This is a genomic window from Frigoribacterium sp. PhB24 (genome assembly GCF_003755185.1).
Lineage (GTDB): Bacteria > Actinomycetota > Actinomycetes > Actinomycetales > Microbacteriaceae > Frigoribacterium.
The window spans coordinates 114,920-345,605 of sequence record NZ_RKIC01000012.1; the positions used below are offsets into that span (position 1 = coordinate 114,920).

A 230,686-nucleotide genomic window follows, 5' to 3' on the forward strand; every position below is an offset into this window, starting at 1 on the left:
CGCCCCGCCGCCGGCCAGCGCGGCGAGCACCTCGCGTTGCAGGTCGTCGGTCTCGGCTCCCGACGGTTCGGGCAGGGTGACCTGGGCGCCGTCGGCGAGGTGCAGGCTCACCCAGCCGTCGTTGCCCGGCAGGGTGCCGGTGCCCGACCAGATGACGTCGCCGGTGGCGGTGAGCTCGTCGAGCATCGACGGGTTGTAGTCGGTCACTCGGGCCGGCAGGATCAGGGACTCCCACGCCGAGGCCGGCAGCGAGACGCCGCTGAGCTGGTCGACGACCTGCACCACGCCGTCGAGGCCACGCAGCCCCGACCCCTTGAGCCCGGTGGCGACGTGCTGCCAGGCGGGCAGGAAGCGTCCGAGCGTCTCGGGGGCGACGGGCTCGACCTCATGTCGCAGCGCGGCGAGCGACTTGCCGCGCAGCCGCCGCAGCACCTCGGAGTCGCACCACTCGCTGCCCTGCTGCCGGGGCCGGAACTCGCCCTCGACGACCCGACGCTGCGTGGCGAGCTTGCGCAGGGTGTCCATCACGACGGCGGTGCCGAGGCCCAGGCGGTCGGCCACCATGCCGGGGGTGAACGGGCCGTGCGTGCGGGCGAAGCGGCCGATCAGATCGCCCAGCGGGTCGTCGACCGGTTCGACGAACGCCGTCGGCACGCCGATCGGCAAGGCGACGCCGAGGGCGTCCCGGAGGCGCGAGGCGTCCTCGATGCCGGTCCAGCGCACCGTGCCGGCGTGGGTGAAGCGCAGCACGCGGTTCGACCAGGCGAGGTCGGTCAGGGCGGTCTCGAGCGACCGGTGCGCGTCGTCGCGGGCCGCGACGTCACCCGTGACGAGGGTCGCGGCGAGCCAGCTGCGGTCGATGATCTCGTCGGTGGTCAGCGGGCCGAGCAGGCGCAGCAGGTCGACGACCCCCTCGATGTCGCGAGCCCGGCGGTCGGGGGCGAGGCGCTGCAGTTCGAGCTCGTGCTGGTCGATGACGTCGGCGTCGAGCAGCTCGCGCAACTCGGCCCGGCCGAGTAGCTCTTGCAGCAGGCTCGAGTCGAGCGACAGGGCGGCCGCGCGGCGTTCGGCGAGCGGCGAGTCGCCCTCGTACATGAAGGCGGCGACGTACCCGAAGAGCAGCGACCGGGCGAAGGGCGAGGGCACCTCGGTCTCGGTCTCGACGATGCGCACGGTGCGGCTCGCGAGGTCGCGCGTGAGGCTCATCAGGGCCGGCAGGTCGTACACGTCTTGGAGGACCTCGCGCACGGCCTCGAGCACGATCGGGAACTGCGGGTACTTGCGGGCGACGTCGAGGAGTTGCGAGGACCGCTGGCGCTGCTGCCAGAGCGGCGACCGCTTGCCGGGGTTGTAGCGGGGCAGCAACAGCGCCCGGGCGGCGCACTCGCGGAAGCGCGACGAGAACAGGGCCGATCCGCCGACCTCTTCGGTGACGATCTCGTCGAGGTCGTCGAGCTCGAACGAGAACAGTTCGGCGCCGGGAGGTTCGGCGTCGGTGTCGGGGATGCGCACGACGATGCCGTCGTCGGCCGCCATCGCCCCGCCGTCGACGCCGAGCTGGTCGCGGATGCGGGCGGAGACGGCCAGCGCCCAGGGGGCGTGGACCTGCATGCCGTAGGGCGAGTGCAGGATGAGCCGCCAGTCGCCGAGTTCGTCGCGGAAGCGCTCGACGACGAGGGTGGTGTCGGTCGGCACGTACGACGTGGCGGCCTTCTGTTCGGCGAGGAACGCGATCAGGTTGCGCGCGGCACGCTCGTCGAGGCCGCCGGCGGCGACGCGGGTCGTGGCGTCGGCCCCGCTCGAGTTCGACAGCTCACGGACGTAGCCGCCGATGGCCTTGCCGAGCTCGGCGGGTCGCCCGATGCCGTCGCCCTTCCAGAAGGGGACTCGGCCGGGCTGGCCGTAGGCGGGCGACACGAGCACGCGGTCGTGGGTGATGTCCTCGATGCGCCAACTCGTCGCACCGAGGGCGAACACGTCGCCGACCCTCGACTCGTAGACCATCTCTTCGTCGAGTTCACCGACGCGGGCGGCCTTCTCGCCGACCATGAAGACGCCGAAAAGGCCCCGATCGGGGATGGTCCCGCCGCTCGTCACCGCGAGGCGTTGCGCACCCGGTCGGCCCGTGAGCGTGCCGTGCACGCGGTCCCAGACGATGCGGGGTCGCAGCTCGGCGAACTCGTCGGACGGGTACTTGCCGCTGAGCAGGTCGAGGGTGGCGTCGAAGGCGGAGCGGGGCAGGGTGGCGAAGGGGGCGCTGCGACGCACGGTGTCGAACCAGGCGTCGGCGTCGAGCTCGTCGAGGGCGACGGCCGCGACGGTCTGCTGGGCCAGCACGTCGAGCGGGTTGGTCGGCACGCGCAGCTCTTCGATGAGCCCGGCGACCATGCGCTCGGCGGCGACGGCGGAGTGGATCAGGTCGGCCCGGTGCTTGGGGAACAGCACGCCTCGTGAGGTCTCGCCGACCTGGTGCCCGGCCCGGCCGACGCGCTGCAGGCCGCTGGCGACCGACGGCGGCGACTCGACCTGGATGACCAGGTCGACCGCACCCATGTCGATGCCGAGTTCGAGCGAGCTCGTGGCGACGACGCAGCGCAGGCGACCGCTCTTGAGGTCGTCCTCGATCAGGGCGCGTTGGTCTTTCGACACCGAACCGTGGTGGGCACGGGCGAGCAGGGGATCGCTGCCCGCGGTCTGCCCGGACCCACCCATGAGCTGGGCCGGTGCCCCGCCCCCGACCGACGGGTTGCGCTGCGCGGCGGGTGCCGGGGCGAAGGGGTCGACGGTGTCGGCAGCCGCGTCGTCGCCGACGGTACCGGCCGTGACCAGCTGGCCCCGCGCCTCCTCGGTCGCTCGCTCGGCGGCTTCGAGGTCACCGCCCTGGCGTTCGATCCAGATGTCGTTGAGTCGGGCCGTGAGGCGTTCGGCCAGGCGACGCGAGTTCGAGAAGACGATGGTCGAGCGGTGCGCGGCGATCAGGTCGACGATGCCCTCTTCGACGTGCGGCCAGATCGAGCCCTGCGGCGCGGCTCCGGCGGCCGAGCCCTCGAGCGGGGCGGCGGTGCCGAGTTCGGTCATGTCGTCGACGGGGACGACGACGCGCAGGTCGAACTTCTTGTCGGCACGCGGGTTGACGATGGTGACCGGTGCCGGGCCGGCGAGGAACCGCGCGACCTCTTCGGGTGGTCGCACGGTGGCGCTGAGCCCGATGCGCTGTGCGGGCTCGTCGAGGAGCGCGTCGAGACGCTCGAGCGAAAGGGCCAGGTGGGCGCCGCGCTTGGTGGACGCGACGGCGTGGACCTCGTCGACGATGACGGTCCGGACGCCCTTGAGGGTCTCGCGCGCCTGCGAGGTGAGCATCAGGTAGAGCGACTCGGGGGTCGTGATGAGGATGTCGGTCGGGGTGCGGGCGAGCCGGCCGCGGTCGCTCGAGCTCGTGTCGCCCGAGCGCACGCCCACCGTGATGTCGGGAGCCTCGGTGCCCAACCGGCGGGCGGTCTGGGTGATGCCGACGAGAGGTGAGCGGAGGTTGCGCTCGACGTCGACGCCGAGCGCCTTGAGCGGAGAGATGTAGAGGACGCGGGTGCGGTGCAGTTTCTCGTCGGGCGGGGGCGACGAGGCCAGCGAGTCGATCGACCACAGGAACGACGCGAGCGTCTTGCCCGAACCCGTCGGCGCGATGACGAGCGCGTGGTCGCCCTGGCTGATGGCCGTCCAGGCGCCTTCTTGGGCCCGGGTCGGCGCGGCGAAGGCCCCCCGGAACCACTCGCGGGTCGCGGGGGAGAAGCGGTCGAGCACGTCGGTCATCGCTGCCATCCTGCTCTGCACCACCGACATTCCGCCGAGGTGTCACGGCTTGCCGGTCACGTCCGAAGCCGAGCGGCACGTCGTGACACGTCACCGGCCGGTGGTGTCGGCCGCCCCGGCTACGGTGGGCGCATGCCGAACCTGCTCCACCTCGACTCGTCCGCCGACCTCTCGACGAGTCGCTCGCGCGCGATCACCGCGGCGTTCGCCGACGCCTGGCGCGGACTCGGCGCCGACCACACGGTCACCCGCCGCGACCTGCACCGCGACCCGCTGCCGCACCTGAGCGACAGCGCGCTGCACTGGCCGCCGCGCCTCCGTCTGCCGGGCGACGCCCCCGACCCCGCCCACGAGGCCCTGCAGCAGACCCTGATCGCCGAGCTCGTCGCCGCCGACGTCGTGCTGATCGGCGCCCCGCTCTACAACTACTCGCTGCCCTCGACGCTCAAGGCCTGGGTCGACAACATCCACCTGCCCGGTGTTACCGCGCCCTTCGACGGCGACGACCAGCAGCCGATGCTCGGGCGACCCGCGGTCGTCGTCACGAGCCGGGGCGGCGTCTACGACGAGGGCACCCCCACGGCCGGCCGGGACCACGCCACCCCGGTCCTCGACATCGTCCTGGGGTCGACGCTCGGCATGCGCGTCGAGACGATCGCCACCAACCTCACGCTCAGCGACCGGCTGCCCATGCCCGAGGCTGCCCGCGAGCGTGGCACGCGTGAACTGCGAGAAGCGAAGGAGGCGGCGGTCGCCTCGGCCCGCCGCCTCGGGTGACCGTGCCGTCGCGTCGACGAGGCAGCCGTCGGGCCGGGGCCGCTCGCCGGGCGAAGTCGATCGTCGCGCGCGTGTTCGGAATGCTGGCCGCGGCACTCGCGATCATCGGCCTCGTGCGGTTGCTGCAGGGTCAGGCCGGGTTCGGTGTCGCGTTCCTCGTGGCGGGCTTCGTCTCGGTCGTCGTGGCCTACGCCCTCGTCCGCAGCGTGAACGCGTCCCGCCGCTGACCTCCGCGGTCGGGCCGGGCCTGTGCAGTCTGGGCGGCCCGTCGTCCGGCCTGGCTAGGCTCGGCGACATGCAGAGCCGCACCCTCGGAACCCGTTCATCCTTCCTCGCCGACCGTCCCGTCTCGGTGATCGGCCTCGGCACCTGGCAGCTCGGCGCGGACTGGGGCGACGTCAGCGAGAGCGACGCGCTCGACGTGCTGGGCGCCTCCGTCGAGTCCGGGGTCACCTTCTTCGACACCGCCGACGTGTACGGCGACGGTCGCAGCGAGCAGATCATCGGGCGATTCCGTGCCTCGAACCCCGACGTGCCGCTCACGGTCGCCACGAAGATGGGTCGTCGCCTCGACCAGGTGCCGTCGAACTACGTCCGCGAGAACTTCGTCGCCTGGACCGACCGCTCGCGCCGCAACCTCGGCGTCGACACGCTCGACCTGGTGCAGCTGCACTGCCCGCCCACCCCCGTCTTCGAGAGCGACGCCGTCTACGACGCCCTCGACGAGCTGGTCGAGAACGGCGCGATCCGTGCCTACGGTGTCAGCGTCGAAGAGACCGCGCAGGCCCTGACCGCCATCGCCCGGCCCAACCTCTCGACCGTGCAGATCATCTTCAACGCGTTCCGGCTCAAGCCCCTCGACGAGGTGCTGCCCGCGGCGCAGCGGGCCGGCGTCGGCATCATCGCCCGCGTCCCCCTCGCGAGCGGGCTGCTCTCGGGCAAGTACACGACCGAGACGACGTTCGCCGAGAACGACCACCGCACCTACAACCGGCACGGCGAGGCCTTCGACCAGGGCGAGACGTTCAGCGGCGTCGACTTCGAGCAGGGCGTCGCCGCCGCGCAGGAGTTCGCCGCGGCCGTCCCCGACGGCGTCACCGTGCCCCAGGCCGCCCTCGCCTGGATCGTCGAGCAGCCGGGCGTCAGCACGGTCATCCCCGGCGCCCGCAACGTCGCCCAGGCGACGGCAAACGCGGCGGCGGGCAGCGTCGGCGACCTCGACGACGGGCTCGACAGCGAGGTCGTCCGCATCTACGACCAGTACTTCCGCGAGGCCGTCCACCCCCGCTGGTAGGCCCGGTGCCCGGTGCCCGTGGGCCGGGTTCGAGCTCAGCGCCCGCGCGGTGTCGACACGAGCCGGCCCAACAGGGCCACGCCCGATCCGATGATCAGCCCACCGACGACGTCCGACGTCCAGTGCGCCCCCACGTGGAGGCGCGACCACGAGACCGCGCCGGCCAGCGGGACGAGGGCTGCCGCGGCCCCCGGCGACTCGATCGCGACGCCCGTGACGAAACCCGCGGCGCAGGCCGCGTGGCCGGACGGGAACGACGCGGACAGTGGCTGGCTGCGGAGGCGTCGCTCGATCGGGACGTCGTCGATCAGTGGGCGGTTGCCGCCGAAGAGGCGCTTGCCGACGATGTTCGCCATGGCGCTGGCGAACCCGAGCGACAGGGTGCCGCGGACGGCGGCACGACGCTGCCCGACGAGGGCGAGGCCCGCCGCGACCGCGGCCCACAGCAGGCCATGGTCGGCGAAATGGCTGAGGCGGCTGAGGTTGCGGTCGACGACCGGCACACCACGGACCGCGTTGATGCGTTTCGCGGCCCGACGATCGGCACGCAGCACCCAGGCGGGCAGGACCTGACGGGGCGTCTCGGAAGGAAGGGGCAACAGGGGCACCCGTCCACCGTATCTTTCCCGGGGGGCCGCACCGCGCCTCCTCGGCTCGTCTCGTCGCGCGCGACCCCCGACACCGACGCGGGTAGGGGTACAAGCTGGGCCGAGGTGCGATCGCCGCCGCGTACACCGGGGACATGGCAGACAACATGTACACCCCGCAGAACCCGGTCACCCAGTACCCGCAGCCGCCCTTCGAGCACCAGCAGCAGAGCGCGCCCGGTGACGTCCACGCCATGAAGCCCGAGCCCGACCACGGCGAGACCAGCTACGTCGGCAGCGGCCGCCTCGCCGGTCGCAAGGCACTCGTCACCGGGGCCGACAGCGGCATCGGCCGCGCCACCGCAATCGCCTTCGCCCGCGAGGGGGCCGACGTGGCGTTGAGCTACCTCGCCGAAGAACAGTCGCAGGCCGAGGAGGTCGCCGCCCTCGTCCGCGAAGCCGGTCGCACCGCCGTCCTGCTGCCCGGCGACCTGCAGGTCGAACAGACCAACGTCGACGTCGTCGAGAAGACCGTCGCCGAGCTCGGCGGACTCGACATCCTGGCCATCATCGCCGGTGTCATGCCGACCGTCAGCAGCATCGACGACTTCGAGACCGAGACGCTCGACCACGTCCTCAAGGCCAACATCTACCCGCTGTTCTGGCTCACCAAGGCCGCCTCGAAACACCTGACTCCGGGCGCGTCGATCATCACGACGTCGTCGATCCAGGGCTTCCAGCCGTCGCCCGACCTGGCCGAGTACGCCGTGTCGAAGGCCGGCATCGCGAACTGGACCCGCGCCATGGCGCAGCAGCTCGCCGAGCGCGGCATCCGCGTCAACGGCGTCGCGCCCGGTCCCGTCTGGACCCCGCTGCAGCCCGCGTTCGTGCCGAACGAGAAGATCGAGAGCTTCGGCTCGGAGGCCGCCTACGGTCGCCCCGGCCAGGCCGTCGAGCTGGCCCCGTCGTTCGTCTTCCTGGCCAGCCAGGAGTCCAGCTACATCAGCGGCGAGACCATCGCCGTGACGGGCGGCACGCCGATCCACTAGGGATCGACCACTCCCTCGCGAACACCGTCGAGTGGACAGGACACCGCCGAACGTCGCGGTGCGCCGTCCGTTCGGCGGTGTTCTCGTGCACCGGGTGCCGGGCAGGCAGGCGGGCGGGCCGGCCGGCCGGCAGGAGGGTAGCTTCGCCGGGCAGGCCCGGCTCAGGGGTGCCGCACGCCCTCGCCCGCTATCACGGCGCGGTACCCCTCGCGGTAGGTCGGGTACGCGAAGTCGAACCCGGTCGCGCGTAGTCGTGCGTTCGACAGGCGCTTGTCGCCGCCGGCCTGACGACCCCGAGGAGGCGCGCTCGGCGGGACCGGCAGCCCCAGTTCGCCGGCCACGAACGTCAGCACGTCGTCGAGCCTCGACGGCTCGTCGTCGACCCCCACGTACAGGACGTCGGTCGGCACCGAGGTGGTGGTGATGTACACGATCGCGGCCGCCGCATCGTCCCGGTGGATGCGGTTCGTGTGGGGCGAGCTGCCCGCCGGCTCGGCCAGTCTCGCCTCGCCGTCGCGCACCTGGGTGATGAGCCGCTCTCGACCCGGGCCGTAGATGCCGCCGAGGCGCAGGACGACGCCGTCGGGCCGACGCTCGTGCAACAGGGCCTCGGCCTCGAGGATCACCTCGGCCGTGGGAGAGGCCCCGGTCGCCGGCGTCGCCTCGTCGACGACGCTGCCGTCGTCGACGTCGTACACGGCGGTCGACGAGACGAACAACACCCGGGCGTCCACCGCCCCGGCCTCGTCGAGAGCGTCGAGGACGGAGCGCAGGCCGTCGACGTAGGACGCCCGATAGGTGTCGACGTCACGCGACCCGGCCGAGAGGGCGACGACGACGATCCCGGTGTCGGCGGGCAGGGTGGGCCGGGTGGTGCTGAGGTCGATCGACACGCCTTCGATCGACGCGGGTAGCTTGTCGGCCGAGCGTCGCAGGCCGACGACGCGGTGCCCGAGGGCCACGAAGCGGAGGGCGGCCTCGGTGCCGAGGTCGCCGCAGCCGGCGAGGACGACGGTCATCGGGTGGCCTCGCCGTCGGCTGCGGACGACCCGCCGACGAATCGGTCGGTCGCGGCGATCAACGCGTCGAGGATGCCCGGCTCGTCGAAGGCGTGCCCGGCGTCGTCGACCAGGACGAACTCGGCGTCGGGCAGCGCGGCGTGCAGGTCGAAGGCCGTGGTCGCCGGGGTGCAGAGGTCGTAGCGGCCCTGCACGATGACCGTCGGGATGTGCGAGACGAGGTGAGCGTCGCGGATCAGTTGGCCCTCGTCGAGGAAGCCGCGGTGGGCGAAGTAGTGGTTCTCGATGCGGGCGAAGGCCAGCGCGAACGCCGGGTCGGAGTACCGCTCGACCAGGTCGGGGCGGGGCAGCAGGGTGATCGCCGAGGCCTCCCACGACGACCAGGCCACGGCGGCGGGCCCGTGGACGGCGGGGTCGGGATCGGCGAGGAGTCGCGCATAGGCCTCGATCAGCTCGCCGGGGCGCCGTTGGTCGACCGGCACCGGGGCGAGGTAACCCTGCCACCGGTCGGGCAGCACGTTCGACGCCGCGCCTTCGTAGAACCAGTCGAGCTCGCTCTGTCGCAGAGTGAAGACGCCCCGCAGCACGAGTTCGGTGACCCGGTCGGGGTGGGTCTCGGCATAGGCCAACGCCAGGGTCGACCCCCACGAGCCGCCGAACACCTGCCAGCGGTCGATGCCGAGGTGCTCGCGCAACGTCTCGAGGTCGGCCACGAGGTGCGGCGTCGTGTTCGTCGAGAGGTCGGTGCCGAACGTGCCCGCGTGGGGCGTGCTGCGGCCCGCCCCGCGCTGGTCGAGCAGCACGATGCGGTAACGCTGTGGGTCGAACAGGCGGCGGTGCGCGGGCGACGACCCGCTGCCGGGCCCGCCGTGCAGGAACACCACCGGCTTGCCGTCGGGGACGCCGCATTCCTCCCACCAGACGTGCTGGCCGTCGCCGACGTCGAGCAGGCCGGAATCGTACGGTTCGATCTCGGGGTAGAGCTGGCGCATGCCGACGAGCGTAGCCGCGGGTGCCGACACCGGCAGGGGAGGCGCGGTGCCTGTGGGCGGTGACCCGCGCCTCCTCGACCGGGGACGAGCCGTCTCGCGACGCGGGGCCGCCGACGAGGTCAGAGGCGGGCGACGGTCAGGTCGTCCTCGACGCCGCCGAACCAGCGCTCGAGCACGGAACGGAACGCGGGCTCGGCCGGGTCGGCCCGCCCGAAGAGCGTCATCGACGAGCGCAGCTTGAGGGCGTCGATGCCGCCCATCAGGTCGTCGGCGCTCGCCGCATCCGCCTCGGCCGCGACACCCGCCGCCTCGCACAGCCGTGGGCCGAGCACGGGGTGCGCGAGGTAGGCCCGCGCCTCGTCGAGCGAGCGGATCGCGTAGGTGCGGTCCATGCCGCTGCGACCGAGGCCGGCGATCTGCGGGAAGACGAACCACATCCAGTGCGAGGACTTCCGCCCCCGGCGCAGCTCGGCGAGGGCCTGGTCGTGGGTGCCGCCCGCGTCCTGGGCGTCGACGTACCGGTCGAGGTCGAAGGGATCGCTCATCGACCCGTTCTACGCCTCGCACGTCGAGTCATCGCCCCCTGGTGCGGCCGTCGTGGCCGACGCTAGTCTGGTCGGCTGCCCTGCCGGGCGGCGGACGACGTCCCCGCCTCGACCCCGGAGCCCCCGTGACCGACATCGTGATCGACGAGATCGTCGTGCCCAGCACCCTCGACCCTGACGCCGCCTCCGGGCCCGGGCCCGGCCCCGACCACGCCGACCGCGTCGCCGCCTACGTCGAGGCGATCGCCCTCGAGAACGCCGTCCAGGCCGAGGTGCTCGGCTTCGGCGACCTCGACTTCGGCCCGGCCGAGCAGCTGCCGCAGTGGCACGACCCGTTCACGCAGCGTCGGCTGTTCGTCGTGCGGGCCGAGGGTCGCATCATCGGCCAGGCCACGTACGAGACCTTGTCCGACCCGGCGGTCACGACCTGCTGGTCGTGGGTCGCCGTCGCCCCCGAGCACCGCCGCCGCGGTCTCGGCACAGCGCTGCTCGACCACGTCGAAGCCGTCGCCCGCGCCGCCGGCCGGACCGACGCGATCTCCTTCGTGGCCTCCGGCCAGGGCGTCGCAGCCGGCCAGGGCGTCGCCGCGGGCCCGGCCGCCGTCATCGCCCCGGCCGACCGCCTCGAGGCCTCGACCGGTCACGGGTGCGTGCCCCGCGCCTCCTCGGAGGTCCGGTTCGCGCTCTCGCGCGGCTACGCGCTCGGCCAGGTCGAGCGCATCAGCCGCCTCCCGCTGCCGGTGGACGAGGAGGCGCTGGCCACGATCCGCTCCGAGGCGCTCGCCGCGGCGGGTGACGAGTACCGCGTCCACACGTGGTCGGGCCCCACGCCCCGGCGGTGGCAGTCCGACGTCGCGGCCATGGCGACCGCCCTGAGCACCGACGCACCGATGGGCGACGTGCCCGAGCCCGAGGACGTCTGGACCGTCGAACGCCTCGTCGAGGCCGAGCAGCGACGGGCCACGAGCGGGCGTGCATCGCTGACCGCAGCGGCCGAGCACGTGCCGACGGGCCGCCTCGTCGCGTGCTCCGACCTCGCGGTGCCCGACGACGCGTCGCGCCCCGCGATGCAGCAGATGACCCTCGTGCGACGGGAGCACCGCGGGCACCGGCTGGGCTGGCTGGTGAAGGTCGCCAACCTCGACCGTCTGGCCGCGGAGAAGCCGGGCCGCCCGGCCGTGCTGACCTTCAACGCCGAGGAGAACCGGCCCATGCTCGCCGTCAACGAAGCCGTCGGGTTCGTGCCGATCGGCGTCGAAGGGGTGTGGCATCGGCTGCTGTGAGCTGTGAGCTGTGAGCTGTGAGCTGTGACTTCGCGACCGACACGCGGCATGATGCCCGCGCCCGCGCCCGCGCCCGCACCCGCGCCCGCGTGTGCAGAACCCGACCGGCGGCGCGCCTCCTGGTGTGCACAACCCGACATCGTCGCGACGACACGCCGCTCATGTCGGCCGGCGCCCGGCATGTCGAGGGCCCGTCGTCGCGATTTGCACACGGGGCGACAGGCACACGGGGCGACAGGCACACGAGACGAGGGCGGCCGGCCAGGGGCGGCGGCGAGGCGGCGGCGCGGCGGGCCGGGTCAGGCGACGAAGTCGGCGCTGACCTCGGCGGTGACCTCGATGTCGTCGGGGTGCAGGTCGAACGTCGCGGGGCCGCCCGACGAGAACGTCGCGACGGCACGGGCGAGGCCGAACGTGCTGCCGCCGCCCGGAGCGCCCGGCCGCAACCCCTGCTCGAAGACCGACTGCAGCGTCGGCTGCCCGAGCCCGAGGGCCTCGGCGTAGTCGCCGGCCCGGGCGACGGCATCGGCGATCGCGGCGACCCGAACGGCCTTCTCGACCTCGGGACGGCGGGCGTGACTGAGCGACCACTCGATCCACTCGATGCCGACACCGGGTTCGAGGGCGACGTCGCCCACCCACGACGCGAGCGCCTCGAAGTCGCTGAACCGTACGTCGACGGCGGCCCGGGTGCGGAATCGCACCACCGAGGAGGCGCGGGTCGCGTCGCCCCCGTCGCCCCGGTCGGTCGCCCCCTCGGTCACGATGGCGACCGTCACGCTCCGGGCACTCCACCAGGTGGCGGCCTCCTGCCGGCGCCACGCCGTGGCCTGCTCGGAGAGGCGGGAGTGCACCGCGACGGTGTCGCGGACGACCTTCTCGCGGTCGTCACCGTCGAAGCCCACGGTCAGGTGGACGACACCGCGCTCGGCACGGTGGCGGTGGGTGGCGGAACCGGACACCGAGAGCGTCGCCATCGCGCGCCTCCTTCGTTCGTCGGGTGGTGCGGGGCCGGGTCGGGGCCCGGGGTCAGTCGGCGGAGTCGGCCTCGCCGGGCGCCTCGGGTGCGTCGCCGTCGACCACCGAGGCGGCGGTCACCCGGCCGATGAACGCGTTGAGGTCGTCGAGCTCTTCTTGCGAGATGCCGTGGGCGAGGCCGGGGTAGACGGTCTGCTCGGCGTCGACGTGCGCCTCGAGCCAGGCCGAGGTGCGCTCGACCGCGTCGGTCGGGATGATCTGGTCGACGTCGCCCCGACCGTAGAAGACCGAGGGCCGGACGTCGGCCACGGCGTCGTCGCGTGCGGCGGCCCGTTCGAGCGCGGCGTCGTCACCCGCGGCGGGGACCACGAACCCGGCGAGCACGGCGGCGAACGCGAACCGGTCGGGCGCGTGCCGCACCAGCTGCAGCGAGAGCGAGCCGCCCTGCGAGAAGCCGAGCAGGCTGACGCTCGGGTGTCGGGTCGCCAGCGAGTCGAGCCAGGCCAGCACGGCCTCGGCCGCGTCGTCGACGGCGCCCGGGTCGGGCGCGCCGGGCGTCGAGAGCGGGTACCACGAGAAGCCGTCACCGTGGGGCAGGGGCGCCCGCAGCGAGGCCGCCACGAACTGCTGCGGCAGGTAGGGCGAGAGGCCGATCAGGTCGCCCTCGTGCGAGCCCACGCCGTGCAACAGCACGAGCAGCGGCCGCCCGTCACGTTCGGCCTCGACGGCGGACCACTGGACGAGGGACGGGTCGATCTGCACCATGGACCGAGCCTAGCGACGGGTGCCGACATCGGGGCCGGTGCTGTTCGCCCGTAGCGTCACGCCACACGATCCCACCGTCGAGCCGGTAAGAATGGCGCATGAGCTCCGTGCGGACACCCGACCCCGACCCCAATCCCGGCTGGCTCTCGGAGGACGAGCTCTTCCAGGCGCGGCAACACCTGCCGATCCTGTACGTCGAGGCCGTGCCCGTGCGCACCGACGGCATGGGGGTCGTGACCGAGGTCGGGGTGCTGCTCCGCGCCTCCGACGAGGGGTCGATCTCGCGCATGCTCGTCTCGGGCCGGGTGATGTACGGCGAGAGCCTGCGTACCGCCCTGTTCCGTCACCTCGAGAAGGACCTCGGCCCGATGGCGTTCCCGCAGCTGCCGCCGTCGCCGGTGCCGTTCCAGGTGGCCGAGTACTTCCCGCTGCCCGGTTCGTCGGTCTACACCGACCCGCGTCAGCACGCCGTGTCGCTCGCCTACGTGGTGCCGGTCACCGGCACCTGCGACCCGAGGCAGGACGCCCTCGAGCTCACGTGGCTGACGCCGCACCAGGCGGCCTCCGACGAGGTCGCCGCCGAGATGGAGGGCGGCCGCGGCACCCTGCTGCGCAGCGCCCTCGCCTCCGTCGGGGCCCTGCACTAGCCGCCGGACGCAACACCCCCGAAGCGGCGTGACGCCCTGCCATCGCGGGGTGTCTCGCCGGTTCGGGGGTGTCGCCCAGCACTTCTCCACAGGCGAGGAGGCGCGAGCCGCGTCCCTGGCGGCGCTCCGCCAGGCTGGACCGATGCGTGACACGTCAGGCCTGCTCATCCGTCGTTCCCGGCTCGTCGCCGACGGCGTGGATGCCTCGTCCATCGAGCGGGACGCGCGACGTGGCCTCGCGGTGAGGCTCGCCCCCGGCGTGTACGTCCGGACGGACGACTGGCGGTCGCTCGGTGCCGCGTCGCAGCACACCGCCCGCGTGCACGCGGTGCTGCCCCGGCTCGGACCTCACGCCGTCGTCTCGCACGAGTCCGCCCTCGCCGTTCGGGGGTTTCCGCTGCTGGGCGATTGGCCTCGAAGGGTGCACGTCGTGGCACGTCGGCGCGCTCGCGACAAGGTGACCGGATCTGTTCACCAGCACGCGGCGCCCCTCGGCGACAGCGAGATCGACACGGTCGACGGGCTGCCGGTGGTGGGTGCCGCCCGCGCGGCCATCGACAGCGTGCGCCGGCGCGACCTGCGCGGGGCGACCGTCGTGCTCGACCACGGGCTGCACGAGGGCGCGTACGACCGGTCCGCGCTCGAGGCCGCCCTGGCTGCACGGCCCGGGGTGCCCGGGTGCCGACGGGCGGCGGTCGCGGTCGCCTTCGCCGATGAGCGGTCCGAGTCGCCGGGTGAGTCGCTGAGCCGGGCGGGCATGAGGGCTGCCGGGCTCACGGGGCCCGAGTTGCAGGCCCGGTTCCCGGCGACGGGCCCCCTCATCGGCTTCGTGGACTTCTGGTGGCCGCAGTTCGGCATCATCGGCGAGTTCGACGGCGAGGTGAAGTACCGCGATGAACGGATGCGGGCCGGGCGCAGCCCCGAGCAGGTCGTGATCGACGAGAAGCGGCGCGAGGACGATCTGCGGGCGCTGCCCGGCGTTCACACCGTCGTCCGATGGACCTGGGGCGACGCCTTGCGTGCCGAGCCCATGGTGCGGGCCCTCGCCCGTGCCGGGGTGCGCTGATGTGGGTGGCAGCGCAACACCCCCGACCCGGCGTCACACCCTCGGATCAGAGGGTGTCACGCCAGGTCGGGGGTGTGGCAGCGGGTCGGGTCAGCGACCGCCGCGCTGGCCTCCGCCGGTGCGGGCCTTGCCGCCGACGAGGCCGCCGACCTTGAGCGAGCCGGGACGGCCGCCCTCGGACGAGGCGCGGCGTCCGCCGCTGCGCTGGCCGTCACGCTGGCCGCCCTCGCGCGAGCCGCCGAGGGACGCGGCGAACTCGGCCTGGTCGTTGCGGACCGCGTTGGTGCGGCTCTGGCCGCCGTCGCTCTGGGTGCCGCTGCTCTGGGCGCGGCGGCCGGTCTGGCGGGTGCCGCGGGTCTCGTCACGAGCACCGTCACGAGCGCCACGGGCGTCGTCGCGGACGGGCGTGGACGAACCACGGCCCGACTCGGTCGAGTAGAAGGTCGAGGCGCCACCGCGGGGAGCGGCGTCGCGGCGCGAGCCGCCGTCGCGGCCACCCTGACGGCCACCGTCACGCGAGCCGGCCGAGCGACCTGCGCCGGCACCTGCGCCGGCACCGGCGCGACCGGCGTCGGAACCGCGACCCGCGCCTCCTTGGCCGGGACGGCCCGAACGGTCCTGGCGGGCGATCGGGTTGCCCTGCGAGTCCTGGCGGGCGGCGCGCTTGCGCTGGGCGTTGGCGCCCTGCGAGCGTCCGCCGCCACCCTGCTGCTGCTGGACGGCAGCCTTGGGCGAGGGCTTGACGTAGGCGGCGACCTGGCCGACGAGGGCGTCGACCTCGGGCGAGTTCGGCGTCACGGCGGTGATGGTCGGGCGGATGTCGGCCTTCTTCATGAGCTGGGCGACGTCGCGCTTCTGGCTGGGGATGACGAGGGTGACGACGTCGCCCTCGGCCCCGGCGCGGGCGGTGCGGCCCGAGCGGTGCAGGTAGGCCTTGTGCTCGGTCGGCGGGTCGACGTGGATGACCAGCTCGATGTCGTCGACGTGCACGCCACGGGCGGCGACGTCGGTGGCGACGAGGACGCGGGCGGAGCCGTCCTGGAAAGCGGCGAGGTTGCGGTCACGCTGCGGCTGCGAGAGGTTGCCGTGCAGGTCGACCGAGGGGATGCCCGACTCGGTCAGCTTCTTGGCGAGCTTCTTCGCGTGGTGCTTGGTGCGCATGAAGAGGATGCGGCGGCCCTGGCCGCTCGCGAGTTTCTGGATCAGCGCGTTCTTGCTGTCGACGTCGGGCGTCTCGAAGACGTGGTGGGTCATCTTGGCGACGGGCGAGTTGGCCTCGTCGACCGAGTGCAGCACCTCGTTGTGGAGGAACTGCTTGACCAGCTTGTCCACGCCGTTGTCGAGGGTGGCGCTGAAGAGCAGGCGCTGGCCGTCGTTCGGGGTGGCCTTGAGGATGCGCGTGACGCCGGGCAGGAAGCCCAGGTCGGCCATGTGGTCGGCCTCGTCGAGCACGGTGATCTCGATGGCGTCGAGCTTGACGAAGCCCTGCTTCATGAGGTCTTCGAGGCGGCCGGGGCAGGCGATGATGATGTCGACGCCGGCCTTGAGGGCCTGCACCTGACGGTTCTGCGACACGCCGCCGAAGATCGTGGTGGTACGCATGCCGTAGGCCTCGGCGAGCGGGGCGAGCACGGCGTCGATCTGCGTGGCGAGCTCGCGGGTGGGGGCGAGCACGAGGCCGAGGGGACGGCCGGCGCGGCGGTTGCCGCCGGCGAGCTTGCCGCCCAGGCGCGCGGCCATCGGGATCGAGAAGGCGAGGGTCTTGCCCGAGCCGGTCTTGCCGCGGCCGAGGACGTCGCGGCCGGCGAGGGTGTCGGGCAGCGTGTCGACCTGGATCGGGAACGCGGTGGTCTTGCCTTCTGCGGCCAGGGACTTCACGATCGGGGCGGGCACGCCCAGCGAGCTGAAGGTGACGGCGTCGGCCGTCTCGTCGACGGTCGTGGCGTCGGTGTTCTCGGAGTCGAGGGTGTTCGTTGACATGTGGTGCACCTTTCGGGGCATCGGTGTCGAGCCGGGCCGAGGCTGCCAGCACGTCGCGGTGTCACGTTCGGGGACGTGCTCGCACGAGGGCGGGGCAGTGCCGGGAGAACGGCTGTCGTAGCCGGGCTCGAGGTGTGGCGACGGTGCAGGTGTGCACGATCGTTTCGCCGCAGAGTGAGCTTCGCGCGCCTGCTGGTCTGCCTGGGTGTGTGCCAGGGCGGAGAGGCGGTGAGGGGCGTGCTACGACGCAGGGAGCCGATCGGGCCGGCTCGCAAGTACCTCCAGCGTAGCGGCTGGGGCGCGAAAACGCGACGGGTCGTGGTTGGCTGGTCGTCGGGGGCGCGGGAGCGTGACCCCGGGGGCGCGGATCGTCGTCCTCCCTGCACGTCCGGAAGGCACCGACCCATGCGAGCATCGACAGTCCTCTCTGCCCTCATCAGCGCCTCCGTCCTGACGGTGGGCCTGGCGGGTTGCTCCGCCTCGGTGAACACGACCGTGTCGGCGGACAAGTTCGCCACGACCGTCGCCGACGCGCTGGAGGAGGAGGTCGGTACCCGTCCCGACGTCGACTGCGGTGACGAGGCCGTCGCGGTCGTCGACGAGGCCGAGGTCCACTGCGACGTCAACACCCCCGGTTACGACGTCGTCTACGACTCCACATCGGTGATCAGCACCGACGACGGCAAGGACTACTCGGTGGCGGTCACCGTCGACTCCGAGCCCAAGGGCTGACCGGCAGCGGCGTGCCTCGGGCCCCTCGTCTCCGGCGGGTGCGTCTCGGGCCTCTCGCCCCGGCGGGCGCGGGTGCGCTTCAGGCCGCGCGACCGTACCGTTCGCCGACGGGGATCTCGACCGTGACCGTGTTGCCCGGCTGCGCGAGCGGGCAGGCCCAGGCCGGGTCGTAGGCGCAGCTCGGGTTGTAGGCGAAGTTGAAGTCGAGCACGATCGTGCCGGGTTCGCCTCCGGCGCCGAGGTCGGCTCCCTTGACCGAGTCGATCAGGTAGCGGCCGCCGCCGTAGGTGCCGCCGGGCTTGCCGGCCAGTGCGTCCTTGACCGGGATGAACAGACCGCCGGCGTACTGCGTCAGCTTCCACACGTCGAGCCTGCCGACGCCGGGCACGTCGACCATGCCGACCAGGTCGAACAGTACGTCGCCGTCGGTACCGGTCTCGACCACCATGCGGCGGGGCTCTGCGGGCTCGACCGCCACCTCGAAGCGCCAGGCCGGGTCGTACGGCTTCGTCGGCAGTCCCGTGAAGTCCGGGCGGTCCTCGGGCAGCAACGGCGTCGAGGGGTGCGTCGAGAACAGCTCGTCGCGGGTGCGCCGCCAGAGGTCGTGCGCCGCCGCCAGGTCGGTGGCCTCGCGCACGTCGCGATACAGGCCGTGGATCGTCCGGCGCCAGGACGCGATGTCGAGGGCGCCCTGGGCGGGCGTCGTGGCAGAGGACGAGGAGGCGCGGGTCGGGTCGGTCACCCCTGCCACCGTACGCAGGCGGTCACCGCCGCGCCCGTGGCTCCCTCACAGGTGGGTCGATCGTCCACAGCCCCTCGGCCGTGCCGCGGCCGCCGGCGACCCGTGGCTACGCTCGCCCCATGACGACCGACACCACGACTCACGACCCCACCGTCACCCCGGCCGACCTCGCGCGGCTGCATCGCGCGATCGAGGTCGCGCAGCAGGCTCGCGACCATGGCAACCATCCCTTCGGCTCGCTGCTGCTCACGTCCGACGGCGAGGTCGTCGAGGCCGAGAACACGGTCGTCACCGAAGGTGACCCGACCGGCCACGCCGAGACGAACCTGGTCCGCCTCGTCGCGCAGCGTTTCGACAAGTCGACGCTCAAGACGGCGACCCTCTACACGAGCACCGAGCCGTGCGCGATGTGTGCCGGGGCGATCCACTGGGCGGGTATCGGCCGCGTCGTCTACGCGCTCGCCGAGCAGCAGCTGCTCGGCATGGTCACCGAGCAAGAGGGCGAGTCGACGCTCGACCTGCCCTGCCGTGAGGTCTTCGCCCGCGGGGGAGGCGCGGTGTCGGTGTCGGGGCCGGCCCTGGTCGACGAGGCCGCGGCCGTGCACGCGGGCTTCTGGAGCTGACGCCGGTCGCCCGTGGGCCCTCCAGGGCCTGGTCGCGAGGCCGGCCGACCCGTGGTCAGGCGTGCTTCGGGTGGGTCGACGCCCCGCGCCAGGTCGGCGCCAGCGCCTTCATGCGCAGGGCGCGCCACTGCCAGGTCGCCCAGAGTCCTGGCCACAGCAGCAGGCCCAGGGGCCCGGCGTGGAACTCGAGTCGGTCGCGCAGCAGCGTGTGGCCCGGGCCGTCCGGCACGACGGCCATCCGGTGGTTGATGCGCATGCGGGCGAACTGCCCGCTCGTGCCGTGTCCGGTGTCGCGCTGTATCCACGCACCGTCGCGCTCGTGCCAGTCGAGGTCGACGTGCGTGCTGCCGAGCGGCAGGACGCCGAGGATGCTCGCCGACACCGGGTGCGCCTCCTCGGTCCAGCGGTCGGGAAAGCCCGACGGCGACTCCGACCGGTAGACGACCAGGGGCTTCGTCACGGCGACCATCACCCGGGGGTCGCGCAGGGCGTCGGTCGCGACGTCGACGGGGCAGGCGAGGCGGAGTTTGAGCTGCACGTGCATGAACCGATCCAACTCCCGCCGCCTGACCGGGTCCGCCCGGCCCGCTGCACCCCGTCACGCCGCGTCACGCACGTGCGGCGTCCGCCCGGTGCTGCCTAGGCTGGTCCGATGAGCTCGCACGGCCAGCAGAAGTACCAGGTGAGGTTCGACCACGGGGTCGCAGGAGCCGCCCGCATCGCGCCCGGCGCGCACGTCGTCGTCGTGGTCGACGTGCTCGACGGGCACGGCACGCTGTCGCGGGACGAGACGGTCGGGGCCGTCACCCGGCTCGCCGAGCTCGCTCACGACACCGACGTGCTGCTCGTGACCGGGACGGGTGGCGCCGCCGACGTCGCCCGCCACGTGGTCGACCGGCAGTCGCAGCGGGGTGACCGTGCCCTCGTCGCGGTCGTCGCCGCCGGGGCCGTCGAGCCGGACGGCTTCCGGCCCGCCGTCGAGGACCAGCTCGCCGCCGGAGCGGTGGTGGACGCGCTCGCCGCGGTCGGCATCGACTTCTCGTCACCCGAGGCGGCCGTCACGTGCGCCGCCGCCGGGGCGCTCGCCCGGGCCTCGGCGCACCTGCTGACGGCCTCGGCCTCGGCTGCCGAGCTGGTCGCGACCGACCGGAGCGACGTCGTCGACGCAGCCCGCGCCTCCTCGTCCTCGTCCTCGTCTGCGGCGATGGTCGTCGCCGTCGACCGGGCGGGTTCCGGCGTGGAATCCATGCGCTCGGCGTAGCGTTGCAGCGAGAGCGACCAGGACGTCGCCCCGACCCGCAGGAGGAACCATGAAGGCAGTGCTCACCGACGGAACCGTCGTCGCCGAGGCCCCGAAAGACGAGCTGATCTCGATCGAGGGCAACTGGTACTTCCCGCCCGCCAGCGTGAACTCCGAGCTGCTGACCGAGAGCCCCACCCAATACCACTGCCCGTGGAAGGGCGACACCCAGTACTTCAGCGTGACGTCGGGCGACGACCTGCTGCAGGACCGTGCCTGGAGCTACCCGACGCCGATTCCGACCTCGTTCGATCGCGTCGGCAAGGACTACTCGGGCTACGTCGCCTTCTGGAAGGACGTCTCGGTCGTCGACTGACCGGTCGTCGGCTGACGCCCGCACGCTCGCGTCGGAGCTCCTGACAGTGGCGGGTCGGCGGGTCGGTGGCCTGGCGTGTTGCGGCCTGGCGGGCCGGCCATGTCGGTCCGCCGGCTCAGCCTCGGGCGGCGCGGGCCCGGTGCGCTCGAACCTTGGCCCGGTTGCCGCACCGCTGCATCGAGCACCACCGGCGGCTGCCCGCCCGTGACTCGTCGAAGAAGACCAGCCCGCAGGCCTCGTTCGTGCAGCGACGGAGGCGCGAGTCCGGTCCGCCGACGAAGCCGACGGTCGTGAAGAGGGTCACCGCGTCGCGTGCCACCGACGCCATCGCCTGCCCGAGTCGCAGGCGCCCCGCGCCGGCCTGGCGTCGGCCGCCCTCGAGCGACGGCGGGACGTCGGGCAACGCCGCGAACAGGTTGAGCGTGTCGACGTCGTCGGGGTCCGTCGAGGTGCCGTCGGCGGCGGCCACGGCGAGCCGGGCGACCGCGTCGCGCAGGCCGCGGGCGTCGGCGAGTTCACGGGCGCCCGCCGAGCCCGCGATGCCGTCGAAGCGTTCGCCGATCCAGTCGTCGAGGTCGGCAGGCAGCAGGAGGCCGTCCCACGGGGTCGACCCGTCGGCGGGCAGGTCGAGGCCTGACTCCGGGCCGAAGCGTGACCCGGCACGGAACCCGCCGAGGTAGGCGAAGTCGAGGCTGAGTGCGCCCGAGTCGAAGAACCACCGGGTGTCGGTGTCGGATCTGAGCCACTGTCCGGTCTGCACCTGACCACCCTAACCGGTTACGCGCCTCCTCGGCTCTCCTGCTCCTGCTCCTGCTCCTGCTCCCTCGCCGGCGAGATGTCACGACTTGCCGCTCACTTCTTAAGATGAGCGGCAAGTCATGACATCTCGCCGAGGGGCCGGGGCCGGGGCGGGGGCAGCCGCCGGGGCCGGGGCGGGCAAGGGCCGGGGAGGCGCGGCCTCAGACCTCGCGCTTCGTCCAGGAGATCAGGTGGGCCGGGTCGTACCGTCGTGAGCACCGTCCGCAGGCGAGCGGCCGCGCCGGCTGCCGGTAGCGGTAGTGCTCATGCCCTGCCGGGCAGATCCCGACCCACGGGGCGAGCTCGCTGGCGATGGCTCCGTCGTGCAGGCGCGAGCCGACGTAGCCCAGGTCGGTCGCCACGGCCTTCCACCTCGGGCCGTGCCCCGCGCGCGAGCCGGCGAGGGCGTGGGCGACCTCGTGCAGCAGCACCTGGTGGATCTCGTCGTCGTCGTAGCGACCGGCGAGGTGCCGTGAGACCGTGATGCGCTTCGTCGTGTAGTTGCACAGACCCGCGCGGGTCTTGGCGTTGTCGAAGCCGAACGTCCACACGGCGGGGTCGAGGTGCAGGTCGATGAGCGCGGCGGCCCAGCGCCGCACCCGGTCGAGGTCGGCCACGTCGAGGTCAGGAGGCGCGGGTCAGCGCCGCGGGAACGGCCAGGTGGTGGGCTCGTCGTCGCGCGGCAGCTCGTCCACGACACCGGTCACGCCGGTGCCGCCCGTGCGGGGCCGGTCGGTGGCGCGACCCTCGTCGTCGCCTCGCCGCTCGGCGTCGAACTCGTCGGAGTCGCGGTCGCGGTGACCTGCGGCACGCTCGGCGAGGTGGCTGATCTTGCCCCAGAGCCCTCCGTCGCGCGGTGCGGACGGAGCCGTGGCGGCGGCCTTCTCGGCCCGGGCGGCGGCGGCCTCGGCCACCGGTGACGCCGCGGCCTCGTCGGGCATGGACTCGGGGTCGAAGCTGATCGCGGCCGTGCGTGCGGCGTCGATGGGCTGACGGGTCGGCGCGGCGCCTTCGTCGGCATCGACGTCGGACGTCGTGGCCGCGGTGGTCTGCTGCGTGTCGGGGGTGGGTGCGGATGCCGGAGCCGGGGCCGGTGAGCCGCCGTAGAGCGCGGCGATGCCGTCGAACCGGGGGACCTCGGTCCGGGCCTGGGCCCGGGTCGGGGCCGAGACCGGGGACGCCGGGGCCAGGGACCGGACCGGCACCGGGTTCGTGTCTCCGGCGGCCGGTGCCTCGAGCCGCGGCTGCGGGCCGGTGTCGCTGAGGTAGGCGCGCATGACTCCCTCGATGGCGACGCGCAGCCCGTTCGTCCGGTCGCGCGGGGCGCCCGACGCCTCGTACGCCTCGAGAGCCTTGGCCAGGGTCTCGCGTGCTTCTTCGTTGCGACCCAGGTCGTAGAGCGTGTAGCCCTCGAGCTCCGCGGCCGCGGCCTCGAGCTCGCGCCATTCTTCGGTGGCCGAGGTGATGCGGCTCGTGTGCAGGTCGTTCAGCGCACGGTCGAGCTTGCCCTGCTCGCGGAAGATGTGGGCGCGTCGGATGCGGGCGGCCGTCGAGTCGGCCCGGTCGCCGGTGAAGTGCGCCAGGCGGAAGGCCTCTTCGGCGATGGCGAGGGCCTCGTCGAGGCGGCCGAGCAGGCGCAGCAGGTCGGCACGTTCGCCGAGGGCGGCGGTGCTGCGGCTCTGGCCGAGCGCGGCGAGGCGGGCCTCGGCGGCGGGCACGTCGACGGCCGTGCGCAGGCTGATGGGGTCGAAGCCACCGGCACCGCCGATGCCGCGCACGACGGGTGCGGCGAGCCCCGGCGGCACGGTCTGGGGGCGGGCGCTGCCGGGTGCTGTCGTGTCGGGTCGGTCGTGCTGGCTCATCGAGTACGAGGGTAACCGCCCGGCCCCCGAACAGGCCGCGCGGCGCGCAGCGTGTGAGCGAGTGTCGGGGCCGAGATGCCCGACCCGACCCGCGCCTCCTCGGGTCGCGTGCGGAACCCGACCTGCGCCTCCTCGGGTTCTGTGCACATCCCGACCAGTGAGCGCATCCCGCCACGTGATGGTGCCGGCCGGGCGGCGTGTCGCCCCACGGCCGTCGCGATTTGCACAGGGGCGACGCGGTGGAGGCGCGCGCAGGCCGGCCGGGTCAGGGGACGGCGGTGAGGGGGACGCTGACGATGCGGTCGTCGCCGGTGCTCGGCGTGCCGCGCCCGTCCGTGTTGTTCGTCACGAGCCAGAGGGTGCCGTCGGGACCGGGCAGCACGTCGCGGATGCGGCCGAGCGACCCGGAACCGGCGAAGAGCTCGGTCGGCACGGCCTCGGAGTCGGACGCGACCTGGATCTCGAACAGTTTCTCGCCGCCGAGCCCGGCCAGGTACAGCGTCGTGCCGACCGCCGTGAGGCCGCTCGGGCTCGCGTCGTCGGTCGACCACTGCAGCACGGGGTTCGTGAAGCCCGTGGTCTCGCCCCGTCCCTCGACCTCGGGCCAGCCGTAGTTCGCTCCGGGTTCGAGGGCGTTCAGCTCGTCGTAGGTGTTCTGGCCGAACTCGGCGGCCCAGGCGGCACCGGTCGCGTCCCAGGCGATGCCCTGCGGGTTGCGGTGGCCGAGGGTGTAGACGAGCGAGTCGGGCGACGGGTTGTCGTCGGGCACGCCTCCGACCTGGGTCGCGCGCAGCACCTTGCCGCCGAGCGAGCCCGGGTCCTGGGCGTTCGGGCGCTGGTTCGCGTCGCCCGTCGTGACGTACAGCAACCCGTCGGGGCCGAAGGCGAGGCGTCCGCCGTCGTGGTTGCTGGCCTTGGGGATGCCCGTGATGACGGCTTCCTGTTCGCCCAGGCCGTACGAGCCGGCCTCGCCCGTGATCGGCGCACGCACCACGCGGTTGTCGTCGGCGGTCGTGGCGTAGGCGTAGAGGTACGACGGCGACCCGGCGAGCACGGCCAGACCGAGCAGCCCGCCCTCGCCCTCGTGCACGACCCCGCCGATCGTGCCGGCCTCTCGCGTGCTGCCGTCGGCGAGCAGCTCGAGCACGGTGCCGGTGTCGCGCAGGCTGACGAACGACGACCCGGTGTCGAGCCGCACGACCGACCAGGGGGCGTCGAGCCCCGTGGCGACGTCGGTCGGTTCGGCGTCGGCCGCGACGGTGACGGCGGTCGTGTCCGTCGTCGGGGCGACGGGTCCGGGGCCGGCGACGGCCGCCGGGTCGGTCGGGGTCTCGGACGCCGGGCGGGTGGCGGCCTGGCCGCCCGAACCCGGGGCGTCGGCCCCGGCGGTGCAGCCGGCGAGCAGGACGGCGGTGATCGCCGCCATCGTGCCGACGGCGAGCCGGTGCCGTGTGGTGCGGGGTGTCGTGGTCATGGTCGCGCCTCCTGCGTCCCAGGCAAGCCGATGCCCGCCACGCCCGCATCGGTCGTCACCACACCGTGACCGCCTTCGCAGCCGCCGCCCAGCCGCGAGGCGAGCCGCCGCCCAGCCGCGAGGCGGGCCTACGCGCGCGGGCTGAGCTCCGCGCGCAGCGGCCACTCCTGGCCCTCGAGGATCAGCTGGGCGCCCGCCCCGGTGCGCACGTTGACCACGATCGGTGCCAGCAGGTTGACGGTCATGCCGGTCGACGCGGGCGTCGCGACGACGAGCAGCAGGGCCTCGGCTGCGTCCTGCAGGTCGAGGGCGTGGGTCTGGTCGTCGGTCACGACGGGGGAGTAGTCGGGCAGGTGCACCGACGCGTCGAGCACGAAGAGCCGCGTCTCGGAGTCGGCCGCGCGAAGCGCGAACAGGCCCGTCGCGCCCTCGATGCGCTCGAGGGTGAAGTCCACGAGCGGTTCGAGACCGAACGGAGGCGCGGTGAACGACACGACGGAGCCGCTGACCTCGCGGGCTGCCTGCGCGCTCATCGGAGGAAGTCCATCAGCGAGGGCTGCAGCACCTTGGCGGTGACCGCGAGGGCCGCCTGGTACGACGTGTTCTGCATCTGCAGGTCGAGCACGGCCTGGCCGAGATCGAGGTCCATGATGCCGGCGCGATGCGCCTCGAGCGTGGTCTGGGTGTCCAAGAGGGTGTCCTCGGCTCTCAGGATCTGGGACTGTCGTGCCCCGATGTCGGACTGTACGCCGCGCAGCGACGTCAGTCGGGCGTCGACCTCGGTGAGGCGCGAGCCCACGTTGACTCCGGCACGCAGGTCGGTCGTGATGCGGTCGAGCAGGCTGAACACCGAGTCGTCGCCGGTGCCGAAGGCCGCGGCGCCGTCGGCGTCGACCCGGACGCTCGTCTCGCCGCCGACCTGACGGGTGACGGCCGACCCGGGGGTGCCGGTGAAGCTGAAGTCCGACCGGAAGGCCACACCCGCGTCCGAGGTGCCGGCGAAGACGCTGCGCCCGGCGTAGGTCGTGTTGGTGCGGGTGAGCAGGTCGGCCTTGAGGCCGTCGATCTCGGTGGCGATGGCCTCGAGGGACGCCGGCGACTGGGCGCCGGTGTTGGCGCCCTGCACCGTGAGGTCGCGGACGCGCTTCAGCACGTCGTCGGCGGCCGAGAGGGCCGAGTCGGCGGTCGAGAGCCACGCGTTCGCGTCGCCCGCGTTGCGGCTCCACTGCGCGTTGGCGGCCTGGTCGGCCTTGACGCGCAGCGCTTCGGCGGTGCCGGTCGGGTCGTCGGACGGCTTCGAGATGCGGTCGAGGGTCGAGGCGCGTTCCTGGGCCTCCGAGACGCGGGCCTTGCTGACGAGCAGGTGCCGCTGGGCGTCCATGACGGCCATCTGGTTGGTCGTGCGGGTGATCATCGGTTACCTCCCGACCCGTCCCATGCCGTTGATCAACGTGTCGAGCATCTCGTCGATCGCGGTCATGACGCGGGCGGCGCCCTGGTAGGCGTGCTGATAGGTGAGCAGGTTGACGTTCTCCTCGTCGAGGCTGACCCCGGCCGTCGAGAGCTGCCGGTTCTTGGCCGACGTGGCCGACAGGTCGGTGAGCGTCGAGCGGTCGGCCTCGGTCTGCGCGACCGCGCCGATCGTGCTGACGATCGAGCCCCAGGCGCGGTCGGGCGAGCCGGTCGACAGGCCGATCTGACCGATCGACCGGGCGACGGACCCGTCGAGGGCGCCCCCCGTGCCATTGCCCGAGGCGATCGTGGCGGCGCCGGTCGGCACGACGGTCAGGCCGCGGGCCGCGGGCACGCCGGCGGTGAACGCGAAGAACGCGTGGCCGGTGGTGCCGTCGGCCGTGGTCCCGGTCGCGTGGACCGCGTTGACCTGGGCCGCGAGCTGGGTCGCGAGGGCGTCGTAGCTCGCGGCGGCCTCGGCGAGGACGCCGCCACCGCCACCGCCACCGGGCGCGGCCGGGGCGAGGACCGACAGCGAGCCGGCGATGCTGCCGCCGTCGAGCGGGACGGGGTCGCCGGCGCGGTGGGTCCATTCGAGCGAGACGCCCGAGGAGGCGCTGGCCAGCGTGTAGTCGCCGGTCACCTTCACCTGCCGGGCCGAGTCGCCCGACACGAGCGCGTTGCCGCCGACGATCACGTCGACCGTGCCGTCCGCGTTGTCGCGCACCGTGCCTCCGGCCAGTGTCGCGATCTTCTCGGTCAGCACCGAGCGGGCGTCCACCAGCTCGTTGGTGCTGACACCCTGCTGCTGTGCCGTGCGGATGCGCACGTTGAGGTCGGCGACCTGGGTCGCGGCCGAGTTGAGCTGCGAGGCGAGGCCGTCGAGCTGTTGCCGCTGGGCGGTCCACTGGTCGTCCACCGCCTTGTAGCCGCTCGCGAGGGTGCCCGCGATGGTCTGCGCCTGCCCGAGCAGCACGGCGGCGGGTGCCGCGGCCGAGGGGTTGTTCGAGACGTCCTGCCAGGCCGACCAGAACTTCGTGAGCTGCGTCGAGAGCCCGGTGGTGCTCGGCTCGTTCAGCGACGACTCGAGCGCGGCCGTGACCGAGGCGCGCACGCCCTGGTAGCCGGCGGCCCCCGCGGCGCCGCGGACCTGCGCGTCCGCGAACCGGTCGCCGATGCGGGCGATCCCGTCGACCGACACGCCCTGTCCGGGCTGGACGCCGGCCGAGAACAGGCCCACGCGGGCCGCGGCCTCGATCGAGGACTGGCTGACCCGCTGGCGCGTGTAGCCGTCGGTGTTGACGTTGGCGATGTTCTGGCCGACCACGTCGAGGCCGGTCCGGGCCGCGGTCAGACCGCGGTAGGCCGTGTTGAGGCTGCCGAAGGTGCTCGCCACGTCAGAGCCGCCCGTCGAAGAGGTGCCCGCCGGAGGCGCTGGCCGAGTTCGCGTGACCGGTCTGGCCGGACGCGTCGTACGTCGCGGTCGCGGGGCCGGTGGACGCGGTGGCCAGGGTCTCCTGTGTGGCGCGGGCGGCGGCCCGGAGGAAGCGTTCGTTCTCGTCCCGCAGCTGGGCGATGCGGCCGGTCAGTTCGGTCATGGCGCGCAGGTGGGCGGTGAAGATCTCGCCCCATGGGCCGGCCGGAGCCGCGGCGACGATCTCGCGCAGCGGGGCCTCCTCGTCGGTGCCCCACTCGCGGGCGACGGCCGACACCTCGACGCTGCGCTCGAGACCCGCGGACCGCAGGCGACCGAGCACCTGCTCGACCTCACGCGTCGCGTGGTCGATCCACCGGCTGCGGCCCGCGGTGAGCAGCAGCTGCTCCTCCTCGAGCTTGAAGGTCAGCAGCTCGAGCAGTTCGCGCTCTCGCCAGAGCAGCGCGGAGAGTTCGTTCGCGCCCATGGGGGCCTCCTCGGTCGGGTACGTCGGGTTCGTCGGTCGTCGGCGAGGAGTGCCTGACGTCCTCTGCACGGGTGACTATCGGCGGAGGCGCGGCATGCGTTAGCGACCGGCCCGAGCGTCCTCCGGGCGGCGCCTAGCCTTAAACCACCGCTCGAAGGAAGGGGCGTTCCGACCCAGTACGGGGGTGGGGGCACAGGGTGTGTCCCCCGAAGGGATGACGGACGTTCCCCCGCACTGGGGGCAGCCCCGGCCTGCCGCCGGCCCCCTCCTGCTCGGTAGCGTTGCAGAGCAGCGACGGGCCCCGCCGGTCGGTCGCACATCACCATCCGCGGTCCCGCCGTCCTCTCGCACGGCGACCCGCGCCTCCTCGGCGATCCCTGTCGACGTGCCCTGATCAGAGGGCCGTTCGTCGCGCCCGGAGGCACCGTCACCGGACCCGAGAGGTCCCCTTCGCACTGGGAGTCGCGATGAACCGCACCGAACGCAACGCCATGGTGGTGGAGAACCTGCCGTTGGTCGGTTACCTCGTCTCGGAGGTGTGCGCCCGCGCCACCCACCTGTCGCGCGACGACCTCGCCTCGGTCGGTGCCGTCGCCCTCGTGCAGGCCGCCGACGCCTTCGACCCCACGCTCGGCATCCCGTTCGGCGCCTACGCCCGCACCCGCATCGTCGGCGCCTTCGCCGACGACATGCGCTCGGGCGACTGGGCCAGCCGCGGCACCCGCAAGCGCATCAAGGAGACCCTGGCCGTGCAGGAGGCGCTCACCGCCTCGCTCGGCCGCGCCCCCAGCGTCGACGAGATCGCTGGAGCCCTCGGCGTCGACCGGCAGACGGCCGCCGGCGCCCTGACCGACGCGGCCCGCACCGTCTCGGCCCTCGACGACACCGTCGCCGACCACCTCGCCGCCGACCTGCCGCTGCCCGAGGAGAACCTGCTCGTCTCGGAGCGCAGCCGCTACGTCGCCGCCGCCGTCGAGGCCTTGCCCGAGCGCATGCGCCTGATCGTCGAGGGCGTCTACTTCGGCGATCGCACGGTCACCGAGATCGCCGACGAGCTCGGCATCACCCACTCGGCGGTGTCGCAGCAGCGCACCGAGGCGGTCCGTCTGCTGCGGGACGCCCTCGAGGCGCACTACGCCGACGACCCCGACGCCGAGTTCGCGCCCGTCTCGAAGACCGCGCCCGCCCGCCGCAGCGCGTACCTGTCGCGCGTCGCGACCAACGCCGCCGTCGGCATCGCCCGCGCCATGCGCGAGCCCGACGCGGCCGGCCTCAGCACGGCGGTCTGAGACCGCCCGAAAAACTTCTGCGGCTGACTAACAGTCGCGGTCGACCGGCCGACAGTAGCCGGTGTCAGCCCACGGACGGGCCGACGAACACCACCCAGTCACGGAGGAGAACACCATGGGTATGCAGATCAACACCAACCTCGCGGCCAACAACACGTACCGCAACCTGAACGCCACGCAGAACGACCTGTCGAAGAGCCTCGAGAAGCTCTCGTCCGGTCTCCGCATCAACCGTGCCGCTGACGACGCGGCCGGCCTCGCGATCTCCGAGGGCCTGCGTTCGCAGGTCGGTGGACTGACCGTCGCCGCACGCAACTCCCAGGACGGCATCTCGGTCGTGCAGACCGCTGAAGGTGGCCTCACCGAGACCCACTCGATCCTCCAGCGCATGCGCGACCTCGCCGTCCAGGCCGGTAACGACTCGAACAACGTCGAGTCGCGTAAGGCCATCACCACCGAGGTCAACTCGCTCAAGGAGGAGCTCACGCGCATCGCCGCGTCGACCAACTTCAACGGGACCAACCTGCTCGACGGCTCGAAGAAGACGCTCTCCTTCCAAGTGGGCGCCAACGGCAGCGCGGACAACCAGATCACGGTCAACCTGGGTGTCGCCGACGTCACTGCCATCACGAAGAACCTGACCACGGGTGCCGCAGGCGGCGAGGGCACGAGCTTCACGATCGCGGACTCCACCGCGATCGCGGGCAAGCAGTCCTTCACGCTCACGAAGGACGGCGTGGCCACGACGGTCGAGACGGCTCAGGCCGCCCCGGCAAACGGCTACAAGAGCGTCGAGGCCTACGCGACCGCTCTTCGCGAGGATGCCAACTTCTCGGCGAACTTCAGCGTCAGCGTGACGAAGAACGACAACGGTGCCGGCACCGGCATCGTGGTCCGTGCACTCAACGGCGGGGCCGTCGCCACGACGGACCCGAACGCGACCAGCGACGCGGTCACCGGCGGCACGGCCAGTGCCGTCGCCACGGGTGGTCTGGACTTCTCCAGCGCCACCTCCGCTCGTGCGTCCATCACGCTGCTCGACGAGCAGATCACGAAGGTGTCGACGGCTCGTTCCGAGTTGGGTGCCGTCCAGAACCGCTTCGAGCACGCCATCAACGTGACGAACGTGGCGAAGGAGAACCTGACGGCGGCCGAGTCGCGCATCCGCGACACCGACATGGCACAGGAGATGGTCAAGTACACCCGCTCGAACATCCTGAGCCAGGCCGGCACCGCGATGCTCGCGCAGGCGAACCAGAGCACCCAGGGCGTCCTGTCGCTCCTCCGCTAGTCGGAGAGCGTCCCGGCGGTCGCTCCCAGCGGCCGTCGGGCGACACCCGGGCATGACGCGTGACCGGCACGGGGCGGGTCGAGAGCTGATCCTCTCGCCCGCCGCGTGCCGGCCGCGTCGCTCACCTCGACGTCCGTCGACCACACCCCTGCCCCTCCGACCCCCGACCTGCGACAGGAGCACCTCATGGCCAGCGTCGGCATCGACGGGCTCGCGAGCAGCCTCGACACCACCAGCCTGATCAACAACCTGATCAAGATCGAGGGCACCCCCCAGACCCTGCTGAAGAACAAGGTCAGCGCCGCCACCAGCTTCATCACGTCGATGCAGACGTTGAACGCCCAGGTCTCGGCACTGGCCGACACCGCGAAGACCGCGGCGAAGCCCGCCTCGCTGCAGGCCTTCACGGCGACGAGCAGCGCCACCTCCGTCACGGCCTCGGCGGGAGCCACGGCCGCCGCCGGCTCGATCGAGTTCGTCGTCGGTGCCACCGCGCAGGCGAAGACCGCCGTCACGGCCGCGATGACCGCCTGGCCCGCCGAGCCCGCCGTCCTGACCTTCACCTCGGCCGCCGGCAAGGCCGTCGAGGTCACGGCCGCGTCCGCCTCGCTCGACGACGTCGTCACCGCCGTCAACGCCTCGGCAGCAGGCGTCACCGCCCTGAAGGTCGCCTCGGGCAAGGACGCCTCGGGCGTCGTGCAGTACCGCCTCCAGCTCACCTCGACCGCGACGGGCGCCGGCGGCGACTTCTCGGTCCACCGGGGAACCGCCGCCGAGGTGGACGCCGGCACCGCGCCCGACCTCCTCGCCGAGGCGGGGGCCGCCGTCGTCAAGACCGCCCGCGACGCCTCGGTGACCCTCTACGCGGGAACCGCCGCCGAGCAGGTGGTGACCAGCGCCTCCAACACGTTCTCCGACCTGCTGCCCGGCGTCTCGGTCACCGTCTCGGCCGCAGCCGTGTCGGCCACGCCCGTCTCCGTGACCGTGGCTCGCGACGCCGCCGCCGCCGGCAAGGTCGCGTCGGGGCTCGTGTCGAGCCTCAACTCGGTGCTCTCGGCCATCTCGAGCGGACAAGCCACGACGACCAGCACGAGTGCGACCGGCGCCACGACGGTCAAGGGCGGTGCGTACACCGGCGACTCGTCGGTGCGGGCCGCTCAGACGGCATTGCAGTCGGCGGCCTCGGCACCGATCGACGGCAAGTCGCCCTCGTCGATCGGCATCAGCATCTCCCGGGACGGCACCTTCGCCTACGACGCCGACAAGTTCCAGGCCGCCCTGGCGGCCGACCCGGTCGGCACGCAGTCGATGCTCAGCGCACTCGCCGGCCGCGTGGCCGAGGCTGCGACGAGCGCGTCGGACAAGACGACCGGCACCTTGACCCAGGTGATCACCGGCCAGCAGTCGGTCGTGAAGGACCTCGGCGTGCGCATCGCCGACTGGGACCTGCGCCTCACCGCGCGCCGCGCCACCCTCCAGACCACGTACAACTCGCTCGAGGTGAAACTGCAGGCCCTCCAGGCCCAGTCCTCCTGGCTCAGCAGCCAGGTCGCCTCCCTGACCGCATCGACGAGCAGCTGATGATGAACGCACAAGGATTCGCCGCCTTCGCCGCGGCGAACGGTCCCGCCACCACCGCGCAGCGCCAGCGGGCGCAGTACACCTCGGAGGCGGTGCTCTCGGCGACGCCCGTCCAGCTCGTCACGATGCTCTACGACCGCCTCATGCTCGACCTCTCGCGCGCCGAGGCCGCCCAGGTCGCCGGGTCGTGGGTCGTCGCCGGTGAGCAGCTCGTGCACGCCCAGGCGATCGTCGCCGAACTGTCGTCGTCGCTGAAGATCGACGTCTGGGACGGTGGCGAGGGCCTGCTCGCGCTCTACGGTTACGCGTCGACCGCCCTGGTCAACGCCAACGTCCACCGCGACGTGGCGCTCACACGCGAGGTCGTCGGCCTCCTCGAGCCGCTCCGCCAGGCCTGGCACGAGGCGGGTGCCTCGTTGCAGACCACGACGGTCGCCCCCACGGGAGCCCTCGGTGTCGCCTAGGACCGACCGGACGCACGCCGCCTGGCGCGCGGCCCTGGACGAGCTGGAGGCGCTGGTCACCCAGGCTGATGCCTCGATTCCCGCAGGCGACGCCGGCACGGCGACCCCGCCGACCCCGTCACGACGCTGGACGCCCCCCGCGGGGCTGGGCCCGTTGCCGCAGGACCTGGCGACCCGCGCCTCCTCGTTGGCCGAGCGCCAGCGGGGTGTGATCGGCCGCCTCGAGGCCGCGCGCGCCGCCGTGCTGCAGCATCTCGGCGCGGTCCGGACCGTCGAGGCCTCGCACGAGCCCTCGCGTCCGGTCTACCTCGACACCACCGGCTAGGCAGGCCCCACCGAGACGCCACGACGTGCCGCTCACCTCGAAAGGTGAGCGGCACGTCGTGACATCTCGCCGGAACAGGACGACTCAGCCGAACGGGATCACCCCGACGACGATCGCGACCACGAGCATCACGACCGAGACCACGGCCGCCCGCCAGAGAACCTTCTTGTGGTGGTCGCCGAGGTTGACGTTCGCCAGGCTGACCAGCAGCAGGATCGCCGGCACGAGCGGGCTCTGGAGGTGCACGGGCTGGCCGATCACCGAGGCGCGGGCCATCTCGACGGGTTCGATGCCGAACGCGGCGGCGCTCTGGGCCAGGACCGGAAGGATGCCGAAGTAGAAGGCGTCGTTGCTCATGAAGAAGGTGAGCGGCAGGCTGAGCAGCCCGGTGATGACGGCCAGGTACGGTCCCAGCTCGTTCGGGATCACCTGCACGAGCCACTGCGCCATCGCGTCGACCATGCCCGTGCCGTTGAGCACGCCGATCAGCACGCCGGCCGCGAAGACCATCGAGACGACGCCGACGATGCTGGGCGCGTGGGCGACGATCTCGGCCGACTGCTGCTTCACCTTCGGGAAGTTGATCAGCAGGGCGACCGCGACGCCGACCATGAAGACGTAGGCCAGCGGGAAGAGGTCGAGCACGAGCAGCACCATCACGACGACGGTCAGCGCGAAGTTGAACCAGATGAGCTTCGGGCGCAGGGTCTCACGCGTGGGGTCGAGCATCGTGTCGGCGAGGGTGCCGCTCATCGGGGTGCCGTTCTCGCTGCCGCCGACGGGGTTGTCGACCGCGCGCTCGCCGGGGGCGTCGGCCCGGCTGCCGTCGGCGCGACCGCCGCGGAGGCCCAGGGCGACGGTCGGGCTGGTGAACATCGAGACCCCCACGCCCGCCTTGCCCGGTCCGCCGCCGCGGGCCGCCGTGGCGAGCTCGCGCGACAACGGCGACATCTTCTCGGCCGCGGCGGCGAGCACGGACCCGCCGAGTTCGACGGTGCCGAGGCGGCGGCGCTCGCGCAGGCCCATGAGCCAGGCGAAGACGAACACGATGACCAAGCCGGTGATCAGCGACGGCACGAGCGGCACGAAGATGTCGGACGGCGCGACGTTCAGCGCGGCGGCCGCACGGACGGTCGGCCCGCCCCACGGGACGATGTTGAGCGTGCCGTTGGCGAGGCCTGCGACGCAGGTGAGCACGACCGGGCTCATGCCGAGCTTGAGGTAGATCGGCAGCATGGCGGCGGTCGTCACGATGAAGGTGGTCGACCCGTCGCCGTCGAGCGAGACGGCCCCGGCCAGCAGAGCCGTGCCGAGCACGATCTTCGCGGGGTCGTTGCCCGTCACCCGCAGGATGAACCGGACCAGCGGGTCGAACAGCCCGACGTCGATCATCAGGCCGAAGTACATGATCGCGAACATCAGCAGCGCTGCGGTCGGGGCCAGGTCGCCGATCGCCTCGATGACCATGTCGCCGATGCCGAGACCGGCCCCCGCGAACAGGCCGAAGATGGTCGGCACCATGATCAGGGCGAGCATCGGCGAGAGCCGTTTGGTCATGATCAGCACCATGAAGGTGGCGATCATCAGATAGCCGAGGATGACGAGCATCAGGACTCCTTCGTCCAGTTCGTGTGTCCGGGCACGCTAGCCGCGCCTCCCGACGCACGTCGCGCTTGTGCGCATTGGCCGACTATCGCGCGTTGGTGCCGTTCTGCGCGTTCTGCTCAGGACGCACGGCCTGCCCCGCCCGACCCCGCCCCGCCCGCCCCCGCCCCCGGCTTGGCACCGCGTTTCGTGCACCGCACCGCGCCTAGACGAGGTGCGGTGCACGAAACGCGGTGCGGCGCGTGCGCGGGGGCAGGGCGGGGCCGCGAGGAGGCGCGGGGCGCGTCGGCCGCGCCCGGTACCCTGGCGGGCGTGACCGACGACAGCTCACCACGGGGACGCCGCACGACGGCGAGCCGTGGGGCGGGTGCGCGACGCGACGGGACGCGGGCGCCGGCACCGCGCCTCCGGAGGCGACGTTTCGCCACGGAGGTGCTGCTGTTGCAGCTCGCCGTCGTCACCGCCATCGTGCTGCTGACCAGCGCGGTGTTCGCCACGATCGCCGTGCAGCGCCTGGCGCGCGAGGCCGAGTCGACGGCCCTCGCCGTGGCGCAGAGCGTCGCCAGCGACGCCGACGTCCGTGAGCAGGTCGCGCTGCTGAGCGTCGACGGCACCGAGATCGACGAGGAGGCGCTGGCCGGGGGAGCCCTGCAGCGCACCGCGGTCGCGGCCCGGCAGCGCACCGGCGCGCTCTTCGTCGTCGTGACCGACGACCGCGGGGTGCGGCTGGCGCACCCGGACCCCTCCCGCATCGGTGAGCGCGTCAGCACCAGCCCCGACGCGGCGTTGCGCGGGGAGGAGGTCGTCGCCTGGGAGCGCGGCACGCTCGGCGACTCGGCCCGGGCGAAGGTGCCGGTCTACGCCCCCGGGGTGGTCGCGGACGAGCCGGGCTCGGCGGTCGGCGTCGTCGGCGAGGTCAGCGTCGGCTACGCGCCGACCCGGGTCTACGACACCCTCGCGCAGGACGCCCTGCCCGTCGTCGGGGTGGCCGTGCTGGCCCTCGCGCTCGGCGTCGTGGCGTCGGTGCTGATCCGGCGACGGCTCGACCGGGCGACGCTCGGGCTGCAGCCCGAAGAGCTGTCGACCCTCGTGCAGAACCAGCAGGCCGTGCTCGGCGGGGTCGGCGAGGGCGTGCTCGCGGTGTCCCGCGACGGCGTGGTGACGGTCTGCAACGACCAGGCCGCACGCCTGCTCGGGCTCGACGCGGCGACGGCCGTGGGGCGGCCGCTCGAGGGGCTCGACCTGCCCGAGGGGCTCGTCGCGCTGCTCGGCCCGGGCGCCCGGCAGGACGACGCGACGACGACCGACGGCACGACCGACAGCACGCTCGTGGTCGACCACCACGTGCTGCTCGTCGACGTGCGCCCGGTCTCACGCGACGGGGTCGACCTCGGCCGGGTCGCGGTGGTGCGCGACCGCACGGCCGTCGAGGCCTTGACGCGTCGGCTCGACGCCGTCGGCGCGATGACCACGGCCCTCCGCGCGCAGCGACACGAGTTCGCCAACCGGTTGCACGCCCTGTCGGGCATGCTCGAGCTCGGTCGGGCCGAGCAGGCCCGCGCCTACCTCGCCGACGTGCTCGACCACGGACCGTTGCGCTACCCGGTCGCCCACGCCGACCGGTTGACCGAGCCGTACCTCCAGGCGTTCCTCGGTGCGAAGGGCGTCGAGGCGGCCGAACGGGGCGTGCTGCTGAAGCTCGGGCCCGAGACGCTCGTCACGGGGTCGGTCGTCGAGCCCGGCGACGTGACGACCGTCCTCGGCAACCTGGTCGACAACGCGGTGCGGGCCGCCGTGGCCGGACGGGTCACCCCCGCCTGGATCGAGGTCGAGGTGCTCGACGACGGCACCGACCTGCACCTGTCGGTGATGGACTCGGGCGACGGCGTCGCCGACGCGGGGCGGCTGTTCGACCGCGGGCCGCACGGTGCCGACGACGAGCCCGACCCCGCGCGGGTGCACGGCCTGGGCTTCGGACTTCCGTTGTCCCGTGACATCGCCCGGCGCCGGGGTGGTGACGTCTGGCTCGGCTCGCCGGGCGGTGACGGGCACGGCGCGGTGTTCTGCGCGAGGCTCGTGGGCGCGGTCTCGAGCGAGGCGGTGGCGACGTCCGCGGCCGAACCAGCCCGTGCCTCCTCGTCCCCCGACGCATCGCCCGACCCGCGCACCGGCAGCGCCCCCCGCCGCTCCGAGAGGACCACCCCGTGACGACCGAACTCACCGTGCTCGTGGTCGACGACGACTTCTACGTCGCCGACCTGCACCGTCGCCAGGTCGAGCAGTTGCCCGGCCTGCGGGCGCTGCCGGCCGTCGGGACGGTCGCCGAGGTGCGACGCGTCCTCGCCGAGCAGCCCGTCGACCTGCTGCTGCTCGACGTGCACCTGCCCGACGGCAGCGGGCTCGACCTGCTGCGCGAGGTCGACGTGGACGCCTTCGTGCTCAGCGCCGCGTCGGACGCCACGACCGTGCGCCGGGCCCTGCGGCGTGGGGCGCTCGGCTACCTGATCAAGCCGTTCGCGTCGGGCACGCTCGTCGACCGGCTACGTGCCTACCAGAGGTACCGCAACGTGCTCGACGAGCGGACGGCCGTCGACCAGGAGGCGCTCGAACGGGCCCTGCGCATCCTCCATTCCGGCGACGCGGCCAAGGCGGCCTCGCCGTCGCGGTCGGCGACCGAGCAGGCGGTGCTCGAGCAGTTCGGCGCGGAGACCGGTGCCGGTGCCGCCGGCGGGGCCGACGTCGGGCCGCTCGAGCTGTCGGCGGCGGACGTCGCCGCCCGGGTCGGGGTCTCTCGCGCGACGGCCCAGCGCTACCTCGCGGCGCTCGCCGCCGACGGCCTCGTGACGATGAAGCTCAGCTACGGCACCACCGGCCGCCCCGAGCACCGCTACTCGCGCCCCTGACGCGACCCGCGCCTCCTGCCCGCCGCCCTGCCGCCGCTTCGCACCACGGACTGAACGTCGCACCGCCCTCTTCGGCGGTGCGACGTCCAGCCGGCGGTGCGATGCGCCCCCGCTCCCCGAGGCGTGCGGCCGAGGAGGCGCGGCCCGGCTCAGTCCGAGGGTGCGGTCTCGACCGTCGGTCCGACGACGCCGAGGAGGACGTAGTTCTGCCCGGGTGACGCACCGTCGTCGCCGGCCTGCACGGTCAGCTCGAAGCCGTCGTAGCGGCCGTCGTCCGAGGTCAACGTGACCCAGCGGCCTCCTGCGTTCGACGTCTCACGGTCGAGACCCACCGTCCAGCCGTCCGCGACGCGGGCGTCGATGACCGACTCGGCGACGTCGAGCTGAGGCGCGTCGGGCACGAGGTTGACGTACCGCAGCACCCGCCACTCCTGGATACTGCCGTCGGCGTCGTCCGCCGAGCCGCCGATCGCCGCCGCGCTGTCCTCTTGGGCCTCGACGCTCGCCACGAGCGTCGGGTCGATCTGGGCTTGGAGGCCGTCGATCAGTTCCGTGGCGACCGTGCCGGTCTCTTCGAGGGACAGTCCGTCGTCCGCATCGTGAGAGCCCGTCGTTCCCGTGCTGCACGCCGTGAGGAGGGCGAGGCCCAACACCACGAGGCAGAGCACTCGGCGATCACCCACGGAGGCCCACGAACCACCAGAGTGACGCGATCTCGGCGGGCTGCTGCTGGAGGCCGAGCCACAGGCCGACCGGCCACAGGAGCAGGGGCAGCACGACCCCGACGGCGAACGCGGCCACCACGAGGGCGAGGAACACGAGCCCGACCAGGGCGCCGACCGATCGGCGACCGACAGCCGCGTCCGCAGCCGCCTCGTCGTCGTCCACGACGATCCTCTCGTCGGGGTCGGTGGCGTGCTCGTCACCGATCCCCAGCAGTCGTCGGCCGTCCTCGTCCATACGCGCGCCTCCCGTCCCCTGCCGCCCTCGACGCGACGCTAGCAGCCGCGCCGAGACGCCCCCACTACGGGGCGGGCGGACGCCCACCGCTTACGTCACGTCCCACCCCGCCGATAGAGCGCCGTGAGCACGGATCGCTCGCACACCCCGGCCACGGATCGGCCCTCGCACTCCACCGACCCCACCGGGACAGGCATGCCACTCGAATCCGTGACGCAGGCGGCGCTGCAGAGCGCCCTCGACGGTCTCTCGCTGCGCCAGAAGACGATCGCCGCGAACATCGCGAACGTCAACACCCCGAACTACACCGCCAAGCGGGTGCAGTTCGAGGAGGCGCTGGGCAGGTCGGTCGCGTCCGGCAGCGGAGCGGTCCAGGCGTCCACGTCGCGCAGCCTCGAACCCACGCGCCTCGACGGCAACAACGTCAACCTCGACACCGAGACCCTGTCGAACGTCGACACCGTGCTGCGGTACCAGTTCGCCACGCAGGCCATGAACTCCGAGCTGACGGCCGTGCGTGCCGCGTTCCGGACGAACTCGTGACCGCCTTCGACGCGATCGGCATCGCGAGCACCGGCCTGACCGTGCACCGCAAGTGGCTCGACGCCGTCTCGGACAACATCGCGAACGTCAACACCGTCAAGTCGATGGACGACACCGCGTTCCAGGCCCGCTACGTCGAGGTGCAAGAGGGAGCCGGCACGTCCGGCGTCTTCGTCAAGGCCGACCGCTACGGCAGCGAGGCCGGCCGCGTCACCTACCTCCCCGACCACCCGCTCGCCGACGCCGAAGGGTACGTGCGCATGCCCGACATCGACCTCGGCGCCCAGATGGGCGACCTGATCATGGCGCAGCGTGGCTACCAGGCCAACGCCGCCGTGGTCGACCGTGCCAAGACGGCCTACGAGGCCGCACTCCAGATCGGACGTGGCTGATGCCCATCGCAGGAATCCAGGCCCTCGGGGCGGTGCAACAGTCCGGCTACGCCGACGTGGGCTCGCTCATGCGGGCCGGCGGCGCGTCCGACGTGACGGGTGCGACGGGCGTGACCGGCGCCTCCTCGGCCTCGGGCGCGACCTTCGGCGCGACCATGACCGGTGCCGTCGAGGGCCTGCAGCAGCTGCAGTCCGAGGCGAAGACCCTCGCGGTCAAGGCCGTCACGGGTGACCTGACCGACATCCACGACGCGACCATCGCGGCGACGCGTGCCCAGGTCACGCTCGAGCTGGTCAGCGCCGTCCGCAACAAGGGCGTCGACGCCTTCAACGAGATCATGAGGATGCAGGCCTGATGCCCACCGCCGTCAAGGGTCAGCTCGCCAAGCTGGGTGCCGCCCTCAAGAGCTTCACGGTCGCGCAGCGCACGATCGCCGTCATCCTGCTCGCCGCCCTCGTGCTCGGCGTGGTCGCGCTGGTCAGCTGGCTCGGCAAGCCCACCTACACGCCGCTGTTCAGCGGCATCGACCCGACCGACGCGAGCGCCATCGTCGAGCTGCTGCAGACCGACGGCGTGCCGTACCAGTTGACCGCGGGCGGCGGCACGATCCTCGTGCCCGAGGCGAACGTGTACGACGAGCGCCTCAAGGCCGCGGCCGCGGGACTGCCCGCCGCGAGCTCGGGCGGCGGCTACTCGCTGCTCGACACCATGGGCGTCACCTCGTCCGAGTTCCAGCAGAACGTCACCTACAAGCGCGCCATCGAGGGCGAGCTCGCCAACACGATCAAGGCGATGGACGGCGTGAAGAACGCCAGCGTGCAGCTCGCGATCCCCGAGGACTCGGTGTTCGTCTCCGAGCAGCGCGACCCGACCGCCTCGGTCTTCGTCGAGACACGGGCCGGCGCGACGCTGGACTCCAAGCAGGTGCAGGCCATCGTCAACCTCACCAGCGCCTCCGTCGAGGGCATGAAGGCCACCGACGTGGCCGTCACCGACGCCTCGGGCACGGTGTTGTCGGCCGTCGGCAGCGGAGCGGTCGGAGGCGCGGGCGGCGATGCGAGCGACTACGAGTCCAAGGTCCAGGCCTCGGTGCAGGCCATGCTCGACAAGATGGTCGGCCCGGGCAACTCGTCGGTCGTGGTGGCGGCCGACCTCGACCAGAGCTCGGGCACGAAGGTGACCGAGTCGTTCTCGCAGCCGACCTCGGGGCCGATCGCCCTCAACGAGTCGGGCGCCACCGAGCAGTACGGCTCGGGCGCGAACGGGGCGAACGGCACCGGCGCGACCGGCGTGCTCGGCCCCGACAACATCGCCGTGCCGACCGGCACGGCCGCCGACGGCACGACCACGGCGGGCACCGGCGCCGACGGCGGGTACACGAACGAGTCGACCACCAAGAACAACGCCGTCGACAAGGTGACCGAGAGCCTCAACGTGCCGGCCGGCGAGGTGAGCCGTCAGACCGTGTCGGTCGCCCTGAACTCGGCCGCGGCGAACGGCGTCAACATGCAGAGCGTCCGCGACCTGGTCGGCGCCGCCGCCGGGATCGACGCCGCCCGCGGCGACACCGTGCAGGTCGCCCAGGTCGACTTCGACACCTCGGCCGCGGACGCCGCCGCCGAAGCGCTCAAGGCCGCCGACGCGGCCAGCGCGAGCGAGGCGATGTGGGGCACGATCCGCACCGTCGGCATCGTCGCGGCCATCGCGATCGCGGCCATCGTGGGCCTGATCGTCTTCGCCCGTCGCAGCCGCCGTCAGGACCGTGAGGACGTCGACCTCGGCGAGCTCGCGCCGCAGAACGGCGCTCAGACCTGGGACGCCACGATGCCGCTGTCGCTGGACGACGCCGTCGCCACCTCGCGGCTGACCTTGCCCGGCATGGGCGACGCGAAGACCGAGCTGCTCGAGGTCGACGCCCCGACCCCCTCGCCCGAGTTCGTCTCGGCCGAGCGCCGCCGGGCCGAGATCGACGCGATGGCCGAGCGCGACCCGGGCAAGACCGCCGAGCTGCTGCGGGGTCTGATGGACGACCGGCAGCCCGCATGAGCCTCGTCCCCACCACCTTCGGCACGCCCTCGGCGCCCGGCGTCGGCAAGCCGTTGACCGGACCGCAGAAGGTCGCCGTCATCCTGATGCAGATGGACCAGGCCCGTGCGGCCGCCGTCATGAAGGAGTTCAGCGAGGTCGAGGCCGAGGAGATCGCCGCCGAGATCGTGCGCCTGCGTCGCGTCGACCCGTCGATCGCCGAGGCCACAGTGGCCGAGTTCCACGACCTCAGCGTCAGCGGCCGTTACCAGCGGCGCGGCGGGCACGACGTGGCCGTCGGCCTGCTCGAGGCGTCGTTCGGTTCCGAGCGCGCCGCCGGCGTCATGGAGCGCATGGCGTCGAACATGGCCGGCAAGTCCTTCGAGTTCCTGGACGAGGCCGAGGCCGGTCAGGTGGTGACGCTGCTCGACGGCGAGCTGCCGCAGACCATCGCCCTCGTGCTGGCGCACCTGCGGCCGCAGCAGGCGTCGGCCGTGATGTCGGGCCTCGACGTCGAGCTGCGCGCCGACGTCGCCCAGGCCATCGCGACGATGGGCACGGCCACCCCGGAGTCGGTCGGCATCGTCGCGGCCACCCTCAAGGTGCGGGCCGGCGCGGTCGTCGCCCCGCGCGAGCAGGTCGAGGTCGTCGGGGGCATCCAGCCGTTGATCGAGATCCTGAACCGGAGCGACGTGGCGACCGAGAAGGCGCTGCTCGAGGGCCTCGACGAACGCGACCCCGAGCTGGCCGAGGAGGTGCGCTCGCGCATGTTGACCTTCGAGGACATCGTCAAGCTCGAATCGCGCGACATCCAGCAGGTGCTGCGGGGCATCGACGCGGCGATCCTCGCCACGGCGATGAAGGGCGCCCCCTCCGCGGTCACCGAGGTCATCCGGGGCAACGTCTCCGAGCGCAACCGCGAGCTGCTGGACGACGAGCTGCAGTCGATGGGTCCGGTCCGCAAGTCGCAGATCGAGGAGGCGCGGGCGTCGGTCGTGCGCGCCATCCGCGAACTCGAGGCGATGGGGGCGATCACCATGCACCGCTCCGACGACGACGCCCTCGTCGACTAGCCCACCCGCGCCTCCTTCCGCCCCGCCCTTCCGCGAGGCGTGCCTCGGCTCCGGCCCACGGGGCGGCCCCCCTTCGGGGCAAGGACTAACGCCGGCCCGGGCGACGCCGAGAGTCGCCGGTGAGCACGGATCGCTCACCTCACCCCTGGCCACGGATCGGCCGTCACCCCACAACGCCGAACGGCCCGTGATGCTCGATTCCGTGATGACCCCCGAGGGCGCTGCCCCGGCCTTCGCGCGCGTCAGCTACCCCTCCGTCACGTTGCCCGGGTCCGACGCCGCCGCCACCCGTCAGGCGCACGACGCCCGGGCCGAGGCCCGTGGCCACGCCGCCGGGTACGCCTCCGGCCTGCGGGCCGCCGAGCTCGAGCTGGCCGCCCGCCGGGCCGTCCTCGAGGCCGAGCACTCCGACCTCCTGCACCGCCTGCAGTCCGCGACCGTGTCCGCCGTCGAGGCCCTCGCGGCGTCGGCCCGCGCGCTCGACGCCCGTGTCGCCCCGGTCCTGGACGACGCCGAGGAGGCGCTGGTCACGACCGCTTTCGAACTCGCCGAGGCGGTCCTCGGCTACGAGCTGCGCGCCTCCGAGTCCCTCGGCGACGAGTCGTCCGTGGTCGACGGCACCGACCCCCGCGCCGGACGCACGGCCCGCGCGGCCGTCGCCCGGGCTCTCGCCGTCACCGACCCCGGCGACGTCGTCACCGTCCGCCTGCACCCGGCCGACCTCGCCCAGCTCGACGACGTGACGCGCGACTCCGTGGCCGCCGACGTGGCCTTCGTCGCCGACGCGACCCTGGCCCGCGGCGACTCCCAGGCCGAGCTGCGCGTCGGCCAGGTCGACGCGCGACTCGGCACGGCGCTCGACCGTGCCCGGACGGCGTTGCTCGGCGACGCGGCGGTGGACGGGGGCGTCTCGTGACCCTCACCGCGCCTCCTGCACCGACCGTGTCGGTCTCCGCCGACCGGTACCGCGATCGCGTGCCGGCCGCCGTCGCGTCCCGTCTCGCCGCCGCGCGCGCCGCGGCCCGCCCGCAGCGGGTGGGCCGGGTCAGCTCGGCCGTGGGGCTCGGCCTCACGGTGCGGGGTCTCGACGCGGCCGTCGGCGAGATCGTCACCGTCGGCGACCCGACCGCGACGTCCGGCGTCGAGGCCGGCTCGAACCTCGCCGAGGTCGTCGCGACCACGCCCGACGGCGTGCGGTGCATGCCGCTCGGCCGCCTGACCGGCATCACGACCGGCACGCCCGTGCGCTCGACCGGCCGCCCGCTGCTGGTTCCGACCGGGACGGGCCTGTTCGGGCGCGTGCTCGACGGCCTCGGTCGACCGATCGACGGCAAGGGCCCCCTGGTCGGTTCGGACGGCGGTCGCGTCGACCTCGTCCCGCTCGACCACGAGACCCCGTCCGCCATGCACCGGGCGCGCATCGACACGCCCCTGCAGCTCGGCGTGCGCGTGCTCGACACCCTGACCACGGTCGGTAAGGGCCAGCGCGTCGGCCTGTTCGCCGGCTCGGGCGTCGGCAAGTCGTCCCTGCTGTCCATGATCGCCCGCGGCTCGGACGCCCAGGTCAGCGTCATCGCCCTGGTCGGGGAGCGCGGGCGCGAGGTGCGGGAGTTCCTCGAGGACGACCTCGGTCCCGAGGGTCTCGCCCGCTCGATCGTCGTCGTCTCGACCAGCGACGAGCCCGCCCTGATGCGCCTCCGTGCCGCGTTCGTCGCGACCCGCATCGCCGAGTCCTTCCGCGACCAGGGCGCCGACGTCGTGCTGATGATGGACTCGCTCACGCGCGTGGCGATGGCCCAGCGCGAGATCGGTCTCTCGGTCGGCGAACCGCCCGCGACCCGGGGCTACCCGCCGTCGACGTTCTCGGTGCTGGCCGGTCTGCTCGAGCGTGCCGGGACCGACCGCGTCGGCTCGGTCACGGGGCTCTACACGGTGCTGGTCGACGGCGACGACCACAACGAGCCGATCGCCGACGCCGCCCGCAGCATCCTCGACGGGCACGTCGTGCTCGACCGCGCGCTCGCCGTGACCGGGCACTTCCCGTCGGTGGACGCCCTCGGCTCGGTGTCTCGCGTCGCGTCGAAGGTGACCAGCCCGCCGCAGCGTGCGGCGGCGACGACGCTCCGCAAGGTGATGGCCGCGCGCCGGGCCGCGCAGGACCTGCTCGACGTCGGCGCGTACCAGCGCGGCACGAACCCGCTGGTCGACGCGGCGGTCGACCACCAGGGCGCGATCGACGCGTTCCTGCAGCAGGGCATGGACGACCGGGCGGCCTCGGCCGACTCGTGGAACGCCCTCGCGTCGCTCACCTCGCGGTTCGGGAGGCTCTGATGGCGCGTCCGTTCTCGCTGCTCGGCCTGCTGCGGCTGCGTCATGCCCAGCAGGACCAGGCCGGTGCCGTCCTCGCCGAGGCCAACGACCGTCTGCGCGAGGCCGCCGACGAGCGGGTCCGCGCCAAGCGCACCCTCGCCGACGAACCCACCGAGGTCACCGACGCGGCGATGCTCAGTGCCCTCGCCGCCTCGCGGGCCTCGTCGCGCGGCATGCTCGCCGAACTCGATGCCGTCACGCAGCGCCGTCAGGCGGACGCCGACGCCGCGCAGGCCGCGTTCAACGAGGCCCGTCGTGCGGCGATCGGACTCGAGAAGCTCGAGCACAAGCACGCGGTCGCCGAAGCGGCGGCCGACCTGCGCGACGAGCAGATCGCCCTCGACGAGATCGCCTCGCGCCCCCGGCCCGACGGCTCGCCGTCCGGCACCGACCCCGAGAACCCAGGAGGCGCGGCGTGAGTCCCGTGACCGAGGTCCTGTCCCGGATCCAGGACATCCAGGCGACGATCGCCCAGCTGCGTGCCGGTGCGACCGGTGCGACGACGTCCGCGACGGCCGCCGCCGGGTCGAGCACGTCGGCCACGGCGTTCGCCGACGCCCTCGCCGGTACGTCCGGGACGGGCTCGACGGCGACGAGCGCCTCCGTGGACGCCGTGAACGGCTCGGTCGCGAGCGGCAGCGGAGCCGACGGTTCGGACGTGGTCGAGTCCGCCAAGAAGTACCTCGGCGTGCCGTACGTCTTCGGCGGAGAGGACCGGACGGGCATGGACTGCTCCGGCCTCGTGCAGACGGTCTTCAAGGACCTCGGCGTCAGCATGCCGCGCGTCGTGCCCGACCAGGCGAAGATGGGCGCCGAGGTGTCGTCGCTCGCCGACGCGAAGCCCGGTGACCTGCTCGTGCCGAAGGGCGAGGGCCACATCGTGATCTACCTGGGTGACGGCAAGGTGCTGCACGCACCCCGCCCGGGCAAGGACGTGCAGATCGTCGACAACTGGTACAAGGACTCCGACCTCAGCACGATCCGACGCATCGTCCCGGCCGAGGGCGCGGCGGCCCCGTCGGCCGTGTCGGCCACGGCGGGGGCGTCGGCCGCGTCGTCGGGGACCGACCTGATGACGGCGGCCCTGCAGAAGCTGATGAGCGCGGGGGTGGCCTCGTGACCCTGTCCCGCGCGTTGCCGTTCGCGCCTCCCGCCCTCTCGGAGTCCTCGTCGCTGCGTGGCCTCGCGGGAGCGCGCGGTCCGGGTGCCGGGGGAGCCGGTGCCGCACGCGACGCCGACCGCACGGCCACCGGCTTCGGCGCGGCCATGCAGGACGAACGCGCCGCCGTCCACGCCCCCGAGCGGCGCGAGGCCCGCGTCGCGGACCGTGCCGTCCAGGCCGCCCCGGACCTCACCGAGCCCTCGACCCCTTCCTCGGGCGAAGCCCTCGCCGGGCCGTCCCCGTTCGATCCCGCCTCCGCCGCGTCGGCCTGGCACTGGCCTCTCGTGGGCGCGCGGTCGGCCCCGACCACCGGAGCCGACGCGCTCACCGCCGAACCGACCTCGTCGACCGACGGTGGACCCGCAGCCGTCGGCGGCACGACGTCCGACGACGCGGCGAGCGGGCTCGCGACGGCCAGTCTCCTGGTCGTCGGCCCGATGTCCGCGGCGACCACCGGCTCGGCCCTCGCCGCTCCGCTTGCCCTCGTCGCTCCGCCGGCCCACGGGGCCCCGTCGGCCCCCGCCGCCTCGTCGGCGCGTCCTGCTCCTTTCGCTGATCCGGTACGGACCGGATCAAGCGTCTCGTCGACGTCCGCCGGACCGGCCTCCACCCTCGACGCGACCCGGGCCGGCTCGACGCTCGACGTCCCCGTCGAGTCCGTGACCGACTCGGCGATGCCCGCGTCGGGTGCTGCGACCCCCACGCCGGCCGCGTCCGCCCCGGGGGCGGCCGTCGCGCCTGGCTCCACCGTCGCCACGGCCCCGACCGCCCCGACCGCCTCCCCGTCGACCACCGCGACGAGCGCGCCCGGCAGGTCGGTCGAGACGGCGGCAGCCGGGCCGGTCGCTCCGGCACCCGCCGGATCGCCCGCTCACCTCGCCGCGACTCCCGCCGATGCCGATCCGGCACCTGCCGGATCACCGATCCCGCGTCCTGCCCACCCGGAGGGCTCGGCGTCGCACGGCCGCGGCGTCTCGCCGGCCGCCATCGGCACGGCCGGCTCCGCGTCCACGCCGGCAGGACCTGCGGCCACCCCGTCCACGACGGCGACAGCTCTCACGACGACAGCCCCCACGGCGGCAGCACCGACGGCGGCATCCGCCCCCGTGACCGCGCCCACCGACCCGATCGTGCTCGCCGTCCCCGCGGTCGGCGCGTCGTTCCCCGTCTCGGCGACGGGCGCCTCCTCGTCCGCGACCCCGACCCCGGCCGCCCCGCAGCCCGCCCCGCTGACCCAGCAGCTCGCCCGCCCTCTCTTCACGCTCGCCGCGGCGGGCCCCGGCGTGCACGTGGTCACGGTCGACGTCGCGCCGGAGGCCCTGGGCCCGGTCACGGTCCGCGCCCACGTCTCGGCGCACGGCACGCACGTCGAGATGTTCGCCGCGTCGGACGCCGGTCGGGACGCCGTGCGGGCGATCCTCGGCGACCTCCGTCGCGACCTCGCGACCGCCGCGTCGTCCGCGAACCCGGGAGGCGCGGGTCAGCAGACCAGCGTCGACCTCTCGTCCCAGAACCAACCGTCCGACCCCCGGGGTGACCGCTCCGGCCAGCTCGGGGCGCAGAGCGGCGCGGACGGCGGGCCGGGCCGGCAGACGCGCGACGCCGCCGAGGCACGCAGTGCCGACGCCCGCACCGGACGCGCGCCGCGCGACGGAACCGACCCCCTCGACGCGACGGGCGCGGTCGACCGTGCCCGCGCCTCCTCGTCCCTCTCGACGTCGATCGACGTCCTGGCCTGAACCGGAGACCCCATGCCCTCGATCGACCAGATATCCGGAACCGTCGACGTCGCGACCCAGATCGCCGCCGCCAACGCCGCCAAGAGCGGTTCGAGTCGCACGACGTCGAACACCATGGACAGCGAGATGTTCATGAAGCTGCTCGTCACGCAGCTGAAGAACCAGGACCCGTCGACCCCGATGGACACCAACGCCATGATGTCGCAGACCACGCAGCTGGCGATGATGGAGCAGGTCACCGCCCAGACGACGACCGCCAACGAGAACTTCTCGTTGCAGATGCGCATCGCCGCCTCGAACCTGGTCGGTCGCGAGGTCAGCTACACGGGCGCCGACGGCGTCGAGGTGAAGGGCACCGCCACGAGCGTGTCGTTCGCCGAGGCCGTCCCCAAGGTCTCGGTCGGCGGAAAGGAGGTCGCGTTGGATCTCATCTCGGGCATCGCCACGACGAAGGCGTGACGCCACCGGCACGACCCGCACCACCCGCACCACCACTCGAACCGCACCGGGAGCAGGACGCGACCGGCACCACCCGCGCAGGACGCGCCTCCAGATCTCTCCCCAGCTGAAAGGCAGCACCCATGCTCCGCTCCCTCTACTCCGGCATCTCGGGCCTCCGTTCGCACCAGACGATGCTCGACGTCACCGGCAACAACATCGCCAACGTCAACACCGCCGGCTTCAAGTCGTCGACCACCCAGTTCCAGGACACGCTGTCGCAGATCACGCAGGGCGCGGGCGGCCCGCAGACCGGCATCGGCGGCACGAACCCCGCCCAGATCGGCCTCGGTGTGCAGGTCGCCGGCATCTCGACGAACTTCTCGCAGGGTTCGGCGCAGGCGACCGGCAAGGCGACCGATCTGATGATCTCGGGCGACGGTTTCTTCGTCACGCGCCTCGGAAACGACACGATGTACACGCGAGCCGGCGCCTTCGACTTCGACGCCGACGGCCGCCTCGTCTCGGCCGACGGCAAGATCGTCCAGGGCTACTCGGCCACGAACGGCGTGATCAACGACGGAGGCGCGCTCGGCGACATCACGCTGCCCCTGAACGCGGCGGCCCCGGCCTCGGCGACCTCGAGCGCCACCGTCGGGGGCAACCTGCCGAGCGAGTCCGCGATCGGCGCGCAGATCGTGCGCGACACGAAGGTGTTCGACGCGAACGGCCTCGAGCGCACCCTGACGCTGACCTTCACCCGGACCGGAACCGGTTGGGACGCGCGGGCGACCGACGGCAACGGCGGGGCCACCGCCTCCCTGGCCTTCACGGACGGCAAACAGACCGGTGCGGCGTCGCTCGCCCTGAACGGCGTCACCGTGGACCTCTCGGGCGTCACCGGTTTCGCCGCGCTGAACACCACGTCGATCACCGACCAGAACGGACGCGCGGCCGGCACGCTGCAGGGCTTCTCGCTGTCGAAGGACGGCACGTTGATGGGCCAGTTCAGCAACGGTTCGACCGTCGCGCTCGGCCGCGTCGCGCTCGCCACGTTCGCGAACCCCGGCGGTCTCGAGAAGGAGGGCAACTCGGGCTACCGTGCGACCGCCAACTCGGGCGCCGCGACGGTCGGTGCCCCCGGCTCGCCCGGCATCGGCTCGCTGGCCAGCGGCTCGCTCGAGATGTCGAACGTGGACCTGTCGCAGGAGTTCACCAACCTGATCGTCGCCCAGCGCGGCTTCCAGGCCAACGCCCGCATCATCACGACCTCGGACGAGGTGCTGCAGGAGCTCACCAACCTCAAGCGCTAGTCGTCTCCCGGGGTCCGCCGCCCCGGCGCACCCTCCGCACCGCGTGTCGTGCACCGCACCCGATCTCGTCGGGCTGCGCTGCACGAAACGCGGCGCGTTCGTCTTCAGGAGGTGCGGCGCCGGTCACCGGGGGACGCGGGCGAACGCCGCGCGCAGCCGGGCCCCGCGCTCGGGGTTCAGCTGCTCGACCCAGCCGATGCGGCCCCACAGCTGGGCCGCGAAGTCGGGATGCCCGGCCCGGTTCTGCGCCTCGAGCCCGGTGTCGGCGGCGTTGTGCAGCACGGCCCGCAGCCGGTCGTACTCGGAGCGCACCGTGTTCGTGCCCTGGTTGACGACGACGCCCGTGACGACCTGCCGTGTGGCCGCCCCGCGCACCCGCGTCTTGGCCGGGTTGAGGTCGTGGCCCTCGTCGCCCACGATGCGTCCGACGCCCCGCACGAACGCGTCGGCCCGTGCGGCGAGCGCTCCGTCGCCGCTGAACGCGAGGTCGTCGGCGTACCGCGTGTAGGTCGCCCCCGCGGCCCGGGCGTACCCGTCGAGCCGCGAGTCGAGCCGGCGGACGGCGACGTTCGCGAGGGCGGGCGAGGTCGGCGCGCCCTGGGCGAGGTGGGCGACGGCGAGCGCCTGACGGAGGGCGAACCGTCGTTCCGGACTGCCTCCGGGGGGCATGCGCGAGAGCACGCCCGGCGGCACGGAGGTCGTGCAGAGCCCGGTGAGCACGTGGGCGACGGCGTCCGGCAGCCCCTCGCGGCGCAGGGCGCCGAACACACGCCCGGCGGTGACCCGGGCGAAGAACGAGGTCAGGTCGAGGGCGATCACGACCTCGCGAGCGACGTGTCGACGGGCGCCGCTGATCGCGCTGCGCCCGGGGACGAACCCGTGTGCGGCGTCGTGCAGCGGCACCGCCGCGAGCACCTCGTCGAGCACGACGCGCTGCAGGTCGCGCAGCCGGAATCCGGGCACCTCGAGCAGCCGCGGGGTGCGTCCGGGTCGCGTCCGCCACTCGTACCGGTGGTGCTGCAGCGGGCCGCCTTCGACGCGGCGGTGCCATCGACCGGGGTCGGCGAACCAGTCGAGCTCGCCCACGGTGAGGCCCAGCAGGCGCGAGACGTCGGCCACGGTGCCCAGACGCAGGAGGCGCGGGTCGGCCGAGCGCGCCTCCTGCGTCACGGGCACGTGGTGGGCGACGCGCAGCGGCCGGCCGCGCGCGCTCGCCTCGGCCACCGCCTCGGCGAACACCGGGTGGTCGCGGACGAGAGCGACGAGGGTGCGGGGGTCGTCGTGCGGCGCTCGCGGCAGGGCGCGGACGAGGCCTCGGGCCAGGGGGCGCCAGAACCGGGACGGCCCGTCGATCGCGTCGGTGGCCGCGGCGACGAGCCCACGGACCGTCCACTCGGCCCCGAGCAGGGCGTCGGCGAGGGCCGTCGCGACGACGTCGGGACCCGGGTCGGGGTCGCGAGCCAGGGCGGCCGACGCGCGTGAGCGGTCGCTCATGCGGCCACCCGCCCGGTGGTCGTCCGGGCGGCGGTGGCGGGCACGGGCGAGTGAAAGCGGCGGTGCCTCGGCGACTCGTGCATCGGTGCGGGCCGCTCACCGCGCGAAGCGCGGTCACCGGCCTGCGGGGCGGTGCCGTGGTCGATCTGCGTGCCCCGGGGTAGCCCCGGAGAGGACGGCACAGCGCGTGTGCCACCCACCTCGCCGAGACACCACCGCATCCCGTCACGCTAATCGAGGCCACCGACCGTCGTGATCCCTCGTGAGGCTGAACCCGGTGCGTGCCGGCGCGCGGCCGGGACGACGAGGAGGCGCGGTGCCTGCTCTGCAGACACCGCGCCTCCTGCGCCGTCCGGCTCGTGCGCCGGGGTCGATCGACCTAGTAGGTCTGGACCTGTGCCATCCCGGCGGTGACGGTCACGATGGCCAAGATGATGTAGATGACCATGAAGGCGATGCTGAGGATGACGCCGGCGAGCGCGAGGCCGTGTCCACGTTCGCCCGTCTTCTTGATCTGCGACAGCGCGATGATGCTGACGATGAGTCCGGCGAGAGGGAAGACGAAGGCCAGGATGAAGCCGACGATCGCGAGGACGTTGTAGCCCGCGGCGGTGCCGGCGGACTGGGGCATGGCGGTGTTGCTGGACATGGAGGCTCCTAGTGGGTGTGACGTCCGGGGACGGACGAGACGAGAGTGACCGCTTTGAGTCGAGAATGCCTCAAACAGAACGGTTGCGCGCGAAAGTCCGGCAGAAAGCTGTGATCACGTGTGGCCGACGTACCGGCCGGCCTTGTGGTTCATCGCGAGGACGAGGTTCAGCACGACGGCGCCGAGGGCCGAGAGCAGCACGATCCAGGGCGAGACGACGGTCAGCGAGGTCAGCACGATGAGCACGTCGAAGCCCATCTGCACGTAGCCGGCCCGCAGTCCGGCGCGTTCCTGCAGCACCAGGGCGAGGATGTTGATGCCGCCGAGGCTCGCCCCGTGACGGAACAGGATGAGCAGACCGACGCCGACGAGCAGGTTGCCGGCGAGGGTGCCGTAGATCGGGTCGACGCCCTCGACGTCGAACATCAGGGGGTGCAGGTACGAGAAGGCGGACAGCATGACCACCGTCAGGATCGTCCGCAGGGTGAACGGCCAGCCCTTCTTCCACACCGCGAGCGCGAAGAACGGCACGTTGACCAGGACGAACAGGACGCCGAAGGTCCAGCCCGTGGCGTAGCTGGTCAGCAGGGCGAGACCGGCCGTGCCGCCCGAGACGGCGCCGCTGGCCTTCAGCAGGAACAGCCCGAACGAGGCGAGGAAGACCCCGGTCACGACGCCCATGACGTTCTCGGCGAGGGTGTGTTTGTTCGCGTCGACGGTCTCGATCGAGCCGGTCAGGGCGGGGTCGTCGATGCCGTGGCGGGCGGGGGCGGCGGCGTCGGGGGTCGCGGCGTCCGGCAGGCCGGCCGGCGACGACTCGGGGGCGGGCGAGGAGGCGGTGGTGACGTCGTCGGCGCGGGCGGCGGGGGTGGTGCCGGGGCGCGACTCGTCGAGGGGTTCGTGGGTCACCGGCACATCCTGCCAGCCCCCTGTTGCGCGCACGTGACGCGCCGCGCCCGGGGCTGGCCCCGCCCTCAGGGTGCCGAGATGTCACGACGTGCCGTGTTCGCATCGACGGCGGCGGCAAGTCGTGACATCTCGGCGCGACGGGTATGGGTCGGGGCGCTCCATCTGATCTGAAAGAATTTCCGAGCGCCGGAGCGCACGGAGGGATGTCGTCAGGGTGGAAAGCTCAATCAAGTCGCAGGTCGACCAGGTCTGGAGCGCCTTCTGGTCGGGCGGCATCGCGAACCCGCTCAACGCCATCGAGCAGATGACCTATCTGCTCTTCATCCGACGGCTCGACGAGGTGCACACCCGCGAAGAGAACCGGTCGAACGCCACCGGTCAGCCGATGCGGACGCGGGTCTTCCCCGAGGGCGTCGACGACACGGCTCGTCGGCCGCGTCCCTATGACGACCTGCGCTGGTCACGGTTCAAGAACTTCACCGCGGCCGAGATGTACGCCGTCGTCGAGCAGAACGTCTTCCCGTTCATCCGGAGGCTCGGTGACGAGGGCTCGTCGTTCGCGGCGAACATGGCGGATGCGCGGTTCGGCATCCCCACGCCGGCCCTGCTGTCGAAGGTGGTCGACCTGCTCGACCACATCCCGATGGAGGCGCGCGACACCAAGGGCGACATCTACGAGTACATGCTGAGCAAGCTCGCGACCTCGGGTCAGAACGGGCAGTTCCGCACGTCGCGGCACATCATCCAGCTGATGGTCGACATGATCGCGCCCACCCCGCAGGACACGATCATCGATCCGGCTGCGGGTACGGCGGGCTTCCTCGTCGCGGCGGCGGAGTACCTCGACCAGCACCACCCCGAGATCTACAACGACCCGACCGCGATGGCGCACTTCAACCACGACGCCTTCACCGGCTTCGACTCCGACGCGTCGATGTCGCGCATCGGCAGCATGAACATGCTGCTGCACGGGGTCGAGAACCCGGTGATCGAGCGTCGCGACAGCCTCGCCCAGGGGCACGCCGACGCCGAAAGGCGCTATTCGGTCGTGTTGGCCAACCCGCCCTTCGCCGGCAGTCTCGACTACGAGTCCACCGCCACCGACCTGCTGTCGATGGTCAAGACGAAGAAGACCGAGCTGCTCTTCCTGGCGCTGATGCTGCGTCTGCTCAAGAACGGCGGACGAGCCGCCGTCATCGTGCCCGACGGTGTGCTGTTCGGTTCGTCGAAGGCACACAAGGACGTCCGCAAGATGCTCGTCGACGACCACAAGCTCGACGCCGTGGTCAAGCTGCCGAGCGGCACGTTCAAGCCCTATACAGGGGTGTCGACGGCGATCCTCTTCTTCACGAAGACCAGCTCGGGGGGAACCGATCACGTCTGGTTCTACGACGTCCGCGCCGACGGCTTCACGCTCGACGACAAGCGCACCCCGATCGAGGCCAACGACCTGCCCGACGCGCTCGCTCGGTGGAAGACGATCGGTAACGCGGACTCGCCTGAGCGCGAGCGCCCCCGTACGGCGCAGTCGTTCTTTGTGCCCCGCGCCGAGATCGTGGCCGAGGGCTACGACCTCAGCATCAACCGCTACCGCGAGGTCGAGCACGAGGAGGCGGTGCACCGGTCCCCGGAAGAGATCCTCGCCGACCTCGACGCCCTCGAGCGCGAGATCATCGCTGGACTTGCCGGCCTGAGGGCTGACGTCGTATGACCACTGGGTTGGCATTACACAACGCAGCGAACGTGTTTCGTCTCAATTATGGCAAAGCCCTGCGGGCGGGCGCGCGGGTTCAGGGCTCGGTCCCTGTGTTCGGGAGTGGCGGCCTGGTAGGCCATCACGACACGCCATTGACGCAGGGGCGCGCGATCGTGGTAGGGCGGAAGGGATCGATCGGATCTGTGACGTTCAGCGATGCCCCAAGCTGGCCGATCGATACGGCTTATTTCATCGACGAAGCATCGACTGCCTGTGACCTGCGCTGGCTCTATTGGTGCCTGCGCAATATGGGGCTTTCTGGAATGAACAAATCCGCGGCGGTCCCAGGCCTGAACAGGGACGACGTTTATCGACTCCGCATGTGCGTTCCGCCGATCGTCGAGCAGCGGCGCATCGCCGCCATCCTCGACCAGGCCGACGAGCTCCGAGCCAAGCGGCGCCGCACCCTCGCCCTTCTCGACGAAGCACTCCCCGCCGCTTTCGCAGAACTCTTCCACGGTGCATCACATGCGACCGCACGCCTGAACGATGTCGGCATCGTCCGAACAGGCAGGACTCCTGCGGCTGGGAGCATCAATTCCAAGTCACTGGGCGTTCCATTCGTCACCCCAGGGGACCTCGCGAGTGACAAGCCCGTAGCTCGCTACGTTCATGACATCGCCGCTCTCGCCAAGGTGGCTGTCCCCGCCGGCAGTTTGCTGGTCTGCTGCATCGGCGCCACGGTCGGAAAATTGGCGCTCGCGACAGAGATCTCGATGTACAACCAGCAGATCAATTCTGTGGAATGGGGCCCGAGTATCGAGCCCGCTTACGGATTGTTCGCAGTCAACGAGCTTCGAGGTCGCATCCGCGATTCAGCCGCCAGTACGACCATGCCCATTCTGAACAAGACACAGTTCTCGGCTTTGCGGATTCCAGTGCCGCCCATGGCTGACCAGCAGGCCTTCAGTGAGGTGTTTGAGGCCCATGGGCGCGTTCGCAATCAAGCTATCGCGCACCTCGCCCACCTCGACGAGCTCTTCGCCTCGCTTCAGCACCGCGCCTTCACCGGCCAGCTCTGAGACGCGGGCGGCAGGACCGAGGCGACTCGTGCCTCCTACCCGCGGCTCAGCAACGAGTTGACGTAGCGGTTCAGGCTCACGCCCTGGCGCGTGGCGGCGATGGTCAGGGAGCGGTGCATGTCAGGCGTGGTCCGCAGGCGGAACTCTCCGCTGAAGCGTCGTTCGCCGAACGAGGCCGGAACGGGTTCGCCATTGGCAAGGAGGTCGTCGACGACCTCGGCGACGAGCGACCGAAGCCCGACGAGCGCGGCGTCCTGGTCGGCGTCGAGCCACGAGAGCGACGGGAACTCCGCCACGGTGGCCGCGTACTCCTGGTCATCGGCCGACCAGGTGACGGCGTAGCTGTAGTGCCGCACATCGGGGGTGCTGAGCACGGGGTTCATCGTTCCTCCAACTTGTCGATCGCTGCCAGGACCTGCTTGACCTGGTAGGCCTTCGCCTTGCCGTGGTCGTTCTGGATGTTCACGCGTGGATCTCCCTGCCATGGCATCCGGTAGACCGAGTGGCTCCCGCCCCGACGACGCGGTTCACCGAACCGGTCGTCGCAGACCTTCTCGAGATCTGCGAATCGGACGTTCGCAGGGTTCCTGCGCATGCTGGCGATCACTGACTCGACGGAACCCACATCACCATGGTGCCACTATCGGCACCACTCGACAAGCCTCGACGCCCTCACTCGGGCGTCCTGCTCGGGGCGTGAGGCCGGCGCTAGGCTGACGACAACACGCACCAGGGGGGCCACCGGCGGTCATGAGCAACTTCGACTTCATCAGGCAAGGCTGGCCGGAGCTCGCCGAGCAAGCTCGCCGCGCCGAGCACTACGTCGTCGGCGACCCGCGAACCTCGCTGTTCTACTCCCGTCGGGCTCTCGAGGCTGCTGTCGAGTGGGCGTTCCGAGTCGACGCCTCGCTCCAACAGGCCTACCGGGACGACCTCAACGCGAGGCTGCACGACGCGTCCTTCATGCATCTCGCCGGACCCACGGTCCTCGACAAGATGCACGTCATCCGACAGCGGGGCAATGCCGCCGTCCACCGTGACGCCCCGGTGACCGTCCGCGAGAGCGAGGCGACGGTGCGCGAGCTCTTCCACGTCTTCGTGTGGTTCGCCTCGACCTTCGCCCTCACCACGGCAGACCGTCCGGCTGCCGGTCTGCGATTCGACGCGTCGCTCATCCCGCGACCTCGGCCGGGCGGGGCGCAGAGGTCTCGGGCCGAGACCGAGCAACTCGCCGAGCGGCTGCGCGTCGCCGACGCAGAGCTCGCCCGGGCAGAGCAGGCGAACGCGACGCTCGCCACCGAGCTGGAGCAGCTCAGGGCTCAGGTCGCTGCCGCCAAGCCCGCCAACGTCGCCCACCCCGTGCCGCACGACTTCCAAGAGGCGCAGACTCGCGCCGACCTGATCGATCCGCTGCTCCGTGAGTCGGGGTGGGCGCTCGACCAGGCCCGTGACCGCGAGTACCCCGTCACCGGGCTCCCGGACCGAGACGGCGGCGACACCGCCACCGGACGCGCGGACTACGTGCTCTGGGGCTCGGACGGCAAGCCGCTCGCGGTCGTCGAGGCCAAGCGGGCCAGCTCGGACGCGCTCGTGGGGCAGCAGCAGGGGCGTCTCTACGCGGACGCGCTCGAGCGCGAGTTCGGCCAGCGGCCGGTCATCTACGTGACGAACGGCTTCGACACCTGGCTGTGGGACGATCTCGCCTACCCGCAGCGTCGAGTCCAGGGTTTCGCGACCAGGGACGAACTGCAATGGCTCGTGCAGCGTCGCCACAGTCAGGCGCCCCTGACTCCTCCTGTCATCGACTCCACCATCGTCGAGCGTCTCTACCAGCACCGGGCGATCACGCGCGTGACCGAGGCCTTCGACGCCCATCAGCGACGTGCGCTCCTCGTGATGGCCACCGGCACGGGCAAGACCCGCACGGTGGTCGCACTCGCCGACTCCCTGATGCGGGCGAACCGAGTCAAGAGGGTGCTGTTCCTCGCCGACCGCGTCGCCCTTGCACGGCAGGCCGCCCGGCAATTCGTCGAGTTCCTGCCGGACGAGACGGTCGTGAACCTCGTCGAGACCAAGGACACGACCGGGCGGGTCTACGTCTCGACCTATCAGACGATGATGGGTCTGCTCGAGCAGCGGGACGCCGACGGCGTGCGTCGATTCGGGCCCAACCACTTCGACCTGATCGTCGTCGACGAGGCACACCGCTCGATCTACCAGAAGTACCGGTTCCTCTTCGACTGGTTCGACTCGCTCGTGGTCGGCCTGACGGCCACCCCGAAGGACGACGTCGACCACGACACCTACGAGCTCTTCGGTCTCGAGTCCGGCGTGCCCACCGACTCGTACGACCTCGAGCGGGCGATCGCCGACGAACACCTCGTGCCGCCGGTGGGCCGCGTCGTGGCGACCCGCTTCACTCGTCAGGGCATCCGGTACGACGACCTCAGCGACGACGAGAAGGAGCGATGGGAGGAAGAGGACTGGGGCGACGAGGTCCCCGAGGCCGTCGACGCCTCGGCCGTGAACGACTGGCTCTTCAACCGTGACACCGTCGACGGGGTGCTCAGGGTGTTGATGGCCGAAGGGCGCACCGTGGCCGGCGGAGACACGATCGGCAAGACGATCGTCTTCGCGCGCAACCAGGCGCACGCCCGTTTCATCGAGGAGCGCTTCAACGCGAGCTACCCGCACTTCAACGGCCTCCTGGCTCAGGTGGTGACCTACCAGACGCCGAACGCCGGTCACTTCATCGACGAGTTCTCGAACCCCGACCGGATGCCGCAGATCGCGATCTCGGTCGACATGCTCGACACCGGCATCGACGTGCCCGACGTCGTCAACCTGGTCTTCTTCAAGCCCGTCGGGTCCAAGACCAAGTACTGGCAGATGGTGGGCCGAGGGACGCGCCTCCGTCCCGAGCTCTACGGGCCGAGCGGTCGGCGCGAGGACGGCACGTCCGACCGCGCCGGCGACAAGAAGGACTTCGTCATCTTCGACGTCGGCGGCAACATCGCCTACTTCAACGCCGACGTCCCGGAGGCCCCGACCAGCACGACTCGATCGCTGCGTTCCCGACTGTTCCTCGCGCGCCTTCGCCTCCTGCAGGGCCTCGACCATCAAGAGGTCCGGGGCGGCGACGAGGTCCAGCTCCGTTCCGATCTCGCGGCCCTGCTGCACGGACGGGTGGCAGGCATGACCGATGCCAACGTCCTCGTGCGGCCGCACCGCCGAGTGGTCGAGCGCTTCGCCCAGGGGCGTGCATGGTCCACGCTCGATGATGACGCTGTCGCCGCCGTCGTCGACGTGGCCGACCTTCCCTCGACCGCGGACGCTTCCGACACCGACGAAGACGCCAAGCGTTTCGACCTGCTGGCACTGAGAGCCCAGCTCGGCGTGCTCGAGGGCGCGCCCGGTTTCGCCGGTGCTCGTGCCCGCATCACGTCGATCGCGAGAGCTCTGGCGGGGCAACGGAACATCCCCGCGGTGGGGGCTCAGGGCGACCTGCTCGACCAGGTCGTCTCGGCCGAGTGGTGGGACGGCGTCACGGTGCCTCAGCTCGAGAAGATGCGTCGTGCACTGCGTGGTCTCGTCCAGTTGGCGCCGCGTGCGGAGCAGCGAGTGGTCTACACCGACCTCGACGACGAGGTCGACGTGCTCGACGACATCGAGATCGTGCTCGGTGCCGGGACCGTGATCGACCGCGTGCGCTTCCGCGAGAAGACCCTGGCGTTCCTCCGGGCGCACGAGAACCACCTCGTGCTGGCCAAGTTGCGGAAGGGGTCCCCGCTGACGGAGCAGGATGTGGCGAGCCTCGAGACCCTGCTGCTCGAGAGCGGCGAGGTCGACCCGCAACACCTGGCCATCGCGGTCGACGAGGCACAAGGTCTCGGGCACTTCATCCGATCGGTCGTCGGGATGGATCGCACAGCGGTCAGCGACGCCCTCAGCGCATTCGTGGCCGGGACGCGATTCACCGGGAACCAGCTCGCGTTCGTGAACATGATCGTCGACCGTCTCACCGACCACGGCCGGGTCAGCAAGGCTCTCCTGTACGAGCCGCCGTTCACCGCCTACGCCCCGACGGGCCCGGACGATCTCTTCGAGACGGCTGTGGTCCGCGACCTCTTCCAGGTTATCGACCGCATCGACGCCTCCGCCGAGGTCGGCTGAGATCGAACACGCGGCCCTGATCGGCCGCGGCCGTCCCGAACCCGTACCTAACGCCGCGCCACCCCCGGCCGATAGTCATCCGTAGCCGCTCAGGACGAGCAGCGACACCTGCCCCCACGGATGGAGGCAGGAGACACAGACCTAGGACGGGCCGATGATCGTCGTCACGCGACTCAACGACAGCAGATTCGCTGTCAACCCTGACCTCATCGAGCGCATCCACGAGACGCCCGACACGGTCCTGATCATGGTCGACGGCGCGAAGTACGTCGTGACCGAGCCGATGGCCGAGGTCATCGAGATGATCGCCCGCTACCGGGCTCGCATCGTCTCGCTCGCCTACGACGAACCGTCCGCCACCGCGCCGGCCAGCCAGGCCCTCGGCAACCGCACCTCGACCGGCCCGCAGCTCGGCATCGTCCGTGGCTCGTCCGGGTCCGGAGGCGCGGGTCGCGTCACCGAGTTCCGGCCCGCCGTGCAGGCTCCCGCCGTCCACGCGCCGGCGACGCACGCGCCGACCGACGCCACGCAGGGACGCTGACCGTGGATCCCGCGACGATCATCGGCATCGTCCTCGCGCTGGGTGCCCTCTTCGGCATGATCCAGCTCGAGGGCGTCAGCATCGCCGGTCTGCTGCTACCCGCGCCGATCATCCTGGTCTTCGGCGCCACGATCGGCGTCGGCATCGCCGGGACGACGATCAAGGACGCGATCCTCAGCTTCAAGAAGATCTCGCGCGCCTTCACCGGCAAGGTCGTCCCCCCGCAGTCGGTCATCGACGGCGTCGTCTCGCTCGCCGAGAAGGCCCGCAGCGAAGGCCTGCTCTCGCTCGAGCAGGAGGCCGAGAAGCTCGACGACCCCTTCATGAAAGGCGCGCTGCAGAACATCGCCGACGGCACCGACGGTGAGGAGCTGCGCATCCTGCTCGAGGACGAGATGGAGTCCCGCCTCGCCGCCGACCGCACGGCCAGCAAGTTCTTCATGAGCCTCGGCGGGTACGCCCCGACGGTCGGCATCGTGGGCACGGTCGTCAGCCTCACCCACGTCCTCGAGAACCTCGCCGAGCCCGACGAGCTGGGTCACATGATCGCCGCGGCCTTCGTCGCGACCCTGTGGGGCCTGCTGACGGCCAACTTCCTCTGGCTGCCGCTCGGCGCGCGCCTGAAGAAGCTCGCCGACCTCGACGAGCTGCGCATGACGCTGCTGATGGAGGGGGTGCTGGCCGTCCAGGCGGGAAGCCAGCCGCGCCTCCTCGGCGAACGCCTCAAGGCCATGGTGCCGACGCACGCGCTCGAGGGCGGCGACGGGAAGGGCGGCAAGGGCGGCAAGGCGAAGGTCGGTGCCGGGAAGGGCGGCGACGACCAGGGGCTGGCCGCATGAGCGGGGCACGTGGCGGACGCAAGAAGAAGGGGCACGCCGAGGACGAGCACCCCGACGAGCGCTGGATGGCCTCGTACATGGACATGATCACCGTGCTGATGTGCATGTTCATCGTGCTGTTCGCCATGTCGAACGTCGACCAGGACAAGTACATCGCCTTGCGCAACTCGCTCGCGACCGGCTTCGGTCAGACCGACGTCGGCAAGGTCGACACGGCCTCCGGCACCGTCGTCAACGCCTCCGACGTCACAGCCGAGGGCAAGGGCTACTCGTCGGGCGACGAGACCGACATGAGCAAAGCCGCCGCCTCGGGCGAGGCCCAGACCGCCGAGCAGGCCGCTGCCGCCATGGTCGCGGCTCAGGGCGAGCTCGACGACCTCAGCGCGATCAAGGCGGCCATCGCCGCGAACCTCGAGGGTTCGGGGCTCAGCGCCGACGTCCAGTTCTCGGTCGACGCGCGCGGCCTCACCGTCCGCCTGATCGGGTCCGAGACCTTCTTCGGCACGAACAGCGCCGACCTCAGCGGCACCGCCGTCGCCGTGATGAACGCGATCGGGCCGGTCCTGAAGACCGCGGGTCACGACGTCTCGGTCGAGGGGCACGCCGACCAACGCAGCTCGACCGCCCCCTACGCCACCAACTGGGAGCTCTCGTCGGCGCGCGCCACCCAGGTGTTGCGCGACCTGGTCGAGCGGGGCGGTGTGGGCGCCGACCACATCCAGTCGGTCGGATTCGGCTCCTCGCGTCCGCTCAGCGCGGGCTCGACCGACGCCGACCTCGCCTCGAACCGGCGCGTCGACATCGTCGTCCTGTCGAACCAGTCCGACGCCGTGAGCGCGCTGCTGCCACAGCTCGAGCAGGCGGCGGCGGCCGCGGGAGGCGCGGTGACCGACGGTCGCAACCCCACCGTCCAGCCGGCGGCCGACACCTCGACCACGGCCGAGTCGGGCGGCACGTCGAAGGCGGGCAGCGCGACCGAGACCACGACCGAGAAGAAGAGCGAGAAGAAGAGCGAGAAGAAGGAGGAGTCCTCGGGTCACTGACCTCCGACGGGCGACCCCGGTCGGGAAGCACGGCGACGGCAACCCAGTCCGGGGGGTACGGACGATCCTGGGCTAACGCTCAGGTGGGGCGGGCCGATAGCTCCGTCCGTGACACTCCTCGACGCCCCGACGGGCAGCACCGCACCGACCACGACGGTCGGCTCGTCGGCGCGCCCGCAGAAGGCCGTCGAGGTCTACGATTTCCGGCGTCCGACGACCCTCGCCCGTGAGCACTCGCGCGTCCTCGAGCTGGCCTTCGACACCTTCGCGCGCCAGTGGGGGACGCAGCTCACCGCCAAGGTCCGGGTGCTCTCGCAGGTCACCTGCGACCAGGTGCAGATGCTGACCTACGACGAGTACGCCTCGTCCCTGCCGCCGACCACCGCCATGGTGCTCTGCACGCTCGAGGGCGTCTCGGCGAAGGCCGTCATCCAGTTCCCGTCGTCGGCCGCGCTCACCTGGGTCAGCCACATGCTCGGCGCGGTCAAGCCCACCACGCTGCCCGAGCGCACCTTCACGCCCATCGAGCAGGCCCTCGTGCGCCGCCTGATGGACGACGCCCTCGACGACCTGCGCTACTCGTTCGGCACGATGCTCGCCGACCCGATCAGCGTCGGCGGGTTCCAGTACAACTCGCAGTTCGCCCAGGCCGCGCAGAAGTCCGACCTGATGATCGTGGCCTCGTTCGAGATCCGCGTGGGGGAGCTCGTGGCGCCGGGCACCGTCGCGATCCCGGCCGACGTCCTGCTGTCGCAGCTCGGCGAGTCCAACCCGACGATCGACGCCGCCGACGCGCGTGATCTGCTCGGCGCCCAGCTGGCCTCCGTGCCCGTCGGCGTCTCGCTGACCTTCGCCCCCGCCGCGGTGCTGCCGAGCGTCGTGCTCGGGCTGGCCGTCGGCGATCTGCTGCCGCTGCCGCACCCGCAGCACCGCCCGCTCGAGATCAGCGTCGACGGCCAGCCCGTCGGTCGCGCCGCCGTCGGGGCCGCGGGCTCGCGTCTGGCCGGCATCGTCGTCTCCACCTCCCTGACCGGCACCGAAGAAGGAACCTCATGACCGGCACGACCATCACCCTGCACACCGCGGCGGCCGAGGCGCTGGTCGCCCAGCTGCCGACGCCCACGCCGCTGCGTGCCGTGGCCGTCGACCCGGCCTCCGCCCACGGGCTCCGCGCCGCGGGCTCGTCCGTCGTCGTCACGTCGTTCGTCGGGTCCGTCTCGGCCGACACCGCGGTCCTGCTGGCCGACATGGACCAGCTCGCCGCCGCCGCGGGCACGGACAACCCGATGGTCTCGGTCTCCGACGTCCTGCGTCCCGCGCTCGAGGCCGCGAGCGGCGTGCTCGGCACGGGCGTGCTCGGCGAGAGCCGTCGCGAGTCGGCCGACGCCCTGCTGGCCGACCCCGAGACGGTCGTCTTCGAGCTGACGGCCGCGGGCCAGCCCGCCGGCTGGTTCGCCCTGCGCCTCCGCGAGGGCGGCACGATCGGCGGCTCGTCGCCGGTCGCCCCGACCACGGGAGCGGTGTCGACGGGCAACCTCGGTCGCATCAACAACGTCGAGATGGCCCTGACGGTCGAGATCGGCCGCACGCGCATGTCGGTCCGCGACGTCCTCGGCCTCGAGCCCGGTGCCGTCATCGAGCTCGACCGCTCGGCCGGTGCCCCCGCCGACGTACTGCTCAACGGTCGCCTGATCGCGCACGGCGAGGTCGTCGTCGTCGACCAGGACTACGCCGTCCGCATCACCAAGATCCTCGACGTCGCCGACGGCATCGCCTGATCGTGGACACCGTCGTCGTCGGCCTGCGGGTCGTCCTCTCGTTGGGCGTCGTCCTCGCCCTGCTCTGGGTGCTGCAGAAGCGCCTGGTGAAGGGCGGTCGCGCGGGCACCCGCGCCACGTCGCAGGTCTCGGTCGTCGCCCGTCAGGGCGTCGGCGCGAAGGCGAGCGTCGTCGTGGTCGACGTCGAGGGCGAGCGTCTCGTGCTCGGCGTCACCGAGTCGTCGGTGACCGTGCTGGCCGCCGCCGACCGTCCGGTCGACGCCGGCGCCCTCACGCTGGTCCCCGACCCCACGGGTGCCGAGGCCGAGCCGGCGGCGCAGGAGGCGCGGGTCACCCCGATCGCGCCCGTCGCGTTCGCGTCCGTCCTGTCCGCCGAGAGCGCCTCGGCCCGCGACGAGCTGCCCGCCCGCCCGGTCGACGCGACCCCCGTCGAGATGCTGCGTCCCCGCGGTGCCGCCCGTCGGGCCGCCGTCTCGCGTCCGCGTGACCTCGACGCGCGTCGTCGTGGCCGCGCCGTGAGGTCGCTCGAGGGCTCGATCCTGGCCCCCGACACCTGGCGCCAGGCCGCCGCGGCCCTGCGCAGCGGACGAGCCGGATGACCGGCCGCCGGTCGTCCGCGTCCCCGACCCGCCCCTCCTTCTCGTCCGCCCTGCGCAGGCTCGTCCGTCCCACGCTGCGCGACGGCCTGCACGGCGCCCCCCTCGGCCGCTCGGTGGTCGGCGTCGCCCCCGTGCGGTTCGCCGACACGCGCTTCGCCCGGGCCGTCGTCGTCACCCTGCTCGCGCTCGTCGTGGCGTCGGCGCTCGTCATGCTGATCGGTCAGCAGGCGAACGCCGCCCCGGTGGCGCCGACGGCGCCCACCGCTCCCACGGCCCCGGCCACGGACGGCGACGGCACCGAGGGCACCACCGGCACGACGCCCACCGACTTCACCGACACCGGCCAGACGACGTCGGACGGTACCGGCTCGGGTGGGTTGAACATCGACATCAACGGCCCCGACGGAGCGCCCAGCCAGGCCGTCGTCACGCTGATCGGCATCACGCTGCTGAGCGTCGCGCCCGCACTGCTGCTGATGATGACGTCGTTCACGAAGATCTTCGTGGTGCTCGCGATGACGCGCAACGCGCTCGCGCTGCCCTCGATCCCGCCGAACCAGGTGCTCGCAGGGCTGGCCCTGTTCCTGAGCCTGTTCATCATGGCTCCGATCCTGACCCACATCAACACGGACGCCGTGCAGCCCTACCTCGACGGCCGTCTCGACCTGCAGGGCGCGATCGACGCGGGCATCGCTCCGCTGCGCGAGTTCATGCTCGCCCACACCCGTGAAGAGGACCTCGCGTTGATGACCCGGTCGGCGAACCAGCCGAACCCTGCCAGCCAGGCCGACGTGCCCATGCTGACGCTCATCCCGTCGTTCATGATCAGCGAGCTGCGCGCCGCGTTCATCATCGGCTTCGTCATCTTCATCCCCTTCCTCGTCATCGACCTCGTCGTCAGCGCCGCCCTCATGTCGATGGGCATGATGATGCTGCCGCCGGTGATGATCTCGCTGCCCTTCAAGATCTTGTTGTTCGTGCTCGTCGACGGCTGGGGCCTCATCATCAAGAGCCTCATCGAGAGTTACCAGGTGGGTGCCTGATGGATTCCAACGCCGTCCTCGACCTCTCGATGCAGGCCCTGATCATCACGGGCAAGCTCGCCGCGCCCGTGCTGATCACCTCGCTCGTCGTCGGCTTCGCGATCTCGCTGCTGCAGTCGATCACCCAGATCCAGGAGGTCACCCTCTCGTTCGTGCCGAAGGCCGTCGCCGTCGGCATCGCCCTCGTCGTCACCGGCCACTGGATGATCAGCGAGATGGTGTCGTTCACGACCATGGTGTTCGACCGCATCCCCCAGCTGCTCAGCGGCGGGTAGGGGCGACCGTGTCGTTCGACCTGAGCTGGCTCGAGGCCACCCTGCTCGCCGCCGTCCGCATGACCGCGTTCCTCGTGATCGCGCCTCCGTTCTCGTACCGGGCCTTCCCGGCACGGGTCAAGGCCATGCTCGGCATCGGGCTGGCGCTCGCCGTCGCGCCGCGGGTCGCGCCCGGCTACGTGTCGCTCGAGACGGGCCCGTTCGTCATGGCGCTGGTGCTCGAGATCGTCGTCGGCGCCGTGCTCGGGTTCCTCGTCTTCGTCGCCTTCGCCGCCGTGCAGGCGGCCGGCAGCCTCATCGACCTCTTCGGCGGCTTCACGCTCGCGCAGGCCTTCGACCCGCAGTCGATGGTCAACGGCGCGCAGTTCACCCGGCTGTTCCAGATGACCGCGCTCGCGCTGATGTTCGCCACGGGCGGCTACCAGCTGATCATCGGCGGGCTCACGCGTTCCTTCGACGCCGTGCCGCTCGGCCTCGGCATGGACCTCACCCGCCCGGTCGAGTTGCTGACCACGGGCGTCAGCCAGCTCTTCCTCTCGACGATCCAGATCGCCGGGCCGCTCTGCGTCGTCCTGTTCCTCGCCGACGTCGGCCTGGGCCTACTCTCGCGGGTCGCGCCGGCGCTCAACGCCTACGCGATGGGCTTCCCGCTCAAGATCCTCATGACGGTCATGCTGGCCGGCGGCGTGTTCCTCGCGCTGCCGGGGGTCGTGGCCTCGCTGACCGGCGACGCCGCCGACATGCTGCTGGGGGTGGGCTGACATGGCGGACGACTCCGGCGAGCGCTCCGAGGCCGCGACCGACAAGCGGATGAAAGAGGTCCACTCGAAGGGCCAGCTGTCGCGGTCGCAGGACCTCAGCGCCTGGGTGGGCGTCGGCGCCGCCGCCGTGATGATCCCGTCGACCATCGAGCGCGCCTCCTCCGCGGGCGTCGACCAGATGTTCTCGATCCGTCAGGCCATCACGCACCCCGACTCGGCGACCGTCGTGACCGAGCTCATGCAGGGCGCGGGAACGATGGGGGCGACGATCGGGCCGATGCTCGCCGTCGTCGGCGCCGCCGTGCTCGCGACCGCCATCGTGCAGGGCGGCGTCCACATCAAGCGCATGACCGGCAACTACGAGCAGTTCAACCTGCTCAACGGCCTGAAGAACACCTTCGGCACACAGGCGCTGTGGAACGGCGTGAAGGCCCTGATCAAGACGACGGTCGTCGGCCTCGTGCTCTGGTTCGCGATCCAGGGCCTGATGCCCGTGCTCACGAGCGGCGGCGGGCTCAGTGTCTCGGCCGTGCTCGAGGAGGCCAAGGCCGGCACCGGCATCCTCATCAAGGCGGCCATCGCCGCGGGGCTGCTGCTCGCCTTCGCCGACGTCTTCGTCGTCATGCGTCGCAACCGCAAGAAGACGCGCATGACCAAGAAAGAGGTCAAGGACGAGAGCAAGTCGAGCGACGGCGACCCGCTGGTCAAGTCGCAGCGTCGTTCCCGTCAGCTCGCGATGAGCCGCAACCGCATGATCGGGGCCATCGCCGACGCCGACGTCGTCATGGTCAACCCGACCGACTACGCGGTCGCGGTGAGGTACGAGCCCGGCAAGTCGGCACCGCGCGTCGTCGCGAAGGGCGCCGGCACGGTCGCCGCCCGCATCCGTGAGCAGGCCACGGCCGACGGCGTCCCGCTCGTCGTCGACGTGCCCCTGACCCGCGCCCTGCACGCCGCCTGCGGCCTCGGCGACGAGATCCCCGTCGACCTCTACACGCCGGTCGCCCGCGTGCTCACCTTCGTCATGGCGCTGAAGGCCCGCGGCACCCTGAAGGGCACGCACACGCCGCCCCGCGTCACCACGGCCGACGAGGTGGCGGGCGTCCTCGCCCCCGAGTCGCTCGAGGCCGACGCCGTCCCCCGCCGCCTCCGCATCGCCCGCGAGGTCGCGACCGCCGCGACGGCCGCGGGCTCCCCGTCCTCGCGCACCGCGCCTCCTGCGCCCTCCCGCTCCGTCCGTCCCGCCACCTCTGGAGGCACCCGATGAAGTCCACCCTGCCCAAGCTCGCCGTCCCGGTCGGCATCGTCGGCATCGTGCTGCTGCTCGTCGTACCGGTGCCCGCGCCGCTGCTCGACGTGCTGATCATCCTCAACATCCTGTTGGCCCTGGTGATCCTGCTGACGACGCTGTTCGTCAAGAAGCCCCTCGACTTCTCGGTGTTCCCGTCGCTGCTGCTCGTCGCCACGCTGTTCCGCCTCGGGCTCAACGTGGCGTCGACGCGCCTCGTGCTCGGCGACGGTTACGCGGGCGACGTCATCGCGGCCTTCGGGCACGTGGCGGTGAGCGGCTCGATCATCATCGGTTCGGTGATCTTCCTGATCCTCGTGGTGATCCAGTTCGTGGTCGTCACGAAGGGTGCCGAGCGCGTCGCCGAGGTGGGCGCACGGTTCACCCTCGACGCCATGCCCGGCAAGCAGATGGCGATCGACGCCGACCTCAACGCGGGCCTGATCACCGACGAGGTCGCCAAGCAGCGTCGCGCCGACGTCAGCGCCGAGGCCGACTTCTACGGTGCCATGGACGGTGCGTCGAAGTTCGTCAAGGGCGACGCGATCGCCGGCATCATCATCATCATCATCAACCTGGTCGGCGGCATCGCCATCGGGGCCCTGCAGAACGGCATGGCCATCGGCGACGCCCTCTCGCACTACGGGCTGCTGACGATCGGCGACGGCCTGACCACGCAGATCCCCGCACTGCTGATGGCCGTCTCGACCGGCATGATCGTCACCCGCTCGGGCGCCGACACCGAGATGGGCGCGCAGGCCGCGTCGCAGCTCGGGCAGTCGCGCATCGCGCTCGCCGTGGCCGGAACCGCCGCCATCGGCATGGGCTTCATCCCCGGCATGCCCATCGTGGCGTTCCTGCTGATCGGCGGGGCGCTGCTGATCGTCGCCTACCGGCTCGGCGTGGCCGCCAAGGCCGAGGAGGCGCGCGCGGCCCTCGCGGAGCAGCAGGCGGCGGTCGTCGCCCCCACCGACACGACCGACGACCTGCTCGAGCAGATGCGGGTGCACGCGCTCGAGATCCTGCTCGCGCCCGACCTCGTCGACATGGTCGGGGGAGCGTCGGACGACCTGCTCGGCCGGGTCAAGGCGCTGCGCCGCAAGATCGCCGTCGACCTCGGCATCGTCGTGCCGCCCGTCCGCACCCGCGACAGCGTCGACCTGCCCCCGGCCACCTACTCGATCCGCATCGCGGGCGTCGAGGCCGGTCGCGGTCAGGCCCCGGCCCGTTCGGTGCTCGCCCTCGGCGACGCGCTCGACGGTCTGCCCGGCACCGCCACGGTCGAGCCGGTCTTCGGCCTCGCCGGCAAGTGGGTGCCCGCCGAGATGCGGCACAGCGCCGAGATGACCGGCGCCACCGTGATCGACCGCGTCTCGGTGCTGGTGACGCACCTCTCGTCGATCATCGCCGACAACGCCGCCCGCCTGCTCACCCGCGAGGACGTCCGCGTGCTGACCGAGGGCGTCAAGCAGGTCAACGCGCCGGCCGTCGACGACCTCGTGCCCAGCATGCTGTCGCTCGCCGAGCTGCAGCGCGTCCTGCAGGGCCTGCTCTCCGAGCGCATCCCGATCAACGACCTCGCGCGGATCTGCGAGGGGCTGACGCTGCGGGCGAAGGTGTCCACCGACCCGGAGGGACTCGTCGAGGCGGCCCGCGCCTCCTTGGGGCCCGCGCTCACGGCGCAGTACCTCGACGGCCGGGTGCTGCGGGTCATCATGATCGACCCGACCCTCGAGCAGTCGATGCTCGAGGGGCTGCGGCCGAGCGACCAGGGCACGCAGATCCTGCTCGACGGGCACCGGGTCGAGCAGGTGCTCGGGTCGTTGCGCGAGGCCGTGCAGTCGGTCGAGGCGCAGGGGCTCAGCGCGGTGCTGGTCTGCGCCCCCGCGTTGCGACCGGCCATCCACCGGCTGGTGTCGGCGCAGCAGAACGGCCTGCCGGTGCTGTCGTACCAGGAGGCCACCGCCGCCGGGTCGACCATCGAGACCGTCGGCGTCGTGCGCGCCGCCGACTCGATCGTGGCCTGACATGGCGACCACGATCGTCATGACCGGCGAGTCGCTCGACGGGCTGCGCCGCGAGGTGCGGGCGACCCACGGCGCCTCGGCGCGCATCGTCGCGGCCCAGAGGGTGACCGTCGGGGGAGTCGCCGGCTTCTTCGCCCGCAAGCACTACGAGGTCACGGTCGAGGTGCCCGAAGCGGGCGTCGACCTGCCCGTCGCACGCGTGAGCATCACGACGCCGGTGCCCGCGGAACGCGCGGGGATCGCGGCCTTGCTGGCGTCGGCGGACGAGGCCGAGGACGCGCTGCAGGCGGGAGCTCCGGCGCCCCGGGCCGCCTGGTCGGCGTCGATGGCCCCGGGTGCCGTGGCCTCGTCGAGCGCCCCGGTGCGGGACGGGTTCGACGACGTGCTGACCGGCTCGGCCACGCCCGCGAGCCCGCGCCGGGCCGCCCGGGCCGCGGCGGCCGCCGCGTCGACCGCGGGCGGGGCCTCGGCCACGACGTCGACGGCAGGAGGCGCGGTGCCGGTCCCGGCCGCCGCCGACGTCTCGACGCGCACCGACGCCTTCGCATCGATCATGGACGACCTCACCTTCAACGGGATCGCGCCCGCCGCCGGTGCCGCCGGCCTCGGGGCCGGAGCCGCGGGCGCGGGCGCGGGCCCCACGGCCCTCGCCGACGGTGACGCCGCCGACCCCGACGCGCCGCGCGGGGCCGCTCCCCGTCGCACGGCCGCCTCGCTCGCGGCCGCCGCCGACGCCCTCGCCGCGCAGGCCCGGGCCGTGGCCTCCCCGGGTGTGCCGCCCGCGCCCGACGTGTCGCGCGGGGCAGGCGACCTCGTCGTGGTGGTCGGTCGCCCCGGCGACGCCTTCCGCGTGGCAGCCCAGATGGCGTCGACGTTCGGGCTGCGCTCGGTCGACGTGTCCGATCGCCGCAGCGGCATCCTGGCCCGGGCCACCGGCGTGCACGAGAACTCCGCCGTGGTGACCGCCCTGGCCTGGGACGCCGCGGCGCCCGCCGCTCTCGAGGCGATCGCCGCCGACCAGGTCTGGGTCGCGGTCGACGTCGGTCGCAAGCACGACGACACCGCCCGCTGGGTCGAGTCCGTCCGGGCGGTGACGCCCGTGGCCGCGGCCGCGGTGGTCGGCGAGGACGACACGGCGACCCCGGGCACGGTGCATCTGCTCGGCGTGCCGGTGGGCTGGCGCGAAGGTGGCGCGACCCGCTGAGCCGCGCCTCCTGCCTGTCGTCGTGACCGGACCGCCCCACGCTCAGTAAGCTGGCCCGATGCTGGTGCTGACACGCAAGGTCGGAGAACGCATCGTGATCGGCGACGACATCGTCATCACGGTGCTCGACTCCCGTGGCGACGGCGTGCGCATCGGCATCGACGCTCCGCGGGGGGTCAAGATCCAGCGCGAAGAGGTCATCAAGGCCGTCACCGAGGCGAACGTCGAGGCGGCGAAGGCACCCGACGACGCCGAGGCACGCCTGCGCGCCGCCCTCGGTGCCCCCGCTCCCCGCGCCGACCAGTAGCCCCGCACTCGTCGCTCGGCCCCACCGCGGTCGGGCTGCCGCGCCGCGCCGCCGCGCCGCGCCGCGGCGCCACGAAATGGACACTTCGCCACGTTTTGTCGTGGCGTCGTGCCCATGACGTGGCGGGATGCGGCGAACAGGATGTGGCGTGCGGCGGTCGCCCCGCGGTCCCGCCCCGCGGTCCCGCCCGACGCGTCCCGGTCAGCGCGCGCCGAACACGCTCCGCGACGGTTCGGGCGAGGGCACGGCCGTGGCGTCGGTGACCACGGGCGCCCCCGCGACGAAGTCGCGCAGCTCGCGGCCGTGGACGACCTTGGCCGGCAGCGGGTCCGACGAGTAGAGCCGCGGCATGCGATCGGTCGGCAGCGGCGACGGCGAGCCGATCAGCACGACGTTGCCGAAGCGCCGGCCCTTGAGCGTGGCGGGGTCGGCGACCGCCACCACGTGCTCGAAGACGGTGGCGAGCGTCGACGCCTGCCCCCGGGCGAAGGCCAACCCCGCACCGTCGGCCGAGTTGACGATCAGCATGCCGCTCGGCGACAGGAACTCGGCCGCCGCCGTGTAGAACTCGAGCGAGGTCACGTGCGCGGGGATCTGCGAGCCGCCGAAGACGTCGACGATCAGCAGGTCGACCGTGCCGCGCAGCCCGGCGGGCAACTTCACCATGACCTCGCGGGCATCGCCGTAGCGCACCCGGATCGAGGCCCCGCGCGGCAGCGGCAACGTCTCGCGGACCAGGGCCACGAGGTCGGATTCGAGCTCGATCACCTGCTGGCGCGAGCCCGGCCTGGTGGCCTCGACGTAGCGGGGCAGGGTGAGGGCGCCGGCGCCGAGGTGAAGGGCCGTGACCGGGCCCTCGGGCAGCAGGTCGACGGCGTGCCCGATGCGCCGGACGTACTCGAACGCCAGGTGCGTCGGATCGTCGAGGTCGACGTGCGATTGCGGTGTGCCGTCGACGACGAGCGTGTACGAACCGGGGCGGTGCCGGTCCTCGTCCACGCGGGCGAGGCCCGCCCCGATCGAGATCTCGACGGGCGGTTCGTCGTGCTGTGCGGCCATGCCTCCAGCCTCCCATCCCGGGGACGAGGAGGCGCGCGCGGCCCCCCATCCCGTGGAATGCCTGTGCATGCGCCCGGGTTATACCGAAGCTCGAGCGAAAGGTCAACGACAGGGCTTGCCAGGCGTGTCCGGGGCGACCTAGTATGGACCTTTGCGCTCCCCGTGCGTCCTGTCGTCATATTGCGGTCGACAACGTCTCGAGACACCCACCCCCGAATATGACGGCGGGGTGGATGGTGTCCGCCGGGTAGGGCCGTTCACTCACTCACCACATACTGTCCGACAGTGATGACCCGACGGGGTCCACGGAGGTTACTTCCTTGGCTGCTGCGAACAACGCATCCACCAACTCACCCAAGAACGGTCGCAACGCATCGCGGCTCTCGTTCGCCAAGATCACCGACACGCTGACGGTCCCCGACCTGCTGGCGCTGCAGACCGAGAGCTTCGACTGGCTCGTCGGCAACGACATCTGGAAGGACCGCCTCGCCGAGGCGACCGAGCAGGGTCGCACCGACCTGGCCCTCCACTCGGGCCTGGAAGAGATCTTCGAAGAGATCTCGCCGATCGAAGACCTCGGCGAGACCATGCAGCTCTCGTTCACGGCTCCCGAGCTCGAAGAGCCCAAGTACACGATCGACGAGTGCAAAGAGCGTGGCAAGACCTACGCCGCGCCGCTCTACGTGAACGCCGAGTTCATGAACCACCTGACCGGTGAGATCAAGACCCAGACGGTCTTCATGGGCGACTTCCCGCTCATGACCGAGCGGGGCACGTTCATCATCAACGGCACCGAGCGTGTCGTCGTCTCGCAGCTCGTCCGCAGCCCGGGCGTCTACTTCGAGCGCGCCTCCGACAAGACCAGCGACAAGGACATCTACTCGGCTCGGGTCATCCCGAGCCGTGGTGCCTGGCTCGAGTTCGAGATCGACAAGCGCGACCAGGTCGGCGTCCGCATCGACCGCAAGCGCAAGCAGAGCGTGACCGTCTTCCTCAAGGCCCTCGGCCTCACGAGCGAAGAGATCATGGAGGAGTTCAAGGGCTTCGCCTCGATCGAGGCCACCCTCGAGAAGGACGCCATCCTCACCAAAGAAGAGGCGCTCAAGGACATCTACCGCAAGCTGCGTCCGGGCGAGCAGGTCGCTGCCGAGGCCGCGCGTGCGCTCCTCGACAACTTCTACTTCAACCACAAGCGCTACGACCTGGCCAAGGTGGGTCGCTACAAGATCAACCGCAAGCTCGGCATCGACGCCCCCCTGGGCGACTCGGTCCTGACCGTCGACGACATCGTCGCCACGATCAAGTACCTCGTGTCGCTGCACGCCGAAGAGAAGTCGATGAACGGCACGCGCGACGGCGAGCCCGTCCAGCTGCGTCTCGACGTCGACGACATCGACCACTTCGGCAACCGTCGCATCCGTGCGGTCGGCGAGCTGATCCAGAACCAGGTCCGCACCGGTCTGTCGCGCATGGAGCGCGTCGTTCGTGAGCGCATGACCACCCAAGACATCGAGGCGATCACGCCGCAGACCCTGATCAACGTGCGCCCCGTCGTCGCCGCGATCAAGGAGTTCTTCGGCACCTCGCAGCTGTCGCAGTTCATGGACCAGAACAACCCGCTCTCGGGCCTGACGCACAAGCGTCGTCTGAGCGCGCTCGGCCCCGGCGGTCTGTCGCGTGAGCGCGCCGGCGTCGAGGTCCGCGACGTCCACCCCTCGCACTACGGCCGCATGTGCCCGATCGAGACCCCTGAAGGCCCGAACATCGGTCTGATCGGTTCGCTCGCGTCCTTCGCGCGCATCAACTCGTTCGGCTTCATCGAGACGCCCTACCGTCGCGTGGACAAGGGCAACGTCACCACGACGATCGACTACCTCACCGCCTCCGAAGAGGACGACTACGTCGTCGCGCAGGCGAACGCCCCCCTCGACGACAAGTTCGACTTCGTCGACGACAAGGTGCTCGTCCGCAAGAAGGGCGGCGAGGTCGAGCTCGTCGACAAGGCCGAGGTCGACTACATGGACGTCTCGCCGCGCCAGATGGTGTCGGTGGCCACGTCGCTGATCCCGTTCCTCGAGCACGACGACGCGAACCGTGCCCTCATGGGTGCCAACATGCAGCGTCAGGCCGTCCCGCTCGTCCGCAGCGAGAGCCCGCTCGTCGGCACCGGCATGGAGGGCTACACCGCGATCGACGCCGGTGACGTCGTCACCGCCGACGCCGCGGGTGTCGTCTCCGAGGTGTCGGCCGACGTCGTCACCGTCCAGCTCGACGACGGCGGCACGCAGGACTACTACCTGCGCAAGTTCGACCGCTCCAACCAGGGCGCCAGCTACAACCACCGCGTGATCGTCGACGCCGGCCAGCGCGTCGAGGTCGGCGAGGTCATCGCCGACGGTCCCGCGACCGAGAACGGCGAGCTCGCGCTCGGCAAGAACCTGCTCGTCGCGTTCATGCCGTGGGAGGGCTACAACTACGAGGACGCGATGATCCTGTCGCAGAACCTCGTGAAGGACGACACGCTCTCGTCGATCCACATCGAAGAGTACGAAGTCGACGCCCGCGACACGAAGCTCGGCAAGGAAGAGATCACCCGTGATCTCCCCAACGTCAGCCCCGACCTGCTGGCCGACCTCGACGAGCGCGGCATCATCCGCATCGGTGCCGAGGTGCGTCCCGGTGACATCCTCGTCGGCAAGGTCACGCCCAAGGGCGAGACCGAGCTGAGCGCCGAGGAGCGCCTGCTGCGCGCCATCTTCAACGAGAAGAGCCGCGAGGTCCGCGACACGTCCCTGAAGGTGCCTCACGGCGAGCAGGGAACAGTCATCGGCGTCAAGGTCTTCGACTCGCAAGACGGAGACGACGAGCTCGGCTCGGGCGTCAACCAGCGCGTCGTCGTGTTCATCGCCCAGAAGCGCAAGATCACCGCGGGCGACAAGCTCGCCGGTCGCCACGGCAACAAGGGCGTCATCTCGACGATCCTGCCCGTCGAGGACATGCCCTTCCTCGCGGACGGCACCCCCGTCGACATCATCCTCAACCCGCTCGGCGTGCCCGGCCGCATGAACTTCGGCCAGGTGCTCGAGATCCACCTCGGGTGGATCGCCGCGCAGGGCTGGAACGTCGAGGGCATCCAGGAGTGGGCGAAGAACCTTCCCGAAGAGGCGCTCAGCGCCGCTCCGGGCACGAAGGTCGCCACCCCGGTGTTCGACGGCGCCGCCGAGCGCGAGATCGAGGGTCTGCTCGACTCGACCCTGCCGACCCGTGACGGTGAGCGTCTGATCGGTTCGTCCGGTAAGGCGCGTCTGTTCGACGGTCGTTCGGGTGAGCCGTTCCCCAACCCGATCTCGGTCGGCTACATGTACATCCTGAAGCTGCACCACCTCGTCGACGACAAGATCCACGCACGCTCGACGGGCCCGTACTCGATGATCACGCAGCAGCCGCTGGGTGGTAAGGCGCAGTTCGGTGGCCAGCGCTTCGGCGAGATGGAGGTCTGGGCCCTCGAGGCCTACGGCGCCGCGTACGCGCTGCAAGAGCTCCTCACCATCAAGTCGGACGACATCCTCGGCCGCGTGAAGGTGTACGAAGCCATCGTCAAGGGCGAGAACATCCAGGAGCCCGGCATCCCCGAGAGCTTCAAGGTCCTCATCAAAGAGATGCAGTCGCTCTGCCTGAACGTCGAGGTCCTCTCGGCGGACGGCCAGACGGTCAGCCTGCGCGACACGGACGACGAGGTCTTCCGTGCCGCCGAAGAGCTCGGCATCAACATCTCCTCCCGCTTCGAATCGTCGAACGTCGACGAGATCTAAGCCCCCTTCCCACAACGACACGTCGATACATCTGACAAGGGATTAAATTTTGATCGAAGCAACAACTTTCGATGAGCTGCGGATCGGCCTCGCCACTGCCGAGAACATCCGCGCCTGGTCGCACGGTGAGGTCAAGAAGCCGGAGACCATCAACTACCGCACGCTGAAGCCCGAGAAGGACGGTCTCTTCGGAGAACAGATCTTCGGGCCCTCGCGTGACTGGGAGTGCGCGTGCGGCAAGTACAAGCGCGTCCGCTTCAAGGGCATCGTCTGCGAGCGCTGCGGCGTCGAGGTCACGAAGTCGTCCGTGCGTCGTGAGCGCATGGGCCACATCGAGCTCGCCGCTCCCGTCACGCACATCTGGTACTTCAAGGGCGTCCCCTCGCGCTTGGGCTACCTGCTCGACATGGCCCCGAAAGACCTCGAGAAGGTCATCTACTTCGCGGCCTACATGGTCATCTCGATCGACGAAGAGGGTCGTCACGCCGACATGCCCGGGCTCGAGAACGAGCTCCGTCTCGAGATCAAGCAGCTCGAGTCGCAGCGCGACACGCGCATCGCCGACCGCCTGAAGAAGCTCGAGGACGACCTGGCCGTCCTCGAAGAAGAAGGCGCGAAGAGCGACCAGAAGCGTCGTGCGAAAGACGGCGCCGAGAAAGAGATGTCGCAGACGCGCAAGTCGTTCGACGAGGACATCAACCGCCTCGAGCGCGTGTGGGAGGACTTCCGCAGCCTCAAGGTCGGCGACCTCAAACCCGAGGACGCCGTCTTCCACGAGCTGCAGGACCGTTTCGGAATCTACTTCGAGGCCCACATGGGCGCCGAGGCGATCAAGAAGCGCCTCGAGGGCTTCGACCTCACCACCGAGGCCGAGAACCTGCACCTGCAGATCTCCGAGGGCAAGGGTCAGAAGAAGATCCGCGCCATCAAGCGCCTGCGCGTCGTCAGCTCGTTCCTGGCCACCGGCAACTCGCCGGCCGCCATGGTCCTCGACGTCGTCCCGGTCATCCCGCCCGAGCTGCGCCCGATGGTGCAGCTCGACGGTGGCCGCTTCGCGACCAGCGACCTGAACGACCTCTACCGTCGCGTGATCAACCGCAACAACCGCCTCCGTCGCCTGCTCGACCTCGGTGCCCCCGAGATCATCGTGAACAACGAGAAGCGCATGCTGCAAGAGGCCGTCGACGCCCTGTTCGACAACGGTCGTCGTGGTCGCCCCGTCACCGGTACCGGCAACCGTGCCCTGAAGTCCCTGAGCGACATGCTCAAGGGAAAGCAGGGTCGCTTCCGCCAGAACCTGCTCGGCAAGCGCGTCGACTACTCGGGTCGTTCGGTCATCATCGTCGGCCCGACGCTGAAGCTGCACCAGTGCGGTCTGCCCAAGCAGATGGCCCTCGAACTGTTCAAGCCGTTCGTCATCAAGCGCCTGATCGACCTGAGCCACGCTCAGAACATCAAGTCGGCGAAGCGCATGGTCGAGCGTTCGCGCCCGCAGGTCTGGGACGTCCTCGAAGAGATCATCCGCGAGCGCCCCGTGCTGCTGAACCGTGCACCCACCCTGCACCGTCTCGGCATCCAGGCGTTCGAGCCCCAGCTGGTCGAGGGCAAGGCCATCCAGCTGCACCCGCTCGTCTGCGCGGCGTTCAACGCCGACTTCGACGGTGACCAGATGGCCGTGCACCTGCCGCTGTCCGTCGAGGCCCAGGCCGAGGCGCGCATCCTGATGCTCGCGTCGAACAACATCCTGAAGCCGTCCGACGGTCGTCCGGTGACCCTGCCCGCACAGGACATGATCATCGGTCTGCACTACCTGACGACGGTCACCGAAGGCGCCGAGGGCGAAGGCCGTGCCTTCTCGTCGGTCGCCGAGGCGATCCTCGCGAAGGACCAGGGCTCGCTCGACCTCAACGCGATGGTCAAGATCCGCATGAACGGCGTGCACTTCGCCGAGGGCGAGGCTCCCGAGGGCTACGAGGTCGGGCAGGACATCCTGCTCGAGACGACCCTCGGTCGTGCGCTCTTCAACGAGAACCTGCCGGCGGACTACCCGTTCGTGCAGCAGGTGACCGACAAGGGCATGCTCTCGACGATCGTCAACGACCTCGCCGAGCGCTACCCGAAGGTCGCCGTCGCGGCAGCCCTCGACAACATCAAGGACGCCGGCTTCTACTGGGCCTCGCGTTCGGGTGTCACCGTGGCGCTGTCCGACGTGCTCACGCCGCCGCGCAAGCCCGAGATCGTCGCGGGTTACGAGAAGCAGGCCGCGGCGGTGCAGTCCGAGTTCGACAAGGGCCTCATCTCCGACGCCGAGCGTCGTGCCGACCTGATCAAGATCTGGACGGAGGCCACGAACGAGGTCGCCGCCGAGATGCGGGCCAACTTCCCGATCGACAACACCATCAACCGCATGGTGACGTCGGGTGCTCGAGGTAACTGGCTGCAGGTGCGCAACATCGCCGGCATGCGAGGCCTGGTGAACAACCCGAAGGGTGACATCATCCCCCGCCCGATCATCTCGTCGTACCGCGAGGGTCTGTCGGTGGCCGAGTACTTCATCGCGACGCACGGTGCCCGCAAGGGTCTGGCCGACACGGCCCTCCGTACGGCCGACTCGGGGTACCTGACCCGTCGTCTCGTCGACGTGTCGCAGGACGTCATCATCCGTGAGGACGACTGCGGCACCTCGCGCGGCCTCGAGATGCCGATCGCCGCACCCGACGCCAACGGCGTCATGGTGCGCGACGCGACCGTCGAGAACACCGTGTTCGCACGGTCGCTCGCGGCTGCCGCGGTCGACGCCAAGGGCACGGTGCTGGCCGAGGCCGGCGCCGACGTCGGAGACGTGCTGATCGACGAGCTCGTGGCGGCCGGTGTCGAGACCATCAAGGTCCGTTCCGTCCTCACCTGCGAGGCCGCCGTCGGTGTCTGCGCCCAGTGCTACGGCCGTTCGTTGGCCACCGGCAACCTGGTCGACATCGGTGAGGCCGTCGGCATCATCGCGGCCCAGTCGATCGGTGAGCCCGGCACGCAGCTGACCATGCGTACCTTCCACACCGGTGGTTCGGCCTCGGCCGACGACATCACGCAGGGTCTGCCCCGCGTGACCGAGCTGTTCGAGGCGCGTACCCCCAAGGGTGCGTCCCCGATCGCCGACTCGGCCGGTCGCATCACGATCGAGGACACCGACAAGGCTCGCCGCGTCATCCTGCAGCCCGACAACGGCGACGAAGAAGTGATCTACCCGGTGCTCAAGCGTTCGACCCTCCTCGTCGAGGACGGTCAGCACGTCGAGCTCGGCGAGCAGATCATCGCCGGTGCGGTCGACCCGAAAGAGGTCCTGCGGGTCAAGGGCGTCCGTGCGGTGCAGCAGCACCTCGTGGGCGGCGTCCAGGACGTCTACCGCTCGCAGGGTGTGCCGATCCACGACAAGCACATCGAGGTCATCGTCCGTCAGATGCTCCGCAAGGTCACGGTCGTCGACCACGCCGACACCGACCTCCTCCCCGGAGAGCTCGTCGACCGGTCGAAGTACAACGAGATCAACCGTGCGGCACTGACCGAGGGCAAGCGGACCGCGTCCGCTCGTCAAGAGGTCATGGGCATCACGAAGGCCTCGCTGGCGACCGAGTCGTGGCTGTCGGCCGCGTCCTTCCAAGAGACGACCCGCGTCCTGACGCAGGCGGCCATGGAAGGCAAGAGCGACCCGCTGGTCGGTCTGAAAGAGAACGTCATCATCGGAAAGCTCATCCCCGCGGGCACCGGCCTGTCGCGTTACCGCGACGTGTCGGTCGAGGCGACGGAAGAGGCGAAGGCCGAGCGGTACCCCAACCGCGTCTTCACCGACGATGCGTCGTTCAACGAAGCCGACCTGAGCTTCGTGGACTTCGACTCGTTCTCGTCGGACGACTTCACGCCCGGCACCTACAACTGAGCGACTGACGGAGGCGCGGCGAGGGGCTGACCCGCACCGCGCCTCCTGAAGGCCTCGCCTCGAAGGGCCCTGATCCGCACATCGTGCGGACCGGGGCCCTTCGTCGTCCCCCGCCCCGTCCCTGTGTGCACTTCGCGACCAGTCAGGCCTCGGCGGGGCGTTCGGAGCCGAGATGGGCGGCGTGTCGGGGCCGAGCTGTCGGGAATTGCACGTCTTCCGGTGAAGGTCAGGTCGGGATCGGCGCGTGGGAGCGGGGGGAGGCGCGGCACGGGGGGAGGCGCGGCATGCGAGAGGTGCGGGGTGCGGGGAGGAGGCGCGGCGCGAGATGCCGCCGCTGTTCCCCCGCCGGGCTGAGGCGGCGGCGGGAGCCGACCCGGCAGGATGGACGGATGCCTGACGACCAGCCCGCCGAGCCCGCCACCACGACCTCCGTCGCCGGAGGCTCCACGGTCGGAGCACCGGCCACCCCGTCCCCAGCCGTCGCGCCTCGGGGCGAGGCCGCCGAGGGGGTCAGCATCGGCAGCGCCGATCGTCCCGTGCGCGACCGGGTGGCGGGGTCCGGCGTGCCGACGTCGCCCGAGCCCGTCGCAGATGTCTCCTGGCGGCCGCTCACGCTCGACGACCTCGAGCCACTGCGCGCCCTCTGCGTACGTGTCGGTGCCGTCGACCACCCCGATCGCGGTCGTTCGCTCGCAGCGGTGCGCGACGACCTCACCGCTCCCGGCATCGATCTCGAGCGCGACAGCACGGTCGCCGTCGACCGCGAGGGGCGATTCGTCGCCTGGGGGCTCAGCCACCTCAGGCCGACCCGGGTCAGCATGGTCTGGGTCGACGTGACCGGCGGGGTCGACCCGGCCAGGCGAGGCGAGGGCATCGGCCGTCGACTGCTCACGTGGCAGCGCGCCCGCGGAGAACAGCAGCTCGCCACCTGCGACGAGCGGCTGCCCGCCGGCCTCGGGACGGACGTCGAGGAGGACGCCACCGCCTCGCGTGCGCTCTTCCGTCGGGCGGGGTTCGACGAGGCGCGCTGGTGGTCCGAGCTGCGTCGCGAACTCGCGGAACCGATCCGTGACGTCCCGCTCGACCCGGCCGCCCGCCTGGTCACGATGACCGACGAGTGGGTCGAGCCTGCCCGGCACGCGCGGAACGACGCCTTCCGTGACCACTGGGGCAGTCAGCCGACGAGCGAAGACCGCTGGGGCCGGATGGTCGGCGCCGGGACCTTCCGGCGTGACCTCTCGATGCTGGCCGTGGCCCGGCCGCTCGACGACCCGGACGGCGCCGAGCAGGTCGTCGCGTTCGTGCTCAGCGATGTCGACCACGAGGACTGGGCCGCTCTCGGACGGCGCTCCGCCTACGTCGAGTACGTCGGTGTGCGTCGATCGTGGCGTGGACGGCACCTCGCCCAGTCCCTGCTGGCGTCGACCCTGAGCGCTCACGCCGCCGACGGCCTCGAGGTGACCGTGCTCGACGTCGACTCGACGAGCCCGACCGGTGCCCGGGGCCTGTACGAGCGGGCCGGGTTCGTGGCGGCGAGGCGGTCCGCGACGGTCCTCCGGGCCTATTGAGGGCGAGCGGGGGTCGCTCCGCGACGGGATGCCGGCCGTCGCACCCCTTCGAGGGGCACCCGCTCTGGGACGTGCCGCCGACGGCATGACGGCCTTAGCGTGAGGCAAGCTCGGTCCCGACCCCGAGTGTCGAACGGCCTCGTCGTCCTACCCCCGAGGCCCTGTACTTCCGAGGAGGTACGCGTGGCTTCCATGACCGAGATCCTGATCTTGCACGGGCTGTTGCCGATCGAGCAGCTCGACGTGATCCCGCGCGGCCCCGCCGAGGAGGAGGCGTCGATCCGCGACCTGCTGTCGCGAGGGGTCGTCACCGAGATGCAGGTGGCCCGGGCCCGGGCGACCGCCGCCGACCTCGACTTCGTCGAGCTGATCGACTACCCGGTCGACCGCTCGGCCGTGACCATGGTGCCCGCAGCCGTGTGCCGCCGACACAAGGTTCTGCCCATCGGCGTGCGCGACGGTGCGCTCATCCTCGCCATGGAGGACCCGGGCGACGTCTTCGCCATCGACGACGTCCGTGCCGGCCTGCGGATGGGTGTCGACCCCGTCGTCGCGGAGAAGAACGACCTGCGCGCCGCGATCGACCGCTACCTGCGTGCCGACGACGAGCTCAACGACCTGACGTCGACCCTCGAAGAGGAGAAGTCGCACGAGACGACGGCCGACATCACGGACGGTCCCGACGACGACGTCCCGATCGTCCGGTTCGTCAACCTTCTCGTCAGCCAGGCGATCACCGACCACGCCTCCGACATCCACATCGAGCCGTCCGAGACCGACGTCCGCATCCGCTACCGCATCGACGGTGTGCTGCACGAGATGCAGCCGGCACCGAAGGCGATCCAGAACGGCGTCATCTCGCGCCTCAAGATCATGAGCGAGATCGACATCGCCGAGCGCCGCAAGCCGCAGGACGGTCGCATGTCGGTGCGCCACGGCGGCCGCCAGATCGACCTGCGGGTGGCGACGCTGCCGACGGTGTGGGGCGAGAAGGTCGTCATGCGCATCCTCGACAACTCGAACACCTCGATGAGCCTGCGCGACCTCAACCTGCTCGAGCGCAACTTCGACGTCTACGCCGAGTCGTACTCGAAGCCCTACGGCATGATCCTCGTCACCGGCCCCACGGGTTCGGGCAAGTCGACGACGCTGTACACGACGCTCAACGCCGTCGCCCGTCCCGAGATCAACGTCATCACGGTCGAGGACCCGGTCGAGTACCGCATGAAGGGCATCAACCAGGTGCAGGTCAACCCCAAGGCGGGTCTGACCTTCGCGAGCGCACTGCGCAGCATCCTGCGCTCCGACCCCGACGTCGTGCTGCTCGGCGAGATCCGCGACCACGAGACGGCACAGATCGCGATCGAGGCGTCGCTGACCGGCCACCTCGTGCTCAGCACGCTGCACACGAACGACGCCCCGAGCGCGATCACCCGGCTCACCGAGATGGGCATCGAGCCGTTCCTCGTCGGGTCGGCCATCGACTGCGTCGTCGCCCAGCGACTCGCGCGCCGGCTCTGCGACCGGTGCAAGACGCCCACGGCGTACTCGCCCTTGCAATTGGCGCACCTGAAGTTCCGGGTCGAGCCCGACGAGAACCCCACGGTGTACCAGCCGGTGGGCTGCCAGCAGTGCTCGAACACGGGCTACCGCGGACGCATCGCGCTGCACGAGGTGATGAGCGTCTCCGAGGACATCGAGCGGCTCGCCGTCGCCCGCGCGTCGAGCGCCGAGATCGGTCGGGTCGCCCGCGAGCAGGGCATGTTGAGCCTGCGCCAGGACGGGTGGGAGAAGGCCAAGCTCGGCCTCACCAGCGTCGAAGAGATCCTGCGGGTCGTCGCGTGACGCCCGCCTCCGGCCGCGACCGGACCGACCACGAGGAGGCCCTCGCATGAGCGCTTCGATCTACGACATCCCCGACGACGCGGCCGCCGAGGCAGCCGCCCTCGCGGGGTGGACGCCGGGCCGCCCCGGCAACGAGGTCCGGTCGTCCTCGACGGCCACCGCGTCTCCTGCCGGCTCCGGTGACGCGTCCTCGAACTCGTCCTTCCCGCCCGCCCCCGCGTCGCCCGGCGGCACCGCCGCCGCACCGGTCTACAGCCTCGACGGCGGTCAGGACCCGGTCATGGGCTGGACGCCCACGCGCGCGCCCTCCAGCCGACGAGCCGCTCGCTTGGCCGAGGCCCTGGTCGACAAGGCCGCGCTCGCCGACCAGGAGGCCCTGCTCGTCCCCGACACCGGCCCCTCGCCCGTGCTGCCCCGGTCCGCCACGGCCCCGTCGTCGCCGGCCACGCCGTCCTCGGACGCCGCCCCGGCAGCCACCACGCCGGCACCGCTCAGCCCGCCGCCCGCCGGCCACGTGCTGCCCTCGCCGTCGCGACCCGGCTGGGTCGACCCCCGTTTCGACGAGCCGATCCGTGCCTCCCGGGCTCAGACGACCCCCCTGCAGGAGGCGCGGGCAGGTTCCGCGACGGACGTCGCCGTCACCGCGCCCACCGCCGCGATCCCGGCGCCGGCCGGCACCCCCGCGACGAGCCCGTCGCCCTCGCCGTTCGCCGCCGACGGCGTGGTCTTCCCGACGGGCACGGGCACCCCGGCGAGCGCGCCCGCGGCCGCCCCCTGGGACGCGCCGGCCCCGCAGCACGTGGCCGCCGACGCGCCCACAGCCGTCCTCACGACGCCCGAGGACACGGCCGACTTCCACGGCATCGAACTGCACCGCCACCCGCGTGACCATGCGCACGCCGGTCTCGTCTCGGCGTTGATCCAGGTCGTGCTGCAGAACGCGTCCGACCTGCACGTCACCACCGACGCCATGCCGACCATCCGCGTCGACGGCGACCTGCGTCCGGCCCTCGCCGGCGGCACCGTCTGGGACGCGGCGATCGTCCGCACGGCGCTGGAGAGCCTGCTCACGCCCGAGCAGCAGCAGCGGTTCGACGACGAGCTCGAGCTCGACTTCGCGTACTCGCTCTCGGACGAGTCGCGTTTCCGCGTGAACTTCTACCAGCAGCGCGGCTCGCTGGGGGCGGCGTTCCGCCTGATCCCGACCGAGATCAAGCAGCTCGGCGACCTCGGCGTGCCCGAGTCGGTGTCGACCTTCGCCAAGCTGCCCCGTGGTCTCGTGCTCGTCACGGGCCCCACGGGTTCGGGCAAGTCGACGACCCTCGCGGCCCTGATCGACCTGGTCAACCGCACGCGGGCCGACCACATCGTGACGGTCGAGGACCCGATCGAGTTCATGCACCAGCACAAGAAGTCGCTCGTGAACCAGCGCGAGGTCGGGCACGACACGCACAGCTTCGCGGCGGCCCTGAAGCACGTGCTGCGGCAGGACCCCGACGTCATCCTGATCGGCGAGCTGCGCGACCTCGAGACCATCTCGGTGGCGCTGACCGCCGCCGAGACCGGCCACCTGGTGTTCGCGACCCTGCACACGCAGAGCGCGGCGCAGACCATCGACCGCGTCATCGACGTGTTCCCGCCGTATCAGCAGGACCAGGTGCGCACGCAGCTCGCGTCGACGCTGCAGGGCGTCGTCTGCCAGACGCTGCTGCCCAAGGCGAGCGGGCGGGGTCGGGTCGTGGCGACCGAGATCATGATGATGACCCCGGCGATCGGCAACCTCGTCCGCGAGGGCAAGACGTACCAGATCGCCTCGTCGATGCAGGCGGGCCGCGACCTCGGCATGCACACGATGGACCAGAAGCTCGCCGACCTGGTGAACACCGGCGTCGTGACGCACAAGGCCGCGATGGAGAAGGTCCACGACCGTGAAGGGTTCGACCGTCTCGTGACGCGCGTCATCAACAAGTCCGAGAGCCAGGGCCTCGACAGCGGCATCGACTTCGGCGACTCGTTCTCGGGCGGGGCCGCCTGATGGCCGGGGCGGTCGCCTACGCCTACAAGGGGCGTGACGGGGCGGGCAAGGTCGTCAAGGGCAAGGTCGACGCGTCCAGCGAGGGCGCGGTCATCACCCGTCTGCGCACGATGGGCGTTCAGCCGATCTCGATCAGCGCGGCGGGCGCCGGCACGGGCCTGCAGCGCGAGGTGTCGATCCCCGGGCTCGGCGACCGCGCGGTCAAGATGAAGGACATCGCGGTCATGTCGCGCCAGATGGCGACCATGATCGGCTCGGGACTGTCGCTGTTGCGCACCCTGACGATCCTCGCCGACCAGGTCGACAACAAGCGGTTGGCGAAGATCATGGCCGAGGTGCGCGACGACGTCGAGACGGGAGTCTCGTTCTCGGACGCGGTCGGCAAGCACGACAAGGACTTCCCGCCTCTGATGATCAACATGATCAAGGCGGGCGAGACCGGCGGGTTCCTCGACAAGGCGCTCGAGTCGACGGCCGAGAACTTCGAGAAAGAGGTCGCGCTGCGGTCGACGATCAAGTCGGCCATGACCTACCCCGTCGTCGTGCTCGTCATGTCGCTCGTCGCGGTCGTCGTGATGCTGCTGTTCATCGTGCCGATCTTCCAGGACATGTTCACCAACCTCGGCGGGCAGCTGCCCCTGCCGACGATGATGCTCGTCTACGCGTCACGGGCGATGCCGTACATCGTGCCGGTCGGCGTCGTCGTCGGCATCGCGTTCTCGATCTGGTGGCGGACGAACAAGAACTCGGTCAAGGTGCGGGCGGTCCTCGACCCGCTCAAGCTGAGGCTGCCCGTCTTCGGCGCGCTGTTCCGCAAGATCGCGATCGCCCGGTTCAGCCGCAACTTCTCGAACATGATCGGGGCCGGCGTGCCGATCCTCACGGCGCTGCGCATCGTGGGCGAGGTGTCGGGCAACTACGTGCTCGAGGAGGCGCTGGTCAAGGTGGCCGAGTCGGTGCGGCAGGGCGAGTCCATCGCCGGACCGCTGACCGAGTCGGGGGTCTTCCCGTCGATGGTCACGCAGATGATCTCGGTCGGTGAGGACAGCGGTTCGTTGCAGACGATGCTCGAGAAGGTCGCGGACTTCTACGACCAGGAGGTCAAGTCGACGACCGAGTCGCTCACCGCCCTGATCGAGCCCCTCTTGATCGCCTTCCTGGGCGTCGTCGTGGGCGGCATGATCGTGGCGCTGTACCTGCCCATCTTCCAGATCACGTCGCTCATCAAGTAGCGCACGAGGCACCCCCGCAGGAGGCGCGGGCCGGCTCACGGGGCCGGCTCGCGCCTCCTTCTCGTGCCGGGCGTCCCGCGACGAGTCGGTCTACCCCGCAAATGGGTGCTGACCTGCACTTTTCGGCCTTTCGGGGGATACCCGAACTGGGGTCGTGTCCCAGCCCAAAACCCCCCTTCCAAGGGATTCTGGGGCGATTTCCCAGGTGGCACCATCGATCTCGGCGGGAGCTCAGTGACCGCCTACCCGATCCCCGGGCACCACTCCCGCACCCGACCGAACAGGACCAGCGACATGTACTTCACCCTCATGGGCAAGCTCAGCGCCCGCCGCCAGAACCTCGCCGAAGACAAGGACAAGGGCTTCACCCTGATCGAGCTCCTCGTCGTCGTCATCATCATCGGCATCCTCGCCGCGATCGCCATCCCGGTCTACCTCGGCGTGCAGAACAACGCCAAGGACTCGTCGGTCAAGAACGACGTGAGCAACTTCAAGACGGCGGTCATCAGCCTGCAGACCAACTCGTCCTCGACGGCCCTTCCGGCCAAGACGACCATCTCGACCGCGGCGACCCTGCCCGCCGACTACGCCTCGGCTGGTGCCACGTTCGGCGGCAGCACGACGAGCATCGCCTACGGCCCTTCTGACGCCGACGGCTTCTGCATCATCGGCACGTCCTCCGCCGGTGACAAGAAGAAGTTCTACGCCACCCAGACCGCTGGTGTGAGCGAAACGTCCTGCACCATCAAGTAACCCCTCGGAGGCAGGTGGGTGACGACCACCTGCCTCCATCTCCTCGTGCCACACCCCTGACCCGACCGGGAGGTGAACCGCCATGTTCCAGCGCCTCAGCGCCCGTCTCCGCCCCCTCGACCCTGAGGCCCGCGACGCCGGCCTGTCGATCGTCGAGGTGGTCGTCGCCCTCCTGGTCTTCGCGATCATCACGGTCGGGTCGATCGTCGCGATCGGCACCACGTTGACCATGTCGAGCGACAATCGCAGCCGTGAGGTCGCCACCAACCTCGCGTCCCAAGCCGTGGACGTCGCCCGCGGCGTCTCGGACATCACGTCGGTGGCCACGGCGACCACGACGAGCGTCGTCAACGGCACGACGTTCACCGTCGTCCGGACCGCCGCCTTCATCACGACCACGGGTGTCGACACGACCTGCGCCCCCGCGGCCTCGAAGGGCAACGGCCAACTGTTCTACAAGCGCCTGCAGGTCACCGTCACCTGGTCGGGCATGCGCTCATCGACGGCCCCGGTGCGGAGCGACACGATCCTCGCGCCCAACAGCCGCCTGAACGATCCCGACACCGGGTCGATCCTGATCAGCGTCAAGGACGCCTCCGGCGCCGGCGTACCCGGCGTCGTCGTCACGGTCGAGCCCGATGCCCAGTCGACCAACCCCGGCACGGCGCTCGCCGCCGGCTCCAAACCCGCGGTCACGAACGACGACGGCTGTGCCGTCGCCATCAAGGTGACCGAGGGCGCCTACAAGGTCACGATCTCGCGGGCGGACGGGGCTCCCTACCGCGACGCCGAGCAGAAGGCCTCGCCCGTCAAGACCGGCATCGTCGTCGGCAAGGGTGACTCGACCGGCACCTCGTTCACCTACGACCTGGCTGACGCCTACGCCATCACGTACGCCTCGACCTACACGGGCGGATCGGTCGTGTTGCCCGACGACCTCAAGACCACGGTCATCGGCGGTCCGACCGTCACCGGCCTCACCGGCCCGACGACACCGGCCTACCTCTTCCCCCAATCCACCGGCTACCAGATGATCGCAGGGGACTACCGAGCCCCGGGAGCCTCGGGCGGCAGCTGCCTGTCACCCGACCCGGCGGCCTGGCCCGTGAACGCCGCGGGGAAGAAAGCCGACCGGGCGCCGTTCGTCGCCGCGGCCGACGGGAAAGCGGCCTACCCCCTGCCGATGGGCGTCGTCACCATCAAACCCGCGTCGGGCCGGGACACCGTGGTGCGTGCGGTCTCGACGACCGCGCTGCAGGGCGACCCCGGCTGCCAGGCGACGCAGACCTACTACTTCTCGATCTCGGGCAAGACGTCCTCGGGGCAGGTCAGCCTGGCGTTGCCGTACGGCACCTGGCTGCTGACCTCGGGTCCGAGCGTGACGTCGCAGAGCTCGCTCACCGTCGTGGGCCTGATCGGCAGCATCCTCGGCTCCCTCTTCGGCGGCACGGGCTCGTCGGCCAACGTCGTCACCCTCGACCCGAGGCCCGCCAAGTGAACCGCCTCCGGGCCGCCCTCGGCACGCGCGGCGACGACCGGGGCGTGAGCCTCGCCGAGCTGCTCGTCGCCATCATGGTCTTCGGCATCGTCCTCGCCGTCGTGTCGACGACGTTCGTCTCGTTGACCAAGGCCACGGCCCAGGCGCGTGCCATCGACGGCAACACGCGTGTGGCCTCGAACGCCATGTCTGCGCTCACCCGCACCATCCGCGGCGCGAGGACGGTCCCGTTGGCGGCGGGGTCCGAGGCAGCCGCCTTCAGCGTGGCGACGCGCGAGTCGCTCACCGTGTACACCGCGGTCAACACCGACGACTCGTTCTCGACGACACCGAGACGGGTCAGCTTCACCGTGCAGGCCGATCGCGCACTGCGCGAGTCGACGGTCGTCGCCACCGCGCTGCCGCCGAGCTACTGGCAGTTCGTCGGGGCCGGCCGAACACGAACGCTCGGCGGGCAGGTGGCCACGCCTCAGGCCGTGGGCACCCCGTTGTTCAGCTACGTCGACTTCTCGGGCAACCCGATCGCGGTCGACGCGGCCGGTGCGGTGCCCGCGGCCAGCCTGCCGTCGATCGCGTCCGTGACCGTCAGCCTCACGGTCGACCGCACGAGCACTCCGTCGTCGCAGGCGGTCACCCTGCAGAACACGATCGCCCTGACGAACCTCGCCCGAGGAGCAACCCCATGACCCGACTCCGCCGAACGCTCGGGCTCGACTCCCTGCATCGTGACGAGAGCGGCATGGCCCTGGCGATCGCCCTGATCTTCGGCATGGTGCTCGTCATCATGGCGGCGGCCGCGCTGACGGTCGCGTCGAGCGGCCTGACGAAGGCCCGTACCGACCAGGACTGGAACGGTGCCCTCTCCGCCGCGTACGCCGGCATCGAGGAGTACCAGGCGCGCCTGGCCAACGACAACAGCTACCAGCAGTACGGCGATCCCGCGGCCCCGTTCAGCAAGGCATCGGGCAGCAAGCTCACGGTGCCGACCGGAACGCAGCGGAACCCGGCGTTCGGTCACGGCGTCTCGGGCTCGTGGTCACCCGTGCCCGGCAGCGACGGCTCGGCCTCGTTCCGCTACGAGGTCGACAACTCCGGTTACGTCGCCCAGGGCACCCTGCGCGTGCGCTCCACGGGCAAGGTCGGCACGGCCACGCGCTCGGTCGTCGCCGACGTGCGCCAGACCGGCTTCATCGACTACCTCTACTTCACCGACATCGAGTCGCAGGACCCCCAGCTGACCGGCAGCGCGAATGCGAACTGCAAGAAGCACGCCTGGGAGGGACGCGTGCAGAACGACTCGTGCGGTGAGATCTCGTTCAGCGGGGGCGACGTGATCCGGGGCCCCGCCCACTCGAACGACACGATGCGCATCTGCTCGGCCCGGTTCGAGAAGGCCGTCACGACCTCGAACCCGGCCGACCCGAAGGTGACCAAGCTCTACAAGAAGGTCGACTCCAACAACGCCGCGTGCAGCGGACAGGACTTCGTCCAGGCCGAACCGCAGTTCCGCGCGACGCTGCCCATGCCCGACACCACGAGCGACAAGGTGCGCGAGACGCGCACCGACCTGACGGCCGAGGTCCCCCGACCCGGTTGCCTCTACACCGGTCCGACCGACATCACGTTCACCGACGACGGCAAGATGAACGTCAAGTCGCCGTACACGAAGATGACCAGGATCGGCAACGCGGCGGCCACGACGGGCAGCACGCCGGACGAGTGCGGCACCCCCGGGACGCAGGACAAGGGACTGGGTTCCAAGGGCGGCGCCACCGTCACGGTGCCGGCCAACAACCTCATCTACGTCCAGAACATCCCCGTGCCGACGGCCGACCCGGCCAAGCGCAACGTCAACTCCGAGGCGGCCGTCGGCGACATGACGGTCGACTCGTGCTCGAACAACCACGTCGGGTACCCCCTCTCGGGCGAGTCCGTGCCGACCTCGGCCACGGCCGGCGGCCCGGGCACCGGGACCTGCGCCTACGGTGCTCGCAGCGGCGACGTCTTCGTCAAGGGCACCTTCCGGGGACAGCTCACGATCGCCGCGCAGAACTACCTCTACGTGACCGGCGACCTGACCTACGCCGACGCCGACGCCGCGACCAACATCCTCGGCCTCGCGTCCGAGGGGGTCGCCTGGGTGTGGAACCCGGTGAACTCGGGCAACAAGTCCATGCTCGGCGACTCGGGTCGCGAGATCGACGCCGCCATCATCTCGGTCAAGCACTCGTTCCTGGTGCAGAACTACGGTCGGGGCGGCGACCGGGGCACCCTGACCGTCAGCGGGTCGATCGCCCAGGCCTTCCGAGGGGTGGTGCGGAGCGGCTCCAACGGCTACATCAAGGCGTACTCGTACGACGAACGGCTGAAGTACCTCGCCCCGCCGAAGTTCCTCAGTCCGGTGACCACGTCGTACGGCGTCACGACGCAGACCGAGGTCAAGGCCGCCTTCAAGTCGACCGGAGCCGCGACGTGATCGCGGCCCCGTGGATCACCGCCGTCCTCGTGGCGGGTGGTTTCGGCCTGCTCATCGGTTCGTTCCTCAACGTCGTCGTGTACCGCGTACCCGCGGGCCTCTCGGTCGCCCGACCGGCCAGCGCCTGCCCCGGCTGCAGCACGCCGATCCGCCGCCGGGACAACGTCCCGGTCGTCAGCTGGCTCGCCCTCGGCGGCCGGTGCCGCGACTGCCGCACCGCCATCTCGGCCCGCTACCCGATCGTCGAGATGGCCACCGGCGTGTTCTTCGTGCTCGTCGCCGCCCGCCTGTGGCCGATCTTCGACGTGCCGACCGAGGCGCTCCCGCTCGTGTCGCGCCTCCTGTCGCTGGTCGCCTTCCTCTGGCTGGCGGGCGTGAGCGTCGCGCTCGCCGTGATCGACCTCGAACACCACCGACTGCCGAACGCGATCGTCCTGCCGTCCTACGCGGTCGGGGGCGCCCTCCTCGCCGCCTCGAGCATCCTCGTGGGGGACTGGGCCGCGATCGTCCGCGCCGCCATCGGCCTGGCCTCCCTCTTCGCCTTCTACCTGATCGCCGCCCTGTCGTACCCGGGCGGCATGGGCTTCGGCGACGTCAAGCTCGCCGGCGTGCTCGGCCTGTACCTCGCCTGGCTCGGCTGGGGCGAGTTCGCCGTGGGGGCCTTCGTCGCGTTCCTGCTCGGCGGCCTCTTCGCCGTCGTCCTCCTCGTCACCCGGCGCGTGCAGCGCACGGGCGGCATCCCCTTCGGACCCTGGATGCTCGCGGGCGCCTGGGTCGGCGTCTTCGCCGGCGGCACCGTCGCCACGGCGTACCTCACCCTCCTCGGCCTGGCATGACCGGGCGAGCTGACAGAGAGCAGAACTGATGGGCAAGAACATCGTGGGCATCGACATCGGCAGCCGCTTCGTGCGCGCGGTCGAGGTCGCCGACGCCGACAAGTCCAAGCCGACCATCGTGCGTTTCAGCGAGGTCGCGCTGCCCGACGGCGCCGCGAGCCGCGGCGAGGTCATCGAGTCGCAGACCATGGCCGGCACGCTCAAGCAGCTCTGGTCGGCCGGCGGCTTCAAGAGCAAGCGCGTCGTCCTCGGCATGGGCAACCAGCGGGTGCTGGCCCGTGACATGACCGTGCCCAAGGCATCGCACCAACGCATCCGCGAGATGCTGCCGTTCCAGGTGCAGGACATGCTGCCCGTGCCGGTCGCCGACGCCCTGCTCGACTTCTACCCGTACGCCGAGGGGCTCGGCGAGAACGGTCCCGTCGTCCACGGCCTGCTGATCGCCGCCGTCAAGGACGCCGTGCTCGGCAACGTGCAGGCCAGCAAGCTCGCGGGACTCACCACGCTGGGGGTCGACCTGATCCCGTTCTCGAACACGCGCCTCCTCGTCACCCGCCCGCGCATCGCGGGCACGGTCGCGCTCGTCGAGATCGGTCACAGCACGACCTCGGTGATCATGATCGCCGACGGCGTCCCGCAGTTCGTGCGCATCATCCCCTCGGGCGGCGACGACGTCACGCAGGCCGTCGCGTCGAAGCTCGAGGTCTCGGCCCAGGTCGCCGAGGGCATCAAGTTCGGCCGCGGGCTCGCCACGACCGTCACCACGCCGGACGAACAGGCCGCCTCGAGCGCCATCTTCGAGTCGGTCAACGAACTGCTCGGCTCGCTCCGCAACACGATCCAGTACTACGTCAACACGCGCCCGACCGAGACGGTCGCGGGCGTCATGATCGCCGGTGGGGGAGCGGCCCTGCCGGGCCTGCCCGAGGCGCTCAGTGAGGTCACCCGCCTGCCGGTCGCCCTCGCCGACCCGTTCGCGACGGTGGGCTTCGCGAAGAACCTCGACGAGTCCGCCCTGCGGGCCCGCTCGACCGACCTGACCGTGGCCCTCGGCCTGGCCCTGGGGAGCGCAGCATGAGAACTCGCGGAAAAGACACCGGCATCACCGTAGGAGACGCGCCCCGCGTCGACCTGCTGCCACCAGAGGTCCGCGCCGAGCGTCGTACCGCGGCCTTCACGCGCCGGGCCTGGGCGGGCGTGGTCGTCGTCGCGGTCGTGGCCGCCATCGGTTCGGGTGCTGCCTTCCTGCAGCGCGTCCAGGCCGAGGACGCGCTGGTCATGGCCCAGGCGGAGACCCAGGCGCTGCTCATGTCCCAGACGAAGTACGCGGAGCTCAAGTCCACCCAGGGGCAGCTCGACCTGGTCGAGGCCGCCCAGAAGGTCGGCGGCTCGACGGACGTCGACTGGCCGACCTACCTCGAGAAGGTGCAGGGCACCCTGCCCGTCGGCGTGACCATCGTCAGCGTCTCGCTCGACCAGGCGTCGCCGCTCGTCCAGTACACCCAGCCGACGGCACCGCTGCAGGGCTCGCGCGTCGCGACCCTGACCTTCCAGGCGACGAGCCCGACCCTGCCCTCGGTGCCCGACTGGCTGAACGGTCTCGCGACCCTGCCCGGCTTCTCCGACGCCCAGCCGGGGTCGGTGGCCCTCGAGGAGGGCGTCTACAAGGCCGACATCACGATGCACATCACGGCGGACGCCTTCTCGGGCCGCTTCGACCAGACGACGGGTGAATGACCATGGACCGCAACCGCATGATGTTGATCGGCGCCGTCCTGACCGGCGTCGTCGTGCTCGCCCTGGGTTTCCTGGTCGGGGTCCAGCCGCAACTCGTCGCCGCGACGACGGCCGAGTCTCAGCAGCAGAGCGTCGAGACGCAGAACGAGGCCCTGCGCGCTAGCCTCGCGACCCTCGAAGCCGACAACGCGAAGCTGCCCGACCTCAAGTCCGAGTTGGCGACACTCGACACGTCCGTGCCCTCTCAGGCCGCCCTGTCGTCGTTCCTCACCGAGCTCGACCAGCTGGCCGTGGCGTCGGGCACGACGGTGACCGCGTTCACATCGTCCGACGCGTCGGCCTACGAGCCCACCGTGACCGATGCCGCCGCGCCGGCGGCGACCGACACGTCGGCGTCCGACTCGACTGCGGCCGCCGCGGCGACCCCCGCCCCGGCGACCGCACCCGAGCTCGTGACCGACCCGCTCGTCACCGCGACGAACTTCTCGTCGATCCCGATCACGGTCAGCGTCCAGGGCAGCTACGCCGAGGCCCGCGACTTCCTGTCGAAGCTGCAGGGCGGGTCGCGCCTGTTCCTCGTGACGACCTTCGCCAGCACCGGCAGCTCGGAGGCCGGCGATGCCGCCGGAGTCCCCGACCAGTGGACCGTCGGCGGCCTCGTCTACGTCCTCCAGGACGCCGCCGCGACCCAGGCCGACCAGGCCGCCGAGACGCCCACGACCACGGCCGAGGGCACCGACGGCACGAGCTCGGACACGGCTGCCGGCGAGTAGTCCCGCGCCTCCCGCAGGCGCGTAGCCTGGATGGATGTCCCGCGCCGTCTACGCCGTCATGGGCACCGTCCTGTTCGGTGCGCTCGTCATCATGGTCGCGGGCTTCGAGGCGCTGCTGTTCGACCGCGACCCGATCGACGAACCCGACGCCGGCACACTGCTCGGCCCCCTGATGGTCGCCGCCGCCGTGCTCGTCGTGCTGCTCTCGTTGCTGCGGTCGGCGGCGCTCTCCGACGCCCGCGACGACCGGGCTCCGGAGGTGCGGGGCACGTTCCCCGCCCAGCCCGCCGTGTTCGCCCGCCCGGCGGCCACGGGCGGTGCGCCCACCGGCACCGGCGACGAGGCGGTCGGCCCCCGCGAGCCCGCACCCCACCTCCTCGTCCCGACGATCGTTACCGCCGCGCTCGTGTACGTCCTGATGCTCGTCGTCGGGGGAGTCGTCTACGGGCTGGTGCGGCACGAGCTCGTCTGGGTGTTGCTGTTCGCCGCCCGGTACGCCGTGTCGCCGTTCGTGATCGGCTCGGCGATCTGCGCCGGGCTCGTCGTCGGGGGCACTCTCGCGGTGTCCCGCGTCGACCCCGGGCGCTCCGACCCTCGACCATTTGATTAAGGCACTAGCGCAAGATAAGCTCTTTCGGGTGTGCGCCTGACCGCGCGCCCGAATAAAAGCCCCCTCGACCTCGCGGTCGAGACGGGCAGACCGTCTCGGTCACCGAGACGAGGATGCCGGCTGATCAGCCGGACAGAGCAGAGCGATGCGAGAGCAGCGCGACTCGGCGTGTTCGAGAGAGCAGCGTCGAGATCCGATGAGGAGAACCAGTGCCAACTATTCAGCAGCTGGTCCGTAAGGGACGCACGCCGAAGGTCGTCAAGACCAAGGCCCCCGCCCTGAAGGCCAACCCCCAGCAGCGTGGCGTGTGCACCCGTGTGTACACCACCACCCCCAAGAAGCCGAACTCGGCGCTCCGCAAGGTCGCCCGTGTCAAGCTCTCGAACGGCACCGAGGTCACCGCCTACATCCCCGGCGAGGGTCACAACCTGCAAGAGCACTCGATGGTGCTCGTCCGCGGTGGTCGTGTGAAAGACCTCCCCGGTGTGCGTTACAAGATCGTCCGTGGCGCGCTCGACACCCAGGCCGTCAAGAACCGCAAGCAGGCCCGCAGCCGCTACGGAGCGAAAGCAGAGAAGAAGTAATGCCTCGTAAAGGACCCGCTCCCAAGCGCCCTGTCGTCGCCGACCCGGTCTACGGTGCGCCGATCGTCAGCCAGCTCGTCAACAAGATCCTCCTCGACGGCAAGAAGGGCCTCGCCGAGCGCATCGTCTACGGTGCTCTCGCCGGCGTCTCCGCCAAGAACGACCAAGACGCGGTCGCCACGCTGAAGAAGGCGCTCGACAACGTGCGCCCCACGCTCGAGGTCCGCTCGCGTCGCGTCGGCGGTTCGACCTACCAGGTCCCCGTCGAGGTCAAGCCCCACCGCGCCAACACCCTGGCCCTCCGCTGGCTCACCAGCTACGCCAAGGCTCGTCGCGAGAAGACGATGACCGAGCGTCTCATGAACGAGATCCTCGACGCGTCGAACGGTCTCGGCGCCGCTGTCAAGCGTCGTGAAGACACGCACAAGATGGCCGAGTCGAACAAGGCCTTCGCGCACTACCGCTGGTAACCGGCACGAGGAGGCGCGGTGTGCGCACGACGCGCACCGCACCTCCTCGTCCCCCCAACTTCCCCACCTACCCCTTCGGAGGAACCTGTGGCACAGGACGTGCTCACCGACCTGAACAAGGTCCGCAACATCGGCATCATGGCGCACATCGATGCTGGCAAGACGACGACCACCGAGCGCATCCTGTACTACACGGGCATCACCCACAAGATCGGTGAGGTGCACGACGGTGCGGCCACCATGGACTGGATGGCGCAAGAGCAAGAGCGTGGCATCACGATCACCTCGGCGGCGACGACCTGCTTCTGGAACAAGAACCAGATCAACATCATCGACACCCCCGGTCACGTCGACTTCACGGTCGAGGTCGAGCGTTCGCTCCGCGTGCTCGACGGTGCCGTCGCCGTCTTCGACGGGAAAGAGGGCGTCGAGCCCCAGTCCGAGACCGTCTGGCGTCAGGCCGACAAGTACGACGTCCCGCGCATCTGCTTCGTCAACAAGATGGACAAGCTCGGTGCCGACTTCTACTTCACGGTCGACACGATCATCAACCGCCTCGGTGCCAAGCCGCTGGTGATGCAGCTCCCGATCGGTTCCGAGAGCTCCTTCGAGGGTGTCGTCGACCTGGTCGAGATGCGTGCCCTCACGTGGCGCGGCGACGCCAAGGGTGACGTCGAGCTGGGTGCGAAGTACGAGATCGAAGAGATCCCGGAAGACCTCAAGGAGAAGGCGGCCGAGTACCGCGCCAAGCTCCTCGAGACGGTCGCCGAGTCCGACGACGTGCTGCTCGAGAAGTACTTCGGTGGCGAAGAGCTCACGATCGCCGAGATCAAGGGCGCCGTCCGCAAGATGACGGTCAACTCCGAGCTCTACCCGATCTTCTGTGGTTCGGCCTTCAAGAACCGCGGTGTGCAGCCCATGCTCGACGCGGTCATCGACTACCTGCCCTCGCCGCTCGACGTGCCTCCCATGGAGGGCCACGACGTCCGTGACGCCGAGAAGATCATCATCCGCAAGCCCGAGTCGACCGAGCCCTTCTCGGCTCTCGCCTTCAAGGTCGCGGTGCACCCCTTCTTCGGTCGTCTCACCTATGTCCGCGTCTACTCGGGTTCGATCGAGTCCGGCGCCCAGGTCATCAACTCGACCAAAGACAAGAAAGAGCGCATCGGCAAGATCTTCCAGATGCACTCCAACAAGGAGAACCCCGTCGACAGCGTGACCGCAGGTCACATCTACGCCGTCATCGGGCTCAAGTTCACCACCACCGGTGACACCCTGTGCGACCCGGCCGACCAGATCGTCCTCGAGTCGATGACGTTCCCCGAGCCCGTCATCGAGGTCGCCATCGAGCCGAAGACCAAGGCCGACCAAGAGAAGCTGTCGTTGGCCATCCAGAAGCTCGCCGAAGAAGACCCGACGTTCCGCGTCGAGCTCAACGCCGAGACGGGCCAGACGGTCATCAAGGGCATGGGCGAGCTCCACCTCGACATCCTGGTCGACCGCATGAAGCGCGAGTTCAACGTCGAGGCCAACGTGGGTAAGCCCCAGGTCGCGTACCGCGAGACTCTCAAGAAGGGCATCGAGCGCTACGACTACACCCACAAGAAGCAGACCGGTGGTTCGGGTCAGTTCGCCAAGGTTCAGATCGCCCTCGAGCCCTTCGAGGTCACGGCCGAGTCGACCTACGAGTTCGTCAACAAGGTCACCGGTGGCCGCATCCCCCGCGAGTACATCCCCTCGGTCGATGCCGGCATCCAGGACGCCATGCAGGTCGGCGTGCTCGCCGGCTACCCGACGGTGGGCGTCCGCGCCCTGCTGCTCGACGGTGCGGCGCACGACGTCGACTCGTCCGAGATGGCGTTCAAGATCGCTGGGTCGATCGCCTACAAAGAGGCGGCTCGCAAGGCCCAGCCCGTTCTCCTCGAGCCGCTCATGGCGGTCGAGGTCCGTACGCCCGAGGAATACATGGGCGACGTCATCGGCGACCTCAGCTCGCGACGCGGGCAGATCTCGTCGATGGAAGACGCCAGTGGTGTGAAGGTCGTTCGGGCCAGCGTGCCGCTGTCGGAGATGTTCGGTTACGTCGGAGACCTGCGGTCGAAGACCTCGGGCCGGGCCGTCTACTCGATGACGTTCGAGTCGTACCAAGAGGTGCCCTCGGCCGTCGCCGAAGAGATCATCCAGAAGAACAAGGGCGAATAGTCCTGAACCGCGTGGTCGTCCGACGACCGCGTAACATGTACACACACCAATCCGCAGGGCGACCGGTAGGCCGGGTCATCGACCCGGCCCCCGGGCCGCACTGCAACCGAGTCCTGAGGAGGACCCACAGTGGCTAAGGCCAAGTTCGAGCGGACCAAGCCGCACGTCAACATCGGAACCATCGGTCACGTCGACCACGGCAAGACCACGCTCACCGCGGCGATCACCAAGGTCCTGCACGACAAGTACCCCACCCTCAACACGGCGTCGGCGTTCGACCAGATCGACAACTCGCCTGAAGAGAAGCAGCGCGGCATCACGATCAACATCTCGCACGTCGAGTACCAGACCGAGAAGCGCCACTACGCTCACGTCGACGCTCCCGGCCACGCCGACTACGTCAAGAACATGATCACCGGTGCCGCTCAGATGGACGGCGCGATCCTCGTCGTCGCCGCCACCGACGGTCCCATGCCCCAGACGCGTGAGCACGTCCTGCTCGCCCGCCAGGTCGGCGTGCCCTACATCGTCGTCGCCCTGAACAAGGCCGACATGGTCGATGACGAAGAGATCATGGAGCTCGTCGAGCTCGAGGTCCGCGAGCTCCTCTCGAGCCAGGAGTTCGACGGCGACAACGCCCCGATCGTCCAGGTCTCCGCTCTCAAGGCCCTCGAGGGTGACGAGAAGTGGGCCGAGACGGTCGCCGAGCTGATGAACGCCGTCGACGAGAACGTGCCCGAGCCCGTTCGCGCCACCGACCAGCCCTTCCTCATGCCCATCGAGGACGTCTTCACGATCACCGGTCGTGGCACCGTCGTCACCGGTCGTGTCGAGCGCGGTCAGCTCAACGTCAACGAAGAGGTCGAGATCGTCGGCATCCGCCCGACCGTCAAGACCACCGTCACCGGCATCGAGATGTTCCGCAAGCTGCTCGACTCGGCCCAGGCCGGCGACAACACCGGTCTGCTCCTCCGCGGCACCAAGCGCGAGGACGTCGAGCGCGGCCAGGTCGTCGTCAAGCCCGGGTCGGTCACGCCGCACACCGAGTTCGAGGCGAACGTCTACATCCTCTCGAAGGACGAGGGCGGCCGTCACAACCCGTTCTACGCGAACTACCGCCCGCAGTTCTACTTCCGTACCACCGACGTCACGGGTGTCATCACGCTGCCCGAGGGCACCGAGATGGTCATGCCCGGTGACACGACCGAGATCAGCGTCCAGCTGATCCAGCCGATCGCCATGGAAGCCGGTCTGCGCTTCGCCATCCGCGAGGGTGGCCGCACGGTCGGTGCCGGCACGGTCACCGAGATCAAGAAGTAACCACCGCCTCGGCAGTGCTACTGATCTGACGAGAGAGGTCAGGCCCCACGGGGTCTGGCCTCTTTCGCGTTCCCGGTGCACGATGGAGCTGACGTCGGACGGTCCGGCGCCGACGGGAGGACCCCATGGCAGGCTTCGACGACATCACCAAGAAGGCCCAGGCCTTCCTGAAGGATGGCAAGGTGCAGGAGGCGCTCAAGAGCGAGAAGGCCGAGGGGGTCAGCGACAACATCCTCGACGCCGTCGCCGACGCGGCCGACAAGGCCACCGGAGGCAAGCACCGCGACAAGATCCAGCAGGCGAAAGAGCAGGCCGACAAGAAGCTCGGCAACCAGTAGCCCGTACCGACGAAGCCCCCTCCTGATGGCGGGGGCTTCGCTGTACCCCGCCCAGCCCCCTCGGTGACGGGCGGTGTTCACTCGACCGATGCCGCGCCTCCGGAGGACCGATTCGAGCCGGCCCGGGCTGACCCGGGTCCGCGCCGGACGAGGTTTCTCGTACCGCACCGCCGACGGAACGGCCGTCGCCGACACCGGGCTCCGGGGGCGCATCGAGAGACTCGCCATCCCACCCGCCTGGACCGACGTCTGGATCTCCCCGTACGACAACGGCCACATCCAGGCCACAGGAGTGGACGCTGCGGGTCGGCGCCAGTACATCTACCACCCGACGTGGCGGGAGCAGAAGGACCGCATCAAGTTCGATCGGGCACTCGACCTCGCGGAGTCGCTGCCGACCGCCCGCCGTTTCGTCACTCGTGACCTCCGCCTCGACGGGGCCGGCCGGGAGCGCGTCCTCGCCGCCGCCTTCCGCATGCTCGACACCGGCTCCCTGCGCGTGGGGTCCGAGCGCTACGCGCAGGAGCACGGCAGCCATGGGTTGTCGACGTTGCTCTGCGCCCACGCGACCGTCTCCGGCGACACGGTGTCGCTGGCCTTCCCCGGCAAGAGCGGTCAGGACTGGGACTCCGAGATCCGCGACGCCGACCTCGCGGCCGTCGTGCGCAGCTTGAAACGACGCGGTGGACGGGCCCGGTTGCTGGCCTGGAAGGCCGAGGACGGGGGAGTGGAGGAGGCGCGCGCGGCCTGGCACCCGCTCCGAGCGACCGAGATCAACGAGTACGTCAAGGAGAGGGCCGGTGACGAGTTCACCGCCAAGGACTTCCGCACCTTGCACGGCACCGTCGCCGCCGCCGTCAGCCTGGCCCGCTCCGGGCCACAGGCGACGGCCTCCCGGCAGTCGAGGTCCCTCGCCCAGGCGATGCGTGACGCCGCCGCCGTGCTCGGCAACACCCCGGCGATCGCGAAGTCCTCGTACGTCGATCCCCGGCTGGTCGACGCGTACCGCCATGGTGAGACGATCGACCCGGACCGCGTCCACGCCGCCGAATCCGAGGTCAGGGCGTTGCTGTTCCGCTGAGGTCCGTCGATGCCGTCGACGTCCCACGGTCCACGGACGGACCTCGTCGTGACGTAACCTAGAGGGTCGCGTCCCGTTCGGGTCGCCCGAAAGGAACAACTGCAGTGACTGACGAGTGCATCCACGGATTCGAGCGAGAGTTGTGCGACATCTGCGCTCCCCGCAAGCGGGAGGGCGTCGCCGATGGCATGCCCTCGGCCGCCGCACGGTCGGTCACCACCCGCCGCCGCCCCTCCAACCGCAAGCCCGAGTCGCTGCGCAGCACGCCTGCGTTGGCCCGTGACTCCGCCGCCGTCGCCGTGGCCGCACAGTCGGCCGCCACCCCCGTCCCCGAGTTCTCGACGCAGCGCGCCTACCACTGGACCCACGTCTCGAACCTGCCCGGCATCCTCGCGTCCGGTGTCCTGCAGGCCGGTGCCACCCCCGTGCTCGACATCAGCTCCGAGGCCACTCGGGCCCTCCGCGCCTCCGTCACGACCGCATCGGGCCAGCCCGTCGGCGCGCACGTCCCGTTCTCGCTGTCGCCGCATGCGACCGCCTGGGACGCCGTCCGTACCGGCGCCGAGGGGTACGAGTGGTCCGAGGCCGCGCGTCAGGCCCGCGCGATCGACTTCGTCATGCTCGTGGTGCCCGTCGCCTCGCTCGGCGACGACTTCGTGGTGACCGAGGGCGACGCGGCCGTCGAGGGTGTCCGCGCCGCCGCGGGGCTCGACGACGCGTCGTCGATGGTCCGCCGCTTCAGCCTGAAGGACCCCGACCTGCTCGGGCCCGAGGTGCTCGTCCCCGGATCGGTGCCCTTCTCGTCGGTGACCCTCGTGGGCGTCCCGAACGACAAGGTCCGCGACGCCGTGAAAGAGACCCTCGCCGAGCTGGGTGCCGACGCACCGCGCGTCGCCGTCTACCCGCCGTGGTTCCGCCCGGCCCCGGTCGTCGAAGCGGTCTGAAATCCGCGACACGCCCGGGTTGCAGCAAATGCAGGCGTGTGGCAAAATCGTCTAGTTCAACATTTCGAGCCTGGCCTCTGCGCCCGGTGTCGGATCACTGCCAGGCAGTGCACAGACGCAGGGCGTCTGGGCCGCGGGTAGCAGGACGCATCTCACAACGAAACCACCACCGTGCCCGATGGTCACGGTGCGCCCGGGCGAAGCCCCGGGTGCAGGTGGCGGTGGCGAAGATGGCCCTCCCCGGGTCCTTCCTCGCGGGCACCGGCCGGTTTCGGCAGATGGATTGACACAAGAACAGCGGTACGCGAGAGACACGTAGTGCCAACAGATGTTCGCCCAGCGAACAGCGTCAGGCGGCCCCCGAGGTGCGCGACGTCCGAACGAGAGAGAGTCACACATGGCGGGACAGAAGATCCGCATCCGACTTAAGTCGTACGACCACGAGGTCATCGACACTTCCGCGCGCAAGATCGTCGACACGGTCACCCGCGCGGGCGCTACGGTCGTCGGCCCCGTGCCGCTCCCGACCGAGAAGAACGTGGTCGTCGTGATCCGTTCGCCCCACAAGTACAAGGACTCGCGCGAGCACTTCGAGAAGCGCACGCACAAGCGCCTCATCGACATCGTCGACCCGACGCCGAAGGCCGTCGACTCGCTCATGCGTCTCGACCTGCCTGCCGACGTCAACATCGAGATCAAGCTGTAGGGGGGCGACCATGACCATCAGCACCACCAAGAACGTCAAGGGCCTGCTCGGCAAGAAGCTCGGCATGACCCAGGTCTGGGACGAGAACAACAAGCTCGTCCCCGTCACCGTCGTCGAGATCGCCCCGAACGTCGTGACCCAGGTCCGCTCGCTCGAGAAGGACGGCTACACCGCCGTCCAGATCGCGGCCGGCCAGATCGACCCCCGCAAGTCGAACAAGCCCGCCACGGGCCACTTCGACGCCGCGGGCGTCACGCCCCGCCGTCACCTCACCGAGGTCCGCACCGCCGACGCCGCCGAGTACGCACTCGGTCAAGAGCTCACGGTCGACACCTTCGAGGCCGGCCAGAAGGTCGACGTCGTCGGAACCTCCAAGGGCAAGGGCTTCGCCGGTGTCATGAAGCGTCACAACTTCAAGGGCGTCAGCGCCTCGCACGGTGCGCACCGCAACCACCGCAAGCCCGGTTCGATCGGCGCCTCCTCGACCCCCAGCCGTGTCTTCAAGGGCATGCGCATGGCCGGTCGCATGGGTGGCGAGCGCGTCACCATCCTCAACCTCACGGTGCACGCCGTCGACGCCGAGAAGGGTCTGCTGCTCGTCAAGGGCGCCGTCCCCGGTGCTCGTGGCCGCATCGTTTTCGTCCGCACCGCCGTGAAGGGGAAGTAGCTCATGGCCACCACTACCGCACCGGCCGCTTCGGTCGACGTCGTCGACGCCAAGGGCAAGAAGACCAGCACGGTCGAGCTCCCCGTCGAGCTGTTCGACGTCGTCACGAACGTCCCGCTCATCCACCAGGTCGTCGTCGCGCAGCAGGCTGCCGCGCGTCAGGGCACGCACAAGACCAAGCGTCGTGGCGAGGTCTCCGGCGCCGGCCGCAAGCCGTTCAAGCAGAAGGGCACCGGCCGCGCCCGTCAGGGTTCGATCCGCGCTCCTCAGATGACCGGCGGTGGCATCGTCCACGGTCCGCAGCCCCGCGACTACGCGCAGCGCACCCCCAAGAAGATGATCGCCGCAGCCCTGCTCGGTGCGTTGTCCGACCGCGCTCGTGGCGCCCGCGTCCACGTCGTCGAGAGCTTCGTCGCCGACTCGATCTCGACCAAGGTCGCCCTCGAGCTGCTCGCGTCGATCGCCTCGAGCAAGCACGTCCTGATCGTCACCGACCGCGACGACACGCTGACCCTCAAGAGCGTCCGCAACGTGCCGACGGTCCACGTGATCACGTTCGACCAGCTGAACGCCTACGACGTCCTCGTCAGCGACGACATCGTCTTCACGAAGAGCGCCTTCGACGGCTTCGTCGCCTCGAAGGCCAAGAAGGAGGCCACCGCATGAGCGGCTACGGAAAAGACCCCCGCGACGTCATCATCGCGCCCGTCGTCTCCGAGAAGAGCTACTCCCTGATCGACCAGGGCAAGTACACCTTCCTCGTGGACCCGCGTTCGAACAAGACCGAGATCAAGCTCGCCATCGAGAAGATCTTCGACGTCAAGGTCGACAGCATCAACACGCTCAACCGAACGGGCAAGACCCGTCGCACCCGCTTCGGCACCGGCAAGCGCAAGGACACCAAGCGCGCCATCGTCACGCTGAAGTCCGGTTCCATCGACATCTTCACGGCTGTCGGCTAGGGAGCAGAGGCATAAATCATGGCAATTCGTAACTACAAGCCCACGACCCCGGGTCGCCGCGGTTCGTCGGTCGCCGACTTCGCGGAGATCACGCGTTCGACGCCCGAGAAGTCGCTGCTGCGCCCGCTCTCGAAGTCCGGTGGCCGTAACAACGCCGGTCGCATCACGACCCGTCACATCGGTGGTGGCCACAAGCGTCAGTACCGCGTCATCGACTTCCGTCGCAACGACAAGGACGGCGTCAACGCCAAGGTCGCTCACATCGAGTACGACCCCAACCGCACGGCTCGCATCGCGCTCCTGCACTTCGTGGACGGCACCAAGCGATACATCATCGCGCCGAACAAGCTGAAGCAGGGCGACGTCGTCGAGTCGGGTGCCGGCGCCGACATCAAGCCCGGAAACAACCTGCCGCTGAAGAACATCCCGGTCGGTACCGTCATCCACGCCATCGAGCTCAAGCCCGGTGGAGGCGCGAAGATGGCCCGCTCGGCCGGTGCCTCGGTGCGTCTCGTCGCCAAGGACGGCCCCTACGCGCAGCTCCGTCTGCCGTCGGGCGAGGTCCGCAACGTCGACGCCCGCTGCCGCGCCACGATCGGCGAGGTCGGCAACGCCGAGCAGTCGAACATCAACTGGGGCAAGGCCGGCCGCATGCGCTGGAAGGGCGTCCGCCCGACCGTGCGTGGTGTCGCCATGAACCCCGTCGACCACCCTCACGGTGGTGGTGAGGGCAAGACCTCCGGTGGACGCCACCCGGTCAGCCCGTGGGGCCAGAAAGAGGGCCGCACGCGTCACCCCAACAAAGAGAGCGACAAGCTCATCGTCCGTCGTCGTAACGCTGGCAAGAAGCGTAAGTAGGAGTTGTAGAAGATGCCACGCAGTCTTAAGAAGGGCCCCTTCGTTGACGACCACCTGCTTCGCAAGGTCGTCTCGCAGAACGAGGCCAGCACCAAGAACGTCATCAAGACCTGGTCGCGCCGTTCGATGATCGTCCCCAACATGCTTGGGCACACCATCGCCGTGCACGACGGACGCAAGCACATCCCCGTGTTCGTGACCGAGAGCATGATCGGCCACAAGCTCGGTGAGTTCGCGCCCACCCGCACCTTCCGTGGTCACGTGAAGGACGACAAGAAGGGTCGTCGCCGCTAACGCGGCGACGTGAAGGAGGAGAGAAATGGTGGAGTCGATCGCACGCGTGCGTCACATCCGCGTCACCCCCATGAAGGCCCGTCGTGTCGTCAACCTGATCCGCGGCAAGCAGGCCGCCGAGGCTCTGGCGATCCTGAAGTTCGCGCCTCAGGGTGCCAGCGAGCCCGTCTACAAGCTCGTCGCGTCGGCCATGGCCAACGCCCGGGTCAAGGCGGACGCCTCGAACAGCTACCTCGACGAGCAGGACCTGTACATCAGTCGTGCATTCGTCGACCAGGGCGCCACCCTCAAGCGGTTCCAGCCGCGTGCACAGGGCCGCGCCTTCAAGATCCTGAAGCGCACCAGCCACATCACGATCGTCCTCGCGACGCCTGATGAGGTCGAGGCTGCCGACGCTACGAAGAAGGCGAGCAAGTAATGGGCCAGAAAGTCAACCCGTACGGCTTCCGTCTGGGCATCACCACCGACCACGTGTCGCGGTGGTTCACCGACAGCACCAAGCCGGGACAGCGTTACAGCGACTACGTCGCCGAGGACGTCAAGATCCGCACCCTGCTCAAGACCTCGCTCGACCGCGCCGGCGTGGCCAAGATCGAGATCGAGCGCACCCGTGACCGCGTCCGCGTCGACATCCACACGGCCCGTCCGGGCATCGTGATCGGTCGTCGTGGCGCCGAGGCCGAGCGCATCCGCGGCGACCTCGAGAAGCTCACGAGCAAGCAGATCCAGTTGAACATCCTCGAGGTCAAGAACCCCGAGGCCGAGGCTCAGCTCGTCGCGCAGGGCATCGCCGAGCAGCTCGCTGCTCGCGTGGCGTTCCGTCGTGCGATGCGCAAGGGCCTCCAGGGCGCTCAGCGTGCCGGTGCCAAGGGTGTCCGCATCCAGGTGTCGGGCCGTCTCGGCGGCGCCGAGATGAGCCGCTCGGAGTTCTACCGCGAGGGTCGCGTCCCCCTGCACACCCTCCGCGCCAACATCGACTACGGCTTCTACGAGGCCAAGACCACCTTCGGTCGCATCGGTGTCAAGGTCTGGATCTACAAGGGCGACATCACCAACAAGGAGCTCGCGCGCGAGCAGGCGAACCAGAAGTCGTCTCGCCCCGAGCGCCGCAACGACCGTGACGGCGCCCGCCGCGGCGGGGGCGACCGCGCTCCCCGCGAGCAGAAGGCACCCGCCACCACAGGAGCTGAGGCGTAACCATGCTTATCCCCCGTCGTGTCAAGCACCGCAAGCAACACCACCCCGGCCGTAGTGGCCAGGCCACTGGTGGCACCAAGGTCAGCTTCGGTGAATACGGCATCCAGGCCCTCACGCCCGCTTACGTGACCAACCGTCAGATCGAGTCCGCTCGTATCGCCATGACGCGTCACATCAAGCGTGGCGGAAAGGTGTGGATCAACATCTACCCCGACCGTCCGCTCACGAAGAAGCCCGCCGAGACCCGCATGGGTTCCGGTAAGGGCTCGCCCGAGTGGTGGGTCGCGAACGTCAAGCCGGGTCGCGTGCTCTTCGAGCTCAGCGGCGTGAGCGAGGAGATCGCCAAAGAGGCACTCACTCGCGCAATCCACAAGCTGCCCCTCAAGGCACGCATCATCAAGCGCGAGGAGGGCGACGCATAATGGCGATCGGTTCCAAGGAGCTCCGTCCTGTCGAGCTCGACACATTCGAAGACGAGCGTCTCGTCGATGAGCTGAAGAAGGCGAAGGAAGAACTCTTCAACCTCCGCTTCCAGTCGGCCACCGGCCAGCTCGAGAGCCACGGCCGCCTGCGTGCCGTGAAGCGCGACATCGCTCGCATCTACACGGTCCTGCGTGAGCGCGAGCTCGGCATCCGTGCCACCCCCGCCCCGGTCGAGGCAGCCCCCAAGGCCGCCAAGAAGTCGACCAAGAAGGCTGACAAGCCGGCCGAGACGGCTGACGAGACCGCCGAGGAGAGCAAGTAATGGCCACCGAGAACAAGACCGAGGTCGACTCGGCTGCCGTCGAGGTCCGCGGCTACCGCAAGACGCGTCGCGGCTACGTGACCAGCGACAAGATGGAGAAGACCATCGTCGTCGAGGTCGAGGACCGCGTGAAGCACCCCCTGTACGGCAAGGTCATCCGCCGCACGTCCAAGGTCAAGGTCCACGACGAGGCCAACGCGGCCGGTGTCGGCGACCTCGTCGTGATCAGCGAGACCCGTCCGCTCAGCGCCTCCAAGCGCTGGCGCCTGGTCGAGATCCTCGAGAAGGCGAAGTAGGCCTCGCGGCCTGCTTGCGTAGAAGGAGACACAAGTGATTCAGCAAGAATCCCGCCTCAAGATCGCCGACAACACCGGGGCGAAAGAGATCCTCACCATCCGTGTGCTCGGTGGCTCCGGCCGTCGTTACGCCGGCCTGGGTGACGTGATCGTCGCCACGGTGAAGGACGCCATCCCCGGTGGCAACGTCAAGAAGGGTGACGTCGTCAAGGCCGTCATCGTTCGCACCAAGAAAGAGGTCCGTCGTCCGGACGGCTCTTACATCAAGTTCGACGAGAACGCCGCAGTGATCCTGAAGGCCGACGGAGACCCTCGCGGAACCCGCATCTTCGGACCGGTCGGTCGCGAGCTCCGCGACAAGAAGTTCATGAAGATCATCTCGCTGGCGCCGGAGGTTATCTAAGTCATGGCAAACATCAAGAAGGGTGACCTCGTGCAGGTCATCACCGGTGCCTCGCAGGCCCGCGGCGGAGACCGTGGCAAGCAGGGCAAGGTCCTCGAGGTGCTCGTCGAGCGCAACCGCGTGGTCGTCGAAGGCGTCAACTTCGTCACCAAGCACGTGCGTGTCGGCCAGACCCAGCGCGGTTCCAAGACCGGTGGCATCGAGACGCACGAGGCACCGATCCACGTGTCGAACGTCGCCGTCGTCGACCCCAAGACCAAGAAGCCGACCCGCGTCGGTTTCCGCGAAGAGACGGTCACCAAGGACGGCGTGTCCAAGACCGTTCGCGTCCGCTACGCCAAGAAGTCTGGTGAGAACCTCTGATGACCGACACCACCACGCAGGTCGCCACGGCCCAGCCGCGGCTCAAGGCCAAATACCGCGCCGAGATCATCGAGCAGCTGAAGTCCGACTTCGGCTTCACGAACGTGCACCAGGTGCCCGGGCTCGTGAAGATCGTCGTCAACACCGGTGTCGGTGAGGCCGCTCGTGACAGCAAGATCATCGACGGTGCCATCAAGGACCTCACGGCGATCACGGGTCAGAAGCCCCAGGTCACGAAGGCTCGCAAGTCCATCGCGCAGTTCAAGCTCCGCGAGGGCCAGCCCATCGGTGCGCACGTCACGCTGCGTGGCGACCGCGCCTGGGAGTTCCTCGACCGACTGCTGTCGCTGGCGCTTCCGCGCATCCGCGACTTCCGCGGTCTGAGCGACCGCCAGTTCGACGGCAACGGCAACTACACGTTCGGTCTCAACGAGCAGAGCATGTTCCACGAGATCGACCAGGACCGCATCGACCGTGTCCGTGGCTTCGACATCACCGTCGTCACGACCGCGAAGAACGACGACGAAGGTCGCGCGCTGCTCAAGGCGCTCGGGTTCCCGTTCCGTTCGGCCGACTCGGCCAACTAAGATCGTCCGGTCGGCAACTCTTCTCGAAGAGTTGCCGGCCGTTCCCCTGAGGTCGACGAGAACCGCTCGTCGACCAATCGATCGCCCAGGTCGGCACCCGGTGTACCGGATGTCGAAACCGGACGAGAAAGTGACAAACCGCATGACGATGACAGATCCGGTCGCAGACCTGCTGACCAGACTGCGCAACGCGAACTCGGCCTTCCACGAGACCGTGTCGCTCCCGAGCAGCAAGCTCAAGTCCCACATCGCCGAGATCCTCAAGCGCGAGGGTTTCATCGAGTCGTGGAAGGTCGAAGACGCCCGAGTGGGCCAGACCCTCACGATCGACCTCAAGTACGGCCCCGCCCGTGAGCGCTCCATCAAGGGCATCAAGCGCGTGTCGAAGCCGGGCCTCCGCGTCTACGCCAAGTCGACCGAGATCCCCCAGGTGCTCGGTGGCCTCGGTGTCGCCATCCTGTCGACTTCCTCCGGTCTGCTGACCGACCGTGAGGCCCAGAAGAAGGGCGTAGGCGGAGAAGTCCTCGCCTACGTGTGGTAACTCGTCATGTCTCGAATCGGAAGACTCCCCATCTCGATCCCTGCCGGGGTCGACGTGAAGATCGACGGCCAGGCCGTCAGTGTCAAGGGCCCCAAGGGTGAGCTGTCGCTCGTCGTCAAGAGCCCCATCGAAGCCAAGATCGAAGAAGGCACGGTCGTCGTGACCCGCCCCGACGACGAGCGCGAGTCGCGTTCGCTCCACGGCCTCACGCGCACCCTGATCGCCAACCAGATCATCGGCGTCACCGAGGGCTACACCAAGGGCCTCGAGGTCGTCGGAACCGGCTACCGCGTCCAGGCCAAGGGCTCGAACGTCGAGTTCGCCCTGGGCTACTCGCACCCCATCACCGTCGAGCCGCCCGTGGGCATCAGCTTCACGGTCGAGGGCAACAACAAGCTCACCGTCGTCGGGATCGACAAGCAGGCCGTCGGCGAGATGGCTGCCAACATCCGCAAGCTGCGCAAGCCCGAGCCCTACAAGGGCAAGGGTGTCCGCTACGCCGGCGAGGTCGTCCGCCGCAAGGCCGGAAAGTCAGGTAAGTAATCATGGGTCTCGGTACACGAGGAAAAAGCAAGTCGGCTGCTACCAAGCGCCGTCACACCCGCCTGCGCAAGAAGGTCGTGGGCACCGAAGAGCGCCCCCGTCTCGTCGTCACCCGTTCGGCCAGGCACGTGTTCGTGCAGGTCGTCGACGACAGCAAGGGCTTCACCGTCGCCAGCGCATCGACCCTCGAGGCCGACCTGCGCACGTTCGACGGTGACAAGACCGCGAAGTCCCGCAAGGTCGGCGAACTCGTCGCCGAGCGTGCGAAGGCTGCGGGCATCGAAGCCGTCGTGTTCGATCGCGGCGGCAACAAGTACGCCGGACGCGTCGCGGCCATCGCCGAAGGCGCCCGAGAGGCTGGTTTGAACCTGTGAGCGACGCTACGAACACCACTCCCCCCGCAGAGACCGAAGCGACCAAGGCACCGGCTGAGGCCGTCGTCGAGCGTCCCGTCGAGACCGCTGCCGGCTCGGAGTCGAACAACCGCGAGGGTGGTCGCACCGACCGCCGTGGCGGCCAGGGTCGTGGAGACCGCAACCAGGGTGGCCGCGGTCGCGGCGACCGTGACGACAAGAGCCAGTTCCTGGAGCGCGTCGTCACGATCAACCGCGTGTCGAAGGTCGTCAAGGGCGGTCGTCGCTTCAGCTTCACCGCGCTCGTCGTCGTCGGTGACGGCAACGGACTGGTCGGCGTCGGCTACGGCAAGGCCCGCGAGGTCCCCACGGCCATCAGCAAGGGCGTCGAAGAGGCCAAGAAGAACTTCTTCCGCGTCCCCCGCATCGGCAACACGATCCCGCACCCCGTGCAGGGTGAGGCCGCTGCCGGTGTCGTGATGCTGCGTCCGGCCTCGGCCGGTACCGGTGTCATCGCCGGTGGTCCCGTCCGCGCCGTGCTCGAGTGCGCCGGCGTGCACGACGTCCTGAGCAAGTCGCTCGGGTCGTCGAACACGATCAACATCGTCCACGCCACGGTGGAGGCACTGCAGCAGCTCGAAGAGCCCCGCGCCGTCGCCGCCCGTCGTGGACTCGACATCGACGCTGTCATGCCGGCCTTCATGGTCCGTGCCGAGCAGGCAGCTCGTACCGCCGCGACCGAGAAGGCAGGTGCCTGATGGCCGCCAACCTCAAGGTGACCCAGATCAAGTCCGTAATCAGCGAGAAGCAGAACCAGCGTGACACGCTGCGGAGCCTGGGCCTCAAGCGCATCGGCCAGTCGGTCGTTCGCGAGGACACCAAGCAGAACCGCGGCTACGTCAACACGGTCGCCCACCTCGTGAAGGTCGAGGAGATTGACTAATGGCTGACGAGAAGAACGAGGCCGCCGCGAAGGCCGCCCCGAAGAAGGCCGCCGCCCCCAAGGCGACGACCACCAAGGCTGCTGCCCCCAAGGCCGCTGCCAAGAAGCCCGCGGCCGACAAGGCCGCTGCTTCGACGGGTTCGACCACCAAGGCCGCTCCCGCCTCGACGACGTCCTCCGACGACGTCGCGCGTCCCCAGGTGCTCAAGGTGCACCACCTTCGTCCGGCTCCCGGTGCCAAGAAGGCGAAGACGCGCGTCGGCCGTGGTGAGGGCTCGAAGGGTAAGACGGCTGGTCGTGGCACCAAGGGTCAGAAGGCCCGGTACCAGGTCAAGGTCGGTTTCGAGGGTGGCCAGATGCCGCTCCACATGCGTACTCCGAAGCTGCGCGGGTTCAAGAACCCGTTCCGCGTCGAGTACCAGGTGGTCAACCTCGAGAAGCTGAACGAGCTCTACCCGCAGGGTGGTGACGTCACCGTCGGTGACCTCGTCGCCAAGGGTGCCGTTCGGAAGAACGAGAAGGTCAAGGTCCTCGGACAGGGCGACCTGAGCGTCAAGCTCACCGTCGCGGTCGACAAGGTCTCCGGCTCCGCCGAAGAGAAGATCGTCGCCGCCGGCGGGTCCGTCAGCAAGTAAAAATCACCTGAGGGGGTGGTCCGCCAGGGCCACCCCATCAGTCGTCTATCCTTCATACCGGGAGGCCCCACGTGTTCAGAGCTGTCGCGCGCATCATGCGCACCCCCGACCTGCGTCGCAAGATCGGGTTCACGCTCGGCATCATCGCGCTCTTCCGGCTGGGTAGCTTCATCCCCGCGCCGTTCGTCGACTACCAGAACGTCCAGGCCTGCCTCGCCGGCAACCAGGGCACCTCGGGTCTCTACGAACTCGTCAACCTGTTCAGCGGCGGCGCTCTGCTGCAGCTGTCGGTCTTCGCGCTGGGCATCATGCCCTACATCACGTCGTCGATCATCGTGCAGTTGCTGCGCGTGGTCATCCCGCACTTCGACACCCTCTACAAAGAGGGCCAGTCCGGTCAGGCGAAGCTCACGCAGTACACGCGGTACCTCACGATCGCGTTGGGCGTCCTCCAGTCCACGACCCTCATCACCGTGGCCCGCTCAGGAGCCCTGTTCGGTTCGTCGGGCATCGCGGAGTGCAGCCAGCTGATCACGAACGACGCCTGGTACGCCGTCATGCTCATGGTCGTGACCATGACCGCGGGCACGGGCCTGATCATGTGGATGGGCGAGCTCATCACCGAGCGCGGCATCGGCAACGGAATGTCGTTGCTCATCTTCACGTCGATCGCGGCACGCTTCCCCACCGCCCTCTGGAGCATCGCGCAGTCGCGCAGCTTCGAGATCTTCCTGCTGGTCATCGCCGTCGGCCTGATCATCATGGCGCTCGTCGTCTTCGTCGAGCAGTCCCAACGGCGCATCCCGGTGCAATACGCCAAACGCATGGTCGGTCGGCGTACCTACGGCGGCAACAACACGTACATCCCGATCAAGGTCAACATGGCCGGCGTCGTGCCGGTCATCTTCGCCTCGTCGCTGCTCTACCTGCCGGCACTGGTCGCGCAGTTCAACCAGCCCTCGGACGGCACGGCTCCGCCGGCCTGGGTCAGCTGGGTGCAGGCGAACCTCACCTCCGGCGACAACCCGCTCTACATGGTGCTGTACTTCGCGCTCATCGTCGGCTTCACGTACTTCTACGTCGCGATCACCTTCAACCCCGAAGAGGTCGCCGACAACATGAAGAAGTACGGCGGGTTCATCCCCGGCATCCGTGCAGGCCGTCCCACCGCCGAGTACCTCGACTACGTGCTGACGCGGGTCACGCTTCCCGGCGCCCTGTACCTGGGCATCATCGCGCTCATCCCGCTGATCGCCCTGGCCACGGTCGGTGCCAACCAGAACTTCCCCTTCGGAGGCGCCAGCATCCTGATCATCGTGGGTGTCGGTCTCGAGACGGTCAAGCAGATCGACTCGCAGCTCCAACAGCGTCACTACGAGGGCCTGCTCCGATGAGCGCCGCTGAGACCCGACTCAGCCCGCGCCTCCTGATCGTCGGCCCTCCCGGGGCCGGCAAGGGCACCCAGGCCGTCGCCATCGCCGAAGCCTTGGGCATCCCCGCGATCTCGACCGGTGACATCTTCCGCGCCAACGTCAAGGACGAGACCGAGCTCGGCCTCAAGGTCAAGGCGATCCTCGACGCGGGCGACTACGTTCCCGACAGCCTCACCAACGAACTGATCTCCGACCGGCTGTCGCAACCCGACGCCGCCGAGGGGTTCCTGCTCGACGGGTACCCGCGCACCCTGCAGCAGGTCGATTTCCTCGACGCGCACCTCGCCGAGCAGGGGCAGTCCCTGACCACCGTGATCCAGCTGGTCGCCGATCGGGACGAGATCGTCGAGCGCTTGCGCAAGCGTGCCGCGGACCAGGGCCGCTCGGACGACACCGAGGACGCCATCCGTCATCGGCAGGACGTCTACCTCCGCGAGACCGCACCACTGATCGAGACGTATCGCCAGCGGGGCCTCCTGGTCGAGGTCGACGGTCTGGGCGGCATCGACGAGGTCGCGGGACGCATCGAGTCGGCGCTGACCGCCCGTGGGTTCACGGCCGTCGCATCGGCTTCCTGACCTCGTGGCGTTCCGCCGCTCCGGCATCTACAAGACACCCGACGAACTCCGTCGTCTGGTCGAGCCAGGTCGCCTGACGGCCGCGTCGCTCGACGCGGTGCAGGGCGCCGTACGGCCCGGCGTATCGACGCTCGAGCTCGACGCCGTCGCCGAGGCCACCATCCGTGACGGTGGGGGAGAGCCCAACTTCATGTTGGTGCCCGGTTACCGCCACACGGTGTGCGCCTCGATCAACGGTGAGGTCGTCCACGGCATCCCCGGACCCCGTCTGCTGGCGGCAGGTGACCTCGTCTCGATCGACAGCGGGGCGCAACTCGGCGGATGGAACGGCGACAGCGCACGGACGTTCGTCCTCGACGACGCCGACCGCCCCGACGTCGTCGCCGAGAGGCGGCGTCTCAACCAGGTCACCGAGCAGTCCCTCTGGCACGGCATCGCCGCGCTCTCGACGGCGTCGCACCTCAACGAGGTAGGCGGCGCCATCGAGGACTACATCGACGAGCAGGGCGACTACGGCATCATCGAGGACTACACCGGGCACGGCATCGGTCGATCGATGCACGAGGACCCGCCCGTCTTCAACTACCGCGTCCGTGGACGCGGCCCCGCCGTGCGGCCGGGCCTCGTCGTCGCGATCGAGCCCATGGTCACGACCGGCGGCATCGATACGGTGACCCACGACGACGGCTGGACGGTCAGCACCCGTGACGGCTCCCTGGCCGCGCACTGGGAGCACTCGGTCGCGGTGCACGCAGACGGCATCTGGGTGCTCACGGCACACGACGGTGGTGCCGCGGGCCTGGCGCCGCTGGGCGTGACTCCCGTCCCCGTTCCCTGATCCGCGCCTCCTCGGTTCGTCCCGGCGAGACCGACGGAACCCGAGGAGGCGCGGTTCGGCTCAGCGGGACGAGCCGACGCTGCAGGTGGCCTCGGCCGCCGACTGCCCCGTGATCGTCGAGGGCAACGTGGTCGTCGTCGGGGTGGTCGCGGCCGGGTCGACCGGGGCCGCCGACCCGGACGTCGACTCGGTCGGCGCCGTGGTCTCGTCCGGGACCGCAGGGGTCGTGCTCTCGGCCGGGGCGGTGCCGTCCGAGACCGAGCCCCGCCCTGCGCTGTCGTCGCCGAGGGTGAACTTCTGGTCCGCGTTCAGCGCCGCGTTCAAGGCCGCGGCGTCGGTCGTCGACTCGACGACACGGTTCGAATTGCGAGGGTCGTCGACGACCGGGTACTGCACGAAGACGATCCCGGCGGGCTGGATGTCCTTCAGGGCGAGCGCCAGCCGGACGAGCGTGTCGGGTGAGCTGAGGGTCGACGACAGCGTCATGTTGCTCAGGGCGGCCGAGGCGAGCTTGTAGAGCGTCGTCACGTCACCGAGCGTGCCGCCCGAGATGATCTTGCGCATCATCGACGAGAGGAAGACCTGCTGCGAGCTGATCCGCGCGATGTCGCTGCCGTCGCCGACTCCGTGACGGGTGCGCAGGAAGGCCAACGCCTCGGCGCCCTGCAGGGAGTGCGTGCCCGCGCTCAGGTCGATGCCCGAGTCGGTGTCACGGATCGTGCGCGTGACGCAGACGTCGACCCCGCCGATCGCGTTCGACATCTCGATGACGCCGTCGAAGGTGATCTTGCCGGCGTAGGGGATCGCCAACCCGGTCATGCCCTCGACCGTCTTGACGGTGCACGAGAGCCCGCCGCGTCCGAGGGTGGTGTTGAACTGCACGTAGTCCTCGGCAGGGTAGACCTGACCGTCGTCCCCGACGCATTCGGGGACGTCGATCATGAGGTCACGCGGGAAGCTCACGGCCGTCAGCTGGGTGTGGTCCGCCGAGAGATGCGCGAGGATCGTCACGTCGTTCCGGATGCCGTCCACCTCGCCGGCATCGACCTGACTGCCGTCGTCGCGTTCGTCGCTGCCCACCAGCAGGATGTTGGCACCGCCCTCGATGGCCGAGATGTCGACACCCTCGACGTCGTCCTCGTTGCCGAGCGAGACGGTCTGCACCCCGGAGGTCGCGGTGCGGACGGCGATGGCCGCGACGGACACCCCGCTCACGAGCACGACGGCCATGGCCCCGGCGACGAGGGCCAGGAGCATGCGGGCGGGGCCTCGCCGGCGGAGCCGACCGTGGCGGGCGACCCCTCGGGGGGAGGAGGGGGTGGTCGGGCGTTCAGGCATGGTGCTCCCGGCAGTCGTGGTGCGTGCCCGGCGGAAGGCGGCCGCGGTGGTCGGCGCAGGTCGGCGGGCGCCCCGGCGTGTCGGGTTGACCCGCCGGGTTGCTGAACTATACCGGCATCACCTAGGATCGATCTTTGGTGCTCCATGTGCGTTTCTGCGCGCCTGGGCACCGTATCCCCGCACGACCAACACCCCTATTCTTAGCGACAGTGAGGCTATGGCCAAAAAAGACGGTGTCATCGAAATCGAAGGCGCAGTGATCGAAGCTCTGCCCAACGCGATGTTCCGCGTTGAGCTGACCAACGGACACAGGGTCCTCGCGCACATCTCCGGCAAGATGCGGCAGCACTACATCCGCATCCTCCCCGAAGACCGTGTGATCGTGGAGCTCAGCCCCTACGACCTGACCCGCGGCCGGATCGTCTACCGCTACAAGTAGGGCGTGCTGGAAAGGAACGGCCCCACGCACCCGTGGGGCACGAAGCCAGCGAGATCAAGGAATCAGCAATGAAGGTCAACCCCAGCGTCAAGCCCATCTGCGAGCACTGCAAGGTCATTCGCCGCAAGGGCAACGTCATGGTCATCTGCAAGAGCAACCCGCGCCACAAACAGCGTCAGGGCTGACTCGTCCGCCGCTTCGGCGGCGTGCCGATGCCGACCCGGCCGAGCCGGGTCACCCAGCAACACCCTCCCAGCAGCACCAGAACTCGTCACGATCATCCGTCAGGGTGGCCGGAGGCGGGGGACACCCCGGGTCGGAGGCCCGGGCACCGGTGCTGTGACAGACCTCCACCATCTCTGAAAAGAGGCCATCATGGCACGTCTAGCAGGCGTTGACATCCCGCGTGACAAGCGCGTCGAAGTCGCACTGACCTACATCTACGGAGTCGGCCGCACCAGCGCGCTCAAGACTCTCGCCGAGACCGAGATCGACGGCAACATCCGCGTCAAGGACCTCACGGACGACCAGCTCGTCCTGCTCCGCGACTACATCGAGGGCAACTACAAGGTCGAGGGCGACCTCCGCCGCGAGGTGGCCGCCGACATCCGCCGCAAGGTCGAGATCGGCAGCTACGAGGGCATCCGCCACCGCCGTGGCCTCCCCGTCCGCGGCCAGCGCACCAAGACGAACGCTCGTACCCGCAAGGGCCCGAAGCGCACCGTCGCCGGCAAGAAGAAGGCTCGATAGGCCTCGGCTCCCGCCGTACGCCCCTCAAGGTTGTAGGAGAAAAAATTGGCAGCACCGAAGACGGCCGCGCGTAAGCCCCGCCGCAAAGAGAAGAAGAACGTCGCCGTGGGCCAGGCCCACATCAAGAGCACGTTCAACAACACGATCGTCTCGATCACCGACCCCTCGGGCGCCGTCCTGAGCTGGGCCTCGTCCGGCGCCGTCGGCTTCAAGGGTTCGCGCAAGTCGACCCCGTTCGCCGCGCAGCTCGCCGCCGAGTCCGCGGCTCGCCAGGCGCAGGAGCACGGCGTCAAGAAGGTCGACGTCTTCGTCAAGGGCCCGGGTTCGGGTCGCGAGACGGCGATCCGTTCGCTCCAGGCCGCCGGCCTCGAGGTCGGTTCGATCAACGACGTCACCCCCCAGGCGCACAACGGCTGCCGCCCGCCGAAGCGTCGTCGCGTCTAACTGAGTTACCGCCCGCCGCACCCGGCTCGGGCCCTGTCACCGGGGTCCGCGGGTGCGGCGGGCTCCCCCGCGTCAGCACCGCCTCCCGCGTGTTCGCCCGAGGTGCCCACAACTCAACAGACCCGACGGGCCAGCCACCTGTCGTACCGCCAAGAGTCATATAGCGGACTCTTCGCCGAAAGGAATCCACAGTGCTCATTGCACAGCGCCCCACCCTCACCGAGGAGAACATCTCGGAGTTCCGCTCCCGCTTCGTGATCGAGCCGCTCGAGCCCGGCTTCGGTTACACCCTCGGCAACTCGCTGCGCCGCACGCTTCTCTCGTCGATCCCCGGCGCTGCTGTCACCAGCATCCGCATCGACGGCGTGCTGCACGAGTTCACGACCGTTCCCGGCGTGAAAGAAGACGTCACCGAGGTCATCCTCAACATCAAGCAGCTGGTCGTGGCGAGCGAGCACGACGAGCCCATCACGGCCTACCTGCGCAAGCAGGGCGCCGGCCAGGTCACGGCCGCCGACATCTCGGCCCCGGCCGGTGTCGAGATCCACAACCCCGAGCTCGTCATCGCCACGCTGAACGACAAGGCGAAGTTCGAACTCGAGCTCACGATCGAGCGTGGCCGCGGCTACGTGTCGGCCGTGCAGAACCGCAGCGAGTTCAGCGAGGCCGGTCAGATCCCGATCGACTCGATCTACTCGCCCGTGCTCAAGGTCACCTACCGCGTCGAGGCGACTCGTGCCGGTGAGCGCACCGACTTCGACCGTCTGGTCGTCGACGTCGAGTCGAAGCCGTCGATCTCGCCGCGTGACGCCATCGCGTCGGCCGGTCGCACGCTGACCGAGCTCTTCGGTCTGGCCCGCGAGCTCAACACCGCTGCCGAGGGCATCGAGATCGGCCCCGCGCCGGTCGACGCCGTCCTGTCCAGCGAGCTGCAGACCCCGATCGAAGACCTCGACCTGTCGGTCCGCAGCTACAACTGCCTGAAGCGCGAGGGCATCAACACGGTGTCCGAGCTGGTCGCCCTCTCCGAGACCCAGCTGATGAACATCCGCAACTTCGGTCAGAAGTCGGTCGACGAGGTGAAGGACAAGCTCGTCGAGCTCGGCCTCTCGCTGAAAGACACGGTCCCCGGGTTCGACGGAGCCCACTTCTACAGCGGTTACGACGAAGAAGAGACCACCAACTAGGTCCCTCCGCCCGACGCCCTCCACTCTCGACTCACTTAGGAACAGACAATGCCCAAGCCCACCAAGGGACCCCGCCTCGGAGGCGGCCCGGCGCACGAGCGCCTCATGCTGGCCAACCTGGCCGCCTCGCTCTTCGAGCACAAGACCATCAAGACGACCGAGACCAAGGCCAAGCGCCTCCGTCCCGTCGCCGAGCGTCTCGTGACCTTCGCGAAGCGTGGCGACCTGCACTCGCGTCGCCGTGCCATGCAGACCCTGCGCAACAACAAAGAGGCCGCGCACATCCTCTTCACCGAGATCGCCCCGCTGGTCGAGAACCGTGACGGTGGCTACACCCGCATCACGAAGCTCGGCTTCCGCAAGGGTGACAACGCGTCGATGGTGTCGATCGAGCTCGTCCTCGAGCCCGTGACCCCCAAGGTCAAGAACTCGAAGACCACGGCCTCGGCGGCTCCGGTCGCCGAGCCCGTCGAGGACGAGCCCACCGAGGCTCCCGTCGACGAGACCGAGACCGTCGAGGAGTCCGCTCCCGTCGAGACCGAGACCGAGACGGCTGCCGCCGACGAGGTCGAGGCCGACGCCGCCGCCAAGTCGGACGACGCAGCGGCCAAGTAGTCCCCCCAGCACCACCCGGAGGGCCCGTCACCGTGAGGTGACGGGCCCTCCGTCGTGCACGGTGCCGTGACGAGGTGACGCCGGGGTCCGCAGAAGTGCTGACTGGCCCCCCGGGCGGGGGTCGTTTACCTTTGCGAGACCTCTGCGACACCTGTGGTGCACCTGTGCCGCCTACCGTGTTCGGAGCCCCGACCCGATCACGAAGGACGTCATGTCGCCACGACCCCGCCCTCGCACGGCACCTGCCCTGACCACAGGGCTCGCCCTGACCACGGGCCTCGCCCTGGCCCTCGGCCTCGCGCCCCTCGCCCCGGCGGACCCCGCCGTCGCGGCGCCCGACGGTTCGTCCGTCGTCATCAACGAGGCCTATCTGAAGGGCGGCAGCGCCAACGCGCCCTTCGACCGCAAATTCGTCGAGCTGTACAACCCGACGACGGCGACGGTCTCGCTGGCGGGCTGGTCGTTGCAGTACCGGTCGGCCACCGGCACGGGGGCCTTCTCGACGGCCGCCCTCAGCGGCGACATCGCCGCCGACGGGTACTTCCTGGTGGCGATCCCCGGGAACGGCACGACCGGAGCGGCCCTGCCCGAGCCCGACGCGTCGGTGTCGCTCAACCCCAGCGGTACGACGGGCACCCTCGCCCTGTCGGACGGCACCGCGCCCCTCGCCCTGACCCCGGGGCCGGTCGCGACCGGCACCCCGGGCGTCGTCGACCTGCTCGGCTACGGTGCGTCGGCCACGTACGAGACCAGCGTCGCGCCGGTGACCGGCACGAACGGCACGCCGAACTCGCTCGCCCGAGCAGCCGGCGCCGACACCGACGTCAACTCGGTCGACTTCATGACCCAGACCACGGTCACGCCGCAGAACTCGGGAGGCACCGGCAGCGAGCCCACGCCCGACCCCGAGCCGCAGCCCGAGCCGACTCCCGAGGCCGACCTCACCATCGCCCAGATCCAGGGCGCGACCGACACGAGCCCCTACGCGGGGCGCACCGTCACGACGCGCGGCGTCGTCACGGCGACGTACCCGACGGGTGGCCTGAACGGCTACGTCGTCCAGACCCCCGGTTCAGGAGGCGCGCTCGACCTCTCGACGCACGTCGCGTCCGACGCGCTGTTCGTGTACTCCGCGAGCACCGCCTCCTCGGTCGCCGTCGGCGACTACGTCGAGCTCGACGGGCAGGTGACCGAGTTCTACGGGCTGACGCAGATCACCGTCGCCGGGGTCTCGCAGGTGCGGAAGCTCGACGCGTCGGGCGTCACGGCGCCCGCGCCGGCCACGGTCGGGTTACCGGCCACGGACGCCGCGCGCGAGTCGCTGGAGAGCATGCTCGTCCTGCCGCAGGGCGAGTTCACCGTCGCCGACGTCTACACGACGAACCAGTACGGCGAGGTGGCGCTGGCGGCCGGTGGCGAGCCGCTGCTCCAGCCGACCGAGGTCGCCCGTCCGGGCAGCCCGGAGGCGGCCGCGGTCGCGGCGGACAACGCGGCGCGGTCCGTGACGCTCGACGACGGCCAGTCGACGAACTTCTTCACGAACCAGTCCGCGCCGGTCTCGTACCTGTCCAACGAGAACCCGGTCACGGTGGGCGCCTCGGTCGCCTTCACCGAACCCGTCGTCGTCGACTACCGCAACTCGACCTGGAAGTACCAGCCGACCACGGTCGTCACGGGCGACACCCCCTACGCGGACCTGCCGGTCACGTTCGAGGACATCCGCACCGACGCCCCGCGCGACGTCGGCGGTGACGTCACCCTGGCCAGCTTCAACGTGTTGAACTACTTCACGACCACGGGCGATCAACTGTCCGGCTGCACGTACTACCGGGATCGCGCCGGCGCACCCGTGACCGTCAACAGCGGCTGCGACGCCCGGGGGGCCGCGGACGCCGCGAACCTCGCGCGCCAACAGGTCAAGATCGTCACGGCCGTCAACGCGCTCGGCGCCGACGTCGTCTCGCTCGAGGAGATCGAGAACTCGGCCCGGTTCGGCAAGGACCGCGACGCGGCCCTGTCGACCCTGGTCACCGCGCTGAACGCCGCCGCGGGCAGCGAGGTCTGGTCGTTCGTCCCGTCGCCTCCGGCGTCGGCTCGACCGGCCAACGAGGACGTCATCCGACTCGCGTTCATCTACAAGCGGGCCGCCGTCGAGATGGTGGGCGACTCGAGCATCCTGACCGGCTCGGCCGCCTTCAGCAACGCTCGGCAGCCGCTGTCGCAGGCCTTCCGCCCGATCGGCGGTGGCGCCGACGCGACCTTCGTCGCCATCGCCAACCACTTCAAGTCGAAGGGCAGCGGGTCGGGTGCCGACGCCGACATGGGCGACGGCCAGGGCGGTTCCAACGGCTCGCGCGTCAACCAGGCGAACGCCCTGGTCGCCTTCGCGGCCGACCGCGAGGCCGCCGCGGGCACCGACAAGGTGTTCCTCCTCGGCGACTTCAACGCCTACTCGCAGGAGGACCCGATCGAGGTGCTGCGCGAGGCCGGGTACACGGATCTCGGTTCCACCGAGACCGAGGAGTACAGCTACGTGTTCGGCGGGTTGAGCGGCTCGCTCGACCACGTGCTCGCCTCGCCGGCCGCCGCCGGGGCCGTCACGGGCGTGGACATCTGGAACATCAACTCGGTCGAGGGCATCGGCCTCGAGTACAGCCGCTTCAACTACAACGCGAAGCAGCTGTACCAGCCCGACCAGTTCCGCTCGAGCGACCACGACCCCGTGGTCGTCGGCGTCGAGCTCGTGGCCGACGCCGAGCCGGGCGAGCCCGAGCAGCCGGGTGGTCCCGGGCAGCCCGGGGAGCCCGAGCAGCCGGGCCACGGGGGAGGCGCGCCCACGGTGGTGCAGATCGTCACGGCGATCGTCTCGGCCGTGATCGGCTGGTTCGTCAAGCTGTTCGGCGGTCGCTGGCGGTGACCGCCGCCGACGGCTCGCCCGTCGGGTCGTGATCGACGAGGCCCTGCGCCCCCGGCGCAGGGCCTCGTCCCGTCTCGTAGGATCGTGGGGTGACGAAAGACGAGCAGGCCCTGACGCGCCTCCGTCTCGGTGTCGCCTACGACGGCACCGGCTTCTCGGGCTGGAGCGAGCAGCCAGGCCGTCGCACGGTGCAGGGCGAGATCGAGGCCGCGTTGCAGACCCTCTTCCGCCGGCTCGGCGACGTGCCGACGGTCACCGTGGCGGGCCGCACCGACGCCGGAGTCCACGCGCGCGGGCAGGTGGTGCACCTCGACCTCACCGCCGCCCAGATCGCGCAGCTGCAGAAACCCCACCGAGGCCTGCGCGACCAGTCGCCGCTCGATGCCCCGACCGTGCTGGCCCGGCGCCTGAACGGGCTGGCGGGCGCGACCGACGAGATCGTGATCTCGGGTGCGCGAGTCGCGCCTCCGGGATTCCACGCCCGGTTCGGCGCCCTCTGGCGACGGTACGAGTACCGCATCGCCGACCGGGGCACCGAACGTGACCCGACGAGGCGCAGCCACACCCTCTGGTACGACCAGCGCCTCGACCTCGACCTGATGAACGCCACGGCGACGGGCCTGCTCGGCCTGCACGACTGGGCCGCCTACTGTCGGCACCGCGACTACGCGACCACCATCCGCGAGCTGCAGGAGTTCTCGTGGAGGCGCGAGGCCGACGGTGTGCTCGTCGCCTCGGTGCAGGCCGACGCGTTCTGCCACAACCTCGTGCGCAACCTCGTCGGCGCGTGCGTCGCCGTCGGCGAGGGGGCGATGGAGGCGCACCGCGCGGTGGGCGTGCGCCGCGAGGCCCAGCGCAACGGCGAGTTCCGCGTCGTCCCCGCCCACGGGCTCACGATGGTCGAGGTCGGCTATCCACCCGACGACGAGATGGCCGCCCGGGTGGCCCTGACCCAGGTGAAGCGGTCGCACGACCAGCTGGGGGAGTGACGTCCTCGTCCGGAACGGTCGACGGTTGACCGTCGTGCCCGTGTCGGGTAACGTCAACCCTTGGTGTCTGCGCAACTGCGCGCGTTCGCCCGAAGTTGAGCCCTCCACCTGACTCGTTCTCACCATCTCTGTGGTGACAACGGCAACGGAGCGGGATTCACGAACCTCTCACCTCGACCAGAAAGCAGCACTACTGTGACGCGCACTTTCTCCCCCAAGCCGGCTGACGTTCAGCCGAACTGGCTGATCATCGACGCCAACGACGTCGTGCTCGGCCGCCTCGCGAGCCACGTGGCAGCCCTGCTGCGCGGCAAGCACAAGCCGACCTTCGCCCCCCACATGGACATGGGCGACTTCGTCATCGTCATCAACGCCGACAAGGTGGCCCTCACCGGCTCCAAGCTGGCCGAGAAGCTCTACTACCGTCACTCGGGCTACCCGGGCGGCATCACGGCCACCACGTACTCCGAGATGGTCGAGAAGCACCCCACCCGTGCGGTCGAGAAGGCCATCCGTGGCATGCTGCCGAAGAACTCGCTGGGCCGTGCCCAGATCAAGAAGCTGAAGGTGTACGCGGGTGCCGAGCACCCCCACGCTGCTCAGCAGCCCACGGTTTACACCCTCGACCAGGTCGCCCAGTAGCGTCCGCCTTCAGACTTAAGGACCCCCACACAGTGGCTCAGATCGCAGATTCCATCGACCAGGCTCCCGAGAGCTTCACCACCGAGAGCTCGGCCCCCGAGGCCGCCGCGACACCCCGCCCCGTGCTGAGCGTCGGCGGTTCCGCCGTCGGTCGCCGCAAAGAGGCCATCGCCCGTGCACGCCTCACGCCCGGCTCCGGCACGATCGTCGTGAACGGTCGCACCCTCGAGGACTACTTCCCCAACAAGCTGCACCAGCAGCTGATCAACGACCCGTTCAAGGTCCTCGACCTGCTCGGCTCGTACGACGTGGCCGTCAAGGTCACCGGTGGTGGCCCCTCGGGCCAGGCCGGTGCCCTCCGTCTCGCCATCGCCCGTGCGCTGAACGAGATCGACCGCGAGAACAACCGCGCCACGCTCAAGAAGGCCGGCTTCCTCACCCGTGACGCCCGCGTCATCGAGCGCAAGAAGGCCGGTCTCAAGAAGGCCCGCAAGGCCTCGCAGTTCTCGAAGCGCTAACCAGCACCACACAAGGCAGGTCTCGCGATGTCGCGTTTGTTCGGTACCGACGGTGTGAGAGGCCTCGCCAACCGTGAGTTGACCGCCGCGCTCGCCCTGGGGCTCTCCCAGGCGAGCGCGGTGGTGCTCACGAAGGGGCATCACGCCGATGCCCGCCGTGCCGAGGGGCGGCGACCCGTCGCCGTCGTCGCGCGCGACCCCCGCATCTCCGGTGAGTTCCTCACCGCGGCCGTCTGCGCCGGGCTCGCCAGCTCCGGCGTCGACGTCCTCGACGCCGGGGTCATCCCGACCCCCGCGGCGGCCTTCCTGGTCGACGACATCGGCGCCGACTTCGGCGTGATGATCAGCGCGTCTCACAACCCGGCGCCCGACAACGGCATCAAGTTCTTCGCCTTCGGCGGCACCAAGCTGCCCGACGAGGTGGAGGACCGCATCGAGGCCGCGATGGCCGACCCGCAGTTGATGCCGATCGGCGGCGACGTCGGCCGCATCCGCCGGTTCGCCGACGCCGAGGACCGCTACGTGCTGCACCTGCTCGGTGCCCTGCCCAACCGGCTCGACGGCATCCACGTCGTGCTCGACTGCGCCCACGGCGCCGCCTCGGCCGTCTCTCCCGAGGTCTTCACCGACGCCGGCGCCACCGTCACCCTGATCGGGGCCGATCCCGACGGCGTCAACATCAACGACGGCGTGGGGTCCACCCACCTCGACAACCTCGCCGAGGCCGTGCTCGAGCACGGCGCCGACGTGGGCATCGCGCACGACGGCGACGCCGACCGCTGCCTCGCCGTCGACGCCACCGGCGCCGTGGTCGACGGTGACCAGATCATGGCGATCATCGCCGTGGCCCAGAAAGAGCGCGGTGCCCTGGTCGACGACACGCTCGTCGCGACGGTCATGAGCAACCTCGGCCTCCTGCGCGCCATGGCCGAGCACGGCATCACGGTGCGCCAGACCAAGGTCGGCGACCGCTACGTGCTCGAGGACATGAACGAGCACGGCTTCTCCCTCGGCGGCGAGCAGTCCGGCCACATCGTCTTCGCCGACTACGCCACCACCGGCGACGGCATCCTCACCGGCCTCTCGCTCGTGGCCCGCATGGCCGCGACGGGCAAGAGCCTGGCCGAGCTCGCCTCGGTCATGACAGTCTTCCCGCAGATCATGATCAACGTGCGCGACGTCGACCGCTCACGAGCCGCGTCCGACGAGGGCGTGGCCGAGGCCGTCCGCCGGTTCGAGGCCGAGCTCGGCGACACCGGCCGCGTGTTGCTGCGCCCCTCGGGCACCGAGCCCGTCGTGCGCGTGATGGTCGAGGCCGCCGACCAGGCGACAGCCGACCGTGTCGCCCACGCCCTGGCCGACGTCGTCCGCGAGCGACTCGCCCTCTGAGCCGCGCGCCGGACGGGGCGCGACGTCGCGGCGACGTCACCCGCGCCTCCTGACCGGGGCCCGGCTCCGCCGCCGCGCGTCAGATCTTGCGGAGCAGCACCGAACTGACCTTGTGGTCGGCGGCCTTGCGCAGGACGAGCGTCGCCCGTGACCGGGTCGGCAGCACGTTCTCGATCAGGTTGGGCTCGTTGACCGACCTCCAGATGCCCGAGGCGAACGACCGGGCCTCGGGCTCGCTCATGTCGGCGAAGCGGTGGAAGAACGAACGCTCCTGCGTGAACGCGCCCTTCTGCAGCGCGAGGAATCGCTCGACGAACCAGTTCTCGATGTCACCGGTGCGGGCGTCGACGTAGACCGTGAAGTCGAAGAGGTCGCTCAGGGCGAGCCGGCCGGCCACGGCGGGCTGCAGCACGTTCAGCCCCTCGACGATCAGGATGTCTGGTCGACGGACCACGACCTCGGCGCTCGGCATGATGTCGTAGCTCGTGTGCGAGTAGAAGGGTGCGCGCACCTCTTCGGCGCCGCTCTTGACCTGCGAGACGAACCGCAGCAGGTGGCGGCGGTCGTACGACTCGGGGAACCCCTTGCGGCTCATGATGCCTCGGCGTTCGAGCTCGGCGTTCGGGTAGAGGAACCCGTCGGTGGTCACCAGCTCGACGCGGGGGGTGTCGTCCCACCGGCTGAGCAGCTCGCGGAGGAGGCGCGCGACGGTGGACTTGCCGACGGCCACCGACCCGGCGACCCCGATCACGAACGGCGTGCGCTGGGCTCGTTCGCCGAGGAAGTCGCTCGTCGCCCGGTGCAGGTTGCGGGCGCCGGCGGCGTAGAGGTTGAGCAGGCGGCTGAGCGGGACGTAGACGTCCTGCACCTCGCGCATGTCGAGGCGGTCGCCGAGACCGCGCAGCTGCACGATCTCGGTCTCGGTCAGGGGCAGGCGCGTCGTCGGGGCGAGGTCGGCCCAGGCGTCGCGTCCGATCTCGACGAAGGGGCTCGCGTGCACGGCGGAGGGCGCGGTCGTCGGGTTGGCTTCGGCCATGCGCACGAGGCTACCGGTCCGTGGTCGGCGCGCGTCGGCACGGCCCGCCGGGCTCTCGGACGGGAACCTCTAGGATCGACCCCATGTGTGGAATCGTGGGATACGTCGGAACGGGTGACAAGAGCATCGAGGTGCTGCTGGGCGGCCTCAAGCGACTCGAGTACCGCGGGTACGACTCGGCGGGCGTCGCCGTGATCGACGCCGCGGGCGACCTCGGCACCCGCAAGAAGGCCGGCAAGCTGCAGGTGCTCGTCGACGACCTCGAGGCGACGCCGCTGACCGACGGCACGACCGGCATCGGTCACACCCGCTGGGCGACCCACGGTGGCCCGACCGACGCGAACGCGCACCCCCACCTGGCCGACGACGGCAAGCTGGCCCTCATCCACAACGGCATCATCGAGAACTTCTCCGAGCTCAAGGCCGAGCTGCTCGCCGAGGGCGTCGAGTTCCTCAGCGAGACCGACTCCGAGGTCGCCGCGCACCTGGTCGCCCGGGCCTACCGCGCCTCCGGTGACCTGACCGAGGCCCTGCGCACGGTCGTCAACACCCTCGACGGCGCCTTCACCCTGCTCGTCGTGCACGCCGACCAGCCGGGCGTCGTCGTCGGCGCCCGTCGCAACTCGCCCCTGGTCATCGGCCTGGGCGACGGCGAGAACTTCCTCGGCAGCGACGTGGCGGCCTTCGTGGCGCACACCCGTCGTGCCATGTCGATCGGGCAGGACCAGCTCGTGACGATCCGCCCCGACTCGGTCGAGGTCGTCGACTTCACCGGAGCGCCTGTCGAGACGACCGAGTTCGAGGTCGACTGGGACGCCTCGGCCGCCGAGAAGGGTGGCTGGTCCAGCTTCATGGCGAAAGAGATCAGCGAAGAGCCCGAGGCCGTCGCCAAGACGCTGCTCGGCCGCATCACGGCCGAGGGTGCCGTGACCCTGACCGAGCTCGACGGCGTGCGCGAGCGCCTCCTCACCGTCGACCGCGTCATCGTCATCGCCTGTGGCACGGCCGCGTACGCCGGCATCCTGGGCAAGTACGCCATCGAGCAGTGGGCCCGCGTCCCCGTCGAGGTCGAGCTGGCCCACGAGTTCCGCTACCGCGACCCGGTGCTCGACGAGAAGACCCTCGTGGTGTCGATCAGCCAGTCGGGCGAGACGATGGACACCCTGATGGCGGTCAAGTACGCCCGCGAGCAGGGCGCCCAGGTGCTCTCGATCTGCAACACGCAGGGCTCGACGATCCCGCGCGAGTCCGACGCCGTGCTCTACACGCACGCCGGACCCGAGGTCGCCGTCGCGTCGACCAAGGCGTTCGTCGCCCAGGGCACCGCGCTCTTCCTGCTCGGCCTGCACCTGGCGACCCTGCGGGGCACGCTCAGCACCGAGGCCATCGCCGAGCAGGTCGCCGACCTGCACGAGATCCCCGGCAAGATCGAGCAGGTGCTCGAGTCGTCCGAGCGCATCAAGACCCTCGCCGGATGGATGGCCGACACGCGCTCGGTGCTCTTCCTCGGTCGTCACGTGGGCTACCCGATCGCCCTCGAAGGGGCGCTCAAGCTCAAGGAACTCGCCTACATCCACGCCGAGGGCTTCGCCGCCGGCGAGCTGAAGCACGGCCCCATCGCCCTGATCGAGCCCGGTCAGATCGTCTTCGTGGTCGTTCCCAGCCCGCGCGACCCGCGGTCGCTGCACCCCAAGGTCGTCTCGAACATCCAAGAGATCCGCGCGCGCGGCGCCCGGGTCATCGCGATCGCCGAAGAGGGCGACGCCGCGGTGCTGCCGTTCGCCGACGAGGTGCTGCACATCCCGCTGGCTGCTCCGCTCTTCGAGCCGCTGCTGTCGGTCGTGCCGCTGCACATCTTCGGCATGGAGCTCGCGGCCGCCAAGGGACTCGACGTCGACCAGCCACGCAACCTGGCCAAGTCGGTCACCGTCGAGTAGCGGGTCGTGCAGCCGGGGCAGGGAGTCGGGCGGGTGAGGACGTGATCGTGGGCATCGGCGTCGACGTCGTCGACCTCGATCGCTTTGGCCGCTCGATCGATCGCACCCCGGCGCTCGCCACGCGCCTGTTCCGAGCGGACGAGCTCGTCCTCCGTGACGGCAGCCCCCGCGGGCGGCAGTCGCTCGCGGCCCGCTTCGCCGCCAAGGAGGCGCTGATCAAGTCCCTGGGCGGCTCCACCGGGGTGCGCTGGCACGACGTCGTGGTCGTCTCCGACGACCAGGGAGCCCCGTCGCTCGTGTTGAGCGGGGGAGCACGGTCGCTGGCGGACTCGCGAGGCGTCTCGCACCTCCACCTGTCGCTCAGCCACGACGGCGGGGTGGCTGTCGCCTACGTGGTCGCCGAGGGCGACGGCCGCGTCCCCTCCCCTCACGACGACGCACACCACGAAGGGGCGGTCCGATGACCCACGACGTCACCATCACCGTCGACACGGCCGCGTTGCGGCACAACGTCGAGACGCTGCGGGCCGCCGTCGCTCCGGCGGCGGTCATGGCCGTGGTCAAGGCGAACGCCTACGGGCACGGCGCCGTCGAGTGCGCCCGGGCCTTCGTCGAGGCCGGCGTCGACTGGCTCGGCGTGGCAGACCTGGCCGAGGCCGTGGCCCTGCGGCGAGCCGGTGTCGAGGCGCCCGTGCTCGCCTGGCTGCACGCCCCCGACGAGGACTTCGTCGAGGCCGCCGCGCTCGGCATCACCCCGGCCGTGTCGAGCGTCGACCAACTCGAGGCTGCCGTGGCGGCCGGCGTCCGCGCCGTGCACCTGGCCGTCGACACGGGTCTGAGCCGCAACGGGGCCGTCGAATCCGAGTGGCCCGAGCTCTTCGAGCGCGCGGCCGGACACGCCGCCGTCGTGCCGATCGAGGGGCTGATGACCCACGTGTCGAACGCCTCGTCCGAGGACGACGGCCTGCAGGCGGCCCGGTTCGCACGCGCGTCCGAGATGCTCGACGAACTCGGCGTGCGACCGCCCCTGCTGCACATCGCCGCCTCGGCGGCCGCGCTGGACTACGTCGGGTCGAGGGCGACCATGGTGCGCTTCGGCCTCGCGACGTACGGCCTCAGCCCGTACGCCGACCGCACCTCGGCCGAGCTCGGCCTGCGACCGGCCATGACCCTCACGGCGCCGGTGACCACCGTCAAGCGCATCCCCGCGGGCGAAGGCGTGTCGTACGGCTACCTCTTCCGCCCCGAACGCGACACCTCCATCGCGATCGTGCCGGTCGGGTACGCCGACGGCGTCGACCGTGCCGCGAGCGAGCGGGCATCGGTCACGATCGGCCAGCGCACCTATCGGGTGCGCGGGCGCATCGCGATGAACGCACTCGTCATCGACGTGGGCGACGACCCGGTCGAGATCGGGGACGAGGTCGTGCTGTTCGGCGACCCGGCGCTGGGCCGGCAGTCCGCCGCCGACTGGGCCGAGGCCATCGGTGGCATCACCTACGAGGTCGTCGCCTGCCTGGCGGCCGGCCTCACCCGGAGGTACCTCGCATGAGCGGCACCGCGTCCCTCCGTCGGGCGACGGTCGACCTGGGCGCCTACCGGGCGAACCTCGAGTCGTTGATCGCCCGTCTCGACCCGGTCGAGATCCTGGCCATCGTCAAGGCCGATGCCTACTCGCACGGGGCCGACGTGCTCGTGCCCGAGGCCGTCGCGGCGGGCATCCGCTGGTTCGGAACGGTCGAGCTGGCTCCGGCCCTCCGACTGCGACGGCTGGGCATCGGCGGCGACGCGGCGTTCTTCGCCTGGCAGCTCAGCCCGTCCGACGACCTCGACGCCGCCGTCGACCTGCAGGTCGACCTGGGCGTGTCCACGATCGAGCAGCTCGAGTCCGTCGCCTCCGCCGCGCGGGCCCGGGGCGGAGTCGCCCTGGTCCACCTGACGATCGACACCGGGCTGCACCGCGAGGGCTGCCTGCCCTCGGACTGGCCGGCTTTCGTCACCCGCGCGGTCGAGTTGCGTGACGAGGGCGTGGTCCGCCTGCGCGGGATCTTCTCGCACGTCAGCGAGACGAGCGAGGCCGACGACCAGGCCGCGGCCCGGGTGTTCGAGAGGGCGGTCGCCGACGCCGAGGCGCTCGGCGCCACCGTCGAGAAGCGGCACATGTCGTCGAGCTCGGCCGCGCTCGAGCACCCGGAGCGGCGCTTCGACATGGTGCGCATGGGGTCGAACGGCCTGGGCATCCCGGTCACCGAGGGCGTGACCGCCGCCGACCGCGGGCTGCGCCAGGTGCTCACGTTGAGCGCGTCGGTCGTCAAGGTCAAGCGCGTCGCGGCGGGCACCGGTGTCTCGTACGACTACACGTTCCGTGCGCCGACCGACACGACGTTGGCGCTCGTGCCCCTCGGCTACGCCGACGGTGTCAGCCGGCGGGCACAGGGTGCCGTGCACGTCGTCGTGGCCGGCCGACCCCGACCGATCGTGGGCCGGGTCGCCATGGACCAGTTCCTCGTCGACGTGGGCGACGACGCGGTCGCGGTCGGTGACGAGGTCGTGCTCTTCGGGCCGGGCGACCAGGGTGAGATGACCATCGGCGAGTGGGCCGACGCGACCGACACGATCCCCGAAGAGGTCGCCTGCCGCATCGGAGCCCGGGTGCCGCGCGTCTACGTCGGCGGCCGGCCGTGACCACCACGGTCGGTGCGGTCGAGCTGACCGTCCCCGATGCCGAGGCGATGGAGGCGCTGGGCCGTCGGGTGTCCGGCCTGCTGCGCGCAGGTGACCTGCTGGTCCTGACCGGGCCGCTCGGCGCCGGCAAGACCACCTTCACGCGGGGCCTCGGCGAGGGGCTCGAGGTGAGGGGCCAGGTCGCGAGCCCGACGTTCGTCCTGGCCAGGACGCACCCCACCGCCTCGGGGGTGCCCCTCGTGCACGTCGACGCCTACCGGCTCGCGGGCGAGGCCGAGCTCGACGACCTCGACCTCGACTACGAGGGCTCGATCGTCGTGGTCGAGTGGGGCGCGGGCCTGCTCGACGGGGTCGCCGAGTCGTGGCTCGACGTCGTCATCGAGCGACCGACGGGCGGGGTCGACGGGCGCGACGCCGCGGTCGCGGAGGACGAGCCCGCGGACGACGTGCCGGAGGAGCCGAGGCGGGTGGTGATCACCGCGCACGGCGCTCGCTGGGCCGGTGTCGACCTGCCCACCGCCTGACCGTCGCGGGTCGGCCCACCCTCACCGGGGGTCGTGAGGACTGCTCTGCTCCAGGTATGCTCGCCAGGTTCCACCACTTAACCCGGGAGTGTCCGTTGGATCCTCAGCACTACTGGCGCGCTCTCCTGAAGAGTTGGCCCCTCGTCGTCGTCCTCGCCCTCCTCGGCGGGGCCGCCGGGTACGCCTACGCTCAGGCGCAACCCGACTCGTTCCGGGCGACGAGCAGTGTCTTCGTCTCGGCGACCGAGGGTTCCGACCCCAATGAGTTGTTGCAGGGGTCGTCGTACACGCAGAACCTCGTGCAGAGTTACACGCGCCTGGCGACCTCGTCCGTCGTGCTCGAACCGGTCATCGAGCAGATGGGGCTCGACCTGACCCCCACCCAGCTGGCGCGCCAGATCACCGCCGAGAACCCCCTGAACACCGTCATCATCGACGTCGCCGTGGTCGACGGCAGCGCGCAGCGCGCGGCCGACGTCGCCAACGCCGTCACGATCTCGCTGAGCCGGCAGGCCCGGGCCCTGTCGCCCGAGAACACCGCCGGCAACTCCACCCTGAGCGTGGCGCCGATCGCCGAGGCGACGCCGCCGACGCAGCCGGTCAGCCCGAACCGTCGCCTGATCGCCCTGAGCGGCCTCGCCGTCGGTGCCGTGCTCGGCATCGCGCTGGCACTGCTCCGCTCGGTGGTCGACACCCGACTCCGCACCGCGCGTGACGTGGAGGAACTGCACCTCGTGCCCCTCCTCGGCAGCGTCGCGCGCCGCAGCCGCGGTGTGCTCGCCCTGTCCGACGAGCCGCAGGGCGCGGCGGCGGACGACTTCCGCCGCATCCGTGCCCAGTTGCAGTTCGCCGACGTCGACCGGGCCACCCGCACCATCGCCGTCTCGTCCGTCGCGGCCGACGAGCGGGAGGGGCGGGCGGCGGTCGCCCTCGACCTCGCCCTGGCCTTCGCCGAACGCGGTCTCCGCGTGCTGGTCGTGGACGCGGACCTGCGCGGCAGCGGCCTGGCCGAGCTCGCGGCCGTCTCGGACGAGGTCGGCCTGACCGACGTCGTCGTCGGCCGGCTCGAGTTCGCCGCCGCCGTGACGCCGTGGCGCGACGGCGTCGACATCCTGACGGCCGGCGACGTGCCGCCGAACCCGAGCCCCCTGCTCAGCTCGCGCTCGATGGCGCTGCTGCTCGAGACCGCCCGCGAACGCTACGACGTCGTCGTGGTCGACGCCCCCGCCGTCCTCACGTCGTCCGACACGCTCGAGATCGGCCGCCTGACCGACGGCGTCGTCATCGTCGCCACGGCCGGCCGGTCGACCCGTCCGCGGCTCGCGTCGGCGGTCCATGCCCTCGAGAACGTCAAGGTGCGCGTGATCGGAGTCGTCTTCGACGGCGTCACCGGGGGCAAGCAGCGGGCGTCGCACGACCTGCCGCCGTCGGTGCTCGTGCCCGTCTCGACGTCGTCCCACGAGCAGACCTTCCCCTTCGCCCGCGAGGCGGCGGGTGGGCGAGCCGTGTCCGGCGGCGGGCCGACCTCGGCCGACCCGGGGTCGTCGGGCGGATCCCGCCGCACCACGGGTCACCCGGGCGACGCCACCTCGTGAGCCCGACCCGCCCGTCTCGGAGTCGCGCACCGCGCCTCCCCGCGGTCCGGCTCTACGAGTCCCTGCGCACGGCGCACCTCGAACGGGCGCACGACCTGGCGCCCGCCAGCATCGTCTACCGGGTCACCCGGTACGACTTCGACGCGTCGCTCGCCGAAGGGCTCGACCTCGTCCCCGCCGGCCCGCTCGGCTCGGCCTGGCTCATCGCGCGGTCCCGCGTCGAGACGCTCGAGGTCAACGAGCCGCTGATGACGTCGAGCCTGCCGACGACCGCGATGGTGCTGGCCGCGCTCGCGGTGCGCCGGCGACTCACCGGTCGCCGCACGATCGTCGTCAGCTACCTGATCGGCAACGCCGACCCGTTCGACGCGGCGACGGCCCCGCGCCTGCGGACGCGACTGCGCCGACGCGGTGAACGCCTGCTGGCCCGCGCGGTCTGGCGGCGACTCGACCGGGTGGTCTTCGGGACGGACGCCGCCCGTGAGACGTACACGCGCCTCCTCGGCGATCCGTCGCCCCGAACCGTCGCGACCACCGTGCCCGCGCTGCCCACCCGGCACCCGGACGCCCGGGGTGGCGGGGCCCGCCCACCTTCGGTCGCGTTCGTCGGCTCGTTCGTCGAGCGCAAGGGCCTCCGGGTGCTCGCGGCCGCCTGGCCGCTCGTCGTCGCGGCACGACCCGACGCGACGCTGACGCTGCTCGGCAAGGGCACGCTCGAGCAGGAGGTGCGGGCCCTGTCGGCCACGCAGCCCTCGGTCACCGTCGAGGTCGATCCGCCGCGCCCGCGCATCCACTCCGTGCTCGACGAGGCACGTGTGCTCGTGCTCTGGTCGCAGCCGAGCCCGACCTGGCGCGAACAGGTCGGACTACCGATCGTCGAGGGGCTGTCGCACGGGTGCACCGTCGTGACGACGACCGAGACCGGCCTCGCCGACTGGCTCGGCGCTCACGGCCACGTGGTCGCCGGCGACCCCCGGTCGCACCGGGTGCTGGCCGACGCGATCGTCGAGGCCCTCGACGCGGGGCGCACCGCCGACGACGTGCTGGCCGACCTGCCCGACCGGGACGGACGCCTCGCCGCGGACGACCGGCTGTTCGGTCGCGTCTCGTGACCCGCGGGACCACGGGTTCGGCCGGTCGTCCTCGCCGGGGCGGCGCCATGGCCGCGGTCGGCTCGACCGCGGCGACGAAAGTGATCGTCATGGGGCTGTCGGGCGTGCTCGGCATCATCACGAGCCGCATGATCATCCAGAACTTCGGCACCGACGCCTACGCCCAGTACGGCCTGCTCTCGACCTTCCCGACGCTGCTGCCGTTCGCCGACCTCGGCATCGCCGCGATCGTGATCAACGCGGTCGCGGGGTCGTCGTCGGTCCGCACGGACGACTTCGTCAAGCGCTCGATCGTCACGGCCTTCCGGGTGCTGCTCGTCTCGGGCGGCATCATGGTCGCCGTCGCCCTGCTCATCACGCTCGCCGGCTGGTGGCCCGTGCTGCTCGGCGAGGGACTGCTGCCCGACGGGGGCTCGCTGGCGGCGGGCCTCTGCCTCGCGGTGTTCGGCCTGGTGATCCCGTTGACGGTCGGCCAGCGAATCCTGGTGGGGCTGAAGAAGACCAGCACGCAGGTCGCCAGCCAGGCCGTCGTGGCGCCGTTCATGTTGCTCGCCATCGGCTCGGCCGTCATGTTCAGCGTGCCGGTCGGCAGCTACCTCGCCGTCATCTCGTACGTGGCCAACAGCCTCGTCTCGGTGATCTGCCTGATCGTCGCGGCCCGTGCGCTGTCGCCGCAGATCGGCTCCGCCGTCAAGCTGGTGCCGCGCGTCCGCAGCTACCGTGGCGTGCCGGCGCTGGGGCTCGCCTGGCCCATGCTCGTGCAGATGATCGCCCTGCCGGTCGCGATGCAGACGGGCCGCCTGCTGCTGAGCCATCTGGCCGGGCCGGACGAGCTCGCCCAGTACAACCTCGCCTCGCAGCTGTTCGGCATCGTGCTGCAGACCGTCGCGGCGGCGGGCATCGCCCTCTGGCCGGTCTACGCGGCGGCACGCACCGCCGGGCGGGTGGAGTCGCCGACCGTGCCGACCCTGTGGTTCCTGCTCGGGGGGCTCGTGCTGGGCACGGCGCTCGCCGTGCTGAGCCCGTTCCTGGCGCGGTTCGTGTCGGGTGGGGCGATCACGCTCGACGGCTGGATGCTCGTCGGCTTCGTGGTCTTCGTCGGGCTGCAGGCGGCGAAGTACCCGGTCGGCATGTACATGACCGACAAGACCGGGCTGGTCTTCCAGGTGCTGCCCATCGTGCTGATGGTGCCGCTCAACCTGGGGTTGTCGTGGTGGTTCATCGGGCTCGTCGGCGCCGCCGGGCCCGTCCTGGGCTCGGCCGTGTCGGTCGCGCTCTGCCAACTCGTGCCGAACCTCTGGTACGTGTCGCGCGACCTCGGACGGCGTCGCGCCGAGGCGGCGGCCGATGGCGTGGTCGACGAGTCGGCGGACGGCACCACGGCGGCCGCAGGCCTCGACGTCGACGAGCAGCGCGGTGACGAGACCGCGACCGACCAGGCGATCGCCGAGCGAGCGGTGGCCGAGCGGGCCGCCGACGAGCGCGCGCGCGACGGCCGTACCGGTGACGACGAGAAGGAGGCGCGGTGATCGAGGTCCTCTTCGCCCACGAACGCGACGTGGCCGGCTGGGCCGCCGACCACGCGGCGGGTCGCCGCCCCGGCCGGTGGCCGTACGGCCTCGAGGCGCTGCGCGACACGGACCAGGAGGCGCGCATCGCGTCGGTGACCGAACCCGGCCGCCTGCAGGTGCTGCGCGACCGGGTGGTGCCGCGCCGCGCCTCCTCGTCCGGGGCCGCGTCGAGCGACGTCGGGGTGACCTGGGACGAGAACGTGGCCCGGCGAATGCTGCTCACCCGGCCGCACGAGCGGATGTACACGGGCGTGATCTGGGTGACCGACCGGGTCGAGCGCGGGCAGGACGTCGGACGCATGCGCGACGTGCTGCGGCGGATGAGCGGGCTCTGGGTGATCAGCCGGGGGCAGGTCGAGCCGCTGCGACGGTTCGTCGGCGAGGACGGCCCACCGGTCGGGTTCTTCACCTTCGGGGTCGACGAGGAGTTCTTCGCGGCGCGGCCGTGGCCCGACCGGCCGATGGTGCTCAGCATCGGCGGCGACCGCGACCGTGACCCCGCCACGCTGTTCGCGGCGCTCGAGCGGGTGCACGCCGACCGGCCGGACGTCGAGCTGGTGGTGCAGACGACGAGCGACGCGGCGCCTCCCGCGGGCGTCACCGTGGTGCCGCACGTGTCGCACCGCGAGTTGGCCGAGCTGTACGCGCGGGCGTCGGTCGTGGCCGTCGCGACGCGTGACAACCTGCACGCGTCGGGCATGACGGTCAGCCTCGAGGCCATGGCCACGGGGCGGCCCGTCGTGATGACGGACACACCGGGCATCGAGGACTACGTGGCGCACGAGCGCACGGGGCTGCTCTCGCCGGTGGGGGACCCGTCGGCGCTCGCCGCACACGTGCTGCGGCTGCTCGGCGACGAGACCGAGGCACGCGCGTTCGGCGCGGCCGGTCGGGCCCTCGTCGAGGAGCGCCTGACGACGCGGCACCTGGCGGCGTCGCTGGCGGAGTTCGTCGGCGGCTGACGTCGGGGCGTGACGTCGAGGACCGTGGCCCTCTGACGCGGGATGGCGCCCGGCGCGTCGCGGGCGGCAGGATCGACGTGCACCGAGGGGCGAGATCCTCGGCGGAGGGAGCCGATCGTGCCGACGTCGGACGGACGACCGCGGTGACCGCGTCGCAACGACGAGCCTTGTGGGTGCTCCCGGTCTTCGCCTTGGCCGGGGTGTACGTCGTGGTCATGAGCACGAACGCGTGGGTCGACCCCGACCCCGAGCAGCGTGCCCGGCTGGCCGGTGACTGGCCGATCGCCGGCGCCGTCTGGTTCAGGGTGGGGCTCGGCTACGTCGGTGCCCTGGCGGCCTTCGTGCTCACCGGGTTCTTCGCCGTGCTGTTCGCCCGCGAGTGGCTCTTCGTCCGTCGTACGCGTCGCCCGTCGGGATCGCCGGGTGACGAGGGTGCGGGGGCGTCCAGGAGCGCCGGGCGCCCGCGTCACAGCCGGGCCACGGTCCCGATCGACCCGGCACGGGTCCGCACCGTGCTCGTCGTCAGCCCTCGGGGCCTCGGACGGAGCGTGATGGCCGCCGCGTACCTGCGCGTCCTCGTCGACGACGAGTACTTCGTCGACGTCCGCGGCATCGACCCGCCGGACGGGCCGGTGCCGCCCGTGACGCAGCGCGACGTGTCCATCGTGATGGGAATGGACAACGTCTGGGTGGCACCCGGGCAGACACCGAAGCGAGTCATGGCGGCCCCGGTCCGAGCGGCCGACCTCGTGGTGCGGCTCGGGTGTCCGGACGCCTTTCCCGTGCCTCGCTCGACACCCGTGCTCGACTGGGACGTGCCCGACCCGATCGGTGCCGGTCTCGTCGACGTCTTCCCCATCAGGGACGAGATCAGGCGACGGGTCGAGGCACTCGCCGAACTGCTCGGACTCGAACGCCGCTCGCTGGATCGGAGGGACCGCGACATCCCCGGGCAGCGACACACCGAGGCGGAGGGCCGGGCGACGATCGCCTATCCGGCGGACGCCGGCACGGCAGGCAGCAGCGCCGACGAGACCGCTGCCGGGTGGTTCGCCGCCGCGGAGGCGCGTCTGCTGGTCGAGATCGTCGACGCCCCCGAGCGGGCCGCGGAGATCAACGACCGCGGTCCGTTCGCGCCCGACTTCGTCGTGCCCTGGGTGGCCGCGGTCGGAGCCGCCCGGTCCGCCCTCGACGACGAGTTGACCTGGCGCGGCGTCGGCGACGCGCGGACCCTGGCCGAGGACGCCGTGGCCCTCGTCGTCGAATGGCTCGAGGCGGTGGGTGTCCTCCGGCCCTTGTCGGATGGACGACGGGACGCCCTGCGCGAGTCCGGTCGGGCGCAGCGGAGTCACGACGACCCGCCCGAACGGTGGCCTCGGGGCCTGGCGGGTGAGTACCCGGCGATGGCGGAGATGCGGCATGGCGAAGAGGACTTCGACACCTGGGAGGTCGTGCCCACCGCGGCGCTGCGCGTCTACCCGGGCCTCGCGGGGGAGTGGGCCGGCGTGACCGCCTACCTGCCCGTCGTCGACGGGAGCGTGGCCGGGCCGCGGGTACCACCGCCTGACACCCCGGCGTGATCGCAGCGGGTGGCCGGGCCCAGGAGCCGTCAGTCGCCCGGGAGGTCCAGTTGCGAGCCGCGACGGCCCTCTCGTGGCGGGGCCGACCGGGCGGGTGGCGGCGGGGCCGGCGGCAGCACCAGCGCCCGATCACGTGCCGCGTCGGCCCGTCCGACGGCGACCACGGAGCCCAGGCACGTCGCCGACTGGATGAGGCCGAGCAGCGCCGGCAGCACGAGGAACGTCAGCTGGCCGTCGGACGGGAGCCCTGAGACGACGAGTGCGGCCCAGGCGAGGAGCCACGCCGCCGGCAACCAGACGGATCGGCTCACGACGGCCACGGACGTGCCGATCAGCCGCCCGGCCGCCGCGACGACCTCGTCGCGGTCGGCGGGCTCGATCTCGGGCGGGCGCGCGCCGAACTGACGCTCGATGCGTTCACTCCGGCGCCAGTCCCCGAGCGGAGCCCCGGGCGCGGGAGCGGCCGAACGGTCGACCACCGGGCAGAGCGTCGCGACCAGACAGCCCAGGCCGGCCGAGAAGAGCGCGATCGTGGCGGCGTCACGGGCGGGCGGCCCGTCCACGAGGCCCCAGCACGCGTCGGCGACGACGAGGAAGGCCCCGAGGGCGGTGGCGGCGAGCCCGCTCACGCGCGTTCTGCGGCGAACCCTGCCGGCGTCGAGGAACTCAGCCCGGCGCGCCCGGTAGACGCTCCAGCCACGCCGCACCGCCCCCACGTGCCTCGGCGGACGATCCCTCGAGTCTGCCTTCGATGAAGTCATCACGGAGCGCCCGCAGCACGCCGCCGCAACTCGGCCGCGACGATCCGACGCCCTTCGAGCACGGCCCGCAGCCCGACGAGCAGCGTGCCCGGCGATCGGACGAACTGTCGCCGGCCGCCCTGCAGCAGCACCTCCCACGCGATGCGCGGGGTCAGCCCGCGCCACCGGCGCAGGTCGTCGTCACCGAGGTGCTTCGCGGCGAACATCAGCCGGTTGCGGATGTTGTACCGGTAGTAGCCGGCCGACTTCGCCTGCCCCGACCGGTCCGCCCCGCCGGCGGTCTGCGTGCCGCCCTCGGCATGGACGACGGTGACGTCCTCGAGCAGTCGCAGCGCGCCTCCTGCGCTGACCACGCGACGGGACAGGTCGACGTCCTCCCAGTACAGGAAGTAGTCGTCGTCGAAGCCTCCGCAGCGCTGCCAGAGCTCGTCGCTCAGCACGAGGCAGGCGCCGCTCAGCCACTCCTCGACGCGGGCGCCGGGCTCGCGTCGACGACGCGACCGGATGCGGCCGTCGTCGAGGTAGAGGTCGCTGCCGGCCGACCAGAGGCTGCCGTCGGGGCGCAGCACGGTCGGCGCGCTCATCGTCAACGGTTCGGACGAGGAGGCGCGGCGCAGGGCGGCGAGGGCCCCGGCGTTCGCGACGGCGTCCGGGTTGAGCAGCACGTGGTGGCGCGCCCCGGCCTCGCGGGCCCGGGCGACGCCGAGGTTGACCCCGGTGCCGAAGCCCTCGTTGCCGTCGGGAGCGACGACCAGCCACCCCTCGGCCGCGGCCAGCTCGGTCACCCGGGCACGTTCGGCCGAACCCGACCAGTTGTCGACGACGACCACGACGAGACCGTCGGTCGCCCGCGAGACGGGCGCGAGGTTCTGCCGCAGCAGGTCGGTCGAGCCGTAGTTGACGACCACCACCGACAGACCGGCGAGCGACTCACCCACGGTTCGTCCCCCGTCCACCCGCAGGAGGCGCGGCGAGCGACCCGGCGCCGGTCGCCGACCTGACATGCTGGGGGCTGTGACGACCGACCCGACCGCACCGCGCCTCCTGACGATCGCCGTGCTGACCTTCCGCCGGCCGCGTGATCTCGACGCGGTGCTGCCGCTGCTCGTGGACCAGGCCCGTGGCGTGCGCGCGCTCGGCGTCGAGGCGCGCGTGCTCGTCGTCGACAACGACGCGAGCGGTTCGGGACGTGAACGCGTCGAGGCGGCGGCGCTCGCCGCGGCCGGCACCGGTGACGGTGTGACCGTGGACTACGTCGTCGAGGCCACGCCGGGCATCGCCTCGGCCCGCAACCGGGCCCTGGGCGAGAGCGGCGACAGCGACCTGCTGGTCTTCATCGACGACGACGAGCGGCCGTCCGAGGCGTGGCTGGGCGCGCTGGTCGCCCTGCAGGCCGAGACCGGCGCCGCGGCCGTCGTCGGGCCCGTGCGCAGCGAGTACGAGGTCGAACCCGAGCCGTTCATCGTCGAGGGCCGGTTCTTCGTGCGTCGCCGCCTCGCGACCGGTACCTCCGTCGACGTGGCCGCCACCAACAACCTGCTGCTCGACCTCGCCGAGGTGCGCCGCCAGGGGCTGACCTTCGACGTGGCGCTCGGTCAGCTCGGTGGCGAGGACACCCTCTTCACCCGCAGCCTCGTCGCGGGCGGCGGAACGATCCTCTGGTGCGCCGAGGCCGTCGTCACCGACGTCGTCCCCGCTCACCGCGTCACCCGGCGCTGGGTGGTGCAGCGGGCCTACAGCAGCGGCAACGGCTGGGCGTTGACCTCGGTGATGCTGTCCGAGCGAGGGGCCTCGCGACTGGCCACGCGCCTCCGGCTCTCGGCGAAGGGCGTCGTGCGCGTCGCGGGCGGGCTGGCCCGCTACGCGGTGGGCACGGTCACCCGACCGCTCGGTCGACGGTCGCTCGGCCAGCGCGCCCGCGGCATCCGCACGATGGCCCGCGGCGCCGGCATGGTGGCGGGCGCGTGGGGTGCCGGGTACTGCGAGTACGGCCGCGGCGACGGCTGAGCTCACGAGCGAGCCCGTCGGCCGCTGCCCGACGCCCGACCGCCCACGGCGTCGATCGCCCGTCGGTAGGCAGCGACGTGGGCCTCGCCGGCACGGTCCCAGTCGCGGGCCGACAGGTCGGGGCGGGCGTCCTCCGGCAGGCGTGACGCCGCCTCGAGCGCGTGCTCGACGTCGTCGGACGCGAGCTCGTCCGAGTATTGACGCACCCAGTCGGCCCCGACCTCGTCGGCCAGGCGCGCGTTGACCTCGTTGGCGGGCACGAGCACCGGGCGGCCGAGCGACAGGGCGGTCAGCACCCCGCCCGAGTTGTGCATCTCGCGGTAGGGCAGCACGACGAGTTCGGCCCGCCGCACGGTGTCGATGAGGCCCTCGTCGTCCAGGAACCGCAGGTCGAGGCTGACCCGGGGGTCGTGGGCCGCGAGCTGTTCGAGACCGTGCGCGAGCTCGGGTGTCGAGGGCTTGCCGGCGGCGTGGAGCCTCCGGTCGTCCCCACGCACCCCGCGGAAGGCGCGGACGAGGCCGTCGACGCCCTTGTACCGCCGGATGAAGCCGAAGTACGACACCCGGCCGGCCTCGCGCGACGGCCACGGCCAGCGCGCGAACCAGTCGACGTAGTGGCCGTGGGGGATGAGCGCCCCGAGGGCGTCGGGGTGCTCGGGCGTCTCGTCGTTCAGTCGCACCCAGAGCGTGGTGCGTCGCTCGATCCAGCGCAGAAGGACGCGCTCACGGCGCGAGATGCCCCTCGGCAGATCGAGGTTGTGCTCGGTGCGGACGATCGGGGTGCGCGTCAGTCGCAGCTTCGTCACCAGGGCCACGGTCAACGCCTGCCGCACGAGCGCCTTGAGCGGGCTCTGCCCCGAGACGAGGATCTCGGGCCAGTGCACGTGGAACACGTCGTAGCGGCCGAGCAGCGCACCCTTCCAGTCGAAGGTGCGCACCTCGACCCCGGGGACCGCACCGACGGCGTCCCGGAGCATCACGAGGTAGGGGTTCGTCGTCGGCCGCGGTCGGGGGAACGACTGCTGGACGACGAGCCTGCTCGAGGGCTCCGGGACGACGCCCGTCACGGCTTGAAGACGCTCAGGTCGTCGAACGAGACCGTCTGCGGGGCGTTGGTGGTGCTGCCCGAGGCGTAGGCGCCGAGGGCGACCCAGCCGGGAGCCTGCAGCCCCGCGTACGTGTCGGTGGTCGACACGTTCCAGGCCGTCGGTTCGGTCGTGCCGGCCGCCCAGACCTTCGCGCGGATCGTCGTCGTGCCCGAACCGCTGACCTCGAGACGCACGTTGAGCTTGGCACCGGGGGTGATCGTGCCGGGCACGAGGGTCTCGCCGACCAGGTTGACGCCGGTGGTCGAGCCCTTGAACGCCGTCAGGGCGACGACCGCACGCCCGTCGGAGCGGTAGCGCAGGGTCGCGCGGTACTCCGAGTTCGTCGCGACCTTGCGACCGGTGACGTACACGAAGGTACCGCCGCCGGTGGCCGCCTTGTCGAGGCTGACGCTGGTCCGCAGATCGGCATCCGTCGTGGTGACGCCGGTGAGGGCCATGGACGTGTTCCACCCCGCTGCTCCGAGGAACTGCGTGCCGACCCCACCGGTGACCGCGTACTGCGACGCGCTGCCCGTGCGGGTCCAGCTGCCGCCGACCTCGGCCGTGCCCCAGCCGCCGGTCGTCGTCCGGCCGAAGCCGTCCTGCACGACGGCCGTGACCACGGGAGGCGCGGTGACCGTCACCGTGGAGGTGCGGGTCCCGGTGGCGCCCTTGTCGTCGGTCACCGTGAGGGTCACCGTGTACGTACCGGCGGTCGCGAAGTCGTGCTTCGCCGTGCTGCCGGTCGCGGTGGCTCCGTCACCGAAGTCCCAAGCCCACGCGGCGACGGTTCCGTCGGCGTCGGTCGAGGCACGACCGTCGGTGGTGACCGAGAGCTTGTCGGTGGCGGTCGTGAACGACGCCGTGGGGGCCGCGTTCGGGATCGGCGCGACCGTGACGGTCCCGGTGGAGGTGCCGGTGGCGCCCTTGTCGTCGGTCACCGTGAGGGTCACGGTGAAGGTGCCGGCCGCCGCGTAGGTGTGCGACGCCGTCCTGCCGGTGGCCGTGCCTCCGTCGCCGAAGGTCCAGGCGTAGCCGGCCAGGGTGCCGTCGGGGTCGGTCGAGGCCGACGCGTCGGTCGACACCGCCAGACCCGTCGTGGCGCTCGTGAAGGAGGCCGTCGGGGCGACGTTCGCCGGTGGGGCCGGGGCGACGGTGACCGTGCCGGTCGAGGTGCCGGTGGCGCCCTCGTCGTCGGTCACCGTGAGGGTCACGGTGTACGTGCCGGCCGCGGCGTACGTGTGGCCGCTGGTCGAGCCGGTGGTCGAGGCCGTGCCGTCACCGAAGTCCCAACGGTACGACGCGATGCTGCCGTCGGGGTCGGTCGAGGCCTTCCCGTCGACGGCGACGACCAGGTGGTCGACGGTCGAGGCGAACGAGGCGGTGGGTGCCGTGTTCACGCGAGGAGGCGTCACCGTGACGGTCGCGGTCGAGGTGCCGACGGCACCCCGGTCGTCGGTCACGGTCAAGGTGACCGTGTACGTGCCGCCCGCGGCGTAGCTGTGCGTGGGCTTGGCACCCGAGGCCGAGGGGCTGCCGTCACCGAAGTCCCAGGCGTACGAGGCCACCGAGCCGTCGCCGTCGGCCGAGGCGCTGCCGTCGAAGGCTGCGCCGAGTCCGGTCACCGCCGAGGAGAAGGCGGCGGTCGGGGCCGCGTTCGGCTTGTTCGTGCCGAGCGCGTAGTGCTGGGCGACCGTGGTGGCGTCGAGCGGCCGGGCGTAGACCGCGGCCTCGTCGAGGCTGCCGGCCCAGTAGCTCGAACCCGAGTTCCACGAGCTGTCGCCGCCGAGGCGCCAGAACCCGCGGTAGCCGTCCGAGCCGGTGGCGGCGTTCGACCCGACCTGGGCGCCGTCGACGTAGAGCTTCATGCCGTCGGAGCCCTGGGTCGCGACGACGTGGTGCCAGCGGCCGTCGTTGTAGCTCGCCGTGCTGCTCGCGAGGTTCATCTGTCCGGTCCAGTTGCCGAACTGCAGGCGACCGTCCTGCTCCATGTAGACGTGGCGGTCGTAGTTGCCGCTGTAGCCGGTCTGCTGGTTGCCGAAGCCGATCAGCTTGCCCCCCGAGGTCGTGGTCGTGTTGAACCAGGTCTCGAGCGTGTAGCTGTTCGGGCTGTCGTACGAGGTCGTCGTCGCGACGCCGGCGTCCTGCCCGTTGAACGTCGCCGACCGACCCGAGCCGCCGACGGCCGAGGTGCCGCCCGTGGTGACACCGCCGCTGACGACGCCGTCGGTGCCGACCGGTGACGCGTCGGCGGCGACCGCCGAACCGTCACCGTCGAGGCGGAAGTAGGCCTCGGGGTCGTCCTGGAACACCCGGGCGCCGTAGGCGTCGACAGGCGCCTTGGGCAGCTTGCTCGTGCGTCCCGACGCGACCCACTGGCCGTCGACCTGCTTGGCGCTCAGGGCCGCCGGGTACACCGACACGTCGTCGATGTCGCCCTGGAAGTACGGGGCGCCGTCCCAGTTGTTGTCGCCACCGATGCGCCAGTAGCCCGTGTAGTCCTGGGCTCCCGTCGTCCCGGCGTCGGTCGCGACCTTCTTGCCGTCGACGTAGAACGACTGGCCGGCCGAGCTCAGCGTGCCGACCACCTGGTGCCACTGGCCGTCGTTCAGTGCCGTCGGGCTCGTGATGACGCGGCTCGCGTTCGGGTACACGCCGAAGGACACGCGGCCCCGGGGGTCCATGTAGAGGTGCCGGTCGTACGAATTCGAGGCGCCGGTGCGGTTGCTGCCGAAGCCGACGATCTTGCCGCCGGTGGTCGACGTCGTGCGGAACCAGGCCTCCACCGAGAAGGTCTGCGGGCCGGTGATCGCGGAGGCGGTCGACGAGAGACCGGTGTCGGTGCCCGAGAAGGTGCTCGAGCCGTCGGAGTCCGTCGTGGTCTGACCGGTGGTGCCACGCGTCACACCGGCCTGGGCCTGCTGGTCGTCGTAACCGACCCAGTCGTAGACCGTCGAGCCGCTCTTCTCACCCAGGCGCCACAACGAGGTGGCGCCGTCGGCGGCGACCTGTGTGGCGTAGGGCGAGACCTTGTCGGCGGTCACCGTGACGTCGACGCCGTCACCCAGGACCGTATTGCCGAGCGGATCGGTGGCGCGGACGCGGTAGCTGTGGGTGCTGCCGGGGGCGAGGTCCTTGTCGATGAAGCCCAGGGCGGGCCGCTTCCAGAAGGTCGAGGCCGACGTGGTCGTGTAGACGGGGTTCGCCAGGTCGCCGTCGCGGTAGACGGCGTAGCTCAGGTTCGCGTTGTCCTTGTCCCAGTTGGACTGCCAGCTGACGCGGACCGTGCCGGACGTCAGCGAGACGAGGTTCGGGGTGAAGAGGGCGCCCGAAGCCTCAGGGCCCATCTTGTTCGGGGCGAGGCCCGACACCGCGAAGCGCACGAGGCCGTTCTGTGCCTTGCCGTTGACCGTGGGGAACTCACCGCCGTAGACCACGTACTTGTCGTTGGCGGCGACGCTCCAGGGGCCCTGGCTGAGGCCCGTGTAGGTGCCGGTCCCGAAGTCGGGGAACCAGTTGAGGATGCTGGGAGCGGGTGTGCCCGCGAAGTTGTAGTAGCCGTAAGGGTCGTTCGTCACGGTCTGCGTGGCCGAGTCGCTGAAGGCCATCGCGCGCTGGAAGGTCCAGGGCTCGGTCTGCGGCTGGCCACCGATGTTGCCGCAGTAGTGCGGGTGACCGGCGACGTAGACGGCGGTGCTGTTGGCCGCGACCGAGTAGGTGTCGCCGTGGCAGTCCTCGACCCATTTGAGGTCGCCGTTCCAGGACGCCTTGAACGCGCCCTCGAGTCGCCCGTCGCCGTAGAAGGTGTAGCCCGAGCCGTAGAACCCGTTGGCCGTCGCGCTGAGGCTGTAGATCGCCGACTGCGTGCCACCGTTGCGGACGACGTCGTTCGCCTGCAGGGGCAGGCTGGCGGCGGTGGTCGAGTCCACCATGGCCATGCCGAGCCCGGGCTGTGCCGAACCGTTGACCGAGGTGAACGAGCCGCCGAGCACGATCTTGGAACCGTCGGGGCTCGCCACGAGACCGAGGACGTCGCCGCCCGCGACCTGGGGCGACCACGGCAGGTTCGTGCCGTTGGATGCGGTGACCGCGGCGGCCTTCGGGCGCGTGTCCTTGCCGATGCTCGAGAAGACTCCGCCGACGTAGACGGTGGGTCCGACGGCCGCGATGGCGTTGACCGTCGCGTTCGTGCCGGGGTTCCAGCTCGTGACGAGGGCGCCGGTGGTCGGGTCGAGTGCGGCGAGGCGGTACTTGTTGACGCCGTTCACCTTGGTGAACGCGCCGCCGATGTAGAGGCGCTTGCCGTCGGGCGAGGCGGCGAGGGCCTTGACCTGGCCGTCGATGACGGGCGCGAAGCTGGTCGACAGGACGCCGGTCGTGATGTCGTAGGCCAGGAGGTAACTCCGCGGGACCTCGTTGACACCCGCGGCCGCACCGGCCGGGCGTGCCTTGGTGAACTTGCCCGCGGCGTAGACGGTGTTGCCCACGATGACCTGCGAGAAGACGGAGCCGTCGATCTGCGGTGTCGGTAGCGCGTCGGCCGTGACGGTCGCCGGGGTCGACGGCGAGGTCGGGTCGGCGGGTGCGGAGTCGGCCTGGGCGGGCTGGACTCCGATCAGGACGGACAGGAGCACGGCGGACGCAGCGACGATCGCGGGCAGGCGAAGGCGCGACGAGACGGTTCTTCCCATGGGGGAGCCTCATTCGGGTCGGGTAAGTGACACCGGCATTCGGGTACCGATGGCTTGACGACTATAAGGTCCCCCCAAGGGGGGACAATGGCCCCCGTTGTGGGTACAGTCGCTCTACGAGGTCGACCCCTCGAAGACCACGACGGGCACGTCGACGGCGTAGTCGACGGTCAGCCGGAGGTCGCCCTGGTCGTCGGCCGGCACCGCGAAGACGTAGACGCCCGTGGCGGTCGCCCCGGGCGCGACCGAGGTCGGGAACGAAGAAGTCCCGGTCGAGAAGGTGTTCGCGGGCGTCCGGTCGGTGCCGTAGGCCAGGTTGACGACGACGGTCGACAGGTCGGCGGGGGCCGTCGAGGCGTTGTACATCTCGAGCTCGGCGCGGACCGCCGGGCCCGACACCTCCCCGGGCAACGTGGCCTCTCCGTCCGCCCCGTCGAGGCTTTTCACCCTGACCGTCACCCCGTCGACGACGGTGGGCGACTCGTCGAGGCCGACGGGTGGTGCCTCGGGTGTGTCGGGGCCCGCCGCAGGAGGCGCGGTGTCGGTCGGAGCCGCCGTGCCACCGTCCGACGGCGCGGCGGCCGAGGGCGACGGCGAGCCGGACGCCGTCCCGGCCGCGCCGGGCCCGTCGGAGTCCCCGTCCGAGACGGCGGGCACGATGACAAAGGCGACGAGCAGTGCGAGCACGACCGCGACGACACCGGCGACGACCACGAGGCGTCGTCGGGATCGGGGGGTGGTCGGGTCGGTCGGCGTCTGGTCGTCTGGCGACATGGCGGCTCCTCGTTCGGGTGGCCCGTCCCGCCGGACGCCGGCGGGGTCCAGGGCCGCTGCTAGCATGCCAGCACTCCGGGCCACCCGCACCCGACCCGTCGGTCCGGTCGCCCTCTCCCTCGCCCGAGGCGACGGCCCGCGGTCGGCCACGCGTGAGGACGGCCATGACGACCACCACCCCGACGACGGCGCGCCCGGCCGGGGCCGCAGCGACCTCGCGACGGCCCCGCGCCTCCTCGATCGGCGTCCCGCTCGCGCTCGGCCTCGCCGGCACGGCCGTGGCCCTCGTCGGTTCGTCGACCGTCTCGCTGTGGACCGACGAGGCCGCGACCGTGTCGGCCGCGACCCGCAGCCTGCCCGAGCTCTGGGCCCTCGTGCAGCGCATCGACGCCGTGCACGCGGCGTACTACCTGCTGATGCACCTCTGGACGACCGTCGCGGGCACCTCGCCCACGGCCCTGCGCCTGCCGAGCGCGATCGCGGCCGGGGTGGCCGTCGTCGGCGTGCACCGTCTGCTCGTCGTGCTCGGCCGCCCGGACGCGGCCGTCGCGGGTGCGGTCGTCGCCGTGGCGTTGCCACGCATAACCTGGATGGGCATCGAGGCGCGCTCGTTCGGCCCCAGCGCGGCCGTGGCCGTCTGGGCGACCGTCCTGCTCGTCGTCGCCCTGAACCGAGGAGGCGCGGCGCGGTGGATCGGGTACGCCGTGCTCGTCGGCACGGGGACGGCGCTCAACATCTACGTCGCGCTCCTCGCCGTGGCCCACGCCGTCACCGTCGTCGCCTGGCGCCGTGTCGGACTGAGGCGTCGGCTGGCCTGGTTGGTCTCCGCGGCGGCCGGAGGTCTCGCCGCGTCACCGGTCGTGCTGCTGGCCGCCGGTCAGCAGGGGCAGCTCGGCGACAACTCCCTGGGGCTCGTGCAGATCATCCGCGGCGTCGTCGTGAACCAGTGGTTCCTCGGCGGGACGCCCACCCGGGTCGACTCGACGGCGTCGCCGACCGAGCCGTGGGCGCTGGCGTCCCTCGCGCTGGCACTCGTGGGGTGGATCGCGATGGCGGCCGCGGTCGTCGTCGGGGTGCGCGGTCGACGGTCCGGGCCGCTCTGGGTGCTGGTCCCCGTGCTCGTCGTCCCGACCGCCGTCGTCGTGGCGTACAGCCTGTTGGTGAGCCCGCTCTACAACCCCCGGTACTTCACCTTCGCGGCTCCGGCGTGCGCGGCCCTGGTCGGGGTCGGGGTGACCGTCCTGCGGCGCCGTGGCGCTCGCGTCGCCGCACTGGTCCTGATCGTGGCCCTGTGCGCCCCGGTCTGGCTGTCCCAGCGCCAGGTCACGGGCAAGAGCGGCACCGACTGGTCGGAGGCGGCGGCCGTGGTGGAGCAGGGCGCCCGTCCCGGGGACGGGGTCTACTTCGCTCCTCTCGACGCCGACCCGCCGCAGGTGGTCGAACGGACGACGGCCAACGTCGACGTCGTCTATCCCGACGCTTTCGACGGTCTCGTCGACGTGACGCTCCGGAGCCGGCCCGTCGACCAGGACAGCCTCCGCGGCACGGCCTGGCCGCTCGACTCGCCCCGGACGCGGCTCACCGAGGTCGAGCGCCTCTGGGTCGTCGAGCCGGCCGACGAACCCACGGCAAGGGACGACGACGCGGTCCTCGAGGCAGCCGGCTTCGAGGTCGTCAGCCGGTGGGCCGGCGAGATGACGGCAGTGGAGGAGTGGCGCCGACCCTGAACCGGTCGTGCCCCTCGCGGGCGACGGGCACGAACGCCAGGGCCAGGGCGATGACCAGCGTCGGGAACGCGCTGTAGAAGGGAGCGAAGAAGAGGTTCCAGCTGCTCTGCGCCGCGGCGTAGAGCAGGATGCCGCTGGCCGTGCCGTCCGCGATGCGGCGGACGACGCCGACGGCCAGCACCCCGAGGACGATCGCGACGAGGGCGAGGCCGACGATGCCGGATTGTGCCCAGAGGTCGCCGACGACCGAGTGCAGCTCGAAGTGTCCGCCGAACATGAACCGTTCGACGTAGCCGTTGTCGGGCTGGTACCCGATGCCGCTCATCCCCTCTTTCGCGATGCGGATGTCGTCGGCGGTCGGGACGACCCCGGCTCCGAACCCCCACGGGTGGTGCTCCATGAGGGCGACCGTGGCGGCGAGCTCGGGCCGCCCGCCCAGGATGAGCGAGCCCGAGACCCTGAGCTGCTCGACGCTGCGCGCCTGGGTCGCGAGGCCGAGGTAGCCGTCGAGGATGAGCGCCTGGCCGAGCTGGAAGACCACGACCCCGAGGGCGCCGAGCCCGAGCAGGACGGCCGCGAAGGAGGGGCGTCGGTGCGGCCGCACGATCGCCAACTGGGCGAAGACGAGCAAGGTCGCGAGCAGCAGCAGGCCGAAGGCCGAACGGAAGTCGCTGAGCGCGGCGACGATCGTCAGGGCGATCAGGACGGCGAGTTCCCATCGGCGTCCGTACCGTGCGGCGAGGGCCAACGCGATGACCGTCACCGGCAGGGCGAACCCGAACTTCCAGGGGTTGCTCGCGAACAGCGGCGTCGCGGTGGAGAAGCCCAGGGCCAGGCCGACGCCGAACCACAGGACGGCCCGGTCGGGCGTCAGGACCTCGGTCCCCCAGAGGAAGAGGCCCACGCCGAAGAGGGTGCCGACCAGGATCACGGTCATCGGCACCGTGGACGACGCCGACACGTGGTCCCCCGAGTTGGCGACGCCCAGCCAGAGGCCGAGGACGACCGCCAGGAGGCCCACCGTCATGAAGGCGACTCCCCAGTGGTGTCGTCGCAGGGAGCCCCACCACACCGGCAGCAGCAGTGCGGCCACGACGAAGCCCGCCTGCATGCCCTGGGGCAGGGTGAAGCGCATCCCGAGCACGACGAGGGCCGCGGCGGCGAGCGCCCGGGCCCAGGCGCGTGAGTCACCCGAGGAGGCGCGGGTGCGGTGGGGGCGGTCGGCCGCCGGCGCCGACGGGGCAGCTCGGAGCAGCGTCATGCGACGAACTCTAGGCGACGGTGGCGGCCGCGACGACCCGCATGTGGGTGTCCCCCACAGTGCCGACACCCGAGTGGGAGCCACCTTGTTGGGGACTGACGGCCCCTTGCGGACTAGGCGTGAATGTAACAAGATCACCTCTTGTCCTGACCGGGTGAGAATCAGTCCCCTCAGATCCATTCCGCGCAAGCCCCCTTCCTGGGGTCATGGCGCGGTGTTCTTCCTCTCGCACGAGCCTCCGTCCCCGGAGCTCGTGGCGGGATCGCCCACACCTTCCTCTGACGAAAGCAGTGACGATGCCCAGCGCCCCCGAGCCTCGCCTCTCTCCGCCCCACCGTGTCCGCACCGCCGTCGGCGCCCTGGCGACCGTCGCCGCCGTCATGGCCGGCGTCCTCGTCCCGGTGACCAGCGCCTCCGCGGCCCCCACCACGGTCGCCTCCGACTCGTCGGCCCGTGCGTCGACGACCGGTTGGGGGAACGCCGACAAGGGAGGGGCCTGGTCGACCTGGTCCGGCCCGTCGAAGGCCTCCTTCACGGTGGGGTCGGGCGTCTCGACGATCTCGAACCTCGCTCCCGGCTCGACCGCGACGGCGACGCTCGCGAGCGTCTCGGTCACGGACGTCGAGGTCGAGGGCACGATCGCCCTGCCCAAGACCAAGGCCGGCTTCTACCAGGGCTGGGAGCTCCGTCGCCAGGGTGACGGCTCCGCCTACCGGGGCCGCCTCGAGTCCGGTGGCTCGGGCAAGGTGGCCCTCGCCGTGACCAAGGTCAAGAAGGCCGGTGAGACGCTGCTCGGCCGCGTCGCGCTCCCGTCGAGCGTCGCGCCGGGCTCCACGCTCGCGATCTCGTTCCGCGCCGAGGGCACGACCACCGTGAGCCTCAAGGGCAAGGCCTGGGTCGACGGCTCGACCGAGCCGGGCTGGCAGCTGGCCGTCTCGGACTCCGCCGCCGACCGCGTCTCGCAGGGCGGCTCCGTCGGCCTCTGGCAGTACGCGAGCGCCGGCAACACCGCCCGGTCGAGCACGTCGTTCGACGACCTCGTCGTCGTCGGCAGCCCGTCGGACGCCACGCCCACCCCGGCCCCGGCACCGGCACCGGCACCGACGCCTACCCCCACGCCCACCCCGACCCCCACGCCCACCCCGACGCCCGAACCCGAGACCGTTCCTGCGGGCTCCCGCGGTTCGCTCCCCGTCGGCTCGGCCTCCTATCCCGTGCCCTCGGGTGCGATCGTCGTGTCGCCGAGTGGTGACGACGCCGCAGCCGGCTCGCAGGCGGCGCCCCTGCGCACCCTCGCGGCGGCGGTGTCGAAGGCGAAGTCGGGCGCGACCATCGTCCTCCGCGCCGGCACCTACAACGAGAGCGTCGTCGTGCCCTTCCAGAAGAAGGTGACGATCCAGTCGTACCCGCGTGAGGCCGTCTGGCTCGACGGGTCCGTCCCGGTGACGTCGTGGTCGCGCTCGGGATCGGGGTGGAGCACCCCGTGGTCGGCCTTCCCGTCCTCGGTCATGGACAACGTGACCGACAACCCGCGCTTCGTCTCGCCGTCGTTCCCGCTCGCGGCGCGTCCCGACCAGGTGTTCCTCGACGGCGTCCAGCTCACCCAGGTCACGCCCGACCGGCTCGCCCCGGGCACCTTCGCGGCCGACCCGGCCTCGGGACGCATGCTCATCGGCAGTGACCCGGCAGGCCACGCGGTCCGCGTCAGCAACAAGGCGCAGGCCATCTGGGTGCAGTCTCCCGACACGACCGTGCGCGGCTTCGGCGTCCGGGGTTACGCGACGCCCTACTCCGAGCGCGGTGCCATCCGCCTCGGCAACACCGGCGCGACGGCGGAGAACCTCGTCATCCAGGACAACGCCATGATCGGCATCAACCTCGAGAACAACGGCGGCACGCTGTCGAAGTTGACCGTCGAGCGCAGCGGTCTGCTGGGCATCGGCACGAACGCCTCGTACGACCTCTCGATCACCGACTCGGTGGTACGCCAGAACAACTGGCAGCGCTTCAAGGAGGCTCCCGTCTCGGGCGGCATCAAGATCACCCGCTCGCGGGGTGTGACGGTGTCGAACAACGACATCAGCCGCAACTACAGCTCGGGTCTGTGGCTCGACGAGTCCGTGTACGACAGCAAGGTCGTCAACAACACGGCCGAGGGCAACGAGTGGACGGGCATCCAGCTCGAGCTCTCGAGCAAGGCCGTCGTCGCGGGCAACACCATCACGGGTGGCAAGGCCGGGCTGCAGATCTTCAACACCGACGACGTCCGCGTCTACAACAACTCCATCGGTGGCTTCAGCCAGTTCGGCATCAAGATCACCCAGGACGAGCGTCGGCAGGCCACCGCCTCCACCGGCCAGGACCGTCGACGCCCCCTGCCCGACCCGACGATGACCTGGGTCACCGGCAAGATCACGATCGCCAACAACGCCTTCGGCAGCGGTGGGTCGTACCAGGTCTTCGTCCTCGACGGCAAGACGAACCGCCCGGCCGACTCGATGGGCATCTCGCTCACCGGCAACGCCTTCAACCAGCGGCGCACGACGGCCCAGGCGACGCTCGTCGGCTGGGGTGGCGGGGACAACAAGACCGTGACCCGGCTCGACTCGGTCGCCGCCCTGTCGGCCAAGAACGGGTCCTGGCGCAACGTGGAGACCTCGGGCGTCCTCGACCTGGGCGGGATGGGCAGCCTGCTGGCCTCGTCGCTCGGCATCGTGGCCACCCTGCCGTCCGACGTCGCGGCACTGCTCGGCCAGCCGGGCACGGCCCGCCGCATCGGCGCGTTCTGATCCACCGACGGAGCCCGGCACCCCAGGGGTGCCGGGCTTCGTCGCGTCCGGCGTCCGGCGGACGAGGAGGCGCGGGCCGGCTTCCCGACACCGCCTACGATTGACCCCGTGATCCTGGCCATCGACACCTCAGCCGGCTCGTCCGTCGCCGTCGTCGACCGCGACGGCGGGGTCCTCGCCGAGCACACGGTCGCCGACACCCGGCGTCACGCCGAGGTGATCGGCCGTCTGATCGACGACTCCCTGCGTGAGGCCGGCGTCGCCCCGTCCGACCTCTCGGCCGTGGTCGCCGGTCGTGGCCCGGGCCCGTTCACGGGCCTGCGCGTCGGCATCGCCGCCGCCCGCGCGTTCGCCTTCGGCGCCGGCGTGCCGTGCCTGTCGGTCGGCAGTCACGACGCCGTCGCGTTCGAGCGGCTCTCGGCGGCGGCCGGCCGCTCCGTCGCCGCCTCCGGCGGAGCCGTCGACTCGCCGCTGGTCGTCGTCACCGACGCCCGTCGCCGCGAGGTGGCGTTCAGCTCGTGGTCGGGTCTCGACGACGACGGCCTGCCCGTGCTCGCGGTCGGCCCCGCCCTCGTGCGGCCGGCCGACCTCGACGAGGCGACCGGCGCCTCCTCGTCCTGGCCTCGCACCGACCCCGACGCGACGACGGTCTCGGCGGCCGCGCTCGGCATGCTGGCCGAGCGGCTCTTCGAGCACGGCCGCCCGTTCGCCGACGCCGAGCCGCTCTACCTGCGCGAGCCCGACGTCACCCCCTCGGCCGGGCCGAAGCCGGTCACCCGATGAGCGTCCTGCTGCGGACGGCCACCCTCGACGACCTCGGGGGCATCATGGCGATCGAGACGTCGACCTTCGCGAACGACGCGTGGTCGCGGGCGAGCATGACGCACGAGCTCACCGCCCCCGGCGGTCGGTACCTGGTCGCCACGGCCCCGGGAGACGACACCACCGTCGTCGGTTACGCCGGCATGTTGGCGCTGAAGGGTGCCCGCGAGGCCGACATCCAGACCATCGCCGTGCTCGCGGAGCATCAGGGGCACGGGCTCGGCCGGGCGATGCTGACCCAGCTGCTCACCGAGGCGCGCCAGGGCGGCGTGCGCGAGGTCTTCCTCGAGGTGCGGGCCGACAACCCGGGGGCGCGGCACCTCTACGAGACGCTCGGCTTCGAGCCGATCGCCGTCCGTGCGCGGTACTACATGCCCGACGGGGTCGACGCGGTCGTCATGCGGCTGAGTGTCCCGCCCGCCGTCACCGAGACCGCCCCCGGCCGCGTCGAGCCGTTCGACGACGCGCCCCGCGACGAACAGGACGTCCGCCCGTGACCGCCACCCGCGCCTCCTCGTCCGCCGCCGGGCCGGTGGCCCGTGAGCCGCTCGTGCTCGGCATCGAGACCAGCTGCGACGAGACCGGCATCGGCATCGTGCGCGGCCGCACCCTGCTCGCCAACGTCATCTCGTCGTCGATGGACGAACACGCCCGCTACGGCGGCGTCGTGCCCGAGGTCGCCGCCCGAGCCCACCTCGAGGCGCTCGAACCGGCCCTCGCCGCGGCTCTCGCCGAGGCCGGCGTCACGACGGACGAGCTCGACGCCGTCGCCGTGACGAGCGGGCCCGGGCTGGCCGGCGCGCTCATGGTCGGCGTCGGCGCGGCGAAGGCGCTCGCCCTCGCGACGGGCAAGCCTCTTTACGCCGTGAACCACCTCGTCGGGCACGTCGGGGCCGACGTGCTCCGCGACGACGGCAGCGAGCTCGAACTGCCGACCATCGCGCTGCTCGTCTCGGGTGGGCACACGTCGCTGCTGCACGTGCGCGACCTCGTCGACGACGTCGAACTGCTCGGCGAGACCATCGACGACGCCGCCGGAGAAGCCTTCGACAAGGTCGCCCGCCTGCTCGGCCTGCCCTACCCCGGCGGGCCGCAGATCGACCGGGTCGCCGAGGGCGGCGACCCGAAGGCCATCCGCTTCCCTCGCGGGCTCACCCTGCCGAAAGACCTCGCGAAGCACCGGTACGACTTCTCGTTCTCGGGGCTCAAGACGGCCGTCGCCCGGTGGGTCGAGCAGCGCCGCAGCGAAGGAGGCGCGGTCCCGGTCGCCGACGTCGCCGCCAGTTTCCGCGAGGCCGTCGCCGACGTCCTGCTCACGAAGGCGCTGGCGGCCTGCGCCGACCGGGGCGTGCCGCGGCTGCTGCTCGGCGGGGGAGTCGTCGCCAACGCCCGCGTCCGGCAGCTCGCCGCCGAACGGTGCGCCGCGGCCGGGGTCGAGCTGCGCGTGCCGCCCCTGTCGCTCTGCACCGACAACGGCGCCATGATCGCGGCGCTGGGCGCCGAACTCGTGTCGCGCGGCCGCGCGCCGTCGCCCCTCGACTTCGGGGCCGACTCGACGCTGCCCGTGACGACCGTCCAGGCGGTCTGACGCCTCGGCGGGGTGCCGGGGCGGCCCGTCACCCGGCCGCAGGCCTACCGTCGCCGGTAGCATGAGCGCTCGACCGACCGCGGCCGTCACCGGCCGAACCTCAGCAGAAGGACGTCCCCGATGACCGACCAGAACCCCGCGCCCTACGGCCAGCCCTCGTCGCAGAACCCCTACCCGGGCCAGCAGCCGGCCTACCAGGGGCAGCCGAACGGTGGTCAGCCCGCCTACCAGGGCCAGAACGGCGCCCCCGGGCAGCGCAACACGCTCGCCCTCGTGTCGATGATCCTCGGCATCGCGGGGTTCCTCACCTCGATCTCGAGCATCGCCGCGATCATCACGGGACACATCGCCCTCAGCCAGATCAAGAAGCGTGGCGAAGAAGGCCGGGGCATGGCGCTGACCGGACTCATCCTCGGCTACGTCGTGTTCGTCCTCTCGATCATCGCCGTCATCGCCGCCGTGGTCCTGTTCGGGGCCATCGCCAGCAACCCCGACCTCTACGACGGCAGCTACAACTCGTAGGCCCACGGGCCGCCCCGGCGCACGGCGCCTCCCAGGGGCCGCTCATCGGCGCCCTCGCTAGCATGACGGGGTCCGCACCGGACGGTGCGGGCCCTTTCGTGTCCCGGGACGCGACCGTCACGCGCGTGACCGGTCGCTCCGGCGGCACGACCGACGCCCCGCTCGCGAAAGGCAGCTGATGGCCACCGACGACACCACCCCCGAGAAGCCCTCCTCGGCGCCGACCGCGCCCTCGGCTCCGACCCCGCCCGCCGCACCCGTCGCGCCTCCGACGCGACCGGCCGAGGGTGCTGCGGCCGCCTCGCCACCCCTGCCCCCGACGGCCTTCCCCGGGGCGGCGTCCCAGGCGCCCGCGTCGTCGCCGTACGCCGGGGCCGGGGTGCCTCCGACGGGCTCGGCACCGTACGGGGCACCCCAGGGAGCGCCGTCGCCGCAGTCCCGCCCGGGGCAGGTCCCACCCGGTGCACCGCAGCCGCCTCGACCGCCGTACGGCCAGCCCGGCGCGCAGCCGCCGGCGGGCTACAGGCAGCAGTCCGCGTACGGGCAACAGCCCGGCTACGGTCAGCACTCCGGCTACGGCCAGCAGCCGCAGGGGCAGCAGCCCGGCTACGGCCAGCAGCCGCAGGGGCAGCAGCCCTACGGTCAGCAGCCCTACGGTCAGCAGCCTCAGGGTCAGCAGCCCTACGGCTCGCAGTCCGGCTACGGCCAGCAGCCATACGGCTCGCAGCCCGGCTACGGTCAGCAGCCCTCCGGCTCGCAGCCCGGCTACGGTCAGCAGCCCTCCGGCTCGCCCTACCCGCCGTACGCTTCGGCCGGGGCCGCGCAGCCGCCACGAATCCTCAGCCTGCTGTCGATGATCGGCTCGATCGCCGGTCTCGTGCTCGCGCCGCTGACCTTCGGGCTGTCGATCGTGGTCTCGATCGCCGGTGTCGTGCTCGGACACCTCGGCATGTCTCGGGAGCGTCACGCCCGTGGCTTCTGGCTCACCGGGCTGATCGTCGGCTACGCCGGCGTCGTGCTGATCGTCATCGGCTGGGTGGCCTTCGGTCTCTTCATCGCCGGCTTCTCGTCGAGCTCCGGCTACTACGGCGGGTACTGACCCCGCTCCACGAGCCGCGTCCGAACGGGCGGGGGTGTCGGTTCCGCTCGGCGGACGACACCGCCCGCCCGCCCGTTCGTTCGTCCGGGCGGCGGTGTCGTCGTCACGACGGCACCGCGGGCGGCCTCAGACCAGGCGCTCGCAGAGCAACGCCGTGTGTCGTCCGGCGACCCGGGTCAGCACGAGGGTCGCCGATCCGTTCCCCTGCAGCGAGAGTCGCTTGCGGAACGTCGCGGGGTCGACGTCGACCCCGCGCTTCTTGATCTCGAGGCGCCCGATGCCGCGTGCCCGCAGCTCGCGCTTCAGCGTCCGCTCGTCGAGCGGGAAGGTCTCGAGCACGCGGAATCCCTGGGCGAAGGGGGTCTCGACCCGCGTCTCCGTCGTCAGCCAGGCGATGTCGCGACTGATCATGCGAGCGCCGAGCGAGCGCGCGAGGTCGCCGATGAGGCGGGCTCGGATCACGGCACCGTCGGGCTCGTAGAGGTACTCGCCGAGGTCGCCCGCGTCGACGTCGTCGGAGTCGGCCGCGGCCGTCAGTTCCGACGCCCCGGAGGCGCTGATCACCAGCGCCGACCGGCCCACGCCCGGCCGCGCGAGCGGGCCGAACCACACGCCCACCTCGACCACGTCGCGGTCGACCGAGATCCACTGGCACTCGGCGTCGGGCGGCAGCAGCTCGCGGTCGACACCCGGGCCGAGCTTGACACCGGTGGGCAGGCGCTCGGCGAAACCGAACGCGACGTCGAGGCCGGGGGACCAGTCGGCCGGGTCGGCGAGCCGTCTCGTGGCGTTGTGACCGGACGTCCGCCGGGCCGGGTCGAGGAAGACCCCCTCGACGCCCCCGAGGTCCGTCGTCTCCGCGTCGCCCTGTTCGACCCGCGACGACGACCACGGCGCGAGGTTGTACGAGGCGACGGCCGCGGTGACCTCGTCCCGGTCGACGGCGAGCACGTCGAGGTCGAGGGCGGCGAAGGCCAGGGCGTCGCCGCCGATGCCGCAGCCGAGGTCGGCCACGCTCCCGAGGCCGGCGGTGGCGTAGCGTCCGGCGTGGCGGGCGGCGACCGGGAGGCGCGTGGCCTGTTCGAGGCCCGCCTCGGTGAACAGCATGCGGCTCGCGAACTCGCCGAACTTGGTCGCGGCCCGGCCGCGGAGTCGAGCCTGCGTGAGCACCGCCGACACGAGGGCGGGGGAGTGCCCCTGCTTCCGCAGCGCGGCCACCGTGCCGACGACGTCGTCGCCGGTGCCGCCGCCCGTCGGCAGCGAGTCGAGCAGCCGCAGCCCCTCGGGTGAGAGGACTTCGAGCAGCTCCGAGGAATCCATGTCGTCCAGTGTGACGCACGCAGGCCGGGGAGTTGGCACTCGGATTGACCGAGTGCCAGTCTCGTCCTACAGTTGTTCTGGCACTCGCCCCCGGCAAGTGCCAGCCCCCATGTTTTCGTAGCACCGAGAAAGAAGAGGTCACCCGTGTCGGTCAGCATCAAGCCGCTCGAAGATCGCATCGTCATTCGTCAGGTCGAAGCCGAGCAGACCACTGCTTCGGGTCTCGTGATCCCCGACACCGCCAAAGAGAAGCCCCAAGAGGGTGAAGTGGTGGCGGTCGGCCCGGGCCGCATCGACGACAACGGCAACCGCGTGCCGCTCGACGTCGCCGTCGGCGACAAGGTCATCTACAGCAAGTACGGCGGAACCGAGGTGAAGTACGGCGGAGAAGACCTGCTCGTCCTCTCGGCTCGCGACGTCCTGGCGGTCATCGTCCGCTAGCACCTCGGCACGGCTCCGGCCGTGCCCGCGGTGACCCCGGTCGCCGTCCCGAAGGCCCCTGCTCCGGCAGGGGCCTTCGTCGTGTCGCCGGTTCGCCGACCGGCGACCACTCGTCCCCAGGCGGGATCGTCCGTCGATCGATCCACGGTGGCAGGAGTGGACGTTCCCGCGGCGGGCGCAGCGACCTAGAGTCGCCTGGTGACCTCGACCCGCGCCTCCTCGTCCCCCACCACCCCGACCTCGGGGCTGGGCGTCACCGGGGCCGGCGGGGCCGGGTTGGCCTATGCGCTGGGGGCGTACGGGCTCTGGGGGGTGCTGCCGGTCTACTTCCTCCTCCTGGCCCCGGCGGGCCCGTTCGAGATCGTCGCCTGGCGGGTGTTGTTCTCGCTCGTCTTCTGCGCGGTGCTGCTCGTCGCGACCGGGGCGCTGCGCTCGTTCCTGGCCCTGCTGCGGCAGCCGCGCGTGGTGGGCACCATGGGCCTGGCCGGGGCGTTCATCGTCGTCAACTGGACGGTCTTCATCTCGGCCACCCTCAGCGGGCACGTGGTCGAGGCGGCGCTCGGCTACTTCATCAACCCGATCGTGACGGTCCTGCTCGGAGTGGTGGTGCTGCGAGAACGCCTTCGCACGACCCAGTGGGTGGCCGTCGGGCTGAGCGCGGTCGCCGTCCTCGTGATCGCGATCGGGGCGGGCAGGCCACCCGTCATCTCGCTCGTGCTCGCGTTCTCGTTCGGGCTCTACGGCCTGGTGAAGAAGCAGGTCGGTGGTCGGGTCGACGCGGTCGGCGGGCTGACGCTCGAGACCTTGTGGATCGCGCCGTTCGCGGCCGCGACCTTGATCGTCCTGCACGTGACGGGCGTCGGGGGCGGTGTCGTGCTCGGCACCGTCAGCGTCGGGCACACCCTCGCCACGATCGGCACGGGCGTCATCACCGCCGTGCCCCTGCTGTTGTTCGCCTCGGCGACACGTCGGCTGCCCCTGACCACCGTGGGGCTGACGCAATACGTCGCCCCCGTGCTGCAGTTCGTGGTCGGGGTCGTCGTGCTCGGCGAGCACATGTCGGTCGCGCGCTGGGTCGGCTTCGCCATCGTCTGGGTCGCGTCCGTCGTTCTCACGGTCGACATGGTGCGCGTGGGGCGCCGGTCGCGGCGACCCCTCGCCGTGGCACCCACGACCTAGAACCGACCATCCCTCGCAAAGTCACGAATGGCTAACGAAACGTCACTTTGACGTCGAGAACACACGCCAGAAACATTCGACCCCTAGTTTCGGACCAATCGCGGCAGGTTCGACCGCCACCGGTCGGACTGCACTGCCGCTGTCCACGAAAGGGTTCCACGGATGATCCGATCCAGCACCGCCCTCCGAGCACTGGCTCTCGCCGGCGCAGCCTCCGTGCTGCTCGCTGCCTGTTCGACGGCATCTCCCTCTGACGACGCCTCGTCGTCGTCGTCGTCGGCCAAGGCCGATCCCGCCGCCAAGTGCGAGGTCGGGACGCCCAGCACCGATCCGTTCGCGATCGGCACGATGCTGCCGCTGACCGGAACCCTGGCCTACCTCGGCCCGCCCGCCATCGCGGGGGCGAACCTCGCCATCAGCGACATCAACGCCGCCGGCGGGGTGCTCGACCAGCCCGCCGAGATCTCGACCAGCACCGACTCGGGCGACAGCAACGACATGACCGTGTCGAGCAACGCCGCGACGCAGCTGATCGACGCCAAGGTGCCCGTCGTGCTCGGTGCCGAGTCGTCGAGCGTCACGCTCAACGTGGTCGACCAGCTCACCAGCAACTGCATCATCGAGATCTCGCCGGCCAACACGGCGAGCTCGCTCAGCGGGTACTCGTCGTACTACTACCGGACCGCTCCGCCGGACTCGGTCCAGGGCTCGGCGCTCGGCCAGCAGATCACCGCCGACGGCAACGCCAACGTCGCGTTCCTCGTCTTCAACGACACCTACGGCACGGGTCTGCGCGACTCGACGCAGACGTCGATCGAGAGCTCTGGCGGAACCGTCGTCTACGGCGGCACAGGCAAGGGCGAGGAGTTCCCTCCCGGTCAGACCACGTTCTCGTCCGAGGTGTCGGCTGCCATCGCCGCCGAGCCCGACGCGATCGTCATCCTGGCCTTCGACGAGACCAAGTCGATCGTGCCCGAGCTGAAGAGCCAGGGCTGGGACATGAGCAAGGTCTACATGTCCGACGGCAACACGGCCGACTACAGCGCCGACTTCGAGCCCGGCACCCTCGCGGGCGCCAAGGGCACGATCCCCGGTGCCGACGCCAGCGCCGACTTCAAGTCGAAGCTCGTGGCCGGCTACAAGGCGAGCGAGGGCGGCGACCTGGCCGACTTCTCGTACGCGGCCGAGTCGTACGACGCCGTCATCCTGACCGCGCTCGCGGCCCAGGCCGGTGGTGGCACCGACGCCGGGACGATCCAGGCCAACATGGCCGCGGTCTCCGGCACCGACGGCGGCACCTCCTGCACGACCTACGCGGACTGCAAGACCGCGCTCGACGCCGGTGACGACATCCACTACACCGGCCCCTCGGGCATCGGATCGTTCAACGACAACAACGACCCGTCGTCCGCCTCGATCGGCGTCTACACGTTCGACGCCGACAACAAGCCCGTCTACCAGACCGGCATCGAGGGCAAGGTCGAATAGCAGCACCTCGCAGCACCTCGCATCACCCGGGGTCCGGCACGAGTCATCGTGCCGGGCCCTTCGGCGTGTCGGGGAGGCGCGGTGCCGGGCCGCGCGGAGGTCGCGACGTCGGCGTCCTCCGGCACCGCGCCTCCTCGTCCCCGGACCTGCCGGCCGTGGGGCCCGCGCCTGTCCGCCCCGCCCCGCCCTTCGTCGCACCGCCTTCCGTGCACCGCACCGCGTCGAGAACAGGTGTGCTGCACGAAACGTGGTGCGCAAGACGGTGTGGCCCCGACACCAGGGTCTCGAGTCCGGGAGGCGCGGAGCCGGACCGCAGGCAGGTCGCGACGTCCGCGTCCTCCGGCACCGCGCCTCCTCGTTCTCGTCCCCGGCCCGGGCCCTGCCGACCGTGGGGCCCGCGCCCCCTCCGCACCGCGTTCCGTGCACCGCACCGCGTCGAGACCGGGTGCGCTGCACGACACGCGGTGCGCAGCCCCCGACGCCCCGCCGGGTGCACGCACGAGGCCCCGACCACGCCAGGGCGTGATCGGGGCCTCAGGCTGCCACCGGGGGCGTCAGGACGCGTCCACGTCCTTCGCCAGGGTGCCGAGGTAGAGCTCGATGACCTTGGGGTCGTCGGCGAGCTCGCGCCCGGTGCCCGAGTAGGCGTTGCGGCCCTGGTCGAGGACGTAGCCCCGGTCGCAGATCTGCAGGCAGCGGCGGGCGTTCTGCTCGACCATGATCACCGAGACGCCGGCCTTGTTGATGCGGCGGGTGCGGATGAACGTCTCGTCCTGGCGGACGGGCGACAGGCCGGCGGACGGCTCGTCGAGCAGCAGCACCTTGGGGTCCATCATCAGGGCCCGGGCCATGGCGACCGACTGGCGTTCGCCGCCCGAGAGCGATCCGGCGCGCTGGCCGCGGCGGTCGGCGAGCACGGGGAAGAGGTCGTAGATGACCTCGAGGCGCTCGGCGAACTTCTTGGGGCGCAGGAACATGCCCATCTGCAGGTTCTCCTCGATGGTGAGCGAGGGGAACACGTTGTTGGTCTGCGGCACGAAGCCGACGCCCGCCTCGACCAGCTTGTTGGCCTTGAGGTTCGTGATGTCGGCACCGCCGAGGGTGACCGAGCCCGAGTGGATCTTGACCTGGCCGAACAAGGCCTTGAGCAGCGTCGACTTGCCGGCGCCGTTCGGGCCGATGATGCCGATCAGCTCGCCGGGGTAGCAGACGAGGTCGCACCCGTTGAGGATGTTGACGCCCGGCAGGTAGCCGGCGACGAGGTCCGTCGCGTTCATCACCGGCTCGACGCCGGCGAACTTCTCGGTGCCCGGGTGCTTGGGGGCGGTCGTGGCGCCCGCGCCGTCCTGTGCCGTGCTCATCGCTTGTCTCCGCTCTGCTGCCCGTCGGACAGCTGGTCGTCGGCCGCGTTCGTGGCCTGCGGGGTCGAGGGGTCGGGGTGGCCGGGCAGGTCGCGTCCCGCGACGCCGCCCGTGGACGAGGAGGCGCCGGTCGCCTCGGCGGCGCGGGCCGCGTCCTCGCGTGCCACCTCTTCTTCGAGCTGTTCGAGCGTGGCGTCGTCGAGCAAGGAGTCGTCGCCCAGGTCGGTGTCGTGGTGCGCGCCCAGGTAGGCGTCGATGACGGCCTGGTCGTCCATGACCGTGTCGGCCGGGCCCTCGGCCACGATGCGCCCTTCGGCCATGACGATCACCCAGTCCGAGATGTGCCGGACCATGTGCATGTCGTGCTCGACGAAGAGCACGGTGGTGCCGTCGTCCCGCAGGCTCTGGATGTGTCCCAGCAGCGACTGCGTCAGCGCGGGGTTCACGCCGGCCATCGGCTCGTCGAGCATGATCATCGCCGGGTCGCTCATCAGGGCGCGGGCCATCTCGAGCAGTTTGCGCTGGCCGCCCGAGAGGCTGCCGGCGAAGTCGTCCTTCTTCTCGAGCAGTTTGAACCTGGCGAGGAGGTCTTCGGCCTTCGCCTCGATCTCCCGCTCGCGCTTGCGCCAGAGCGGGGCGACGATCGCGACGAAGAAGTTCTCGCCGGGCTGGTCCTTCGCACCGAGCAGCATGTTCTGCATCACCGTGAGCCGCGAGAGCGCCTTGGTCAGCTGGAACGTGCGCACCATGCCCGAGCGGGCGACCTTGGCGGCGCCGACGTTGCCCATGGCCTTGCCCTCGAACACCCACTTCGCGATGCCCGGGCCGCTGCGCTTGAACGCCGTGGGGGCGGACGAGGCCTTGTCGAAGCCGGTCAGCAGGTTGAAGAAGGTGGTCTTGCCGGCGCCGTTGGGGCCGATCAGCGCCGTGATGGCACCGCGTTGCACCTCGACGTGGCCGACGTCGACGGCGGTCATGCCGCCGAACCGTCGGACGACGTTGTCGACCGTGAGGATCGGGTCGGGCTTGGCCGACCCCGGGGTCCGCTCGACCGTGGTGAGCTTCGAGCGCAGGACGCTGCGATCGTAGTCGTAGCCCTCGCGGCGGGGCAGCGTGCTGCCGCTCGGGGCCGGTCCGTTGGTGGTGCTCGAGGTGTCAGACACTGAACGCCAACTCCTTCTTCTTTCCGAGGATGCCCTGTGGTCTGAAGATGATCAGCAGCATCAGGGCGATGCCGACGAGGATGTACGAGAACTGCTCGGCCTGCTGGCCGTTCATGATGCTCGACGGGATGAAGTCGCCGGCGAGGGTGCGCACCAGCAGGCGGGTGACGAAGAACAGGATCGCTCCCAGCACCGGGCCGAACACGGTGGCCGCACCACCGAGCAACAGGGCCGTCCAGATGAAGAAGGTCATCGACCGCCCCATGCTGTCCGGCTGCACCGAGCTCGGCAGCACGTAGATGATGCCGGCGAGCGATCCCATCAGCGCACCGAGCACGAGGGCCTGCATCTTGTACGAGTAGACGTTCTTGCCGAGGCTGCGGACGGCGTCCTCGTCCTCGCGGATGCCCTTCAGCACACGGCCCCACGGGCTGCGGCTGAGCAGGAAGACCAGCAGGCTGAGCAGGGCCACGATGCTCCAGCCGGCGATGCGGATCCACCAGCCGTTGACGCCGTTGTTCTCGTAGGTGAACCACAGGATCGTGGTCTGGCCGTCCGGCAGCGGCGACAGGGCGGTGAAGGCCTCGCGGTACGAGGCCCCGGGGATGCCGTTCGAGCCACCCGTCGTGGTGGTCAGGATGCTCGACCGTCCCACGTACCTGATGATCTCGGCCGAGCAGATGGTGACGATCGCCAGGTAGTCGCCCCGCAGCTTCAACGTCGGCACGCCGAGGATGAGCGCGAAGACCAACGAGCAGAGCAGCGCGATGATGACGGCGAGCCCGAGGGGCAGCCCGTTGCTGATCGAGATGGCGAAGCCGTAGGCACCGAGCAGCAGGAACGCCGCCTGGCCCATGTTGATCAGGCCGGTGAAACCGAAGTGGATGTTCAGGCCGATCGCGGCGATGGCGAAGGCGGCCGTCGTGGGCGCGAGGGCCTCGGCGCTCAGCGCCCGCAGGAGTTCGATGAAGTACATGGTCGTGTCCCCTTAGCCCACTCGTTCTTTTCGCCCGAAGATGCCCTGTGGTCTGAACACGAGGATCAGGATCAGGATCAGCAGCGCAGTCGCGTACTTGAAATCGCCGGGCAGCCAGATGTTGGTCAGCTCGACGATGATGCCGATGATCAGCGAGCCGACCAGGGCGCCGAATGCCGTGCCGAGCCCGCCCAGGGTGACGGCGGCGAAGATCAGCAGCAGGATCTGCAGGCCGGTCATCCAGTTGACGCCGTTGAGCACGAGGCCGAGCATCACGCCCGAGAGGCCGGCGAGGCCGGCAGCGAGGGTCCAGACCAGACGGATGATGCGGTCCACGTCGATGCCCGAGGCGGCGGCGAGGGCCGGGTTGTCCGACACGGCGCGGGTGGCGCGACCGGTGCGGGTCTTGAGCAGGAAGAGACCCGTGCCGACCAGCACGACCACCGAGATCGCCATCGCGACGTACGACTGGACCGTCAGGGTCACGCCGAGGAAGTCCACGGTCGTCGGGTTGTCGCGGTCGATGCGCACGGTGCCGGCGCCGTAGAAGTACTGGAACGCGTACTGCAGGGCGATCGACAGGCCGATGGTCACGATCATCAGCTGAGTCAGGCTGAGCCGCCGCTTCCGCAGGGGTTTCCAGATCGCGAGGTCCTGCAGGTATCCGGTGGCCGCGCAGATCACGGTGCTGAGCACCGCGGCCAGGATCAGGGGCACCCCGATCGAGGTGAACGAGTAGGCCAGCAGGCCACCGAGGGTCACCTGCTCACCGTGCGAGAAGCTGCTGAGGCCCGTCGTGCCGTAGATCAGGGACAGGCCGATGGCCGCGAGGGCGAGCAGCAGACCGAGTCGGATGCCCGAGGCGAACTGCTGGGCGAAGCGGTCCCAGTTGAAGCTCGTCGCGGCGGCCGTGCCGCTCGTGGCGCCTTCCTCGGCGGTCAGGGCGAACAGCGCGCTCGCGGTGGCCCCGAGGTTGACGGTCACGGTGCGCTCGGCGTTGTCGGCGTTCACCAGGAACTGTCCATCGGGCAGGGTGTCCTGGTCGACGGTGACGGTGTAGCTGCCGGCCTCGGTCACCGCGATGCTCCATCGACCGGTGTCGTCGGTGGTCGCGGTCTGCTCGGCGCCGGTCGCGTTCGTCGCGGTCACGTCGACGCCCGAGGCGGGCTCGCGGTCGCTGTCGTTGATCGTGCCCTGGATGCACCCGGTCGCCGTGTCGGTGGTGCAGGCGGCGGCCGCGGCGTGGGCGGCCGTCGGGGCGAACGCCCCCATGAAGGTCGCCAGGAGTCCGAGCAGTACGGCGGAGGCCGTCACGATCAGGGACTGCCGCAGCCGTGGCCGCGACGCGATGGTCGTCGAGAGTCTCACAAAACCTCCTGGTGGGAAGCGCCCCGTCGAGATTCGGGCGGTCTCGTTCTGCTCCCGGGGCGTCGTCGTCGCTGACAGTAACTCCGCTGTGTGTCGAGCATGTTTCAGGTGCGAGACGGAGTGGAGTCGGTACAGAATCCCCCATGTCGAGCGAGAATCACGAATCTTCCGTGTGTCGGATCGGTAACGGTGCCGTTTCGTTGCGTCCCCCCGGGGGCCGTGCCGCGCCTCCTCGTCGCCGCGGACGCCCGCAGGCGAGAGGAATGCAGGAGGCGCGGGCTGGGTTAATATCGACTACCGGACTCGACGGCGATCCGGTGCCAACCCACCCACCCTCATCTCGCTCCTTCGAAGGGGACTCATGGACCAGCCGGACCCGTTCGGATTCATCGGACTCACCTACGACGACGTCATGCTGCTTCCGGGCCGCACCGACGTCATCCCCAGCGAGACCGACACCTCGTCGCAGCTCACCAAGCGCATCCGGGTCGCGGTGCCGCTGCTCTCGGCCGCGATGGACACCGTCACCGAGTCGCGCATGGCCATCGCCATGGCGCGCCAGGGCGGCATCGGCATCATCCACCGCAACCTCTCGATCGCCGATCAGGCCGCGCACGTCGACAAGGTCAAGCGCAGCGAGTCGGGCATGATCACCAACCCCGTCACGACGACGCCCGACGCCACGGTGGCCGAGGTCGACGCCCTGTGCGGGCAGTTCCGCGTCTCGGGTCTGCCGGTCGTCGAGGACGACGGCACGCTCGTGGGCATCATCACCAACCGCGACATGCGCTTCGTCTCGCCGTTCGAGATGTCGACGACGCTCGTCCGCGACGTCATGACCAAGGCGCCGCTGATCACCGCCCCCGAGGGCGTCGACCCCGACTCCGCGATCGCGATCTTCGCGCAGCACAAGATCGAGAAGCTGCCCCTGGTCGACGAGGCCGGCCACCTGCGCGGCCTCATCACCGTCAAGGACTTCGACAAGAGCGAGAAGTACCCCGACGCCACGAAGGACGACGAGGGTCGCCTGCGGGTCGGCGCCGCGATCGGCTTCTTCGGCGACGCGTGGGAGCGCGCCTGCGCCCTGCGTGACGCCGGTGTCGACGTCCTGGTCGTCGACACCGCCAACGGCGAGAGCTCGGGCGAGCTCGACATGATCCGCCGCATCAAGGCCGACGCGAGCTTCGCGCACGTCGACGTGATCGGTGGCAACGTCGCCACCCGCAGCGGCGCGCAGGCCCTCGTCGACGCCGGGGCCGACGCCATCAAGGTCGGCGTGGGCCCGGGCTCGATCTGCACCACCCGCGTCGTCGCGGGCGTGGGCGTGCCCCAGGTCACCGCGGTCTACGAGGCGTCGCTGGCGGCGCGCGAGGCGGGCGTGCCGGTCATCGCCGACGGGGGTCTGCAGTACTCGGGCGACATCGCCAAGGCCCTGGTGGCCGGTGCCGACACGGTCATGCTGGGCTCGCTGCTCGCCGGCTGCGACGAGAGCCCGGGCGACCTGGTCTTCGTGGGCGGCAAGCAGTTCAAGAACTACCGCGGCATGGGCTCGCTCGGTGCGATGCAGACGCGCGGCAAGAACACGTCCTACTCGAAAGACCGCTACTTCCAGGCCGACGTCCCCAGCGACGACAAGCTCATCCCCGAGGGCGTCGAGGGTCAGGTCCCCTACCGCGGTGCCTTGAACAACGTGGTCTACCAGCTCAGTGGTGGCCTCCGTCAGTCGATGTTCTACGTCGGCGGCCGCACCGTCTCCGAGCTCAAGGCCAACGGCAAGTTCGTCCGCATCACCGCGGCCGGCCTGAAAGAGAGCCACCCGCACGACCTGCAGATGGTCGTCGAGGCGCCCAACTACCGCCGGTAGGTCGCAGCCGTCCCCGAAGCGGGCGAGTTCGTCGCACACGGTCGTCCTTGGACGCCCGGTCGCCACGAACTCGCCCGCTTTCTGTGGTGTACGGCGCCGATCGCCGAGTCGTGCCTCCAGCCGCGGCACCACTCGTCCCCGTCAAGGAGGCGCGGGTCGGCATCCACAGGTGGCTGCCGACGGTCTCGTGGCTAGGTACCCGACCGGCAGCCTGGTGTCGTGCTCATCACTGCTCGTCACCCTGATCTCGTCCTGAGTCGCGACCTGGCGGCTCTCGGGCTCGACGACGCGCGGCTGCGCGACGCGTGCCGCCGCGGCGAACTGGTCCGCGTGCGCCGAGGCGCCTACGTCGACGCGGGTCGTTGGGCCGCTCTGGGGGTCGAGGGGCGGTACCGACTCACCGTCGTCGCGGCCGCCGCCTCGTGCCGGACGCAGGTGCTCGTCAGCCACGTCTCGGCCGCCGTGCTTCATGGTCTGCCGTTGGTGGGGGCTCCGCCTCGCTGGGTGCACGTCCTCGTTCCGCCCGCCGGCGGAAGTCGTCACGAACACGGGTTCGCCAAGCACGCGCGCGACGACCACGACCGCCCCGACGCGCTCCTCCTCGACGACGTGCACGTGACACCCCTCGACGCGACCCTCGTCGACGTCTGCCTGACCGAGCCGTTCGTCCGGGCCGTCGTGATGACCGACCACGCTCTGCACCAGGGGGCGGTCACGCTCGAGGCGCTCACGGCAGAGTTCGCTCGCAGGGGCACCGGCCGCGGGTCGAAGAAGGTGGCCGCTGTGCTCGAGTTCGCGACTCCGCTCGCCGATCGGCTCTCGAGTCCGTCAGCCGTGTGGGGTTCCGGCTGCTCGGCCTGCCCGATCCCGTCCTGCAGCATCCGCTGTTCGACGAGACGGGGCGGCGAGTGGCGATCGTCGACAACTGGTGGCCCGGGTTCGGGGCGGTCGGCGAGTCCGACGGGCGCATCAAGTACACCGATCCCGAGATGATGGCCGGTCGCACGACGGCCCAGGTGCTGATGGACGAGAAAGACCGCGAGGACGACATCAGGGCTCTGCCCGAGGTGCGAGGTTTCGCTCGCTGGGGCTGGAACGTCGCTCTCGACGTGCGCCGCCTCGGTCCTGTGCTCGCTCGCGCCGGCGTCGTGCCGGCCAGGTCGCCAAGGCGGGCGACTTCGTCGTCGACGGTCGAGAACGAACGACCGTCCACCACGAAGTCGCCCGTTCCCGCGCCCGGCGGGCCCGCCCGGTAGGGTGGCACGGTGACTGAGGTAGAGATCGGCGTCTCCAAGCGAGCCCGCCGCGCGTACGCGTTCGACGACATCGCCATCGTTCCGAGCAGGCGTACGCGCGACCCGCGCGACGTCTCGGTCGGCTGGTCGATCGATGCGTTCCAGTTCGAGTCGCCGGTCATCGCCGCACCCATGGACTCGGTGGTCAGCCCGGCCACGGCCATCCGCATCGGCCAGCTCGGCGGCCTCGGCGTCCTCGACCTCGAAGGCGTCTGGACGCGGTACGACGACCCCGAGCAGGTGCTCGCCGAGATCCGTGAGCTGCCCGAAGAGGACTCGGTCGCCCGCATGCAAGAGATCTACAGCGAGCCGATCAAGCCCGAGCTCGTGCGCGACCGTCTCGCCGAGATCCGTGCGGCGGGGGTCACCGTCGCCGGCGCCCTCAGCCCGCAACGCACCCAAGACCTGTACCAGACGGTCGTCGACGCCGGTGTCGACCTCTTCGTCATCCGGGGCACGACGGTCAGCGCCGAGCACGTCTCGAAGAGCAGCGAACCGCTCAACCTCAAGAAGTTCATCTACGAGCTCGACGTCCCCGTCATCGTCGGTGGAGCCTCGACCTACACGGCGGCGCTGCACCTGATGCGCACCGGTGCCGCGGGCGTCCTCGTCGGGTTCGGGGGCGGCGCCGCGAGCACGACCCGCGCCTCCTTGGGCATCCACGCGCCGATGGCGAGCGCCGTGGCCGACGTCGCCGGCGCGCGCCGCGACTACCTCGACGAGTCGGGCGGGCGCTACGTGCACGTCATCGCCGACGGGGGCCTCGGCACCTCGGGCGACCTGGTCAAGGCCATCGCCTGCGGCGCGGACGCCGTCATGCTCGGTGCCGCGCTGGCCCGGGCCGACGACGTTCCCGGCGGCGGCTACCACTGGGGTGCCGAGGCGCACCACCCCGAGCTTCCCCGCGGCCGACGCATGCAGGTCGGCACGATCGGCTCGCTCGAGACGATCCTCTACGGCCCGGCCACGACGGTCGACGGCACGTCGAACATCATGGGCGCGCTGCGACGTTCGATGGCGACCACGGGCTACAGCGACCTCAAAGAGTTCCAGCGGGTCGAAGTGGTTGTGGCCCCCTACCAGCCTCACTAGCGTTTGATGGGGTGGTCCGGTCGAGAGGCCGGGCCACCGAATCCAACGATGGAGGCTCGCATGGCCAAGTCCGCGTCCGTTTCGCTCTCGACGAAGCTCGGCCCCGACGAACGGGCCGCAGCCGTCGAGGCGTTGAAGACGAAAGAACTCGACATCCTCGTGATCGGGGGTGGCATCGTCGGTGCGGGTTCCGCGCTCGACGCCGTGACCCGCGGCCTGAGCGTCGGCATCGTCGAGGCCCGTGACTGGGGCTCGGGCACGTCGAGCCGTTCGTCCAAACTCGTGCACGGGGGCATCCGGTACCTCGAGCAGTTGAACTTCCGGCTCGTCCGCGAGGCGTTGATCGAACGTGGCCTGCTGCTGCAGCGTCTCGCGCCGCACCTGGTCAAACCCGTGCGATTCCTCTACCCGCTGAGCAAGCCCGTCTACGAGCGGTTCTACATCGGGGCCGGCATGGCCCTCTACGACATCTTCAGCTGGACCGGAGGCCGCCCGCCCGGCGTGCCCCACCACCGTCACCTCAGCAAGACGCAGGTGCTGCGTGCGATCCCGAGCCTGTCGAAGGACGCCGTCGTCGGCGGTCTCACGTACTACGACGCCCAGGTCGACGACGCCCGCTACGTCTCGTCGCTCGTGCGCACGGCGTCGAGCTACGGTGCCCACGCCGCGAGCCGCATCCGGGTCGAGGGGTTCGTCAAGGTCGGCGAGCGGGTCGTCGGCGTGAAGGCGCACGACTACCAGACCGGCGAGCACTTCGAGATCCGCGCCAAGCAGGTCGTCAACGCGACCGGCGTCTGGACCGACGACACGCAGGCGATGGTCGGCGAGCGGGGCCAGTTCAAGGTTCGGGCGTCGAAGGGCGTGCACCTCGTGGTTCCGCGCGACCGCATCCACTCCGACATGGGCATGATCTTCCGTACCGAGAAGAGCGTCCTGTTCGTCATCCCGTGGGGACGCCACTGGCTCGTCGGTACGACCGACACCGACTGGGACCTCGACAAGGCCCACCCCGCGGCGACGGCGGCCGACATCGACTACATCCTCGAGCACGTCAACAAGGTCATGGCCGTGCCGCTCACCCGGGCCGACGTCGAGGGCGTCTACGCCGGTCTGCGCCCGCTGCTGGCGGGCGAGTCCGACCAGACGTCGAAGTTGTCGCGTGAGCACATCGTCGCCCACACCGTGCCGGGCCTCGTCGTCGTGGCCGGCGGCAAGTGGACGACCTACCGGGTCATGGCCGAGGACGCCATCGACGAGGCCGTCGCGGCCCTCGACGGTCGCATCCCGTCGAGCACGACGATGGAGATCCCGCTGATCGGTGCCGAGGGCTACCACGCCGCGTGGAACAAGCGCGGCAAGATCGCCAAGGCCTTCGGCGTGCACAAGGTGCGCATCGAGCACCTGCTCAACCGGTACGGCACCACGACGGACGAGATCCTCGACCTCATCCGCGACGACCCTTCGCTCGCCGAGCCGCTGCCCGGTGCCGACGACTACATCCGGGCCGAGGTCGTGTACGCCGCGAGCCACGAGAGCGCCCTGCACCTCGAGGACGTCCTGGCGCGCCGCACCCGCATCTCGATCGAGGCCTGGGACCGAGGCGAGTCCGCCGCTCCCGTCGCGGCCAAGCTGATGGCCGGCGTGCTCGGCTGGAGCGACGACGAGGCCGAGGCCGAGGTCGCGAACTACCTGAAGCGCGTCGCGGCCGAGCGGGCGAGCCAGCTCGAGCCCGACGACGAGTCGGCCGACCGCGTCCGCCTCGAGGCGCCCGACATCACCTTCGGCTTCGACGAGGACGACATGGTCGTCGCCGGCGCCGACCAAGGAGGCGCTCCCAAGCCGGGTGAGAAGGTCACCGAGCCCGCGGGCACGCCGGGCGACGAGACCTCGGCGGGTACGCCCGGGGGTCGCCAGGGCTGACCCCGGGTCGCTCGCGCGACCGCCTGCAGGAGGCGCGGTGCCGGATTCTCGGCACCGCGCCTCCTCTGCGTCCGCCGTCCGAGAACGTGGGAACACCTGTGGACGGTGGCGGGTTGTCCCCAGCACGAGCAGCCCGGCTGCCGCGGCCGAACCCGCCGCTAGGCTGAGACGACTGCCCCCGAGTCCACTGGAGACGAACCATGGTTGACGTGCGTCGAGTCAAGCTCCCCGGCGTGGGTGTGCTGCACACCTTCATCACCGACGACGGCGGCAAGTGCGGTGTCATCACGCACCGCTCGGGTCACAGCGACCTCATCACGTTCAGCGACGACGTCGACGGCGACCACGTCAAGAAGGTCTCGTTGCGCCTGAGCGAAGACGAGGCCCACACCCTCGCCGAACTGCTCGGCGGCACCCGCATCACCGAGTCGCTCTCGGCGCTCGACCAGATCCCCGGCCTCAGCATCGACTGGTTCACGGTCGACTACGACGACCACATCGCGGGGCAGCCGCTCGGCGACCTCGGCGCCAAGGGGGTCGTCGGCCTGACGGTCGTCGCGGTCGTCCGCGGCGACGCGGCCAACCCCGCCCCGTCGGGTGACTTCAAGGTGTTCCCCGGCGACACGCTCGTCGTGGCCGGTTCGCCCGAGAAGGTCGCCAAGGCGTTCTCGTTCTACCGCACGGGCGAGCTCAAGCACCGCTCGCCGGTCGACGCGCCGCCCGGGGGCTAGGCCGATGCACCTGGGTGAAGAGCTGATCGTCCTCGGCATCCTGCTGCTGATCGCCTACGTGCTCGGTCGCGCCGGCAAGCTGATCGGGCTGCCGTCGATCCCGATCTACATGATCGTCGGCCTGCTCGCCAGCACGAACACGGGGTGGTTCCCGCTCAGCTTCGAGTCCGACAACATCGAGCTGATCGCGATCTTCGGGTTGATCCTGTTGCTGTTCAACCTCGGTCTCGAGTTCGATCAAGACGAGTTCTTCTCGAACGCGGGGCGGTTGATCGTCTCGGGCGGCAGCTACATCGCCATCAACATGGGCGTCGGCCTGATCTTCGGCTTCATGCTCGGCTGGGGCACGCGCGAGGCGTTGATCATCGCCGGTATGACGGCGACGTCGTCGAGTGCGATCGTCACCAAGCTGCTGATCGAGCTCAACCGGCTGGCCAATCGCGAGACGCCGATGATCCTCGGTGTGACGGTCGTCGAAGACATCTTCATCGCCATCTACCTCGCGATCGTCTCGGTCGTGCTCAGCGGCGAGACCGACCCCGGGCCGGTGATCCTCAAGCTCGGCATCGCCTTCGCGTTCCTCGTCGTGATGTTCGGCGTCGCGCGATGGGGCGGTCGCGTCGTGTCGAAGCTCATGCGCACCCGCGACGACGAACTCTTCACCGTGCTCTTCTTCGGCCTGGCCGTGCTCTTCGCCGGTCTCGGCGAGGTGCTCGGCGTGACCGACGCGATCGGCGCCTTCCTCATCGGCCTCATCATCGGGGCGACGAAGTTCCGCAACCGGGTCGAGCAGTTCGCCCTGCCCATGCGCGACGTCTTCGGGGCGTTCTTCTTCCTCAACTTCGGTCTCGGGCTCAACCCGGCGCTCTTCCCGAGCGTGCTCGGGCCCGTGGCCATCGCCGTCGGCATGACGGTGCTGCTGAACGTCGGTGCGGGGCAGTTCGTGGCGTGGCTCAACAAGCTGGGGCCGCAGGCGGGCATCAACACGACGGTGATCCTGGTCAACCGGGGCGAGTTCGCGCTCATCCTGGCGACGCTGTCCGCCGGCGCCGGGCTCGACGAGCGGTTGCAGCCCTTCGCCGGTCTGTACGTGCTGATCATGGCGGTGCTCGGCCCGGTGCTCGCGGCGAACAGCGAGCGCATCGGTTCGGTCGTGCTGCGGTCGCGCAAGAAGGCCGAGCGCGCCGAGGCCGAGAGCCGTCGCCTCGAACGCGAGGCGCGCAGCGGTGACGAGATCGCCCTGATGGAGGCCGCGCTCGCCGGCGACGACCTCGACCAGTCCGAGGTCACCGAGGACGACGACGAGCGCGAGACCGAGCGGGTCCGGGCCGGCGCGGCACGGGCCGCCGCGGGGCGTGGCGAAGCGTCGCGGCGTGCTGCCGACGGCGACGGCGACGGCGACGGGGACGACGGCGACGACGACCTGGACGACCTCGACGCGATGGACGCCGGCGAGGCCCGGCTCTGGGCCGAGCAGGCCGGTCAGCAGAGCGACCAGCGGGCCGCCCGCCAGCGAGATCCCGAATACTGACCCGCGCGTCGACGTCCCAGCGGGCTCGTCGACGTCGAGAGGTACGATCGCCTGCGTGACCCAGACCGAGCAGCGCCCCGCCCTCCTCGGCGTCGACGGCGAGCCGCTGCCCGCGACCATGTGGCACGTCGCCCGTCGCCCCCGGTGGATCGCCCTGCTCGGCCTCGCCCTCGTGGTGGCGGCGATCTTCGCCTGGCTCGGCCACTGGCAGATCGAGCGCAGCGTCGAGAGCGTGCAGGTCGTCAACCCCGAGACCGAGACCACCAAGGTGCTGTCCTCCGTGGCCACACCGCAGACCCCGTTCGCCGACTCGCTCGGCGCCCAGCGGGTGTCGGTCACCGGTGAGTTCGACCCCGACGACTTCGCCGTCATCGGCGACCGGGTCAACGGCGGCGAGACCGGCTACTGGCTGATCGGCCGCTTCGTCGACGACGCCAACGGCGCCTCGCTGCCCGTGGGGCTCGGCTGGTCCGCGACCCGTGAGGGGGCCGAGGCGGCCGAGCCCTCGGTGGCCGCGACGTCGACCGTCACGGTCGAGGGGCGGTACTTCCCGTCCGAGTCGCCGACCGAGAGCGACTTCGAGAGCGGCGCCCAGACCGTCGTCTCGGTGGCCGCCCTCATCAACGAGTGGCCCGGCTTCGACGGCCAGGTCTACGGCGGCTACGTCGTCTCCGACGTCGCGCCCTCCTCGCTGAGCGACATCGACTCCGCCCCACCGGCCTCCGACGTCCAGTTCAACTGGCTCAACGTCTTCTACGCGATCGAGTGGGTCGTCTTCGCCGGCTTCGCCGTCTTCCTCTGGTTCCGGCTCGTGCGCGACGCGTTCGAACGCGAGCACGAAGAAGCCGAGGAGGCGCGGGCCGAGGCGGAGGCGCGCGGCGCGACCCAGCCGACCCGCGCCTCCTGACCGCCTCTCGCGGCGACCGGTGACGGGCGTCGTTCGACGTCGACAGGCGCCGTCCTGGCGCGTCGGCGGGCGCGGCTAGAATCGTGCCCATGCCTTTGAAGCCCCGGCAACGCGACATCCCGAAGATCCCGGGTGCCGTCAAGTTCTACAAGATCTCGGCGTACGTCACCGGCGTGATGCTGTTGCTGCTCATCTTCGAGATGGTGTTCAAGTACACGCCGCTGCAGCTCGAGATGCAGCTCGGCGGCCAGGGCGGGTTCCTCGTCCCGGTCGACTCGACCACCGGCTTCAACCTGTCGACCGCGATCCTCATCGCGCACGGTTGGTTGTACGTCGTCTACCTCTTCGCCGACTTCCGCCTCTGGAGCCTCATGAGGTGGCCGTTCTCGCGGTTCTTCCTCATCGCGCTCGGCGGTGTCGTGCCCCTGCTCTCGTTCTTCGTCGAGAGCCACATGACCAAGCTCGCGACGCGGCAGTACGACGCGCTGACCGCCGAGACCACCCCCACGACCGAGGGAGCCCCCGCGTGACCGACGCACCCGAGACCGCCGAGGCGTCGGCGACGACCGCCGCCACGGCACCCGCACCGGCCGAGCGTGCCCCCGAGACGGCGCAGAGCCCCGTGCTCGTGGTCGACTTCGGCGCGCAGTACGCGCAGCTGATCGCCCGCCGCGTGCGCGAGGCCAACGTCTACAGCGAGATCGTGCCGCACACGATCACCGCGGCCGAGATCGCCGAGAAGAACCCCGTGGGCATCGTGCTCAGCGGCGGGCCGTCGAGCGTCTACGAAGAAGGCGCGCCGAGCATCGACGCGGGCATCTTCGACCTCGACATCCCCGTGCTGGGCATCTGCTACGGCTTCCAGGCGATGGCCAAGGCGCTCGGCGGCGAGGTCTCTCAGACCGGCCAGCGCGAGTACGGCGCCACCGACGTGACGCTCGCCGAGGGCGACAGCACGTTGCTGTCGGGTCAGCCGACCTCGCAGACGACGTGGATGAGCCACGGTGACTCGGTGTCGAAGGCACCCGAGGGCTTCGACGTGCTGGCCTCGAGCGCCTCGACCCCCGTCGCCGCGTTCTCGAGCGACGCGCGCAAGCTCTACGGGGTGCAGTGGCACCCCGAGGTCAAGCACTCGTCGTACGGCCAGGCCGTGCTCGAGAACTTCCTGCACCGTGCCGCCGGCATCCCCGCCGACTGGAACAGCGGCAACGTCATCGCCGAGCAGGTCGCCCGCATCCGTGAGCAGGTCGGTGACGCCCGCGTCATCTGCGGCCTCTCGGGCGGTGTCGACTCGGCCGTCGCGGCCGCGATCGTGCACGAGGCCGTCGGCGACCAGCTGACCTGCGTCTTCGTCGACCACGGTCTGCTGCGTGCCGACGAGCGTCGTCAGGTCGAAGAGGACTACGTCGCCTCGACCGGTGTGCGTCTCGTCACGATCGACGCCGAGCAGCAGTTCCTCGACGCCCTCGCCGGGGTCACCGATCCCGAGCAGAAGCGCAAGATCATCGGCCGTGAGTTCATCCGCAGCTTCGAGGCCGCCGCCGAGGCGCTGGTGCTCGAGGCCGCGGCCGAGGGCGACTCGGCCGTGAAGTTCCTCGTGCAGGGCACGCTCTACCCCGACGTCGTCGAGAGCGGTGGCGGCACGGGCACGGCGAACATCAAGAGCCACCACAACGTGGGCGGGCTGCCCGAAGACCTGCAGTTCGAACTCGTCGAGCCGCTGCGCACCCTGTTCAAAGACGAGGTGCGGGCGATCGGTCGCGAACTCGGTCTGCCCGAGGTCATCGTCGGCCGTCAGCCGTTCCCCGGCCCGGGGCTCGGCATCCGCATCGTGGGCGAGGTCACGCACGAGCGTCTCGAGCTGCTGCGTGCGGCCGACGCCATCGCGCGAGCCGAGCTGACCGCGGCCGGCCTCGACGACGAGATCTGGCAGTGCCCCGTGGTGTTGCTCGCCGACGTCCGTTCGGTGGGTGTGCAGGGCGACGGTCGCACCTACGGCCACCCGATCGTGCTGCGTCCGGTGTCGTCCGAAGACGCCATGACCGCCGACTGGACGCGTCTGCCCTACGACGTGCTGGCCCGCATCTCGAACCGCATCACGAACGAGGTCGACGGGGTCAACCGCGTCGTGCTCGACGTCACCTCGAAGCCCCCGGGAACGATCGAATGGGAATGATCAGGCCGTTTTCGGCGCGGAGCGCCGAGGCCTGATCATTCCGGGGGAGCCTGCGACCCCGGTGCCCACCAGTAGCCGCGCACGTGGAGCGAGGGAGACCTCCCGCGAAGCGCAGTGACGCGAAGCCCTCTCGGGCAGACATCTGCCCGAGAGGGTTTCGTCGTCCCTGGATCTCTCCGTCGTTCCTGGCCAGTCGTGCTTCCGTCAGTGGGCAGAACATGCTCCTCATCCGCCCGTCATCGACATCTTCTGCCCACTCGACCGCCGGCCCACACACGGAAGCGGGGCCCGTCCCTCTCGGAACGAGCCCCGCATCGGGGTGGTGCTGGTGGTGCCGTGGTGGCTAGTCGCTGCCTCGCAGGATGGCGAGCATACGCAGGATCTCCACGTAGAGCCAGATGACGGTCATGACGATGCCGAAGGCCGCCGACCAGGCGTAGATGCGGGGTGCGCCGCGCTCGACACCGGTCTTGACCTGGTCGAAGTCGAGGACCAACGAGTATGCGGCCATGATCACGACGAGGATGCCCAGGATGAAACCGAGGGGGATGCCCGCGATCTCCATGCCGCGAAGGCCCCAGGGGTTGGTGTTGGCGCCGAAGACCATCAGGCCGAGGTTGAGCAGCGAGAAGACGCCGTAGCCGATCATCGCGATCATGAAGACCTTGGTGGCCTTGGCCGACGCGCGGATCTTGCCGCTCTTGAAGAGCAGCAGGGTGGTGACGAACACGGCCACGGTGCCGATGAGAGCCTGGGTGACGATGCCGTCCCATCGGCTCTCGAAGATCGACGAGATGCCACCGACGAAGAGACCCTGCGCGGCCGAGTAGGCCAGCACGAGCCCGGGGGAGGGCTTCTTCTTGAAGATGTTGACGAGCGCCAGGACGAAGCCCGCGATGGCCCCGACGAAGGCGAGGGCCGGGACGAACCAACCGATGGCTGCACCGACGAGCACGACACCGAACGCCAACAGCGTCTTCGTGATCGTGTCTTCGTACGTCATGCGGTCGGTCTGCGTGGGGCCGGCGGCGGGCTGCGAGTAGAGCTGCTGCAGCTGCTCGGCGGTCATGCCGTTGTACTCGACCGGCTGGGCTGCGCCCTGCTGCTGACGGATGACGGGCCCGCCGTTCTTCGAGAAGGCCGGCGACTGACTGAAGCCGGGATTCGAGAATGCCAAGGGGTTCCTCTTCTGATCGCTAGCGATGTATGGAGCGCCCACGCAGATGCACGAGGACGGTTCAGTACACACGAGGCTAACCGGGCCGTGCAACGAATGGCTGAAGATCTGCCTGATGAGAGCCGCATTCTCGCAGGGCGAACATGCATGGCGTGCAGTCTTTTGCGTCTGCGGTGGGCGGGACGCCTCGTCCCCGGGGCCCGCGCCTCCTCGGTGCTCCACAGGCCGTCGGGCCGCTCGGGCCGGGCACGGGGACGCCGGTTAGCGTGGCCGGGTGTCCACCTCGCCTCTCGTCATCGCCCACCGCGGCGCCAGCGGCCACCGACCCGAGCACGGCGAAGACGCCTACCGCCTCGCGATCGAGCTCGGGGCGGACGCCATCGAGCCCGATCTGGTCGCGTCGAGCGACGGCGTCCTCGTCCTGCGGCACGAGAACGAGATCTCGGGCACGACCGACGTCGCCGACCACGACGAGTTCCGCCACCGGCGCACAACCAAGACCATCGACGGCTCCCAGGTCACCGGCTGGTTCACCGAGGACTTCACCTGGGACGAGCTCAGCACCCTGCGCATCCGCGAACGGCTGCCCGAGCTGCGGCCCGAGAGCGCGGCGCACGACGGCGAGGGGCGCATCCAGCGGCTGGGCGACCTGCTCGACCTGCTCGACGCGGCCGATCGCCCGGTCGGGCTCGTGGCCGAGGTCAAGCACGCAACCTACTTCGACTCCATCGGCCTGCCGCTCGGCGAGCTGCTCGCCGACGAGTTGCGGCAGCGGCGGTGGGTCGACGACCCGCGGCTGACGATCGAGTCCTTCGAGCAGACCGTGCTCGGTCGGCTCGCCGACCAGCGACTCGGGGCCCGGCTCGTCTACCTGCTCGAGAAGGCCGGGACGGCGGCCGACCTCGTTGCGGCGGGGCGCGCCTCCGTGGGGTATCGCGACCAGCTGCATGCCGAGTCGCTCGAGTCGTTCGTCGACGCGGGGCTGCACGGCGTCAGCCTCGACAAGCACACGCTCGTCGACGCCCGGGGCGTGACCGACGGCCGGGTCGTCGACCGGGCGCATGCGGCCGGCCTCGACGTCTTCACGTGGACGCTCCGGGCCGAGAACGCGTTCCTGGCCAAGGCCAACCGCGGCCCCGGTGGCAAGGCGGCCTTCGGCGACTGGCGCGCCGAGTTCACCTCGCTCATGGCGCTCGGCGTCGACGGGGTCTTCGCCGACCAACCCGAGCTCGCCGAGGAGGCGCGGGTCGCCTTCGCGTCCCGCTGACCCCGCTCGACGCCGCCCGTGACCGTGGTCGCCCTGCGCCCCCTCACGATGTCGGCGGTCGCGCTTAGACTCGACGGGCCATGACGATCGTGCTCGAGCCCTCTGACGCTGCCGGCGGTTCCGGCGACCCCCTGACCGCCGGTCTCAACCCCCAGCAGAAAGAGGCGGTCGAGTACCGCGGGCAGTCGCTGCTGATCGTGGCCGGTGCCGGCTCGGGCAAGACCAGCGTGCTCACCCGTCGCATCGCCGGGCTGCTGGCGACGCGCGAGGCGTGGCCCAGCCAGATCCTCGCGATCACCTTCACCAACAAGGCCGCGGCCGAGATGCGAGAACGTGTGGCGCACCTGGTCGGCCAGGCCGGCGAGGGCATGTGGATCAGCACGTTCCACTCGGCGTGCGTGCGCATCTTGAGGCGAGAGGCCGAGCAGTTCGGCTTCACGAAGAGCTTCACGATCTACGACTCCGCCGACTCGCGGGCGCTGCTCAAGCGCATCCTGAAAGAGCTCGACGCCGACCAGCTCGGGCTCACCGTCAGCATGGCGTCGGGCAAGATCTCGAAGCTCAAGAACGAGCTCAGCGACGTCGAGTCGTACTCGCGCCAGATCAACATGAACGACCCGCAAGAGGTCATGTTCCTCGAGATCTTCCGGCAGTACACCCGCGAGCTGCAGCGGGCCAACGCCTTCGACTTCGACGACCTCATCGCGCAGACCGTCTACCTGTTCCGTGCCTTCCCGCACGTGGCGGCGCAGTACCAGCGCCGGTTCCGGCACATCCTGGTCGACGAGTACCAAGACACCAACCACGCGCAGTACTCGCTCATCCGCGAGCTGACCCGGCCCGTCCAGGCCGACCTCGTCGACGAACTCGAGCGCGGCGGCCAGTTCGTGCAGTCGATGCGCGACGGCAGCGGCGGCATCCCCGGGGCGTCGCTCACCGTGGTCGGCGACTCCGACCAGTCGATCTACGCGTTCCGTGGTGCCGACATCCGCAACATCGTCGAGTTCGAGCGCGACTTCCCGAACTCGAAGGTCATCCTGCTCGAGCAGAACTACCGCTCGACGCAGAACATCCTCGACGCGGCCAACGCGGTCATCTCGAACAACTTCGACCGTCAGGCCAAGAACCTCTTCACCACCGTCGGTGCCGGTAGCAAGATCGTCGGGTTCACCGGCTACACCGGTCACGACGAGGCCCAGTTCGTCGCGGACGAGATCGCGGCCCTGCACGAGTCCGGCACCGACTACAAAGACATGGCCGTCTTCTACCGCACCAACTCGCAGACGCGTGCGCTCGAAGAGATCTTCATCCGCTCGGCCATCCCGTACCGCGTGCTCGGCGGCACGAAGTTCTACGAGCGTGCCGAGATCAAGGACGCCATGGCGTACCTGATCACCGTCGCCAACCCGGCCGACCCGTTGGCCCTGCGGCGCATCATGAACGTTCCCAAGCGCGGCATCGGTCCGGCGACCGAGACCGCGATGCAGCGCTGGGCCGACACCAACGAGGCGCCGCTGCGTGACGCGATGCGCAACGCCGACCAGCTCGGCCTCGGGCCGAAGGTGACCGGTGCGATCACAAGTCTGGCGAAGCTGCTCGACGACGTGCAGGCCACGGCGGCGACCGCGCCGGTGCACGAGATCCTGTCGGCGCTGATCGCGGGCAGCGGCCTGGTCGAGGTGCTGCGCGCGTCGCGTGACCCGCAGGACGAGGCCCGTGCCGAGAACATCGACGAGCTCGTCGCCGTGACGAAAGAGTTCCAGAAGAACAACCCCGACGGCACGCTGCTCGACTTCCTCACCGAGGTCACGCTGGTCGCGGCAGCCGACGACCTCGACGACACGAGCGGCACGGTGTCGCTGATGACGCTGCACACCGCCAAGGGGCTCGAGTACGAGGCGGTGTTCCTCACCGGTGTCGAAGAAGACCTGTTGCCGCACCGCATGTCGGCCAGCGAGCCGGGTGGCCCATCCGAAGAGCGGCGGCTGTTCTACGTGGGCATCACCCGCGCCCGCCAGCGGCTGTTCTTGTCGCTCGCGATGACGCGGGCGCAGTTCGGCGAGGTGAACGTCGCGATGCCGTCGCGGTACCTGCAAGAGATCCCGGTCGAGCTGATCGACTGGAAGCAGTCGCCCGGCATGGCGAACAGTCGCGGCGGCACGCAGCCGCGGGCGCTCAACGCGCGTCGCGAGGGTGGCGACGGCAACCGGGGTGCGACGCCGCGGGCGTCGGGTGGTTACGGTTCGGGCAGCTACGACCGGGCGACGGCGGCGGCGAAGACGAAGCCGAAGACCGAGTGGGCCAACCGGGTCACGGGCACCGTGCGCGACAACGGCGACATGGAGCTCGAGGCAGGCGACCGCATCTCGCACGTCGACTTCGGCGAGGGGCGCGTCATGGCCGTCACCGGCATCGGCGCCCGCCGCATCGCCGAGGTGCTCTTCGACGGCGCCGGTCGCAAGAAGCTGCTGATCAAGGTCGCGCCGATCGAGAAGATCTAACGCCCCGTTGCGTTCGTTCCCGTGCCCTCGCCCAGTGTGGTCCGAGGCCCCGTCGCGTCAGTCGTCTCGTGGTCCGGCCGGCGCCGGACGACCGTGACGCCGTGGTCCCCGATCGTCAGCAGCGATCCGGCCCGCACGCGGGTCGGGGTGTGCGCCTCGAGTTCGGTGGTCTCGCCGGCGGTCGAGACGAGGGTGGTGCCGTTGCCCGACCCGAGATCCGTGACCCAGACCGCTGCATCGGCACCGATCACGATCGAGACGTGGTGGCGCGACAGTGATCGGCCGACATCGTCGAGCGCCACGACGTCGGCATCGGTCGGTGGGGGCAGGGGGCGGTCGGTTCGACGCCCGACCACGATCGCGCGTCGCGTGACGGGGACGACGCTCTCGTCCGGGAGGCGAAGTCCGTAGTGCCGAGGGCGCAGTGTCGTCGCCTCGACGTCGGGGGCCGCCGGGGCATCGTCGCCGCCGACCGTCTCGTCGGGGGCTGACTGAGTCGAGGGCGCGACGGGCATCCGGGGCGCCTCGGGAGTCGGGGCAGCAAGGCTCGCGAAGGGCGCGACCGCGGACGGCGCCGGGCTTTCAGAGCTGCGGGGGGCGAGCTGCCACGGCCCGCTCCGGTGATCCTCGACGACGAACTCCGGGGAGGCGCGGGCCGGCGGGGGAGGAGGCGTCACGATGGGCGCGGGCGGCTGGAGGGGCAGGGTGGTGACGCGCGAGAGCAGCCCTGCGGCGCGTTGCTCGCGAATCGTCTCGGCGGTGATCACCGGAGGCGACGCCGGGTGTTGGTCGCGCCTCCTGGTCTTGTCGTTCTTGCGACGCATGTCGACTCCGATCTGTGGAGAACCATCACGCAAACTATCAGGCGTGACATATTGGCCTGGTCCGACCGACCGGTCGGCACCACCAACGAGAGGGATCACCTCATGGCCAATGTCACCGTCACCTACGACGACCTGCGTACGCAGGCCACTCAGCTGCGCAACGGGCAGCGTGCGATCGAAGACCAGCTGGGTCAGATGAAGTCGCAGATCGACAACCTCGTCGGCTCGGGCTACGTGACCGACAAGTCGTCGAAGGCGTTCGACGCGACGTACACCGAGTTCACGACCGGGGCGTCGAAGACGATTTCGGCGGTCGAGAACATGGCGGCCTTCCTCGAGAACGCGGCCAGCACTCTCGAAGGCGCCGACCAACAGCTCGCCAGCAGCCTGGGCTGATCGACCGGATGACAGGGTGGCCGGGGCAGGTCGTGGTGAGACGCGACGCGTTCCGGCCTCCCGGCACGAGGGGAGGACCCTATGGCTCGAACGAGCCTGAACATCGACGGTCTGGGTCTCGAGGCGTTGCTCGCCGACCTGGCCGCCGTCAAGGCCGAATTCGAATCGGGCGACTCGTCGGCGTCGGCAACCGCCGAGGCCTGTGGCCACGCCCGTCTGGCGGAGAAGATCTCGTCGTTCGCGACGAACGGGAACGACCGGCGGGCGCAGCTCGCTGAGCAGATCACCGAGCTCGGCGAGGCGTTGTCGACGATCGACACGACCTTCACCGAGGTCGAGCAAGAACTCGAGGGCGTCTTGCTCGGCGGCGACAAGTGACGGCCGGCACGCTCGCCGGGGTGGCTGCCGAATCGTTGGTGGGGGTGTCGGGTGACCCTGTCCTGGTGAACGCCATGGCGAGCCACTACGAGTCCGTCGCGGCGTCGATCCGTGGGGCGGCCACCAGGTTGAGATCTCTCGAGGCGGGGTCGTCGTCGAGCGACGCCCTCGACGCTTTCCTGGCCAAGGCGGCGCAGGTGTCGGCAAGCCTGGGCAGGGCCGAGGGGCGGTACGGCGAGACGGGTTCGGCGCTGAAGGCGTACTCGTCAGAGTTGTCGCTCGCCCAAGAGGCTGCCGCACCGGCTCTCGCGAACCACCGCGACGCCGTCGACGACCTCGCCGCGGCCGAGAAGCTGGTCGAGCGGCTCGAGCACTTCGCGCTCGTGGCCACCGACGAGGTCACGAAGCAGGAGCACCTCGACCAAGCTGCGGCGCAACGCTCGAAGGCCGAGGAGGCGCGGGGCCGGGTGGCCCTCTACGCGCGCCGACTCACCGAAGCACACACGTCCGTCGAGACCGCCGCGAACACCGCCATCGCCAAGATCGACGACGCGACCGACGACGGCCTCGCCGACACCCTCTGGGACGACCTCGGGGGTGCGTGGGACGCCGGCTTCGCCGCCTTCGAGACGTGGATGGAAGAGAACGACTCGTGGATCAGTACGGTCCTCGACGTCCTGACCGTCGTGGGCGGTGCCTTGGCTGTGGCGTCTTTGTTGATCCCCGGCATCAACCTCTTGGTCGTAGCCGTGATGGTCGTGTCCGTCGGTCTAGCCGTAGCGCGATTCGCCGCCGGAACAGGAAGTGCACTCGATCTGGCGATGGCCTTGATCTCCGTCGCGACACTAGGCATTGGGGGAGCCTCCGCCGCCTCGGCCAAGGCTTCCCTCGAGGTCGTCAGCGCCAATCGCGTTGCTGCGCTGGTCAGGGGCGGGGATTCAAACCGTCTAGCCACTCTGCGAGTCGCGAGAAGCTGGAGCCGAGCAAAGCCAGGGCTTGGGGATCGCTTCCTTCTGAAGGGGATCGGCGACGAGAGCGTCGCGCAGATGCTGCATTTCCTGCGAGCGTCTCGGCCGGGGGCCTTCGCCGACGACCCCTCTCAGATCGCGGCGATGTTGGCCAAGCTCAATACGGCTCGCGTCATTCAAACGGCCGATCAAGTCCGGTCGACAGGGGAAGGGATCGCCGCTTTGGCCGGCGTCAATCTCCCTGCTGAGGTCTGGCGGAAGGCCACCGGTTCGAGAGGCTCGATGTGAAGGCTCGCAGTCGACGGAGGATGCACAAGAGCAATCGACGAGGACCAGGAAACGTCATTCTGAGCGCGCTCCTCCTGCTGTCAGCATTGGTGCCGTTCTGTACGTTCCAGGGAACTCGGATAGTGCTGCAAGTGCGAGGTGGCGGTCGAGGTGACGCGCGTCGCCTGAACCCTGACGGAGGCCCCCTCTTCAGCACAACGGACGATTGGCCACCATTTGTCGGTTCGTCCTTGCCCTTCTGGGTAGCGGCGGCATGTCTTGTCACGGCCATGGTGATCCTTTGGCGCTCCCCAACGGCTGACGATGCGCACTCCCTGGACGTGCCACTCGTTGCTTACATGGGGTTCGTCGGGGGCGTCTGGAGCATCGTGTTCGCGTTTTTGTTCCGGGAACTCGATGCTTGGCCAAGAGATTCGGCGGTCGCAGGCAGCATTGAGTTCGTCTGCAGCATGCGGGTGATGGTCGAGGTAGTCCGTGGGCGATGTCGGCGCCGTCATGAACGCCGGACGCACGAGACGGAGCAGACCACCAACGGCACCATTGGTGACCGCCCAAACGAAGTCCGGTCTGCTGAGGTGGCACCCGTCTCCCCGGACGAGTCGTGAGCGGCGCGGGGTACGTGGGGCGGACGGTCGGGACGGTGGCGGCGTCGTATTCGATCGTCGTGCCTCCGGGGTTCGTCCGGGTGCCGGGTGAGATGACTGCGCCTGATGCCGCGGCGTTCGTCGCCGCGCAGCTGGGAGACCCGCCCGCCCCCGGAACCGCGACGGCACCCGACGACTGGCGGCTGCGGTTCGGGTCGGCGCTCGGACGCGCGCTCGCGGCCGACGGCCACGGTCGCGTGATGGATTCGTACCTCAGCGGGGGCCCGCTGCCCGGCACCGACATCGTGTGCTCGATCGTCGTCGCGACCGTGCCCGTCACCCGATCCGAGCACGCCGACCTCGACCGGCTGCTGCTGCGGCGAGTCGCCACCCAGGGGGCGAACCCGATCGTCCTCGCCGAAGACCCCGCCGTCGTCTGGGACGACTCCGGCGGGGCCTTCGCGCCCGGAAGCCGAAACGCGCGACTCGACGGTCCTCGTGCCCTGACACCTCTCCGCCGTCGAACCGTTCTGGCGCGTATCGCCGGGCACGACGACAGGCTGATCTCCCTCGTACTCACCGTCGGTTCGGCGACTCCAGACGCGCCCGATGAAGGCGATGCCGATGCACAGGCCCGCGTCGTCGGCGCCCTCACCGACGTCTTCGACGCCATGCTCAGCACCTTCCGTTGGCGTGACGCCGGGGGGCGCCTCGTCACCGACCGGCCCCTCGCCTGAACTCCTCGGACCGTCACAGAAAGCGACCTGCCCCATGACCGAGACCGACGTCTCCACCAATTTCGACATCCTCATCGGGCACGACCCCGAGACCTGGGTAGCCCTTCCGTGCTCCTGGCCGCACGACGATCACCGCGCGCCTCGATCGTGGATCAGGGCGACCGTGAGTTCCGTCGCCGAGCGGTCCGTGGTGTCTACCCGCGCCTCCCGGTCCTGGTTGACCGAGGTGCTCTCGACCCTGGCGCGCTGGTCGCCCGGCGACGAACGCCGGTACCTCTACCTACCCGACATCGCGACCCCACCATCGTTGCTGCGCGTCCAGGTCGGGTTCTCGCAGGGCGAGCGTGGCGACGCCCTCCGCGCCCTGGTGCTCGACAGCGACGTCGCCGCCATCGAGCCCCCCGTCGTCGACGAGATCGAGACGAGCGGTCTCGGGCAGGGGCTCAGAGGCGTGCGGTACTCGGTCCTGGAGGGCGACGACGGCCTCCTCGCCACCCTCGTCTACGCCTTCCGTGCCGAGCCGTACGACCTCCGCGTCACCTGCCAGGTCGGTGGCCCCGAGGGTGTCCACGGCATGATCGACGAGGTCGACGTGTTCGTCGACGGCATCAGCGTGGTGCCCGCCGCGTGAGACTGAACGTCACCGTCCTGCACGTCCCGACGGGCCACCGGGCCGACCGCTCGGTCGTGGTCGATCCGGACCACACCGTCGACGCCGTGGCCCGGCACCTCGCGTCGTCACTCGGCCACCCGCGGCAGACCTCGACCGCCGAGCCCGGGATCATCACCGTCGACGGAGTCCCGGTCGATCCGACCGCGCGACTCAGCTCGGGCGTCCTGCTCGACGGAGCCGTTCTCGGCCTCGGCGGCCCCGCGACGCACCTCCGCCTCCCGCAGGACCTCCCCACCATCCGCATCATCGGAGGCCGCGGTGCCGGGACGATCCACGTCGTCGACGTCGGGCTCGTCCACCTCGGCAGCAGCCCGGACGCAGGTGTGAGACTGGACGGCCCGCGGGTGCCCCCGATCGTCGCGACGATCGAACTGGACGGTGCCGGGCGCTTTGCACTGACCCCCACGGCGGACGCCTTCGTCGAGTCCGACGATGGCGCTCGTGGGCCGCTGGTCCTCGTCGACCGCGTCCCCGTCCGAGGCACGGTCACCGTCGACGAACATCGTCTGATCACGATCGGCGACATCCTCCTCACCGTGGCACCATCGGGACAACCATCCGCCGCGACGACCGTGAGTGACGGCGGAGGTACCCTCGACCACGCGCGCCCACCGCGCCTCCTGCCGGAGCGACCGACCACGACGTTCCGGTTCCCCGCCGAACCCCAACAAGCGACGAAACGGCCCCTGCCGATCGTCGCGGCTCTCGCACCGATGCTGATGGCCGTCGTCATGGTCACCGTGTTCGGGAACGTCGCCTTCCTCGCTTTCGGGCTCATGTCGCCGGTGGTCATGATGGGCAACCATCTCTATGACAAGCGCAACGGCAAGGTCTCGCACCGGCAGCGCCTCGCCGACCACCAGGCCACGAAGGAGGCGGTGGCGGCGGATGCCGAGAGCGCCGTGCGGCAGCTGCAGCGCGAGTTGCGACACCTCAGCCCTGACGCCGCGACCGTGCTCGACATCGCCGCCCGGCGTCGTTCGCGGTTGTGGGAACGTCGTCGCGACGACCCCGACCACCTGCGAGTCAGGATCGGCACCGCCGACCTGCCCTCGGGGGTCACCATCGAGGACCCGGCCGAACTCGAGCACCGCCGGACCGTCGCCCGCCCTGCCGTCGACGTGCCCGTCACCGTCGGCCTGGCCGACCACGGAGTCGTCGGGGTGGCGGGACGATCCGAGCACGCCAGACCGCTGGTGGCGTGGATGCTGGCCCAGCTCGCCGTCGTCCAGAGCCCCCGCGACGTGCGCTTCGTGGTCCTGACCGAGCAGGCCGCGGCCGTCGAGTGGTCCTGGCTCGCCCACGTGCCCCACGCCCGACCCGACGCCGGCCGCCCGTCCATGGTCCGGCTCGGCAACGACGCCGAGACCGTCGCCCGCCGCATCGCCGAGCTGGGGGCCGAGATCGACGCCCGCCAGCGGGCGGTGCGGGAATCACGGGGGACGCTCCGCGCGACGACCGACATCGTGCTCGTCGTCGACGGCGCTCGGCGGTTGCGGACCTTGCCAGGGCTCGTCCGCGTCCTGCGTGAGGGCCCAGCCGTCGGCGTGTACGCGGTGTGCGTCGATTCCGAACGCCGGTCGCTTCCGGAGGAGTGCGTCGCCGTCGTCACCTCCGGCGTCACGACACACTCGCTCGACGTGCATCGCACCGCCGACGTGCGCGAGGTCAAGGCCGACCTGTTGCCCCCCGGCTGGTTCGAGGCCGTCGCGCGGGCCGTCGCGCCGCTGGTCGACGTCCATGACGGTGGCGGAACGGGGGGACTCCCGGCCCGATCGCGACTGCTCGACGTGCTGCAGCTCGAACCGCCCACCCCGGAGGCCGTGCTCGATCGGTGGGCTCGCACGGGCGCAACGACCGAGGTCGTCATCGGGGAAAGCCTCGACGGCCCGTTCTCGTTCGACCTCCGCCGGGACGGCCCGCACGGCCTCGTGGCCGGAACGACCGGATCGGGCAAATCGGAGCTGCTGCAGAGCATGGTCGCATCGCTCGCGGCCGCCAACACCCCCGAATCGATGACGTTCGTCCTCGTCGACTACAAGGGCGGTGCCGCGTTCCGGGACTTCGCGCCGCTGCCCCACACGGTCGGGATGGTCACCGACCTCGACACCCACCTGGTCGAACGGGCGCTGCGTTCGCTCGGGGCCGAGTTGCGCCGCCGCGAGCACCTCCTCGCCGCCGTCGGGGCCAAGGACCTCGAGGACTACGTCGACGGTGCGGGCGGTGACGCTGCGAGGCCGCCGCTGCCGCGCCTCCTGATCGTCATCGACGAGTTCGCGAGCATGGTCCGTGAGCTGCCGGACTTCGTGACCGGTCTCGTCGACATCGCCCAGCGCGGGCGTTCTCTCGGAATCCACCTCGTGCTCGCGACGCAGCGACCGACGGGGGTCGTCACCGGCGACATCCGGGCGAACACGAACCTGAGGATCGCCCTGCGCGTGACCGACGCGGGCGAGAGCAGTGACGTGATCGACGCCGGTGACGCGGCCGGCATCTCCAAGTCGACACCGGGCCGCGCCTTCGTCCGGCTGGGTGCCAGCGCGCTCGTGCCGTTCCAGGCCGGCCGTGTCGGTGGTCGGCGAGCGGGTGTGGTGGCCGCGGTCGTGCCTGAGGTCTGGTCGAGCCCCCTCGAGTGGAGCGACCTCGGACGGGCCGCCGCCGCACCCCCGCCACGGGCATCGGCCGATCGAGCCGGCCGCACCGACCTGGTCGAGCTCGTCGGCGCCCTCACCGAGGCCAGCACCCGACTCGGAATCTCGCCGCCACACCGTCCCTGGCTCGATGCGCTGCCCGAGCAGATCGTGCTCGACGACGACGTCGCTCCGACGGGTCACGATCGAGGCCGGTGCGCGGTCGGCGACCTGCCCGTCGTGCCGTTCGGACGACAGGACTTCCCGGCTGAACAGCGTCAGGCAGCGGCCGCACTCGACCTCCAGACCCTCGGCCATCTCTTCGTGGTCGGAGCCCCGCGCAGCGGACGTTCGCAGGCGTTGCGCACGATCGCCGCGGCGCTCGCCGACCGTACGAGTTGCGGGGACGTCCACCTCTTCGGCATCGACTGCGGCAGCGGTGCCCTGCTGCCGCTCGAGAGCCTTCCGCATGTCGGAGCCGTCGTCCAACGGACCCAGCACGACCGGGTCCGACGCCTGCTGGCGAAGCTCGTGGACGAGACCCACCGGCGGCAGCAGATGCTCGCCGCCACCGGCCATGCGAGCGTCGTCGAACAGCGTCGCGCCGTGCCCGAGGCCGAACGGCTGCCTCATCTGCTCGTCATGATCGACCGGTGGGAAGGCTTTACGGGCAGCTTCGCCGAGATCGAGCACGGGAAGCTCGTCGAACAGGTGGCACTGATGCTGCGTGAGGGCGCCGCAGTCGGGGTGCACGTGATCGTCACGGGCGACCGTCAACTCGTCGCCGGCCGGCTGGCGTCGTTCGTCGACGACAAGGTGCTGCTGCGTCTGACCGACCGGGCCGACTACGCCCTGGCCGGGCTGAACCCTCGAACGCTTCCCGACACCCTGCCTCCTGGTCGCGGCTTCACGGCCGAGAGCTCGGTCGAGACGCAGATCGCCCTGATCGACGTCGACCCGTCGGGCCACGCACAGGCCGAGGCCTTGCGTCGACGAGGGGCTCGGGCGACACGCCGCGACCGAGACGTCCCCGTCGGCCGTCGACCCTTCCGTGTCGACCAGCTGGGAGGGCCGGTGTCGTTCGACGAGGCCTGGTGCCGCCGGGGCGCCGGCGACCCGGCGATCGTGTTCGCTTTGATCGGCCTCGGTGGTGATGACCTCGTGCCGATGGGTCCGGATCTCGCCGACGGCCCCGGCAGCTACGTGGTGACGGGGCCCCCGAAGAGCGGGCGCAGCACCGTCCTGACCGCGGTGGTCCGGTCGCTCACGGCCCAGGGCATCGGGGTCGTCGTCGTCACACCACGGCGCTCGCCGCTGCGGGCGCTCGACGGGGCACCCGGCGTGGTCGCGGTGATCACCACCCGGATTGTCGAGGAGGCCCATCTCGCACCCTTCTTCGCCGGCCAGGACGGCCCGCGCGTGCTCGTCATCGACGACGGCGAGCACCTCAAGGACTGCCCTGCGGCCGACTGGCTCGCGGAGTTCGTCCGGGCGTGCCCCGACAGCGGTCGGGCGCTCGTCGTGGCCGGGACGACCGGCGAGGTGTTGGCGGGGTGGGCCGGCTGGCAGGTCGACGTGAGGAACAACCGTTGCGGCGCGGTGCTCAGCCCGCAGCTGCCCAACGAAGGCGACCAGGTGGGGCTCCGCCTGGCGAAGTCCGACCTCGCTGACCGACCGACACCCGGGTTCGCCCTCGTGGACGACGGCAGCGGCCAGGCCGTCAGGGTGCAGGTGCCGTTCGACCGGGCCGGGTGAGCCAGGCCCCGGCACCCGCACCCGGGGACTCATCAGGCGTCGCCCAACCCGACGGGTGACAGCGCCTCCGTCTCGACGGCGACGGGGACCTCGTCGGAGCTCTCGGTGAGGCGACGCCTCCGGACGTGGAGGGCACCCGCCGCGGCCAGTAGCACGAAGCCTGTCCCGACGATGCCGAGGGCGACGAGCAACACGCGGTCTCCACCATCCGAACCGGTGAAGGCCAGCCTCACCGGGGGAGCGGGGGCCTCAGTCGCTGCAGGCTGACGCACCGTCGTCATCTCGCTACGGTGGACGGTCGTGTCGGCGAAAGCCGGGACGATGCGGCTGCCGTCCTCGTCGGCCGCCGACCCCGGGGACGAGAAGACGAAGACGTACGTGCCGGGCTGCTCGAGGGTGACGCACGGCGTCGTGTACGTGCCGTCCTCGCCGACGGTCACCGTCTCGCGGGCGACGACGAGGCCCGGGTCGAGGCGGTCGATCGGACCGAGGTCCCTTCCCACGGCTGGGGCCTCGGCGTACGGTCCGACGAGTACGGACTCGACGTCGACCCCGCCGGGAACGTCGGGGTGCAGGTCGACGACGGTGAGCTCGTCGCTGACGCAGGCACCCGGGCCGACCTCCGCGTCGGACGCGACGGTCGAGATCTTCGGCGCCCAGGGAGCGAAGGTCGTCTCGGTCGCCGTGCCGAAGGGCGAGCGCCACGGCCGAACCCGCTCACGTCCTGCCTCGACCGGGGTGTCCGCCGGGTCGATCGTCTCGACCCAGGTGTAGTAGCCGCCACCGGGCAGCTCGCAGCCCGGGGTCGAATGCGTACCCGGGCCGTCGAGCACCTCGAGGGTGACCTCGCAGACCAGCGGGGCGTCTGCGGGCCACTCAGAATCCTCGACCACGGGAGCGAGGAACGGCCCCAGCAGACGGCTGCGCACCGTGACCGGCACGGGACGCCAGCTGCCGGAGTCGTCGTATCGCCCCCACTCGGACAGGAGCCCGTCACCGGGTGCGACGTCGAGGGTCACCTGGTCGGTGACGACCGTGCCGGTCTCGGCCACGGTGTCGCTGGTGACCGTCGACACCGTCGGCTGGAAGGGCAGGGGTGACAGCTGCTCGATGCTGGCCGACTCGGACGCAGATGCCGCGACCCCGCCCGAGAACAGGATCATCTGCGACCCCGCAGGGCTGTTCCCCACCGTGGTCACTCGGCCGTACGGCAGGCCGACGAACTCGACCGAGGCGGTCACCGTCAACCGCGCGGCATCGCCGGTGGCGACGACGGGGACGCTGGCTCCGTTGTGCACGGACGCCGTGGTCGAGCCGTCCGCGAACACGGCTCCGTCCAGGGTGACCGTGCCGGCATGGGTGGGCTCGAGGGTCGTCGGTCCACCCGTCACCCGGTCGACCGTGAGGTCGGGGCGGATCATGCCCGTTCCGTCGGCCGAGAGCTCGACCGTCACCGACCCCACGACCGACTTCGACGCGGCCGACGACGCCTCGGCGAGCATCTGGTTCGCCCGCTCGAGCACGACCGGCCAGTGTTCGTTCGCCCGTCCGGCGTAGTACCGCTGGGTGTGGCCGTTGAGCCCGGTGATGGTCCAGACGGCGAGTTGTCCTGCGGCGGCCGTGTCGGGGTCGGTCGTGCCACCCCACGTGCGGGCGATGTACGCGAGACGCGCGTGGTCGTCGGTCGAGACGCCGATGACGTCGCCACCCGTGGTCGTGTCGTAATGCTTGCCGACGGGTGAGGTCTTGCCGGCTTCGAGGCAGAACGCCTGGGTGCCGTCGTCGAGTCGATAGGTGCCGAGCCATGAGACGCCGTCGCCGCGCCAGAGGTGGCCCGGGCCGAGTCCCGTACCGGTCACGGCGGCGGCCGGGGCCTGGCCGAGCAGGCCGACGGCGACGGAGAACACGAGGGCGAGCGCGAGCGTGAGGCGTCGCCTGGGGGGTCTGAGGGCGTTGGTCGGTGATGTCATGCACCGACGATCGGTCAGCGACCCCGGCTGGCGAGGCCGGCACCGCGCCTCCTGTGCACTGTTCTCGACGTCGCTCGCCGGGGGAGGAGCCGTGACGCGACGACGCCCCCGCCGCGAGGTGCGGCGGGGGCGTCGTCAGGCGGTGGTGATCTCAGGTCACTCGGTCTCGTCGAGGTCGATCTCGTCGCGTTCTGGTGCCGGTGGCGGGTGAGTGAACCGCGCCGTGAGGATGGCGCCGACCTCGACTCACCCCGCTCCGTCTTTCTTGTCCTCCTTTTCTGCTGCCCTCCTGTCCGGGCCCCAGGCACCCGCGACGACGCAGACCAGGGCTGCGGTGATGGCGATTCCGATGCTCGACGAGCCGCCAGGGCGGATCGCAGCCGCGATCGTCTGAAGAATCGCGACCGCTGCGACGATCGTCAGAAAGATCTGCAGCTCGAGGCGACTCATCGACGGATCATCGAGTAGAACTTGTTCTCGAAACCCGTCATGAAGACCGGCCCGCCGACTGCGCCGCAAGCGGTCAAGGCGAGAGAGCGTACTTGCCACGTGACCCGCTGATATTCGGCGTTCCGGAGTCCCGCGTGATACGAGCGTTCGCCGGCAGCTTGACCCATGCCGTAGTAGGACCCGCCAATGGTCAAGCCTGTCGTCGCGATTCTCTTGTGTGCAGACATGAACTTCTTCGTTCCTTCCGAGTGGATCGTCCCGCCAGTCGAGACGTGTACCGAAGCGTGACATGTCAGATTGCTGATGGTCAAGACCGTCCGCCGACGATCGGGCCGCCACTCGGCCGCCGAGGCCGGCACCGCGCCTCCTGTGCACTGTTCTCGACGTCGCTCGCCGGGGGAGGAGCCGTGACGCGACGACGCCCCCGCCGCGAGGTGCGGCGGGGGCGTCGTCAGACGGTGGTGATCTCAGGTCACTCGGTCTCGTCGAGGTCGATCTCGTCGCCCTCGAGGTCGTTCGAGGCGTACTCGGGCGAACCCTCGCGTGGCGCGCCACCGGTCGGGCCGTCGTTGCCCTCGCCGACGCCGGGGAAGACCGTCTCGCCGGCGACCGCGTCGTTGGTCGCGATCTGCTCGGACTCGGCGAACTCGTCGGCCTGGTCGTAGGGCTGGTCGCCCGATGCTGCGGGGGTGTTCGTGTCGCTCATGGTGCGTCCTCTCGAGAGTGGTGCGGGGTGGTGGGGGCGCGGCTCAGGCCAGGCCGAGCTGCTGCTTGAGGCCGGCCTCGTCGGTGGCGCCCCAGCGCTCGACGAGCAGGCCGTCGTCGTCGAAGCGGCCGACCTGGATGCCGCGCACGGTTAACGACTTGCCCGTGGGCTCGGCGCCCTGGAACGTGCCGGTGTGCGTGCCCGAGATCGTGAAGACCGCGGTGACGTTCTCGTCGTCGGCGACGAGCGTCTCGACCTGCAGGTCGGCGTCGGGGAAGGCCGCGAAGAACTCGGTCCAGAAGGCTTGGATGCCGGCGAGGCCGGCGGGTGCGTCGGGGGCCGGATCGTGGTCGACGACGTCGGCGTGGAAACCCTCGCCCAGACGGTCGATCTCACGGGCGGTCAGGATCTCACCGATGCGTTGCTGCGTGGCGACGTTCTTCTCTTTCGACATGCGTGTCTCCGTTTCTCGTTCTGTCGGGGTGTCTCTCGTCTACTCCCCAGCCGCGTACCTGCCGCCGATGCTCACAGCAGACGCGACGCTCGGCGTACCCCTCGGGTCGCCCGCTAGGCTGACCGCTGGCCCATTGTCTTCATGTCGAGATGGCTCGATGTCGAGACGGATCATGGTGAGACGACGCAGCGATGCGGATTGGAAGAACAGCGTGGATCTTTTCGAGTACCAGGCCAGAGACCTGTTCGAGCAGTACGGCGTGCCCGTACTGCCGGGCATCGTGGCCGACACCCCCGAGGAGGCGCGAGCAGCGTCCGAGAAGCTGGGTGGCGTCACCGTCGTCAAGGCCCAGGTCAAGGTCGGTGGCCGCGGGAAGGCCGGCGGCGTCAAGGTGGCGAAGACCCCGGACGACGCCGAGGCCGCGGCGAAGGACATCCTCGGTCTCGACATCAAGGGTCACGTCGTCAAGCGCGTCATGATCGCCGGCGGCGCCCAGATCGCTCAGGAGTTCTACTTCTCGGTGCTGCTCGACCGCGCCAACCGCTCGTACCTCTCGCTCTGCAGCGTCGAGGGCGGAATGGAGATCGAACAGCTCGCCGTCGAGAAGCCCGACGCCCTGGCTCGCATCGAGGTCGACCCCCGCGCGGGCATCGACCTGGCGAAGGCCACCGAGATCGCGAAGGCCGGCGGATTCCCCGACGAGCTGATCGAGAAGGTCGCTCCCGTGCTGGTCAAGCTCTACGCCGTCTACGAGGGCGAGGACGCGACGCTCGTCGAGGTCAACCCTCTCGTGCTGACCGAGCAGGGCGACATCGTCGCCCTCGACGGCAAGGTCTCGATCGACGAGAACGCCGAGTTCCGCCACCCGGGCCACGCCGAGCTCGAGGACGCCGACGCGGCCGACCCGCTCGAGGCGAAGGCCAAGGCGGCCGGTCTCAACTACGTGAAGCTCGACGGCGAGGTCGGCATCATCGGCAACGGCGCAGGGCTCGTCATGTCGACGCTCGACGTCGTCGCCTACGCCGGCGAGGCCCACGGCGGCGTGAAGCCCGCGAACTTCCTCGACATCGGCGGCGGAGCGAGCGCCGAGGTCATGGCGGCCGGGCTCGACGTGATCCTGGGCGACGCCCAGGTCAAGAGCGTGTTCGTCAACGTCTTCGGCGGCATCACCGCGTGCGACGCGGTCGCCAACGGCATCGTCGCCGCCTTGGGCATCCTCGGCGACGCGGCCACCAAGCCGCTCGTCGTGCGACTCGACGGCAACAACGTCGACGAGGGTCGGCGCATCCTGGCGGAGGCGGCGCACCCGCTGGTCACCGTCGTCGCGACCATGGACGAGGCTGCCGACAAGGCCGCCGAGCTGGCTTCGAAGTAAGGACTGCACAGAACAATGTCGATCTTCCTCAACAAGGACAGCAAGGTCATCGTCCAGGGCATCACCGGCGGCGAGGGCACCAAGCACACCGCCCTCATGCTCAAGGCCGGCACGCAGGTCGTGGGCGGCGTCAACGCCCGCAAGGCCGGCACGACCGTCACCCACGGTGACGTCGAGCTGCCCGTCTTCGGCACCGTCACCGAGGCCGTCGCCGAGACCGGAGCCGACGTCTCGATCGTCTTCGTGCCGCCGGCCTTCGCCAAGGACGCCGTCGTCGAGGCCATCGAGGCCGAGGTGCCGCTCGTCGTCGTCATCACCGAGGGCATCCCGGTGCAAGACAGTGCCGAGTTCTGGGCCCTCGCCAAGGCCAAGGGTGGCACGACCCGCATCATCGGCCCGAACTGCCCCGGCATCATCACGCCCGGCGAGTCGCTGGTCGGCATCACGCCCGCCTCGATCTCGGGCTCCGGCCCCATCGGGCTGGTCTCGAAGTCGGGCACCCTGACCTACCAGATGATGTTCGAGCTGCGCGACCTCGGCTTCTCGACCGCCATCGGCATCGGTGGCGACCCGGTCATCGGCACCACCCACATCGACGCCCTCGAAGCGTTCGAGGCCGACCCCGACACCAAGGCGATCGTCATGATCGGTGAGATCGGTGGCGACGCCGAAGAGCGTGCGGCCGACTACATCAAGGCGCACGTCACCAAGCCCGTCGTCGGCTACGTCGCGGGCTTCACCGCCCCCGAGGGCAAGACGATGGGCCACGCCGGCGCGATCGTGTCCGGCTCGGCCGGCACCGCCCAGGCCAAGAAAGAGGCACTCGAGGCCGCCGGCGTCAAGGTCGGCAAGACGCCGAGCGAGACCGCGGCGCTGCTGCGCGAGGTCTACGCCTCCCTCTAGGGGCCGACCCGCGCCTCCTCGACGGGCGTGTTCGTCACGGCCGGTCGTCCTCGGACGCCCGGTCACGACGGACACGCCCGTCGTCGTCCGGGCGCGACGTCGTGGCGTCGTCGTCGCGGGCGGCGGGGCAGCAGCCCCGCCCCCGCCGACACCGGTACAGTCGCTCGCGATGAACCGCCCAGTCACCGCCCTCTTCGCCGCGCTCGAAGCCCTGCTCGTCGTGGGCATCGGCGTCGGCATCCCCCTCGTCGTGCTGACGTCGCTCTGGGCGTTCCAGTACGGCCTGCAGATCGACTGGATCGTGTTCTGGCGCGCGGCCGTCGACTCCTGGCTCGTCGGGCACGGTGCCGATCTCACCCTGCAGCTCAGCGCAGACGCGGCCTCGGCGACCGGCATCGCCGGAGCCGACGCGCCCATCGTCATCTCGCTGGCCGCGCTCGGATTCGCCCTGCTCACGGTCCTGATGGGAGTCCGCGCCGGCCGGGCGGCAGCCGAGACCGCCCACCGAGTGACCGGTGTGCTCGTGACCATCGGCACCTTCGCGCTGCTGTCCCTCGCCCTCGCGGCCGCGGCGCAGCACGAGCTCGCCCGCCCGTCGTTGTGGCAGGGCACGCTGCTGCCCGCGCTCGTCTACGCCGTGCCCGTCGTCGCGATGGCCGAGGTCACCCGACGTCGCCGCGGTGAGGCACCCGACCCGGTGACCGGCGTGGTCATCGGACTGCTGACGCGACTGCCCGGTCAGGTGACCGCCATCGCCACAGCCGGGCTGCGCCTCGGCGCCGTGGCCGCGTCCGCCGTGCTCGCCGTGTCGGCCCTGATCGTCTCGGTGCTGATCGTGACGAACTACGCCGAGATCATCACCCTGTACGAAGGAGCGCACGGCGGGTTCCTCGGCGGGCTCGCCTTGACGCTCGGTCAACTCGCGCTCCTGCCCGACGTCGTCGTCTGGGCGGCGTCGTGGCTCGTCGGCCCCGGCTTCGCCATCGGCACCGGGTCGTCCATCTCGCCGCTGGGCACCGCGGTCGGCCCCATGCCTGCGATCCCGTTCCTGGGCGCCCTGCCGACCGCCGACCTGTCGTTCGGCTTCGTCGGGCTGCTCGTGCCCATCGTCGCCGCGTACGTCTGCGCCACGTTGCTGAGGCCGCGACTGCAGCGCGTGCTCGCCGGCCACGGTGTCGACGACACGCTCCGCCGCGTCGTCGTCGCGGTCGTCGGCGGCCTCGTCGGAGGAGTGCTGCTGGGCCTGCTCGCCTGGGCGGCCTCGGGTTCGGCCGGGCCCGGACGACTCGCCGTCGTCGGCCCAGACCCCCTGCTGGTCGGAGGATTCGCGGCGCTCGAGTTCGCCGTTGCCGGTGTCCTGGCCATGGTCGTCACGCCGTCGAGGCTCGTGGGCGAACGGGCCGAGGCCACCTCGGACGGGCTCGGCTCCGAGCGGCGTGACGATGCCGACGCGGTCGACGAGACCGGGAAGACCGGGAAGTCCGGGAAGGCCGGGCAGGTCTGGAAGGCCTGGAGAGATACACGGTCCCGGAAGACCGAGAAGACCGAGAAGACCGAGAAGACCGAGAAGGCCGACGGGAGTGACGGGGCCCGATGGGCTTATGAGCCCGCGGTGCCCACGAGGGCCGAGGCGCGCGAGTCCGCGACCGCTCCGCCCTCCGCCCCGCGATCCGACGGTGACGACACCGAGCGCATCGAGGGCATCACGCGCTGAGGCCGTCACGGGCCGTCCGTCCGCCCCGCGGTGCGGACGCCCGGCCCGCTAGGCTTGCCGGGTGCTGAAGCTCGTGGTGCTCATCTCCGGTGGTGGCTCGAACCTGCGGGCGCTGCTCGAGGCCGCGAGCGACGCCGAGTACCCCGCCCGCGTGGTCGCCGTCGGTGCCGACCGCGAAGCCGACGGCTTCGAACACGCCGAGCACTTCGGCGTGCCGACCTTCTCGGTCTCGTTCTCGAACTTCGCCGACCGCGCCGCCTGGGGCGACGAGCTGCTGGCGCAGATCGAGCAGTGGCAGCCCGACCTCGTCGTGCTCAGCGGGTTCATGCGGCTCGTGCCGCCGAGGGTCGTCGCGGCCCTCGCCCCGAACCTCATCAACACGCACCCGGCCTACCTGCCCGAGTTCCCCGGGGCGCACGGCGTGCGTGACGCGCTCGCGGCCGGGGTCGACCAGACCGGCGCCAGCGTGATCGTCGTCGACGAGGGCGTCGACAGCGGCCCGATCCTCGCGCAACGCCGCATCCCGGTGCTGCCCGGTGACGACGAGTCGTCGCTGCACGACCGCATCAAGGTCGTCGAACGCGAACTGCTCGTGCAGACCGTGCTCGACATCGCCAACGCCACGATCTCTCTCGAACAGGAGCCCACCGCATGAGCGGCCACGCCATCGACCCCAGCCTCTACCGCGACCGTGACGCCGTGCCCGTGCGTCGCGCCCTGATCAGCGTCAGCGACAAGAGCGGCCTGCTCGACCTGGCGGCGGCGCTGTCGGCCTCGGGCGTCGAGATCGTGTCGACCGGCTCGACCGCACAGACCATCCGCGACGCCGGCCACGCCGTCACCGAGGTCAGCAGCGTCACCGGGTTCCCCGAATCGCTCGACGGTCGTGTCAAGACGCTGCACCCCGCGGTGCACGCCGGCATCCTCGCCGACCTGCGTCTCGAATCGCACGAGGCGCAGCTGGCCGAGCTCGACATCGCCGCGTTCGAGCTCGTCGTCGTCAACCTGTACCCGTTCGTCGAGACCGTCGCGTCCGGAGCCGACGTTCCCACCGTCATCGAGAACGTCGACATCGGCGGCCCCGCGATGGTGCGTGCCGCCGCGAAGAACCACGCTAACGTCGCGATCGTGGTCTCGCCGACGAACTACCCCCAGGTCGTCGAGGCGCTCACTCTGGGCGGCACGACCCTGGCCCAGCGGCAGCGTCTCGCGGGCGAGGCCTTCGCCCACACGGCCGCGTACGACACGGCAGTGTCGGCGTACTTCGCCGCACACGTGGGTGTGCCAACCGAGGCCGACGCATCCGCCTCGGCGACCAGCGCCTCCTCGTCCGTCGTCGACGAGCAGGAGGCGCGGGCCGGCTTCGACCCCGTGGTCACCCTCTCGGCCGAGCTGCAGCACACCCTCCGCTACGGCGAGAACGCCCACCAGGCCGCCGCGATCTACGCCACCCCCTCGGGGCGCGGCATCGCGCAGGCGACGCAGCTGCACGGCAAAGAGATGTCGTACAACAACTACGTCGACGCCGACGCGGCCCTGCGCGCCGCCTTCGACTTCGACGAGCCCGCCGTCGCGATCATCAAGCACGCGAACCCCTGCGGCATCGCCGTGGCGTCGCCCGACGCCGTCGACGCCATCGCCGACGCGCACCAGCGGGCACACGCCTGCGACCCCGTCTCGGCGTTCGGCGGCGTCATCGCGGCCAACCGCGCGGTGACGCGCGCCATGGCCGAGACCGTCGCGGACATCTTCACCGAGGTCGTCATCGCCCCGGCGTTCGACTCCGAGGCCGTCGAGATCCTCAGCGCCAAGAAGAACATCCGCTTGCTCACCCTGCCCGCCGGCTTCGCCCGCGAGGCCCGCGAGGTCAAGCAGATCTCCGGTGGCCTGCTCGTGCAGGACGCCGACCGGTTCGACGCGTTCACGTCCGACGGCTGGACGCTCGTCGCCGGCGACGAGGCCGACGCCGCGACACGCGCCGACCTCGAGTTCGCCTGGAAGGCATCACGCGCCGTCAAGTCGAACGCGATCCTGCTCGCCTCGGGCGGGGCGTCCGTCGGCGTGGGCATGGGCCAGGTCAACCGGGTCGACTCCTGCCACCTCGCAGTCGACCGCGCCGGCGCCCGCGCGAGCGGGTCGGTCGCGGCCTCGGACGCGTTCTTCCCGTTCGCCGACGGGCTGCAGGTGCTGCTCGACGCCGGGGTGGCCGCGGTGGTGCAGCCCGGCGGGTCGATCCGCGACGACGAGGTCGTGGCCGCGGCGACAGCCGCCGGCGTGACGATGTACTTCACGGGCGAACGCCACTTCTTCCACTAGGGCGTCGTCCACCGATCCGAACGATTCAGTCTTGCGGCGGAGTCGACAGCACGCATATCCTGTAAGGCTGCTCACAGCCGGTCGGTCACGACCGCACGGACGGACGACGACACTCAGGAGGACATGATGACGACGACGACACTGACCACGGTGGGTACGGCCACCGACGGTGCTCGCGTGGGTCGCGCCTCCTCGGCGTCGCCGAGCCCGACACCGATCAGCTAGACCAGTCGGCCCGCCGCCCGCCGGCACCACTCCGACACCCTCGCCCGGCGACGTCCCGGGCACGACCGTGCGACCACGCGTCCTCCTGGACGGTCGCCGCACCACCTTTCTCCACAACGGGTCAGCGCCCTGCGCCCTCGCCTGTGCCAGATCACGACACTTGGATCAGCCATGTCTCAGAAGTCCTCGTCCGCCCGTCCGCCCGATCCCGCGAAGCGCCCCTCGACGGTGCGGTCTCTCGCTCGGCTGTACCCCTACGTCAAGCCGGCCCTGCCCCGCATCGTGCTGGGCATGATCGCGGCCCTGCTCGCCGCCGTCGTCGCCCTGCTGATCCCCCTCGTCCTGCAACTGCTCGTCGACGGACCGCTGTCGAGCGGCGATCGATCGCAGGTGTGGCCCGCCTTCGCCGTCGTACTGGCCCTCGGTGTGGCCGAGGCGATCATGATCGGTGCCCGTCGGCGACTGGTGCTCACGCCGAGCACCCACGTCGAGGCGACCATGCGCAACTCCCTGTACGCCAAGCTGCAAGACCTCCCGGTGACGTTCCACGACCGGTGGCAGAGCGGTCAGCTGCTGAGCCGATCGGTCAGCGACCTCAGCCTCATCCGTCGCTGGCTCGCGTTCGGTGTCGTGCTGCTCGTGGTCAACGTGCTCACGATCGTCGTCGGCTTCGTCGTGCTGTTCTGGTACAGCTGGGTTCTGGGTCTCGTCTTCCTGGTCGCGTCGGCACCCGTCTTCTTCGTCAGCTTCGCTTTCGAGAAGCGTTACTCGGTCGTCGCCCGTCGAAGTCAGGACCAGGTCGGTGACCTGGCGACCAGCGTGGAAGAGAGCGTCCACGGCATCCGGGTGCTCAAGGCCTTCGGCCGCGGCAAGCACTCGCTCCGCGAGTTCGCCAAGCAGGCCGAAGACCTGCGCGGCACCGAGATCGAGAAGGCCGAGGCCATCTCGAAGCTGTGGCTCTGGCTGCTGCTCGTCCCCGACGTGGCCTTCGCCCTGTGTCTGCTCGGCGGCGTCTGGCTGGCCGCCGACGGTCAGCTGACCGTCGGCCAGCTGTTCGCCTTCTTCGCGACGGCGACCGTGCTGCGCTGGCCGGTCGAGTCGATCGGGTTCCTGCTCTCGATGACCTTCGACACCCGCACGGCCGTCGACCGCTACTTCGAGGTGATGGACAGCGAGAACACGGTCACCGATCCCGAGAACCCGTCGACGATCGTCGAACCCCACGGTCGCCTCGAGTTCAAGGGCACGCACTTCCGCTACCAGGACTCGCCGGCCCAGTTCTCCGACCTCGTCAACGGGGTCGACCTGGTCGTCGAGCCCGGCGAGACGATGGCGCTCGTCGGCCTGACCGGGTCGGGCAAGACCACCCTGCTGTCACTCGTGTCGCGGCTCTACGACGTCACGGGCGGGCAGGTGCTGATCGACGGCGTCGACGTCCGAGACCTCAGCCGCGAAGAGCTCCGCCGTCACATCGGCATGGCCTTCGAGGACGCGACGCTGTTCAGTGCGTCCGTGCGCGACAACGTGCTGCTCGGCCGTCCCGATCTCGCGGACGACCCCGACGAGGCCGACCGGGTCATGCGCGAGGCGCTCGAGATCGCCCAGGCCGACTTCGTCGAGCGGTTGCCCGAGGGCGTCGACACCCGCGTGGGCGAAGAGGGCCTCAGCCTGTCCGGCGGTCAGCGTCAACGCCTCGCGCTGGCCCGGGCCATCGCGGCCCGTCCGGCCGTGCTGGTGCTCGACGACCCGTTGTCGGCCCTCGACGTCGACACCGAGGCGCGCGTCGAGGCCGGTCTGAGACGCGTGCTCGCGTCGACGACCTCCCTGATCGTCGCCCACCGACCGTCGACCGTCACTCTGGCCGACCGGGTCGCGCTGCTCGAGAACGGCACGGTCACCGCCGTGGGCCGCCACTCCGACCTCATCGCGAGCAACGAGCACTACCGCTACGTCATCTCGTCGCTCGACGACGACTCCACCACCAGCCGAGAGGAGGTGCTCGCATGACCCACACGACACTCGAGGACGACCGTCCCGATCGTCCGGCAGTCGCCGACGGCCCCGTCGAGCACGAGGCGCTCGACGGCCGCACGCCCGCCGAGAAGCGCGCCGAGCAGGGCTCGACCACGCAGGGCGTCCGCGGCGAAGAGCGCGAGAATTTCACCAAGGACGAGAGCAAGAGGCTGCGCCGTCGTTCGCTGCGCCTCCTCGGCTCGCTCGTGCACCCGCTGCGCTGGCGTCTCGCGCTGATGGGCGTCGTCGTCGTGATCAGCACGGCCTCGCAGGTCGCGGGGCCGGCCCTGATCGCGATCGGCATCGACACCGCCCTCCCGGCGCTGATGGACGATCAGGACTGGGCGCCCGCGATCCTCGTCGTGGTCGCCTACCTGGTCACCGGCGTCATCGGCGCGGTGCTGATGGCCCAGTACACGGTGCTGTCGGCGCGCATCAGCCAGGCGATCCTGTTCGACCTGCGCAAACGGTTGTTCCTCCACACGCAGCGCCTCAGCCTCGAGTTCCACGAGACGTACACGTCGGGCCGCATCATCTCGCGCCAGACGAGCGACCTGGACTCGATCCGAGAGCTGCTGGACTCGGGCATCAATCAGCTCGTCTCGGGTCTGCTCTACATGGTGTTCACCGCCGTGGCCCTCGTCGCGCTCGACCCGCAGAGCGGCCTCGTGCTCGCCGTCGCGCTCGTGCCGCTCGTGGCGTTGACCCGGTGGTTCCAGGTGCGCTCGCAGAAGCTGTTCCGGGCCACCCGCGTCACGAGCGCCCGCGTCATCGTGCACTTCGTCGAGACGATGACGGGCATGCGCGCGGTGCAGGCGTTCCGCAAGGAGGCGCGCAACGAGAAGGAGTACGCCGGATACGTCGAGGACTACCGCCAGGCCAACTCGAAGGTGTTCACCCTCTTCGGCACCTTCGACCCGGGGCTGGTGCTGATCGGCAACGCCACCCTGGCGGCGGTCGTGCTCTTCGGCGGTTTCCGGGTGATCGACGGCTCGCTCGAGATCGGCGCCCTGCTCGCGGTGGCGCTCTATGCGAAGCGGTTCTTCGACCCCGCCGAAGAGATGGCCATGTTCTACAACGGCTACCAGTCTGCGTCGGCCGCGCTCGAGAAGATCTCGGGCGTGCTCGAGGAGCAGCCGAGCGTGCCCGACCCCACGCGTCCGGTCGACCTGTGGGACGCCAAGGGCCAGGTGCACTTCGACGACGTCGAGTTCGCCTACAACGCCGACACGGTCGTGCTGCCCGGGTTCGACCTGCACGTGCCGGCGGGGCAGACCATCGCCCTCGTCGGCTCGACCGGAGCAGGCAAGTCGACGCTGGCCAAGCTCATCTCGCGCTTCTACGACCCGACGCGCGGTGCGGTGACGCTCGACGGCGTCGACCTGCGCGACCTGCACCCGAAAGACCTGCGCCGCGCGATCGTCATGGTCACCCAAGAGGCCTACCTCTTCTCGGGTTCGGTGGCGGACAACATCTCGCTCGGCAAGCCCGACGCGTCGCGTGACGAGATCGTGCGGGCGGCGAAGGCGGTCGGTGCGCACGAGTTCATCGAAGCCCTGCCCGACGGGTACGACACCGACGTGAACAAGCGCGGCGGCAGGGTGTCGGCCGGGCAACGTCAGCTGCTGTCGTTCGCCCGGGCGTTCATCGCGAACCCGAGCGTGTTGATCCTCGACGAGGCGACGGCGTCGCTCGACATCCCGTCCGAACGCATGGTGCAGGAGGCGCTGCAGACCCTGCTCGCCGACCGCACCGCGGTCATCATCGCCCACCGCCTGTCGACGGTCGCGATCGCCGACCGGGTGCTCGTCATGGAGCACGGCAAGATCGTCGAGGACGGCACCCCGGACGACCTGATCGCGGGCACGGGGCGTTTCGCCCAGCTGCACGCGGCCTGGCGCGATTCGCTCGTGTGAGGCCGTCCGGGCGGTCGGGACGGACGGACGGACGGACGAGGCGAGTCACTGCGTCGGATGCGGTCGGTCACGACCGGCCGCATCCGACGGGCCCGCCGGTCCGTCCTCGCCGGCTCGGCTAGCGTGTCCCCGATGACCGACGCGACGAACTACCTGCAGGCCTACGACGAGCAACTCCGCACCGATGCCGAGACGCCGAGCGCCGTCTCCGTCACCCGGCACGGTCCGCTGCGGCTCGTCACCTTCGCCGGAGGCCGCGGCTTCGTCACCTACCGTGACCTCGGCGGGGCGGATGCCGAGGCGGTGCGCGAGCTCGTGGCGGCCGCCGTCGCCCATTTCCGGGCCGACACCGAGATCACGCGCGTCGAGTGGAAGAGCCGTGGTCACGACGAGGCGCCCGGGTTGCACGACGCGCTCGTGGCCTCGGGCTTCGCGGCCGGCGAGCCCGAGTCGATCATGATCGGGCCGCTCGGCGCCCTCGCGGACCTCGGCGAGGCGCCCGAGGGGGTGACGGTCCGTCGCGTCACCACCGAGACGGACGTCCGGGCGATGAGCGCGATGGTCGACGAGGCCTTCGGCGAAGCGGTCGACGCGCGGATGGCCGACGCGCTGCTCGCGCGGCTGGGCCGGGACGACGGCATGGAGCTCTGGGTCGCCGAGGTCGACGGCCGGATGGTCAGCGGTGGACGACTCGAACCCGTCCCCGGCACGGACTTCGTGGGCATCTGGGGTGGTGCCACCCTCGAGGCCTACCGTCACCGCGGCATCTACCGGGCGCTCACCGCCGCGCGGGCGCGGTCGGCTCTCGCGCAGGGCAAGACCCTCGTGCACAGCGACTCGACCGACGACTCGCGTCCGATCCTCGAACGGTCGGGCCTGGTCGCCGTGTCGACGACGACCCCGTACGACTGGACCCGCTGAGGACGGTCAGGGACGGTAGGAGGCGCGCTCGAGATCGACGCGGAAGGTGCCCGCCCGGCTCCACAGCAGCGGCGTGCCCTCGACGCGGTACCTCTCGAGGGCGTGCTGCTCGTGATCGCGCGGGGCATGGCCCGACGCGCGGATCACCCGCCACCACGGCAGGTCGGCCCCGGCGTACGCCATGACCTGGCCGACGCCTCGTGACGCTCGTGACCCGAGGGCGGCGGCGACCGAGCCGTAGGTCATCACGTGGCCCGGGGGGATCGACTCCACCACGGCGATCACTCGCGAGGCGAAGTCGTCGGGGTGCGGCCCGGGGTGCGGCCCGGGGTCGGGCACGGCTCCGCGGCCGCGACCGGGACCGCGACCGGGGCCGTGGCCGGAAGTCGGCGCATCCCGTGTCACGTCGTCGGGCTCACGCCGTGCCGACTCAGGCCTGTGACGACGCCAGCGTCAACCCCGCGACGTGCTCGCCGTAGGGTGTCTCGCTGATGACCTCGAAGCCGATGTGGTGGAAGAACTCTTCGGGCCCGTCGTCGCCGGGCTCGTAGATGACGGTGACCCGGTCGAAGCCGCGGCTGCGGGCCTCGTCGGCGAGGGCGTGCACGGCGAACCGCCCGATGCCCCGGCCCTGCGCGTCGGCCTCGACGTTGATGCGCCAGATGCAGCTGCGCAGCGCCTCGTCGTCGGCCTCGGCGTCGAAGTTGCCCATGATGAATCCGACGACCGTGTCGTCGTCGTCGACGACGACGCGGGGCCAGGCGGTCGTCGGGTTGACGTAGGCCTCGGCGATCGAGTGCGAGACGGGCGCCACGAACTGCTCTTGGCCCGGCTTGAGCGTGAGGTTGTTGGCCGCGACGACCGTGGCGGCGGACAGTTCTTCGAGGCGCAGACCAGACATGCGTTCAGGGTAACGGGGCCTCCCGGCGGGCACCACCGTCGAGCGGATGACGGGCCGGGGTGCGCGCGCGACCCCCCACGTCGTGGATGATGACGAGAATGAACCGCGGGACGAATCTGCCGGCGATCGGCGGCTACAACCGGTCGGTCGTGCTCGACGCCATCCGACGAGAGAGCGCGGGCCTCAGCCGGACCGAGATCGCCGGACGCACCGGGCTCAGCCCCCAGGCCGTGACGAACGTCTCGCGCCGGCTGATCGAGGCGGGCCTGATCCGCGAGAGCGGCACCGTCATCAGCGGCCCCGGTAAGCCCCGCACCATGCTGCAGCTCGAGTCGCAGGGACGCTTCGCGGTCGGCGTGCACGTCGACCCCGCCGTGCTGACCTTCGTGCTGCTCGACCTCGTCGGCACCGTGGTCGCCCACGCACGCGAGCTGACCCCGTCGGCCAGCGAACCCGACGAGGTGGTGGCCCTGATGGCACGGGCCATCGACGGGCTGGTCGTCACGAGCGGCGTCGACCGCGACCTGCTGCTCGGGGTCGGCATCGCCTCGCCCGGCCCGGTCGACATCGGGCCCGGCCTCGTGCTCGACCCGCCGATGATGCCGCTCTGGCGGCACGTGCCGTTGCGCCGGGCGCTCAGCGAGGCCACCGGACTGCCGGTCCTGCTCGAGAAGGACGTCACGGCCTGCGCGGTCGCCGAGCTCTGGCTGAGCGACGGAGGCGCGGGTGACCGCAGCGACTTCGCCTTCGTCTACTACGGCACCGGCTACGGCACCGGACTCGTGCTCGGCGGTGACGTGCTGCGTGGGGCCAGCGCGAACGCGGGGGACTCGGGGCACGTGATGGTCGACGACCACGGCCACCGCTGCACCTGCGGGCGGATCGGTTGCGTGGGCGAGCTGATCACGCCGCACGCACTCGTGCGCGAGGCCGTCGCCACGGGAGTGCTGGTCGAGGGGGACGTGTCCGACGACGCGCTCGCCGAGGCGGCACGCAGCGGGGACGACGTCGACATGCGTCGCATCGACGAGGCGTTCGTCGCCCTGGTCGGAAAGGCCGACGCGGGCGACGCCGGGGCGTCGCAGGTGCTGCACGGGGCCGGTCGACACCTGGCCCGGGCCCTGGTGACCATCATCAACCTGCTCGACCTCGACGAGGTCGTCTTCGGCGGGCCGTTCTGGGCGCCCCTGTCGCGGCACGTCCTCGCGGTGCTGCCGGCCGCGCTCCGCGACGACCCGGCGCTGATCCCGAAGCACCCGATCCGGCTGGTCGAGTCGTCGATCGGTATCGACGTGGCGGCCGTCGGAGCGGCCTGCCTGGTGCTCGACCAGACGTTCTCGCCGCGACCGTCCGCCCTGCTGATCCGGGCCTGACGGGGCCGACCCGCGCCTCCTGCGGTTCTCGACCCGCGCCTCCCCGGCCGTCGCGTCGTTACCGGACCGTTGCGCGCCGGGATCTTGACACGAGTTACTCCATACGATGTAGTAATCGCATCGCGGTCGGGCAGAGCAGCCCGGCGTCGACGCGGATGGAGCAAAGGAGCACCATGTCACGCACGTTCACCTCGGCCCGGGGGCGCAGTCGCGCACTGGCCGTCGCCGCCGCGGCGGTCGCCACGGCCCTGCTGGCCTCGGGATGCTCGGGGGGTGCCGGCAGCGGCGACTCCGACACCATCAAGGTCGCCTACCAGAAGTTCGGCACGTTCACGCAGATGGACGCCCACATGAAAGAGACCGCCAAGACCTTCGAGGCCGCCAACCCCGGCATGAAGGTCGAGTTCGTGCCCATCGCGGCGCAGAACGACGACTATTTCACCAAGCTCGCGCTGATGAACCGATCGGCCGCCACGGCGCCCGACGTCATGTACGAGGACACCTTCAAGGTGAAGAGCGACGCCGCGGCCGGCTACCTGCTGCCGCTCGACGAGTACACCGACGCCTGGGACGACTGGGACCAGTTCTTCGACAACGCGAAGCAGGCCGGCGTCGGCGAGGACGGCAAGACGTACGGCATCCCGATGGGCACCGACACGCGGGCCCTCTGGTACAACAAGGACCTCTTCGCCCAGGCTGGCCTGCCCGTTCCGTGGCAGCCGGCGACCTGGCAGGACGTGCTCGACGCGGCCGAGACGGTCAAGGCGAAGGTGCCCGACGTGGTGCCGCTCAACGTCTACTCGGGCAAGCCGCAGGGCGAGGGCGCGACCATGCAGGGCTTCGAGATGCTGCTCTACGGCACGCCGACCGGGACCCTCTACGACGACGAGACCGGCAAGTGGCTCACCGACTCGCAGGGGTTCGTGGACTCGCTCGGCTTCATCCAGGACGTCTACCAGGGCGGCATCGGGCCCAAGCCCGAGGAGGCGCTGGACACCAACATCGCCACGATCGTCGGTGGTGAATGGCTCCCGCAGGGAAAGCTCGCGATCGCCCTCGACGGCTCGTGGATGAGCGGCACCTGGCTCGAGACCGGCACCAACCCGTGGCCCGAGTGGAACGACGTGATGGGCCAGGCGCCCATGCCCACGCAGGACGGTGCGAAGCCCGGTGCGACGAGCATGTCGGGCGGCTGGACGTTGGCCGTCGGCGCGAAGACGAAGAACCCCGACAAGGCGTTCGAGTTCATCGCCGACGCCCTCGACAAGGACGGCTCGCAGAGCTACGACATCGCGGCCAGCCAGATCGCGGTGCGCAGCGACGTCGCCGAGGACCCCGAGTACGTCAGCAGCAACCCGACCTTCGAGTTCTTCTCGTCGATCGTGCCGGTGACGCACTTCCGCCCGGCGACCACCGACTACAGCCGTATCTCGAACGAGATCACCGTCGCGATGGAGGCCGTCATGACCGGTCAGCAGACCCCCGAGGAGGCGGCGGCCGCGTTCGACGACCAGCTCGTCGGGATCGTCGGCGAGGACCAGACGCAGAAGGCGAAGGACTAGCCACATGGCGACCATCGCCCCCACCCCGGTCGGTCGCGACAGCGGCCGGCCGGGGGCCTCCGGGCCCGGTCCGGGGCCCCACGGCGAGAAGCCGGGTCGTCGGGCGGGCGCCTCGAAGGCGCGGGCCCTGCGGACGGGGGCGCGGACGTTGCCTCTCGTCCCGGCCTTCGTCCTGCTCGCCCTGTTCTTGCTGGGGCCCGTCATCTCGAGCTTCTACGGGTCGTTCACCGACGCCTCGCTCACCGGTTACGCCGCCGGCGGCTCGGAGTTCATCGGGTTCCGCAACTACACCGAGCTGTTCGCCGACCCGGACTTCCCGAAGTCGGTGCTGCTGACGCTCGCCTTCGTCTTCTTCTCGGCCGTGGTCGGTCAGAACGTCGTCGGTCTGGGCCTCGCCCTGCTGATGCGGAACGGCCACAAGGTCGTGCGCTCGATCGTCGGCACGTTCGTCATCGCCGCGTGGGTGCTGCCCGAGATCGTCGCCGCCTTCGCCGCGTACGCGTTCTTCAACGACGCGGGCACGCTGAACACCGTCCTGTCGTGGTTCGGCATCACGGGGGCCAACTGGCTCTACGCGTTGCCGATGCTCTCGGTGATCCTCGCGAACATCTGGCGAGGGGCCGCGTTCTCGATGCTCGTCTACTCGGCGGCCGTGCAGGAGGTGCCCCCCGAGATCACCGAGTCGGCCGAGGTCGACGGCGCCACCGGTTGGCAACGCCTGGTCTTCATCACGCTGCCGGTCATCCGACGCAGCATCTCGACCAACCTCATGCTGACCACGTTGCAGACGCTCTCGGTCTTCACGCTGATCTACGTGATGACCGGCGGCGGACCCGGCACGAACAGCACCACGCTGCCGATCCTGGCCTACCAGGAGGCGTTCCAGTTCTCGCAACTGGGCTTCGGCACGGCCATCGCCACGATCATGCTGCTCGTCGGTGCGGTCTTCTCGATCATCTACATCAGGGCCCTGAAACCGGAGGTCGACTGACCATGGCCATGACCTCACCCAGCGGCCGCAGCATGAAGGCCGTCTCGAACGTCGTGCTGATCGTCATCGCGATCTGCTTCGCCGTTCCGCTCGCCTGGTTGCTGCTGGCGTCCTTCGACCCGTCGGCCACGCTGTCGGCCAAGGTGCCGTCGCAGTTCACGCTCGACAACTTCACCGCCGTGCTGACACCCGAGATCTCGTTCGTGCCGCTCGCCAACAGCCTCATCGTCTCGGGCGGCTGCGCCTTGGTGACCGTGGTCGTCGCGATCCTCGCCGCGTACCCGCTCTCGCGGTACCGGATGCGCATCAACAAGCCGTTCCTCTACGGCATCCTGTTCGGCACCGGCCTGCCGATCACGGCGATGATGGTGCCGGTCTACAGCCTGTTCGTCTCGCTGAACCTGATCGACTCGATCGGCGGCACGGTGTTCTTCCTCGCCGCGACCAGCCTGCCGATGGCGATCTGGATGGCGAAGAACTTCATGGACTCGGTGCCGATCTCGCTCGAGGAGGCGGCCTGGACCGACGGGGCCTCGATGTTCTCCACCCTGACGCGCATCGTCGTGCCGCTCATGCGGCCGGGCATCGCCGTGGTGTTCATCTTCGTGTTCATCCAGGCATGGGGGAACTTCTTCGTGCCCTTCGTGCTCCTGCTCAGCCCCGACAAGCAGCCCGCGGCCGTGAGCATCTTCAACTTCTTCGGCCAGTACGGCTCGGTGGCCTACGGACAGCTCGCCGCGTTCTCGATCGTCTACTCGGTGCCCGTCATCGCGTTGTACGTGCTCGTCTCGCGGACCCTCGGCGGTTCGAACGCGCTGGCCGGCGCCGTGAAGGGGTGACGCGCCTCCCCACCAGTGCCCCACACGCCCTCTCGCTCCACAGAACGACCCGCCCCACCGTGCGCCTCGGCGCGCCCGTCAGGAGACTGATCCCATGCACGACAACACCGCCCTCGTCGAGGCCCGCATCGACCGTTTCGTCCGCGACCGCATCACACCGGCGGTCTACCGCAGGTCCGTCCCGCTGACGATCACGGCCTGGGAGGCTCCTGGTGAGCCGGTCCCGTTCGCCGAGGCCGTCTCGCAGACGTACACGCCGTTCTCCGTCGGCTCGCCGTGGAGTCGTCCGTGGGGCACGACGTGGTTCCACGTCACGGGGACGGTGCCCGACGACCTCGGAACCGACCCGGCGACCGCGCTCGAACTCGTGGTCGACCTGGGCTTCAGCATCCGCCAACCCGGGTTCCAGGCCGAGGGCCTCGTCTGGCGGCCGGACGGCACGATCGTCAAGGCGATCGAGCCGTACAACGGCTACGTGCCGCTGACGGCGATCGGCGCGGGCGTCACCCCGGGCAGCACGATCGACGTCTACGTCGAGGCCGCGTCGAACCCCGACATCGGCGGCGACGACTTCCACGGCGAGACACCGCTGGGCGACCCCGAGACCGCGGGCGACGCCCCGATCTACGCCCTGCGCGGCATCGTGCTCGCCGAACGCGACGAGGTGGTCGCCGAGCTCGACCGCGACGTCTGGACGCTGGTCGGGCTGATGCGCACCCTCGAGCTCACCTCGCCGCGGCGCCACGAGATCCTGCGGGCCCTCGACCGCATGTGCGACGTGGTCGACCACGCCGACGTCGCGGGCTCGGCCACGGCCGGCCGGGCCGCGCTCGCCGACGTGCTCGCGGCACCGGCGAACGCGAGCGCGCACCGCGTCGTCGCGACCGGTCACGCGCACATCGACTCGGCCTGGCTCTGGCCCGTCCGAGAGACGCAGCGCAAGGTCGCCCGCACCTTCTCGAACGTCGTCGCGCTGATGGACGACGACCCCGATTTCGTGTTCGCCGCCTCCAGCGCGCAGCAGTACGCCTGGTTGAAGGAGCGCTACCCCGAGCTGTTCGACCGGGTGAAGCAGAAGGTCGCCGAGGGCCGGTTCGTGCCCGTCGGCGGCATGTGGGTCGAGTCCGACACCAACATGCCGGGCGGTGAGGCGCTCGCCCGTCAGTTCGTCGCGGGAAAGGGGTTCTTCCTCCGCGAGTTCGGCGTCGACGCCGACGAGGTCTGGCTGCCCGACTCGTTCGGGTACACCGGGGCCATGCCGCAGATCGCCCGTGCGGCCGGCGCCAGCTCGTTCTTCACGCAGAAGGAGTCCTGGAACGAGACGAACCGCATGCCGCACCACACCTTCCTCTGGGAGGGCATCGACGGCAGCCGCGTGTTCACGCACTTCCCGCCCGTCGACACGTACAACTCCGACCTCTCGCCGGCCGAACTCGCCCACGCCGAGCGCGGCTACGCCGAGAAGGGCTTCTCCAACGTCTCGATCGTCCCGTTCGGCTGGGGTGACGGCGGCGGGGGACCGACCCGCGAGATGATGGCGGCCGCGCGTCGGGCCGGTGACCTCGAGGGCTCGCCGCGCGTGACCGTCGGCACCCCCGCCTCCTTCTTCGCCCAGGCACGTGAGGAACTCGCCGACCCGGCCGTCTGGTCGGGCGAGATGTACCTCGAGTTCCACCGCGGCACCTACACGTCGCAGGCCCGCACCAAGCAGGGCAACCGCCGCAGCGAGCACCTGCTGCGCGAGGCCGAGCTCTGGAGCGCCACGGCGGCCGCACGCGGCCTGCTCGACTACCCCTACGACGAGCTCGAAGAGATCTGGCACGTCGTGCTGCTGCAGCAGTTCCACGACATCCTGCCCGGGTCGTCGATCGCCTGGGTGCACCACGAGGCCGAGCGGCACTACGCCCGTGTCGCCGAGCAGCTCGAGGCCGTCATCGGCGCCGCCCAGCGGGCGCTCGCCGGGGCGGGGTCGGCGACGACGACGTTCAACGCCGGGCCGGTGCCGGCGGCCGGAGTCGACGCGTCGGCCGGTTCGGTCGACGGGCGAGCCCAGGAGGCGGGGGTCGGATCGGTGGCACCGGTCGCCTCCGACGGTGGCTGGGCGATCGACAACGGGCTCGTGCGCGCCGTGTTCGACGGTGACGGACTCGTCGCCTCGCTCGTCGACGCCGCGTCGGGGCGTGACCTCGTCGCTCCGGGCACGCGGCTCGGGCTGCTGCAGCTCTTCCGCGACACACCCAACCAATGGGACGCCTGGGACGTCGACCAGGCCTACAAGAACGTGCGCACCGACCTAGTCGAGGCCGAGTCGGTCGTCGCCGACGGCGGGGCCCTCGTCGTGACGCGTCGCTTCGGCGGGTCGACCGTCGTGCAGCGGTGGTGGCTGGACGACGGCGAGGCCGAGTTGCACGTGCAGACCGACGTCGACTGGCACGAGCGGCAGAAGCTGCTGAAACTCGCGTTCCCGCTCGACGTGCACGCCGACCGGGCCGCCTCCGAGGTGCAGTTCGGCCACGTGCAGCGTCCGACCCACCAGAACACGTCGTGGGACGTCGCCCGGTTCGAGACCGTCGCGCACCGCTGGGTGCACGTCGCCGAGCCCGGTTTCGGCGTGGCGGTGGCGAACGACGCCACGTACGGCCACGACATCACGCGGAGCACCCGCGACACGGCCGACGGCGGTGACGGCGGCACGACGACGCTCGTGCGGCAGTCGCTGCTGCGGGCGCCGACCTTCCCCGACCCGCACGCCGACCAGGGGCGGCACGTGCTGCGCTCGTCGGTACGGGTCGCGCCCGACGTGCTCGACGCGGCGACCGCGGGGTACCGCCTCAACCTGCCCGTCCGACGGGTCGACGGGTCGTCCGGTGCGGCCGTGGCACCCGTCGTGTCGTCGTCGTCTCCCGCCGTGCTGGTCGAGGCGGTCAAGCTGGCCGAGGACCGATCGGGCGACCTCGTCGTGCGGCTCTACGAGGCACGCGGGGCCCGCGCGGCGACCACCATCACGGTCGACGCCGACAGCGGGTTCGGCGCGGCGTGGCGCACCGACCTGATCGAGCGCGAGCTGGCCGAGGGCACGGCTGGTTCGGGCCGGTGGGCGGCGGGTTCGGCGGTCGAGTTGACGCTTCGCCCGTTCGAGATCGTGACGCTGCGGGTGGCCCGGGCGTAGCCGCCGGCGTCGATCAGCGCGGGTGGGACGAATCCGTCACAGCACCACGAGATGGGCACGGCGCCAGGTCTTCCCCTGGTGCCGTGCCCATCGCCTGGTGCCGTGCCCATCGCCTGGCGGAGGGGTCGTGGCTGCGAGCGGCAGGTGTTCCGCACCCATGGGTCAGACGGCGGCTGCCGTCACCGTGGCGGGACCCCGGGCGCCGATCGTCGCCGCACCGACGGCCGCCACGGGGAACCCCGGTGGCAGCAGCTCGATGCGCGTCGAGAGCTCGAGCGAGGCGAGGAACGCCGACCCGGCCGCCCAGTGGTCGAGCACGCCGGCGACGTCGTCGAGCAGGGGGCGACCGAGGTTGCTGAGCCCGCCGCCGATCACGACGGAGTCCACGTCGGTCGTCAGGACCAGGAGGCGCACGGCGGCCGCCACCCCCGCCGCGAGGTCGGCACGAACGCGACCGGCCTCGGGGTCGCCTGCGTCGGCCGCCGCGAACAGCGCCACGGCCGGATGCGCCCCCTCGGTCGGCCAGTGGCGTGCCACCGCGGCGCCGGCTGCGACGGTCTCGAGGCACCCGCGCTGACCACACGGGCAGAGTTCACCGCCGGGGTCGACGGGGACGTGACCGATCTCGCCCGAGACGCCCCGCGAGCCGCGCCAGAGCTCGCCGTCGACGACGAGGCCGGCGGCGAGACCGGTGCCGAGGTTGAGGTAGCCGACCGACCCCGACAGCGACATCGCGAGGTACGCGCCGAGGGCGGCGGCGTTGACGTCGTTCTCGACCCGGACCGGCACCCCGAGCCGGGCGTTCAGAGCGGACCCCACCCCGACGTCGTCGAAGCCGATGTTGACGGCGTGCCGCACGCGCCCCGTGGCGCCGTCGACGAGGCCGGGGATGCCGACGCCGACCGACTCGAAGGCCACGACGTCGACGCCGACCCGACCAGCCAGCGAGGTCACGGCCGTGGTCGCGTTCGCGAGCACGGCGTCGGGGCCGAACCCCGTCGGCAGGCGGAGGCGGTGGACGGGGGCACCGGACCCGTCGACGACGACCGCGTCGATCTTGGTCCCCCCGATGTCGAGGCCGACCCTCACGGTCGCTCCGTCGGCTCGACCGCGGAGCCGCCCGCCGGTGGAGCGTCGGTCGTACCGGCGGGCGACCCGACGAGGGGGGCGACGGGCACGGTGGCGGGCGTGGACATGTTTGTTAGTAAAGCTTACGAACCTGGCCCCGGCAAGAGGTCGGCCCCGGCGGGCCGCGATGTTTCGGGTGTTGACCGTCGGTGTTTCGTGTGCGTAAACTCGCCGCCACACACCTTGACACGTGTTTGTAAGGCCCATTTACTAACGGCACGCCACCACGGCGACGCCACCCGGCACCGCTGCCGACGGGCCCTCCTACCGGGTCCGAGGTCGGCGACGATGCCGAGACGAGAGGACGCGCCCGTGACCACCACGACGATCACCAGGCAGCAGCAGCCGCCCGTCCGCGCGCACAACCGCTCGCTCGTCCTCCAGGCGCTCTACCGTGACGGCTCGATGAGTCGGGCCGACCTCGCCCGCCGCTCGGGCCTGACCCGCCCCACGGTCTCCGCCCTCGTCGCCGACCTGATCGACGACGGCATCGCTCGCGAGCTCGGTGTCCGGGACGACGCCCGGGTCGGCAAGCCGGCGACGCTCGTCGGCATCGAGTCGGACGCGTTCCACATCGTCACGGTCGACCTGTCGAGCGCCGAGCGCTTCGTCGGGGCCGTCGTCGACCTGCGGGGCGGGGTCGTCGAGCGCGCCAGCGTCGAGCTCGACGGCGCCGTCGGCGAGGCCGCCGTGAGCCTGGTCGAGCGGCTCGTGGACGACCTCGGCTCGCGCACGACCCGTCCGCTGCTCGGGGTCGGGGTCGCGACTCCCGGCATCGTCGACCACGACGGGGTCGTGCGCACGGCCGTCCACCTCGGTTGGTACGACCTGGGCCTGCGGTCCCGCCTCGCCGACCACGTCGGGCTGCCCGTCCACGTCGGCAACGACTCGAACGCCGCGGCCGTCGGCATCCGCACCTTCGGCGAGACCACCGGGCAGGCCGCCGCCGGCCAGAGCCTCATGGTGGTCACGATCGACCACGGCGTCGGCGTCGGGCTGGTCGTCGCCGGAGCGCTCGTCGAGGGCGACCAGTTCTCGGCCGGAGAGATCGGGCACGTGACGGTCGACGAGAACGGCGACGTGTGCGCGTGCGGTCGACGCGGCTGCCTGGAAGAGGTGCTGGCCGCCCCGCAGCTGAGGACGCGCCTCCGTCAGCACGACGAGGGGTCGCGGGGCGCCGTCCTGCACGACGCCGGGCGTGCGCTCGGGCTGGTGCTCGCGCCCATCATCAGTGCGCTGAACCTCAACGAGGTCGTGCTGTCGGGACCCGCCGACCTGGTCGAGGGCGCCTTGCTGCGGGCCGCTCGCGAGACCGTGCGGCAACGCACGCTGTCGGCCGTCAGCAACGGCCTGACCATGCGCATCGCGGGCAGCGGCACCGACCTGGCCTTGCTGGGCGCCGCGTCGTTCGTGCTGCAGGCCGAACTGGGGCTGACGTGAGCCCGGCGGTCGCGAGCCCGCCGGTCGCGAGCCCCTCGGCAGTGAGCCGCAGGGCCTCCGGCCCCACCACAGACCTCGGGGGCCCACCCCCGGAGGCGGCGAGGGCTTCGGCCCGGGCCGCATTCCCGACCCGACGCTTGTGCGAGCGCGGGCCGGGACCACAGCGATGCGGCATCCCCGCTTCGAGAACGAGGAGATGACATGCGAATCCAACGCTACACGGCGGTCGGGGCCCTGGGCCTGGCCGCGGCACTCGCCCTGACCGCTTGCTCGAGTTCGGGCACGGGCGGTAGCTCGTCCGACGAGCCCCAGGCCGTGCCCACCACCAAGGGCGACGGCAAGACCCTGACGGTCTGGGTGATGACGGGTGACTACACGCCCGAGACCATCGACGCCATCAACGAGGAGTTCACCGCTCAGACGGGCGCCGACGTCGACGTCCAGATCCAGCAGTGGGACGGCATCACCACCAAGATCAGCACCGCGCTCGCCACGAACACGCCGCCCGACGTGCTCGACCTCGGCAACACGCAGGTCGCCAGCTACGCCGCCAACGGTGCGCTGCTCGACCTGACTCCCTACCGGGACGACCTGAAGCAGGGGCAGACCTGGCTGACCGGTCTCGAGGAGCCCGCCACTGTCGACGACTCGCTCTACGCCGTGCCCGGTTTCGCCGGGGCCCGCGCCGTCATCTACAACAAGACGATGTGGGCCGAGGCCGGCGTCACCGAGGCGCCCACCACCTACGACGAGCTCACCGCCGACCTCGACAAGGTGAAGGCCGCCAACACGGCGTCCGACTTCTCGGCGTTCTACCTGCCCGGCCAGTACTGGTACGCGGGCATGCAGTTCGTCTGGGACGCCGGCGGCGACATCGCCACGTCGAGCGACGGCACCTGGACGGCCGGTCTCGAGAGCAAGGAGGCGCAGCAAGGCCTCGAGGACTTCACCGAGTTCCAGAACGCCTACTCGACCCCTGCCTCGCAGACCCTCGACACGGACGCCCCCGACCAGACGCAGGTCTTCGCCGACGGCAAGACCGCGACGATCCTGCACACGAACGGCTCGATCGACCTGATCCAGAAGGCCAACCCCGCGCTGACCGACGACGACTTCGGCACGTTCCCGATGCCGGGCAAGTCGGGTGAGACGCAGCCCGTCATGCTGGGCGGCTCGGACTGGGGCATCGCGGCCAAGAGCCAGAACTCCGACCTGGCGCTGCAGTGGACGAAGATCGCCACGAGCCCCGACATCCAGAGCGAGTGGGTGGTCGGTAACGACGGCTGGATCCCCAACAGCGAAGAGGGCATCGAGGCGGCCGGCAGCGTGGTCACGCCCATCCAGAAGGGCTTCTTCGACGCCGCGCTCAACTCGAAGGCCACGCCGGCCAGCGCGAACTGGGCTGCCCTCGAGGGTGACAAGAGCATCAACCAGCTCTTCTCCTCGGTGGTCTCGGGCTCCAAGTCGCCCGAGGCCGCGGCCACGTCGTTCGACGAGGCGACCGACAAGGCGCTGAACGACTGACGAGCGCCCCGGCGGAGCGTCGCGCGACCACCTGATCGCGCGACGCTCCCGCCCCCTCGACCCGCACCTCCTGGACTCGAACCGAAAGAGGAACCGTGGCCCTCTCGACAGCCCCCGGTCTCACCGAGACCCCGCCCGGCGCGGCTCCCGGTCGCGCGGGCGGCGGCCGACGCCCGAAGGACGAACGGAAGGCTCCGGTGCGACCGGGGAAGAAGCGCCAGCTCGCCCCGCTCTGGCTGCTCTCGCCCGCGGGCATCGTGCTGCTCGCCGTGACCGTCGCGCCCATCGTCTTCCTGGTCTTCACCTCGTTCACCGACTACGACCAGCGGTCGCTGTTTACCGGGGCCTACGACTCGGTCGGCGTACAGCAGTACACGACCCTGCTCGCCGACACCGACTTCTGGTGGTCCCTCGTCCGCACCCTGGTCTTCACGGCGGCGATGGTCGGAGGCAGCGTGCTGATCGGCACGGGCGTCTCGCACCTGCTGACCCGCCTCGGCACGCCGATGCGGTACACGGTCACCGTCGTGCTGATCCTGGCCTGGGCGATGCCGAACGTGGCGTCGTCGATCGTCTGGAAATGGCTCTTCCAGCCCGGTTACGGAGTCGTCAACTGGCTGCTCACCCAGACCGGCCTGGTCGGTGACATGACCAACGTCGACTGGTCGAACGACGCCGCTCTCGCCTACACGAGCATCTGGCTGCTGATCGTGTGGCAGGCCGTCCCGTTCATCGCCCTGACGATGTACGCCGCCGAGACGCAGATCCCACTCGAGTACAAAGAGGCCGCGCGGCTCGACGGCGCCGGTGAGTGGCGCGTCTACCGGACCGTCACCCTGGTGTTCCTCAAACCGACGCTGCTGCTGATCACGATCCTGTCGATCATCTGGGACTTCAACGTCTTCAACCAGATCTGGCTCGTCTCGGCCGGTGGCCCCGACGACGCCACCTCGACCCTCGGCGTCTTCACCTACGTCACCGCGTTCGTCGGTTTCGACATCGGGCAGGGCGCCGCCATCTCGGTGGTCACCACCCTGCTGCTCGTCGTGTTGACCGCGTTCTACGTCCGCAACCTCGTCCGATCCGGAGAAGACCTGTGACCACGACCGCACCCGCCGGCGTCGGCACCACGACGACCGAGACCGTCGCCCGCGACGCGAGAGGCAAGGAGGCGCGCTCGGGCCACGGCACCGGCCGCCCGTCGCCCGCCCGCCCGACCCGTCGCCGCCGGAAGCCCCGCTGGGTCAGCAACGCGATCGCGATCGTCTTCAGCCTCGTCTGGCTGTTCCCCGTCTACTGGATGGTGAACACGGCCTTCAAGCCGCGCCCGGAGGTCATGACCTCGACCCCGCTCTTCTGGCCGCAGAACCCGACCTTCGACAACTTCGTCGTCGCGGTCACGCAGTCCGACTTCTTCACGAACCTGCGCAACAGCGTGATCGTCGTGGTCGGAGCCGTCGTCTTCTCGATCGTGCTCGGCCTCCTGGCCTCGGCCGCCCTGTCGCGGTTCCGGTTCCGAGGGCGGCGCACGATCATGGTGTTCATCCTGATCGTGCAGATGCTGCCGGCGACGGCGCTGCTGATCCCGCAATTCTTGATCTTCAACGGCCTCGGGCTGCTCGGCACCTACGGCGGACTCATCCTGGCGTACGTCGCGTCGACGCTGCCGTTCTCGATCTGGGTGATGCGCGGGTTCTTCCTGGCGATCCCGGTCGAGGTCGAGGAGGCCGCACAACTCGACGGCGCCAGCACCTGGCAGGTGCTGACGCGCATCATGTTCCCGCTCGTGCTGCCCGGCATGATCGCGACGAGCATCTTCGCCTTCATCGCCGCCTGGAACGACTACCTCGTCGCCTACACGTTCATGAAGGACCAGTCGATGTACACGCTGCCCGTCTGGTTGGCCTCGTTCAGCACACCGACCAGCGGCACCGACTTCGGCGGGCAGATGGCGGCCTCGGTGCTGTTCTCGTTGCCGGTCGTCGTCTTCTTCATGATCATCCAACGCAACCTGGTGACCGGCATGTCCGCCGGCGCCGTGAAGGGCTGACCCCGTGACGAACGCACCCTCGACCAGCTCGACCAGCTCGACCAGCTCGACTGCCGCACCGACCGGCCCCGGGACGCCCGAGACCGTTCCGGTCGCGATCGTGCCGCGTCCGGCACGGCTGACCCGCGCCTCCGGGGCGTTCCGCCTCGACTCGGCGACACGCGTCTCGGCGCCCGACGAGCTCGCGGGCGTCGTCGCCTGGCTGCAGCAGGCGCTCCGCCCGGCGACCGGGTTGCCGTTGCGCGAGGGCAGCGCCGACGGCACGGGCATCTCGTTCGACCTGGACGCCTCGCTCGGGGCCGAGGCCTACCGGCTGGAGGCGCGACCCGCCGGGGTGCGCATCACCGGTGGCGACGCGGCCGGCGCGTTCCACGGGGCGCAGGTGCTGCGTCAGCTGCTGCCCGCGGCCGTGTACCGGACGGCTCTCGTGCCCGGGGTCGACTGGGTCGTGCCCGCCGTCGACGTCGAGGACCGTCCGCGTTTCGGGTGGCGGGGGACTCACCTCGACGTCGCACGGCACTTCCTGCCGAAGCGCGACGTGCTGCGCTTCGTCGACCTGATGGCGCTGCACCGGTTGAACACGCTGCACTGGCACCTCACCGAAGACCAGGGCTGGCGCATCGAGATCACGAAGTACCCGCGCCTGACCTCGGTCGGCGCCTGGCGCGAGTCGTCGCAGGTGGGGGCCGGGCCGGACGCCACGCAGGACGGCCGACCACACGGCGGCTTCTACACGCAGGACGACATCCGAGAGGTCGTCGCCTACGCCGCCGCCCGCCACATCACGGTCGTGCCCGAGGTCGACGTGCCCGGCCACTCGATGGCGGCGATCACCGCGTACCCGCACCTCGGTGTCGGTGCCGTCGAGGTCGGCGGCACACCCGTGGCGGAGCCGCGGCAGATCGCCGTCGGCACCGAGTGGGGCATCTTCGAGGACGTCCTCAACACCGAGCAGTCGACCGTCGACTTCTACACGGACGTGCTCGACGAGGTGATGGAGCTCTTCCCGGGCACCTGGATCGGCATCGGCGGCGACGAGTGCCCCAAGGCCCAGTGGCAGGCCGACCCGCGCACGCAAGAGCTCATGCGCGAGCGGGGTCTCGCCGACGAGGACCAGCTGCAGGCGTGGTTCATCGGACGGCTGGACGCCCACCTCGCCGCGGCCGGGCGACGCACCTTCGGTTGGGACGAGATCCTCGAGGGGAACGGCACCATGTCGCCCGGCGCGACGGTCGCGTCGTGGCGCGGCATGACCGGGGCGATCACGGCGGCGCGACGCGGGTACGACGTCGTCGCCTGCCCGGACGACCAGGTCTACCTCGACTACCGGCAGTCCGACGGACCTGACGAGCCGATCCCCGTGTCGATCCCGCTCACCCTCGCCGACGTGCACGCGTTCGAACCGGTGCCCGCCGAGCTGACCGAGGACGAGGCCCGCCACGTGCTCGGCGGCCAGGCCAACATCTGGACCGAGCACATGGACTCGCCCCGCACCGTGGACTTCTTCGCGTTCCCGCGGCTGTGCGCCGTGGCCGAGGCGCTGTGGACCACCGAACCGCGGGACTTCGACGACTTCTCCACACGCCTCGCCGTGCACGTCGGTCGCCTCGACGCGATCGGCGTCGAGTACCGGCACGAGTCGGGGCCGCTACCGTGGCAGCAGCGCCCGGGCGTGCCCGGGCGGCCGGCCTCGCGAGAAGAACGCGAGGCGTACATCGCGTCGGTCGTGGCCAACATCAGCTGACGCCTCGGCAGCAAGGAGCACCATGGAGATCATCATCGTCCGCGACGCCGACGAGGTCGGCCGTGTCGCCGCCCTCAAGATCGCGTCGGTCGTCCAGCGCCGGCCCGAGGCGGTGCTGGGCCTCGCGACCGGGTCGTCGCCGACCGGCATCTACGCCTCGCTCGCGGCCCGGGTCGCGGCGGGCGAGCTCGACCTCACCCGCGCCTCCGGGTTCGCCCTCGACGAGTACGTGGGCATCCCGCTCGAGCACCCCGAGAGCTACGCGTCGGTCATCCACCGCGACGTCGTCGTGCCGCTGGGCATGGACGCGTCCAGGGTCCGCGTGCCCGACGGGCGGGCGGCCGACGTCGAGGCAGCGGTCGTCGACTACGAGCGGGCGATCGTCGCCGCGGGCGGCATCGACATCCAGATCCTCGGCATCGGCGCGAACGGGCACATCGGCTTCAACGAGCCCACCTCGTCGTTCGCGTCGCGCACCCGCATCAAGACGCTGGCACCGCAGACCCGGGCCGACAACGCCCGCTTCTTCGACGACCCGTCCCAGGTGCCCACCCACTGCCTGACCCAGGGGCTCGGCACGATCCTCGACGCGCACGAGGTCGTGCTCGTGGCCCAGGGTACGGCCAAGGCGTCCGCCGTCGCCGGCATGGTCGAAGGGCCGCTCAGCGCGATGTGCCCGGGCAGCGCGCTCCAATTGCACCGGCACGCCACCGTCGTCGTCGACGAAGCCGCCGCGTCCGAACTGCAGCTGGCCGACTACTACCGCTACACCTACGCGAACAAGCCCGAGTGGCAGCGCTTCGAGTAGGGCACTCGTGACGGTGCGCTCGTGACGACGGCCGGGGTGTCCGTGACGACGTCGGTGTCCCCGTGACGACGTCGGTGTCCCCGTGACGACGTCGGTGTCCCCGTGACGACGTCGGTGCTGGCGGGCGGGACGGTCTGGGACGGGTCCGGAGGCGCGGGTCGCGTGGGGGACGTCGTCGTGCGTGACGGCGTGGTCACGGCCGTCGGTCGCGGAGCGGCGTCGGTCGTGGGCGTCGGGGCGGCGGGGTCCGTCGGTGACGGGCGCCGCGCCTCCTCGTCCGGGGCGGTCGGTGTCGAGGTGGTCGACGCGACCGGACTCGACGTGCTGCCGGGTTTCGTCGACGTGCATGCGCACGACGACGCGGCCCTGTTCCGTCCGGGCGGCGTCGACCCCAAGACCGGGCAGGGCGTGACGACCACGATCGTCGGCAACTGCGGCCACGGCGTCGCGCCGTCGCCGGCCGACCCCGACGACCGTTCGCTCGAGGACTACTCGCTGCCGGTGTTGGGCAGGTTCCCGGGACGGCGATGGGCGACGTTCGCCGAGTACGTGCGGACGCTGGCCGAGGGCGACGCCGACGGGCGGTTCGGCCTGCACGCCGCCACCCTGGTGCCGCACGCGCCGCTGCGGGCGGGCGTCCTCGGCTTCGAGAGACGCCCGGCCGAGGCCACCGAGTGCTCGCGCCTTGCCGCGGCGGTCGGCGACGCGCTCGACGCCGGGGCCCTCGGCGTCTCGCTCGGCCTCATGTACGCGCCCGGCGACGCCGCCGACCGGCCCGAGCTCGTCGCCTTGGCCCGCGAGTGCGCGGCCCGGGGCAAGCTGCTCGTCGCGCACGTCCGCAACGAGGCCGACGCGCTGCGCCACTCGATCGACGAGCTGGCCTCGCTCGGACGCGAGACCGGCGCGGCCGTGCACGTCAGCCACCTCAAGGTGACCGGGCCCCGGAACGTCGGGGGTATGCCCGCGATCGTCGAGCACCTCGACGCCCTACGCGATTCGGGTCTCGACGTCAGCGCGGACGTCTACCCCTACGACGCCGGCAGCACGACGGTCGCGTCGTTGTTCCCGCCGGCCACGGCCGACCGCGGGGTCGAGAGCCTCCTCGAGGCGCTGCGCCCCGGCACGCGCTCGCGGCGGCAGGTGCTCGACGGGCTGCTCGAGCCCTGGGCCGGTTCTACGCTCGAGAACCAGTACGCCGCGATCGGCCCCACGCAGATCTCGCTCGCCGGGTTCGCGCGACCCGAGCACGCGGCCTTCGAGGGGCTGCCCCTGTCCGAGATCGCCGCGTCGATGGGTGCCGACCCCCGCGAGGCGCTCGCCGACCTCGTCCTCGCCGAACGGGGGACGCTGACCGTCATCGTGTTCCACACCGACCTCGAGGGCATGCGCACCGCCCTGGCCTGGCCGCACACCCTGGTCGGTTCCGACGGGCTGCCGCGCGAGACCGGCACCGTGCATCCTCGGTTGTACGGCACGTTCTCCCGGGTGCTCGACGTGTACGCCGGGTCGGGGCCACGAGCCGTGCTGTCGCGTGGCGAGGCCATCGCGCGGATGTCGACCCGCGCCTCCGCGAGATTCGGGTCGGGCGGTCGTGGCGGGGCGCACGCCGATCCGACCGTCGGCGCCGGGGGCAGCACGAGGGGGAGCGCCAGCGGCAGTGGGGGCGTCGGCCGCGCAGGAGGCGCGCTCGGCATCGTCCCCGGGGCCGTCGCCGACCTGCAGCTGGTCGATCCCGGGGCCTACGCCGACCGGGCCGACTACGCGACGCCCCGGCTCGGCCCCTCGGGGCTGGTCGGCCTCTGGGCCGCCGGCCGCCGCCTCCGCTGACCCGCCCGCCCGCGCCCGCCCCGTCCCGCCCGCCCCGGGGTCGTCGCCGACGTGTGCACATCGCGACGACCTGCGGGCGACACGCCGCCTCAGGGAGAAGATGAGCGGCGTGCCGGCCCGCAGGTGTCGGGATTTGCACGCATCCGGGGTGCCCTGAGGTCGGGATCGGCGCGCATCGGGGTGTCGGAGGTCGGGTTCGGCGCGCATCGGGGTGTCCGGAGGTCGGGTTCGGTGCGGGCGGGTGCAGGTGCAGGTGCAGGTGCAGGTGCAGGTGCCGTGCGGGTGCGAGTGCGGGTGCGGGTGCACGTGCAGGTGCCGTGCGGGTGCTGCTCAGACGGCTCTCGGCCCGGTCTTGGGCGGACGGTGTTCGATTTCCTGAACGACAGGAGGCGCGATGAAGGTTCTGGTGCTGGGAGCGACCGGGGGCACGGGCTCACACGTCCTGCGGGTCGCCCTGTCGGCGGGGCACGAGGTGACGGTGCTCGTCCGGGACGCGTCCGCCCTCGACGTGACCGACGGCGTCCGGGTGCTCACCGGGGACGCGACCTCGGCCGAGGACGTCCGCGCCGCGGTGGGGGGACAGGGCGCCGTGCTCAACGCGGTCGGCTCGCGGAGCATCCGGCACCCGGTCGAGGTCGAGGTCGGCCGGGCCCTGCTGCCCGCGATGCAAGACGCGGGGGTCGACCGCCTCGTCGTCTGTTCGGCCTTCGGCGTCGGCGACAGTCAGTCCGACGCGAACACCCTGCAGCGGATGTTCTTCCACACCGTTCTCGGCAAGGTCTACGCCGCCAAGGAGGTCGCCGACGCCGAGGTGCGCGCGAGCGGCCTCGACTGGACGCTCGTCTACCCCACGCGCCTCACCGACGACCCGGCGACCGGGTCGCTCGCCACGGGGGAGCGGTTGCCCCAGGGCGCGGGCATCCACGTGACCCGGGCCGACGTGGCGCGCTTCATGCTGGCGCAGCTGACCGACACGACGTGGTCACGGAAGACCGTGGTCGTGACGGGCGCGGCCGACTGACCCCGCACCTCCTGCCGTGGTCGTGACGGGCGCGGCCGACTGACCCCGAACCTCCTGCCGTGGTGTCGCTACGGGCGGCGAGGCGCAGCGAACGCGGGCGTGTTCGGGGCGGGCGGGCGATCGCGCCGGCCCGGAACGCACGAACCCGCCCGCGTTCGACGAGCGCAGGGAGGTCGAGCGGCGGGGAGGTCGGGCTGCAGGGCGTCAGGAGAGGACGGCGAGCGCATCGATCTCGACGAGCATGGCCTCGTTCGGCAGTTCGACGAAGACCGTCGTGCGGGTGGGGAACACGCCGCTCGGGACGTTCTGCAGCAGGTAGGTCTCGTACGCGGCGTTCATCTCGGCGAAGTCGTCGCGCGTGGTGAGGAAGACCCGCAAAGAGACGACGTCGTCGAAGGTGCCGCCGGCGCCCTCGACGACGGCCTTGACGTTGTCGAGGGTGCGGACGGTCTGCGACGTCAGGTCGCCCGGGTGCAGGTACTCGCTCGTGGCGGGGTCTTGCGGGCCCTGGCCGGACACGCTGAGGAAGCCGTTCTTCAGCACGCCCTGCGAGAAGGTCGAGATGGGGGTGGGGGCGCCGCCGGTGCGGACTTCGGTCTTCTCGCTCACAGGTCTGCTCTTCTCTGATCGATGGTCTGTGGACCCGACGTGATGTGTCGTGTGTCGGGGGTGCCTGCAAAACTACCGTCAGGCACCGACACACGGCCTGACCGCAGTACGACCCCACCCGCCCCGTCGGAAGGCACCATGACCACGTCACCCGCGACCCCGTCCGCCCCCGGCGTCCGGCCGATCAGCAAGGTCGGCTTCGGTCGTGAACCCCGTCCCGTCCCGCTGATCGACCTCGCGACCCCGCTGCTGACGATCGACCTCGACGCCCTCGACCACAACGTCGACACCATGGCCGCCTGGTGCCGCGAGGCCGGGGTCGACCTGGCGCCGCACGGCAAGACGACCATGGCGCCCGAGATCTGGCGGCGGCAGCTCGACGCCGGGGCATGGGGTATCACGCTCGCGACGGCGTTCCAGGTCGCGGTCGCCCGCGAGGCCGGGGTGCCGAACGTCGTCCTGGCCGGCACCGCGTTCGCACCGGCGACCCTGGCTGCGCTCGCAGCACCCGGTGTCGACGTGCTCATGTGGGTCGACTCGATCGAGACCGTGCGGCTCGTCGACGCCGCCCTGGCACGGGCCGAGGCCGCGCGTCCGCTCGCGGTGCTGGTCGAGTTCGGGTCTCCGCTCGGTCGGACGGGTGCCCGCTCGGTGCGCGAGGCCCTGCTCGTCGTCGAGGCCGTGGCGGCCGCACCGCACCTCGTGCTGGCCGGGCTTGCCGGCTACGAGGGCGCCCTCACGCACGACGTCGACGCCGCCGGCATCGCCGTGGTCGACGACTACCTGCGGGGCCTTCTCGAGGTGTTCGACGGCATCGCCGCCCCGGCCTTCGACCCGTGGCTGTCGTCCGGTCACGACGTGGTGCTGACCGCCGGCGGCAGCGTGTACTTCGACCGCGTCGTGGCCGTGCTCGGTGAGCGTCACGACCCCGCGGGGCTGCAGGGGCCGCGCACGCGCGTCGTGCTGCGGTCGGGTTCGTACGTCGCGCACGACCACGACCTCTACCGCCGGCTGACGCCGTTCGCCCGCGACACCATGCCGACGACCGCAGGAGGCGCGGGCGGCACGGACGCCGACGTCACGGTGGTCGTCGGCGACGGTTCCGCCGGCACGGCGGCCGATCGTGAGATGGGTGGCCCCACCGACGGCGAGCTGACCGGGCTCGACGGCG

The 230,686-nt window shown here is 70.8% G+C and carries 213 protein-coding genes (2 of these 213 cut by a window edge); 163 read left to right on the top strand and 50 right to left on the bottom strand.

What is annotated here, in order from left to right; genetic code table 11:
- Positions 1-3,807 carry the 5' portion of a DEAD/DEAH box helicase gene (locus EDF50_RS10465; protein ID WP_123519693.1) on the bottom strand. Its footprint begins 1,116 nt before the window's first position, so 3,807 of the gene's 4,923 nt are visible here — the first part of the coding sequence; the start codon lies at positions 3,805-3,807; its stop codon lies beyond the left edge, outside the window.
- A gap of 132 nt (positions 3,808-3,939) precedes the next feature.
- On the opposite strand from EDF50_RS10465, the gene EDF50_RS10470 reads away from it, so the two are divergent.
- The 3 genes from EDF50_RS10470 to EDF50_RS10480 all read left to right on the top strand — a co-directional run bounded on the left by EDF50_RS10470 (position 3,940) and on the right by EDF50_RS10480 (position 5,878).
- Positions 3,940-4,584 carry an FMN-dependent NADH-azoreductase gene (locus EDF50_RS10470; protein WP_123519510.1) on the top strand — a complete coding sequence of 215 codons (645 nt, stop codon included), beginning with the start codon at positions 3,940-3,942 and terminating at the stop codon, positions 4,582-4,584.
- Between the two features lie 71 nt (positions 4,585-4,655).
- Entirely contained in the window at positions 4,656-4,811 is a 156-nt protein-coding gene (locus tag EDF50_RS16665; protein ID WP_158612690.1) for a hypothetical protein, read from the top strand.
- 68 nt (positions 4,812-4,879) lie between these two features.
- Positions 4,880-5,878: an aldo/keto reductase gene (locus EDF50_RS10480; protein ID WP_123519512.1), complete on the top strand. Its 999-nt coding sequence runs from the start codon at positions 4,880-4,882 to the stop codon at positions 5,876-5,878.
- Positions 5,879-5,913: 35 nt separating this feature from the next.
- On the opposite strand, the gene EDF50_RS10485 is transcribed toward EDF50_RS10480, so the two are convergent.
- Positions 5,914-6,486, bottom strand: coding sequence for a phosphatase PAP2 family protein (locus EDF50_RS10485; protein ID WP_123519513.1), 573 nt, complete (start codon positions 6,484-6,486; stop codon positions 5,914-5,916).
- 134 nt (positions 6,487-6,620) lie between these two features.
- Here EDF50_RS10485 and EDF50_RS10490 point away from each other — a divergent pair, with 134 nt between their 5' ends.
- Positions 6,621-7,514, top strand: coding sequence for an SDR family oxidoreductase (locus EDF50_RS10490; RefSeq protein ID WP_123519514.1), 894 nt, complete (start codon positions 6,621-6,623; stop codon positions 7,512-7,514).
- A gap of 161 nt (positions 7,515-7,675) precedes the next feature.
- Here EDF50_RS10490 and EDF50_RS10495 read toward each other — a convergent pair whose 3' ends face one another.
- The 3 genes from EDF50_RS10495 to EDF50_RS10505 form a co-directional block, all read right to left on the bottom strand.
- Complete coding sequence (locus EDF50_RS10495) at positions 7,676-8,533, bottom strand: NAD-dependent epimerase/dehydratase family protein (RefSeq protein ID WP_123519515.1); 858 nt, start codon at positions 8,531-8,533, stop codon at positions 7,676-7,678.
- On the bottom strand, positions 8,530-9,525 hold the full coding sequence (pip, locus tag EDF50_RS10500) for a prolyl aminopeptidase (RefSeq protein ID WP_123519516.1): 996 nt from the start codon (positions 9,523-9,525) through the stop codon (positions 8,530-8,532). The genes EDF50_RS10495 and pip overlap by 4 nt, the downstream gene beginning before the upstream one ends.
- Before the next feature lie 119 nt (positions 9,526-9,644).
- A complete protein-coding gene (locus EDF50_RS10505; protein ID WP_123519517.1) occupies positions 9,645-10,070 on the bottom strand; it encodes a DUF1810 domain-containing protein in 426 nt (141 codons plus the stop codon).
- A 125-nt stretch (positions 10,071-10,195) separates the two neighbouring features.
- Here EDF50_RS10505 and EDF50_RS10510 point away from each other — a divergent pair, with 125 nt between their 5' ends.
- The gene (locus tag EDF50_RS10510) at positions 10,196-11,353 is read left to right on the top strand and encodes a GNAT family N-acetyltransferase (protein ID WP_123519518.1); all 1,158 of its coding nucleotides are present in this window, start codon (positions 10,196-10,198) and stop codon (positions 11,351-11,353) included.
- Between the two features lie 299 nt (positions 11,354-11,652).
- On the opposite strand, the gene EDF50_RS10515 is transcribed toward EDF50_RS10510, so the two are convergent.
- Entirely contained in the window at positions 11,653-12,330 is a 678-nt protein-coding gene (locus EDF50_RS10515) for an SIMPL domain-containing protein (RefSeq protein ID WP_123519519.1), read from the bottom strand.
- A gap of 52 nt (positions 12,331-12,382) precedes the next feature.
- Positions 12,383-13,096 (bottom strand): alpha/beta hydrolase, encoded by a 714-nt coding sequence (locus tag EDF50_RS10520; protein ID WP_123519520.1) that lies wholly within the window; start codon positions 13,094-13,096, stop codon positions 12,383-12,385.
- Between the two features lie 98 nt (positions 13,097-13,194).
- Between EDF50_RS10520 and EDF50_RS10525 the strand changes: the two genes are divergently transcribed.
- Positions 13,195-13,743 carry an NUDIX hydrolase family protein gene (locus tag EDF50_RS10525; protein WP_043595902.1) on the top strand — a complete coding sequence of 183 codons (549 nt, stop codon included), beginning with the start codon at positions 13,195-13,197 and terminating at the stop codon, positions 13,741-13,743.
- Positions 13,744-13,885: 142 nt separating this feature from the next.
- Entirely contained in the window at positions 13,886-14,809 is a 924-nt protein-coding gene (locus EDF50_RS10530; RefSeq protein ID WP_123519521.1) for a hypothetical protein, read from the top strand.
- A gap of 90 nt (positions 14,810-14,899) precedes the next feature.
- Here the strand turns inward: EDF50_RS10530 and EDF50_RS10535 are convergent, their stop codons facing one another.
- The gene (locus EDF50_RS10535; protein WP_123519522.1) at positions 14,900-16,789 is read right to left on the bottom strand and encodes a DEAD/DEAH box helicase; all 1,890 of its coding nucleotides are present in this window, start codon (positions 16,787-16,789) and stop codon (positions 14,900-14,902) included.
- Between the two features lie 405 nt (positions 16,790-17,194).
- Here EDF50_RS10535 and EDF50_RS10540 point away from each other — a divergent pair, with 405 nt between their 5' ends.
- Positions 17,195-17,521, top strand: coding sequence for a DUF4333 domain-containing protein (locus EDF50_RS10540; protein ID WP_123519523.1), 327 nt, complete (start codon positions 17,195-17,197; stop codon positions 17,519-17,521).
- A 79-nt stretch (positions 17,522-17,600) separates the two neighbouring features.
- Here the strand turns inward: EDF50_RS10540 and EDF50_RS10545 are convergent, their stop codons facing one another.
- Positions 17,601-18,263: a DUF1684 domain-containing protein gene (locus EDF50_RS10545; RefSeq protein WP_123519524.1), complete on the bottom strand. Its 663-nt coding sequence runs from the start codon at positions 18,261-18,263 to the stop codon at positions 17,601-17,603.
- 119 nt (positions 18,264-18,382) lie between these two features.
- Here EDF50_RS10545 and EDF50_RS10550 point away from each other — a divergent pair, with 119 nt between their 5' ends.
- Positions 18,383-18,886: a nucleoside deaminase gene (locus EDF50_RS10550; RefSeq protein WP_123519525.1), complete on the top strand. Its 504-nt coding sequence runs from the start codon at positions 18,383-18,385 to the stop codon at positions 18,884-18,886.
- A 55-nt stretch (positions 18,887-18,941) separates the two neighbouring features.
- On the opposite strand, the gene EDF50_RS10555 is transcribed toward EDF50_RS10550, so the two are convergent.
- Positions 18,942-19,430 (bottom strand): hypothetical protein, encoded by a 489-nt coding sequence (locus tag EDF50_RS10555; RefSeq protein ID WP_123519526.1) that lies wholly within the window; start codon positions 19,428-19,430, stop codon positions 18,942-18,944.
- A 108-nt stretch (positions 19,431-19,538) separates the two neighbouring features.
- Here EDF50_RS10555 and EDF50_RS10560 point away from each other — a divergent pair, with 108 nt between their 5' ends.
- Complete coding sequence (locus EDF50_RS10560) at positions 19,539-20,147, top strand: hypothetical protein (RefSeq protein WP_123519527.1); 609 nt, start codon at positions 19,539-19,541, stop codon at positions 20,145-20,147.
- A gap of 49 nt (positions 20,148-20,196) precedes the next feature.
- On the top strand, positions 20,197-20,502 hold the full coding sequence (locus tag EDF50_RS10565) for a DUF427 domain-containing protein (protein ID WP_123519528.1): 306 nt from the start codon (positions 20,197-20,199) through the stop codon (positions 20,500-20,502).
- 115 nt (positions 20,503-20,617) lie between these two features.
- On the opposite strand, the gene EDF50_RS10570 is transcribed toward EDF50_RS10565, so the two are convergent.
- The 8 genes from EDF50_RS10570 to EDF50_RS10605 all read right to left on the bottom strand — a co-directional run bounded on the left by EDF50_RS10570 (position 20,618) and on the right by EDF50_RS10605 (position 27,989).
- Positions 20,618-21,262 (bottom strand): CGNR zinc finger domain-containing protein, encoded by a 645-nt coding sequence (locus EDF50_RS10570; RefSeq protein WP_123519529.1) that lies wholly within the window; start codon positions 21,260-21,262, stop codon positions 20,618-20,620.
- A 199-nt stretch (positions 21,263-21,461) separates the two neighbouring features.
- A complete protein-coding gene (locus tag EDF50_RS10575) occupies positions 21,462-21,917 on the bottom strand; it encodes a SprT-like domain-containing protein (RefSeq protein WP_123519530.1) in 456 nt (151 codons plus the stop codon).
- A gap of 21 nt (positions 21,918-21,938) precedes the next feature.
- Positions 21,939-23,162, bottom strand: a complete 1,224-nt coding sequence (locus tag EDF50_RS10580; protein WP_123519531.1) for a hypothetical protein — start codon at positions 23,160-23,162, stop codon at positions 21,939-21,941.
- 265 nt (positions 23,163-23,427) lie between these two features.
- Positions 23,428-24,636 carry a sorbosone dehydrogenase family protein gene (locus EDF50_RS10585; protein WP_199738729.1) on the bottom strand — a complete coding sequence of 403 codons (1,209 nt, stop codon included), beginning with the start codon at positions 24,634-24,636 and terminating at the stop codon, positions 23,428-23,430.
- Between the two features lie 128 nt (positions 24,637-24,764).
- The gene (locus EDF50_RS10590; protein WP_123519532.1) at positions 24,765-25,169 is read right to left on the bottom strand and encodes a flagellar assembly protein FliW; all 405 of its coding nucleotides are present in this window, start codon (positions 25,167-25,169) and stop codon (positions 24,765-24,767) included.
- Complete coding sequence (locus tag EDF50_RS10595; RefSeq protein ID WP_123519533.1) at positions 25,166-26,050, bottom strand: flagellin; 885 nt, start codon at positions 26,048-26,050, stop codon at positions 25,166-25,168. Before EDF50_RS10595 ends, EDF50_RS10590 begins: the two co-directional genes overlap by 4 nt.
- Positions 26,051-26,053: 3 nt before the next feature.
- Positions 26,054-27,484 (bottom strand): flagellar hook-associated protein FlgK, encoded by a 1,431-nt coding sequence (flgK, locus tag EDF50_RS10600; RefSeq protein WP_123519534.1) that lies wholly within the window; start codon positions 27,482-27,484, stop codon positions 26,054-26,056.
- Position 27,485: 1 nt separating this feature from the next.
- A complete protein-coding gene (locus tag EDF50_RS10605; protein ID WP_123519535.1) occupies positions 27,486-27,989 on the bottom strand; it encodes a flagellar protein FlgN in 504 nt (167 codons plus the stop codon).
- Positions 27,990-28,456: 467 nt separating this feature from the next.
- Here EDF50_RS10605 and EDF50_RS10610 point away from each other — a divergent pair, with 467 nt between their 5' ends.
- The 5 genes from EDF50_RS10610 to EDF50_RS10630 all read left to right on the top strand — a co-directional run bounded on the left by EDF50_RS10610 (position 28,457) and on the right by EDF50_RS10630 (position 32,939).
- Positions 28,457-29,278 (top strand): sigma-70 family RNA polymerase sigma factor, encoded by an 822-nt coding sequence (locus tag EDF50_RS10610; protein WP_123519536.1) that lies wholly within the window; start codon positions 28,457-28,459, stop codon positions 29,276-29,278.
- A gap of 115 nt (positions 29,279-29,393) precedes the next feature.
- Entirely contained in the window at positions 29,394-30,569 is a 1,176-nt protein-coding gene (locus EDF50_RS10615) for a flagellin (protein ID WP_123519537.1), read from the top strand.
- A gap of 186 nt (positions 30,570-30,755) precedes the next feature.
- A complete protein-coding gene (gene fliD / locus EDF50_RS10620) occupies positions 30,756-32,150 on the top strand; it encodes a flagellar filament capping protein FliD (protein WP_123519695.1) in 1,395 nt (464 codons plus the stop codon).
- Positions 32,150-32,614, top strand: coding sequence for a flagellar export chaperone FliS (gene fliS / locus EDF50_RS10625; protein WP_370453993.1), 465 nt, complete (start codon positions 32,150-32,152; stop codon positions 32,612-32,614). The genes fliD and fliS overlap by 1 nt, the downstream gene beginning before the upstream one ends.
- Positions 32,604-32,939: a hypothetical protein gene (locus EDF50_RS10630; RefSeq protein ID WP_123519539.1), complete on the top strand. Its 336-nt coding sequence runs from the start codon at positions 32,604-32,606 to the stop codon at positions 32,937-32,939. Before fliS ends, EDF50_RS10630 begins: the two co-directional genes overlap by 11 nt.
- Positions 32,940-33,023: 84 nt before the next feature.
- On the opposite strand, the gene EDF50_RS10635 is transcribed toward EDF50_RS10630, so the two are convergent.
- Positions 33,024-34,547 carry a CitMHS family transporter gene (locus EDF50_RS10635; protein WP_123519540.1) on the bottom strand — a complete coding sequence of 508 codons (1,524 nt, stop codon included), beginning with the start codon at positions 34,545-34,547 and terminating at the stop codon, positions 33,024-33,026.
- 309 nt (positions 34,548-34,856) lie between these two features.
- Here EDF50_RS10635 and EDF50_RS10640 point away from each other — a divergent pair, with 309 nt between their 5' ends.
- Both EDF50_RS10640 and EDF50_RS10645 read left to right on the top strand, forming a co-directional pair.
- Positions 34,857-36,752 (top strand): sensor histidine kinase, encoded by a 1,896-nt coding sequence (locus EDF50_RS10640; protein WP_123519541.1) that lies wholly within the window; start codon positions 34,857-34,859, stop codon positions 36,750-36,752.
- Positions 36,749-37,447, top strand: a complete 699-nt coding sequence (locus EDF50_RS10645; protein WP_123519542.1) for a response regulator — start codon at positions 36,749-36,751, stop codon at positions 37,445-37,447. The genes EDF50_RS10640 and EDF50_RS10645 overlap by 4 nt, the downstream gene beginning before the upstream one ends.
- 149 nt (positions 37,448-37,596) lie before the next feature.
- On the opposite strand, the gene EDF50_RS10650 is transcribed toward EDF50_RS10645, so the two are convergent.
- A complete protein-coding gene (locus EDF50_RS10650; protein WP_148076817.1) occupies positions 37,597-38,130 on the bottom strand; it encodes a hypothetical protein in 534 nt (177 codons plus the stop codon).
- Entirely contained in the window at positions 38,123-38,407 is a 285-nt protein-coding gene (locus EDF50_RS10655) for a hypothetical protein (RefSeq protein WP_123519544.1), read from the bottom strand. Before EDF50_RS10655 ends, EDF50_RS10650 begins: the two co-directional genes overlap by 8 nt.
- A gap of 195 nt (positions 38,408-38,602) precedes the next feature.
- On the opposite strand from EDF50_RS10655, the gene EDF50_RS10660 reads away from it, so the two are divergent.
- From EDF50_RS10660 to EDF50_RS10715, 12 genes are all read left to right on the top strand, one after another.
- Entirely contained in the window at positions 38,603-38,950 is a 348-nt protein-coding gene (locus EDF50_RS10660; RefSeq protein ID WP_055975153.1) for a flagellar basal body protein, read from the top strand.
- Positions 38,947-39,342 carry a flagellar basal body rod protein FlgC gene (locus tag EDF50_RS10665; protein WP_043596823.1) on the top strand — a complete coding sequence of 132 codons (396 nt, stop codon included), beginning with the start codon at positions 38,947-38,949 and terminating at the stop codon, positions 39,340-39,342. The genes EDF50_RS10660 and EDF50_RS10665 overlap by 4 nt, the downstream gene beginning before the upstream one ends.
- Positions 39,342-39,698 (top strand): flagellar hook-basal body complex protein FliE, encoded by a 357-nt coding sequence (gene fliE, locus EDF50_RS10670; RefSeq protein WP_123519545.1) that lies wholly within the window; start codon positions 39,342-39,344, stop codon positions 39,696-39,698. The genes EDF50_RS10665 and fliE overlap by 1 nt, the downstream gene beginning before the upstream one ends.
- On the top strand, positions 39,698-41,389 hold the full coding sequence (gene fliF / locus EDF50_RS10675) for a flagellar basal-body MS-ring/collar protein FliF (RefSeq protein WP_123519546.1): 1,692 nt from the start codon (positions 39,698-39,700) through the stop codon (positions 41,387-41,389). The genes fliE and fliF overlap by 1 nt, the downstream gene beginning before the upstream one ends.
- Complete coding sequence (gene fliG / locus EDF50_RS10680) at positions 41,386-42,441, top strand: flagellar motor switch protein FliG (protein ID WP_123519547.1); 1,056 nt, start codon at positions 41,386-41,388, stop codon at positions 42,439-42,441. The genes fliF and fliG overlap by 4 nt, the downstream gene beginning before the upstream one ends.
- A gap of 202 nt (positions 42,442-42,643) precedes the next feature.
- Positions 42,644-43,357 carry a FliH/SctL family protein gene (locus tag EDF50_RS10685; protein WP_148076818.1) on the top strand — a complete coding sequence of 238 codons (714 nt, stop codon included), beginning with the start codon at positions 42,644-42,646 and terminating at the stop codon, positions 43,355-43,357.
- Positions 43,358-43,416: 59 nt separating this feature from the next.
- Positions 43,417-44,772, top strand: coding sequence for a FliI/YscN family ATPase (locus EDF50_RS10690; RefSeq protein ID WP_123519696.1), 1,356 nt, complete (start codon positions 43,417-43,419; stop codon positions 44,770-44,772).
- Complete coding sequence (locus EDF50_RS10695) at positions 44,772-45,230, top strand: hypothetical protein (protein WP_199738730.1); 459 nt, start codon at positions 44,772-44,774, stop codon at positions 45,228-45,230. Before EDF50_RS10690 ends, EDF50_RS10695 begins: the two co-directional genes overlap by 1 nt.
- Entirely contained in the window at positions 45,227-45,931 is a 705-nt protein-coding gene (locus EDF50_RS10700) for a C40 family peptidase (RefSeq protein ID WP_233570551.1), read from the top strand. The genes EDF50_RS10695 and EDF50_RS10700 overlap by 4 nt, the downstream gene beginning before the upstream one ends.
- Entirely contained in the window at positions 45,928-47,712 is a 1,785-nt protein-coding gene (locus EDF50_RS10705) for a flagellar hook-length control protein FliK (RefSeq protein ID WP_123519550.1), read from the top strand. Before EDF50_RS10700 ends, EDF50_RS10705 begins: the two co-directional genes overlap by 4 nt.
- A 12-nt stretch (positions 47,713-47,724) precedes the next feature.
- On the top strand, positions 47,725-48,171 hold the full coding sequence (locus tag EDF50_RS10710) for a flagellar hook assembly protein FlgD (RefSeq protein ID WP_123519551.1): 447 nt from the start codon (positions 47,725-47,727) through the stop codon (positions 48,169-48,171).
- A 122-nt stretch (positions 48,172-48,293) separates the two neighbouring features.
- Positions 48,294-49,463 carry a flagellar hook protein FlgE gene (locus tag EDF50_RS10715; protein ID WP_123519552.1) on the top strand — a complete coding sequence of 390 codons (1,170 nt, stop codon included), beginning with the start codon at positions 48,294-48,296 and terminating at the stop codon, positions 49,461-49,463.
- 123 nt (positions 49,464-49,586) lie between these two features.
- On the opposite strand, the gene EDF50_RS10720 is transcribed toward EDF50_RS10715, so the two are convergent.
- The 3 genes from EDF50_RS10720 to EDF50_RS10730 form a co-directional block, all read right to left on the bottom strand.
- Positions 49,587-50,957, bottom strand: coding sequence for a reverse transcriptase family protein (locus EDF50_RS10720; RefSeq protein WP_199738731.1), 1,371 nt, complete (start codon positions 50,955-50,957; stop codon positions 49,587-49,589).
- Positions 50,958-51,336: 379 nt separating this feature from the next.
- Positions 51,337-51,606, bottom strand: a complete 270-nt coding sequence (locus EDF50_RS10725; protein WP_123519553.1) for a DUF4190 domain-containing protein — start codon at positions 51,604-51,606, stop codon at positions 51,337-51,339.
- Positions 51,607-51,720: 114 nt separating this feature from the next.
- Positions 51,721-52,359 (bottom strand): YitT family protein, encoded by a 639-nt coding sequence (locus EDF50_RS10730; RefSeq protein ID WP_233570589.1) that lies wholly within the window; start codon positions 52,357-52,359, stop codon positions 51,721-51,723.
- Positions 52,360-52,729: 370 nt separating this feature from the next.
- On the opposite strand from EDF50_RS10730, the gene EDF50_RS10735 reads away from it, so the two are divergent.
- On the top strand, positions 52,730-54,226 hold the full coding sequence (locus tag EDF50_RS10735; RefSeq protein ID WP_233570553.1) for a class I SAM-dependent DNA methyltransferase: 1,497 nt from the start codon (positions 52,730-52,732) through the stop codon (positions 54,224-54,226).
- Complete coding sequence (locus EDF50_RS10740) at positions 54,223-55,293, top strand: restriction endonuclease subunit S (protein WP_123519554.1); 1,071 nt, start codon at positions 54,223-54,225, stop codon at positions 55,291-55,293. Before EDF50_RS10735 ends, EDF50_RS10740 begins: the two co-directional genes overlap by 4 nt.
- A 35-nt stretch (positions 55,294-55,328) precedes the next feature.
- Here the strand turns inward: EDF50_RS10740 and EDF50_RS10745 are convergent, their stop codons facing one another.
- The gene (locus tag EDF50_RS10745; protein WP_123519555.1) at positions 55,329-55,676 is read right to left on the bottom strand and encodes a type II toxin-antitoxin system HicB family antitoxin; all 348 of its coding nucleotides are present in this window, start codon (positions 55,674-55,676) and stop codon (positions 55,329-55,331) included.
- Positions 55,673-55,900, bottom strand: a complete 228-nt coding sequence (locus EDF50_RS10750; RefSeq protein WP_233570555.1) for a toxin HicA — start codon at positions 55,898-55,900, stop codon at positions 55,673-55,675. The genes EDF50_RS10745 and EDF50_RS10750 overlap by 4 nt, the downstream gene beginning before the upstream one ends.
- A 143-nt stretch (positions 55,901-56,043) precedes the next feature.
- On the opposite strand from EDF50_RS10750, the gene EDF50_RS10755 reads away from it, so the two are divergent.
- The 14 genes from EDF50_RS10755 (at position 56,044) to csrA (ending at position 71,171) form a co-directional block, all read left to right on the top strand.
- The gene (locus EDF50_RS10755) at positions 56,044-59,466 is read left to right on the top strand and encodes a DEAD/DEAH box helicase family protein (protein WP_123519557.1); all 3,423 of its coding nucleotides are present in this window, start codon (positions 56,044-56,046) and stop codon (positions 59,464-59,466) included.
- Between the two features lie 154 nt (positions 59,467-59,620).
- Positions 59,621-60,007: a flagellar FlbD family protein gene (locus EDF50_RS10760; protein ID WP_123519558.1), complete on the top strand. Its 387-nt coding sequence runs from the start codon at positions 59,621-59,623 to the stop codon at positions 60,005-60,007.
- A gap of 2 nt (positions 60,008-60,009) precedes the next feature.
- Positions 60,010-60,846 (top strand): motility protein A, encoded by an 837-nt coding sequence (locus EDF50_RS10765; protein WP_123519559.1) that lies wholly within the window; start codon positions 60,010-60,012, stop codon positions 60,844-60,846.
- Complete coding sequence (locus tag EDF50_RS10770; protein ID WP_199738732.1) at positions 60,843-61,889, top strand: flagellar motor protein MotB; 1,047 nt, start codon at positions 60,843-60,845, stop codon at positions 61,887-61,889. Before EDF50_RS10765 ends, EDF50_RS10770 begins: the two co-directional genes overlap by 4 nt.
- A 108-nt stretch (positions 61,890-61,997) precedes the next feature.
- Positions 61,998-62,945, top strand: a complete 948-nt coding sequence (locus tag EDF50_RS10780) for a flagellar motor switch protein FliM (RefSeq protein ID WP_123519560.1) — start codon at positions 61,998-62,000, stop codon at positions 62,943-62,945.
- Positions 62,942-63,667: a flagellar motor switch protein FliN gene (gene fliN / locus EDF50_RS10785; protein ID WP_123519561.1), complete on the top strand. Its 726-nt coding sequence runs from the start codon at positions 62,942-62,944 to the stop codon at positions 63,665-63,667. Before EDF50_RS10780 ends, fliN begins: the two co-directional genes overlap by 4 nt.
- Before the next feature lie 2 nt (positions 63,668-63,669).
- Positions 63,670-64,266 (top strand): flagellar biosynthetic protein FliO, encoded by a 597-nt coding sequence (locus EDF50_RS10790; protein WP_158612691.1) that lies wholly within the window; start codon positions 63,670-63,672, stop codon positions 64,264-64,266.
- Positions 64,263-65,309, top strand: coding sequence for a flagellar type III secretion system pore protein FliP (gene fliP, locus EDF50_RS10795; protein ID WP_370453994.1), 1,047 nt, complete (start codon positions 64,263-64,265; stop codon positions 65,307-65,309). Before EDF50_RS10790 ends, fliP begins: the two co-directional genes overlap by 4 nt.
- Positions 65,309-65,584, top strand: coding sequence for a flagellar biosynthesis protein FliQ (gene fliQ, locus EDF50_RS10800; protein ID WP_123519563.1), 276 nt, complete (start codon positions 65,309-65,311; stop codon positions 65,582-65,584). Before fliP ends, fliQ begins: the two co-directional genes overlap by 1 nt.
- 8 nt (positions 65,585-65,592) lie before the next feature.
- On the top strand, positions 65,593-66,345 hold the full coding sequence (locus EDF50_RS10805) for a flagellar biosynthetic protein FliR (protein ID WP_255410080.1): 753 nt from the start codon (positions 65,593-65,595) through the stop codon (positions 66,343-66,345).
- A 1-nt stretch (position 66,346) separates the two neighbouring features.
- Positions 66,347-67,612, top strand: a complete 1,266-nt coding sequence (locus tag EDF50_RS10810; protein ID WP_123519564.1) for a flagellar biosynthesis protein FlhB — start codon at positions 66,347-66,349, stop codon at positions 67,610-67,612.
- A complete protein-coding gene (locus EDF50_RS10815; protein ID WP_123519565.1) occupies positions 67,609-69,660 on the top strand; it encodes a flagellar biosynthesis protein FlhA in 2,052 nt (683 codons plus the stop codon). The genes EDF50_RS10810 and EDF50_RS10815 overlap by 4 nt, the downstream gene beginning before the upstream one ends.
- A 1-nt stretch (position 69,661) precedes the next feature.
- Entirely contained in the window at positions 69,662-70,864 is a 1,203-nt protein-coding gene (locus EDF50_RS10820; RefSeq protein WP_123519566.1) for a hypothetical protein, read from the top strand.
- A gap of 58 nt (positions 70,865-70,922) precedes the next feature.
- Entirely contained in the window at positions 70,923-71,171 is a 249-nt protein-coding gene (gene csrA, locus EDF50_RS10825; RefSeq protein ID WP_043596512.1) for a carbon storage regulator CsrA, read from the top strand.
- Positions 71,172-71,372: 201 nt separating this feature from the next.
- On the opposite strand, the gene EDF50_RS10830 is transcribed toward csrA, so the two are convergent.
- Positions 71,373-72,230, bottom strand: coding sequence for a spermidine synthase (locus tag EDF50_RS10830; RefSeq protein WP_123519567.1), 858 nt, complete (start codon positions 72,228-72,230; stop codon positions 71,373-71,375).
- Between the two features lie 320 nt (positions 72,231-72,550).
- Between EDF50_RS10830 and rpoB the strand changes: the two genes are divergently transcribed.
- The 45 genes from rpoB to map all read left to right on the top strand — a co-directional run bounded on the left by rpoB (position 72,551) and on the right by map (position 115,217).
- Positions 72,551-76,042, top strand: a complete 3,492-nt coding sequence (gene rpoB / locus EDF50_RS10835) for a DNA-directed RNA polymerase subunit beta (protein WP_123519568.1) — start codon at positions 72,551-72,553, stop codon at positions 76,040-76,042.
- Between the two features lie 49 nt (positions 76,043-76,091).
- Positions 76,092-79,973 carry a DNA-directed RNA polymerase subunit beta' gene (locus EDF50_RS10840; RefSeq protein ID WP_123519569.1) on the top strand — a complete coding sequence of 1,294 codons (3,882 nt, stop codon included), beginning with the start codon at positions 76,092-76,094 and terminating at the stop codon, positions 79,971-79,973.
- A 389-nt stretch (positions 79,974-80,362) separates the two neighbouring features.
- A complete protein-coding gene (locus EDF50_RS10845; RefSeq protein WP_158612692.1) occupies positions 80,363-81,541 on the top strand; it encodes a GNAT family N-acetyltransferase in 1,179 nt (392 codons plus the stop codon).
- Positions 81,542-81,724: 183 nt separating this feature from the next.
- A complete protein-coding gene (locus EDF50_RS10850; RefSeq protein ID WP_123519571.1) occupies positions 81,725-83,386 on the top strand; it encodes a GspE/PulE family protein in 1,662 nt (553 codons plus the stop codon).
- Between the two features lie 46 nt (positions 83,387-83,432).
- Positions 83,433-85,421: a type IV pilus twitching motility protein PilT gene (locus EDF50_RS17065; RefSeq protein ID WP_304999896.1), complete on the top strand. Its 1,989-nt coding sequence runs from the start codon at positions 83,433-83,435 to the stop codon at positions 85,419-85,421.
- Positions 85,421-86,653, top strand: coding sequence for a type II secretion system F family protein (locus EDF50_RS10860; protein WP_158612693.1), 1,233 nt, complete (start codon positions 85,421-85,423; stop codon positions 86,651-86,653). Before EDF50_RS17065 ends, EDF50_RS10860 begins: the two co-directional genes overlap by 1 nt.
- Before the next feature lie 294 nt (positions 86,654-86,947).
- Positions 86,948-87,406 (top strand): type II secretion system protein, encoded by a 459-nt coding sequence (locus EDF50_RS17110; protein ID WP_123519572.1) that lies wholly within the window; start codon positions 86,948-86,950, stop codon positions 87,404-87,406.
- Positions 87,407-87,488: 82 nt separating this feature from the next.
- On the top strand, positions 87,489-88,904 hold the full coding sequence (locus EDF50_RS16670; protein WP_158612694.1) for a carboxypeptidase-like regulatory domain-containing protein: 1,416 nt from the start codon (positions 87,489-87,491) through the stop codon (positions 88,902-88,904).
- Positions 88,901-89,590: a type II secretion system protein J gene (locus EDF50_RS16675; RefSeq protein WP_158612695.1), complete on the top strand. Its 690-nt coding sequence runs from the start codon at positions 88,901-88,903 to the stop codon at positions 89,588-89,590. Before EDF50_RS16670 ends, EDF50_RS16675 begins: the two co-directional genes overlap by 4 nt.
- Entirely contained in the window at positions 89,587-91,380 is a 1,794-nt protein-coding gene (locus EDF50_RS10875; RefSeq protein WP_123519574.1) for a hypothetical protein, read from the top strand. The genes EDF50_RS16675 and EDF50_RS10875 overlap by 4 nt, the downstream gene beginning before the upstream one ends.
- On the top strand, positions 91,377-92,216 hold the full coding sequence (locus EDF50_RS10880; RefSeq protein WP_233570557.1) for an A24 family peptidase: 840 nt from the start codon (positions 91,377-91,379) through the stop codon (positions 92,214-92,216). Before EDF50_RS10875 ends, EDF50_RS10880 begins: the two co-directional genes overlap by 4 nt.
- Positions 92,217-92,244: 28 nt before the next feature.
- Entirely contained in the window at positions 92,245-93,294 is a 1,050-nt protein-coding gene (pilM, locus tag EDF50_RS10885; protein ID WP_123519575.1) for a type IV pilus assembly protein PilM, read from the top strand.
- On the top strand, positions 93,291-93,953 hold the full coding sequence (locus EDF50_RS10890) for a hypothetical protein (RefSeq protein ID WP_148076819.1): 663 nt from the start codon (positions 93,291-93,293) through the stop codon (positions 93,951-93,953). Before pilM ends, EDF50_RS10890 begins: the two co-directional genes overlap by 4 nt.
- A complete protein-coding gene (locus EDF50_RS10895; RefSeq protein ID WP_148076820.1) occupies positions 93,950-94,726 on the top strand; it encodes a hypothetical protein in 777 nt (258 codons plus the stop codon). The genes EDF50_RS10890 and EDF50_RS10895 overlap by 4 nt, the downstream gene beginning before the upstream one ends.
- A 34-nt stretch (positions 94,727-94,760) precedes the next feature.
- The gene (locus EDF50_RS10900; protein WP_123519578.1) at positions 94,761-95,336 is read left to right on the top strand and encodes a DUF6121 family protein; all 576 of its coding nucleotides are present in this window, start codon (positions 94,761-94,763) and stop codon (positions 95,334-95,336) included.
- A 209-nt stretch (positions 95,337-95,545) separates the two neighbouring features.
- The gene (gene rpsL / locus EDF50_RS10905) at positions 95,546-95,920 is read left to right on the top strand and encodes a 30S ribosomal protein S12 (protein ID WP_056043579.1); all 375 of its coding nucleotides are present in this window, start codon (positions 95,546-95,548) and stop codon (positions 95,918-95,920) included.
- The gene (gene rpsG / locus EDF50_RS10910; RefSeq protein WP_055799861.1) at positions 95,920-96,390 is read left to right on the top strand and encodes a 30S ribosomal protein S7; all 471 of its coding nucleotides are present in this window, start codon (positions 95,920-95,922) and stop codon (positions 96,388-96,390) included. Before rpsL ends, rpsG begins: the two co-directional genes overlap by 1 nt.
- An 87-nt stretch (positions 96,391-96,477) precedes the next feature.
- Positions 96,478-98,592 carry an elongation factor G gene (gene fusA / locus EDF50_RS10915; protein ID WP_123519579.1) on the top strand — a complete coding sequence of 705 codons (2,115 nt, stop codon included), beginning with the start codon at positions 96,478-96,480 and terminating at the stop codon, positions 98,590-98,592.
- Positions 98,593-98,721: 129 nt separating this feature from the next.
- On the top strand, positions 98,722-99,912 hold the full coding sequence (gene tuf, locus EDF50_RS10920; RefSeq protein ID WP_056259730.1) for an elongation factor Tu: 1,191 nt from the start codon (positions 98,722-98,724) through the stop codon (positions 99,910-99,912).
- A gap of 125 nt (positions 99,913-100,037) precedes the next feature.
- Positions 100,038-100,250 carry an Rv0909 family putative TA system antitoxin gene (locus EDF50_RS10925; RefSeq protein WP_123519580.1) on the top strand — a complete coding sequence of 71 codons (213 nt, stop codon included), beginning with the start codon at positions 100,038-100,040 and terminating at the stop codon, positions 100,248-100,250.
- Positions 100,251-100,338: 88 nt separating this feature from the next.
- On the top strand, positions 100,339-101,331 hold the full coding sequence (locus EDF50_RS10930; protein ID WP_123519581.1) for a DNA topoisomerase IB: 993 nt from the start codon (positions 100,339-100,341) through the stop codon (positions 101,329-101,331).
- A gap of 104 nt (positions 101,332-101,435) precedes the next feature.
- Positions 101,436-102,275 (top strand): DarT ssDNA thymidine ADP-ribosyltransferase family protein, encoded by an 840-nt coding sequence (locus EDF50_RS10935; RefSeq protein ID WP_148076821.1) that lies wholly within the window; start codon positions 101,436-101,438, stop codon positions 102,273-102,275.
- A 397-nt stretch (positions 102,276-102,672) separates the two neighbouring features.
- Positions 102,673-102,981, top strand: a complete 309-nt coding sequence (gene rpsJ, locus EDF50_RS10940) for a 30S ribosomal protein S10 (protein WP_043593369.1) — start codon at positions 102,673-102,675, stop codon at positions 102,979-102,981.
- 16 nt (positions 102,982-102,997) lie between these two features.
- The gene (gene rplC / locus EDF50_RS10945; RefSeq protein WP_167599061.1) at positions 102,998-103,648 is read left to right on the top strand and encodes a 50S ribosomal protein L3; all 651 of its coding nucleotides are present in this window, start codon (positions 102,998-103,000) and stop codon (positions 103,646-103,648) included.
- 3 nt (positions 103,649-103,651) lie between these two features.
- Positions 103,652-104,314, top strand: coding sequence for a 50S ribosomal protein L4 (gene rplD / locus EDF50_RS10950; RefSeq protein ID WP_123519583.1), 663 nt, complete (start codon positions 103,652-103,654; stop codon positions 104,312-104,314).
- A complete protein-coding gene (gene rplW, locus EDF50_RS10955; protein WP_043593363.1) occupies positions 104,311-104,610 on the top strand; it encodes a 50S ribosomal protein L23 in 300 nt (99 codons plus the stop codon). Before rplD ends, rplW begins: the two co-directional genes overlap by 4 nt.
- An 18-nt stretch (positions 104,611-104,628) precedes the next feature.
- Positions 104,629-105,468 carry a 50S ribosomal protein L2 gene (rplB, locus tag EDF50_RS10960; protein WP_056043560.1) on the top strand — a complete coding sequence of 280 codons (840 nt, stop codon included), beginning with the start codon at positions 104,629-104,631 and terminating at the stop codon, positions 105,466-105,468.
- A 12-nt stretch (positions 105,469-105,480) separates the two neighbouring features.
- A complete protein-coding gene (gene rpsS / locus EDF50_RS10965) occupies positions 105,481-105,762 on the top strand; it encodes a 30S ribosomal protein S19 (protein ID WP_043593360.1) in 282 nt (93 codons plus the stop codon).
- A gap of 25 nt (positions 105,763-105,787) precedes the next feature.
- Positions 105,788-106,180 carry a 50S ribosomal protein L22 gene (gene rplV / locus EDF50_RS10970; protein ID WP_123519584.1) on the top strand — a complete coding sequence of 131 codons (393 nt, stop codon included), beginning with the start codon at positions 105,788-105,790 and terminating at the stop codon, positions 106,178-106,180.
- Positions 106,180-106,959 carry a 30S ribosomal protein S3 gene (gene rpsC, locus EDF50_RS10975; protein ID WP_043593357.1) on the top strand — a complete coding sequence of 260 codons (780 nt, stop codon included), beginning with the start codon at positions 106,180-106,182 and terminating at the stop codon, positions 106,957-106,959. Before rplV ends, rpsC begins: the two co-directional genes overlap by 1 nt.
- A 2-nt stretch (positions 106,960-106,961) precedes the next feature.
- Entirely contained in the window at positions 106,962-107,381 is a 420-nt protein-coding gene (rplP, locus tag EDF50_RS10980) for a 50S ribosomal protein L16 (protein ID WP_043593355.1), read from the top strand.
- Positions 107,381-107,704, top strand: coding sequence for a 50S ribosomal protein L29 (gene rpmC, locus EDF50_RS10985; RefSeq protein WP_054145424.1), 324 nt, complete (start codon positions 107,381-107,383; stop codon positions 107,702-107,704). The genes rplP and rpmC overlap by 1 nt, the downstream gene beginning before the upstream one ends.
- Complete coding sequence (gene rpsQ / locus EDF50_RS10990) at positions 107,704-108,000, top strand: 30S ribosomal protein S17 (RefSeq protein WP_071256223.1); 297 nt, start codon at positions 107,704-107,706, stop codon at positions 107,998-108,000. Before rpmC ends, rpsQ begins: the two co-directional genes overlap by 1 nt.
- A 34-nt stretch (positions 108,001-108,034) precedes the next feature.
- Entirely contained in the window at positions 108,035-108,403 is a 369-nt protein-coding gene (rplN, locus tag EDF50_RS10995) for a 50S ribosomal protein L14 (RefSeq protein ID WP_043593350.1), read from the top strand.
- Positions 108,404-108,406: 3 nt separating this feature from the next.
- Entirely contained in the window at positions 108,407-108,766 is a 360-nt protein-coding gene (rplX, locus tag EDF50_RS11000) for a 50S ribosomal protein L24 (RefSeq protein ID WP_043593348.1), read from the top strand.
- The gene (rplE, locus tag EDF50_RS11005) at positions 108,766-109,353 is read left to right on the top strand and encodes a 50S ribosomal protein L5 (protein WP_123519585.1); all 588 of its coding nucleotides are present in this window, start codon (positions 108,766-108,768) and stop codon (positions 109,351-109,353) included. The genes rplX and rplE overlap by 1 nt, the downstream gene beginning before the upstream one ends.
- A 142-nt stretch (positions 109,354-109,495) precedes the next feature.
- A complete protein-coding gene (gene rpsH / locus EDF50_RS11010) occupies positions 109,496-109,894 on the top strand; it encodes a 30S ribosomal protein S8 (protein WP_043593344.1) in 399 nt (132 codons plus the stop codon).
- Between the two features lie 6 nt (positions 109,895-109,900).
- The gene (gene rplF, locus EDF50_RS11015; protein ID WP_123519586.1) at positions 109,901-110,437 is read left to right on the top strand and encodes a 50S ribosomal protein L6; all 537 of its coding nucleotides are present in this window, start codon (positions 109,901-109,903) and stop codon (positions 110,435-110,437) included.
- Positions 110,438-110,439: 2 nt separating this feature from the next.
- A complete protein-coding gene (gene rplR / locus EDF50_RS11020; protein WP_043593341.1) occupies positions 110,440-110,811 on the top strand; it encodes a 50S ribosomal protein L18 in 372 nt (123 codons plus the stop codon).
- A complete protein-coding gene (gene rpsE, locus EDF50_RS11025; protein WP_043593339.1) occupies positions 110,808-111,548 on the top strand; it encodes a 30S ribosomal protein S5 in 741 nt (246 codons plus the stop codon). Before rplR ends, rpsE begins: the two co-directional genes overlap by 4 nt.
- Positions 111,548-111,733 carry a 50S ribosomal protein L30 gene (gene rpmD, locus EDF50_RS11030; RefSeq protein WP_043593338.1) on the top strand — a complete coding sequence of 62 codons (186 nt, stop codon included), beginning with the start codon at positions 111,548-111,550 and terminating at the stop codon, positions 111,731-111,733. Before rpsE ends, rpmD begins: the two co-directional genes overlap by 1 nt.
- The gene (rplO, locus tag EDF50_RS11035) at positions 111,733-112,368 is read left to right on the top strand and encodes a 50S ribosomal protein L15 (protein WP_123519587.1); all 636 of its coding nucleotides are present in this window, start codon (positions 111,733-111,735) and stop codon (positions 112,366-112,368) included. Before rpmD ends, rplO begins: the two co-directional genes overlap by 1 nt.
- Positions 112,369-112,439: 71 nt before the next feature.
- A complete protein-coding gene (gene secY, locus EDF50_RS11040) occupies positions 112,440-113,762 on the top strand; it encodes a preprotein translocase subunit SecY (protein WP_043593336.1) in 1,323 nt (440 codons plus the stop codon).
- Complete coding sequence (locus EDF50_RS11045; RefSeq protein WP_123519588.1) at positions 113,759-114,379, top strand: adenylate kinase; 621 nt, start codon at positions 113,759-113,761, stop codon at positions 114,377-114,379. Before secY ends, EDF50_RS11045 begins: the two co-directional genes overlap by 4 nt.
- Positions 114,380-114,383: 4 nt before the next feature.
- Positions 114,384-115,217 carry a type I methionyl aminopeptidase gene (gene map, locus EDF50_RS11050; protein ID WP_123519589.1) on the top strand — a complete coding sequence of 278 codons (834 nt, stop codon included), beginning with the start codon at positions 114,384-114,386 and terminating at the stop codon, positions 115,215-115,217.
- A 60-nt stretch (positions 115,218-115,277) separates the two neighbouring features.
- Here map and EDF50_RS11055 read toward each other — a convergent pair whose 3' ends face one another.
- Positions 115,278-116,474, bottom strand: a complete 1,197-nt coding sequence (locus EDF50_RS11055; RefSeq protein ID WP_123519590.1) for an LCP family protein — start codon at positions 116,472-116,474, stop codon at positions 115,278-115,280.
- Between the two features lie 298 nt (positions 116,475-116,772).
- Between EDF50_RS11055 and infA the strand changes: the two genes are divergently transcribed.
- The 11 genes from infA to glmM all read left to right on the top strand — a co-directional run bounded on the left by infA (position 116,773) and on the right by glmM (position 126,445).
- Entirely contained in the window at positions 116,773-116,994 is a 222-nt protein-coding gene (gene infA / locus EDF50_RS11060) for a translation initiation factor IF-1 (RefSeq protein ID WP_043593329.1), read from the top strand.
- 68 nt (positions 116,995-117,062) lie between these two features.
- The gene (gene rpmJ, locus EDF50_RS11065) at positions 117,063-117,179 is read left to right on the top strand and encodes a 50S ribosomal protein L36 (RefSeq protein ID WP_043593327.1); all 117 of its coding nucleotides are present in this window, start codon (positions 117,063-117,065) and stop codon (positions 117,177-117,179) included.
- A gap of 190 nt (positions 117,180-117,369) precedes the next feature.
- Positions 117,370-117,744, top strand: a complete 375-nt coding sequence (gene rpsM, locus EDF50_RS11070; RefSeq protein ID WP_043593325.1) for a 30S ribosomal protein S13 — start codon at positions 117,370-117,372, stop codon at positions 117,742-117,744.
- A gap of 45 nt (positions 117,745-117,789) precedes the next feature.
- The gene (gene rpsK / locus EDF50_RS11075; RefSeq protein WP_043593323.1) at positions 117,790-118,188 is read left to right on the top strand and encodes a 30S ribosomal protein S11; all 399 of its coding nucleotides are present in this window, start codon (positions 117,790-117,792) and stop codon (positions 118,186-118,188) included.
- Positions 118,189-118,379: 191 nt separating this feature from the next.
- The gene (locus EDF50_RS11080; RefSeq protein WP_043593322.1) at positions 118,380-119,375 is read left to right on the top strand and encodes a DNA-directed RNA polymerase subunit alpha; all 996 of its coding nucleotides are present in this window, start codon (positions 118,380-118,382) and stop codon (positions 119,373-119,375) included.
- Positions 119,376-119,423: 48 nt separating this feature from the next.
- Complete coding sequence (gene rplQ, locus EDF50_RS11085) at positions 119,424-119,990, top strand: 50S ribosomal protein L17 (RefSeq protein ID WP_123519591.1); 567 nt, start codon at positions 119,424-119,426, stop codon at positions 119,988-119,990.
- 211 nt (positions 119,991-120,201) lie between these two features.
- Positions 120,202-122,907, top strand: coding sequence for an ExeM/NucH family extracellular endonuclease (locus tag EDF50_RS11090; RefSeq protein ID WP_123519592.1), 2,706 nt, complete (start codon positions 120,202-120,204; stop codon positions 122,905-122,907).
- Positions 122,908-122,996: 89 nt separating this feature from the next.
- Positions 122,997-123,896 carry a tRNA pseudouridine(38-40) synthase TruA gene (locus EDF50_RS11095; RefSeq protein WP_199738733.1) on the top strand — a complete coding sequence of 300 codons (900 nt, stop codon included), beginning with the start codon at positions 122,997-122,999 and terminating at the stop codon, positions 123,894-123,896.
- A gap of 195 nt (positions 123,897-124,091) precedes the next feature.
- The gene (rplM, locus tag EDF50_RS11100; protein WP_043593314.1) at positions 124,092-124,538 is read left to right on the top strand and encodes a 50S ribosomal protein L13; all 447 of its coding nucleotides are present in this window, start codon (positions 124,092-124,094) and stop codon (positions 124,536-124,538) included.
- Positions 124,539-124,570: 32 nt separating this feature from the next.
- Positions 124,571-125,056 (top strand): 30S ribosomal protein S9, encoded by a 486-nt coding sequence (gene rpsI, locus EDF50_RS11105; protein WP_082059799.1) that lies wholly within the window; start codon positions 124,571-124,573, stop codon positions 125,054-125,056.
- A 27-nt stretch (positions 125,057-125,083) separates the two neighbouring features.
- Positions 125,084-126,445, top strand: coding sequence for a phosphoglucosamine mutase (gene glmM, locus EDF50_RS11110; RefSeq protein ID WP_123519593.1), 1,362 nt, complete (start codon positions 125,084-125,086; stop codon positions 126,443-126,445).
- A gap of 79 nt (positions 126,446-126,524) precedes the next feature.
- Here glmM and coaA read toward each other — a convergent pair whose 3' ends face one another.
- On the bottom strand, positions 126,525-127,481 hold the full coding sequence (gene coaA / locus EDF50_RS11115) for a type I pantothenate kinase (protein ID WP_123519594.1): 957 nt from the start codon (positions 127,479-127,481) through the stop codon (positions 126,525-126,527).
- An 83-nt stretch (positions 127,482-127,564) separates the two neighbouring features.
- Here coaA and glmS point away from each other — a divergent pair, with 83 nt between their 5' ends.
- The 10 genes from glmS (at position 127,565) to EDF50_RS11165 (ending at position 139,447) form a co-directional block, all read left to right on the top strand.
- Positions 127,565-129,418: a glutamine--fructose-6-phosphate transaminase (isomerizing) gene (gene glmS / locus EDF50_RS11120; RefSeq protein ID WP_123519595.1), complete on the top strand. Its 1,854-nt coding sequence runs from the start codon at positions 127,565-127,567 to the stop codon at positions 129,416-129,418.
- A gap of 41 nt (positions 129,419-129,459) precedes the next feature.
- The gene (locus tag EDF50_RS11125; RefSeq protein WP_123519596.1) at positions 129,460-129,882 is read left to right on the top strand and encodes a holo-ACP synthase; all 423 of its coding nucleotides are present in this window, start codon (positions 129,460-129,462) and stop codon (positions 129,880-129,882) included.
- Entirely contained in the window at positions 129,879-130,970 is a 1,092-nt protein-coding gene (gene alr, locus EDF50_RS11130; RefSeq protein ID WP_123519597.1) for an alanine racemase, read from the top strand. The genes EDF50_RS11125 and alr (EDF50_RS11130) overlap by 4 nt, the downstream gene beginning before the upstream one ends.
- Positions 130,967-132,103: an alanine racemase gene (gene alr, locus EDF50_RS11135; RefSeq protein ID WP_123519598.1), complete on the top strand. Its 1,137-nt coding sequence runs from the start codon at positions 130,967-130,969 to the stop codon at positions 132,101-132,103. The genes alr (EDF50_RS11130) and alr (EDF50_RS11135) overlap by 4 nt, the downstream gene beginning before the upstream one ends.
- A 47-nt stretch (positions 132,104-132,150) precedes the next feature.
- Positions 132,151-132,627, top strand: a complete 477-nt coding sequence (tsaE, locus tag EDF50_RS11140) for a tRNA (adenosine(37)-N6)-threonylcarbamoyltransferase complex ATPase subunit type 1 TsaE (RefSeq protein ID WP_233570596.1) — start codon at positions 132,151-132,153, stop codon at positions 132,625-132,627.
- Positions 132,628-132,722: 95 nt separating this feature from the next.
- Positions 132,723-134,222: a polysaccharide biosynthesis tyrosine autokinase gene (locus EDF50_RS11145; RefSeq protein WP_158612696.1), complete on the top strand. Its 1,500-nt coding sequence runs from the start codon at positions 132,723-132,725 to the stop codon at positions 134,220-134,222.
- Positions 134,219-135,334: a glycosyltransferase family 4 protein gene (locus EDF50_RS11150; protein ID WP_199738734.1), complete on the top strand. Its 1,116-nt coding sequence runs from the start codon at positions 134,219-134,221 to the stop codon at positions 135,332-135,334. The genes EDF50_RS11145 and EDF50_RS11150 overlap by 4 nt, the downstream gene beginning before the upstream one ends.
- On the top strand, positions 135,331-136,863 hold the full coding sequence (locus tag EDF50_RS11155; protein ID WP_199738735.1) for a lipopolysaccharide biosynthesis protein: 1,533 nt from the start codon (positions 135,331-135,333) through the stop codon (positions 136,861-136,863). Before EDF50_RS11150 ends, EDF50_RS11155 begins: the two co-directional genes overlap by 4 nt.
- Positions 136,860-137,867, top strand: coding sequence for a glycosyltransferase family 4 protein (locus tag EDF50_RS11160; protein ID WP_233570559.1), 1,008 nt, complete (start codon positions 136,860-136,862; stop codon positions 137,865-137,867). The genes EDF50_RS11155 and EDF50_RS11160 overlap by 4 nt, the downstream gene beginning before the upstream one ends.
- A gap of 215 nt (positions 137,868-138,082) precedes the next feature.
- The gene (locus tag EDF50_RS11165; RefSeq protein ID WP_148076822.1) at positions 138,083-139,447 is read left to right on the top strand and encodes a hypothetical protein; all 1,365 of its coding nucleotides are present in this window, start codon (positions 138,083-138,085) and stop codon (positions 139,445-139,447) included.
- A gap of 29 nt (positions 139,448-139,476) precedes the next feature.
- On the opposite strand, the gene EDF50_RS11170 is transcribed toward EDF50_RS11165, so the two are convergent.
- Together EDF50_RS11170 and EDF50_RS11175 are read right to left on the bottom strand one after the other, a co-directional pair.
- Positions 139,477-140,076, bottom strand: a complete 600-nt coding sequence (locus tag EDF50_RS11170; protein ID WP_123519602.1) for a hypothetical protein — start codon at positions 140,074-140,076, stop codon at positions 139,477-139,479.
- Positions 140,077-140,207: 131 nt separating this feature from the next.
- Entirely contained in the window at positions 140,208-141,146 is a 939-nt protein-coding gene (locus tag EDF50_RS11175; RefSeq protein WP_233570562.1) for a glycosyltransferase family 2 protein, read from the bottom strand.
- A 76-nt stretch (positions 141,147-141,222) separates the two neighbouring features.
- Here EDF50_RS11175 and EDF50_RS11180 point away from each other — a divergent pair, with 76 nt between their 5' ends.
- Complete coding sequence (locus tag EDF50_RS11180; RefSeq protein WP_233570564.1) at positions 141,223-142,215, top strand: glycosyltransferase family 2 protein; 993 nt, start codon at positions 141,223-141,225, stop codon at positions 142,213-142,215.
- A 2-nt stretch (positions 142,216-142,217) separates the two neighbouring features.
- On the opposite strand, the gene EDF50_RS11185 is transcribed toward EDF50_RS11180, so the two are convergent.
- The 3 genes from EDF50_RS11185 to EDF50_RS11195 all read right to left on the bottom strand — a co-directional run bounded on the left by EDF50_RS11185 (position 142,218) and on the right by EDF50_RS11195 (position 148,768).
- Positions 142,218-143,282, bottom strand: a complete 1,065-nt coding sequence (locus tag EDF50_RS11185; RefSeq protein ID WP_123519605.1) for a glycosyltransferase — start codon at positions 143,280-143,282, stop codon at positions 142,218-142,220.
- Positions 143,279-147,994, bottom strand: coding sequence for a PKD domain-containing protein (locus tag EDF50_RS17070; RefSeq protein ID WP_123519606.1), 4,716 nt, complete (start codon positions 147,992-147,994; stop codon positions 143,279-143,281). The genes EDF50_RS11185 and EDF50_RS17070 overlap by 4 nt, the downstream gene beginning before the upstream one ends.
- A 114-nt stretch (positions 147,995-148,108) precedes the next feature.
- A complete protein-coding gene (locus EDF50_RS11195) occupies positions 148,109-148,768 on the bottom strand; it encodes a hypothetical protein (protein WP_123519607.1) in 660 nt (219 codons plus the stop codon).
- Between the two features lie 164 nt (positions 148,769-148,932).
- Between EDF50_RS11195 and EDF50_RS11200 the strand changes: the two genes are divergently transcribed.
- The gene (locus EDF50_RS11200) at positions 148,933-150,495 is read left to right on the top strand and encodes a glycosyltransferase family 39 protein (RefSeq protein ID WP_123519608.1); all 1,563 of its coding nucleotides are present in this window, start codon (positions 148,933-148,935) and stop codon (positions 150,493-150,495) included.
- Here EDF50_RS11200 and EDF50_RS11205 read toward each other — a convergent pair.
- Entirely contained in the window at positions 150,443-151,756 is a 1,314-nt protein-coding gene (locus EDF50_RS11205; RefSeq protein ID WP_123519609.1) for a hypothetical protein, read from the bottom strand. The two genes, EDF50_RS11200 and EDF50_RS11205, sit on opposite strands and share 53 nt — an antisense overlap.
- Before the next feature lie 296 nt (positions 151,757-152,052).
- Between EDF50_RS11205 and EDF50_RS16455 the strand changes: the two genes are divergently transcribed.
- From EDF50_RS16455 to EDF50_RS11245, 6 genes are all read left to right on the top strand, one after another.
- A complete protein-coding gene (locus tag EDF50_RS16455; protein WP_148076823.1) occupies positions 152,053-154,545 on the top strand; it encodes a nitrous oxide reductase family maturation protein NosD in 2,493 nt (830 codons plus the stop codon).
- Positions 154,546-154,653: 108 nt separating this feature from the next.
- The gene (tsaB, locus tag EDF50_RS11225) at positions 154,654-155,328 is read left to right on the top strand and encodes a tRNA (adenosine(37)-N6)-threonylcarbamoyltransferase complex dimerization subunit type 1 TsaB (RefSeq protein WP_123519613.1); all 675 of its coding nucleotides are present in this window, start codon (positions 154,654-154,656) and stop codon (positions 155,326-155,328) included.
- A complete protein-coding gene (gene rimI, locus EDF50_RS11230) occupies positions 155,325-155,864 on the top strand; it encodes a ribosomal protein S18-alanine N-acetyltransferase (protein ID WP_123519614.1) in 540 nt (179 codons plus the stop codon). The genes tsaB and rimI overlap by 4 nt, the downstream gene beginning before the upstream one ends.
- Complete coding sequence (gene tsaD, locus EDF50_RS11235; protein ID WP_233570566.1) at positions 155,861-156,955, top strand: tRNA (adenosine(37)-N6)-threonylcarbamoyltransferase complex transferase subunit TsaD; 1,095 nt, start codon at positions 155,861-155,863, stop codon at positions 156,953-156,955. The genes rimI and tsaD overlap by 4 nt, the downstream gene beginning before the upstream one ends.
- 120 nt (positions 156,956-157,075) lie before the next feature.
- The gene (locus EDF50_RS11240; protein ID WP_123519615.1) at positions 157,076-157,477 is read left to right on the top strand and encodes a DUF4190 domain-containing protein; all 402 of its coding nucleotides are present in this window, start codon (positions 157,076-157,078) and stop codon (positions 157,475-157,477) included.
- A gap of 178 nt (positions 157,478-157,655) precedes the next feature.
- A complete protein-coding gene (locus tag EDF50_RS11245; protein ID WP_233570568.1) occupies positions 157,656-158,576 on the top strand; it encodes a DUF4190 domain-containing protein in 921 nt (306 codons plus the stop codon).
- A gap of 126 nt (positions 158,577-158,702) precedes the next feature.
- Here the strand turns inward: EDF50_RS11245 and EDF50_RS11250 are convergent, their stop codons facing one another.
- The gene (locus EDF50_RS11250) at positions 158,703-159,896 is read right to left on the bottom strand and encodes a class I SAM-dependent methyltransferase (protein WP_123519616.1); all 1,194 of its coding nucleotides are present in this window, start codon (positions 159,894-159,896) and stop codon (positions 158,703-158,705) included.
- 144 nt (positions 159,897-160,040) lie between these two features.
- On the opposite strand from EDF50_RS11250, the gene groES reads away from it, so the two are divergent.
- From groES to EDF50_RS11265, 3 genes are all read left to right on the top strand, one after another.
- Positions 160,041-160,337 (top strand): co-chaperone GroES, encoded by a 297-nt coding sequence (gene groES, locus EDF50_RS11255; RefSeq protein WP_123519617.1) that lies wholly within the window; start codon positions 160,041-160,043, stop codon positions 160,335-160,337.
- 246 nt (positions 160,338-160,583) lie between these two features.
- Positions 160,584-161,516 carry an EamA family transporter RarD gene (gene rarD, locus EDF50_RS11260; protein WP_123519710.1) on the top strand — a complete coding sequence of 311 codons (933 nt, stop codon included), beginning with the start codon at positions 160,584-160,586 and terminating at the stop codon, positions 161,514-161,516.
- A gap of 162 nt (positions 161,517-161,678) precedes the next feature.
- On the top strand, positions 161,679-163,004 hold the full coding sequence (locus EDF50_RS11265; protein ID WP_123519618.1) for an ABC transporter substrate-binding protein: 1,326 nt from the start codon (positions 161,679-161,681) through the stop codon (positions 163,002-163,004).
- A gap of 554 nt (positions 163,005-163,558) precedes the next feature.
- On the opposite strand, the gene EDF50_RS11270 is transcribed toward EDF50_RS11265, so the two are convergent.
- The 4 genes from EDF50_RS11270 to EDF50_RS11285 form a co-directional block, all read right to left on the bottom strand.
- A complete protein-coding gene (locus tag EDF50_RS11270) occupies positions 163,559-164,281 on the bottom strand; it encodes an ABC transporter ATP-binding protein (protein ID WP_123519711.1) in 723 nt (240 codons plus the stop codon).
- An 80-nt stretch (positions 164,282-164,361) separates the two neighbouring features.
- Complete coding sequence (locus tag EDF50_RS11275; RefSeq protein WP_123519712.1) at positions 164,362-165,477, bottom strand: ABC transporter ATP-binding protein; 1,116 nt, start codon at positions 165,475-165,477, stop codon at positions 164,362-164,364.
- 43 nt (positions 165,478-165,520) lie between these two features.
- Complete coding sequence (locus EDF50_RS11280) at positions 165,521-166,504, bottom strand: branched-chain amino acid ABC transporter permease (RefSeq protein ID WP_056043448.1); 984 nt, start codon at positions 166,502-166,504, stop codon at positions 165,521-165,523.
- A gap of 12 nt (positions 166,505-166,516) precedes the next feature.
- Positions 166,517-167,872 (bottom strand): branched-chain amino acid ABC transporter permease, encoded by a 1,356-nt coding sequence (locus EDF50_RS11285; RefSeq protein ID WP_233570570.1) that lies wholly within the window; start codon positions 167,870-167,872, stop codon positions 166,517-166,519.
- 361 nt (positions 167,873-168,233) lie between these two features.
- On the opposite strand from EDF50_RS11285, the gene guaB reads away from it, so the two are divergent.
- The 10 genes from guaB to guaA all read left to right on the top strand — a co-directional run bounded on the left by guaB (position 168,234) and on the right by guaA (position 179,388).
- Positions 168,234-169,736 (top strand): IMP dehydrogenase, encoded by a 1,503-nt coding sequence (gene guaB / locus EDF50_RS11290; RefSeq protein WP_123519619.1) that lies wholly within the window; start codon positions 168,234-168,236, stop codon positions 169,734-169,736.
- Positions 169,737-169,955: 219 nt separating this feature from the next.
- On the top strand, positions 169,956-170,729 hold the full coding sequence (locus tag EDF50_RS11295; RefSeq protein ID WP_123519620.1) for a type IV toxin-antitoxin system AbiEi family antitoxin domain-containing protein: 774 nt from the start codon (positions 169,956-169,958) through the stop codon (positions 170,727-170,729).
- Complete coding sequence (locus EDF50_RS11300; protein WP_123519621.1) at positions 170,645-170,992, top strand: hypothetical protein; 348 nt, start codon at positions 170,645-170,647, stop codon at positions 170,990-170,992. Before EDF50_RS11295 ends, EDF50_RS11300 begins: the two co-directional genes overlap by 85 nt.
- 9 nt (positions 170,993-171,001) lie before the next feature.
- A complete protein-coding gene (locus tag EDF50_RS11305; RefSeq protein WP_123519622.1) occupies positions 171,002-172,123 on the top strand; it encodes a GuaB3 family IMP dehydrogenase-related protein in 1,122 nt (373 codons plus the stop codon).
- Positions 172,124-172,183: 60 nt separating this feature from the next.
- The gene (locus tag EDF50_RS11310) at positions 172,184-174,043 is read left to right on the top strand and encodes a glycerol-3-phosphate dehydrogenase/oxidase (protein WP_123519714.1); all 1,860 of its coding nucleotides are present in this window, start codon (positions 172,184-172,186) and stop codon (positions 174,041-174,043) included.
- Between the two features lie 200 nt (positions 174,044-174,243).
- The gene (locus EDF50_RS11315; protein ID WP_043595745.1) at positions 174,244-174,774 is read left to right on the top strand and encodes a cation:proton antiporter regulatory subunit; all 531 of its coding nucleotides are present in this window, start codon (positions 174,244-174,246) and stop codon (positions 174,772-174,774) included.
- 4 nt (positions 174,775-174,778) lie between these two features.
- A complete protein-coding gene (locus EDF50_RS11320) occupies positions 174,779-176,305 on the top strand; it encodes a cation:proton antiporter (RefSeq protein ID WP_123519623.1) in 1,527 nt (508 codons plus the stop codon).
- Between the two features lie 55 nt (positions 176,306-176,360).
- The gene (locus tag EDF50_RS11325) at positions 176,361-177,212 is read left to right on the top strand and encodes an SURF1 family protein (protein WP_123519624.1); all 852 of its coding nucleotides are present in this window, start codon (positions 176,361-176,363) and stop codon (positions 177,210-177,212) included.
- 89 nt (positions 177,213-177,301) lie between these two features.
- On the top strand, positions 177,302-177,742 hold the full coding sequence (locus EDF50_RS11330; protein WP_123519625.1) for a DUF3817 domain-containing protein: 441 nt from the start codon (positions 177,302-177,304) through the stop codon (positions 177,740-177,742).
- Between the two features lie 92 nt (positions 177,743-177,834).
- Positions 177,835-179,388, top strand: a complete 1,554-nt coding sequence (guaA, locus tag EDF50_RS11335) for a glutamine-hydrolyzing GMP synthase (RefSeq protein WP_199738763.1) — start codon at positions 177,835-177,837, stop codon at positions 179,386-179,388.
- A 343-nt stretch (positions 179,389-179,731) separates the two neighbouring features.
- On the opposite strand, the gene EDF50_RS11340 is transcribed toward guaA, so the two are convergent.
- Positions 179,732-180,565 carry a Bax inhibitor-1/YccA family protein gene (locus tag EDF50_RS11340; RefSeq protein ID WP_123519627.1) on the bottom strand — a complete coding sequence of 278 codons (834 nt, stop codon included), beginning with the start codon at positions 180,563-180,565 and terminating at the stop codon, positions 179,732-179,734.
- 274 nt (positions 180,566-180,839) lie between these two features.
- Between EDF50_RS11340 and EDF50_RS11345 the strand changes: the two genes are divergently transcribed.
- A complete protein-coding gene (locus EDF50_RS11345) occupies positions 180,840-181,832 on the top strand; it encodes a glycerophosphodiester phosphodiesterase family protein (RefSeq protein WP_123519628.1) in 993 nt (330 codons plus the stop codon).
- An 80-nt stretch (positions 181,833-181,912) separates the two neighbouring features.
- Positions 181,913-184,333: an ATP-dependent helicase gene (locus EDF50_RS11350; RefSeq protein ID WP_123519629.1), complete on the top strand. Its 2,421-nt coding sequence runs from the start codon at positions 181,913-181,915 to the stop codon at positions 184,331-184,333.
- Here EDF50_RS11350 and EDF50_RS11355 read toward each other — a convergent pair.
- The gene (locus EDF50_RS11355) at positions 184,330-185,157 is read right to left on the bottom strand and encodes an FHA domain-containing protein (protein ID WP_123519630.1); all 828 of its coding nucleotides are present in this window, start codon (positions 185,155-185,157) and stop codon (positions 184,330-184,332) included. The genes EDF50_RS11350 and EDF50_RS11355 overlap by 4 nt on opposite strands.
- Positions 185,158-185,259: 102 nt before the next feature.
- Here EDF50_RS11355 and EDF50_RS11360 point away from each other — a divergent pair, with 102 nt between their 5' ends.
- The 6 genes from EDF50_RS11360 (at position 185,260) to EDF50_RS11390 (ending at position 193,566) form a co-directional block, all read left to right on the top strand.
- Complete coding sequence (locus tag EDF50_RS11360; protein WP_123519631.1) at positions 185,260-185,553, top strand: WXG100 family type VII secretion target; 294 nt, start codon at positions 185,260-185,262, stop codon at positions 185,551-185,553.
- 81 nt (positions 185,554-185,634) lie between these two features.
- A complete protein-coding gene (locus tag EDF50_RS11365) occupies positions 185,635-185,931 on the top strand; it encodes a hypothetical protein (protein WP_123519632.1) in 297 nt (98 codons plus the stop codon).
- Entirely contained in the window at positions 185,928-187,187 is a 1,260-nt protein-coding gene (locus EDF50_RS11370) for a putative T7SS-secreted protein (protein ID WP_123519633.1), read from the top strand. The genes EDF50_RS11365 and EDF50_RS11370 overlap by 4 nt, the downstream gene beginning before the upstream one ends.
- A gap of 601 nt (positions 187,188-187,788) precedes the next feature.
- Complete coding sequence (locus tag EDF50_RS11380) at positions 187,789-188,508, top strand: hypothetical protein (RefSeq protein WP_123519635.1); 720 nt, start codon at positions 187,789-187,791, stop codon at positions 188,506-188,508.
- A 34-nt stretch (positions 188,509-188,542) separates the two neighbouring features.
- Positions 188,543-189,139, top strand: a complete 597-nt coding sequence (locus EDF50_RS11385; protein ID WP_148076824.1) for a hypothetical protein — start codon at positions 188,543-188,545, stop codon at positions 189,137-189,139.
- Entirely contained in the window at positions 189,136-193,566 is a 4,431-nt protein-coding gene (locus EDF50_RS11390; protein WP_123519637.1) for an FtsK/SpoIIIE domain-containing protein, read from the top strand. Before EDF50_RS11385 ends, EDF50_RS11390 begins: the two co-directional genes overlap by 4 nt.
- Before the next feature lie 32 nt (positions 193,567-193,598).
- On the opposite strand, the gene EDF50_RS11395 is transcribed toward EDF50_RS11390, so the two are convergent.
- From EDF50_RS11395 to EDF50_RS11410, 4 genes are all read right to left on the bottom strand, one after another.
- A complete protein-coding gene (locus EDF50_RS11395; protein ID WP_123519638.1) occupies positions 193,599-195,536 on the bottom strand; it encodes a thioester domain-containing protein in 1,938 nt (645 codons plus the stop codon).
- Between the two features lie 246 nt (positions 195,537-195,782).
- Positions 195,783-195,986, bottom strand: coding sequence for a hypothetical protein (locus tag EDF50_RS11400; protein WP_123519639.1), 204 nt, complete (start codon positions 195,984-195,986; stop codon positions 195,783-195,785).
- A 472-nt stretch (positions 195,987-196,458) separates the two neighbouring features.
- The gene (locus EDF50_RS11405) at positions 196,459-196,692 is read right to left on the bottom strand and encodes a hypothetical protein (RefSeq protein ID WP_123519640.1); all 234 of its coding nucleotides are present in this window, start codon (positions 196,690-196,692) and stop codon (positions 196,459-196,461) included.
- A 43-nt stretch (positions 196,693-196,735) separates the two neighbouring features.
- Positions 196,736-197,146, bottom strand: coding sequence for an ester cyclase (locus tag EDF50_RS11410; protein ID WP_123519641.1), 411 nt, complete (start codon positions 197,144-197,146; stop codon positions 196,736-196,738).
- A 211-nt stretch (positions 197,147-197,357) separates the two neighbouring features.
- Between EDF50_RS11410 and sucC the strand changes: the two genes are divergently transcribed.
- The 8 genes from sucC to EDF50_RS11450 all read left to right on the top strand — a co-directional run bounded on the left by sucC (position 197,358) and on the right by EDF50_RS11450 (position 208,529).
- Entirely contained in the window at positions 197,358-198,521 is a 1,164-nt protein-coding gene (gene sucC / locus EDF50_RS11415) for an ADP-forming succinate--CoA ligase subunit beta (RefSeq protein ID WP_123519642.1), read from the top strand.
- 15 nt (positions 198,522-198,536) lie between these two features.
- Positions 198,537-199,424 (top strand): succinate--CoA ligase subunit alpha, encoded by an 888-nt coding sequence (gene sucD / locus EDF50_RS11420; protein ID WP_043594275.1) that lies wholly within the window; start codon positions 198,537-198,539, stop codon positions 199,422-199,424.
- A 169-nt stretch (positions 199,425-199,593) separates the two neighbouring features.
- On the top strand, positions 199,594-201,138 hold the full coding sequence (locus tag EDF50_RS11425; RefSeq protein WP_123519643.1) for a DUF6350 family protein: 1,545 nt from the start codon (positions 199,594-199,596) through the stop codon (positions 201,136-201,138).
- A 61-nt stretch (positions 201,139-201,199) separates the two neighbouring features.
- On the top strand, positions 201,200-201,793 hold the full coding sequence (gene purN / locus EDF50_RS11430) for a phosphoribosylglycinamide formyltransferase (protein WP_123519644.1): 594 nt from the start codon (positions 201,200-201,202) through the stop codon (positions 201,791-201,793).
- Positions 201,790-203,454 carry a bifunctional phosphoribosylaminoimidazolecarboxamide formyltransferase/IMP cyclohydrolase gene (gene purH / locus EDF50_RS11435; RefSeq protein WP_123519645.1) on the top strand — a complete coding sequence of 555 codons (1,665 nt, stop codon included), beginning with the start codon at positions 201,790-201,792 and terminating at the stop codon, positions 203,452-203,454. Before purN ends, purH begins: the two co-directional genes overlap by 4 nt.
- A gap of 396 nt (positions 203,455-203,850) precedes the next feature.
- Complete coding sequence (locus tag EDF50_RS11440; RefSeq protein ID WP_123519646.1) at positions 203,851-205,686, top strand: ABC transporter ATP-binding protein; 1,836 nt, start codon at positions 203,851-203,853, stop codon at positions 205,684-205,686.
- On the top strand, positions 205,683-207,608 hold the full coding sequence (locus EDF50_RS11445) for an ABC transporter ATP-binding protein (protein WP_123519647.1): 1,926 nt from the start codon (positions 205,683-205,685) through the stop codon (positions 207,606-207,608). Before EDF50_RS11440 ends, EDF50_RS11445 begins: the two co-directional genes overlap by 4 nt.
- A gap of 132 nt (positions 207,609-207,740) precedes the next feature.
- On the top strand, positions 207,741-208,529 hold the full coding sequence (locus EDF50_RS11450) for a GNAT family N-acetyltransferase (protein WP_123519715.1): 789 nt from the start codon (positions 207,741-207,743) through the stop codon (positions 208,527-208,529).
- Positions 208,530-208,535: 6 nt separating this feature from the next.
- Here EDF50_RS11450 and EDF50_RS11455 read toward each other — a convergent pair whose 3' ends face one another.
- Both EDF50_RS11455 and EDF50_RS11460 read right to left on the bottom strand, forming a co-directional pair.
- Positions 208,536-208,868, bottom strand: a complete 333-nt coding sequence (locus tag EDF50_RS11455) for an MGMT family protein (protein ID WP_123519648.1) — start codon at positions 208,866-208,868, stop codon at positions 208,536-208,538.
- 91 nt (positions 208,869-208,959) lie between these two features.
- Positions 208,960-209,430, bottom strand: coding sequence for an N-acetyltransferase (locus tag EDF50_RS11460; protein WP_123519649.1), 471 nt, complete (start codon positions 209,428-209,430; stop codon positions 208,960-208,962).
- A gap of 98 nt (positions 209,431-209,528) precedes the next feature.
- Between EDF50_RS11460 and EDF50_RS11465 the strand changes: the two genes are divergently transcribed.
- From EDF50_RS11465 to EDF50_RS11485, 5 genes are all read left to right on the top strand, one after another.
- Positions 209,529-210,803, top strand: coding sequence for an ROK family transcriptional regulator (locus EDF50_RS11465; RefSeq protein WP_123519650.1), 1,275 nt, complete (start codon positions 209,529-209,531; stop codon positions 210,801-210,803).
- A 173-nt stretch (positions 210,804-210,976) separates the two neighbouring features.
- Positions 210,977-212,365, top strand: a complete 1,389-nt coding sequence (locus EDF50_RS11470) for an extracellular solute-binding protein (protein ID WP_233570572.1) — start codon at positions 210,977-210,979, stop codon at positions 212,363-212,365.
- 4 nt (positions 212,366-212,369) lie between these two features.
- Positions 212,370-213,356: a carbohydrate ABC transporter permease gene (locus EDF50_RS11475; RefSeq protein WP_123519652.1), complete on the top strand. Its 987-nt coding sequence runs from the start codon at positions 212,370-212,372 to the stop codon at positions 213,354-213,356.
- A 2-nt stretch (positions 213,357-213,358) separates the two neighbouring features.
- A complete protein-coding gene (locus EDF50_RS11480; protein ID WP_056259591.1) occupies positions 213,359-214,195 on the top strand; it encodes a carbohydrate ABC transporter permease in 837 nt (278 codons plus the stop codon).
- Between the two features lie 94 nt (positions 214,196-214,289).
- Positions 214,290-217,364, top strand: coding sequence for a glycoside hydrolase family 38 C-terminal domain-containing protein (locus EDF50_RS11485; protein WP_123519653.1), 3,075 nt, complete (start codon positions 214,290-214,292; stop codon positions 217,362-217,364).
- Positions 217,365-217,526: 162 nt separating this feature from the next.
- Here EDF50_RS11485 and EDF50_RS11490 read toward each other — a convergent pair whose 3' ends face one another.
- Positions 217,527-218,453: an ROK family protein gene (locus EDF50_RS11490; RefSeq protein ID WP_123519654.1), complete on the bottom strand. Its 927-nt coding sequence runs from the start codon at positions 218,451-218,453 to the stop codon at positions 217,527-217,529.
- Positions 218,454-218,804: 351 nt separating this feature from the next.
- On the opposite strand from EDF50_RS11490, the gene EDF50_RS11495 reads away from it, so the two are divergent.
- The 8 genes from EDF50_RS11495 to EDF50_RS11530 all read left to right on the top strand — a co-directional run bounded on the left by EDF50_RS11495 (position 218,805) and on the right by EDF50_RS11530 (position 228,906).
- Entirely contained in the window at positions 218,805-219,932 is a 1,128-nt protein-coding gene (locus EDF50_RS11495) for an ROK family transcriptional regulator (protein ID WP_233570575.1), read from the top strand.
- 201 nt (positions 219,933-220,133) lie between these two features.
- Complete coding sequence (locus EDF50_RS11500) at positions 220,134-221,456, top strand: sugar ABC transporter substrate-binding protein (protein ID WP_123519656.1); 1,323 nt, start codon at positions 220,134-220,136, stop codon at positions 221,454-221,456.
- A gap of 95 nt (positions 221,457-221,551) precedes the next feature.
- On the top strand, positions 221,552-222,556 hold the full coding sequence (locus EDF50_RS11505) for a carbohydrate ABC transporter permease (protein ID WP_199738738.1): 1,005 nt from the start codon (positions 221,552-221,554) through the stop codon (positions 222,554-222,556).
- The gene (locus tag EDF50_RS11510) at positions 222,553-223,506 is read left to right on the top strand and encodes a carbohydrate ABC transporter permease (protein ID WP_199738739.1); all 954 of its coding nucleotides are present in this window, start codon (positions 222,553-222,555) and stop codon (positions 223,504-223,506) included. Before EDF50_RS11505 ends, EDF50_RS11510 begins: the two co-directional genes overlap by 4 nt.
- Positions 223,507-223,510: 4 nt before the next feature.
- On the top strand, positions 223,511-225,250 hold the full coding sequence (locus EDF50_RS11515; protein ID WP_199738740.1) for a beta-N-acetylhexosaminidase: 1,740 nt from the start codon (positions 223,511-223,513) through the stop codon (positions 225,248-225,250).
- A 22-nt stretch (positions 225,251-225,272) separates the two neighbouring features.
- Positions 225,273-226,058 (top strand): glucosamine-6-phosphate deaminase, encoded by a 786-nt coding sequence (nagB, locus tag EDF50_RS11520; protein ID WP_123519657.1) that lies wholly within the window; start codon positions 225,273-225,275, stop codon positions 226,056-226,058.
- 102 nt (positions 226,059-226,160) lie between these two features.
- Positions 226,161-227,885 (top strand): amidohydrolase family protein, encoded by a 1,725-nt coding sequence (locus EDF50_RS11525; protein ID WP_123519658.1) that lies wholly within the window; start codon positions 226,161-226,163, stop codon positions 227,883-227,885.
- A 394-nt stretch (positions 227,886-228,279) separates the two neighbouring features.
- Positions 228,280-228,906: an NAD(P)-dependent oxidoreductase gene (locus tag EDF50_RS11530; RefSeq protein ID WP_123519659.1), complete on the top strand. Its 627-nt coding sequence runs from the start codon at positions 228,280-228,282 to the stop codon at positions 228,904-228,906.
- A 204-nt stretch (positions 228,907-229,110) separates the two neighbouring features.
- Here the strand turns inward: EDF50_RS11530 and EDF50_RS11535 are convergent, their stop codons facing one another.
- Complete coding sequence (locus EDF50_RS11535; RefSeq protein ID WP_123519660.1) at positions 229,111-229,515, bottom strand: RidA family protein; 405 nt, start codon at positions 229,513-229,515, stop codon at positions 229,111-229,113.
- Between the two features lie 138 nt (positions 229,516-229,653).
- Here EDF50_RS11535 and EDF50_RS11540 point away from each other — a divergent pair, with 138 nt between their 5' ends.
- Positions 229,654-230,686, top strand: partial view of an alanine racemase gene (locus tag EDF50_RS11540; protein ID WP_158612698.1) — the 5' portion only. It continues 473 nt past the right edge of the window; 1,033 of the gene's 1,506 nt are visible here — the first part of the coding sequence; it begins with the start codon at positions 229,654-229,656; the stop codon falls past the right edge of the window.

Excerpts from the sequence above, each read along its gene's own strand:
- EDF50_RS10470 (WP_123519510.1), top strand. The coding sequence starts at position 3,940 with ATGCCGAACCTGCTCCACCTCGACTCGTCCGCCGACCTCTCGACGAGT.
- EDF50_RS10480 (WP_123519512.1), top strand. The coding sequence starts at position 4,880 with ATGCAGAGCCGCACCCTCGGAACCCGTTCATCCTTCCTCGCCGACCGT.
- EDF50_RS10490 (WP_123519514.1), top strand. The coding sequence starts at position 6,621 with ATGGCAGACAACATGTACACCCCGCAGAACCCGGTCACCCAGTACCCG.
- EDF50_RS10495 (WP_123519515.1), bottom strand. The coding sequence starts at position 8,533 with ATGACCGTCGTCCTCGCCGGCTGCGGCGACCTCGGCACCGAGGCCGCC.
- pip (WP_123519516.1), bottom strand. The coding sequence starts at position 9,525 with ATGCGCCAGCTCTACCCCGAGATCGAACCGTACGATTCCGGCCTGCTC.
- EDF50_RS10505 (WP_123519517.1), bottom strand. The coding sequence starts at position 10,070 with ATGAGCGATCCCTTCGACCTCGACCGGTACGTCGACGCCCAGGACGCG.
- EDF50_RS10515 (WP_123519519.1), bottom strand. The coding sequence starts at position 12,330 with ATGGCGACGCTCTCGGTGTCCGGTTCCGCCACCCACCGCCACCGTGCC.
- EDF50_RS10520 (WP_123519520.1), bottom strand. The coding sequence starts at position 13,096 with ATGGTGCAGATCGACCCGTCCCTCGTCCAGTGGTCCGCCGTCGAGGCC.
- EDF50_RS10525 (WP_043595902.1), top strand. The coding sequence starts at position 13,195 with ATGAGCTCCGTGCGGACACCCGACCCCGACCCCAATCCCGGCTGGCTC.
- EDF50_RS10530 (WP_123519521.1), top strand. The coding sequence starts at position 13,886 with ATGCGTGACACGTCAGGCCTGCTCATCCGTCGTTCCCGGCTCGTCGCC.
- EDF50_RS10535 (WP_123519522.1), bottom strand. The coding sequence starts at position 16,789 with ATGTCAACGAACACCCTCGACTCCGAGAACACCGACGCCACGACCGTC.
- EDF50_RS10540 (WP_123519523.1), top strand. The coding sequence starts at position 17,195 with ATGCGAGCATCGACAGTCCTCTCTGCCCTCATCAGCGCCTCCGTCCTG.
- EDF50_RS10550 (WP_123519525.1), top strand. The coding sequence starts at position 18,383 with ATGACGACCGACACCACGACTCACGACCCCACCGTCACCCCGGCCGAC.
- EDF50_RS10555 (WP_123519526.1), bottom strand. The coding sequence starts at position 19,430 with ATGCACGTGCAGCTCAAACTCCGCCTCGCCTGCCCCGTCGACGTCGCG.
- EDF50_RS10560 (WP_123519527.1), top strand. The coding sequence starts at position 19,539 with ATGAGCTCGCACGGCCAGCAGAAGTACCAGGTGAGGTTCGACCACGGG.
- EDF50_RS10565 (WP_123519528.1), top strand. The coding sequence starts at position 20,197 with ATGAAGGCAGTGCTCACCGACGGAACCGTCGTCGCCGAGGCCCCGAAA.
- EDF50_RS10580 (WP_123519531.1), bottom strand. The coding sequence starts at position 23,162 with ATGAGCCAGCACGACCGACCCGACACGACAGCACCCGGCAGCGCCCGC.
- EDF50_RS10585 (WP_199738729.1), bottom strand. The coding sequence starts at position 24,636 with ATGACCACGACACCCCGCACCACACGGCACCGGCTCGCCGTCGGCACG.
- EDF50_RS10590 (WP_123519532.1), bottom strand. The coding sequence starts at position 25,169 with ATGAGCGCGCAGGCAGCCCGCGAGGTCAGCGGCTCCGTCGTGTCGTTC.
- EDF50_RS10595 (WP_123519533.1), bottom strand. The coding sequence starts at position 26,050 with ATGATCACCCGCACGACCAACCAGATGGCCGTCATGGACGCCCAGCGG.
- EDF50_RS10605 (WP_123519535.1), bottom strand. The coding sequence starts at position 27,989 with ATGGGCGCGAACGAACTCTCCGCGCTGCTCTGGCGAGAGCGCGAACTG.
- EDF50_RS10610 (WP_123519536.1), top strand. The coding sequence starts at position 28,457 with ATGAACCGCACCGAACGCAACGCCATGGTGGTGGAGAACCTGCCGTTG.
- EDF50_RS10615 (WP_123519537.1), top strand. The coding sequence starts at position 29,394 with ATGGGTATGCAGATCAACACCAACCTCGCGGCCAACAACACGTACCGC.
- fliD (WP_123519695.1), top strand. The coding sequence starts at position 30,756 with ATGGCCAGCGTCGGCATCGACGGGCTCGCGAGCAGCCTCGACACCACC.
- fliS (WP_370453993.1), top strand. The coding sequence starts at position 32,150 with ATGATGAACGCACAAGGATTCGCCGCCTTCGCCGCGGCGAACGGTCCC.
- EDF50_RS10635 (WP_123519540.1), bottom strand. The coding sequence starts at position 34,547 with ATGCTCGTCATCCTCGGCTATCTGATGATCGCCACCTTCATGGTGCTG.
- EDF50_RS10655 (WP_123519544.1), bottom strand. The coding sequence starts at position 38,407 with ATGGACGAGGACGGCCGACGACTGCTGGGGATCGGTGACGAGCACGCC.
- EDF50_RS10660 (WP_055975153.1), top strand. The coding sequence starts at position 38,603 with ATGCCACTCGAATCCGTGACGCAGGCGGCGCTGCAGAGCGCCCTCGAC.
- fliE (WP_123519545.1), top strand. The coding sequence starts at position 39,342 with ATGCCCATCGCAGGAATCCAGGCCCTCGGGGCGGTGCAACAGTCCGGC.
- fliF (WP_123519546.1), top strand. The coding sequence starts at position 39,698 with ATGCCCACCGCCGTCAAGGGTCAGCTCGCCAAGCTGGGTGCCGCCCTC.
- fliG (WP_123519547.1), top strand. The coding sequence starts at position 41,386 with ATGAGCCTCGTCCCCACCACCTTCGGCACGCCCTCGGCGCCCGGCGTC.
- EDF50_RS10695 (WP_199738730.1), top strand. The coding sequence starts at position 44,772 with ATGGCGCGTCCGTTCTCGCTGCTCGGCCTGCTGCGGCTGCGTCATGCC.
- EDF50_RS10710 (WP_123519551.1), top strand. The coding sequence starts at position 47,725 with ATGCCCTCGATCGACCAGATATCCGGAACCGTCGACGTCGCGACCCAG.
- EDF50_RS10715 (WP_123519552.1), top strand. The coding sequence starts at position 48,294 with ATGCTCCGCTCCCTCTACTCCGGCATCTCGGGCCTCCGTTCGCACCAG.
- EDF50_RS10720 (WP_199738731.1), bottom strand. The coding sequence starts at position 50,957 with ATGAGCGACCGCTCACGCGCGTCGGCCGCCCTGGCTCGCGACCCCGAC.
- EDF50_RS10725 (WP_123519553.1), bottom strand. The coding sequence starts at position 51,606 with ATGTCCAGCAACACCGCCATGCCCCAGTCCGCCGGCACCGCCGCGGGC.
- EDF50_RS10740 (WP_123519554.1), top strand. The coding sequence starts at position 54,223 with ATGACCACTGGGTTGGCATTACACAACGCAGCGAACGTGTTTCGTCTC.
- EDF50_RS10745 (WP_123519555.1), bottom strand. The coding sequence starts at position 55,676 with ATGAACCCCGTGCTCAGCACCCCCGATGTGCGGCACTACAGCTACGCC.
- EDF50_RS10755 (WP_123519557.1), top strand. The coding sequence starts at position 56,044 with ATGAGCAACTTCGACTTCATCAGGCAAGGCTGGCCGGAGCTCGCCGAG.
- EDF50_RS10760 (WP_123519558.1), top strand. The coding sequence starts at position 59,621 with ATGATCGTCGTCACGCGACTCAACGACAGCAGATTCGCTGTCAACCCT.
- EDF50_RS10770 (WP_199738732.1), top strand. The coding sequence starts at position 60,843 with ATGAGCGGGGCACGTGGCGGACGCAAGAAGAAGGGGCACGCCGAGGAC.
- fliN (WP_123519561.1), top strand. The coding sequence starts at position 62,942 with ATGACCGGCACGACCATCACCCTGCACACCGCGGCGGCCGAGGCGCTG.
- fliP (WP_370453994.1), top strand. The coding sequence starts at position 64,263 with ATGACCGGCCGCCGGTCGTCCGCGTCCCCGACCCGCCCCTCCTTCTCG.
- fliQ (WP_123519563.1), top strand. The coding sequence starts at position 65,309 with ATGGATTCCAACGCCGTCCTCGACCTCTCGATGCAGGCCCTGATCATC.
- EDF50_RS10810 (WP_123519564.1), top strand. The coding sequence starts at position 66,347 with ATGGCGGACGACTCCGGCGAGCGCTCCGAGGCCGCGACCGACAAGCGG.
- EDF50_RS10815 (WP_123519565.1), top strand. The coding sequence starts at position 67,609 with ATGAAGTCCACCCTGCCCAAGCTCGCCGTCCCGGTCGGCATCGTCGGC.
- EDF50_RS10820 (WP_123519566.1), top strand. The coding sequence starts at position 69,662 with ATGGCGACCACGATCGTCATGACCGGCGAGTCGCTCGACGGGCTGCGC.
- csrA (WP_043596512.1), top strand. The coding sequence starts at position 70,923 with ATGCTGGTGCTGACACGCAAGGTCGGAGAACGCATCGTGATCGGCGAC.
- EDF50_RS10830 (WP_123519567.1), bottom strand. The coding sequence starts at position 72,230 with ATGGCCGCACAGCACGACGAACCGCCCGTCGAGATCTCGATCGGGGCG.
- EDF50_RS10845 (WP_158612692.1), top strand. The coding sequence starts at position 80,363 with ATGCCTGACGACCAGCCCGCCGAGCCCGCCACCACGACCTCCGTCGCC.
- EDF50_RS17065 (WP_304999896.1), top strand. The coding sequence starts at position 83,433 with ATGAGCGCTTCGATCTACGACATCCCCGACGACGCGGCCGCCGAGGCA.
- EDF50_RS10860 (WP_158612693.1), top strand. The coding sequence starts at position 85,421 with ATGGCCGGGGCGGTCGCCTACGCCTACAAGGGGCGTGACGGGGCGGGC.
- EDF50_RS17110 (WP_123519572.1), top strand. The coding sequence starts at position 86,948 with ATGTACTTCACCCTCATGGGCAAGCTCAGCGCCCGCCGCCAGAACCTC.
- EDF50_RS16670 (WP_158612694.1), top strand. The coding sequence starts at position 87,489 with ATGTTCCAGCGCCTCAGCGCCCGTCTCCGCCCCCTCGACCCTGAGGCC.
- EDF50_RS10875 (WP_123519574.1), top strand. The coding sequence starts at position 89,587 with ATGACCCGACTCCGCCGAACGCTCGGGCTCGACTCCCTGCATCGTGAC.
- pilM (WP_123519575.1), top strand. The coding sequence starts at position 92,245 with ATGGGCAAGAACATCGTGGGCATCGACATCGGCAGCCGCTTCGTGCGC.
- EDF50_RS10890 (WP_148076819.1), top strand. The coding sequence starts at position 93,291 with ATGAGAACTCGCGGAAAAGACACCGGCATCACCGTAGGAGACGCGCCC.
- EDF50_RS10895 (WP_148076820.1), top strand. The coding sequence starts at position 93,950 with ATGACCATGGACCGCAACCGCATGATGTTGATCGGCGCCGTCCTGACC.
- EDF50_RS10900 (WP_123519578.1), top strand. The coding sequence starts at position 94,761 with ATGTCCCGCGCCGTCTACGCCGTCATGGGCACCGTCCTGTTCGGTGCG.
- rpsG (WP_055799861.1), top strand. The coding sequence starts at position 95,920 with ATGCCTCGTAAAGGACCCGCTCCCAAGCGCCCTGTCGTCGCCGACCCG.
- EDF50_RS10925 (WP_123519580.1), top strand. The coding sequence starts at position 100,038 with ATGGCAGGCTTCGACGACATCACCAAGAAGGCCCAGGCCTTCCTGAAG.
- EDF50_RS10930 (WP_123519581.1), top strand. The coding sequence starts at position 100,339 with ATGCCGCGCCTCCGGAGGACCGATTCGAGCCGGCCCGGGCTGACCCGG.
- rpsJ (WP_043593369.1), top strand. The coding sequence starts at position 102,673 with ATGGCGGGACAGAAGATCCGCATCCGACTTAAGTCGTACGACCACGAG.
- rplD (WP_123519583.1), top strand. The coding sequence starts at position 103,652 with ATGGCCACCACTACCGCACCGGCCGCTTCGGTCGACGTCGTCGACGCC.
- rplW (WP_043593363.1), top strand. The coding sequence starts at position 104,311 with ATGAGCGGCTACGGAAAAGACCCCCGCGACGTCATCATCGCGCCCGTC.
- rplB (WP_056043560.1), top strand. The coding sequence starts at position 104,629 with ATGGCAATTCGTAACTACAAGCCCACGACCCCGGGTCGCCGCGGTTCG.
- rpsS (WP_043593360.1), top strand. The coding sequence starts at position 105,481 with ATGCCACGCAGTCTTAAGAAGGGCCCCTTCGTTGACGACCACCTGCTT.
- rplV (WP_123519584.1), top strand. The coding sequence starts at position 105,788 with ATGGTGGAGTCGATCGCACGCGTGCGTCACATCCGCGTCACCCCCATG.
- rpsC (WP_043593357.1), top strand. The coding sequence starts at position 106,180 with ATGGGCCAGAAAGTCAACCCGTACGGCTTCCGTCTGGGCATCACCACC.
- rplP (WP_043593355.1), top strand. The coding sequence starts at position 106,962 with ATGCTTATCCCCCGTCGTGTCAAGCACCGCAAGCAACACCACCCCGGC.
- rpmC (WP_054145424.1), top strand. The coding sequence starts at position 107,381 with ATGGCGATCGGTTCCAAGGAGCTCCGTCCTGTCGAGCTCGACACATTC.
- rpsQ (WP_071256223.1), top strand. The coding sequence starts at position 107,704 with ATGGCCACCGAGAACAAGACCGAGGTCGACTCGGCTGCCGTCGAGGTC.
- rplX (WP_043593348.1), top strand. The coding sequence starts at position 108,407 with ATGGCAAACATCAAGAAGGGTGACCTCGTGCAGGTCATCACCGGTGCC.
- rplE (WP_123519585.1), top strand. The coding sequence starts at position 108,766 with ATGACCGACACCACCACGCAGGTCGCCACGGCCCAGCCGCGGCTCAAG.
- rpsH (WP_043593344.1), top strand. The coding sequence starts at position 109,496 with ATGACGATGACAGATCCGGTCGCAGACCTGCTGACCAGACTGCGCAAC.
- rplF (WP_123519586.1), top strand. The coding sequence starts at position 109,901 with ATGTCTCGAATCGGAAGACTCCCCATCTCGATCCCTGCCGGGGTCGAC.
- rplR (WP_043593341.1), top strand. The coding sequence starts at position 110,440 with ATGGGTCTCGGTACACGAGGAAAAAGCAAGTCGGCTGCTACCAAGCGC.
- rpmD (WP_043593338.1), top strand. The coding sequence starts at position 111,548 with ATGGCCGCCAACCTCAAGGTGACCCAGATCAAGTCCGTAATCAGCGAG.
- rplO (WP_123519587.1), top strand. The coding sequence starts at position 111,733 with ATGGCTGACGAGAAGAACGAGGCCGCCGCGAAGGCCGCCCCGAAGAAG.
- EDF50_RS11045 (WP_123519588.1), top strand. The coding sequence starts at position 113,759 with ATGAGCGCCGCTGAGACCCGACTCAGCCCGCGCCTCCTGATCGTCGGC.
- EDF50_RS11055 (WP_123519590.1), bottom strand. The coding sequence starts at position 116,474 with ATGCTCCTGGCCCTCGTCGCCGGGGCCATGGCCGTCGTGCTCGTGAGC.
- infA (WP_043593329.1), top strand. The coding sequence starts at position 116,773 with ATGGCCAAAAAAGACGGTGTCATCGAAATCGAAGGCGCAGTGATCGAA.
- rpmJ (WP_043593327.1), top strand. The coding sequence starts at position 117,063 with ATGAAGGTCAACCCCAGCGTCAAGCCCATCTGCGAGCACTGCAAGGTC.
- rpsM (WP_043593325.1), top strand. The coding sequence starts at position 117,370 with ATGGCACGTCTAGCAGGCGTTGACATCCCGCGTGACAAGCGCGTCGAA.
- rplQ (WP_123519591.1), top strand. The coding sequence starts at position 119,424 with ATGCCCAAGCCCACCAAGGGACCCCGCCTCGGAGGCGGCCCGGCGCAC.
- EDF50_RS11090 (WP_123519592.1), top strand. The coding sequence starts at position 120,202 with ATGTCGCCACGACCCCGCCCTCGCACGGCACCTGCCCTGACCACAGGG.
- glmM (WP_123519593.1), top strand. The coding sequence starts at position 125,084 with ATGTCGCGTTTGTTCGGTACCGACGGTGTGAGAGGCCTCGCCAACCGT.
- coaA (WP_123519594.1), bottom strand. The coding sequence starts at position 127,481 with ATGGCCGAAGCCAACCCGACGACCGCGCCCTCCGCCGTGCACGCGAGC.
- glmS (WP_123519595.1), top strand. The coding sequence starts at position 127,565 with ATGTGTGGAATCGTGGGATACGTCGGAACGGGTGACAAGAGCATCGAG.
- alr (WP_123519597.1), top strand. The coding sequence starts at position 129,879 with ATGACCCACGACGTCACCATCACCGTCGACACGGCCGCGTTGCGGCAC.
- alr (WP_123519598.1), top strand. The coding sequence starts at position 130,967 with ATGAGCGGCACCGCGTCCCTCCGTCGGGCGACGGTCGACCTGGGCGCC.
- tsaE (WP_233570596.1), top strand. The coding sequence starts at position 132,151 with ATGGAGGCGCTGGGCCGTCGGGTGTCCGGCCTGCTGCGCGCAGGTGAC.
- EDF50_RS11165 (WP_148076822.1), top strand. The coding sequence starts at position 138,083 with ATGAGCACGAACGCGTGGGTCGACCCCGACCCCGAGCAGCGTGCCCGG.
- EDF50_RS17070 (WP_123519606.1), bottom strand. The coding sequence starts at position 147,994 with ATGGGAAGAACCGTCTCGTCGCGCCTTCGCCTGCCCGCGATCGTCGCT.
- EDF50_RS11195 (WP_123519607.1), bottom strand. The coding sequence starts at position 148,768 with ATGTCGCCAGACGACCAGACGCCGACCGACCCGACCACCCCCCGATCC.
- EDF50_RS11200 (WP_123519608.1), top strand. The coding sequence starts at position 148,933 with ATGACGACCACCACCCCGACGACGGCGCGCCCGGCCGGGGCCGCAGCG.
- EDF50_RS11205 (WP_123519609.1), bottom strand. The coding sequence starts at position 151,756 with ATGACGCTGCTCCGAGCTGCCCCGTCGGCGCCGGCGGCCGACCGCCCC.
- EDF50_RS16455 (WP_148076823.1), top strand. The coding sequence starts at position 152,053 with ATGCCCAGCGCCCCCGAGCCTCGCCTCTCTCCGCCCCACCGTGTCCGC.
- rimI (WP_123519614.1), top strand. The coding sequence starts at position 155,325 with ATGAGCGTCCTGCTGCGGACGGCCACCCTCGACGACCTCGGGGGCATC.
- EDF50_RS11240 (WP_123519615.1), top strand. The coding sequence starts at position 157,076 with ATGACCGACCAGAACCCCGCGCCCTACGGCCAGCCCTCGTCGCAGAAC.
- EDF50_RS11245 (WP_233570568.1), top strand. The coding sequence starts at position 157,656 with ATGGCCACCGACGACACCACCCCCGAGAAGCCCTCCTCGGCGCCGACC.
- EDF50_RS11250 (WP_123519616.1), bottom strand. The coding sequence starts at position 159,896 with ATGGATTCCTCGGAGCTGCTCGAAGTCCTCTCACCCGAGGGGCTGCGG.
- EDF50_RS11265 (WP_123519618.1), top strand. The coding sequence starts at position 161,679 with ATGATCCGATCCAGCACCGCCCTCCGAGCACTGGCTCTCGCCGGCGCA.
- EDF50_RS11270 (WP_123519711.1), bottom strand. The coding sequence starts at position 164,281 with ATGAACGCGACGGACCTCGTCGCCGGCTACCTGCCGGGCGTCAACATC.
- EDF50_RS11280 (WP_056043448.1), bottom strand. The coding sequence starts at position 166,504 with ATGTACTTCATCGAACTCCTGCGGGCGCTGAGCGCCGAGGCCCTCGCG.
- guaB (WP_123519619.1), top strand. The coding sequence starts at position 168,234 with ATGGACCAGCCGGACCCGTTCGGATTCATCGGACTCACCTACGACGAC.
- EDF50_RS11310 (WP_123519714.1), top strand. The coding sequence starts at position 172,184 with ATGGCCAAGTCCGCGTCCGTTTCGCTCTCGACGAAGCTCGGCCCCGAC.
- EDF50_RS11315 (WP_043595745.1), top strand. The coding sequence starts at position 174,244 with ATGGTTGACGTGCGTCGAGTCAAGCTCCCCGGCGTGGGTGTGCTGCAC.
- EDF50_RS11320 (WP_123519623.1), top strand. The coding sequence starts at position 174,779 with ATGCACCTGGGTGAAGAGCTGATCGTCCTCGGCATCCTGCTGCTGATC.
- EDF50_RS11330 (WP_123519625.1), top strand. The coding sequence starts at position 177,302 with ATGCCTTTGAAGCCCCGGCAACGCGACATCCCGAAGATCCCGGGTGCC.
- EDF50_RS11350 (WP_123519629.1), top strand. The coding sequence starts at position 181,913 with ATGACGATCGTGCTCGAGCCCTCTGACGCTGCCGGCGGTTCCGGCGAC.
- EDF50_RS11355 (WP_123519630.1), bottom strand. The coding sequence starts at position 185,157 with ATGCGTCGCAAGAACGACAAGACCAGGAGGCGCGACCAACACCCGGCG.
- EDF50_RS11360 (WP_123519631.1), top strand. The coding sequence starts at position 185,260 with ATGGCCAATGTCACCGTCACCTACGACGACCTGCGTACGCAGGCCACT.
- EDF50_RS11365 (WP_123519632.1), top strand. The coding sequence starts at position 185,635 with ATGGCTCGAACGAGCCTGAACATCGACGGTCTGGGTCTCGAGGCGTTG.
- EDF50_RS11385 (WP_148076824.1), top strand. The coding sequence starts at position 188,543 with ATGACCGAGACCGACGTCTCCACCAATTTCGACATCCTCATCGGGCAC.
- EDF50_RS11395 (WP_123519638.1), bottom strand. The coding sequence starts at position 195,536 with ATGACATCACCGACCAACGCCCTCAGACCCCCCAGGCGACGCCTCACG.
- EDF50_RS11400 (WP_123519639.1), bottom strand. The coding sequence starts at position 195,986 with ATGAGTCGCCTCGAGCTGCAGATCTTTCTGACGATCGTCGCAGCGGTC.
- EDF50_RS11405 (WP_123519640.1), bottom strand. The coding sequence starts at position 196,692 with ATGAGCGACACGAACACCCCCGCAGCATCGGGCGACCAGCCCTACGAC.
- EDF50_RS11410 (WP_123519641.1), bottom strand. The coding sequence starts at position 197,146 with ATGTCGAAAGAGAAGAACGTCGCCACGCAGCAACGCATCGGTGAGATC.
- sucD (WP_043594275.1), top strand. The coding sequence starts at position 198,537 with ATGTCGATCTTCCTCAACAAGGACAGCAAGGTCATCGTCCAGGGCATC.
- EDF50_RS11425 (WP_123519643.1), top strand. The coding sequence starts at position 199,594 with ATGAACCGCCCAGTCACCGCCCTCTTCGCCGCGCTCGAAGCCCTGCTC.
- purH (WP_123519645.1), top strand. The coding sequence starts at position 201,790 with ATGAGCGGCCACGCCATCGACCCCAGCCTCTACCGCGACCGTGACGCC.
- EDF50_RS11440 (WP_123519646.1), top strand. The coding sequence starts at position 203,851 with ATGTCTCAGAAGTCCTCGTCCGCCCGTCCGCCCGATCCCGCGAAGCGC.
- EDF50_RS11445 (WP_123519647.1), top strand. The coding sequence starts at position 205,683 with ATGACCCACACGACACTCGAGGACGACCGTCCCGATCGTCCGGCAGTC.
- EDF50_RS11450 (WP_123519715.1), top strand. The coding sequence starts at position 207,741 with ATGACCGACGCGACGAACTACCTGCAGGCCTACGACGAGCAACTCCGC.
- EDF50_RS11460 (WP_123519649.1), bottom strand. The coding sequence starts at position 209,430 with ATGTCTGGTCTGCGCCTCGAAGAACTGTCCGCCGCCACGGTCGTCGCG.
- EDF50_RS11465 (WP_123519650.1), top strand. The coding sequence starts at position 209,529 with ATGAACCGCGGGACGAATCTGCCGGCGATCGGCGGCTACAACCGGTCG.
- EDF50_RS11470 (WP_233570572.1), top strand. The coding sequence starts at position 210,977 with ATGTCACGCACGTTCACCTCGGCCCGGGGGCGCAGTCGCGCACTGGCC.
- EDF50_RS11475 (WP_123519652.1), top strand. The coding sequence starts at position 212,370 with ATGGCGACCATCGCCCCCACCCCGGTCGGTCGCGACAGCGGCCGGCCG.
- EDF50_RS11480 (WP_056259591.1), top strand. The coding sequence starts at position 213,359 with ATGGCCATGACCTCACCCAGCGGCCGCAGCATGAAGGCCGTCTCGAAC.
- EDF50_RS11485 (WP_123519653.1), top strand. The coding sequence starts at position 214,290 with ATGCACGACAACACCGCCCTCGTCGAGGCCCGCATCGACCGTTTCGTC.
- EDF50_RS11500 (WP_123519656.1), top strand. The coding sequence starts at position 220,134 with ATGCGAATCCAACGCTACACGGCGGTCGGGGCCCTGGGCCTGGCCGCG.
- nagB (WP_123519657.1), top strand. The coding sequence starts at position 225,273 with ATGGAGATCATCATCGTCCGCGACGCCGACGAGGTCGGCCGTGTCGCC.
- EDF50_RS11530 (WP_123519659.1), top strand. The coding sequence starts at position 228,280 with ATGAAGGTTCTGGTGCTGGGAGCGACCGGGGGCACGGGCTCACACGTC.